This window comes from Ramlibacter sp. (assembly GCA_019635435.1).
GTDB lineage: Bacteria > Pseudomonadota > Gammaproteobacteria > Burkholderiales > Burkholderiaceae_C > JAHBZM01.
In genome coordinates this window covers 2196239-2419899 of the sequence record JAHBZM010000001.1, presented here as the reverse complement: position 1 = coordinate 2419899, position 223661 = coordinate 2196239, and the positions used below count along the sequence as shown (strand labels likewise).

221 protein-coding genes, 2 tRNA genes and 4 pseudogenes (2 of these 227 running past the window's edge) are annotated in these 223661 nt (G+C 67.0%); 89 read left to right on the top strand and 138 right to left on the bottom strand.

Going from position 1 to position 223661, the window contains the following annotated elements; genetic code table 11:
- A protein-coding gene (locus KF796_11770; GenBank protein ID MBX3587311.1) for an SDR family oxidoreductase crosses the window boundary here: on the bottom strand, positions 1-729 show its 5' portion. The gene continues 45 nt to the left of window position 1, outside the view; only the first 729 of its 774 coding nucleotides appear in the window; the start codon lies at positions 727-729; its stop codon lies off the left edge, out of view.
- A 104-nt stretch (positions 730-833) separates the two neighbouring features.
- On the opposite strand from KF796_11770, the gene KF796_11765 reads away from it, so the two are divergent.
- On the top strand, positions 834-1784 hold the full coding sequence (locus tag KF796_11765) for a LysR family transcriptional regulator (GenBank protein ID MBX3587310.1): 951 nt from the start codon (positions 834-836) through the stop codon (positions 1782-1784).
- Here KF796_11765 and KF796_11760 read toward each other — a convergent pair.
- Complete coding sequence (locus KF796_11760) at positions 1750-2670, bottom strand: LysR family transcriptional regulator (protein ID MBX3587309.1); 921 nt, start codon at positions 2668-2670, stop codon at positions 1750-1752. The genes KF796_11765 and KF796_11760 overlap by 35 nt on opposite strands.
- Positions 2671-2759: 89 nt before the next feature.
- Between KF796_11760 and KF796_11755 the strand changes: the two genes are divergently transcribed.
- A complete protein-coding gene (locus tag KF796_11755; GenBank protein MBX3587308.1) occupies positions 2760-3398 on the top strand; it encodes an NAD(P)-dependent oxidoreductase in 639 nt (212 codons plus the stop codon).
- On the opposite strand, the gene KF796_11750 is transcribed toward KF796_11755, so the two are convergent.
- Positions 3392-4417, bottom strand: a complete 1026-nt coding sequence (locus KF796_11750) for a response regulator (GenBank protein MBX3587307.1) — start codon at positions 4415-4417, stop codon at positions 3392-3394. The genes KF796_11755 and KF796_11750 overlap by 7 nt on opposite strands.
- A gap of 231 nt (positions 4418-4648) precedes the next feature.
- Between KF796_11750 and KF796_11745 the strand changes: the two genes are divergently transcribed.
- Both KF796_11745 and KF796_11740 read left to right on the top strand, forming a co-directional pair.
- Positions 4649-4819 (top strand): hypothetical protein, encoded by a 171-nt coding sequence (locus KF796_11745; GenBank protein ID MBX3587306.1) that lies wholly within the window; start codon positions 4649-4651, stop codon positions 4817-4819.
- Positions 4816-5001 carry a hypothetical protein gene (locus KF796_11740; protein ID MBX3587305.1) on the top strand — a complete coding sequence of 62 codons (186 nt, stop codon included), beginning with the start codon at positions 4816-4818 and terminating at the stop codon, positions 4999-5001. Before KF796_11745 ends, KF796_11740 begins: the two co-directional genes overlap by 4 nt.
- 45 nt (positions 5002-5046) lie before the next feature.
- Here KF796_11740 and KF796_11735 read toward each other — a convergent pair whose 3' ends face one another.
- Entirely contained in the window at positions 5047-5580 is a 534-nt protein-coding gene (locus KF796_11735; GenBank protein MBX3587304.1) for a PA2169 family four-helix-bundle protein, read from the bottom strand.
- A gap of 200 nt (positions 5581-5780) precedes the next feature.
- Here KF796_11735 and KF796_11730 point away from each other — a divergent pair, with 200 nt between their 5' ends.
- The 5 genes from KF796_11730 to KF796_11710 are packed head-to-tail and all read left to right on the top strand — an operon-like array spanning position 5781 to position 9103.
- Positions 5781-6131 carry a winged helix-turn-helix transcriptional regulator gene (locus KF796_11730; GenBank protein ID MBX3587303.1) on the top strand — a complete coding sequence of 117 codons (351 nt, stop codon included), beginning with the start codon at positions 5781-5783 and terminating at the stop codon, positions 6129-6131.
- Positions 6115-6594: an SRPBCC domain-containing protein gene (locus tag KF796_11725; GenBank protein MBX3587302.1), complete on the top strand. Its 480-nt coding sequence runs from the start codon at positions 6115-6117 to the stop codon at positions 6592-6594. The genes KF796_11730 and KF796_11725 overlap by 17 nt, the downstream gene beginning before the upstream one ends.
- 3 nt (positions 6595-6597) lie before the next feature.
- Positions 6598-7218, top strand: a complete 621-nt coding sequence (locus KF796_11720; protein ID MBX3587301.1) for a glutathione S-transferase family protein — start codon at positions 6598-6600, stop codon at positions 7216-7218.
- 46 nt (positions 7219-7264) lie between these two features.
- Positions 7265-8353: an AAA family ATPase gene (locus KF796_11715; GenBank protein MBX3587300.1), complete on the top strand. Its 1089-nt coding sequence runs from the start codon at positions 7265-7267 to the stop codon at positions 8351-8353.
- Between the two features lie 6 nt (positions 8354-8359).
- On the top strand, positions 8360-9103 hold the full coding sequence (locus KF796_11710; protein ID MBX3587299.1) for a general secretion pathway protein GspB: 744 nt from the start codon (positions 8360-8362) through the stop codon (positions 9101-9103).
- Between the two features lie 72 nt (positions 9104-9175).
- On the opposite strand, the gene KF796_11705 is transcribed toward KF796_11710, so the two are convergent.
- The 6 genes from KF796_11705 to KF796_11680 all read right to left on the bottom strand — a co-directional run bounded on the left by KF796_11705 (position 9176) and on the right by KF796_11680 (position 13379).
- On the bottom strand, positions 9176-10039 hold the full coding sequence (locus KF796_11705; protein ID MBX3587298.1) for a hypothetical protein: 864 nt from the start codon (positions 10037-10039) through the stop codon (positions 9176-9178).
- Between the two features lie 16 nt (positions 10040-10055).
- The gene (locus tag KF796_11700; GenBank protein ID MBX3587297.1) at positions 10056-10589 is read right to left on the bottom strand and encodes a hypothetical protein; all 534 of its coding nucleotides are present in this window, start codon (positions 10587-10589) and stop codon (positions 10056-10058) included.
- Positions 10590-10755: 166 nt separating this feature from the next.
- On the bottom strand, positions 10756-11040 hold the full coding sequence (locus KF796_11695; protein MBX3587296.1) for a hypothetical protein: 285 nt from the start codon (positions 11038-11040) through the stop codon (positions 10756-10758).
- Complete coding sequence (locus KF796_11690) at positions 11040-11792, bottom strand: glutathione S-transferase (GenBank protein ID MBX3587295.1); 753 nt, start codon at positions 11790-11792, stop codon at positions 11040-11042. The genes KF796_11695 and KF796_11690 overlap by 1 nt, the downstream gene beginning before the upstream one ends.
- A 10-nt stretch (positions 11793-11802) precedes the next feature.
- A complete protein-coding gene (locus KF796_11685; GenBank protein MBX3587294.1) occupies positions 11803-13035 on the bottom strand; it encodes an MFS transporter in 1233 nt (410 codons plus the stop codon).
- A 56-nt stretch (positions 13036-13091) separates the two neighbouring features.
- Positions 13092-13379, bottom strand: a complete 288-nt coding sequence (locus KF796_11680) for an AraC family transcriptional regulator (protein ID MBX3587293.1) — start codon at positions 13377-13379, stop codon at positions 13092-13094.
- A 72-nt stretch (positions 13380-13451) separates the two neighbouring features.
- On the opposite strand from KF796_11680, the gene KF796_11675 reads away from it, so the two are divergent.
- The 5 genes from KF796_11675 to KF796_11655 are packed head-to-tail and all read left to right on the top strand — an operon-like array spanning position 13452 to position 17112.
- The gene (locus tag KF796_11675; GenBank protein ID MBX3587292.1) at positions 13452-13916 is read left to right on the top strand and encodes a hypothetical protein; all 465 of its coding nucleotides are present in this window, start codon (positions 13452-13454) and stop codon (positions 13914-13916) included.
- On the top strand, positions 13913-14587 hold the full coding sequence (locus tag KF796_11670) for an ureidoglycolate lyase (GenBank protein MBX3587291.1): 675 nt from the start codon (positions 13913-13915) through the stop codon (positions 14585-14587). The genes KF796_11675 and KF796_11670 overlap by 4 nt, the downstream gene beginning before the upstream one ends.
- Complete coding sequence (locus KF796_11665) at positions 14587-15408, top strand: alpha/beta hydrolase (protein MBX3587290.1); 822 nt, start codon at positions 14587-14589, stop codon at positions 15406-15408. The genes KF796_11670 and KF796_11665 overlap by 1 nt, the downstream gene beginning before the upstream one ends.
- 48 nt (positions 15409-15456) lie before the next feature.
- A complete protein-coding gene (locus KF796_11660; protein ID MBX3587289.1) occupies positions 15457-15669 on the top strand; it encodes a hypothetical protein in 213 nt (70 codons plus the stop codon).
- A gap of 21 nt (positions 15670-15690) precedes the next feature.
- Positions 15691-17112 carry a beta-lactamase family protein gene (locus KF796_11655; protein ID MBX3587288.1) on the top strand — a complete coding sequence of 474 codons (1422 nt, stop codon included), beginning with the start codon at positions 15691-15693 and terminating at the stop codon, positions 17110-17112.
- Here the strand turns inward: KF796_11655 and KF796_11650 are convergent.
- From KF796_11650 to KF796_11640, 3 genes are all read right to left on the bottom strand, one after another.
- On the bottom strand, positions 17100-17957 hold the full coding sequence (locus KF796_11650) for a mechanosensitive ion channel (GenBank protein ID MBX3587287.1): 858 nt from the start codon (positions 17955-17957) through the stop codon (positions 17100-17102). The two genes, KF796_11655 and KF796_11650, sit on opposite strands and share 13 nt — an antisense overlap.
- A gap of 70 nt (positions 17958-18027) precedes the next feature.
- Positions 18028-19191: an acyl-CoA dehydrogenase family protein gene (locus tag KF796_11645; protein ID MBX3587286.1), complete on the bottom strand. Its 1164-nt coding sequence runs from the start codon at positions 19189-19191 to the stop codon at positions 18028-18030.
- On the bottom strand, positions 19188-20273 hold the full coding sequence (locus tag KF796_11640; GenBank protein MBX3587285.1) for a membrane dipeptidase: 1086 nt from the start codon (positions 20271-20273) through the stop codon (positions 19188-19190). Before KF796_11640 ends, KF796_11645 begins: the two co-directional genes overlap by 4 nt.
- 114 nt (positions 20274-20387) lie before the next feature.
- Here KF796_11640 and KF796_11635 point away from each other — a divergent pair, with 114 nt between their 5' ends.
- Positions 20388-21593 (top strand): acetyl-CoA C-acetyltransferase, encoded by a 1206-nt coding sequence (locus KF796_11635; GenBank protein MBX3587284.1) that lies wholly within the window; start codon positions 20388-20390, stop codon positions 21591-21593.
- Between the two features lie 126 nt (positions 21594-21719).
- Complete coding sequence (locus KF796_11630) at positions 21720-23903, top strand: enoyl-CoA hydratase/isomerase family protein (protein MBX3587283.1); 2184 nt, start codon at positions 21720-21722, stop codon at positions 23901-23903.
- Between the two features lie 15 nt (positions 23904-23918).
- Here KF796_11630 and KF796_11625 read toward each other — a convergent pair whose 3' ends face one another.
- Positions 23919-24761: an SMP-30/gluconolactonase/LRE family protein gene (locus KF796_11625; GenBank protein MBX3587282.1), complete on the bottom strand. Its 843-nt coding sequence runs from the start codon at positions 24759-24761 to the stop codon at positions 23919-23921.
- 17 nt (positions 24762-24778) lie between these two features.
- Complete coding sequence (locus KF796_11620) at positions 24779-25630, bottom strand: AraC family transcriptional regulator (protein ID MBX3587281.1); 852 nt, start codon at positions 25628-25630, stop codon at positions 24779-24781.
- A 71-nt stretch (positions 25631-25701) separates the two neighbouring features.
- On the opposite strand from KF796_11620, the gene KF796_11615 reads away from it, so the two are divergent.
- The 7 genes from KF796_11615 to KF796_11585 are packed head-to-tail and all read left to right on the top strand — an operon-like array spanning position 25702 to position 31106.
- Positions 25702-26592, top strand: coding sequence for a GNAT family N-acetyltransferase (locus tag KF796_11615; GenBank protein ID MBX3587280.1), 891 nt, complete (start codon positions 25702-25704; stop codon positions 26590-26592).
- Positions 26593-26632: 40 nt separating this feature from the next.
- Positions 26633-27589, top strand: a complete 957-nt coding sequence (locus tag KF796_11610) for a bifunctional helix-turn-helix transcriptional regulator/GNAT family N-acetyltransferase (GenBank protein MBX3587279.1) — start codon at positions 26633-26635, stop codon at positions 27587-27589.
- Between the two features lie 50 nt (positions 27590-27639).
- A complete protein-coding gene (locus tag KF796_11605) occupies positions 27640-28533 on the top strand; it encodes a DMT family transporter (protein MBX3587278.1) in 894 nt (297 codons plus the stop codon).
- A gap of 30 nt (positions 28534-28563) precedes the next feature.
- Positions 28564-29028 (top strand): effector binding domain-containing protein, encoded by a 465-nt coding sequence (locus KF796_11600; GenBank protein ID MBX3587277.1) that lies wholly within the window; start codon positions 28564-28566, stop codon positions 29026-29028.
- 9 nt (positions 29029-29037) lie between these two features.
- Positions 29038-29892 (top strand): AraC family transcriptional regulator, encoded by an 855-nt coding sequence (locus tag KF796_11595; GenBank protein ID MBX3587276.1) that lies wholly within the window; start codon positions 29038-29040, stop codon positions 29890-29892.
- A 48-nt stretch (positions 29893-29940) separates the two neighbouring features.
- Positions 29941-30537: a chromate transporter gene (locus KF796_11590; protein MBX3587275.1), complete on the top strand. Its 597-nt coding sequence runs from the start codon at positions 29941-29943 to the stop codon at positions 30535-30537.
- Complete coding sequence (locus KF796_11585; protein MBX3587274.1) at positions 30534-31106, top strand: chromate transporter; 573 nt, start codon at positions 30534-30536, stop codon at positions 31104-31106. The genes KF796_11590 and KF796_11585 overlap by 4 nt, the downstream gene beginning before the upstream one ends.
- An 86-nt stretch (positions 31107-31192) precedes the next feature.
- On the opposite strand, the gene KF796_11580 is transcribed toward KF796_11585, so the two are convergent.
- Together KF796_11580 and rlmB are read right to left on the bottom strand one after the other, a co-directional pair.
- A complete protein-coding gene (locus KF796_11580; protein ID MBX3587273.1) occupies positions 31193-31918 on the bottom strand; it encodes an NAD-dependent deacylase in 726 nt (241 codons plus the stop codon).
- A gap of 14 nt (positions 31919-31932) precedes the next feature.
- On the bottom strand, positions 31933-32679 hold the full coding sequence (gene rlmB / locus KF796_11575) for a 23S rRNA (guanosine(2251)-2'-O)-methyltransferase RlmB (protein ID MBX3587272.1): 747 nt from the start codon (positions 32677-32679) through the stop codon (positions 31933-31935).
- A 69-nt stretch (positions 32680-32748) separates the two neighbouring features.
- On the opposite strand from rlmB, the gene KF796_11570 reads away from it, so the two are divergent.
- Both KF796_11570 and KF796_11565 read left to right on the top strand, forming a co-directional pair.
- A complete protein-coding gene (locus KF796_11570; protein MBX3587271.1) occupies positions 32749-33621 on the top strand; it encodes a DUF3365 domain-containing protein in 873 nt (290 codons plus the stop codon).
- A gap of 22 nt (positions 33622-33643) precedes the next feature.
- The gene (locus tag KF796_11565; protein MBX3587270.1) at positions 33644-35887 is read left to right on the top strand and encodes a protein kinase; all 2244 of its coding nucleotides are present in this window, start codon (positions 33644-33646) and stop codon (positions 35885-35887) included.
- Positions 35888-35986: 99 nt separating this feature from the next.
- Here the strand turns inward: KF796_11565 and KF796_11560 are convergent, their stop codons facing one another.
- Entirely contained in the window at positions 35987-36658 is a 672-nt protein-coding gene (locus KF796_11560) for an ABC transporter ATP-binding protein (protein MBX3587269.1), read from the bottom strand.
- On the opposite strand from KF796_11560, the gene KF796_11555 reads away from it, so the two are divergent.
- Genes KF796_11555 through KF796_11545 form a run of 3 tightly spaced genes read left to right on the top strand, consistent with a single transcriptional unit; the run spans position 36657 to position 39453 of the window.
- Positions 36657-37301: an arylesterase gene (locus KF796_11555; protein ID MBX3587268.1), complete on the top strand. Its 645-nt coding sequence runs from the start codon at positions 36657-36659 to the stop codon at positions 37299-37301. The genes KF796_11560 and KF796_11555 overlap by 2 nt on opposite strands.
- Complete coding sequence (gene mnmH / locus KF796_11550; protein MBX3587267.1) at positions 37298-38359, top strand: tRNA 2-selenouridine(34) synthase MnmH; 1062 nt, start codon at positions 37298-37300, stop codon at positions 38357-38359. The genes KF796_11555 and mnmH overlap by 4 nt, the downstream gene beginning before the upstream one ends.
- A complete protein-coding gene (locus KF796_11545; protein MBX3587266.1) occupies positions 38356-39453 on the top strand; it encodes an SMP-30/gluconolactonase/LRE family protein in 1098 nt (365 codons plus the stop codon). Before mnmH ends, KF796_11545 begins: the two co-directional genes overlap by 4 nt.
- A gap of 3 nt (positions 39454-39456) precedes the next feature.
- Here KF796_11545 and KF796_11540 read toward each other — a convergent pair whose 3' ends face one another.
- Both KF796_11540 and KF796_11535 read right to left on the bottom strand, forming a co-directional pair.
- Positions 39457-39645: a hypothetical protein gene (locus KF796_11540; GenBank protein MBX3587265.1), complete on the bottom strand. Its 189-nt coding sequence runs from the start codon at positions 39643-39645 to the stop codon at positions 39457-39459.
- Positions 39646-39720: 75 nt separating this feature from the next.
- The gene (locus tag KF796_11535) at positions 39721-40944 is read right to left on the bottom strand and encodes a PLP-dependent transferase (protein MBX3587264.1); all 1224 of its coding nucleotides are present in this window, start codon (positions 40942-40944) and stop codon (positions 39721-39723) included.
- Between the two features lie 47 nt (positions 40945-40991).
- Between KF796_11535 and KF796_11530 the strand changes: the two genes are divergently transcribed.
- Positions 40992-41810: an AraC family transcriptional regulator gene (locus KF796_11530; protein ID MBX3587263.1), complete on the top strand. Its 819-nt coding sequence runs from the start codon at positions 40992-40994 to the stop codon at positions 41808-41810.
- Between the two features lie 88 nt (positions 41811-41898).
- Positions 41899-42339 carry a VOC family protein gene (locus KF796_11525; protein ID MBX3587262.1) on the top strand — a complete coding sequence of 147 codons (441 nt, stop codon included), beginning with the start codon at positions 41899-41901 and terminating at the stop codon, positions 42337-42339.
- A gap of 42 nt (positions 42340-42381) precedes the next feature.
- Here the strand turns inward: KF796_11525 and KF796_11520 are convergent, their stop codons facing one another.
- From KF796_11520 to KF796_11425, 20 genes are all read right to left on the bottom strand, one after another.
- Complete coding sequence (locus tag KF796_11520; protein ID MBX3587261.1) at positions 42382-42906, bottom strand: phosphoribosyltransferase; 525 nt, start codon at positions 42904-42906, stop codon at positions 42382-42384.
- Between the two features lie 75 nt (positions 42907-42981).
- Positions 42982-44313, bottom strand: coding sequence for an adenylosuccinate synthase (locus KF796_11515; protein MBX3587260.1), 1332 nt, complete (start codon positions 44311-44313; stop codon positions 42982-42984).
- A gap of 14 nt (positions 44314-44327) precedes the next feature.
- Positions 44328-45491, bottom strand: a complete 1164-nt coding sequence (locus KF796_11510; protein ID MBX3587259.1) for an ATP phosphoribosyltransferase regulatory subunit — start codon at positions 45489-45491, stop codon at positions 44328-44330.
- Positions 45492-45561: 70 nt separating this feature from the next.
- A complete protein-coding gene (locus KF796_11505; protein ID MBX3587258.1) occupies positions 45562-45750 on the bottom strand; it encodes a DUF2065 domain-containing protein in 189 nt (62 codons plus the stop codon).
- Position 45751: 1 nt separating this feature from the next.
- Positions 45752-46651, bottom strand: coding sequence for a protease modulator HflC (gene hflC / locus KF796_11500; GenBank protein MBX3587257.1), 900 nt, complete (start codon positions 46649-46651; stop codon positions 45752-45754).
- Positions 46652-46666: 15 nt separating this feature from the next.
- Positions 46667-48037: an FtsH protease activity modulator HflK gene (hflK, locus tag KF796_11495; protein ID MBX3587256.1), complete on the bottom strand. Its 1371-nt coding sequence runs from the start codon at positions 48035-48037 to the stop codon at positions 46667-46669.
- A gap of 42 nt (positions 48038-48079) precedes the next feature.
- Entirely contained in the window at positions 48080-49267 is a 1188-nt protein-coding gene (gene hflX, locus KF796_11490) for a GTPase HflX (GenBank protein ID MBX3587255.1), read from the bottom strand.
- 50 nt (positions 49268-49317) lie between these two features.
- Entirely contained in the window at positions 49318-49566 is a 249-nt protein-coding gene (gene hfq, locus KF796_11485) for an RNA chaperone Hfq (protein MBX3587254.1), read from the bottom strand.
- Between the two features lie 106 nt (positions 49567-49672).
- Entirely contained in the window at positions 49673-51016 is a 1344-nt protein-coding gene (der, locus tag KF796_11480; GenBank protein ID MBX3587253.1) for a ribosome biogenesis GTPase Der, read from the bottom strand.
- 17 nt (positions 51017-51033) lie between these two features.
- Positions 51034-52104 (bottom strand): outer membrane protein assembly factor BamB, encoded by a 1071-nt coding sequence (gene bamB, locus KF796_11475; protein MBX3587252.1) that lies wholly within the window; start codon positions 52102-52104, stop codon positions 51034-51036.
- A gap of 71 nt (positions 52105-52175) precedes the next feature.
- Positions 52176-52862, bottom strand: a complete 687-nt coding sequence (locus KF796_11470; GenBank protein ID MBX3587251.1) for a tetratricopeptide repeat protein — start codon at positions 52860-52862, stop codon at positions 52176-52178.
- Positions 52863-52875: 13 nt separating this feature from the next.
- Positions 52876-54201 (bottom strand): histidine--tRNA ligase, encoded by a 1326-nt coding sequence (gene hisS, locus KF796_11465; GenBank protein ID MBX3587250.1) that lies wholly within the window; start codon positions 54199-54201, stop codon positions 52876-52878.
- An 11-nt stretch (positions 54202-54212) separates the two neighbouring features.
- A complete protein-coding gene (gene ispG, locus KF796_11460) occupies positions 54213-55484 on the bottom strand; it encodes a flavodoxin-dependent (E)-4-hydroxy-3-methylbut-2-enyl-diphosphate synthase (GenBank protein ID MBX3587249.1) in 1272 nt (423 codons plus the stop codon).
- Positions 55484-56389 carry a helix-turn-helix domain-containing protein gene (locus tag KF796_11455; protein ID MBX3587248.1) on the bottom strand — a complete coding sequence of 302 codons (906 nt, stop codon included), beginning with the start codon at positions 56387-56389 and terminating at the stop codon, positions 55484-55486. The genes ispG and KF796_11455 overlap by 1 nt, the downstream gene beginning before the upstream one ends.
- A 58-nt stretch (positions 56390-56447) precedes the next feature.
- The gene (gene pilW / locus KF796_11450) at positions 56448-57278 is read right to left on the bottom strand and encodes a type IV pilus biogenesis/stability protein PilW (GenBank protein ID MBX3587247.1); all 831 of its coding nucleotides are present in this window, start codon (positions 57276-57278) and stop codon (positions 56448-56450) included.
- Complete coding sequence (rlmN, locus tag KF796_11445) at positions 57275-58432, bottom strand: 23S rRNA (adenine(2503)-C(2))-methyltransferase RlmN (protein MBX3587246.1); 1158 nt, start codon at positions 58430-58432, stop codon at positions 57275-57277. Before rlmN ends, pilW begins: the two co-directional genes overlap by 4 nt.
- Before the next feature lie 8 nt (positions 58433-58440).
- Entirely contained in the window at positions 58441-58866 is a 426-nt protein-coding gene (gene ndk, locus KF796_11440; protein MBX3587245.1) for a nucleoside-diphosphate kinase, read from the bottom strand.
- A 132-nt stretch (positions 58867-58998) separates the two neighbouring features.
- Positions 58999-60234, bottom strand: coding sequence for an rRNA pseudouridine synthase (locus KF796_11435; protein ID MBX3587244.1), 1236 nt, complete (start codon positions 60232-60234; stop codon positions 58999-59001).
- Positions 60235-60406: 172 nt separating this feature from the next.
- Positions 60407-61117, bottom strand: coding sequence for an SMC-Scp complex subunit ScpB (gene scpB, locus KF796_11430; protein ID MBX3587243.1), 711 nt, complete (start codon positions 61115-61117; stop codon positions 60407-60409).
- Positions 61118-61194: 77 nt separating this feature from the next.
- Positions 61195-62280: an RluA family pseudouridine synthase gene (locus tag KF796_11425; GenBank protein ID MBX3587242.1), complete on the bottom strand. Its 1086-nt coding sequence runs from the start codon at positions 62278-62280 to the stop codon at positions 61195-61197.
- Between the two features lie 2 nt (positions 62281-62282).
- Between KF796_11425 and KF796_11420 the strand changes: the two genes are divergently transcribed.
- Positions 62283-63086 (top strand): outer membrane protein assembly factor BamD, encoded by an 804-nt coding sequence (locus KF796_11420; GenBank protein MBX3587241.1) that lies wholly within the window; start codon positions 62283-62285, stop codon positions 63084-63086.
- On the opposite strand, the gene KF796_11415 is transcribed toward KF796_11420, so the two are convergent.
- Positions 63049-65097, bottom strand: coding sequence for an ATP-dependent DNA helicase (locus KF796_11415; protein ID MBX3587240.1), 2049 nt, complete (start codon positions 65095-65097; stop codon positions 63049-63051). The two genes, KF796_11420 and KF796_11415, sit on opposite strands and share 38 nt — an antisense overlap.
- Positions 65097-65300, bottom strand: a complete 204-nt coding sequence (locus KF796_11410; GenBank protein MBX3587239.1) for a YdcH family protein — start codon at positions 65298-65300, stop codon at positions 65097-65099. Before KF796_11410 ends, KF796_11415 begins: the two co-directional genes overlap by 1 nt.
- 113 nt (positions 65301-65413) lie before the next feature.
- Between KF796_11410 and KF796_11405 the strand changes: the two genes are divergently transcribed.
- On the top strand, positions 65414-66175 hold the full coding sequence (locus KF796_11405; GenBank protein MBX3587238.1) for a serine/threonine-protein phosphatase: 762 nt from the start codon (positions 65414-65416) through the stop codon (positions 66173-66175).
- A 22-nt stretch (positions 66176-66197) separates the two neighbouring features.
- Here the strand turns inward: KF796_11405 and KF796_11400 are convergent, their stop codons facing one another.
- From KF796_11400 to KF796_11315, 18 genes are all read right to left on the bottom strand, one after another.
- Positions 66198-66830 carry a hypothetical protein gene (locus KF796_11400; GenBank protein ID MBX3587237.1) on the bottom strand — a complete coding sequence of 211 codons (633 nt, stop codon included), beginning with the start codon at positions 66828-66830 and terminating at the stop codon, positions 66198-66200.
- Entirely contained in the window at positions 66827-67927 is a 1101-nt protein-coding gene (locus tag KF796_11395; GenBank protein ID MBX3587236.1) for an AFG1 family ATPase, read from the bottom strand. The genes KF796_11400 and KF796_11395 overlap by 4 nt, the downstream gene beginning before the upstream one ends.
- A 10-nt stretch (positions 67928-67937) precedes the next feature.
- Positions 67938-69365, bottom strand: a complete 1428-nt coding sequence (gene lpdA / locus KF796_11390) for a dihydrolipoyl dehydrogenase (GenBank protein MBX3587235.1) — start codon at positions 69363-69365, stop codon at positions 67938-67940.
- Positions 69366-69484: 119 nt separating this feature from the next.
- The gene (odhB, locus tag KF796_11385; GenBank protein ID MBX3587234.1) at positions 69485-70753 is read right to left on the bottom strand and encodes a 2-oxoglutarate dehydrogenase complex dihydrolipoyllysine-residue succinyltransferase; all 1269 of its coding nucleotides are present in this window, start codon (positions 70751-70753) and stop codon (positions 69485-69487) included.
- Positions 70754-70816: 63 nt separating this feature from the next.
- The gene (locus KF796_11380; GenBank protein MBX3587233.1) at positions 70817-73711 is read right to left on the bottom strand and encodes a 2-oxoglutarate dehydrogenase E1 component; all 2895 of its coding nucleotides are present in this window, start codon (positions 73709-73711) and stop codon (positions 70817-70819) included.
- 199 nt (positions 73712-73910) lie between these two features.
- Positions 73911-75623, bottom strand: a complete 1713-nt coding sequence (gene soxB, locus KF796_11375; GenBank protein ID MBX3587232.1) for a thiosulfohydrolase SoxB — start codon at positions 75621-75623, stop codon at positions 73911-73913.
- 15 nt (positions 75624-75638) lie between these two features.
- Positions 75639-76283: a sulfur oxidation c-type cytochrome SoxX gene (gene soxX / locus KF796_11370; protein MBX3587231.1), complete on the bottom strand. Its 645-nt coding sequence runs from the start codon at positions 76281-76283 to the stop codon at positions 75639-75641.
- Between the two features lie 19 nt (positions 76284-76302).
- A complete protein-coding gene (gene soxA / locus KF796_11365; protein MBX3587230.1) occupies positions 76303-77100 on the bottom strand; it encodes a sulfur oxidation c-type cytochrome SoxA in 798 nt (265 codons plus the stop codon).
- A gap of 74 nt (positions 77101-77174) precedes the next feature.
- Complete coding sequence (gene soxZ / locus KF796_11360; GenBank protein ID MBX3587229.1) at positions 77175-77486, bottom strand: thiosulfate oxidation carrier complex protein SoxZ; 312 nt, start codon at positions 77484-77486, stop codon at positions 77175-77177.
- A gap of 10 nt (positions 77487-77496) precedes the next feature.
- Positions 77497-77967 carry a thiosulfate oxidation carrier protein SoxY gene (gene soxY, locus KF796_11355; protein MBX3587228.1) on the bottom strand — a complete coding sequence of 157 codons (471 nt, stop codon included), beginning with the start codon at positions 77965-77967 and terminating at the stop codon, positions 77497-77499.
- Positions 77968-78130: 163 nt separating this feature from the next.
- Complete coding sequence (locus KF796_11350; protein MBX3587227.1) at positions 78131-79276, bottom strand: c-type cytochrome; 1146 nt, start codon at positions 79274-79276, stop codon at positions 78131-78133.
- Complete coding sequence (gene soxC / locus KF796_11345) at positions 79260-80591, bottom strand: sulfite dehydrogenase (protein MBX3587226.1); 1332 nt, start codon at positions 80589-80591, stop codon at positions 79260-79262. The genes KF796_11350 and soxC overlap by 17 nt, the downstream gene beginning before the upstream one ends.
- A complete protein-coding gene (locus tag KF796_11340) occupies positions 80591-80965 on the bottom strand; it encodes a winged helix-turn-helix transcriptional regulator (GenBank protein ID MBX3587225.1) in 375 nt (124 codons plus the stop codon). The genes soxC and KF796_11340 overlap by 1 nt, the downstream gene beginning before the upstream one ends.
- A gap of 137 nt (positions 80966-81102) precedes the next feature.
- On the bottom strand, positions 81103-82998 hold the full coding sequence (locus tag KF796_11335; protein MBX3587224.1) for a propionate--CoA ligase: 1896 nt from the start codon (positions 82996-82998) through the stop codon (positions 81103-81105).
- A 109-nt stretch (positions 82999-83107) separates the two neighbouring features.
- Positions 83108-83713, bottom strand: a complete 606-nt coding sequence (locus KF796_11330; protein MBX3587223.1) for an isochorismatase family protein — start codon at positions 83711-83713, stop codon at positions 83108-83110.
- An 83-nt stretch (positions 83714-83796) separates the two neighbouring features.
- Positions 83797-85026, bottom strand: a complete 1230-nt coding sequence (locus KF796_11325) for a diguanylate cyclase (GenBank protein ID MBX3587222.1) — start codon at positions 85024-85026, stop codon at positions 83797-83799.
- Positions 85027-85131: 105 nt separating this feature from the next.
- Complete coding sequence (locus tag KF796_11320; protein MBX3587221.1) at positions 85132-85575, bottom strand: response regulator; 444 nt, start codon at positions 85573-85575, stop codon at positions 85132-85134.
- Complete coding sequence (locus KF796_11315) at positions 85547-88201, bottom strand: PAS domain S-box protein (protein ID MBX3587220.1); 2655 nt, start codon at positions 88199-88201, stop codon at positions 85547-85549. Before KF796_11315 ends, KF796_11320 begins: the two co-directional genes overlap by 29 nt.
- A 207-nt stretch (positions 88202-88408) precedes the next feature.
- Between KF796_11315 and KF796_11310 the strand changes: the two genes are divergently transcribed.
- The gene (locus KF796_11310; protein MBX3587219.1) at positions 88409-89497 is read left to right on the top strand and encodes a response regulator; all 1089 of its coding nucleotides are present in this window, start codon (positions 88409-88411) and stop codon (positions 89495-89497) included.
- 37 nt (positions 89498-89534) lie between these two features.
- Positions 89535-90182, top strand: coding sequence for a response regulator transcription factor (locus tag KF796_11305; GenBank protein MBX3587218.1), 648 nt, complete (start codon positions 89535-89537; stop codon positions 90180-90182).
- Between the two features lie 12 nt (positions 90183-90194).
- Here KF796_11305 and KF796_11300 read toward each other — a convergent pair whose 3' ends face one another.
- Positions 90195-91313: a PQQ-dependent sugar dehydrogenase gene (locus KF796_11300; protein MBX3587217.1), complete on the bottom strand. Its 1119-nt coding sequence runs from the start codon at positions 91311-91313 to the stop codon at positions 90195-90197.
- A gap of 182 nt (positions 91314-91495) precedes the next feature.
- On the opposite strand from KF796_11300, the gene KF796_11295 reads away from it, so the two are divergent.
- Entirely contained in the window at positions 91496-92062 is a 567-nt protein-coding gene (locus KF796_11295) for a C40 family peptidase (protein MBX3587216.1), read from the top strand.
- Between the two features lie 95 nt (positions 92063-92157).
- A complete protein-coding gene (locus KF796_11290; GenBank protein ID MBX3587215.1) occupies positions 92158-92610 on the top strand; it encodes a pilin in 453 nt (150 codons plus the stop codon).
- Positions 92611-92625: 15 nt separating this feature from the next.
- Here KF796_11290 and KF796_11285 read toward each other — a convergent pair whose 3' ends face one another.
- The gene (locus KF796_11285) at positions 92626-93963 is read right to left on the bottom strand and encodes a hypothetical protein (protein ID MBX3587214.1); all 1338 of its coding nucleotides are present in this window, start codon (positions 93961-93963) and stop codon (positions 92626-92628) included.
- A 94-nt stretch (positions 93964-94057) separates the two neighbouring features.
- The gene (locus KF796_11280; GenBank protein ID MBX3587213.1) at positions 94058-94648 is read right to left on the bottom strand and encodes a hypothetical protein; all 591 of its coding nucleotides are present in this window, start codon (positions 94646-94648) and stop codon (positions 94058-94060) included.
- Between the two features lie 262 nt (positions 94649-94910).
- Between KF796_11280 and KF796_11275 the strand changes: the two genes are divergently transcribed.
- Together KF796_11275 and KF796_11270 are read left to right on the top strand one after the other, a co-directional pair.
- A complete protein-coding gene (locus KF796_11275) occupies positions 94911-95510 on the top strand; it encodes a hypothetical protein (GenBank protein ID MBX3587212.1) in 600 nt (199 codons plus the stop codon).
- A gap of 148 nt (positions 95511-95658) precedes the next feature.
- A complete protein-coding gene (locus tag KF796_11270) occupies positions 95659-97101 on the top strand; it encodes an alpha/beta hydrolase (protein MBX3587211.1) in 1443 nt (480 codons plus the stop codon).
- Positions 97102-97185: 84 nt separating this feature from the next.
- Here KF796_11270 and KF796_11265 read toward each other — a convergent pair whose 3' ends face one another.
- A complete protein-coding gene (locus tag KF796_11265; protein ID MBX3587210.1) occupies positions 97186-98058 on the bottom strand; it encodes a LysR family transcriptional regulator in 873 nt (290 codons plus the stop codon).
- Between the two features lie 75 nt (positions 98059-98133).
- Between KF796_11265 and KF796_11260 the strand changes: the two genes are divergently transcribed.
- Both KF796_11260 and KF796_11255 read left to right on the top strand, forming a co-directional pair.
- Positions 98134-99267 (top strand): MFS transporter, encoded by a 1134-nt coding sequence (locus tag KF796_11260; protein MBX3587209.1) that lies wholly within the window; start codon positions 98134-98136, stop codon positions 99265-99267.
- A gap of 58 nt (positions 99268-99325) precedes the next feature.
- Positions 99326-99838: a hypothetical protein gene (locus KF796_11255; protein MBX3587208.1), complete on the top strand. Its 513-nt coding sequence runs from the start codon at positions 99326-99328 to the stop codon at positions 99836-99838.
- 187 nt (positions 99839-100025) lie between these two features.
- Here KF796_11255 and KF796_11250 read toward each other — a convergent pair whose 3' ends face one another.
- From KF796_11250 to aceE, 5 genes are all read right to left on the bottom strand, one after another.
- Positions 100026-100262, bottom strand: a complete 237-nt coding sequence (locus tag KF796_11250; GenBank protein ID MBX3587207.1) for a hypothetical protein — start codon at positions 100260-100262, stop codon at positions 100026-100028.
- Between the two features lie 241 nt (positions 100263-100503).
- Complete coding sequence (lpdA, locus tag KF796_11245) at positions 100504-102348, bottom strand: dihydrolipoyl dehydrogenase (protein ID MBX3587206.1); 1845 nt, start codon at positions 102346-102348, stop codon at positions 100504-100506.
- On the bottom strand, positions 102345-102935 hold the full coding sequence (locus KF796_11240; protein MBX3587205.1) for an MFS transporter: 591 nt from the start codon (positions 102933-102935) through the stop codon (positions 102345-102347). The genes lpdA (KF796_11245) and KF796_11240 overlap by 4 nt, the downstream gene beginning before the upstream one ends.
- 8 nt (positions 102936-102943) lie before the next feature.
- Positions 102944-104635, bottom strand: a complete 1692-nt coding sequence (gene aceF, locus KF796_11235; GenBank protein MBX3587204.1) for a dihydrolipoyllysine-residue acetyltransferase — start codon at positions 104633-104635, stop codon at positions 102944-102946.
- A 17-nt stretch (positions 104636-104652) separates the two neighbouring features.
- Positions 104653-107388 (bottom strand): pyruvate dehydrogenase (acetyl-transferring), homodimeric type, encoded by a 2736-nt coding sequence (gene aceE / locus KF796_11230; GenBank protein MBX3587203.1) that lies wholly within the window; start codon positions 107386-107388, stop codon positions 104653-104655.
- A gap of 167 nt (positions 107389-107555) precedes the next feature.
- On the opposite strand from aceE, the gene KF796_11225 reads away from it, so the two are divergent.
- The 5 genes from KF796_11225 (at position 107556) to KF796_11205 (ending at position 114439) form a co-directional block, all read left to right on the top strand.
- The gene (locus tag KF796_11225) at positions 107556-110105 is read left to right on the top strand and encodes a PAS domain S-box protein (protein ID MBX3587202.1); all 2550 of its coding nucleotides are present in this window, start codon (positions 107556-107558) and stop codon (positions 110103-110105) included.
- Positions 110102-110728, top strand: coding sequence for a response regulator transcription factor (locus KF796_11220; GenBank protein ID MBX3587201.1), 627 nt, complete (start codon positions 110102-110104; stop codon positions 110726-110728). Before KF796_11225 ends, KF796_11220 begins: the two co-directional genes overlap by 4 nt.
- A gap of 91 nt (positions 110729-110819) precedes the next feature.
- The gene (locus tag KF796_11215) at positions 110820-111671 is read left to right on the top strand and encodes a bifunctional methylenetetrahydrofolate dehydrogenase/methenyltetrahydrofolate cyclohydrolase (protein ID MBX3587200.1); all 852 of its coding nucleotides are present in this window, start codon (positions 110820-110822) and stop codon (positions 111669-111671) included.
- 5 nt (positions 111672-111676) lie between these two features.
- Positions 111677-113698 (top strand): M3 family metallopeptidase, encoded by a 2022-nt coding sequence (locus KF796_11210; protein ID MBX3587199.1) that lies wholly within the window; start codon positions 111677-111679, stop codon positions 113696-113698.
- A 27-nt stretch (positions 113699-113725) separates the two neighbouring features.
- Positions 113726-114439, top strand: coding sequence for a glutaredoxin family protein (locus tag KF796_11205; GenBank protein ID MBX3587198.1), 714 nt, complete (start codon positions 113726-113728; stop codon positions 114437-114439).
- A 43-nt stretch (positions 114440-114482) separates the two neighbouring features.
- Here the strand turns inward: KF796_11205 and rpiA are convergent, their stop codons facing one another.
- On the bottom strand, positions 114483-115154 hold the full coding sequence (gene rpiA, locus KF796_11200; protein ID MBX3587197.1) for a ribose-5-phosphate isomerase RpiA: 672 nt from the start codon (positions 115152-115154) through the stop codon (positions 114483-114485).
- A gap of 34 nt (positions 115155-115188) precedes the next feature.
- Here rpiA and KF796_11195 point away from each other — a divergent pair, with 34 nt between their 5' ends.
- Positions 115189-116250, top strand: a complete 1062-nt coding sequence (locus KF796_11195) for a quinone-dependent dihydroorotate dehydrogenase (protein ID MBX3587196.1) — start codon at positions 115189-115191, stop codon at positions 116248-116250.
- Between the two features lie 27 nt (positions 116251-116277).
- Here KF796_11195 and KF796_11190 read toward each other — a convergent pair whose 3' ends face one another.
- The 3 genes from KF796_11190 to KF796_11180 form a co-directional block, all read right to left on the bottom strand.
- The gene (locus KF796_11190) at positions 116278-117390 is read right to left on the bottom strand and encodes an NAD(P)/FAD-dependent oxidoreductase (GenBank protein ID MBX3587195.1); all 1113 of its coding nucleotides are present in this window, start codon (positions 117388-117390) and stop codon (positions 116278-116280) included.
- The gene (locus KF796_11185; protein ID MBX3587194.1) at positions 117390-118238 is read right to left on the bottom strand and encodes an N-formylglutamate amidohydrolase; all 849 of its coding nucleotides are present in this window, start codon (positions 118236-118238) and stop codon (positions 117390-117392) included. The genes KF796_11190 and KF796_11185 overlap by 1 nt, the downstream gene beginning before the upstream one ends.
- A gap of 73 nt (positions 118239-118311) precedes the next feature.
- The gene (locus tag KF796_11180; GenBank protein ID MBX3587193.1) at positions 118312-119268 is read right to left on the bottom strand and encodes a tripartite tricarboxylate transporter substrate binding protein BugE; all 957 of its coding nucleotides are present in this window, start codon (positions 119266-119268) and stop codon (positions 118312-118314) included.
- Positions 119269-119380: 112 nt separating this feature from the next.
- Between KF796_11180 and KF796_11175 the strand changes: the two genes are divergently transcribed.
- Entirely contained in the window at positions 119381-120349 is a 969-nt protein-coding gene (locus KF796_11175) for a LysR family transcriptional regulator (GenBank protein MBX3587192.1), read from the top strand.
- Complete coding sequence (locus KF796_11170) at positions 120346-120837, top strand: cyclic nucleotide-binding domain-containing protein (GenBank protein ID MBX3587191.1); 492 nt, start codon at positions 120346-120348, stop codon at positions 120835-120837. The genes KF796_11175 and KF796_11170 overlap by 4 nt, the downstream gene beginning before the upstream one ends.
- Positions 120838-120907: 70 nt before the next feature.
- On the opposite strand, the gene KF796_11165 is transcribed toward KF796_11170, so the two are convergent.
- Positions 120908-120982: transfer RNA gene (locus KF796_11165), tRNA-Val, on the bottom strand.
- A gap of 28 nt (positions 120983-121010) precedes the next feature.
- Complete coding sequence (gene dnaQ, locus KF796_11160) at positions 121011-121721, bottom strand: DNA polymerase III subunit epsilon (GenBank protein MBX3587190.1); 711 nt, start codon at positions 121719-121721, stop codon at positions 121011-121013.
- A 44-nt stretch (positions 121722-121765) separates the two neighbouring features.
- On the opposite strand from dnaQ, the gene KF796_11155 reads away from it, so the two are divergent.
- Complete coding sequence (locus KF796_11155) at positions 121766-122521, top strand: glucose 1-dehydrogenase (protein ID MBX3587189.1); 756 nt, start codon at positions 121766-121768, stop codon at positions 122519-122521.
- A gap of 12 nt (positions 122522-122533) precedes the next feature.
- Here the strand turns inward: KF796_11155 and fdx are convergent, their stop codons facing one another.
- The 8 genes from fdx to uvrB all read right to left on the bottom strand — a co-directional run bounded on the left by fdx (position 122534) and on the right by uvrB (position 130244).
- Complete coding sequence (gene fdx / locus KF796_11150; GenBank protein ID MBX3587188.1) at positions 122534-122872, bottom strand: ISC system 2Fe-2S type ferredoxin; 339 nt, start codon at positions 122870-122872, stop codon at positions 122534-122536.
- Between the two features lie 9 nt (positions 122873-122881).
- A complete protein-coding gene (gene hscA / locus KF796_11145; protein ID MBX3587187.1) occupies positions 122882-124741 on the bottom strand; it encodes a Fe-S protein assembly chaperone HscA in 1860 nt (619 codons plus the stop codon).
- A 19-nt stretch (positions 124742-124760) separates the two neighbouring features.
- Entirely contained in the window at positions 124761-125279 is a 519-nt protein-coding gene (gene hscB / locus KF796_11140; GenBank protein ID MBX3587186.1) for a Fe-S protein assembly co-chaperone HscB, read from the bottom strand.
- Between the two features lie 51 nt (positions 125280-125330).
- Complete coding sequence (iscA, locus tag KF796_11135) at positions 125331-125654, bottom strand: iron-sulfur cluster assembly protein IscA (GenBank protein ID MBX3587185.1); 324 nt, start codon at positions 125652-125654, stop codon at positions 125331-125333.
- A 14-nt stretch (positions 125655-125668) separates the two neighbouring features.
- Positions 125669-126067: a Fe-S cluster assembly scaffold IscU gene (iscU, locus tag KF796_11130; protein ID MBX3587184.1), complete on the bottom strand. Its 399-nt coding sequence runs from the start codon at positions 126065-126067 to the stop codon at positions 125669-125671.
- 18 nt (positions 126068-126085) lie between these two features.
- Positions 126086-127306: an IscS subfamily cysteine desulfurase gene (locus KF796_11125; GenBank protein ID MBX3587183.1), complete on the bottom strand. Its 1221-nt coding sequence runs from the start codon at positions 127304-127306 to the stop codon at positions 126086-126088.
- Positions 127307-127340: 34 nt separating this feature from the next.
- On the bottom strand, positions 127341-127877 hold the full coding sequence (gene iscR, locus KF796_11120; GenBank protein MBX3587182.1) for a Fe-S cluster assembly transcriptional regulator IscR: 537 nt from the start codon (positions 127875-127877) through the stop codon (positions 127341-127343).
- A 264-nt stretch (positions 127878-128141) separates the two neighbouring features.
- Positions 128142-130244: an excinuclease ABC subunit UvrB gene (gene uvrB, locus KF796_11115; protein MBX3587181.1), complete on the bottom strand. Its 2103-nt coding sequence runs from the start codon at positions 130242-130244 to the stop codon at positions 128142-128144.
- A 107-nt stretch (positions 130245-130351) separates the two neighbouring features.
- On the opposite strand from uvrB, the gene KF796_11110 reads away from it, so the two are divergent.
- The 3 genes from KF796_11110 (at position 130352) to KF796_11100 (ending at position 132884) form a co-directional block, all read left to right on the top strand.
- Complete coding sequence (locus KF796_11110) at positions 130352-131548, top strand: aspartate/tyrosine/aromatic aminotransferase (GenBank protein MBX3587180.1); 1197 nt, start codon at positions 130352-130354, stop codon at positions 131546-131548.
- Positions 131549-131619: 71 nt separating this feature from the next.
- Entirely contained in the window at positions 131620-132135 is a 516-nt protein-coding gene (locus tag KF796_11105; protein MBX3587179.1) for a nucleotidyltransferase family protein, read from the top strand.
- Entirely contained in the window at positions 132132-132884 is a 753-nt protein-coding gene (locus KF796_11100) for a sulfite exporter TauE/SafE family protein (protein ID MBX3587178.1), read from the top strand. The genes KF796_11105 and KF796_11100 overlap by 4 nt, the downstream gene beginning before the upstream one ends.
- 17 nt (positions 132885-132901) lie before the next feature.
- Here KF796_11100 and ygiD read toward each other — a convergent pair whose 3' ends face one another.
- Complete coding sequence (ygiD, locus tag KF796_11095) at positions 132902-133747, bottom strand: 4,5-DOPA dioxygenase extradiol (protein ID MBX3587177.1); 846 nt, start codon at positions 133745-133747, stop codon at positions 132902-132904.
- A gap of 227 nt (positions 133748-133974) precedes the next feature.
- Here ygiD and KF796_11090 point away from each other — a divergent pair, with 227 nt between their 5' ends.
- From KF796_11090 to KF796_11080, 3 genes are all read left to right on the top strand, one after another.
- Entirely contained in the window at positions 133975-135321 is a 1347-nt protein-coding gene (locus KF796_11090) for a polyhydroxyalkanoate depolymerase (GenBank protein MBX3587176.1), read from the top strand.
- Positions 135318-135980: an electron transport complex subunit RsxB gene (gene rsxB, locus KF796_11085; protein MBX3587175.1), complete on the top strand. Its 663-nt coding sequence runs from the start codon at positions 135318-135320 to the stop codon at positions 135978-135980. Before KF796_11090 ends, rsxB begins: the two co-directional genes overlap by 4 nt.
- 201 nt (positions 135981-136181) lie before the next feature.
- Entirely contained in the window at positions 136182-137303 is a 1122-nt protein-coding gene (locus tag KF796_11080) for an ABC transporter substrate-binding protein (protein ID MBX3587174.1), read from the top strand.
- A gap of 12 nt (positions 137304-137315) precedes the next feature.
- On the opposite strand, the gene KF796_11075 is transcribed toward KF796_11080, so the two are convergent.
- The 5 genes from KF796_11075 to KF796_11055 form a co-directional block, all read right to left on the bottom strand.
- On the bottom strand, positions 137316-138371 hold the full coding sequence (locus KF796_11075; protein MBX3587173.1) for a 2-oxoacid:ferredoxin oxidoreductase subunit beta: 1056 nt from the start codon (positions 138369-138371) through the stop codon (positions 137316-137318).
- On the bottom strand, positions 138368-140218 hold the full coding sequence (locus KF796_11070; protein MBX3587172.1) for a 2-oxoacid:acceptor oxidoreductase subunit alpha: 1851 nt from the start codon (positions 140216-140218) through the stop codon (positions 138368-138370). The genes KF796_11075 and KF796_11070 overlap by 4 nt, the downstream gene beginning before the upstream one ends.
- Positions 140215-142137, bottom strand: a complete 1923-nt coding sequence (locus tag KF796_11065) for an FAD-dependent oxidoreductase (protein MBX3587171.1) — start codon at positions 142135-142137, stop codon at positions 140215-140217. Before KF796_11065 ends, KF796_11070 begins: the two co-directional genes overlap by 4 nt.
- Positions 142138-142317: 180 nt before the next feature.
- Positions 142318-143343 (bottom strand): D-cysteine desulfhydrase, encoded by a 1026-nt coding sequence (locus tag KF796_11060; protein ID MBX3587170.1) that lies wholly within the window; start codon positions 143341-143343, stop codon positions 142318-142320.
- A 76-nt stretch (positions 143344-143419) separates the two neighbouring features.
- Positions 143420-144097, bottom strand: a complete 678-nt coding sequence (locus KF796_11055) for a PadR family transcriptional regulator (protein MBX3587169.1) — start codon at positions 144095-144097, stop codon at positions 143420-143422.
- A gap of 59 nt (positions 144098-144156) precedes the next feature.
- Here KF796_11055 and KF796_11050 point away from each other — a divergent pair, with 59 nt between their 5' ends.
- Positions 144157-144972: an alpha/beta hydrolase gene (locus tag KF796_11050; GenBank protein MBX3587168.1), complete on the top strand. Its 816-nt coding sequence runs from the start codon at positions 144157-144159 to the stop codon at positions 144970-144972.
- On the opposite strand, the gene KF796_11045 is transcribed toward KF796_11050, so the two are convergent.
- The 8 genes and pseudogenes from KF796_11045 to scpA form a co-directional block, all read right to left on the bottom strand.
- Complete coding sequence (locus KF796_11045) at positions 144949-145464, bottom strand: VOC family protein (GenBank protein MBX3587167.1); 516 nt, start codon at positions 145462-145464, stop codon at positions 144949-144951. The genes KF796_11050 and KF796_11045 overlap by 24 nt on opposite strands.
- Before the next feature lie 80 nt (positions 145465-145544).
- Positions 145545-146483: pseudogene (locus KF796_11040) on the bottom strand (acetyl/propionyl-CoA carboxylase subunit alpha).
- Between the two features lie 135 nt (positions 146484-146618).
- Positions 146619-147719, bottom strand: a pseudogene (locus tag KF796_11035) (ATP-grasp domain-containing protein).
- Positions 147720-147771: 52 nt separating this feature from the next.
- Positions 147772-148392 carry a glutathione S-transferase family protein gene (locus KF796_11030; protein ID MBX3587166.1) on the bottom strand — a complete coding sequence of 207 codons (621 nt, stop codon included), beginning with the start codon at positions 148390-148392 and terminating at the stop codon, positions 147772-147774.
- Between the two features lie 36 nt (positions 148393-148428).
- Positions 148429-149961 carry an acyl-CoA carboxylase subunit beta gene (locus tag KF796_11025; protein MBX3587165.1) on the bottom strand — a complete coding sequence of 511 codons (1533 nt, stop codon included), beginning with the start codon at positions 149959-149961 and terminating at the stop codon, positions 148429-148431.
- Between the two features lie 36 nt (positions 149962-149997).
- Positions 149998-151089, bottom strand: a complete 1092-nt coding sequence (gene meaB, locus KF796_11020; protein MBX3587164.1) for a methylmalonyl Co-A mutase-associated GTPase MeaB — start codon at positions 151087-151089, stop codon at positions 149998-150000.
- 123 nt (positions 151090-151212) lie between these two features.
- Positions 151213-151632 (bottom strand): annotated as a pseudogene (locus tag KF796_11015) (GIY-YIG nuclease family protein).
- Positions 151598-153754, bottom strand: coding sequence for a methylmalonyl-CoA mutase (scpA, locus tag KF796_11010; protein MBX3587163.1), 2157 nt, complete (start codon positions 153752-153754; stop codon positions 151598-151600). The pseudogene KF796_11015 and the gene scpA overlap by 35 nt, the downstream one beginning before the upstream one ends.
- Before the next feature lie 132 nt (positions 153755-153886).
- On the opposite strand from scpA, the gene KF796_11005 reads away from it, so the two are divergent.
- Positions 153887-154534: a GntR family transcriptional regulator gene (locus KF796_11005; GenBank protein MBX3587162.1), complete on the top strand. Its 648-nt coding sequence runs from the start codon at positions 153887-153889 to the stop codon at positions 154532-154534.
- Between the two features lie 185 nt (positions 154535-154719).
- Here the strand turns inward: KF796_11005 and KF796_11000 are convergent, their stop codons facing one another.
- The 3 genes from KF796_11000 to KF796_10990 all read right to left on the bottom strand — a co-directional run bounded on the left by KF796_11000 (position 154720) and on the right by KF796_10990 (position 159572).
- Positions 154720-157260, bottom strand: a complete 2541-nt coding sequence (locus KF796_11000) for a S8 family peptidase (GenBank protein MBX3587161.1) — start codon at positions 157258-157260, stop codon at positions 154720-154722.
- Positions 157238-158278, bottom strand: coding sequence for an ATP-binding protein (locus KF796_10995; protein MBX3587160.1), 1041 nt, complete (start codon positions 158276-158278; stop codon positions 157238-157240). The genes KF796_11000 and KF796_10995 overlap by 23 nt, the downstream gene beginning before the upstream one ends.
- Positions 158279-158654: 376 nt before the next feature.
- The gene (locus tag KF796_10990) at positions 158655-159572 is read right to left on the bottom strand and encodes a LysR family transcriptional regulator (GenBank protein MBX3587159.1); all 918 of its coding nucleotides are present in this window, start codon (positions 159570-159572) and stop codon (positions 158655-158657) included.
- Between the two features lie 102 nt (positions 159573-159674).
- Here KF796_10990 and KF796_10985 point away from each other — a divergent pair, with 102 nt between their 5' ends.
- Complete coding sequence (locus KF796_10985) at positions 159675-160424, top strand: SDR family oxidoreductase (protein ID MBX3587158.1); 750 nt, start codon at positions 159675-159677, stop codon at positions 160422-160424.
- A 39-nt stretch (positions 160425-160463) separates the two neighbouring features.
- On the opposite strand, the gene KF796_10980 is transcribed toward KF796_10985, so the two are convergent.
- Positions 160464-161243 carry an IclR family transcriptional regulator gene (locus tag KF796_10980; protein ID MBX3587157.1) on the bottom strand — a complete coding sequence of 260 codons (780 nt, stop codon included), beginning with the start codon at positions 161241-161243 and terminating at the stop codon, positions 160464-160466.
- 94 nt (positions 161244-161337) lie between these two features.
- Here KF796_10980 and KF796_10975 point away from each other — a divergent pair, with 94 nt between their 5' ends.
- Positions 161338-162309, top strand: a complete 972-nt coding sequence (locus KF796_10975) for a tripartite tricarboxylate transporter substrate binding protein (protein MBX3587156.1) — start codon at positions 161338-161340, stop codon at positions 162307-162309.
- A gap of 12 nt (positions 162310-162321) precedes the next feature.
- Positions 162322-163200, top strand: coding sequence for a TauD/TfdA family dioxygenase (locus tag KF796_10970; protein ID MBX3587155.1), 879 nt, complete (start codon positions 162322-162324; stop codon positions 163198-163200).
- Here KF796_10970 and KF796_10965 read toward each other — a convergent pair.
- From KF796_10965 to dusA, 4 genes and pseudogenes are all read right to left on the bottom strand, one after another.
- Positions 163181-163783 (bottom strand): annotated as a pseudogene (locus KF796_10965) (trimeric intracellular cation channel family protein). The gene KF796_10970 and the pseudogene KF796_10965 sit on opposite strands and share 20 nt — an antisense overlap.
- 26 nt (positions 163784-163809) lie before the next feature.
- The gene (locus KF796_10960) at positions 163810-164085 is read right to left on the bottom strand and encodes a hypothetical protein (protein ID MBX3587154.1); all 276 of its coding nucleotides are present in this window, start codon (positions 164083-164085) and stop codon (positions 163810-163812) included.
- 10 nt (positions 164086-164095) lie between these two features.
- Positions 164096-164455: a hypothetical protein gene (locus tag KF796_10955; protein MBX3587153.1), complete on the bottom strand. Its 360-nt coding sequence runs from the start codon at positions 164453-164455 to the stop codon at positions 164096-164098.
- Positions 164456-164627: 172 nt separating this feature from the next.
- Entirely contained in the window at positions 164628-165614 is a 987-nt protein-coding gene (gene dusA / locus KF796_10950; GenBank protein ID MBX3587152.1) for a tRNA dihydrouridine(20/20a) synthase DusA, read from the bottom strand.
- 203 nt (positions 165615-165817) lie between these two features.
- Here dusA and KF796_10945 point away from each other — a divergent pair, with 203 nt between their 5' ends.
- Complete coding sequence (locus KF796_10945; GenBank protein ID MBX3587151.1) at positions 165818-166222, top strand: hypothetical protein; 405 nt, start codon at positions 165818-165820, stop codon at positions 166220-166222.
- Positions 166223-166230: 8 nt separating this feature from the next.
- Here KF796_10945 and KF796_10940 read toward each other — a convergent pair whose 3' ends face one another.
- The 7 genes from KF796_10940 to phaC all read right to left on the bottom strand — a co-directional run bounded on the left by KF796_10940 (position 166231) and on the right by phaC (position 175092).
- Entirely contained in the window at positions 166231-167523 is a 1293-nt protein-coding gene (locus KF796_10940) for a hypothetical protein (GenBank protein ID MBX3587150.1), read from the bottom strand.
- Between the two features lie 110 nt (positions 167524-167633).
- Positions 167634-168341: a response regulator gene (locus KF796_10935; protein MBX3587149.1), complete on the bottom strand. Its 708-nt coding sequence runs from the start codon at positions 168339-168341 to the stop codon at positions 167634-167636.
- Complete coding sequence (locus KF796_10930) at positions 168338-169891, bottom strand: HAMP domain-containing protein (protein MBX3587148.1); 1554 nt, start codon at positions 169889-169891, stop codon at positions 168338-168340. Before KF796_10930 ends, KF796_10935 begins: the two co-directional genes overlap by 4 nt.
- A 78-nt stretch (positions 169892-169969) precedes the next feature.
- Positions 169970-171166, bottom strand: a complete 1197-nt coding sequence (locus tag KF796_10925) for a hypothetical protein (protein ID MBX3587147.1) — start codon at positions 171164-171166, stop codon at positions 169970-169972.
- Between the two features lie 87 nt (positions 171167-171253).
- Positions 171254-171991 carry an acetoacetyl-CoA reductase gene (gene phbB / locus KF796_10920; protein MBX3587146.1) on the bottom strand — a complete coding sequence of 246 codons (738 nt, stop codon included), beginning with the start codon at positions 171989-171991 and terminating at the stop codon, positions 171254-171256.
- Positions 171992-172075: 84 nt separating this feature from the next.
- Complete coding sequence (locus KF796_10915) at positions 172076-173257, bottom strand: acetyl-CoA C-acetyltransferase (protein ID MBX3587145.1); 1182 nt, start codon at positions 173255-173257, stop codon at positions 172076-172078.
- A 122-nt stretch (positions 173258-173379) separates the two neighbouring features.
- Entirely contained in the window at positions 173380-175092 is a 1713-nt protein-coding gene (phaC, locus tag KF796_10910; protein MBX3587144.1) for a class I poly(R)-hydroxyalkanoic acid synthase, read from the bottom strand.
- Between the two features lie 87 nt (positions 175093-175179).
- Between phaC and KF796_10905 the strand changes: the two genes are divergently transcribed.
- Entirely contained in the window at positions 175180-175470 is a 291-nt protein-coding gene (locus tag KF796_10905) for a hypothetical protein (GenBank protein ID MBX3587143.1), read from the top strand.
- Here the strand turns inward: KF796_10905 and KF796_10900 are convergent.
- The 5 genes from KF796_10900 to KF796_10880 are packed head-to-tail and all read right to left on the bottom strand — an operon-like array spanning position 175402 to position 178632.
- Positions 175402-176214 (bottom strand): laccase domain-containing protein, encoded by an 813-nt coding sequence (locus KF796_10900; protein MBX3587142.1) that lies wholly within the window; start codon positions 176212-176214, stop codon positions 175402-175404. The two genes, KF796_10905 and KF796_10900, sit on opposite strands and share 69 nt — an antisense overlap.
- 8 nt (positions 176215-176222) lie before the next feature.
- Complete coding sequence (maiA, locus tag KF796_10895; GenBank protein MBX3587141.1) at positions 176223-176891, bottom strand: maleylacetoacetate isomerase; 669 nt, start codon at positions 176889-176891, stop codon at positions 176223-176225.
- A gap of 19 nt (positions 176892-176910) precedes the next feature.
- On the bottom strand, positions 176911-177219 hold the full coding sequence (locus KF796_10890; GenBank protein ID MBX3587140.1) for an AzlD domain-containing protein: 309 nt from the start codon (positions 177217-177219) through the stop codon (positions 176911-176913).
- On the bottom strand, positions 177209-177913 hold the full coding sequence (locus tag KF796_10885) for an AzlC family ABC transporter permease (protein ID MBX3587139.1): 705 nt from the start codon (positions 177911-177913) through the stop codon (positions 177209-177211). The genes KF796_10890 and KF796_10885 overlap by 11 nt, the downstream gene beginning before the upstream one ends.
- A complete protein-coding gene (locus tag KF796_10880) occupies positions 177910-178632 on the bottom strand; it encodes a GntR family transcriptional regulator (GenBank protein MBX3587138.1) in 723 nt (240 codons plus the stop codon). Before KF796_10880 ends, KF796_10885 begins: the two co-directional genes overlap by 4 nt.
- Before the next feature lie 79 nt (positions 178633-178711).
- On the opposite strand from KF796_10880, the gene KF796_10875 reads away from it, so the two are divergent.
- The 9 genes from KF796_10875 (at position 178712) to KF796_10835 (ending at position 186546) form a co-directional block, all read left to right on the top strand.
- The gene (locus KF796_10875; protein MBX3587137.1) at positions 178712-180190 is read left to right on the top strand and encodes a Rieske 2Fe-2S domain-containing protein; all 1479 of its coding nucleotides are present in this window, start codon (positions 178712-178714) and stop codon (positions 180188-180190) included.
- Positions 180187-181665 (top strand): glutamine synthetase, encoded by a 1479-nt coding sequence (locus KF796_10870; GenBank protein MBX3587136.1) that lies wholly within the window; start codon positions 180187-180189, stop codon positions 181663-181665. The genes KF796_10875 and KF796_10870 overlap by 4 nt, the downstream gene beginning before the upstream one ends.
- Before the next feature lie 12 nt (positions 181666-181677).
- Positions 181678-182022, top strand: coding sequence for a 2Fe-2S iron-sulfur cluster binding domain-containing protein (locus tag KF796_10865; GenBank protein MBX3587135.1), 345 nt, complete (start codon positions 181678-181680; stop codon positions 182020-182022).
- Positions 182023-182043: 21 nt separating this feature from the next.
- Positions 182044-182346, top strand: a complete 303-nt coding sequence (locus tag KF796_10860; protein MBX3587134.1) for an antibiotic biosynthesis monooxygenase — start codon at positions 182044-182046, stop codon at positions 182344-182346.
- Positions 182347-182484: 138 nt separating this feature from the next.
- Positions 182485-183042, top strand: coding sequence for an RNA polymerase sigma factor (locus KF796_10855; protein ID MBX3587133.1), 558 nt, complete (start codon positions 182485-182487; stop codon positions 183040-183042).
- The gene (locus KF796_10850) at positions 183039-183479 is read left to right on the top strand and encodes a hypothetical protein (protein ID MBX3587132.1); all 441 of its coding nucleotides are present in this window, start codon (positions 183039-183041) and stop codon (positions 183477-183479) included. The genes KF796_10855 and KF796_10850 overlap by 4 nt, the downstream gene beginning before the upstream one ends.
- Entirely contained in the window at positions 183476-183955 is a 480-nt protein-coding gene (locus KF796_10845; GenBank protein MBX3587131.1) for a periplasmic heavy metal sensor, read from the top strand. Before KF796_10850 ends, KF796_10845 begins: the two co-directional genes overlap by 4 nt.
- Before the next feature lie 50 nt (positions 183956-184005).
- Entirely contained in the window at positions 184006-185388 is a 1383-nt protein-coding gene (locus KF796_10840) for a DUF1800 domain-containing protein (protein ID MBX3587130.1), read from the top strand.
- Between the two features lie 3 nt (positions 185389-185391).
- Complete coding sequence (locus KF796_10835) at positions 185392-186546, top strand: DUF1501 domain-containing protein (GenBank protein MBX3587129.1); 1155 nt, start codon at positions 185392-185394, stop codon at positions 186544-186546.
- Between the two features lie 14 nt (positions 186547-186560).
- On the opposite strand, the gene KF796_10830 is transcribed toward KF796_10835, so the two are convergent.
- Together KF796_10830 and KF796_10825 are read right to left on the bottom strand one after the other, a co-directional pair.
- Positions 186561-187217 carry an OmpA family protein gene (locus KF796_10830; protein ID MBX3587128.1) on the bottom strand — a complete coding sequence of 219 codons (657 nt, stop codon included), beginning with the start codon at positions 187215-187217 and terminating at the stop codon, positions 186561-186563.
- Positions 187218-187364: 147 nt separating this feature from the next.
- Complete coding sequence (locus tag KF796_10825) at positions 187365-187808, bottom strand: winged helix-turn-helix transcriptional regulator (protein MBX3587127.1); 444 nt, start codon at positions 187806-187808, stop codon at positions 187365-187367.
- A 102-nt stretch (positions 187809-187910) separates the two neighbouring features.
- Between KF796_10825 and KF796_10820 the strand changes: the two genes are divergently transcribed.
- From KF796_10820 to KF796_10795, 6 genes are all read left to right on the top strand, one after another.
- The gene (locus KF796_10820) at positions 187911-189104 is read left to right on the top strand and encodes a 3-hydroxybenzoate 6-monooxygenase (protein MBX3587126.1); all 1194 of its coding nucleotides are present in this window, start codon (positions 187911-187913) and stop codon (positions 189102-189104) included.
- A 23-nt stretch (positions 189105-189127) separates the two neighbouring features.
- Positions 189128-190477: an FAD-dependent oxidoreductase gene (locus KF796_10815; GenBank protein ID MBX3587125.1), complete on the top strand. Its 1350-nt coding sequence runs from the start codon at positions 189128-189130 to the stop codon at positions 190475-190477.
- An 18-nt stretch (positions 190478-190495) separates the two neighbouring features.
- Positions 190496-191551 (top strand): gentisate 1,2-dioxygenase, encoded by a 1056-nt coding sequence (gtdA, locus tag KF796_10810; GenBank protein MBX3587124.1) that lies wholly within the window; start codon positions 190496-190498, stop codon positions 191549-191551.
- Positions 191548-192249, top strand: a complete 702-nt coding sequence (locus tag KF796_10805) for a fumarylacetoacetate hydrolase family protein (protein MBX3587123.1) — start codon at positions 191548-191550, stop codon at positions 192247-192249. The genes gtdA and KF796_10805 overlap by 4 nt, the downstream gene beginning before the upstream one ends.
- A gap of 91 nt (positions 192250-192340) precedes the next feature.
- A complete protein-coding gene (locus KF796_10800; protein ID MBX3587122.1) occupies positions 192341-193384 on the top strand; it encodes a TRAP transporter substrate-binding protein in 1044 nt (347 codons plus the stop codon).
- 65 nt (positions 193385-193449) lie between these two features.
- The gene (locus KF796_10795; protein ID MBX3587121.1) at positions 193450-193998 is read left to right on the top strand and encodes an NUDIX hydrolase; all 549 of its coding nucleotides are present in this window, start codon (positions 193450-193452) and stop codon (positions 193996-193998) included.
- 24 nt (positions 193999-194022) lie between these two features.
- Here the strand turns inward: KF796_10795 and KF796_10790 are convergent, their stop codons facing one another.
- From KF796_10790 to KF796_10720, 15 genes are all read right to left on the bottom strand, one after another.
- Positions 194023-195966, bottom strand: a complete 1944-nt coding sequence (locus KF796_10790; protein ID MBX3587120.1) for a serine/threonine protein kinase — start codon at positions 195964-195966, stop codon at positions 194023-194025.
- Positions 195967-196025: 59 nt separating this feature from the next.
- A complete protein-coding gene (locus tag KF796_10785) occupies positions 196026-197147 on the bottom strand; it encodes an FHA domain-containing protein (GenBank protein ID MBX3587119.1) in 1122 nt (373 codons plus the stop codon).
- Positions 197148-197167: 20 nt separating this feature from the next.
- Positions 197168-198061 carry an adenylate/guanylate cyclase domain-containing protein gene (locus KF796_10780; protein MBX3587118.1) on the bottom strand — a complete coding sequence of 298 codons (894 nt, stop codon included), beginning with the start codon at positions 198059-198061 and terminating at the stop codon, positions 197168-197170.
- Between the two features lie 135 nt (positions 198062-198196).
- Positions 198197-198273 (bottom strand) — tRNA-Pro (locus tag KF796_10775).
- A gap of 58 nt (positions 198274-198331) precedes the next feature.
- The gene (locus KF796_10770; protein MBX3587117.1) at positions 198332-198781 is read right to left on the bottom strand and encodes a MerR family transcriptional regulator; all 450 of its coding nucleotides are present in this window, start codon (positions 198779-198781) and stop codon (positions 198332-198334) included.
- 98 nt (positions 198782-198879) lie between these two features.
- A complete protein-coding gene (locus KF796_10765) occupies positions 198880-199209 on the bottom strand; it encodes an integration host factor subunit alpha (GenBank protein MBX3587116.1) in 330 nt (109 codons plus the stop codon).
- Between the two features lie 38 nt (positions 199210-199247).
- A complete protein-coding gene (gene pheT, locus KF796_10760) occupies positions 199248-201665 on the bottom strand; it encodes a phenylalanine--tRNA ligase subunit beta (protein MBX3587115.1) in 2418 nt (805 codons plus the stop codon).
- A gap of 20 nt (positions 201666-201685) precedes the next feature.
- Positions 201686-202723: a phenylalanine--tRNA ligase subunit alpha gene (gene pheS / locus KF796_10755; GenBank protein ID MBX3587114.1), complete on the bottom strand. Its 1038-nt coding sequence runs from the start codon at positions 202721-202723 to the stop codon at positions 201686-201688.
- Between the two features lie 100 nt (positions 202724-202823).
- Positions 202824-203183 (bottom strand): 50S ribosomal protein L20, encoded by a 360-nt coding sequence (gene rplT, locus KF796_10750; protein ID MBX3587113.1) that lies wholly within the window; start codon positions 203181-203183, stop codon positions 202824-202826.
- A 26-nt stretch (positions 203184-203209) separates the two neighbouring features.
- Positions 203210-203413: a 50S ribosomal protein L35 gene (gene rpmI, locus KF796_10745; protein MBX3587112.1), complete on the bottom strand. Its 204-nt coding sequence runs from the start codon at positions 203411-203413 to the stop codon at positions 203210-203212.
- Between the two features lie 140 nt (positions 203414-203553).
- On the bottom strand, positions 203554-204096 hold the full coding sequence (infC, locus tag KF796_10740; protein ID MBX3587111.1) for a translation initiation factor IF-3: 543 nt from the start codon (positions 204094-204096) through the stop codon (positions 203554-203556).
- A gap of 137 nt (positions 204097-204233) precedes the next feature.
- A complete protein-coding gene (gene thrS / locus KF796_10735; protein ID MBX3587110.1) occupies positions 204234-206159 on the bottom strand; it encodes a threonine--tRNA ligase in 1926 nt (641 codons plus the stop codon).
- A 194-nt stretch (positions 206160-206353) separates the two neighbouring features.
- On the bottom strand, positions 206354-206548 hold the full coding sequence (locus KF796_10730; GenBank protein ID MBX3587109.1) for a hypothetical protein: 195 nt from the start codon (positions 206546-206548) through the stop codon (positions 206354-206356).
- 134 nt (positions 206549-206682) lie between these two features.
- Complete coding sequence (gene aceA / locus KF796_10725; GenBank protein ID MBX3587108.1) at positions 206683-207990, bottom strand: isocitrate lyase; 1308 nt, start codon at positions 207988-207990, stop codon at positions 206683-206685.
- A gap of 279 nt (positions 207991-208269) precedes the next feature.
- On the bottom strand, positions 208270-208668 hold the full coding sequence (locus KF796_10720) for a gamma-glutamylcyclotransferase (GenBank protein MBX3587107.1): 399 nt from the start codon (positions 208666-208668) through the stop codon (positions 208270-208272).
- Positions 208669-208764: 96 nt separating this feature from the next.
- On the opposite strand from KF796_10720, the gene KF796_10715 reads away from it, so the two are divergent.
- Complete coding sequence (locus KF796_10715; protein MBX3587106.1) at positions 208765-209643, top strand: DMT family transporter; 879 nt, start codon at positions 208765-208767, stop codon at positions 209641-209643.
- Here the strand turns inward: KF796_10715 and rraA are convergent.
- Positions 209621-210142 (bottom strand): ribonuclease E activity regulator RraA, encoded by a 522-nt coding sequence (rraA, locus tag KF796_10710; GenBank protein ID MBX3587105.1) that lies wholly within the window; start codon positions 210140-210142, stop codon positions 209621-209623. The genes KF796_10715 and rraA overlap by 23 nt on opposite strands.
- Entirely contained in the window at positions 210139-210630 is a 492-nt protein-coding gene (locus KF796_10705) for an Lrp/AsnC family transcriptional regulator (protein ID MBX3587104.1), read from the bottom strand. Before KF796_10705 ends, rraA begins: the two co-directional genes overlap by 4 nt.
- Before the next feature lie 93 nt (positions 210631-210723).
- Here KF796_10705 and yedA point away from each other — a divergent pair, with 93 nt between their 5' ends.
- Together yedA and KF796_10695 are read left to right on the top strand one after the other, a co-directional pair.
- Positions 210724-211632: a drug/metabolite exporter YedA gene (gene yedA, locus KF796_10700; GenBank protein ID MBX3587103.1), complete on the top strand. Its 909-nt coding sequence runs from the start codon at positions 210724-210726 to the stop codon at positions 211630-211632.
- 146 nt (positions 211633-211778) lie between these two features.
- Complete coding sequence (locus tag KF796_10695; GenBank protein MBX3587102.1) at positions 211779-212237, top strand: SWIB/MDM2 domain-containing protein; 459 nt, start codon at positions 211779-211781, stop codon at positions 212235-212237.
- A gap of 78 nt (positions 212238-212315) precedes the next feature.
- On the opposite strand, the gene KF796_10690 is transcribed toward KF796_10695, so the two are convergent.
- Positions 212316-214004, bottom strand: a complete 1689-nt coding sequence (locus KF796_10690; protein ID MBX3587101.1) for a thiamine pyrophosphate-binding protein — start codon at positions 214002-214004, stop codon at positions 212316-212318.
- Between the two features lie 40 nt (positions 214005-214044).
- Between KF796_10690 and KF796_10685 the strand changes: the two genes are divergently transcribed.
- From KF796_10685 to KF796_10645, 9 genes are all read left to right on the top strand, one after another.
- On the top strand, positions 214045-214695 hold the full coding sequence (locus KF796_10685; GenBank protein ID MBX3587100.1) for a TetR family transcriptional regulator: 651 nt from the start codon (positions 214045-214047) through the stop codon (positions 214693-214695).
- Between the two features lie 80 nt (positions 214696-214775).
- On the top strand, positions 214776-215783 hold the full coding sequence (locus tag KF796_10680) for a tripartite tricarboxylate transporter substrate binding protein (GenBank protein MBX3587099.1): 1008 nt from the start codon (positions 214776-214778) through the stop codon (positions 215781-215783).
- Positions 215784-215804: 21 nt separating this feature from the next.
- A complete protein-coding gene (locus tag KF796_10675) occupies positions 215805-216293 on the top strand; it encodes a tripartite tricarboxylate transporter TctB family protein (protein ID MBX3587098.1) in 489 nt (162 codons plus the stop codon).
- Positions 216294-216305: 12 nt separating this feature from the next.
- Positions 216306-217796, top strand: a complete 1491-nt coding sequence (locus tag KF796_10670; protein MBX3587097.1) for a tripartite tricarboxylate transporter permease — start codon at positions 216306-216308, stop codon at positions 217794-217796.
- Entirely contained in the window at positions 217793-218623 is an 831-nt protein-coding gene (locus tag KF796_10665; protein MBX3587096.1) for a sugar phosphate isomerase/epimerase, read from the top strand. Before KF796_10670 ends, KF796_10665 begins: the two co-directional genes overlap by 4 nt.
- Positions 218620-219990 carry a hypothetical protein gene (locus KF796_10660; GenBank protein MBX3587095.1) on the top strand — a complete coding sequence of 457 codons (1371 nt, stop codon included), beginning with the start codon at positions 218620-218622 and terminating at the stop codon, positions 219988-219990. The genes KF796_10665 and KF796_10660 overlap by 4 nt, the downstream gene beginning before the upstream one ends.
- Before the next feature lie 24 nt (positions 219991-220014).
- On the top strand, positions 220015-221190 hold the full coding sequence (locus KF796_10655; GenBank protein MBX3587094.1) for a Gfo/Idh/MocA family oxidoreductase: 1176 nt from the start codon (positions 220015-220017) through the stop codon (positions 221188-221190).
- A gap of 67 nt (positions 221191-221257) precedes the next feature.
- A complete protein-coding gene (locus KF796_10650; protein ID MBX3587093.1) occupies positions 221258-222448 on the top strand; it encodes a dihydrodipicolinate synthase family protein in 1191 nt (396 codons plus the stop codon).
- Position 222449: 1 nt separating this feature from the next.
- A complete protein-coding gene (locus KF796_10645) occupies positions 222450-223349 on the top strand; it encodes a sugar phosphate isomerase/epimerase (GenBank protein MBX3587092.1) in 900 nt (299 codons plus the stop codon).
- A gap of 4 nt (positions 223350-223353) precedes the next feature.
- Here the strand turns inward: KF796_10645 and KF796_10640 are convergent, their stop codons facing one another.
- On the bottom strand, positions 223354-223661 hold the 3' portion of the coding sequence (locus KF796_10640; GenBank protein ID MBX3587091.1) for a hypothetical protein. It continues 40 nt past the right edge of the window; 308 of the gene's 348 nt are visible here — the last part of the coding sequence; the start codon falls outside the window, past its right edge; the stop codon is at positions 223354-223356.

The window sequence follows — 223661 nt, the reverse complement described above, 5'->3', positions numbered from 1 at the left end:
CCAGCCCGTGCCCGGGGCCAGCAATGCCGCCATGACGCCGCCAATGTCGTCAGGCAGGCCCGCACGACCCAGGGCCGTCTGCGATGCCACGAAACTGTTGAGCTGGGCGTTGTCGCGCACCGCGCCGCCACCAAAGTCGGTCTCGATCGCGCCCGGCGCCACCACGTTGACCGTGATGCCCCGCGGCCCCAGTTCCCTGGCCATGTAGCGCGACAGCACCTCCACCGCCCCCTTCATGGCCGCATAGGCGCCGTAGCCCGGCAGCGCAAAGCGCGCAAGGCCTGAAGACACATTGAGGATGCGCCCGCCATCGTTCATGAGCGGCAGCAGCGTCTGCGTGAGGAAGAAGACAGCCTTGAAATGGACGTTGACCAATTGGTCGAACTGCGCCTCGGTGGTGTCCATCAGGCTGGCGTGAACACCCACGCCGGCGTTGTTGACCAGAAAGTCAAAGCGCTCACGCTGCCAGTGCGCGGCCAGTGACTGCCGCACAGCCTGCGCAAAGGCTGCAAAGCTGCCGCTGTCGGCTGCGTCCAGCGGCAGGGCCACCGCGCGCCGGCCCAGCTTTTCGATCTCGGCCACAGCGCTGTCAGCCTCGGCCTTCTGGCTGCGGTAGGTCAGGATCACGTCGGTGCCCTGGCGGGCAATGTGCAGCGCGGCACTGCGGCCCAGGCCTCGGCTGCCGCCCGTGACGAGGGCGATGGAGGGGATGAAGGGCTGGGTTTTCATGGGAAATCCTTTGAAACGGGTTGGTGAATGAAAGGAAGTCTATTGAGCGGCAATCAACAGATAAATCATTTAAATTTGGTTTATTTGTTATTCATAATTGGACAATGAACCCTTTGGACCGCATGACGGTGTTCAGCCGCGTGGCCGAACTGACCAGCTTTACCCAGGCCGCCGACAGCCTGGGCCTGCCCAAGGCCACGGCGTCCCTCGCCGTGCAGCAGCTGGAAGCCGAGCTGGGCACCCGGCTGCTGCACCGCACGACCCGGCGCGTACAGCTCACGCAGGACGGCCAGGCCTATTACGAGCGCTGCAAGGACCTGCTGGCCGACGTGGAAGACCTGCAGACCATGTTCCAGCAGGCGGGCGCGCAAGATCTGCGCGGTCGTGTGCGGGTGGACATGACCACCGGCATGGCCCGCAACATCGTCATCCCGAGGCTGCCCGGGTTGCTGGCGCTGCACCCGAAGCTGGAACTGGAGCTCAGCAGCACCGAGCGCCGGGTCGACCTGGTGCGTGAAGGCTTTGACTGCGTGCTGCGCGTGGGCGCGGTGGGCGATGCGGGCCTGGTGGCGCGCCCGCTGGGCCTGCTGCCCATGGTCAACTGCGCCAGCCCCGCCTACCTGCGCCAGCGCGGCACGCCGCGCACCGTGGCCGATCTGGCCGGCCATCAATTGGTGCACTACGTGGGCACGCTGGGCGGCAAGTCAGCCGGCTTTGAATACCTGCAGGAGGGCCGGGAGCAGCGTGTGACCATGGCCGGTGCCATCACCGTGAACAACGCCGAGTCCTACCAGGCCGCCTGCCTGGCCGGGCTGGGCCTGATCCAGGTGCCCGAAGTGGGCGTGCGCGACCTGCTGGCCCAGGGTGCGCTGGTCGAGATCATGACCGACCACCAGCCTGCTGCGATGCCACTGACCCTGCTCTATGCCAACCGGCGCAACCTGTCACGCCGTGTGCGGGTGGTGATGGACTGGCTGGCGGAGGTGGCGCAGGAGCACGTGAGTGGAGGCCAAGGCATCTTCATGACCCCAGTCTCCCCCCATAAAAATCAATGAACGCCCTCACCTTGGCCTGCACATGCCGCCCCGGCGCGTACACGGCGTGAATGCCGCCGCGCGGCAGCTGCCACTGCGGCAGCACCCGCACCAATGAGCCGTCGCCCAGCGCCGGGGCGGCGCTCAGGCTGTCCAGCGTGGCAATGCCGGTGCCCGCCTGCAGCAGGGAACGCAGCGCGCTGGCGGAATCGCAGCGCAGGCGGCTGCTCATGCGCACGGTGCGCTGCTGGCCACGCGGGCCGGTGAACTTCCAGGTCAGCGGCGTGGGCAGCACGCTCAGCGCCACCCATTGGTGACTGGCCAGGTCTTCGGGCTTTTTCGGGGTGCCGTGGCGGCGCAGGTAGCCGGGGGCAGCCACCACGTGCTGTTCAAACTCGCCCAGCCGGGTGGCGCGCAGGGTGGAGTCACGCAGCCAGCCCATGCGGATGGCCACGTCAATGCCTTCCTTGACGATGTCCACCACGCGGTCGCTGCTGCGCAGGTCAATCTGCAGTTGCGGGTGCAGCGCGGCAAACTCGGCCACGATGGGCGCCAGCGCCTGGGCCGTGTGGTCGGCCACGGCGCTGATGCGCAGCGTGCCCGTGAGCACGGCCGCGCCCTGCCCGGCCTGCGCCTGGGCCAGTGCGTCCTGCAGGCTGCGCAGTGGTGGCACGGCCTGCTCGTACAGCGCGTGGCCGGCATCGGTCAGCGCCACGCGGCGCGTGGTTCGGCTGAACAGGCCGACGCCCAGCAGCGCCTCAAGCCGGCTGACCTCAATGCTCACACGGGCCTTGCTCAGGCCCAGCAGCTCGGCGCCGGCCGTGATGCCACCGGCATCGGCCACGGCGGCAAAGACACGCAGGGCGTTGAGGTCGGCGCCAGCGGTATCGATTGTTTTGATTTTCATAACAATCAATTGTGACCTGTGGCCTTTATCGAATCAACCTGAAGTGGAACAGTACGGCCACCGACAAACCACAACTGAAAGAAAATTCCATGAACATCGCACTCATCGGCGCCAGCGGCTTCATCGGCTCGGCCCTGCGCACCGAGGCCCTGGCCCGCGGCCACCAGGTCACGGCCATCGTCACCAACCCGGGCAAGCTGGCACCTGTGGCGGGGCTGACGGTGGTCAAGGCGGACGTGAACGACACCGCCGCACTGGCCGCGCAGCTCAAGGGCGCCGACGCCGTGCTCAGCGCCTTCAGCGGCCACGCGCAGGCCAACACCTTCGACTATTACCTGAACGGGTTCAAGTCGATCGTGGCGGCGGTCAAGGCCGCGGGCGTGCCGCGCCTGCTGGTGGTGGGCGGGGCCGGCAGCCTGGAGGTGGCGCCGGGCCTGCAACTGCTGGACACGCCGCAGTTCCCGGAGGCCTACAAGCCCACGGCCGAAGGCGCGCGCCAGGCGCTGGCGCTGCTGCGCGAGGAGGCCGCGCTCAACTGGACCATGCTCAGCCCCAGCGCCATCATTGCGCCGGGCGAGCGCACGGGCCAGTTCCGCCTGGGCACCGACCAGCTGCTGGCCAACGCCCAGGGCGACAGCCGCATCTCGGTCGAGGACTACGCGGTGGCGATGATCAACGAGCTGGAGAAGCCGGCGCATGCGCGCCAGCGCTTCACCGTGGGCTACTGAGCCGCCCGCAGGTCCGCGGGCAGCGACAGCGGGCCCCGGCGCGAGGAGCCGAAGCGCACGCCCCGGGGGCGGCCCCGCGGGACCGGCATGAGCCGGCCTGCCGCGTCCAGCGGCACGCCCGGCCCCACGGCGAGCCGGGTTTCGGGCGACAGCAGGATGTCGCCACTGGAGGCCCTGGAGGCCAGCTCCGCGGCCAGCCGCGCCTGCGGCCCGATCAGCGTGCTGCGGGCTTCGCCATTGCTGCAGAAGGTGGCCATCTCGCAAACCCCGGTGTGCAGGCCAATGCGCAGGTGCAGCGCGCCGATGCACTGGCGCAGCGCAATGGCCATGTCCAGGCAGGCGCTGGCCTCGTCAAAGAAGACCCCCACGGCGCCATTGGCGAACGAGTCCACCGTGCCGCCATGGACCGCCGCCAGGCTGTCCACGTCGGCGCTCCAGGGCGCCAGGCCGCAGACGGGCCAGATCGAGCTCTCGCCCGCGTCGGCATACAGCACGGTGAGCGGGCGGGACTCAAAGCGGATGGCCTGCGCGGCCTCGGTGTGAAACAGGGCCTGCCAGTCCTCGGGCGAGAGGTAGCGGGCCAGTTTTTCCGACAGCGCCTCGATCTGGCTGGCGCGCAGCGTGGCCACCACATGGGCCTCGATGCGGGCCACCACCTTGTCGGGGTCCACCGGCTTGGTCAGGTAGTCCACGGCCCCCAGGTCCAGGCCCAGCAGTTCGTCCTGCGTGCCGGCCAGGGCCGTGAGAAAGATCACCGGGATGTTGGCCGTGGGCGGGTGCTGGCGGATGCGCCGCAACACCTCGTAGCCGTCCATGTCGGGCATCATGATGTCCAGCAGCACCATGGCGGGCGGCTGGTCCGACATGACGACCTTGAGCGCTTCGCTGCCCGACGGGGCCAGCACCACCTGGTAGCGGTCCTCGAGCAGGCCGTTCATCAGGAACAGGTTGTCGGGCGTGTCGTCCACCACGAGGATGCGCGGCACGCTGGGGGTTGTTTCGGTCTGGAGAGTGGTCATGGCGGGCCCCTTTCTTTGAGCTGGTAAGCGCCTTGAATGAGCACCCCGATCACACCACTCCACCCGCGCCGGCCCCTAGGCAATTTGGTGGCGGCCCTTAAGCCGATTTCCTAAGGCCAGCGCTGCGCGCCGGGTAGGAGCTGGCCGACGCCGATCAACGCGAACGCCTCACAGCGGCCCGCGGGCGGGGCTCCCAATAATGCAGTGACTTCCAGAACGCAAGGAGCATTCATGTCATTTGCACTCTACATGTTGGGGTTTGTGGTTTTTCTCGGCGGCCTGGTCTGGGGCGCCTTTGAGGTGGGCATCCCGCATGTCTACATCGGCATCGGGGCGGTGATGCTGCTGGGGGTGGGCATTTTCAGCGCCGTGGGCCGCACCCGCGCCAAGGACCCGTCATGAGTTCGGCGGCCCAGCCCCGCCCCGGCCGCACGCGCAGCACGGTCAACACCCTCAATCCGGCCGATCCCGCGCCGGGCACCAACAAGACCCAGCACCGGCCCGACCCGGCGCCCGAAAAGCCACCGGGCAACGAGACCGGCCGCCACACCGAAAAAAGCCCCTACACCGCCGGAAAGCAATAAAAAAAGACCCGCTCACGCAGGTCTTTTTTTGAGGCGGCTGCCGGATCAGCTGTTCTTCAGCGCATCACGCAGGGCCTTGACCTCGTCGTGGTTGCGGCGGGCGCCCAGCGCCTGGCGCTCGATCATGGGCCGCAGGTCGGCCGGCAGGTCGGTGGCCAGCGCCTTGCGGTAGCGGGCCACGGCCGTGTCCTCGCCGCGCTCGCATTCCTGCAGAACGGTCTTGTCGTCCTGCTGGCTCAGCGCGGTGCGCACGGCCACCCAGCCGCGGTGCAGCGCGCCGGCCGCGGTGCCGCCCTTGTCGGGCTCGCCGCCGCGCGCCACGATCGCCTGCTCGATCTCGCGCGCCGCCACGGTGCACTCGCCGGCATGGCGCGCCAGCAGGGTCTTGATGTCCTGCGCCTTGGCATGTTCGGCGCTGGTGGCAAAGCCATAGGCGCCGTCGCGGCAGCTTTGCAGCAAGTCGTTCAGCACCGACAGCACATCGGCATTGCTGGCGGCGCTGGTGCTGTGCCCCTGGGTCAGCGGGTGGACGGGTTCCCCGGCGAGGGCGTCGCGGTGTTCATTTCGTTCTTCAGCCATGTGGTGACTCCTTGGAAAGTGGGTTGAAAAGATCGTCAGAAGCCCATCTTCCGGGCCGGGGCCCGGCCGCAGGGTCGGCCGGTTGCACCACGGCCTGTAGGAATGCGCTTGCAGTTTCGCTCGCAGTCGAGCTCGCAGTTGCTTGACAAAGTGCCGCCTATTGCATAACCTATGAGTTATATAACCACATGGCTCTCAATATGCAGATGGACCCCCTGAGCGCAACCTTTGCGGCCCTGGCCGACCCGACCCGCCGCGCCATCCTGGCGCGGCTCGCGGTCGGCCCCGCCAACGTGACCGAGCTGGCGCTGCCCTTCGCCATCAGCCAGCCCGCCATCTCCAAGCACCTGAAGATGCTGGAGCGCGCCGGCCTGGTCACCCGCTCGCGCGAGGCGCAGTCGCGCCCCTGCCAGATCGAGGCCGCGCCGCTCAAGCAGGTGGCCGACTGGACGGCCGAGTACCGCGTGTTCTGGGAGCGCAGCTTTGACCGCCTGGACAGCTACCTCGACACCCTTCAACCCAAGGAGAAACCCCGTGCCCGCCACAACTGACCCCGCCGCCGCCGAACTCGTCATCACGCGCCTGTTCAACGCCCCGCGCCAGCTCGTCTACGAGGCTTGGACCCGGCCCGAGCACCTGGCGCACTGGTCCGGCCCCGAAGGCTTCACCACGCCCCACCACGAGATGGACCTGCGCGTGGGCGGGCGCTACCGCGCCTGCCTGCGCTCACCCGACGGGCAGGACCACTGGGTCCAGGGCGTCTACCGCGAGCTGCGCGCGCCCGAGCGGCTGAGCATGACCCACGCCTGGGAAGACGCCAGCGGCCAGCCCGGCTTTGAGACCCTGGTGACCGTCACCTTCACCGACCAGGGCGGCCAGACCCTGATGACCTTCCACCAGGCGGCGTTTGAGTCCAGCGCCTCGCGCGACGGCCATGAGGGCGGCTGGTCCAGCAGCTTCAACCGGCTGGCGGCGCACCTGGCCTCGTTACGCACTCCAGCCGGAGGCCACTGAACCATGAAGCTGTATTACGACGAGACCATCAACCCGCGCAAGGCCTGCGCCGTGGCCCGCCACCTGGCCCTGCCGGTGGAACGGGTGCACGTGCGCCTGGCGCGCGGCGAGCACAAGGCGCCGGGCTTTCTGGCCCTGAACCCCAACGGCCGCCTGCCCGTGCTGCAGGACGGCGCGCTCACGCTCTGGGAGGCCAACGCCATCATGTGCCACCTCTCGCTCGCGGCGGGGGCCGACCTGTGGCCACGCGACCCGCAGGCGCAGGTCGAGGTCACGCGCTGGCTCAGCTGGGACGCCTTTCATTTCACGCGCCACACCGGCACGCTGTATTTCGAGAACCTGATCAAGCCGCTGATCGGCCTGGGCCCGGCCGACGCCGCCGTGGTGCGGGAGGCCGAGAACCAGGTGCGCGCCTCGGCCGCCGTGCTCGAGCAGCACCTGGCCAGCCGCCGCTTCCTGCTGGGCGACGCGCTCAGCGTGGCCGACTTTGCGGTGTCGGCCGCCCTGCCCTATGCCGAGGGCGCCCGGCTGCCGCTGCAGGGCCTGCCGGCCATTGCACGCTGGCATGCGCGGCTCAACGAGCTGCCGGGCTGGCGCGAGCCCTTCGGCCCGGCCGCTGGCTGACCGGCACCACAGACCGCCGCGCGGCAGCGCGGTATCCTCGGGCCCCATGTACGCCAAGCATTTCGGCCTGACGCAGGACCCGTTCTCCATCGCGCCCGATCCGCGCTACCTCTTCATGAGCGAGCGGCATCGCGAGGCCCTGGCGCACCTGCTGTACGGCCTGGGGGGCACCGGCACGGCAGACGGCACGCCCGCCGGCGGCGCGGGCGGCGGCTTTGTGCTGCTCAGCGGCGAGATCGGCACCGGCAAGACCACGGTGTGCCGCTGCCTGCTGGAGCAGATCCCGGCGCACTGCAACGTGGCCTACATCTTCAACCCCAAGCTCACCGTGATCGAGCTGCTGCAGACGGTGTGCGACGAGTTCCACATTGCCGTACCGCCCGGGGCCACCACCGCCAAGGACTTCATCGACCCGCTCAACGCCCACCTGCTGCGCACCCACGCGGCCGGGCAGAGCAATGTGCTCATCATTGACGAGGCGCAGAACCTCAGCGCCGATGTGCTGGAGCAGCTGCGCCTGCTGACCAACCTGGAGACCAACGAGCGCAAGCTGCTGCAGATCGTGCTGATCGGCCAGCCCGAGCTGCGCACCCTGCTGGCGCGGCCCGAACTGGAGCAGCTGGCCCAGCGCGTGATCGCGCGCTTTCACCTGGACGCGCTGAGCGAAGCCGAAACCACGCAGTACATCACCCACCGGCTGGCCATTGCCGGCCACACCGGCGCCCTGCCGTTCGACGCGCGGGCGCTGCGCCGCATCTACCAGCTCACGCGCGGCGTGCCGCGCCGCATCAACCTGCTGTGCGGGCGCGCGCTGCTGGGCGCCTATGCCGAGCAGCGCGGCCAGGTGAACCGGCGCGTGGTCGACAAGGCCGCGGCGGAAGTGTTCGGCACCAGCACCCCGGTGCGCCGCCGCCCGGTCTGGCCCGCCTGGGCCGCCGGCCTGTCGGCGGCGGCCGTGGTCGCGCTGGGGGTCTGGTGGCAAGCCGGCACCCAGCCGCGCGCGCGCCCCAGCGGGCCCGACCCGCTGGCCAGCCCCACGCTCAGCCTCAAGCCGGCCACGGTCATCACCGTGCCGCCCTCCCCCTCGTCCACCGCGGCCCCGATCGCCACGCCGGCCTCGGGCGCCCGACCCTGAACTCACATGTCCTACATTCTTGACGCCCTCAAACGCGCCGACGCCGAACGCGAGCGCGGCCAGGTGCCGGGCCTGCATGCCCAGCCCATGCCCGTGACGCCCAAGGCCCCCACCGGCATGGCCGCGCACTGGCGCTGGCTGATCGGTGCTGCCGTGGTGGTGGCGCTGGCCCTGGTCTCGTGGCAGATGAGCCGGCGGGAAGCCGCCGCGCCCGTGGTGACGGCGGCGGCCCCGGTGCCTGCGCCTTCGCCCACCGCGCCGCCTCCCGTGGTCGCGGCCACCGAAGCAGCCACTCCACCGGCCACAGCAGCGCCCGCCCCCCCCGAACCCGCGCCGCCCGCCAGGCCCAAGCCCAAGCCCCCGCAACCCGCCAACCTGCTGCCGCGCCCCGTGGTGCCCAAGCCAGCCCCGCGCAAGGAAGACAAGGCGCCGGCTGCCCCTGCGGCGCCCGTCACAGCAGCCGTCACAGCAGCCGGCACCGCCAGTTCCGCGGCTGCGGCGGCACCCCCTGCACCCGAGCCACGCGTCTACGCCATCAGCGAGCTGCCGCAGGACGTGCGGCGCGACCTGCCCAAGCTCGCCGTGACCGGCTCGGTCTATTCGGCCAACCCGGCCCAGCGCATGCTCATCCTCAATGGCCAGGTATTCAACGAAGGCGGGCACCCCACGCCCGACTCGGTGCTCGAGCGCATCGGCCCGCGCAGCGCCGTGCTGAGCTTTCGCGGCATGCGCTACACCCTGCCTTATTGATCAAAAGTGGCTGGAGTCCAGAGCGGGCGGCCACTTTGTGCTATCAATAGCAGAGCAAACAGGGAACAGGCCTCACTCTTTTGACTGGTTCGCCAGCATGGTGACGTAGGCCGAGTCGTCCTGCAACCGTTGCAGGCTCAGGCTGCTCGCCCGATAGGCCTTGGGGTTGGCGCCAAAACCCTGGATCAACTCGCCCAGCGCTGCCTGCGCCTCGGTGTAGATGCCCGCCTCAATCTTGTCGAGCGCCACCCGGTAGCCCACCTGCACATCGCGGACGTTGAGGTCGGCCAGCGCCGTCTCCACCATGGGGCGCTGTACCTTGTGGCTGGCATAGAGCCGGGCCCCGCTGGCTGACCCCATGTCCTTGAGGATCGCCTCCAGATGCCGGCGGGCATCGCCACAGGTGTCGTACGACAGCCTCAGGCAGGCCTGCTGCAGGCTGCGCCCGTAGTTGTAGCGCAGGATGGCTTCGTAGTCGTCCAGCGGCGGATTGCCCTTGCGCTGTTCATCCTGGTGGAAGGCCAGTTCAAACAGGGCCAGCCCCTTGTCGATCTCGCCCCGGTCCAGCCGCCCCACGCCACCCCAGAGAAACTGGATGGTGAAGCTGGACGGACGCCGCTCAACGGCAAACTCGTTGACGGAGCGGGTCTTTACGCCCGGGCCCTTGATGCTGATCTGGCGGGTGCCGTACTCCTGCCCCGCGTTCACGCCCAGGCGCACTTCACGCACCGCCGGCTTGAACGTCACCGCCGCGATCTGGCCGGACGTCGCCACGTTGGGCTCGTCATCATTCACCATGATCCGCAGCGCGGACGGCGTCAGGCGCGTGCCAGTCCCCGCGTCCGCCACGGCAAAGCGGTAGGACGTCTGGGCCGTCGCCGCGTCGGCCAGGACCACCAAGGCAAGGGCAAGCAGGAAATGGGGGTAACGATCCATACGCATGTCCTGCTCCTCAGGCCTTCGGCCGCCCCGTCAACGCGGCGGAGGCCGCCGGCCGCAGCGCGATCCCCAGGACCAGCGCGATGTAGGTCAACGACTCGCGGGCATAGGCCAGCGCGGTGTCTCGATAGACCTCATACACCGCAACACCCTTGCCACCCACCGTCACGAGGTGGCGGCGCAGGGAGACCTCGCGCATCTCCACGAGGCCGTACAGGACCGTGGTGGCCAAGAAGAACACCAGGAAGACGAGAAAAATTCCCAGCGTGCTGCGGGGGATGGGCTGGTCCGGCTGCCGGTCTTTGACGGCGTAGGCCATCACAAAGGGCACGAAGATCGCGCCCATGGTCGAGCGCACCGTGTCAAAGAAGGGCCCCGCAATGGCCCGGGCGAAGCCCAGAATGCCATCGGCGTCATTGAGGAAGGTGTCGGTGCGGATGGACACCCAGTAAATCACGAGCACCGGCAGAAAGTAGACCAGCAGCAAGGGATAGGTGATCACATGAAGTGACCAATGAACGGAGCTTGCCGGTGCGGTGGCTGACATGGGACCCCCTGAAGCCTGAAAGGCTTTGAATCCTATCCACGGATCGTCGGGCCGGCCTCCCCCATTCTGGGGAGAACATGCATCAAAAGTGCCTGGAGTCCAGAGCGGGCGGCCACTTTGTGCTATCAATAGCAGAGCAACCTGGAGGGGCGCCCGGCCCGGCAGCTCAGTCCGGCGGATCGGTCAACCAGCGCACCAGCCGCGCTTCGCAGGCCTTGAACACCACGTAGGCCGCCATGCTCAGGTAGCCCGTGAACAGCACCTCCAGCAGTTGCTGCGCACCCCCGTCCATCAGCGCCTGCCAGCCGTTGTCCACGATCAGGTCGAAGTTGGCCTTGGCGATGAACAGCAGGTTGAGCGAGCTGGCGCCAAACACGAAAAAGCTCAGGCCCAGCACCCCAAAGGTCGCCCAGCGGCGCGACAGGATGGTGCGGTGGAACCAGGCTTTCATCACCCGTCCATGCCCGGATACCGCCGGAAGATCCCGTCTTCATTGAACGCAATGCGCCGGTCGCTGGCCAGGTAGGCGGCCACGCGTTTTTGCTGCGGCACGGCGGCATGCAGCGCGCTCACCCGCGGCGCTTTTCTGAGCGCGCGCCGCGTGGCCTTGGGGAAGGCATAGAGCAGGCCCTCCACCAGCTGGAACAGCGACAGGTCCACATAGCCCGGCCTGGCGCCAATCAGGTGGGGCACCTCCCGCCCCGCATTGCGCGGGTTGCGCGCCAGCACCGCCTCAAACCAGGCCAGGTACTTGGTCATGCGCACGGTGCGGAACGACTCCGCCGCGCGGCGCGCCTCGGGGATCTGGTCTTCGTAATACAGCGCGGTGCTCAGCGGGTGGTGGGTGTCGTGGGCTTCCTTGGCCATGTCGGCAATGGTCAGCTGGATCTGGTGGGCCCACAGGCGGTCGGCCTCGCTCTTGCCCACCAGGCCGATGCGCGGGCCCAGGTACAGCAGGATGGCCGCCGTCTGCCCCACCACGAGCTTGCCGTCCACCAGCAGCGGGCAGGCAAAGGGCGGGCGCGCCACGCCGGGCCCCTGCAGGTAGTGCATGAGCGCGGGCAGGCCCTGGCCCTGCTCGGGGTCGCCGCGGGCCACGTCCACATAGGGCGCGCCGGCCGCTTCCAGCGCCAGGCGCACAAACTCGCCGCGGCCCTGGATGTGGGGCCAGTAATGCAGTTGGTAGGGGGTGATTGAGGCCATGCAGGCGAATCTACTCCAGTGGCGGCGGCCGTGGGGTCAGGCGGTCACGCTGCGCCAGCGGCCGGAACAGCCGCAGCCACAGCAGCGCCACCGCGATGGTGCCCAGCCCGCCAAGCACGGCCGAGCCCACGGGCCCGAGCAGCGCGGCGGTGGCGCCCGACTCAAATTCGCCCAGCTGGTTGCTGGCGCCAATGAAGATGGTGTTGACCGCCGCCACCCGGCCGCGCATGGCGTCGGGCGTTTCCAGCTGCACCAGGGTCTGGCGCACCACCACGCTGACCATGTCGGCCGCGCCCGAGACGCCCAGCGCCACCAGCGACACGGCAAAGCTGGTGGACAGGCCAAACACCACCATGCAGCCACCAAACAGCGCCACGGCCGCCAGCAGCTTGCGGCCCACGCGCTGCTCCACCGGCCAGCGCGCCAGCAACAGGCCCACGGCCAGCGCCCCCACCGCCGGGGCCGAGCGCAGCAGGCCCAGGCCCGAGGGGCCCACATGAAGGATGTCCTTGGCAAAGATGGGCAAGAGCGCCGTGGCGCCGCCCAGCAGCACGGCAAACAGGTCCAGCGAAATGGCGCCCAGCAGCACCGGGCTGCGGGTGATGAAGCGCACGCCGGCCAGCACCGTGTCCACGGTGACCGGCTCGCGCGGCGGCGGCACGTGCACATGGCCAATGCTCAGGCAGGCGGCCACCGCCAGGCCCGACAGCCCCAGCGTGGTGGCATACACCGCGCCCGCGCCCCAGCCAAAAATCACGCCGCCCAGCGCGGGCCCGCCAATCACCGAAATCTGCGTGCCTACCGAGCCCAGGGCCATGGCGCGCGCCAGCAGGCCCGGCGGCACCAGCGAGGGCAGCAGCGCCTGCTGCGCCGACATCTGGAACGCGCGGATGCTGCCCAGCACCAGCGACACGCCCAGCAGCAGCTCGCGCGAGACCCAGTGCTCCTGCGTGCTGGTCATGAGCAACAGGGCCACGCCCGTTTGCGCCGCCAGGCAGGCGGCCACGATGCGCGCGCGGTTGTGCCGGTCGGCCACATGGCCGGCCAGCAGCGACAGCAGCAGCGCCGGCGTGAACTGGAACAGGCCCACCAGGCCCAGGTCCCAGGCGCTGCCGGTCAGGCCATACATCTGCCAGCCCACGGCCAGCATCAGCATCTGGCTGGCCGTGGTGCCCAGCAGGCGGGTCACCCAGAGCCGGACGAAGGCCTGGTGCCTGAACAGCGAGGTTTGTGAGTCAAAAATGGCTGGAGTCCTTGCCTGGCGGCCACCGTCAGCTATGGATTTGGTAGCAAACCGGCTCAGCCGGCGCGCCGCGCCACCCAGTAGCTGGCGCCTTGCGCGCCATAGCGCTCGGCATGCGGCACCAGGGCGGCGAGCTCAAAGCGGTCTCCGGGCAGCAGGTGGCGCGTGGCCTCGCCCACGGTCAGCCACATCTCGCCCTGCGTGACCAGGGCGCTCGCGTCGAACGGGTGGGTGTGCGTGTCCACCACGGTGAGCGGGTCCCACTGGCGCTCCAGCACGGTGTCGTAGCCGTTAGCGCGGGCAGCGGCTTCAAAGTCGGCGAAAGTAATACTGAGGGTGGACATGGTGCTGAAATTTGATGAGGGATGGACTTGACTGTAGACGTTTGACCCATTCCCTGCAGCAGAATCAGGTGCATGAATCCCGCGCCCGTGATCGTTCTGCAGTTCGGACCGCAGGCCCTGCGGGTGAGCGTGCCCGCCACCGGTGCCGTCCACAGCCTGCCGCTGGGCACGCAGGACTGGGGCACGCAGGCGTTTCGGCACAACCCGCCCACGCCCGGCGAGCTGGAAGAAGCCATCATGGTGGTGGAAGATCTTGTGATGCCGCTGCTCAAACAGCTGCCGCCGCAAGGCGCGCTGCAAACGCCAGACCGCGCGGTGCATGATCTGGCGCGGTTGCTGGGGCAGCTGGGACCCCTGCCCCTCAGCTTGTCTATTGACCAGGTCGAGCGCCTGTTTGAACAGCTCAGCGCCGTGGCGCTGGGCCGGCCGGTGGCCTCGGGCGGCGTGCCCACCGACGCGGCGTTTGCCGCCGTGGTGCTGGTGCTGCGCGAGTTCATGCACCACCTGGGTTTCACCCACATCACCGTCACGCCATGAAGCCCGTAGCCCCTGCCCCGGCCCCCGACTACCTGAACCCCAAGCTGCCCGCTGGCCTGGCCACCGTGCGCATCCCCGTGGTGAAGGCCACGCCCGACAGCCTGCAGGGTTATGGCCTGCTGGTGGACGACCCCAGGCAACACCAGGTCGAAATCGTGCGCTGGCCGGCCCAGGGCTGGCGCGGCGTGGACGTGGACAGCGGCGACGAGGCCGGCACCACCCAAGGCACTTTCATCAGCGAATGGGAAGGCGACATCCTCTACGGCAGGAACGACGCCGTGGGCGGCCACTACATCCTGGGCTACAACACCCTGCCCGAGCACGCCGACACCGCCCACCGCCGCCCGCCGCAGCGCCTGATGCTGTGGCACTGCAACTACCACCCCGACGGCGGGCAGATGTTCTTCCCGCTCGAGCCCGGCCCCTTCCTCGTGCCCATGGCGCTGCCCGGCGACGACGTCAAGCCGCAGGACTTTGTGTGCTTCTGGTTCGAGGGCGGCCATGGCCTGCTGATGCACCCCAACGTGTGGCATGAGGGCGTGTTCGCCACCCAGGGCCGGCGCAGCTTCTACGACGAACAGGGCGCGGTGCATGCGCGGGTGTCGGTCAACTTTGCATCCGAGTTTGGGTGTTTGCTGGAAATGGGGCTGGCCCCCGGAAAGGAAACGTGATGATGCGTGCAACCCTGCGTCGGGTCCTGGGGTCGGCCTTCACGGCACTGTTGCTGGCGGTCGGCGGGTGTGGCGGCGGCGGGGGCGCCTCCACCGACACCGCAGCCGGCGCGACCGGGCAAGTCAGCGCCTCCACCCTCAAGTCGGCGGAAAACGGCTACGTCTACACCCTGCAGACCTTCCTGCCAGCCTCGTACGCCACGGGCACGGCGACCTTGCCCGCGATTTACGTGACCGAGGGCGACGCGCCCTATGGCGGCACCCAATCCCGCTTCGAGGTGTTCAAGGAGGTGATGCAGCGCCGCGGCACCCAGGCCATCCTGGTGGGCATCAGCGGCACGGAGCGGCGGACGGTGGACTTCCTGCTGCCCGGCGCGCAGAGCTACGTCAACTTCATTGCGAAAGAGCTGGCGCCCGCCATCGAGCGCCAGTACCGCGCCGACCCGGCCCGCCGGGCGCTGTCGGGCCTGTCGCACGGCGGCTACCTGGTGGTCGCGGCCCTGGTGCTGGAAGGCTCGGCCAGCAACCTGAGCTTTTCACACTACCTGTCCACGGACTCGAGCTTTGGCGGTCATGGCGACGTGGCAGGTTTTCTCAACTACGAAAAGCAGCTGGACGCCGCTGGCAAGCCCCTGCCGGCCACCCTGTTCCTGGCCGGTTCGCGCAACGCCAACGGGCCGGTGGTGGTGGCGCCGCTGTATGCGCAGATGGCGTCGCACAACCACGCCGGGCTCACGCTGCTCACGGCGCAGTACGACACCACCCATGTGGGCTCCGACCTGCCGGCCTTCGAGGAGGCGCTGACGCGCTTTTTCCCGTAACGGCGGCTAAGATGGTCGTGGGCAACCCGCCCGGCACTGGAGCAAACCATGACCCTCGACGAGTACAACAACGCGGTGAAGAACATCATGTCCGAACAGCAGGCCCTCGCGCAGCAGACGGCGCAGCTGGCCATGTCGGGCCAGGCCAACCCCACCAGCCCCGAGTTCTCCAAGATCATGACCAAGCAGTGGGCCCTGATCCAGCAGATGGGCAAGCTCAACACCGACCTGATGCTCGGTGTGATGAGCCCGAAGAAATAAGGCCCCGCCGGGGCGCGCGCCATGAAAAAAGACGCACACCCCGCCTGGCTGCGGGCAGCCCTGGGTTACATCCCCCAGTGGCTGGCCTTTCAGGTGGAACGCTACAAGCAGCCCGGCTGCACCCTGGCCATCGCGCAGGGCGGCACGCTGGTGGCCGAATGGGCCTTTGGCAAGGCCAACCTGGCCACCAGCAAGCCCCTGACGCCGCGCCACCGCTTTCGCATTGCCTCGCACTCCAAGAGCTTCACGGCCGCGGGCGTGCTGCTGCTGCGCGAACAGGGCAAGCTCGGGCTGGACGACCCGATTGGCCTGTACGTGAATGGCCTGCACAAACACCTGGCCAAAGCCCGCATCGGCGAGCTGCTGTCGCACGGCGCGGGCGTGTCGCGCGATGGCGCCGACAGCGGCCAGTTCTCTGACCGGCGGCCTTACCTGTCACGCGATGAGTTGCGCGCCGAACTGGCGCACAAGCAACCGCTGGAGCCCGGCCTGCAGCTCAAGTATTCCAACCACGGCTACGGTCTGCTAGGCCTGATGATCGAGGAGATCACGGGCACCCCATACTGCGACTGGATGACGCAGCACGTGATCGCGCCCGCCGGCCTGACCGAGACCGTGCCCGACATGCCGCTGCTGCCCAAACGCGCGCCCATGGCCACCGGCCACAGCGCGGAGTTTCCATTTGGCCAGCGCCTGATCGTGCCGGGCGACAATGCCTGCAACGCGATTGCGTCGGCCGGCGGCTTTGTGTCCACCGCGGCCGATGTGGCCTGCTTCTTTGCGCAGCTGGCGCCCGACTGCAAGTCCAGCATCCTCTCGCCCGCCAGCCGCCGCGAGATGATGCGCCGGCGCTGGCGCGATGAATGCAGCATGGTCGAGGGGCATTACGGCTACGGCACCATGATGAGTGCCCCCGGGCCCAGGGAGTGGTTTGGCCACACGGGCGGCCTGCAGGGCTTTGTGTCGCGCACGGCGCGCTTCACGGCGTCGGGCTTCACCATCAGCATCCTGACCAACGCGCAAGACGGCCTGTCATACCTCTGGGTCGACAGCATTGCCAGCATCCTGGCGGCGTTCAAGGCACATGGCGCGCCCGGCAAGCGCGAGGCCGGCTGGGCCGGGCGCTGGTGGAGCATGTGGGGCGCGATCGATCTCGTGCCCATGGGCAAGGTGGTGTGCCAGGTGTCGCCTGCCATGAACCCGCCATTTGACGCGGCCACCCCCGAGTTCAGCCTCACGGGCAAGGACCAGGCGCTGATGGGCAAAACCTCGGCCTACAACGGCCCCGGCGAAACGGCGCGCCGGGTGCGCGGCGCCGACGGCCAGCCCGCCGAGCTGTGGCTGGGCGGCAGCCGCCAGGTGCCCAAGGCGGTCATGCTGGCGGAAACCAGGGCACGCTACGCCAGCGCAGTGCGCGCCGGGCGCAAGGCTCAGCCCGCCTGACCGGGCGCCGCCGCGCCGCCCACTTGGTAGTGGTGCACGTCGCGCTGCGGGAACGGGATGCTCACGCCGCCGGCCTCCAGCGACTCCTTGCAGCGCTGCACCAGATCGAGCTTGGTGGCCCACCAGTCGCCGCGCGCGGTCCAGACCCTGAACAGGATGTTGACCGAGCTGTCGCCCAGCGCCTCGACCTTGATCAGGGGTGCCGGGTCGTCCAGGATGCGCGGCTCCTCGGCCGCGATCTGCCGCAGGATGCCCAGCGCGGCATTGATGTCGTCGCCATAGCCAATGCCATAGGTCTCGTCGATGCGGCGGATGTCCTTGTCGGTCACCGACAGGTTGATGATGGTCTGGCCCCAGATCTTCGAGTTGGGCAGGAAGGCACTGGGCCCGTCGGGCAAGTGCGCGCGGCACACAAAAAAGCCCAGCGCGTCAATGATGTAGACATCGCTGTCCAGCTTGACGGCATCGCCGATCTTGAACGGGCGGAACACCAGGATCATCACGCCCGCCGCCACATTGCTCAGCGTGCCCTGCAGCGCCAGCCCAATGGCCAGGCCCGCGGCACCCAGCAGGGCAATGAGGCTGGTGGTTTCCACGCCAAAGCGGTTGAGCACCGCGATCAGCGTGAACGCCATCACGCCCACGCGCACCGCCTTGCCCGGCAGCGGCTGGAACACCGCGTCGATCTTGCCCGAGCGGTGCATGGCCCGGTCGGTCAGCCGGGCCAGCCAGCCAGCCAGCACAAAGCCGGCGATCAGCGTGATGATGGCCCCGAGCACGTTCATGCCGTAGCTCGCGAGCAGGGCCAGAAGGACGTCCGTCAGTTGGTTGGCTTTTTCGTTCATCGCAACATGCTAGGCAAGCCTGCGCGATGCGTCTGTAGGACAGGGCAGGCAATGCCGCCTGCAGTGCCGCTTATTTGCTGCCCAGCCCCATGGCCCGCGTGATCACCTCTTTCATGATCTCGTTGGTGCCGCCGTAAATGCGCTGCACCCGCGCGTCGGCGTAGGCGCGGGTGATGGGGTATTCCCACATGTAGCCGTAGCCGCCGTGCAGCTGCACGCATTCGTCCATGACCTTGCACTGCAGGTCGCTGCACCAGTACTTGGCCATGCTGGCCGTGGCGGTGTCCAGCTTGTCCTGGCAGACCAGCTCGGTGCATTTGTCGATGAACACCTGGGCAATCTGCACCTCGGTCTGCAGCTCGGCCAGCTTGTAGCGCGTGTTCTGGAACGCGGCCACGGGCTGGCCAAACACCTTGCGCTCCTTGACATAGGCCACGGTCTGGTCGATGGCGGCCTGGGCCGCGGCAATGGCGCCAATGGCAATCTGCATGCGCTCCCAGGGCAGCTGCTCCATGAGGCAGATGAAGCCCTTGTTCTCCATGGCCTCGCCGCCCAGCAGGTTCTCGGCCGGCACGCGCACGTTGTCAAAGAACAGCTCGCTGGTGTCCTGGGCCTTGAGGCCCAGCTTCTTCAGGCGCTTGCCCTTCTCGAAGCCCTTCATGCCGCGTTCCACCAGCAGCAGGCTGGTGCCCTTGCCTCCCGCCGTGGGGTTGGTCTTGGCCACCACGATCACCAGGTCGGCATGCCAGCCGTTGGTGATGAAGGTCTTGCTGCCGTTGAGCAGGTAGCTGCCGTCAGCCTGCTTGATGGCGGTGCTCTTGATGCCCTGCAGGTCACTGCCCGCAGCGGGTTCGCTCATGGCAATCGCGCCCACCATCTCGCCGCTGGCCAGCAGCGGCAGGTACTTGGCCTTTTGTTCAGGGGTGCCGTAGTGCAGGATGTACGGTGCCACGATCTCGCTGTGCAGGCTGTAGCCAATGCCCGTGAGCCCGCGCGCGTTCAGCTCCTCGAACTGCACCACGCTGTAGAGCTTGTCGGCGCCCGAGCCGCCAAACTCCTCGGGCATGGTCATGCACAGGAAGCCATTTGCGCCGGCCTTGCGCCAGACCTCGCGGTCCACATGGCCCTGCTCCTCCCAGGCCTCGTGGTGGGGCGCAATTTCCTTCTCGCAGAAGCGGACAAAGCTGTCGCGGAAGGCTTCGTGGTCGGGGGTGAAAAGGCTGCGTTCGATCATGGTCTGGCTCCGTTCATGGCTTGTCTGACGATGCGGGCATAGTTGCCCATAAAGACGTTGTGCAGCACGGCCTCGGGCAGGCCACGCTGGGCGAGGTTGTCTGCCACGTCGCGCAGGTCCTCGTAGTCGTTCATCATGCGGTTGGGCCAGACGCCTTCCATGTCGGTCCCGAAGGCCACATGCTCGGGCCCCACGAGATCGCACATGCGCATGATCTCGTCGGCATAAGTCCGCTTGCTGTTCACCGGGTAGCCGGGGTCGTTGCCCAGCCGCAGGCACCACAGGCCGATCGCGCCGCCGCGCGCGGCAATCTTGCGGGCCTGTGCCAGCGGCAGCGAACGCGCCAGGTAGCCGGCGTCGGCCGGCGCCCCGCCGCTGGGCGATATCCACGAATGCGACCACACCACGGCCGCGTCAGACGCGTCCAGCGCACCATCCACCACGGCGGCGGTGCTGTGCGCCAGGTCCACCACCATGCCCAGCCGCCGGCATTCGGCCACCACGCGCGCGCCCAGCGGCGTGAGCCGCGCGTGCGCCGGCTCGGCGGTCTGGTGGTCGCCCAGCGGCGAGTGGATGTAGTGAACCAGCTGCATGTGGCGCACGCCCATGGCGTGGGCCTGGGCCAGCCGCTCGGGCTGCCCTTCCAGAAAATTGGCGGATTCGCAGGCCAGCACCACATGCGGTTCACCGGCCAGCGCGGCGTCCAGGTCGGCGGGCGTCAGCGCCAGCGGAACCTTCCATTTCTGGAGCCGGCCCGCGTAGTCCTTCATCAGGGCCTGCCACTGCGCCCAGATCTCGCCGGGCTTCGGCTGGGCTACCTGGGTCAGTCGCCCCGAGGCCGCAATCCAGGGCCGGTCATCCACCACGGCCCAGGCCATCAGGGCCACCCCGTTGTCGCGCAGGTGGCGCCCCAGGTCCAGGCCAAAGGGGCGCGGCAGGAACATGCCGTAGTGCGAGTGCATGTCGGCCAGGCGGGGCTTGCCCCCGCCTGACGCGGCGGGCGCCTGCGCCAGCGCCGCGCGGCCGCCCAGCGCCGCAGCGGCCCAGAGCGCAAATTCGCGTCGACCGATCATGGGTTTCATGGGCTTGCCTCCTGCGGGTGTCACCATTTTTACAGAGCAGATGCTTGGTGAAATGAATATACTGCGTTCTGCCCGGCCAGCCTGCGCCGGGCGCGACTTTTTCAGGAGACGGTCATGACCGAAGCTTTTGTTTACGACGCCATCCGCACCCCGCGCGGCAAGGGCAAGAAAGACGGCAGCCTGCACGAGGTCAAGCCCGTCAACCTGCTGGCCGGCGTGCTGACCGAATTGCAGCGGCGCAATGACTTTGACACCGGCCAGGTCGACGACGTGGTCATGGGCGTGGTGTCGCCTATCGGCGAGCAGGGCTCGGTGATTGCCAAGGTGGCCGCGCTCAAGGCGGGCTGGGACTTCCGCTGCTCGGGCGTGCAGCTCAACCGCTTCTGCGCCTCGGGCCTGGAGGCCGTGAACATGGCCGCGCAGAAGGTGCGCAGCGGCTGGGAAGACCTGGTGGTGGCTGGCGGCGTGGAGAGCATGAGCCGCGTGCCCATCGGCTCCGACGGCGGTGCCTGGGCGCAGGACCCTGAAACCAACAGCGCCACCGACTTCGTGCCCCAGGGCATTGGCGCGGACCTGATCGCCACGCTCGAAGGCTTCACGCGCGACGACGTGGACGCCTTTGCCATGGAAAGCCAGAAGCGCGCGGCCAGGGCGCGCGAAGGCGGCTTTTTTGCGGGCTCTGTGGTGCCGGTCAAGGACTTTCTGGACCAGACCATCCTGGCCGAGGACGAGTTCATCAAGCCGCGCACCACCATGGAAGGCCTGGCCGGCCTGCGCCCTGCCTTTGAGCAACTGGGCGCCATGGGCTTTGACCAGGTGGCCATCAGCCGCTACCCGCAGGTCGAGCGCATTCACCACGTGCACCATGCGGGCAACTCGTCGGGCATTGTGGACGGCGCGGCCGCCATCCTGATCGGCTCCGAGGCCGCGGGCAAGACACATGGCTTCACGCCGCGCGCGCGCATTGTGGCGGCGGCGCTCAGCGGCGCCGACCCCACCATCATGCTCACCGGCCCCATGCCCGCCGCGCGCAAGGCGCTGGCCAAGGCCGGCATGACGATCGACCAGATCGACCTGTTTGAAGTGAACGAGGCCTTTGCCGCCGTGCCCATGCGCTTCATGAAGGAGATGGGCGTGCCGCACGACAAGGTCAACGTGAACGGCGGCGCCATTGCCATGGGCCACCCGCTGGGCGCCACGGGCGCGATGATCCTGAACACGCTGATCGATGAGCTGCACCGGCGCAAGCTGCGTTACGGCCTCGCCACCCTCTGCGTTGGCGGCGGCATGGGCATTGCCACCATAGTTGAACGGGTCTGACGACCCTCCCCCCGAAGCGGCCTGCGGCCGCCTCCCCCCAGAGGGGGGCGCCTGCCGCGGCCCGGCAGAGCCGGTTCCACGCAGGCCTTGAATAAGCCCGCATTCGGGCAACCCCTGGAGACATGATTGAAAACCATCCACTACACCCTGACTGACGGCATCGCCACCCTCACCTTCGACGAGCCGGGCTCGCCGGTCAACACCATGTGCGCGCAGTGGCAGCTGGACCTGACCGAGGCCACGGACCGGGTGGTGAAGGACAAGGACGCGATCAAGGGCATCATCCTCGCGTCGAACAAGACCACCTTCTTCGCCGGCGCCGACCTCAAGGGCACGATGCGCCTGCAGGCCAGCGACGCGCACCGCGTGTTCGAGGAGATCGAGCAGACCAAGAAGAACTTCCGCACGCTGGAAACACTGGGCAAGCCCGTGGTGAGCTGCCTCAACGGCACCGCTTTGGGCGGCGGCTGGGAGGTGGCGCTGGTGGGCCACTGCCGCGTGGCGGCCGACAACCCCAGGATCCAGTTTGGCCTGCCCGAGATCACGCTGGGCCTGATCCCCGGCGCCAGCGGCATCACCAAGATGACCCGCCTGCTGGGCCTGATGGGCGCGCAGCCCTACATCCTGGAGAGCAAGCTGTTTGGCCCGCGCGAGGCGCTGGAGCTGGGCCTGGTGCACGAACTGGTGCCCACCGACGGTGACCTGGCCGCCAGGCTGCGCGCCGCCGCGCTGGCCTGGATTGCCAGGCATGCCGATGCGCCCACCCCCGCCCACCACCCCTGGGACGACAAGAACTACAAGATGCCCGGCGGCACGCCGGCCAACCCCAAGATCGCGGGCATGCTCAGCGTGGCTCCCGCCGTGCTCAAGCAGAAGACACGCGGCCTGTACCCCGCGCCCGAGTACGCGCTGGCCGCCATGGTCGAAGGCGCGCAGGTGGACTTTGACACCGCGCTGCGCATCGAGAGCCGCTACCTGGCCAAGCTCATCGTGAGCCCGGTGGCCAAGAACATGATCAACACGTTCTTCTTCAACATGAACGCGATCAAGTCGGGCCAGTCGCGGCCCGGCCCTTCGACAGGCGCAGGACGCATCGAGAAATACAAGCCGCAGAAGGTTGGCGTGCTGGGAGCGGGCATGATGGGCGCGGGCATTGCCTATGTGCAGGCCTCGCGCGGCGTGGCCACGGTGCTCAAGGATGTGACGCACGACAAGGCCGAGCACGGCAAGGCCTACAGCGTCAAGCTGACCCAGCCGCGCGTGGACAAGGGCCGTATGAGCCCGCACGACCAGAAGGCGCTGCTGGACCGCATCACCGCCACGGACAAGGCGGCCGACCTGAAAGGCTGCGACCTGATCATCGAGGCCGTGTTCGAGCAGCGCGAGCTCAAGGCCCGGGTCACGCAAGAGGCCGAGCCGCTGCTGGCCCCGGGCGGCTTCTTTGCCAGCAACACCTCCACCCTGCCGATCAGCGGCCTGGCCAGGGCCAGCGCCCGGCCAGAGAAATTTGTCGGCATCCACTTCTTCAGCCCGGTGGACAAGATGAAGCTGGTGGAGATCATCCGCGGCCAGCAGACCGATGACGAGACCGTGGCCCGGGCCTTTGACTATGTGCAGGGCATCGGCAAGATCCCCATCGTGGTCAACGACTCGCGCGGCTTCTACACCAGCCGCACCTTCGGCACCTTTGTGATGGAAGGCGCGGCCATGCTGGACGAGGGCATTCCGGCCGCGGTGATCGAAAACGCCGGCATCCAGGCCGGCATGCCCGTGGGCCCGCTGGCCGTGCTGGACGAAACCGCGCTGTCGCTCAGCGTGCATGTGCTGGACCAGACGCGCGCCGACTACAACGCCGAAGGCAACACCTACATCGCCAGCCCCGGTGAACTGCTGGTGGAGCGCATGGTCAAGGAACACAACCGCCCGGGCCGCGCGGGCGGCGGCGGCTTCTATGACTACCCTGAAGGGGCGAAGAAAACCCTGTGGCCCGAGCTCAAGACCCTGTTTGAAAAGCCCGGCGCCACCTGGAACCTGCAGGACCTCAAGGACCGCCTGCTGTTCCGCCAGGCCGTGGAAACCGCGCGCTGCCTGAACGAGGGTGTGCTGACCACGGTGCATGACGCCAACATCGGCTCGATCTTCGGCATTGGCTTTCCGGCCTGGACCGGCGGCGCCATGCAGTTCATCTACGGCATGGGCATCGACGCGTTCTTCCACCGCGCCGAGGTGCTGGCCAGCCAGTTTGGCCCGGGCTTTGTGCTGTCGCCCCAGGTGAAAGACGCGGTGCGCAAGCACCAGCCGGTGTACTGAACGCCCGCTGGCAGGCTACCGGAACTGCGCGCCGGGCACCTCGACCGGCACGGTGTAGATCATCCCGCTCAGCGCTTCGCGCGACTGCGCGGGCGTGACCATCACGCGGCCCGTGGCCACGAACAGCGTGCGGCCCTGGGGGCCGCCCAGCGCGCAGGCCACGGCCTGGTCGGGCGTCGGAATGCGGTGGGTCACCTCCCCGCCCTCGCGCACGCGCAGCACTTCGCGGCTCACCGGTGAAGCCAGCCAGATGGCGCCCTGGGCATCGAGGCAGATGCCGTCCGGCCCCACGCCCTTGCCCTGCAGCTGCGCCCAGACGCGGCGGCCGCCCAGGCCGCCGTCGGGGGCCACATCAAAGGCCGTGAGCCGCTGGCCGTAGCTCTCGGCCACGATCAGGGTGCGGCCATCGGGGCTGAACACGCTGCCATTGGGAAAGTGCAAGTCCCGCGCCACCACCTCGGCGCGGCCCTCCGGCGTGACCCGCACCAGCACCGTGGGCGCAAACGGCGCGCGCGCGGGCAGGTCAAAGCCGAAGTTGCCGATGTAGGCGTTGCCCCGCGCGTTGACCACCATGTCGTTGCACGGCGCCGGCACCAGCGCCGACAGGTCGGCCACCTCGCTCAGGCCTTGCGGGTCCAGCCGCAGCAGGCGCCGCTCGAGCATGGACACCACGAGCAGCCGGCCGTCGGGCAGCCAGCCCAGGCCCGAGGGCTGGCCCGGCACCTCGGCAACGGTGTCCAGCTGGCCATCCATCGCGGCGCGGAACACCCGGCCCTGGTAGAAGTCCGAAAACCACAGCGCGCCCTGGTGCCAGCGTGGCGACTCGGGGAAGGCCAGACCGCGGATGAAAGGCTGCAAGCCCGCGGTGGCGCTGCTCACGACCGCGCCTCGCGCATCTGGCGCAGCCAGGCGCCGGGCGTCAGGCCCATGCTGCCCTTGAAGCGCCGGCTGAAATGGCTCTGGTCGGCAAAGCCACAGGCCGCCGCCACCTCCGACAGCGCATCACCGCGCAGCATGGCGGCGCGCGCGTGCTGGATGCGCACCGCGTTCAGGTAAATGTGGGGCGGCACGCCAAAGTGCTGCGCAAAGGCCCGCGTCAGGTGAACGCGCGACAGGCCGGCTTCTCTGGCCAGCCAGTCCACCGTGATGTCCTGGTCGAAATGGGCGCACAGGTAGTCGCGCACCCGCTGCATGCGTGCCGTGCCGGCAGGCTGGGCAGCCCCCGCGGTGCGCCGCTGCTCGCCGTGTCGCTGCAGCAGGCGGGTCAGCGCCAGGCGCGTGAGCTCCTGCGCGCGCAGCGACTCCTGGCGCTGGCCCACGGCCTCGATGGCGCGCGTCAGTACCCGCCCCAGCGCGGGGTCCCGCACCACGGGTTGCGCGAAGTAGCTTGCGGCGTCGGTGCCCGCGGCCTTGTCACGGCAATCCGCCATGACCTGAGGCGACACATACAGCATGGCGTAGCCAAAGCCCTCCTGCGTGCCCCGCTGGCCGTCATGTGCCTCGTCGGGGTTGAACAGGATCACGTCGCCGCGCAGGCTCGCATGCAGGCTGCCGCCGCAATGAAAGGTCTGCACCCCCGAGGCCGTGACGCCGATGGCATAGGTCTCGTGGCTGTGGCGCTCAAAGGCATGGTCGGTGAAATGCGCCTTCATCAGCGTCACGCCCTCGATCGCGCCGGGCTGGAAGCGGACCCAGTCGCGGGTCTCTGGTGAGGGCGGGCTGTGCATGAATCAATCGTACAAGACATGAGGGCGCGGCAACAGCAGACTGGCGGCCTCATCTTTCCCGAACCACAGCCATGCAAGACCCCCTGGACATCGTCCCCGTCAACGACGCGCCCCGGCGCGAGGCCGCCCAGGCGCTGATCGCCGAGTACCTGGACTGGGTGGCGGCCGGCGCCGCCCAACACCATGGCCTGCGCTTTGACGTGGCCGCGATGCAGGCGTCAAGCCTGGCCACGGTGGACGGGCTGTACCTGGTGCGCCAGGCCGGCGCCTGGATCGGGGTGGGCGCCCTGCAGCGCCTGAGCACCACGGCGGCGGAGGTGCAACGCATGTACATCCGCCCGCAGGCCCGCGGGCGGGGCGCCGGCCGGCAACTGCTTGAGCGCCTGCTGGCCGATGCCCGGGCCGCGGGCTACCAGAGCGTGCGGCTGGAAAGCCTGCGGTTCCTCACGGCGGCACACGCGCTGTACCGCCGGGCGGGCTTCCGCGAGGTGGCCGGCTACCCCGACCACAGCATGCAGCACTACCAGCAGGCCAACGATCTGGCGCACTACCAGGCCCATGCCGTGTTCATGGAACTGGCGCTGGCGCTGGCGCTGGCGGGCCCGCAGGTGCAGCCCATTGACCTGGCCGGCAAGCTGGCCGCCTTTGAGGGCCACTGGCAGCCGCGCACCGTGTGCGAGTACAACGGCCACGACGTCATGGTGGTCAAGGTGCAGGGCGACTACCACTGGCATTCGCACCCCGACACCGATGACTTCTTCCTGGTGCTCAAGGGCCGGCTGGAGATTGACCTGCCCGGCGGCGCCACGGTGCGGCTGGCACCCGGGCAGATGTACGTGGTGCCGCGCGGCATCGAGCACCGGCCGCGCGCGCTGGAAGAAGCCCACCTGCTGCTGATCGAGCCGACCGGCACCCCCAACAGCGGCAACGTGGCCACGGCGGCGCCCAGGCGGGTGATCTGACTCTGGCATTTGCTTGACATCGGCAACCAATTGTTTGACGATGTCATTTATGGACCCGACCACCGCCCCCGATGTCGCGCCGGCCCACGTCAAGGCCGTGCGCAGCTTCAACCGCTTCTATACCCAGCGCATCGGCGTGCTGGACCCTTACCTGGGCAGCCAGTTCTCGCTGACCGAGGTGCGCGTGCTGTACGAGCTGGCGCACCGCGACCAGCCCACCGCCACCGAACTCGCGCGCGACCTCACGCTGGACGCGGGCTACCTCAGCCGCATCCTGCGCCGCTTCGAGGCCAGGGGCTGGCTGGCCCGCGTGCCCTCGCCAGCCGATGCACGGCAAAGCCTGCTCCAGCTCACCCAGGCCGGCCATGTCGCCTTTGCGCCGCTGCAGCAGCAGTCACGCGACGAAGCCGCTGCGCTGCTGGCGCCGCTGGCGCCAGCCGATCAGCAGGCCCTGCTGGGCGCCATGGCCACCGTGCAGCGGCTGATCGATCCGGCCAGCGCGCCGTCCCCGCCACTGCGCACCGCCGTGCTGCGCGACCTGCAGCCCGGCGACTTTGGCTGGGTGGTGCAGCAGCATGGCGAGATTTATGCGCGCGAGTACGGCTGGAACCGCGACTTCGAAGGCCTGGTGGCGGGCATTGCGGCCAGCATGATCAAGCACTGGCAGCCCGACTGGGAGCGCGGCTGGGTGGCCGAGATCAACGGCGAACGCGTGGGCTCGGTGTTTGTGGTGCGCAAGAGCAAGACCGTGGCCCAGTTGCGGCTGCTGATCCTCACGGCCCAGGCGCGTGGCCTGGGCCTGGGCGCGCGCCTGACCGACGAATGCCTGGCCTTTGCGCGCAGCAAGGGCTACAAAAAGATGGTGCTCTGGACCAACCGCAACCTCACGGCCGCGCGCGACATTTACACCAAGCGCGGCTTTGTGCTGACCCACAGCGAGCCCTACCACGGCTACGGCCAGGACCTCGTGGGCGAGACCTGGGAGCTGGTGCTCTGAAGCCTCCCGCGCACCTGCCGCTGTGGGCCGCGGCCGCCACCGGCGTGCAGGTGGGCGCGGCGATTGTGGCCTCGCGCCTCGTGGTGGCCGAGGTGCCGCCGCTCACGCTGGCGCTGCTGCGCTACGCCATCGGCCTGGCCTGCCTCCTGCCCGCCGTTTTGTGGCTCTATCGGCCTGGAGTCCAGGCGGGGCGGCCACTATTAGCTACCAAATTCATAGCAACCGACCTGCTCGCCATGGCCGCATTGGGGGCCTGCCAGTTCGGGCTGCTGATTGCGCTGCTCAACTACGGGCTGCAGCACCTGGGCGCGGCGCAGGCGGCGCTGATCTTCAGCCTGTTCCCGCTGCTCACGTTGGCGCTGTCGGCCGCGCTGGGGCGCGAGCAGGCCAGCGCGCGCCTGCTGCTGGGCGTGCTGCTGTCGGTGGCCGGGGTGGCGCTGTCGCTGGCGCCCAAGCTGGCGGCCAGCCGGGCCGGCGAGGGGCCGGGCGGCTGGTGGGGTGAGCTCGCGGTGCTGGCGGCCGCCGCCACGGGCGCGCTGTGCAGCGTGCTGTACCGGCCCTACCTGCGGCGCTATCCCACGGTGCCGGTCTCGGCCTTTGCGATGCTGGCCTCGGTCGTGGTGCTGGCCGCGCTGGCGCTCGCCGAGCACTGGCCCCAGCGCATCCAGCACCTGAGCGCGCAGGCCTGGGCGGTCACGGCATTCATCGGCGTGTCCAGCGGCGTGGGCTATTTCCTGTGGCTGTACGCGCTCAAGCACGAGTCGCCGACGCGGGTCACGGTGTTCCTCGCGCTGAACCCCGTGACGGCCGCGTTGCTGGGCTGGGCCTGGCTGGGCGAGCCGCTGCAGGCCGCGTCGCTGGTGGCGCTGGCGCTCATTGCGGCCGGCCTGTGGCTGGCCACGCGGCCCGCAACTGCGCAAGAATTGTCCGCCGCGCCGCCTTAGATTCATGGCTCCACTCACCCGGGAGCCCCCATGAACATCATCGAGCAGGAACAGGCCCTCACCGTGGTCGGCATCGAACTGCGCACCACCAACGAGGACGCCTTCCAGACCATTCCCGCGCACTGGGCGCGTTTCAGCCAGCAGGCTGTGGCGTCCCGCGTGCCGGGCCGACTGTCGGACGACGTGTACGCGGTCTACACCCATTTCCAGAACGCCGGGCGCAACAACCTGGGCCTGTATTCGCTGGTGATCGGCCCCGCCGTGGCAGCCAGCGCCGCCGTGCCCGAGGGCCTGGTGCGCGTGGTGGTGCCGGCCTCGCGCCGGGCCGTGTTCCCGGTGGCGCCGGGCCGCCCGGACCTGGTGGGCGCGGCCTGGCAGGCGATCTGGCAACGCACCGACCTGCACAAGACCTTCATTGCGGAGTACGAGCATTACCGCGCCGATGGCCAGATCGAGATCCTGGTGGGCCTGCAACCGGCCGGCGCTGCGGAATAATCAGCGCGCATGAACCGTGCACACGACTGGCTGGACTACCAGGAGCGGCTGGCCCGCGTCACGGCCTACATCCACGACCACCTCGCGGGCGAGCTCGACCTGAACCGCCTGGCCGAGGTGGCCCACCTCTCGCCCTACCACTGGCACCGCGTGTACCACGCGCTGTACGGCGAGACCATTGCCGCCACGGTGCGGCGCCTGCGGCTGCACCGCGCCTCGGGCTACCTGGCCAACACCTCGCTGGGCGTGGCGCCGCTGGCGCGGCAGTGCGGCTACCCCAACGTGCAATCGTTCACCCGGGCCTTCCGCGCCGCTTACGGCATGAGCCCGACGCAGTACCGCCGCCAGGGCGGCCATGCGGTGTTCCAGGCGCCCGGGGCCCAGCCCGAGGCGGTGGGCTACGAGGTGGCGTTGCGGCAGGTGCCCGCGGTGCAGTTGGCGGGGCTGGCCCACCGCGGCTCCTACATGCTGGTGGGCAAGGCCTTTGAGGCCGCCCATGCCCGCATGGCGGCGCAGGGGCTGGTGCGGCCCGAGACCCGCTGGATGGCGGTGTATGACGACGACCCGTTCGCCGTGCCCGAATCGCAGCTCAGCTCGCGCGCGGGCCTGTCGCTGCCACCCGGCGCGCAGGCCCGGCAGCCGCTTGAACGGTTTGTGCTTGGCGGCGGCCGCTGCGCGGTGCTGCGGCATCGCGGGCCCTATGCCACCATGCGCGCCGCCTACCAGTGGCTCTACGGCCGCTGGCTGGTGCAGTCAGGCCACGAGGCGGCCAATCTGCCGGTGTTTGAGGAATACCTGAACCACCCGCGCGATACGCCGCCGGCCGAGCTGTTGACCGACATCTTCCTTCCGCTGGCCGGCTAAGACCCGCCACGCGCGCGGCCGCGGCGCGCACGGGATAATCGGCCGGCCATGAGCCCTGTTCCCGCCGACCCGCCCTTGCCCGCGACCGAGTCGCGACCCCAACCCCAATCACTGGCCGACCTGTTCTGGTCCTTCACCTGGCTGGCCCTGCAGGGCTTTGGCGGTGTGCTGGCCGTGGTGCAGCGCGAGCTGGTCGAGAAAAAGCGCTGGATGACGCGCGAGGAGTTCGTCGAGGACTGGGCCGTGGCGCAGATCCTGCCCGGGCCCAACGTGATCAACCTGTCGATGATGATTGGCGACCGCTACTTCGGCCTGCGCGGCGCACTGTCGGCGCTGGCCGGCATGCTCGCGGCGCCGCTGGTGATCGTGCTCGCGCTGGCGCTGGTCTACGCGCACTTTGCCGACAGCCCGCAGGTGGCCGGCGCGCTGCGCGGCATGGGCGCGGTGGCGGCCGGGCTGATCACGGCCACGGGCCTCAAGCTGGTGAGCGCGCTCAAGTCCAACCCCATGGGGCTGCCCACCTGCATCGCGCTGGCGGTGCTGTGCTTTGCGGGCGTGGCGCTGCTGCGGCTACCGCTGGCCTGGGTGCTGCTGGGCCTGGGCGGCCTGGCCTGCGCGCTGACCTGGCGAAAGCTCGCGCCATGAGCCTGACCCTCACGGCCGCGGACTGGCTGAGCCTGCTGCTGCACTTTGCCTCGCTGTCGCTGCTGGCGGTGGGCGGCGCCATCACCGTCGCGCCCGACATGCACCGCTACCTGGTGGAAGAAGCGCACTGGCTGTCGATCCCGCAGTTCAACGCCTCCATCGCCATCGCCCAGGCGGCCCCCGGGCCCAATGTGCTGTTTGTGGCGCTGATGGGCTGGAACGTGGGCCTGAACGCCGGCGGCCTGCCCATGGCAGCGCTGGGCATGGGCCTGACCATGCTGGGCATCATGCTGCCCAGCACCACCCTGACCTACCTGGCCGCGCGCTGGGGCCACCGCAACCGCGAGCTGCGCGCGGTGCGGGCCTTCAAGCAGGGCATGGCGCCCATCGTGATCGCCTTGCTGATCGCCACCGGCTGGCTGCTGGCCACGGGCGGCAACTATGCACTGAGCCGCTGGCCGATCTGGTTGGTGGCCGTGATCACGGCCATCATCGTGTGGCGCACACGGCTGCACCTGCTGTGGCTGCTGGGCGCCGGGGCGCTGCTGGGGGCGCTGGGCTGGATCTGACAGGCGCCGGGCCGGCTTTCAAGCCCCCTCCAAGCCCTCTTTCAAGCCTTTTGGGCCTGGAGTCCAGGCCTGGCGGCCATGACCTGCTACAGATCTGATAGCAATTGCGGCAGTACGCGGGCCGCCGGGCCGCGCAGCACGGCATGGGCCTCGTCATCCAGCCCGCTGGGCGCGGTGTTGACCACCACCACCCGGGCCCCGGCGTCGCGGGCGATGCGGGCCAGGCCCGCGGCCGGATAGACCGCGCCCGAGGTGCCCACCACCAGCATCAGCGCGCACTGGCGGGCGGCCTGCTGGGCAGCGCCCAGTGCCTGCGGCGGCAGCATTTCGCCAAACCACACCACGGCGGGCCGGCGCAGGTTGCCGCAGCGCACGCACCGCGGTGGCGAGCCCTTGTGGGCCAGCTCCGGGTCACAGCACGGCTGGGGCGGGTCCAGCCAGCGGTCCTCGGCCAGCTGCCCATGCAGGGCCAGCACGCCGGTGCTGCCGGCCCGCTGGTGCAGGCCGTCCACGTTCTGGGTGATCAGCGTCAGGCGGCCGGAGTGCCGCTGCTGGAAATCAGCCAGGGCCTGGTGACCGGCATTGGGCAGGGCCTGGGCCACGCGCTCGCGGCGCTGCGCGTACCAGTCCCAGACCCGCTCGGGGTGCGCGCGAAAAGCCTCTTCGGTGGCCAGTTCCTCGGGCCGCAAGCGCGCCCACAGGCCGGTTTGGGCGTCACGGAAGGTGGGAACGCCTGACTCGGCGCTGATCCCCGCACCGGTCAGCACGGCCAGGTGGGGGGCAGCCGCGGCCCAGCCGCGTGCCAGGGCCAGTGCGTCGTCCGGGCTCACACCCCCCGGCCCACCCGCTGGCGCAACGCCTCGTAGAGGCAGACCCCGCTGGCCACCGACACATTGAGGCTTTCCACCGCGCCCTGCATGGGGATGCTGGCCAGTTCGTCGCAGGTCTTGCGCGTGAGCTGGCGCATGCCGGCGCCCTCGGCGCCCAGCACCAGGGCCACGGGCCCGGTGAAATCCATCTGGAACAGGGTTTTGGGCGCGTCGTCGCTGGTGCCTATGCACCAGATGTTGCGCTCCTTGAGCTCGCCCAGGGTGCGCGCCAGGTTGGTCACCATGAAGTACGGCACCGTCTCCGACGCCCCGCTGGACACCTTGGCGACCGTCGCATTGATGCCCGCGGCATGGTCCTTGGGGGCAATCACCGCGTGCGCGCCGGCGCCGTCGGCCACGCGCAGGCAGGCGCCCAGGTTGTGCGGATCGGTCACGCCATCGAGCACCAGCAGCAGAGGCGGCCCCTCGATGCCGTCCAGCAGGTCATCGAGTGAATGGGCCTGCGGCATCGGCTCCACCCGCGCGGCCACGCCCTGGTGGCCATGGCTGCCCGCCAGTTTGGCCAGCCGCAGGCCGTCGGCCTCGATCAGCCGGACCTGGGCTTCGCCCACACGCTCCAGAAACTGGCGCATGCGTGCATCCTTTCGCGAGGGATCGACGTATATCTCGATGATGGACCGGGGCGCGGTCTTGAGCCGGACACCCACGGCGTGGAATCCGAACAGAACTTTAGGGGAAGACATCACAGGATTATCCCGTGCCCGCCCCCGGCCCCACCGTATAAAATAGTCCTCATAACAAGGAGAAGAAGCATGGGCCTGCGCCTCAAATTCAATCTGGTACTCGTTGTGGTGTTCCTGGCCGGTTTTGGCGCTGCCGGGTTCATATCGCGCCAATTGCTCCAGGACAATGCCCGCGACGAGGTGGTGCGCAACGCCCGCCTCATGATGGAAGCCGCGATCTCCGTGCGCACCTACACCATCACGCAGATCCAGCCGCACCTGATCAAGCAGCTTGAAGAAGTCTTCCTGCCGCAGACCGTGCCGGCCTACGCCGCGACCGAGGCCGTCAACCAGCTCCAGAAAAAATACCCCGACTACGGCTACAAGGAAGCCACGCTCAACCCCACCAACCCGCGCGACCGCGCGGCCGACTGGGAGGCTGACCTCGTGCAGCAGTTCCGCCAGCACGCCGACCTCAAGGAAATCGTGGCCGAGCGCCAGTCATCCACGGGCCGCAGCCTGTTCATCGCCAAGCCCATCCAGATCGGCAACCCGGCCTGCCTGCAGTGCCACAGCACGGCTGACGCCGCGCCGCCCACCATGATCAAGATCTACGGCGAGGCCAACGGCTTTGGCTGGAAGCACAACGAGATCGTCGGCGCCCAGGTGGTCACGGTGCCCATGGCCATCCCGATCCACAATGCCGACCGCGCCTTCACCACCTTCATGGCCTCGCTGGCCGGGGTGTTCGTCGTGGTTTTCGTGGTGCTCAACCTGATGCTGAGCTGGCTCATCATCCGGCCGATCCGCAAGATGTCGCAGTCGGCCGACAAGGTCAGCACCGGCGACTTCAACGAACCCGAAGTGGCCGAAAAGGGCAGCGACGAGGTCGCCGTGCTGGGCAGTTCGTTCAACCGCATGCGGCGAAGCCTTGAAAAAGCCATGCAGATGATCGACCAGTAAGCCTGTCCACACGCAGTACCCGATGACAGCGGCCCACGGTTCCCCTCCCCCGCCGCCATCGGCGTCGGGCGACACCGCCTGCCTGCCGGGCGGCTACAAGCTGCTTGAATACCAGATCGAGCGCGCGCTGGGTGTGGGTGGCTTCGGCATCACCTACCTGGCCCGCGACATCAACCTGAACCTGCCGGTGGCCATCAAGGAGTATTTCCCCGGCGACTCGGTGACCCGCGTCGCCAACCACCAGGTGCAGGTGCGCGGCACGGCGCAGGAAACCATCGACCAGTACAACTGGGGCCTGGAGCGCTTCCTGGACGAAGCGCGGGCGCTGGCCACCTTCCGCCACCCCAACATCGTGCGGGTGCTGCGCTACTTCCGCGAGAACAGCACGGCCTACATCGTCATGGAGTACGAGTCGGGCGACCCGCTCAAGCGCTGGGTGCCGCAGAACGCACCGCTGACGCAGCGGGCCCTGCTCTCCATCATCTACCCGCTGCTGGACGGCCTGGCCGCCGTGCACAAGACCGGCTTCCTGCACCGCGACATCAAGCCCGACAACATCTATGTGCGGGCCGACGGCACCCCGGTGCTGCTGGACTTCGGCGCGGCGCGCCGGGTCACTGCCAACCAGGACATGACCAACATCGTGAGCCCGGGTTTCGCGCCGTTCGAGCAATACCACTCCCAGGGCAACCAGGGACCGTGGACCGATATTTATTCTCTGGGCGCCGTGATGTACTGGATGACCACGGGCAAGAAGCCCCTGGAGTCGGCCTCGCGCGTCAAGACCGACAGCATGCTGCCGGCCTCCAGCCTGGCCGAGGCCAGCGTGTTTGGCGCCTCGCTGCTCGATGCCATCGACTGGGCCATCAACCCCGACGAGAGCCGCCGGCCCCAGAACGTGGCCGAATTCCGCGCCGCCATCCAGGGCTCGGAACAGCCCGACGCACCCGCGCTGGATTTCGATCTCGACGCCAGACGCCCCGGCCTGCCCGCGGGCGGCTATGCCGCGCCCGCCACGACCGGATCGGCCGGTTCGACCGGCTCAGGCAGCGCACCCGGCGGCCTGGCAGCCTTTCAGCGCAAGAACCTGCTGTGCACCATCATGTTCCTGGACCTGATCGGCTACTCGATCCGGTCGGTGGACGACCAGGTCGCACTCAAGAAGCTGTTCAACGAGCTGATCGGCAAGGCGCTCAAGGGCGTGCCCGAAGACACCCGCATCGCCATCGACACCGGTGACGGCGCCGCGATCTGCTTCATGGGCGACCCCGAGGAAGCCCTGCACTCGGCGCTGCTGCTGCGCGACCTGCTGGGCCAGCGCTACGGCAGCCACCTGTCGGTGCGCGTCGGCCTGCACATGGGCCCGGTGCGCGTGATTGCCGACATCAACGAGCGCGTCAACGTGGTGGGCGATGGCATCAACGTGGCGCAGCGCATCATGGATTTCGCCGACGCCAACCAGGTCCTGGTGTCCCGCGCCTACTACGACGTGATCTCGCGCATCACCGACGACACCGCCGAGATGTTCGAGTACCTGGGCCAATACAGCGACAAGCACGCGCGCCTGCACGAGGTCTATTGCGTGGCCAACGGCCCGCGCGGCAGCACCCGTCGCGAAGGCCCGGCCACCGGCTACACGCAGACCATGCCGGTGATCTCGGGGCAGGTGCTTGACGCGGCCCAGGTGGCCGAGGTCGAGGCCGACCTGACCCGCCTGATCGGCCCGCTGTCCAGGGTGCTGGTGCGCAAGGCCCTGCCCCTGGCACGCAGCATTCCCGAGCTGCGCGAGGCGCTGGCGCCGTCGATCCAGGAAGAACGCTCGCGCGATGCCTTCATCTACGGCACCCTCACCCACAGCCAGAGCCACCCGGGCCACAGCCGGCCCGCCTCGCAGCCGCCGTCGAGCCGGCCCATGCCCCTGAGCCAGCCGCTGTCGCGCAGTGGCAGCCGGCCCTCGCGGCCCATGCCGCTGAGCCAGCCTGCGTCGTCGCGGCTCGAGCCGACCCGGCGCACACCGTCCCGGCCCGAGCCGTCCCTGCCGCTGCATTCCACGCGGCAAATGGACATTCCGCCCGAGGAGCTGGCCATCATCGAGCACACGCTGAGCAAGTTCATCGGGCCCATGGCCAAGATGCTGATCCGCAAGGAAGCATCGCGGGCCACCACCTTCAAGGAATTTGTCATGGCCGTCGCCGCCAACATCGACCACGTGCAGCAACGCGAGGTGTTTCTCCAGGCGATCAAGCGGGCCCTGCCCCAGCGCTGAGGCGCCGGCCGGTCAGACGCCGCCGGGCCGCCCCAGGGCGGCTGAAGCCCCTCGGGGGGGCAGCGCAGCACACGCTGCGGCAAGCGTGGGGGCCATCTCTCAGGCCGAGATGCGCCCGGCCTCGATGGTGATGCGGCGTTCGCAGCGCGCGGCAATGGCGCGGTCGTGCGTGACCAGGACCAGCGTGGTGCCCTGCTCGCGGTTGAGGTCAAACATGAGCTGCATCACCGTTTCACCGGTTGCGAAGTCCAGGCTGCCGGTGGGCTCGTCGGCCAGCAGCACCGCGGGCTGCACCACAAAGGCCCGGGCCAGCGCCACGCGCTGCTGCTCGCCACCCGACAGCACCTTGGGGTAGTGGCCCAGCCGCGCGGCCAGGCCCACGCGCTCCAGCATCTCGGCGGCGGCGCGGCGCGAGTCCTTGCGGCCCGCGAGCTCCAGCGGCAGCATCACGTTTTCAAGCGCGGTCAGGTTGCCCATGAGCTGGAAGCTCTGGAACACGAAGCCGACCTTCTGCGCGCGCAGCGCGGCGCGGTCGTCCTCATCCATGTCAAACAGATCCTGGCCCGCGAGACGGACCGTACCGCGGGTGGGCGTGTCCAGCCCGGCCACGATGGACAGCAAGGTGCTTTTGCCCGAGCCCGAGGCACCGACAATGGCCGCGGTCTCGCGCGGTGCCAGCGTGAAATCGATATCGCGCAAAATGTCGAGAGTCCCGGTGGAATCCGTGACTGACTTGCATACGTTTTCGACTGAGATGATGGGTTCGGACATGATCAATGCTGGGTGGCGTCGCCGCCACTTTATCGCGGCCGCATTAGCTGGCGGTTATGGGGGTCTCGCGGCCGCCGCGCCTGGCGCTGCGCCGCTGGTGCTGGTGGTGGGCGACTCGCTCAGTGCCGAGTATGGCCTGAAACGCGGCAGCGGCTGGGTCGCCCTGCTCGAACAACGGCTGCAGGCGCAACCCGGCGGCGCGCGGGTGGTCAACGCCAGCATCAGCGGCGACACCACCTCGGGCGGGCGTTCGCGGCTGGGCGCACTGCTGGCCAGGCACCACCCCACGGTGGTGGTGATCGAGCTGGGTGGCAATGACGCGTTGCGGGGCCTGCCCCTGAAGATGACCGAGGACAACCTCACCCAGATGACGCGCGCGGCGCAGAAGGCCGGCGCCAGGGTGCTGCTGGTCGGCATGCAGGTGCCACCCAACTACGGCACCGACTACGCCAACCGCTTCATGGCCCTGTTTGGCAAGGTGGCCCAGGCGACGCGGGCCGCCGTGGTGCCGTTCCTGCTCAAGGGCATCGCCGACGATGCCGACCCGACCCGCCTGTTCCAGCCCGACCGCATTCATCCGCGCGAAGAAGCCCACCCCAGGATGCTCGAGAACGTCTGGCCCGAACTGAAGAAGCTGCTGTGAGCGAAGTCCGTGTTTCCGCCGCCGACGCCGTGCTGCGTCTGGGTGAGTTCAGCACCGTGATCGACGCCCGCAGCGAATCCGAATTTGCACTGGACCACCTGCCCGGCGCGGTCAACTGGCCATCGCTCAACGACGCCGAGCGCAAGGAAGTCGGCACGCTGTACAAGCAGGTCAACCCCTTCGAGGCGCGCAAGCGCGGCGCGGCGCTGGTGGCGGCCAACGTGGCCAGCCACATCACGCGCGAGGTCATGGACAAGCCCCGGCAGTGGCAGCCCCTGGTGTACTGCTGGCGCGGCGGCCAGCGCAGCGGTTCGCTCGCGCTGGTCCTGGGCCAGATCGGGTTCCGGGTGCACCTGGTCGAGGGCGGCTACAAGGCCTTTCGCGCCGCCGTGCTGCAACACCTGCCCGAACTCGCGCAGCGGCTGCAGTTCCGCGTGGTCTGCGGGCCCACGGGCTCGGGCAAGACCCGGCTGCTGCATGCCCTGGCGCGCCAGGGCGCGCAGGTGCTCGACCTGGAGGCCCTGGCCAGCCACCGCAGTTCGGTGCTGGGCACGGTGCCGGGCCTCGCGCAACCCTCGCAGAAGCGGTTTGACACGCTGGTCTGGGACGCCCTGCGCCAGCTGGACCCGGCGCGGCCGGTGTTTGTGGAAAGCGAAAGCAAGAAGGTCGGCGATGTGGCGGTCAATGACGCCTTGATGGCGGCCATGCGCGCCAGCCCCTGCCTGCGCCTGGAACTGCCGGACGACGAGCGCGTGGCCCTGCTGCTCGAGGACTACGCACAGTTCGTCCACGACCCGGCGCTGCTGTGCTCCCGGCTGGAGGTGCTGGTGGAACTGCGGGGCAAGGCCGTGGTGGGCTCCTGGACCGCGCGGGTGCGCGCCGGCGAACTCGAGCCCGTGGTGCGCGAGCTGCTTGCCCTGCACTACGACCCCGGCTACGAGCGGTCCACGCGCAACAACTTCAGCCAGTTCGATGCCGCGCAGCGGATCGCCCCCGGCAACCGCTCGGCCGAGGCCATGGCGCAGCTCGCACAAAAAATCATCAAGGAGACCCCATGAAAAAAGCCCTGGCCGCACTGGCCCTGTTGCTGGCGCTGCTGGCCGCCTACCTGTGCCTGTGGCCGGTGCCGATCGAGCCCGTGAGCTGGAACGCGCCCACGGCGCCAGACTATGCGGGTCCCTTTGCCGTCAATGACCGGCTCGCCAACCTGAAGATGATTGCCCTGGGCAGCGAGGAAGGCCCGGAACACATCGTGATCGGCCGCGACGGCAAGCTCTACACCACGGTGGCCAGTGGCAACATCCTGCGCATGAACCCCGATGGCAGTGGCCAGGAGGTGTTCGTGAACACCGGTGGGCGCGTGCTGGGTTTCGATTTTGACGCCGCCGGCAACCTGGTGGCCGCCGACGCCGAGCGCGGCCTGCTGTCCATCACCCCGGAGCGCAAGGTCAGCGTGCTGGCCGACCAGATCAATGGCGACCCGATCCGCTATGCCGATGCGGTGGTGGTGGCGCGCAACGGCCGGATGTATTTCACCGACGCCTCCACGCGCTTTGGCGCCAAGCAATGGGGTGGCACCTTCGAGGCCAGCGTGCTGGACATCCTGGAGCAGTCCTCCAGCGGCCGGGTCCTTGAATTTGACCCGGCCACGGGCAAGGTGCGGGTGGTGGCGCGCGGCATCGCGTTTGCCAACGGCATTGCGCTGGCCGCCGACGAACAATCGCTGTTTGTCGCGGAAACGGGCAAATACCGGGTCTGGAAAATCAACATCTCCGCGCAGGACCTGAACATCGCGCAAGCCGGCACGCAGGCCTGGCTGGTCTTTGACAACCTGCCGGGCTACCCCGACAACCTGATGCGCGGGCTCGACGGAAAAATCTGGATGGGCCTGGTCAAGCCGCGCAACCCCACCATCGACAAGATGGCCACGCAACCCTTCATGCGCAAGCTCACGCTACGCCTGCCCCGCTTCCTGTGGCCCATCCCCAGGGCCTACGGGCACGTGGTGGCATTCACCGAAGATGGCAAGGTGGTGGCGGACCTGCAGGACCCGGGCGGCGCGTACCCGGAGACCACGGCGGTCACCGAGACCGCCGACCGGCTCTATGTGCAGAGCCTGCACGCCAAGGGGCTGGGCTGGCTGCCGCGCTGAGTGTCAGGATTGGGCGGGCGCGTCGGGCGCCGGCGCGGGGGTGTCGGTGTCAGTGTCGGAGTTGTCACCGGCATCGCTGTCAGAGGGCGAACCGATCTTGCGTTCCGCCTTGGCCTTGAGCTTGTCTTCTTTCTTGCGCTTCTTGGCCAGCTCTTTCTGTCGCTTCTCGTATCCGTAATTGGGTGTGGCCACAAGGCAGTCCGTTTCTTAGGTCTATAGCGCGCACTGTAAGCGATAAAGCCGCTTGTCCAAAGCGCAGCGCCGGGGTTACAGGGCGTCCAGCGCGGCGGCCAGATCGGCCTGGAGGTCTTCCACCGCCTCCAGCCCCACGGAAAAGCGCACCAGCACGCCCGGGTGCGGCCAGTGGGGCCGCATCGAGGGAAGGTCATAGGGTACCACCAGGCTGACTGGCCCGCCCCACGAATAGCCCAGCCGGAAAAGCCGCAGCGCGTCGCAGAAAGCATCGACCTGGGCCGTGCTGTAGCGGCCATCAAACACCACCGAGAACAGGCCCGCGGCCAGCCCGGCGTCCCCGCCCTGCCCGTCGCCGGTGCACAGCGCCCGCCAGTGCTCGTGCCCGGGCGAGCCCGCAAATGCCGGATGCAGCAGCGTGGCGATCTGCGGTTGCTGCTGCAGCCAGGCGGCCAGCGTGCGCGCGGCCGCGTCCTGGGCCCGGTAGCGCAGCGCGATGCTGGGCAGGGCCCGCAGCACGGCCTCTGCGTCATTGGCGCCCACGCCCCAGCCCAGGCGCATGTGGGACAGCTTGAGCCGCAGGTGCAGCGCTTCGTCACGCGTGACCACGCTGCCCATGAGCACGTCGCCGCCGCCGCTGGGGTATTTGGTCAGGGCCTGGACCACGATGTCGGCCCCGCTGCCGGGCGTGAACCGGTCGCCCCGGCCCAGGTCGAAGCCGTTGAAGGCCAGGCCCGCGCCCCAGGTGTTGTCCAGTGCCGAGAGCACGCCGCGCTCGCGGCAGACCCGGGCCAGATCAACCAGTGGCGGGAACTCCATGGTCACCGAGCCCGGGGCCTCCAGCCACACCAGGCGCGTGCGCGGCGTGATGCGGGCCTGCAGGTCGGACGGGTCCATGGGGTCATACAGCTGGTGGCTGATACCCCACTGGGCCAGCTCGCCCTCGGCGAGCGCCTTGCCGGGGCCATAGGCATTGGCGGGAATCAGAAGCTCGTCGCCCGTCCTGAGCAGGGCCAGGTTGACGTTGGCGATGGCCGCCAGCCCGCTGGGCAGCAGCACGCACTGGCGCCCGCCCTCGAGCGTGGCGATGCGCTCTTCCAGCGTGAAGCTGGTGGGCGTGCCGTGCAGGCCATAGGTGTAGCCGGCCTTGTGCTTCCAGTCGCGCGCCCGCATGGCCGCAACGTTGGGGAAGATGACGGTGGAGGCCTTGTAGACGCCCGGCTGCGGGGCTTCAAAGCCCGCCGGGGGCTGGTAGGGGTGGTGGATCAGGTCGGTGGCGATCTTGCTCATGCGAGACATGTTATCCGGCCCGCGACAGCCCCGGGCGGAGGTGCTAAATTGCGCCGATGCTGGTCACCCGCCCGCCCTGCCCTGCGCTGCAGCCCTTCGTCAAAACGCTGTGGGCCGCCGACCCGCAACCCGGGCAGCCCACACGCGCCGGCGCGCGCGAGCATGTGCTGCCCACCGGTGACATGCACATCGCCTTCCGCCTCTGCGGGCCGCCGCTGAAGGTGTTCGAGCACGCCGACGACCGCACCGGCCGCAGCTTCGGCCACGCGGTGGTGGGTGGCGCGCGGTCGGCGCACTATGCCCGCGACACCAGTGCGCCGGGGCGTTCCGCCGGTGCCCAACTGCGCGCGGGCGCGGCCTGGGCCCTGCTGGGCGCGCCGGCCTGCGCGCTCGCCGGGATGCACACCCCGCTGGAGCTGCTCTGGGGCGCTGCCGCCGGCCATGCGCTGGAACAGCTGGACGCGGCAGGTGGCGCCTGGCAGCGGCTGCAGATGCTGGAGCGCCTGCTGCTCGCCCGCCTGCGCGCCGCACACGGCCTGCACCCGGCCGTCGCGCACGGCCTGCAGCGCCTGGTGGCCGGCGCCAGCGTGCGGGACGCGGTGGCGCAAAGCGGCGCCAGCCACCGGCATTTCATCGCGCTGTTCCGCGAGCACACCGGACTGGCGCCCAAGACCTACAGCCGGCTGCTGCGCTTCCAGGGGGCGCTGCGGCGGCTGGCGGCGGAGCCCGGCCTGGGTTGCGCCGAACTGGCGGCCGACATGGGCTACAGCGACCAGGCGCATTTCCAGCGCGACTTCCGCGACTTCGCCGGCCTCACGCCGCAGGACTGGAAGCGCGCGGCGCCGCGGCACACGCACCACGTGCCGGTGCGCTAGAGACGGTTCACCACGTCAATTTTCTTCAATACGGCGCGCCGGCAAGGGCCTACAGTGCGCCCAGGTTCATAGCACAGGAGCACGACACATGGCCATCCACGAACTCTTCCCCTACCTGCACGTCAGCGACGCGGCGCGCGCCATCGACTTCTACACCCGGGTCTTCGGCGTGAAGGAGAAATTCCGCCTGACCGAGCCGGGCGGGCGCATCGGCCATGCCGAGCTGGATTTCAACGGCGCCACCCTGATGCTGAGCGACGAGTACCCCGAGATGAACATCCGTGGCGCCGACAGGTTCGAGGGCACGGCGGTCTCGCTGCACCTCCATGTGGACGACGCCGACGCGCTGATCGCCAAGGCCGTGGCGGCGGGAGCCACCTTGCTGATGGCGCCGCAGGATGCGTTCTATGGGGAGCGTTCCGGCGTGGTGCGCGACCCGTTCGGCCACCGCTGGAACATCGGGCACAGCATCGAGGACGTGGCGCCTGATGAGATGCAGCGCCGCTACGACGCACTGCTCAAGGGCTGAAGTGGCCCGGGCCGGCCCGGCGGGTACCGGGCTGGCCGGCGCTCAGACCTTCCACTTCTCCAGCAACTTTTGCGGCGGCAGGTTGTCGTAGCCCTCGAACGGCTGGTGAATCCAGGGATTGGTCGGCAGGAATTCCACCGAGTAGTCCGGTGAAAATGCCGACAGGCCCTTGGTCCAGATGACGGCGCTGCGCATCTCGGTGATCGGCGGGTAATTGTTCTTGAGCAGGCTGATCACGGCCTTGAGCGTGTGGCCAGAGTCGGCCAGATCGTCCACCAGCAGCACCTTGCCGGCGATCTCGCCCTGCGGAGTGGTGATGTAGCGCGCGATGTCCAGATGCCCCTGCACCGTGCCGGCCTCGGCGCGGTAGGAGCTGGTGGACATGATGGCCAGCGGCTTGTTGAAGATGCGGCTCAGGATGTCGCCGGGGCGCATGCCGCCGCGCGCCAGGCACAGGATGGTGTCGAACGTCCAGCCCGACTGGTGGATCTTGATCGCGAGCTTCTCGATGAGGTTGTGGTACTCGTCGTAACTCACGTAGAGGTGTTTGCCGTCTTCCGTCAACATTCAGATTGCTCCTGATTTGATAGCGGGAAGTGCCCGCTGGACGTGGACTACAGCCACTTTTTACTCGAAATCCGGTCAGTCGGGCAGGTAGGGGTGCCGCATCATGATGGTGTGGTCGCGGTCCGGGCTGGTGGAGATCATGTCGATCGGCACCCCCGTGACCTGCTCGATGCGGTGCAGGTACAGGCGGGCGTTGACGGGCAGCTTGTCGAACTGGGTCACGCCCACCGTGCTGTCGCTCCAGCCTTCCAGCGTTTCGTAGACCGGCTTGCAGCGCGCGATCTCGTCGGCGCCCATGGGCAGGATGTCGGTGTATTCGCCGTCCAGCTCGTAGCCGGTGCACAGCTTGAGCTCCTTGATGCCGTCCAGCACGTCGAGCTTGGTGATGCACAGGCCCGACAGGCCGTTGACCTGGGCGCTGCGCTTGAGCAGGGCCGCGTCGAACCAGCCGCAGCGGCGGTGGCGGCCCGTGGTCACGCCCTTTTCGGCGCCCACGGTCGAGAGGTGGTAGCCCACGGTGCCTGGCGTGGCCCAGTCCAGCTCGGTGGGGAAAGGGCCGCCACCCACACGGGTGCAATAGGCCTTGGTGATGCCCAGGATATAGTGCAGCATGCGCGGGCCCACGCCCGCGCCCGCGGCCGCGTTGCCGGCCACGCAGTTGCTTGAGGTCACATAGGGGTAGGTGCCGTGGTCCACGTCCAGCAGCGTGCCCTGGGCGCCCTCGAACAGCAGGTTGGCGCCGCGCAGGTGGGCCTCGTTGAGCTCGCGCGACACGTCGGCCATCATGGGCTTGAGCAGTTCGGCATGCTTCATGGCCTCGTTGAACACGCTGTCGAAATCGACGGCCTGCGCGCCCAGCACCTCCACCAGCACGTGGTTGTGCAGGTCCAGCAGCACGCGCAGCTTTTCGGCAAAGCGCTCGGGGTGCTTCAGGTCCTGCACGCGCAGCGCGCGGCGCGCGATCTTGTCCTCGTAGGCCGGGCCGATGCCGCGCCCCGTGGTGCCGATCTTCTCGGTGCCACCCTTCTCGCGGTAGGTCTCGCGCGCCACGTCCAGCGCCGAATGAAAGGGCAGGATCAGCGGGCAGGCTTCGGAGATGCGCAGCCGCGAGCGCACTTCGACGCCGGCCTTCTCCAGGCCCTCGATCTCCTCGAACAGCTTGGCGGCCGACAGCACCACGCCGTTGCCGATGTAGCACTTCACGCCGGGGCGCATGATGCCGCTGGGGATCAGGTGCAGGGCCGTCTTGACCCCGTTGATCACGAGCGTGTGGCCCGCGTTGTGGCCGCCCTGGAAGCGAACCACGCCCTGGGCCATTTCGGTCAGCCAGTCCACCAGCTTGCCCTTGCCCTCGTCACCCCACTGGGTGCCGACGACCACGACGTTACGACCAACTGTCTTGTTCATAAGGATAGAAACTTTCAGGAAAGGGCTTTGACGACCCACTGGCCGGCAGCCTGGGTCAGTTCACGGTCGCAATGGAATTCGTCGACCTCGCTGTCATGGCCTGGCAGCACGCAGACCACGGTTTCGCCGCGCTGGCGCAGCGCGGCGATGGCGGCGCGCAGGGCCGAGGCCGGTTCGCCGTTGTCCAGCCAGGGGGCGCGGATGGCGGCACGCAGGGGCCGGGGCGGCACCACGCCGACCAGGCCGCGCACGTCCAGGCTGAAGCCCACGGCCGGCCGGTTGCGGCCGAAGACCGCCCCCACTTCGTCATAGCGCCCGCCGCGCACCAGTGCGTCACTGGCGCCCTGGGCGTACACCGCGAAGCGCGCGCCGCTGTAATAGGCATAGCCGCGCAGGTCGGCCAGGTCAAAGCTCACGCGCGTGGCGTCCAGGTGGCTGGCCAGCCATTTCAGGTTTGACAGCGCTTCACGCAGCACAGGCGTGGCGGGCAGCACCTTTTCTGCCTCGGCCAGCACCTGGGCGTCGCCGTACAGTCGGGTGAGTGCCAGCAGGCTCTCGCGCACGGCTGCGGGCAGGCCGCGAGCCAGGCTGGCCAGTTCGCTGGCGTCCTTGGCCGCGAGTGCCGCATGCACCCGGGCCGTCTGCTCAGCGTCCAGCGCGGCGTCGGCCAGCAGCGAGCGCACGATGCGCGCGTCGCCCATGTCGACCAGGACGTCGCTGGCGCGCGCGGCTTTCAGGCAGTCCAGGGCCAGCAGCAAGGCCTCCAGGTCGGCCTCGAGCCCGGCATGGCCATAAATTTCAGCGCCGAACTGCAGCGGCTCGCGCGTGGCATGGGGCCGGTCAGGCCGCGTGTGCAGCACCGGACCGCAGTAGCACAGGCGCGCGACACCCTGGCGGTTCAGCAGGTGGGCGTCGATGCGGGCGACCTGGGGCGTGGTATCGGCCCGCAGGCCCATCATCCGGCCCGAGAGCTGGTCAACGAGCTTGAAGGTCTGCAGGTCCAGCGCTTCGCCGGTGCCGGTGAGCAGGGACTCGAGATGCTCAAGCAGCGGCGGCATGACCAGCTCATAGCCATAGCCGCGGGCCGTATCGAGCAGATCACGACGGAGTTCTTCGATGTGCCGGGCCTCGGAAGGCAAAACATCGGCTATGTGATCCGGCAGGACCCAGGCGGACATGATTTGTGGGGGCTGTTAAAAACAGTATTTTACCGGCCCCGGCCGGCGCACCCGGCGGCAAGGCCGCAAGTCAGGACACGAGCCAGAGCAGGGCCAGGCCACCGATGACGCTGCACAGGCCGAAAAACCGCAACTGGCCGTCCTGCAGGCCCAGCAATTTGTGGAACATGCGCCGCCAGCCTCCGGGGGAAATCAGCGGGAACAGGCCCTCGATCACCAGGACCAGGGCCATGGCGGCCCAGAACGTGGCGCTGTCCAATTTATTTCTTGGCGGGGCCCGTGCCACCGCCGCTGCGCAGGACCTTGAAGAACTCCGATGACGAAGGATCGAGCACCATCACGTCGCTCTTCTTCGCGAAGCTGGCCTTGTAGGCGTCCAGGCTGCGGTAGAACTGCGCGAACTGCGGGTCGCGGCCAAAGGCCTCGGCGTAGATCTTCGCGGCCTCGGCATCGCCCTCGCCCTTGATCTTCTGGGCTTCACGGTAGGCATTGGCCACCGTGACTTCGCGTTGCCGCTCGGCCTCGGCACGGATCTTTTCGCCCTCGGCAAAACCGGTCGAACGCAGTTCGTTGGCCACGCGCTTGCGCTCGGCCTCCATGCGCCGGTAGACCGACTCGGTGATGGCCTCGACGTAATCGACGCGCGTGATCCGCACATCCACCACGTCCACGCCCCAGGGCTTGGCGCCCTTGACCACCTCGAGCACCTCGCGCTTGACGTCGGCCATCAGGGCCTCGCGCTTGGTGGACAGCAGGTCCCTGACCGTGCGCTTGTTGATCTCTTCCTGGAAGGCATTGCGCACCACGCGGTTGAGCTGGTTGGCGCCCGCGCTTTCATCCAGGCCGACGTTGCGGATGTATTCCGACGGATCCGCCACGCGCCAGCGCACATACCAGTCGATCACCACGCGCTGCTTCTCCAGCGTCAGCATGGGCTCGGTGTCGGTGCTGTCCAGCGTGAGCAGGCGCTTGTCGATGTACGACACGTTCTGGAACGGCGGCGGCAGCTTGAAGTTGAGCCCGGGCTCGGTGATGACTTCCTTGATCTGCCCCAGCGCGTAGACCACGCCAAACTGGCGCTGGTCCACCACGAACAGCGTGGAGCTGAGCAGGGCCAGGGCCACCAGCAGGGTGGAGACGATAAATCCGATTCTGTTCATGTTGATGTCCCTGCCTCAGCGCGTTTCGCGGTCGCGGGTGCGGGCGCCATCGCGGGCCCGGGAGTCACTGGCCAGGCCCGAGGCCGCGCCCGGCACCACCGGCGCCGTCGCGGGAGCCGACGTCTCGGGCACGGCCCCGCCGGCCTGCGTGGCCTGCTGCATGAGCTTGTCCAGCGGCAGGTACAGCAGGTTGGAGCCCTGTTTCGAGTCGATCAGGACCTTGGTCACGTTGCCGTAGATCTGCTGCATGGCGTCCAGGTACATGCGGTCGCGCGTGACCTGGGGCGCCTTCTGGTATTCGGTGAGCACCGAGCGGAAGCGCTGCGCGTCACCTTGCGCCTGGGCCACGATGCGCGCCTTGTAGGCCTCGGATTCTTCCTTGAGCCGCGAGGCGGCGCCCACGGCGCGGGGCACCACGTCGTTGGCATAGGCCTGGGCCTCGTTCTTGGCGCGCTCGCGCTCCTGGCCGGCCTTGAGCACATCGTCAAACGCGGCCTGCACCTGCTCGGGCGGGCGCACGCCCCCCTGCTGGAGGTTGATGCCCACCACCTCGATGCCCACCTTGTAGCGGTCCAGGATGGATTGCATGAGCGTGCGCACGCGCGGCGCGATCTGGTCGCGCTCCTCGGCCAGCGCGGTGTCCATCTTCATCTTGCCAATCACTTCACGCACCGCGGTTTCAGCGGCCTGGACCACGGCCTCGGTGGGGTTCTTGCTCTCAAACAGGAACGCCCGCGCGTCGCTGAGCCGGTACTGAACGGCGAACTTGATCTCGACGATGTTCTCGTCCTCGGTCAGCATGGCCGACTCGCGCAGGCCGGTGGCCTTGATCACCGTGTCGCGGCCCACATCGACCGAACGGATCTGCGTCACAAACACCAGTTCATGGCGCTGGATCGGGTAAGGCAGGCGCCAGTTGAAGCCGGCCCCCACCGTGGACCGGTATTTGCCAAACTGCGTGATGACGGCCTGCTGGCCTTCCTGCACGATGAAGAAGCCGGTGCCCAGCCAGATCAGGACAACCACGCCCGCAATCAGGCCGGCACCGATGCCTGCGCTTTTCATGTCGGGCTGGAAGTTCCCGCCGCCATTGCCGCCCCCGGGGCCATCGGGCCGGCGGCCACGGCCGCCGCCAAACAGGCCGCCCAGCTTGCGGTTGAAATCGCGCCAGAGTTCGTCCAGGTCCGGCGGGCCCTGATTGGGACCCTGCCCGCGTCCGCCCTGGCCCCCGCCATTGTTCTGCGGCGGCTGGCTTTCGGGCGGCTTGCTGTCGTCGGCGGCGGGCTTGTCATCGCCACGGCCCCAGCGCGGGTCGTTCAGATTGAACATGCCCCGGAGGCGGCCCGGGCGCCAGGCCCAGGCGGCGCTGCGTAGTTTGAGGTTCATTCGTTGCGGTCTCGCTTCTTGTCGTGCCCTGATTGTGCCCAATCAGGCCGCGGTCTCATGCAAAGGGGCAGCATGCTGAGGGGGTATGCCGGCCGCGTCGCGTTCGAGCACCGCCTGCACCAGTTGCTCCCTCAGCGCAGGCAGGCCCACGGCCGTGCGCGCACTCACGAACAGCCGGGGGACGGGCGTGCCGTCAAGCTCGTACATGTCCGCCAGTTGCAGGGGCTGCTGGGCGATTTCAAGGGCGTCGAGCTTGTTGAACACCAGGACCTGCGGAATCGCGTCGGCGCCGATCTCGGCCAGCACACGCTGGACCTCGCCGATCTGCTCGGGGAAATGGGGGTTGGCCGCGTCGACCACATGCAGCAGCAGGTCGGCATCGGTGGCCTCCTGCAGCGTGGCCTGGAAGGCGTCGATCAGCCCGTGCGGCAGGTCGCGGATGAAGCCGACGGTGTCCGACAGCGACACGGAGCGTCCCCCGCCCTGCCCGTCGCCAAGATACAGCTGGCGCGTGGTGGTGTCCAGCGTGGCGAAAAGCTGGTCGGCCGCATAGGCGCGGGCCTTGACCAGGGCGTTGAACAGCGTGGATTTACCGGCGTTGGTGTAGCCCACCAGCGAGATGTTGAAGGCGCCCTGGCGCTCCCGGTGGCGGCGCTGGGTCTGGCGCTGGCGCTTGACCTTGACCAGGCGGTCCTTGGTGCGCTTGATCGCTTCGCCGATCATGCGCCGGTCCAGCTCGATCTGCTTCTCGCCCGGACCGCCGCGCACGCCGGCGCCACCGGTCTGGCGCTCCAGGTGCGACCAGCGCCGCACCAGCCGCGTGCTCACGTACTGCAGCCGGGCCAGTTCCACCTGGAGCTTGCCTTCGTGGCTGCGCGCGCGCTGGGCGAAGATCTCCAGGATCAGCAGCGTGCGGTCGTTGACCGGCAGGCCGATGTGGCGCTCCAGGTTGCGCTGCTGGGCGGGACTCAGGGATTGGTCGAACAGCACCTCCACGGCGCCGGTCTGGGCGGCCAGGGCCTTGATTTCATCGGCCTTGCCGCTGCCGATGAACAGCGCGGCGTCGGGCGCCTTGCGCTTGCAGGTGATGCGGGCCACCGGCGTGAGGCCGGCGGTCTGGGCCAAAAGGCCCAGTTCCTCGAGCTCGCCGTCGAAATGCGGCAGCCCGAGATCCACCCCCACCAGCAGGGCCGGGGTGGTCGGTGACTCAGGCGCGACGGACGAACTCAAATCAGCTGGCAATCCGGGAAACAGGCACGTCCGCCAGCGAGGCCGCGCGCTCAGGCAGCGCTGGCTTCGTCGCCTTCGGCCGTGCTGAAATTCACGGCCCGGCCCGGCACAATGGTCGAGATGGCGTGCTTGTACACCATCTGGGTGACCGTGTTGCGCAACAGGACCACGTATTGGTCAAAAGACTCAATCTGACCCTGGAGCTTGATGCCGTTGACGAGGTAAATCGACACCGGAACATGCTCGCGACGCAGGGTGTTGAGGAATGGGTCTTGTAAAAGCTGCCCTTTATTGCTCACGATATTCTCCGTGTTCGGAAGTGTTGTTGGAATGCACACCTTACCACAGGCCAAGCGCCCGGTGGCCGGTTCAGGACCAATTCCCGCAAAGGAAGGGGCCAACCCGTCAGTCTTCGTCCTTGTCCGCGTACGGGTTGTGGGCGGTTTTCATCTCGATGCGCAGCGGCGTGCCGATCAGGTTGAATTCCTTGCGGATGCGGCCTTCGAGGAAGCGTTTGTAGGCTTCGGTGACGTGGTCGAGCGAATTGCCATGGACCACCACCACGGGGGGGTTCATGCCGCCCTGGTGGGCGTAGCGCATCTTGGGGCGGAACATGCCGGCCCGCTTGGGGGCCTGGAACTGCACGGCTTCCTGAAGCAGCCGGGTCAGAACCGGGGTTGACATCTTGCAGGTGGCCGACTTGTGGGCCTGCGTGATCGAGGCCCAGACCGGCCCCAGCCCCTGGCGCTTGCGCGCCGAGATGAAATGCACGGCCGCAAACTTCAAAAACACCAGGCGGGTCTCGATGGAGCGCTGCAGCAGTTCGCGCTGGTAGTCGTCCACGGCGTCCCACTTGTTGATGGCCAGCACCACGGCACGCCCACTTTCCAGGATGTAGCCCGCGATGTGGGCGTCCTGGTCGGTCACGCCCTGGGTGGCGTCAAGCAGGAGCAGGACGACATTGGCCGATTCGATGGCCTGCAGCGTCTTGACCACCGAGAACTTCTCGATCGCCTCGAACACCCGGCCCTTGCGGCGCAGGCCTGCCGTGTCGATGAGCTCGAAGCGCTGCCCGTTGCGCTCGAACGGCACGCTGATGGCGTCGCGCGTGGTGCCCGGCAGGTCGAAGGCCACCAGCCGCTCCTCGCCCAGCCAGGTGTTGATCAGGGTGGACTTGCCGACATTGGGCCGGCCGGCCACGGCCAGCTTGATGACCGCGGCATCCGCGGCCTGCTCATCGTCATCGGGGTCGGGCAGGTGCAGCGGCTCCAGCGCCAGCTCGACCAGGCTGCGGATGCCCTCGCCATGGGCTGCGGAAATCGGGTGCACCTCGCCCAGGCCCAGTTCGTAGAACTCGGTGAGCTGGATGCCCTCGCGCATGCCCTCGGCCTTGTTGGCCGTGAGCACGGTGGGCTTGCCCAGCTTGCGCAGGTAGCGCGCGATGTCATGGTCCTGGGCTGACAGCCCGCCGCGCGCGTCCACCACGAAGATGACCACGTCGGCTTCGGCGACGGCCTGCCGCGTCTGCTTGGCCATCTCCATGTAGATGCCGCTTTCGGCCGTGGGCTCGAAGCCCCCGGTATCGACAGCGATGAATTCATGCTTGCCCAGGCGGCCGTTGCCGTAATGGCGGTCGCGGGTCAGCCCGGCAAAGTCGGCGACGATCGCGTCGCGGGTCTTCGTCAGCCGGTTGAAGAGCGTGGATTTGCCGACATTGGGGCGGCCGACCAGGGCAATGACTGGTTTCATGGGGACCGCCGGGGCGCCTATTCGGGCGTGTAGCCGAAAACGCCACCGCCTCGCGTGACCACCACCAGGGTGCCGCCGGCCAGCACCGGCTGGGCCGCAATCGCGGTGCCGTCGGTGCTCAGACGGTTCAGCAGGGTGCCGTCTTCCCGCGACAGCAGGTGCACGAAGCCCGTGCTGTCGCCAAAGGCGACCGAACGGCCCACGGCGAGCGGCGCCGTCAGGCCGCGGTACTGGAGACGGTCGGTGGACCAGGCGCGCTCGCCATCGGCGCGGCGCCAGGCCATGACCTTGCCGTCACTCTCGGCGCCGAACAGCAGCCGGTCGTCGCCATCAATGCCCACGGAACCGGAAGCGGGCTGGGTCCACTCCAGATTGCCCCGTGCGGCGTTGACACAGCCCACGTTGGCCTGGAAGGCACGGGCACAGACTTCATTGCCCACGCGGCTGACGCCGCTGACGAGGTCCACCAGGCGCTCCACGTCGTTGGTGCCGCGCGGACTGGCCAACGGGGCCTCCCAGCGCGAGCTGCCATTGAGCGGGTTCATGCCCACCAGCCGGCCCGACAGGCCGACCACCAGGGTGTCGCCCACCGCCAGCATCACACCGGCCTGGCGCAGCACCAAGGGCTCGCCGGGGCGCTGCTGGGTCCAGAGACGGCGGCCGGTCTGGCCGTCGAACGCGCTCACCGAGCGGTCCGCCGCCAGCACGAAGACGCGTGCACCCGCCACCAGAGGCGCGGTGTAGACCTGCGCTGGCAGCTTCTGGCGCCACAATTCCTTGCCGGCCGACAGCACCACGAGGTCGTTGGCCGTGGTGACCACGGCGGCCAGATGGCCGTCGCTGCCCACCCCGGCGGCAATCGGCGCACCCGCACTGGCGCGCCAGAGGTCGCGACCGGTGGCTGCGTCAATGGCGGCAATGGTGCCATCGCTGCTGGCCACCGCGACCGTGCTGCCGGTCACCCGAGCCTGCAGCGGAAAAGCCACCTCCCCCACCCGCGCGGTCCACGCCAGGCGCACGCCGATCAGCGCGGTGTTGGGCGCGAGTTCCGCGGGCTTGGGCTTTTCAGGGCGGCTGGAACAGGCCATCAGGCTTGCTATCAATACAATAGCGCCCAGTGCCCGCGCAGCTTGGACTACAGGCTGAAATGGCTTGGAATTCACGGCTTGGCTCCGGTCCCGGCACTGGCGGTCTGCGAAAGCGGCTGCGGGTCAACGCCCATGGAATTGAGCTTGACCTCGACCAGACGGCGGTACTCGCTGCGCTCCTCAAAGCCCTTGTAGGCCTTGGTGAACTCCTCGCGGGCCTCGGCCCGCTTGCCCTGCAGCAGGTAGATGTCGCCGCGGCGGTCTGCCACCAGCGCATCGAACTCGGGCGGTACGGACTCGGCCAGCTGCTTGAGCGCCTCGTCGTAGGCCTTGGTGTCCATGAGCACGCCGGCCAGGCGCAGGCGCGCAATGGCCTTGTAGCCTTCATCCGACGCATTGCCGGCCACCCAGGCCAGCGCGGCCTTGGCCTCGTCAATCTTGCCCGTGGCATAGAAGGTCTTGGCGGCCAGCAGGGCCGCCTGCGGTGCGTAGGCGGTGCTGGCGAACTTGTCCTTCATGTCGGCCAGGCTGCGCTCCAGCCGCGCCGCGTCGCCGGCCTTGGCCGCGCGGTCGACTTCGTCGTACATGGCCGCGGCCTGAGCGGCCTGGTTGCGTTGCCAGTATTGCCAGCCGTTCCAGGCCGCGATCGAGCCAAAGACCACGATCAGGGCCCAGGTGATCAGATTGCCGTATTGCTTCCAGAAGTGCTTGAGCTGGTCAAGCTGCTCCTGTTCTTCGAGATCGAGATGTTTTGCCATGGAGTGTGTTGGTTCAAGCCCGCGATTGTAGGGTGGCGGCCCAGGTGGCCACCTCGGCCAGGGGCTGGCGGGTCTGGGCGCCGGCGCCATCGCGCAGGGATTTGAGGGTCACGGCCCCTTGGGCCAGCTCGTCCGCGCCAAACACCAGCGCATGCCGGGCCCCGCTGGCGTCGGCCTTTTTGAACTGCGATTTCATGCTGCCCAGCCCGTCGGCCGTGGCCGCATGCATCTGCACGCGAATGCCAAGCTCGCGCAGCTGCTGCAGCGTTTTCAGGGCCACCGGCATGGCCGACAGCTCCGGCACCACCGCATAGGCGTCGGGCACCGGCGCGGGGACCCCGGCGCCCTGCTCCTTGAGCAGATCCAGCACGCGTTCGATGCCCAAAGCCCAGCCCACCGCCGGCGCGGGCTTGCCGCCGATCTGGGCAATCAAATCGTCATAGCGGCCACCCGCGCACACCGTGCCCTGCGCGCCGAGCCGGTCGGTCACGAACTCGAACACCGTGAGGTTGTAATAGTCCAGGCCCCGCACCAGGCGCGGATTGATCGTGAAGGCGATGTCATTCGCCTTCAGGATGGCCTGCAGGCCGTCAAAGTGCGCAAGCGATTCGGCGCCCAGGAAGTCAATCAGCCGGGGGGCCGACTCGACCACGTCCTTCATGGCGGGGTTCTTGGTATCCAGAATGCGCAGCGGGTTGCTGTGCAGGCGCCGCTTGCCGTCCTCGTCGAGCTTGTCGGCATGCTGCTCGAAGTGGGCAATCAGCCGGGCACGGTGCAGGGCGCGCTCGGCGGGCTGGCCCAGGCTGTTGAGCTCCAGGCGGACGTCGGCCAGGCCAATGGCTTTCCACAGCGCGCTGGCCAGCAGGATCAGTTCGGCATCGACATCGGGGCCGGCGAAGCCCAGGGCCTCGGCGCCAATCTGGTGGAACTGGCGGTAGCGCCCGCGCTGCGGCTTCTCGCGGCGAAACATCGGGCCCGTGTACCACAGGCGCCTGGGGCCGTCGTAGAGCATGTTGTGCTCGATCACGGCGCGCACCAGGCCGGCCGTGTTCTCGGGCCGCATCGCCAGGTGCTCGGCCTGCCCGTGCTTGTCGGAGCGGTCCTCGAAGGCGTACATCTCCTTCTCGACGATGTCGGTCACTTCGCCGATGCCGCGCACGAACAAGGCGGTGTGCTCCAGGACCGGGGTGCGGACGTTGCGGTAGGCATAGCGGTCCATCAGCTCGCGCACCGTGGCCTCGAGCCACTCCCAGCGCGCCGACTCGGGCGGCAGGATGTCGTTCATGCCCTTGACCGCGGTCAACTTCCCCGCCTTCGCGGCACTGACTTTCTCAACCATGGATATCCCGTTCAGGCGGCCTGGCGCGCTTCTTCGCCAAACCGCTTCTCGATGTAGTTTTCAACCAGCTGGTGGAACTCGGCCGCGATGTTGTCGCCCCGCAGGGTGAGCGCCTTCTCGCCATCGATGTAGACCGGTGCCGCGGGGGCTTCCCCCGTGCCCGGCAGGCTGATGCCGATGTCGGCATGCTTGCTTTCGCCCGGTCCGTTGACAATGCAGCCCATCACGGCCACTTTCATCTTCTCGACACCCGGGTACTTCTTGCGCCACACCGGCATCTGGGCGCGCAGGTAGTCGTCGATCTGCTTGGCCAGCTCCTGGAAGGTGGTGCTCGTGGTGCGCCCGCAGCCCGGGCATGCCGTGACACTGGGCACGAAGCTGCGCAGGCCCAGGGACTGCAGGATTTCGGAGGCGATCACCACCTCCTGCGTGCGGGCCTCGCCGGGCTGCGGCGTGAGCGACACGCGAATGGTGTCGCCAATGCCCTCCTGCAGCAGGATGCCCAGCGCCACCGACGACGCCACCGTTCCCTTGGTGCCCATGCCGGCCTCGGTCAGGCCCAGGTGCAGCGCGTAGTCGCAGCGGCGCGCCAGTTCGCGGTACACCGAGACCAGGTCCTGCACCCCGCTGACCTTGCACGACAGGATGATCTGGTCGCCGTCCAGGCCCATCTCCTGGGCGCGCCGCGCGGAGTCAATGGCCGAGGTCACCAGCGCTTCGTACATCACGCTCTTGGCGTCCCAGGGCTCGGCGCGCTGGCTGTTGGTGTCCATCAGGCTGGCCAGCAGTTCCTGGTCGAGGCTGCCCCAGTTGACGCCGATGCGCACCGGTTTCTTCCAGCGCATCGCGGCCTCGATCATCTGGCCGAACTGGCGGTCATGCTTGTCGCCCTTGCCCACATTGCCGGGATTGATGCGGTACTTGGACAGCGCTTCTGCGCAGGCGGGGTAGTCGGTGAGCAGGCGGTGGCCGTTGTAGTGAAAGTCCCCGATCAGGGGCACGTCAATGCCCATGCGGTCGAGCTGCTCGCGGATGTAGGGCACCTGCTGGGCCGCCTCGGGCGTGTTCACCGTGATGCGGACCAGTTCGGAGCCCGCCACGGCAAGCTCCTTGACCTGGATGGCCGTGCCGATCGCGTCCACCGTATCGGTGTTGGTCATGGACTGGACGCGCACCGGCGCATCGCCGCCCACGGTGACCGTCCGCGCCCCCCAGGCAATGCGGGCCTGGCGGTTCTTGCGCACCAGGGCAGACGCGGGTTCGATGGGCAGACAGGCTTGCATCACTTGACCTCGAATCGGGCAACATTGTCCTTGGACAAGGCCGTCAGGTCGAATGGCTTGCCGCGGACCTGGACCACCGTGGCATCGGCACGCCCGATCACCACCGACAGCGGCAAGGCGCCACTCGCGCCCACGGTTTCGCCGGGCGCCAGGATCTTGCGCACGGCGACCACGCCCTTGGCATCGGTCACTTCGACCCAGGACTCACCCTTGGCCTTGAACACCACCACCCCGGTGGTCGGCAGCGCAGGGGCGCTGGCCGCAGCCAGGGGGGCGGCCGCGGCAGCAGGCACCGCTGCGGGAGTGAGCACCACGGTGGGGCTGGCCACGGTCGGTGTCGACACGGCAGCGGACAGCGTGGGAGAAACCGATGCAGCGGTCACGGCCGGAGCAGCCGGTGACACCACCACCGTGGTGCCGGGCGGAACGTCACCCCCCGGGGGCATGACCATCACGGACGGCGCAGCAGGCGTCACGACAGCCTCGCCTTCGCCCTGCACGCCCCGGGCGGCCTTCTGCATGGAGGGCAGAAAAATCAGCACCAGAGCGCCCAGCAGCAGAACCGCCACCACCATGAACACCGGCTTGGTCAACTGGTCCATCCACGAGGACCGCGCCATGTCGTTGGGCGGACGGAACGGGGCGTTGATGCCGCTCTGGTCGTGGGCCAGCCGCGGCACGGCCGTCTGGGGCAAGCGGGCCAGAACCGGCGCCGGATCGACCTTGAGCGTGCGGCAGACGCTGGAGGCCAGTGCCCGCACAAACACCGCGTCGGGCAGCAGGTCCAGCCGGTCTTCCTCCAGCGCCTCGAGCTTGCGCACGGGCACCTTGAGCGATACCGCCAGCGCGGCAATGTGCAGCCCGGCGGCCTCACGCGCGTCGCGCAGCAAGGCGCCGGCGGTCATGCCGCCATCGCCCGCCGGCCCCTGGGCCCCTGTCAACGAAGCTCCCTGCTCCCCAACCTCACTCATCGAACGCTCCCCGGCCATAGGCGCCTGCTTCCCTTGACTGCGGGAAACGCTTTCTCAGTTGCTCTCCCAACTGCTGCATGGCAACACGGTCGTTCAGGCGGCGCTCCACCTTGACGCCAAGCCACAGCGACTCGGCATTGGCCAACTCGGTGTTGTTGAGCCGGCGGATGTAGAACTGCGCGCGGGTGAACTCCCCGCGTTGGAACAGCAGGTTGGCCAGGTTGTAGCCCGTGATGGGGTTGCCGGCGTCGAGTTCATAGGAGCGGGCCAGGCTCTGCTCGGCCTCGGCGCGCAGACCCGCCCGCGCCTGGCACAGGCCCTTGGCCATCAGGGTCTTGGCGCGTTCCCCATAGAGCGGATTGGCCATGGCCAGATCGAGCTGGGTGAACGACTCGGGGTAGCGCTCGCGCTGGCACAGCAGCCAGCCAAAGTTGTGGTGCGCATTGGCGTCGCGCGGATTCAGCGCGATGGCCCGGCGGAAGCTGTCCTCGGCCTGCGAAAAATCGTTCAGGCGCATGTAGATCAGGCCGCGCAGGTTGTACGCATCCGGGAAACTGGGGTCGAGCTGGATGACCTGCTTGAGTTCGTCGAGCGCGATCTTGGTCTGGCCCTGCTCAAAATACCCCACGGCCAGTTCCATGCGGATGCGCGCCCGCTTGCGCCCTTCGGGCTCATCCGACTCGGTCAGGATGTCCGGTTGCGTCCCGGCCTGCCCGCCGGGCTTGCTGGCGCAACCCGCCAGCCCAGCCACCACTGACCAGGCCATCAGGCCCAGCAACAGCCAGCGGCCCAAAGGCCATGGCCCCAACGCGTACCTTGTCATGATTTCGAAGTCTCCTTGGCTCCGCCAGCCAGCGACTTGACGGGTTTCAGCATCACGGTGCGCTGCTGGGCGATGCGTTCGCCCACCCGGGTCCGGTCCCTGACGTCACCGGCCAGTTGGCCACAGGCAGCGTCAATGTCGTCCCCGCGCGTTTTGCGCACGGTTGTCACGATACCAGCATCACTCAGGATTTTCGCGAAAGCCGTGACCTGATTGTTGGCGGAACGCAAAAGGCCGGACTCGGGAAACGGATTGAAGGGGATCAGGTTGAACTTGCAGTTCACGCCGCCCCCGGCGTGCCGCCGCACGAGTTCAACCAGTTGCCGCGCGTGCTCCGGCTGGTCATTGACGCCGTCGAGCATGCAGTACTCAAAGGTGATGAAGTCGCGCGGCGCGTGGACCAGATAGCGGTTGCAGGCGTCCAGCAGTTCAGCCAGCGGGTATTTGCGGTTCAGCGGGACCAGGTTGTCGCGCAGCGGATCGTTCGGGGCATGCAGCGACACGGCCAGCGCCACGGGGCAGTCTTCGCCCAGCCGGTCCATCATGGGCACCACGCCCGAGGTCGACACCGTGACCCGGCGGCGCGACAGTCCGTAGCCGTGGTCGTCCAGCATGACCCGCAGGGCCGGCACCAGCGCCGAATAGTTCTGCAGGGGCTCGCCCATGCCCATCATCACCACGTTGGAGATGACGCGGTCGCTGGTCTGCAGGCGCCGCCGCAGGAAATGCTCGGCGAACCAGAGCTGGGCGACGATTTCGCCCGTGGTCAGGTTGCGGCTGAAGCCCTGGTGACCCGTGGAGCAGAACCGGCAGCCCACGGCACACCCGGCCTGCGAAGAGATACACAGCGTGCCGCGGTCGTCCTCGGGGATGAACACGGCTTCGACGGCGTTGCCGTCGCCCACGTCGAACAGCCACTTGATGGTGCCGTCGGACGATTCATGCTGGGTCATGATCGGCAGCCCGTCCATGCGGGCTGTCGTCTTGAGCTTGTCGCGCAGCGACTTCGCCAGATCGGACATCTGGTCGAAATTGGTCGCGCCTTTCTGGTGAATCCAGCGGAACAGCTGGGTGGCGCGGAAGCGCTTCTCACCAAGCCGCTCGCAGAATGCGGCCAAGCCCTCGAGGTCGAAATCGAGAAGATTGGCCGTCATGCCATGCTTCAGCGAGAGTAGACGTTCATGCCCGGGAAGAAGAAGGCAATCTCCACCTGGGCGGTTTCGGGCGCGTCGGAACCGTGCACGGCATTGGCGTCAATGCTGTCGGCGAAATCGGCGCGAATGGTGCCGGGGGCCGCCTTCTTGGGGTCGGTGGCGCCCATGAGGTCGCGGTTCTTGAGGATGGCGCCTTCGCCTTCCAGCGTCTGGATCATCACCGGGCCGGAAATCATGAACTTGACCAGGTCGTTGAAGAAGGGACGCGCCTTGTGGACCGCGTAGAACTGCTCGGCCTCGCCCTGCGAAAGATGAACCATCTTGGCGGCGATGACCTTCAGGCCGGCGGCCTCGAAGCGGGCGTAGATCTGGCCGATCACGTTCTTGGCCACGGCGTCGGGCTTGATGATGGAGAGAGTGCGTTCGATAGCCATTTTGTGTTTTCCTGAAGCTTGAGTTGTTGGGCTCTGGCCCATTGGGCAAAGCCCGTTATTTTAACCTGCGCGAACGTCGTGGCCGTGACAGTCGCTCCGATCCGGGAACGCGCCCGCCCGGGCCAGTGGGGTTCAGCGGCCGCGGCCACCCCCGCCACCACGACGCGGGCCCCCAGCGCCGCCGCCCGGCCCGCCCCGGCGCTGGCCCTGACCGGGCCCCTGGCGCTGGCGCGTGAAACTGTCGGCCCCGATGTAGCCAAAAGCGGTTTTCATCGGATCGGGCTGGGCGCCGCCGGCCGGCCCACTGGCGCGGTCGCCGCGTTCCTTGCGCCGCTGCCCCTGGCCATTGCCGCTGCCGTTATTGCCCTGGCCCGGCGGACGCTGACCGTCCCCGCCGCCGCGCGGGCCGGCATTGTTGCGCCCGCCGCGGCGGCGGTTGCGTTCACCGCGCGGCGCACCGTCACGCGCGGCCTCGGCAGCGCCTTCGCCCCGGGCCGGCCGGGCGCCAGCGGCACCCGCGGCTTCAGCCAGGGCCCGGATATCCCGCTCGTCAAGCTCCATCCAGGCGCCCCGCTTGAGCCCGCGCGGCAACACCATGGCGCCATACCGGATGCGGATCAAACGGCTGACGGCGTGGCCCACGGCCTCGAGCAGGCGCCGCACCTCGCGGTTGCGGCCCTCGGAAATCGTGACCCGGTACCAGGTGTTGGCGCCTTCGCCGCCACCTTCCTCGATGGAGCCGAACTGCGCCATGCCGTCGTCCAGCTTCACGCCTTCGATCAGGCGGGCTTTTTCCTCGGCACTCAATGCCCCCAGCACGCGCACGGCGTATTCGCGCTCCAGGCCAAAACGGGGGTGCATCAGCTTGTTGGCCAGTTCTCCGGAGCTGGTGAAGAGCAGCAGGCCTTCGGTGTTCAGGTCCAGCCGGCCGACCGACTGCCATTTGCCCTGGTACAGCTTGGGCAGGCGGCGGAACACGGTGGGCCGGTTCTGCGGGTCGTCATGGGTGACGACCTCGCCAGTCGGTTTGTGGTACGCGATGACGCGCGCCGGGGGCGGCGCGATGCGAAACCGGATGGGCTTGCCGTTGACCTTGATCTGGTCGCCAAACTGGATCCGCTGACCGATATGGGCCGGTTCGTTGTTGACCGAGATGCGCCCCTCGAGAATGAGCTGCTCCATCTCCAGCCGTGAGCCGAGGCCGGCCTGTGCCAGCACCTTGTGCAGCTTGGGGGTCTCGGCCTGGGGGGCCAGCACGCGCTTGGGCGGAGCCAGGTCAGGCACTTCTTCGTCGGCGTCGAACTGGCCGGAAATGACGTCGGCAAAGCGGTTGTCCGCGGCCGCGGGCGAGCCCGGAGCTGACGACATCTCCCGTTCCCCGGCGTCATCGCGGCCACCTTCGTCGCCTCCCGCGGAGGCCGCCTCGACTGCTACTGATTCTGTAGCAGCCTGTGCAGGATCCGCGGGCACTGGAAGGGCTTTTTCCTCAAACTCTTCCGGGGGCAGCGCAGGCTTGGCTTCCTCGTTCGATTGATTCATGTCAGGTCCCGGTTTGGGGTTCATCGGTCAGATCCGGCTCTGCCGGCACCGGCTCGTCAGGAAGGGAGGTCAATTCGGACGTCACGGGTTCGGGCGGCGCGGAGTCGGTCGTGACAGGTTCGGACGCGTCGGGGTCCATGGGCAGGCCGGGCTGCGCCGCGTCCTCCTCCTGGAGCGTTGCCAGCATGCTGGCCTGCTGTTCGGGGTTGTCGAGTTCGGGCAACTGGTCCAGCGACTCAATGCCCAGATCGTCCAGGAACTGGCGCGTGGTGGCGAACAGGGCCGGCCGGCCCGCCGCCTCGCGGTGGCCGATGACTTCGACCCAGCCACGGTCTTCCAGCTGCTTGAGGATCAGCGAATTGATGGTCACGCCCCGGATGTCTTCCATGTCGCCGCGCGTCACAGGCTGGCGGTAGGCGATGATGGCCAGCGTCTCGAGCGTGGCGCGGGTATAGCGCGGGGGCTTCTCGGGATGCAGGCGATCCAAGAATTCACGCATGGCCGGCCGGCTCTGGAAGCGCCAGCCACTGGCCACGCTGACCAGTTCCACGCCACGCTGGGCCCAGTCGTCCTGCAGGTCCCTCAGAAGGGTCTTGATGGTGTCGGCGCCCAGTTCGTCATTGAACAGCACGCGCATCTCCCGCACCGGCAGGGGTTGCTGCGAGCAAATCAACGCGGTTTCGAGGACGCGCTTGGCATCCGCCGTATTCATCGTCTAGTTCCGGGAAAAGCGCCAGAGGCGCAACAATCAAAGGTGATTCAGGGGCGATTCATCGCACGGCGCCGGGATCAACCCGCAGGTTTCGCGGCGCGGGCCACCGCGGTCGGGCCGGGGGCATGGCTCTCAAGCCATTGGCCCTCATTGTAACGCAGGCCCCAGGCGCGCAAGCCCTCCTCCAGGTCCTGCGGCAGCGGCGCCTGCAGCGCCAGGGCCGCCCCGGTGATGGGGTGTGCAAACGCGAGCCGGAACGCATGGAGCGCCTGGCGCCGCATGCCAGCGGCGGGTGCACCGCCATAAAGTTCGTCAGCCACCAGCGGGTGGCCAATGGACGCCATGTGCACGCGGATCTGGTGCGTGCGCCCGGTCTGCAGGGTGCAGCGCACCCAGCAGCCCTCGGGTGCGTCCTGCAGCCGCTCGATTCCGGTGCTGGCAGCCTTGCCGGCGTGGCGTTCCAGGTCCACCACGGCCATGCGCAGCCGGTTGCGCGGATCGCGGCCGATCGGCGCCTCGACCTGAACGGGTGTTGGCCCACGCCAGCGGCCGTGCGCCAACGCCACGTACTGGCGGCTGACGTCACGGCGGGCGATCATGTCCACCAGCGCATCCATCGCGGCCCGCGTCCGCGCCACGACCATGAGGCCGCTGGTGTCCTTGTCGAGCCGGTGCACAATGCCGGCCCGCGGCAAAAACCGGGCACCGGGATCGTCGCCCAGCAGGCCATTGAGCAGGGTGCCGCTCCAGTTACCGGGCGCCGGATGCACCACCAGGCCGGCCGGCTTGTTGATGACACGCAGGTGCTCGTCCTGGTAGACCACGTCCAGCACCATGGTCTCGGGCAAAAAGGCCTGGCTTTGCGGCGTCGGGCGCAGTTCGATCTCCCCGGCCTCCCCCGCGCGCACCTTGTGCGAGGGCTTGGTGATGGCCAGCCCCTTGAACCGGACCGCGCCCGCGGCAACCAGCTGCTGCAGGTAGCTGCGCGAGAACTCCGGCACCAGGGTCGCCAGCGCGCGGTCCAGCCGTTCGCCGTGCTGCGCCGCGCCGATCAGCAACGGCCTCAGCTCAGCCTCGGGCCCCAGCTCGGCCGGCTCGTCAGCCGCCTGCACGGAGGGGGCCGTCGATATAATGAATTTGCTTTGTTCCAAGAAGGTTGCCATTGATGCTTCGAGCCAAATTATCGGTTGTCCCCTGCCTCGCCCTGGCAGGTTTGGCGCTGTTGCAGGGTTGCTCCTCGACCACGGACGACCCGACCGCCAGCTGGAGCCCGAACAAGATTTATGCCGAAGCCAAGTCCGAGCTCGATGGCGGCAGCTACGACAAGGCGATCCCGCTGTTCGAAAAGCTCGAAGGTCGTGCCGCCGGCACACCGCTGGCACAGCAGGCGCAACTGGAGCGCGCCTACGCCTACTTCAAGTCCGGTGAACAGGCCCAGGCCATCTCGACGCTGGACCGCTTCATCCGCCTACACCCGGCCAGCCCGGCGCTCGACTACGCGCTGTACCTCAAGGGCATCGTCAATTTCAACGACAACCTTGGCCTGTTCTCCTTCATCTCGCGCCAGGACCTGTCCGAACGCGACCAGAAGGCCGCCAAGGAATCCTTTGAATCGTTCAGGGAGCTGGCCACCCGCTTCCCTGATTCGCGCTACACGCAGGACGCGCGCCTGCGCATGACCTACATCGTCAATTCGCTGGCCCAGTACGAAGTCCATGTGGCGCGCTACTACTACAGCCGCGGCGCCTATCTGGCCGCGATCAACCGCGCGCAATCGGCGCTGGCCGACTACCGCGACGTGCCGGCGCTTGAAGAAGCGCTGTACATCATGGTGCTGTCGTACGACGCGCTCAAGATGACGCAGCTGCGCGATGATGCCAAACGCGTCCTGGAATCCAACTATCCCAAGAGCACCTACCTGAGTCGCGGCTTCAAGACCAGCTCGGATCCATGGTGGAAGGTCTGGTAGCCAGCGCCTGCAGCGCCTCCACCAGCTCGGCGCCGGACTGAAGTCGGCGCATCGCAGGCAAGGCGGCCAGCAGCCGGCGCCCGTAGCCCATGGTGGCCAGACGGGTGTCGCACACCACCAGCACCCCCTGGTCTGATTCCCGCCGGATCAGCCGGCCCGCCCCCTGCTTGAGGGCCACGGCCGCCTCCGGGATGAAGTAGTCATTGAACGGGCTGCGCCCCTCGGCCTCCAGCCGCTGCGCCCGGGCTTCCACCAGCGGATCATTGGGCGGCGGAAAGGGCAGCTTGTCGATCACCACCATCTGCAGCGCCTCACCGGGCACGTCCACGCCCTCCCAGAACGACGCCGACGCCACCAGCACGCAGCCGGGCTGGCCCTGCGTGCCGCCCTGCCTGAAGCGCTCGATCAGACGGCGCTTGGGCCACTGGCCCTGGACCAGGATTTCCAGCTCGCCGCTGTCCTGGAAACGGGCCTGCAGCGCTTCCCCGATCGCACGCAGCGCGCGCAAGGTGGTGGTCAGCACCATGGTGCGCCCTTCGAGGCAGCGGGCCGCCTGCGCGACGAGCCGCGCGACGGCCTCGCTGTGCGCGGGATCTGCTGGCTTGGGCAGGTCGCGCGGCACATACAAGGCAGCCTGGCTGGCGTAATCGAACGGACTGCCCACCTGCAGCACGGTCGCCCCGGTCAGGCCACAGGGCTCGGTGAACCAGCGCAGCTTCGGTTCATCTCCCAGCGTGGCCGAGGTGAAGATCCAGCTGCGGCCGGACTCACCTGCGCCGGCAGCGTCGTCCGCGCCCAGCATCCTGGTGCGAACTGCCTGGGCGATGTCCAGCGGCGACTCCACCAGCCTCAATTGCGGGCCCGCGTCCAGCCAGCGCACGCTAACGGTTTCGCAGGCCTCCCCGAAGCGCCGGGTACGTTGCACCAGGCTGGCCGCCCGCTCATGCAGGCGCACGAAATCGGGTGCAATTTCGCTCACGGTGTCCAAGGCAGCCATGGCCTGCTCGCAGGCCACCAGCACGGCCTCGAGGCCCGACTGCCAGTGGCCCGGGTCCACCTGGTCGGGGGCGTGGCCCGTCCAGCGCAGCCGGCTGCCGGAGGGTACCCGGCCCACGCACAGGCGCAGGTCGCGGCCTGCACGGTCCACCCCGGCAGCGAGCTGCTGCCAGTCCGCCAGACCCCGTGCCTGCTGCAGCCCCGTGGCCAGCAGGTCACGCCCAAAGTCAATGAGCTGGCCCGTGCTCAGCTGCACGCCCAGAAACTGCACCCCCGTCTCATTGAGCTGGTGGGCTTCGTCAAAAATGGCCACCCGCACCGTGGGCAGCAGTTCGGCCATGCCCGACTCGCGCACCGAGAGGTCCGCAAAGAACAGGTGGTGATTGATCACCACCACATCGGCCGCCAGCGCCTCGCGCCGCGCGAGATTGACATGGCAGGCCCGGAATTTCGGGCAGTTGGCGCCCAGGCAGTTCTCCCGCGTGGACGTGACCAGCGGGATCACGGGCGAGCGCTCGTCCAGCCCGGGCAGTTCCGCCATATCCCCCGTGCGCGTCACCCTGGCCCATTCCTCGACCTTGGCCAGGGTGCGCACCGAGGCCCGGTCAGGCAAGGCGCCGGCCATGCCGCCCGATGGTTCCGCGGCCTGCCGCGCCGACTCCATGCGGTGCAGACAGAGGTAGCTGGCGCGTCCCTTGAGCAGCGCCAGCCGCACCGGCAGGCCCAGTGCCTGCACCAGGCGCGGCAGATCCCGTCCGAAAAGCTGGTCCTGCAGCGTCTTGGTGGCGGTGGACAGCAGCACCCTTTCACCGCTGAGCAGGGCCGGCACCAGGTAGGAAAAGGTCTTGCCCACGCCCGTGCCGGCTTCCACCACCAGGGCCCCACCATCGCTGATGCAGCGGGCGACCGCCATGGCCATCTCGGTCTGGCCTTCACGCGGCAGGAACTGGTCTGCCGCGCGCGACAGCACCCCGGCGGGCGCAAAGGCCTCGCGAACCATGGCTTCCAGGGGCATCACGCGGGTTCTTTGGGATCGAGCAGGAGTTCCAGCCGCGAAATCTGGTCGCGCAGCCCGAGACGGCGCTTCTTGAGCCGCCGCACCATGAGCTCGTCCACGGGGGTTTCATGGCCGAGGCGGTCGATCAGGGCGTCCAGGTCGGCGTGCTCGATCCGCAGCTCGATCAGGCGCCGTTCGGGAGAATGCAGGTTGGAGTCCAAGAAAACTGTTTCCAGGCCGCGCCGGGCCAATGCGTCAGGTTCGCTTGATAATACGTGTTTAAGGGAGATTTATCGAGGAACCCGTTTTCCACCGGGCCCCGAACGATTCCAACATGAGCAAAGGCTACCGACTCACCGCTTCCACCGGCATCCACAAGGGTGACCGGGAATACCAGCAAGACCAGATCGCGCTGATCAGTCACCCGCGCGTGACCGGATGCGTGCTGGGGGTTGTCGCCGATGGCATGGGCGGGCGCAGCGGCGGGCGCAAGGCGTCAGACCAGGTCATGATGACCGCCAAGCAGCTGTTCGAACGCTACTCCCCCGACCATGACGATGCCCCCTCCATGCTCAAGCAGGTGGTGCAGGAGGCGCACATCGTCATCAAGCTCACGGCCATCTCCTCGGAGCAGGAGCCCCACAGCACCATCGCTGCCTTCCTGATCAATCCAGGCGGTGACTGCCACTGGGTCCATGCCGGCGACTCGCGGGTCTACCATTTCCATGGCAACAAGCTGATCCGTCGCACCATGGACCATTCCTATGTCCAGACCCTGGTCGACAAGGGCGAGATCACCGAGGAAGAGGCCAATGTGCATCCGCAGTCCAACATCCTCATGGGATGCCTGGGAACCGACGATGACCCACCCATGGACGTTCACCTGATCCCGCAACTGCGGCCGGGCGATGTGCTGATGGCCTGCAGCGACGGCGTCTGGCACTACTTCAGCTCGAACGAGCTGGGCTCGGTGCTGTCGTCACTGTCGCCCCGGGAAGCCACCGAATTCCTCATCGACAAGGCCCGCTCGCGCGGACGGGGCGGTGGCGACAACCTGTCGCTGGTCATCGTCAAGCTGGAGCCGCTCGACAGCTGAAAGGCCGGTTGGCCCTGGCTGCTCAGGGCGGAACCGGCAGCGGCCTGGCCAGGGGCTTTTTCTGCTCCCGCTGGCGCTTCAGGACCCGCTCCTTGCGCGCCAGCGCTTCTCTCACATGGTCTTGCTGCTTGCGGGCCTGCGCCTTGGCGTCAGCGGCCCGTTGCTGGCGTGCGGCCTCCTGCTCTGCCTGTCTTACCCCGTCGTCGGACGCCACCGCGTCAGCCGGTGGCGGGCCAGCGTGCCTGTCAACCTTCTTCAAGGCCCGGAGTTCGCGCGCCTCCCGGGATTTTTGCGACTGGGAGCGCGCATCGCTGACCTGCCGCTGGCTCAGTTGCGCGGCCTTTTCATCGATGCGCTGCTGCTGCGCCGCTCCCTTGCGCCGCCGCTGGGCATCGTTCAGGGAAATCTCCTGCCGGCGCAAGTCGGCGAGCGCTTCGCGGCGCCGGGCCCGCGCCTCGTTGAGGCAGTCATTGACCGCGAACCGCGCGTGGCAGGCCACCGCATCCCGTTCGTAACGCGTGTTGGCCGCGGCGCGTTCGGCCGCAATCCGGCTGCGCTCCGCGTCCGCCCCGGCGGGCGTGTCAATTTGACCGCTTGTCCACGCGGGGCCGGCACAGGATGCTATCAAAACGAGAGCAAAAACGAATCGGGTCATGTCAGGCGAGTATCCACCAGCCGGCGCTCCTGCGCCAGGAAGGCGGCCGATTGCATCTCGTTGAGCCGCGACACCGTGCGCGGAAACTCATGCGCCAGCGGGCCGTCGGTGTACAGCGCCTCCGGCGGCACCTCGGCGGACATGATCAGCTTGACCCGCCGGTCATACAGCACATCCACCAGCCAGGTGAAACGCCGCGCTTCCGAGGCCATGCGAACCGGCATGTACGGCACGTCGGACAGCAGCACCGTGTGGAACTGCGTGGCGATTTCGAGGTAGTCGTTCTGCGAGCGCGGACCACCGCACAGCGTCTTGAAGTCAAACCAGACCACGCCGCCAGCTTTGCGACGGGCCCTGATTTCCCGGGACTCGATGTGCAGCACCGGGTCTTCGTCGTGTGACTCGGCCAGCCGGGTGAAGGCGTCATTCATCCGGGCGTCAGCCTCTGGCCCCAGTGGCGTGTGGTACAGCTGCACCTGCTCCATGGTCAGGCGCCGGTAGTCGGTGCCGTTATCCACATTCACCACCTCCAGCCGCTGGTTCAGCAGCGCGATGGCCGGCAGGATGCGGTCGCGGTGCAGGCCATTGGGGTAAAGGTCGTCGGGCCTGAAGTTGGAGGTGGTCACGAATCCCACCCCGTTGTCGAACAGGGCCACCAGCAGCCGGTGCAGGATCATCGCGTCGGTGATGTCCGCAACATGGAACTCGTCAAAGCAGACCAGGCGATAGCGCCGCGCCATGCGCTTGCCCAATTCGTCCAGCGGGTTGACCGTGCCCTGCAACTCGGCCAGTTCGCGGTGCACCTCGCGCATGAACTCGTGAAAGTGCAGGCGCGTCTTGCGCACGATCGGCACGGCGTTGTAGAAGCAGTCCATCAGGAAGCTCTTGCCCCGCCCCACCCCGCCATACATGTAGACGCCGCGCGGCACCTCGGGGCGATTGATCAGCTTCTTGAAGGCATTGGAGCGCTGCTCCTTGAAGGCGGCCCATTCGCCCGCGCAGCGCTCCAGCGCCTGGACCGCGCGCAACTGCGCGGGGTCACTGGCGTAACCCCGCGCGAGCAGTTCGGCATCGTAGACCGCGCGGACCGACGTCACGGGCGGCGCATCAGAAGTTCAGCGTGCGCTTGTCCACCGCGAGGGCGGCTTCCTTGGTGGCTTCGCTCAGCGACGGATGGGCATGGCAGATGCGCGCGATGTCCTCGCTGCTGGCCTTGAACTCCATGGCCACCACGGCCTCGGAGATCAGTTCGCTGACCTGCGGCCCGACCATGTGCACCCCGAGGATCTCGTCGGTGATGGCATCGGCCAGGAACTTGACCATGCCGGTGGTGTCGCCCAGCGCCCGGGCGCGGCCATTGGCCAGGAACGGGAAGGTGCCGGCCTTGTAGGCACGGCCCTCGGCCTTGAGCTGCTGCTCGGTCTGGCCAACCCAGGCAATCTCGGGGCTGGTGTAGATCACCCAGGGCACGGTGTTGAAGTTGACATGCCCGTGCTGGCCGGCAATGCGCTCGGCCACGGCCACGCCTTCTTCCTCGGCCTTGTGCGCCAGCATGGGGCCGCGCACCACGTCACCGATGGCCCAGACGCCCGCCAGATTGGTCTTGCATTCGCCGTCAACGACGATGGCGCCGCGCTCGTCCAGTTTCAGGTCCACCGCTTCGGCGTTGAGGCCGGTGGTGTTGGGCACGCGGCCAATCGACACGATGAGCTTGTCCACGTCCAGCGTCTGGGCTTCGCCCTTGGCATTGGTGTAGGCAATGCTCACGCCCTTCTTGCCCGCCTTGACTTCGCCGACCTTGACGCCCAGCTCGATCTTCAGGCCCTGCTTGTCGAACGCCTTCTTGGCTTCCTTGGCGATCTGCTCGTCCACGGCGCCGAGGAAGGTGGGCAGGCCTTCCAGCACCGTGACTTCCGCGCCCAGGCGGCGCCAGACCGACCCCATCTCCAGGCCGATGACGCCCGAGCCGATCAGGCCCAGCTTCTTGGGCACGCCACCGATGCGCAAGGCCCCGTCATTGGACAGGATGTTTTCCTCGTCGAAAGGCGCGCCCGCGAGCTCGCGGGCATTGGAACCCGTGGCGACGATGATGTGCTTGCCGACGATGACCTCCTCGGAAGCCCCGGCCACCTTGATTTCATAGGCACCGTCCAGCGCCTTGGCGAAGGAGCCCCGGCCATGAAAGAACGTGACCTTGTTCTTCTTGAACAGGTAGAGGATGCCATCGTTGTTCTGCTTGACCACCGCGTCCTTGCGGGCCAGCATCTTGCCCAGGTCCAGGCCCAGGCCCTTGACCTCGATGCCATGGTCGGCAAAGTGCTTGCTCGCATGCTCGTAATGCTCCGACGACTGAAGCAGCGCCTTGCTCGGGATGCAGCCCACGTTGGTGCAGGTGCCGCCGGGTGCCGGGCCGCCCTTGCTGTTTTTCCATTCGTCGATGCAGGCCACGTTGAAGCCCAGCTGGGCTGCGCGGATGGCGGCGATGTAGCCGCCCGGGCCACCGCCGATGACGATGACGTCGAATTCTTTACTCATTCAATTCTCCATGGCCCCTTCACGGGGCCTTCGCGGGAGACACCGCGGAACCGGCTGTGCCGGGCCGCTGGTGTCGCCCCCTTGAGGGGGAGGCGGCCAGGGGCCGCTTCGGGGGTGGATCAAATATCAAACAGCAGGCGCGAAGGATCTTCCAGCGCCTCCTTCATGGCCACCAGCCCCAGCACGGCTTCGCGGCCGTCGATGATGCGGTGGTCGTAGCTCATGGCCAGGTAGTTCATGGGCCGGATGACGATCTGGCCGTCCTCCACCACGGCGCGGTCCTTGGTGGCGTGCACACCGAGGATGGCCGACTGCGGCGGGTTGATGATGGGCGTGGACAGCATGGAGCCAAAGGTGCCGCCATTGCTGATGGAGAAGGTGCCACCGGTCATTTCTTCAATGCCCAGCTTGCCGTCCTTGGCCTTCTGGCCAAACTCGGCGATCTTTTTCTCGATGTCGGCAAAACTCATCTGGTCGGCGTTGCGCAGGATCGGCACCACGAGGCCGCGCGGCGAGCCCACGGCAATGCCGATGTCGAAGTAGCCGTGGTAGACGATGTCGTTGCCGTCCACCGACGCGTTGATCACCGGGTATTTCTTGAGCGCGTGCACGGCGGCCTTCACGAAGAAGCTCATGAAGCCGATCTTCACGCCATGCTCCTTGGTGAACGCGTCCTGGAATTTCTTGCGCATCTCCATCACCGGCGCCATGTTGACCTCGTTGAAGGTGGTCAGGATGGCATTGGTGGACTGGGACTGCAGCAGGCGCTCGGCGATGCGGGCGCGAAGCCGGCTCATGGGCACGCGCTCTTCGGGGCGATCGCCCAGGTCGGGCGAGGCCGGGCCGGCCACGCGGGGCAGCGCGGTCTTGGGCGCACCCGTGGGAATGGCCACCGCCGGCGCGGCCGCGGGCCTGGCACCGCCTGCGGCGACCGCGCCCAGCGCGTCCCCCTTGGTCACGCGGCCGTCCTTGCCACTGCCGGCAACAGAACCGGCGGGCAGGTTGTTGTCGGCCATGATCTTGGCGGCGGCCGGCATGGCAACACCGGCCTTGGACCCGCTGCTGGCCGCTGCGGGTGCCGCTGCGGGCTGGGCCGCAGCCGGCGCCGGTGCGGCAGACGCGGCCGGCGCCGCGGCGGCGCCCTTGCCGTCGGTATCGATCTTCGCGATCAGTTGCTCGGCGGTCACGGTTCCGCCGTCGCCCACCACGATCTCGGCCAGCACGCCGGCCGCCGGCGCGGGCACTTCGAGCACCACCTTGTCGGTCTCGATCTCAATCAGGATTTCATCGACCGCAACGGCCTCACCGGCCTTCTTCTTCCACTGCAGCATGGTCGCCTCGGCCACTGATTCGGACAGCTGCGGGACCTTCACTTCTACGATAGCCATTCTTGTTCCTAAAAATTTGATGCAAGGACAGGGCCGGGCAGTGCCGGGCCCTGGTCATTCCCGTTATTTCGTGAGCACAAAGCCCTTGAGCTTGCCGAACGCGCCGTCCACCAGGTTCTTCTGCTGCTCCTGGTGCAGGTGCGAGTAGCCCACGGCCGGCGAGGCCGAGGCGGCACGGCCGGAGTAGCCCAGCTTCTGGCCCTCGGTCATGTTCTCGTGGATGTAGTGCTGCACGAAGAACCAGGCACCCTGGTTCTGCGGTTCGTCCTGGCACCAGACAATGTCGGCCGCGTTGGGGTACTTGCGCAGCTCCGCGGAGAAGGCCTTGTGCGGGAACGGGTAGAGCTGCTCGACGCGCAGGATCGCCACGTCGTCAATCTCCTTTTCGTCGCGCTTCTTGGCCAGGTCGTAATAGACCTTGCCCGAACAGACAATCACGCGCTTGACCTTGTCGGCCTTCTTGTTGACCGCTTCCTTGTGCTCGGGAATCACGGTCTGGAAGCCGCCCTTGGTGAACTCGGACAGTGGCGAAGTCGCGTCCTTGTTGCGCAGCAGCGACTTGGGCGTCATGATGATCAGCGGCTTGCGCAGGTTGCGCACCATCTGGCGGCGCAGCACATGGAAAATCTGGCTGGCCGTGGTGGGCTGAACCACCTGCATGTTGATGTCCGCGCTCAGTTGCATGAAGCGCTCCAGCCGCGCCGAGCTGTGCTCGGGGCCCTGCCCTTCATAGCCGTGCGGCAGCATCAGCGTGATGCCATTGACGCGGCCCCACTTGACCTCGCCTGACGCGATGAACTGGTCAATCACCACCTGGGCACCGTTGGCGAAGTCGCCGAACTGCGCTTCCCAGATCACCAGGGTGTTGGGATCGTTGGAGGCATAGCCGTACTCGAAGGCCAGCACGGCTTCTTCTGACAGGATGGAGTCGATCACCACGAACGGGGCCTGGTTGTCGGCCACGTTCTCCAGCGGCGTGTAGGTGCCGACGTCAAACTTCTCGCGGTTCTGGTCGTGCAGCACGGCATGACGGTGCGTGAAGGTGCCACGCCCGCAGTCCTCGCCCGACAGGCGCACCGGGTAGCCGCTGGCCACCAGCGAGGCAAACGCCATGTGCTCGCCCATGCCCCAGTCCACGTTGTTCTCGCCCCGGCCCATGGCGGCGCGGTCGTCCAGCACTTTCTTGACCAGAGGATGCACGGTGAAGCCTTCGGGCACCACGGTGATCTTCTCGGCCAGGCGCTTCCACTCGGCCAGCGGAATGGCGGTGTCGGCCGCATCGGTCCACTTCTTGTTCAGGTAGGGGCTCCAGTCGACCGCGTACTTGCTCTTGAAGTTGGTGAGCACGGGGTCGGAGGTGTTCTTGCCCGCGTCGAAGGCCGCGCGCTGGGCCTTGACCATGTCGTCGCCCAGCGTGTCGCCAAAGCCCTGGGCCGCCAGCTTGTCGGCGTACAGCTTGCGCGTGCCGGGGTGGGCCGCGATTTTCTTGTACATCAGCGGCTGGGTCAGCGACGGTGTGTCCTGCTCGTTGTGGCCCAGCTTGCGGAAGCAGATGATGTCGACCACCACGTCCTTCTGGAACTCCATGCGGAAGTCCAGCGCCAGCTGGGTGGCCAGCACCACGGCCTCGGGGTCGTCGCCGTTCACGTGCAGCACCGGCGCCTCGATCATCTTCACGATGTCGGAGCAGTACAGCGTGGAGCGGCTGTCGCGCGGGTCACTGGTGGTGAAACCGATCTGGTTGTTGATCACGATGTGCACCGTGCCACCCGTGTGGTAACCACGGGTCTCGGCCAGCGCCAGCGTTTCCATGACCACGCCCTGGCCCGCGAAGGCCGCGTCGCCGTGCACGATGACGGGCAGCACCTGCTTGCCCATGGGGTCGCCGCGGCGGTCCATCCGGGCCCGCACCGAGCCCTCCACCACCGGGTTGACGATTTCAAGGTGCGACGGGTTGAACGCCAGCGTGAGGTGAACCGGGCCGCCAGGCGTGGTCACGTCGGAGCTGAAGCCCTGGTGGTATTTGACGTCGCCGCTGGGCAGGTCTTCGGGCGCGGTGTGGTCAAACTCCGCGAACAGGCTTGCGGGGAGCTTGCCCAGCGAATTCACCAGCACATTGAGCCGGCCGCGGTGGGCCATGCCGATCACGATCTCCTGCACGCCGCGCGCGCCGGCCAGGTTGATCAGTTCGTCCATGGCCACGATGAAGCTCTCGCCGCCTTCCAGGGAGAAGCGCTTCTGGCCCACGTATTTGGTGTGCAGGAAACGCTCCAGGCCTTCGGCCGCGGTGAGTCGTTCCAGGACACGCTTTTTCTGGTCGCCATTGAGCCTGGGATTGGTGCGGGCACTCTCCAGCTTCTGCTGCCACCAGCGCTTGTGGTTCTGGTCGGTGGTGTACATGTACTCCGCGCCCATGGTGCCGCAGTAGGTCTCGCGCAGGGCATTGAGCAGGTCGCGCAAGGACATGGTCTCCTTGCCGAAGAAGGTGTTGCTGGTGTTGAACACCGTCTCGAGGTCGGCGTCGCTGAAGCCGTAGAACGAGGGCTCCAGTTCGGGGATCACCGGGCGCTCGGCGCGCTTGAGCGGGTCCAGGTCGGCCCAGCGGGCGCCCACGTTGCGGTAAGCTGCGATGAGCTGCTGGACGGCGGTGCGCTTGCGGCCCAGTTCGGAGTCGGCGCCGCTGGCCTGCACCACGCGCGTGGTGCCCTGCTTGGCGCGCTCGGCGAAGGCATTGATGACCGGCAGGTGGGGAACGTCGCGGGCGTCGGTGCCGTCGGTGGCGGGCACATGCTGCAGCGCGTCGAAATACGAACGCCAGTTGTCGGGGACGCTGCCGGGGTTGGCGAGGTAGTTTTCGTACATCTCCTCGACATAGGGCGCGTTGCCGCCGAAGAGATAGGAGTTGCCCTGGTAGGACGTGTAGACAGACGCCGATGACGGCGTCGATTGATCGCTCATATTCCGCTGACCTCCGTTTCCCTGCGGGAAACATTAGCTGGTTGACAAACCTTCCGCTGCACGGCTGAACCGGTTGGCGGATGCGACTGTGGCTGGGGAAGGGGCCTAAGTACAGGTGTGATTGTGCCACCGAATCAAGCTCGGCACCAGCGCGCGGCTGCGAACGACCGTTCGCCCGCGTGTCCAGGACGGCCGGATGTCAGGCCAGGCCGGGGTTGCCCTGCATGCCAGGCAGGGCCGGCGTGTTGAGGGTGGGCGCCTTGATGGTCCCATGGGCCCTGAACCAGGTCTCCATGACATCCCAGATGGGCGGGCCCGCGTTCTTGCTGGCCTCGGCCACGGGGGCCCAGCCGGCCACCTTGTAGGTCTTGCCGGCCTCCAACGGGCGCCCGTTGAGCCGCATGTCCTGGATGCGGCTGCCCATGCTGGCCAGCGGGTCACAGGTGTAGCTCAGGCCGCCCACGCGCACCATGTCCCCGCCCTGCTGGTAATACGGGTCGGGGTTGAACAGGTTGTCGGCCACGTCTTCCAGAATGGTCTTGATGGTCTCGCCCGAGAGGTCGCTCAGCGTGGTCCAGGGGTAGGTGATGGCCGTCTGGTCCATCAGGTGCTCGCGGGTGAGGGTCTGGCCCGGCAGCAGCGAGGTGCCCCAGCGGAAGCCAGGCGAGAATGCGATTTCGGCGCCACGCACTTCCATCAGCGCGTCCACGATCACCTGGTCGAAGGTGCCATTGAAATTGCCACGCCGGTACAGCAGGCCCTCGGTAGTGGCCAGAGGGGCCTCGAGCCGGGCCTTGAAAGGCGCACGCACCCGCTCGATCAGCGCGCTCATGTCGCGGTCGGCCGGCAGCAGGTCGGCAAACACCGGCAGCAGCCGGTACTGGAAGCCGGTCACCCGCTTGCCCCTGACGTCCAGGTCAAGCACGCCCAGGAACTTGCCGTTGCTGCCGGCGTTGGTCACCAGCGTCTGGCCGCCCGGGTTCTTGACCACCACGGGCACAGGCACGCCGTCATGGGTGTGGCCGCCCAGGATCGCGTCGATCCCGGTCACGCGCGAGGCCAGCTTCAGGTCCACGTCCATGCCGTTGTGGCTGAGCAGCACCACGGCCTGCGCGCCCTTGGCGCGGGCCGCGTCCACCACCGCCTGGAGCTCTTTCTCCTGGATGCCGAAGGTCCAGTTGGGCACCATCCAGCCCGGGTTGGCGATGGGGGTGTAGGGAAAAGCCTGGCCGATGATGGCCACGGGCACGCCATTCATCTCGCGCAGCGTGTAGGGCTTGAACACCGGGTCCTCGAAGTCCCGTGTCTTGACGTTCTGGGCAAGAAACTCGATGCGGCCCAACCGCTTGTCCACGATGTCCTTGACCCGGGCCTCGCCATAGGTGAACTCCCAGTGCGCGGTCATCACGTCCACGCCCAGCAGCTGGCAGGCCTCGACCATGTCCTGGCCCTCGGTCCACAGCGCGGTGGCGCTGCCCTGCCAGGTGTCGCCGCCGTCCAGCAGCAGCGCCCCGGGGCGCGAGGCCCTGAGCCGCTTCACCAGCGTGGCCAGATGGGCAAAGCCGCCCACCTTGCCGTACTGGCGCGCCGCCCGCTCGAAGTCCAGATAGGTAAAAGCATGGGCCTGCGGCGAGCCGGCCTGGAAGCCGGCCGCCTTGAGCAGATGCTCACCGACCAGGTGCGGCCATTGCCCCTGCATGCTGCCGATGCCCAGGTTGACCGAAGGCTCGCGGAAATACACCGGCATCAACTGGGCGTGGCAGTCGGTCATGTGCAGCAGGTGCACATTGCCCGACCGGGGCACATCGTAGGTCAGCGCGGCCTGCTGGGCGGACGCCTGCCTGGCCAGGGGAAAGCCCGAGGCCATGGCCGCCGCCAGCACGCTCGCGAATTCGCGGCGGCTGAGGTTCATGCTTTGAGAATCCGGTTACTGGTTGACCGGCGACTTGGGGTCCAGCAGCAGTGCCATCACGTCACGCAGCTGGCTCTCGTCGAGGATACCTGCATGGCCGAAGCGCGGCATGCCCGAACAGGCGTTGAACGCCTTGGCGTTCCACAGCTTGCTCCAGGTGTATTCCACGATGGGCTTGCTGGCGGGCGAGGACGGATCGGTCACGCCGCGCAGCTTGCCGTAATGGTAGAGGCTGGGGCCGATGGAGCCGAATGACAGCTCTTCCTTGCTGATCTGGTGGCAGTTGTAGCAGCTGCCGCCATTGGCATCGCCGGGCTTGTCGGTCCAGGTCAGGCCACGGCCGTTCTGGGCCAGCTTTTCGCCGGCCTTCCAGTCGCCCAGGAACTTGCCATCGGAGGGCATCTTGACGGTTTTGAGGTTGGCCGCCTCGATGGCCTGCGCCAGCTTGGGTTCCAGCGGCTCGCCCTGCGATTCGGAGCAGGCGCGGTTGGACTCGTCCAGTTCCAGGCGGTCGAGCTTGGCGATGCCTTTTTCGGTGAACGACGACTTCAGGATGCGCTGCGTGGCCTCCTCCACCTGCTGCGAGGTGGGCGCCATGGCGCAACCGGCCAGGGCCACGGCGAGAGCGGTCAGGCCCAGATGCTTGTAGGTTGTTTTCATGTGAGTGCTCCTGCTGGGTTCAACGCTTGAGCGCCGGTGCGGTCGAGATGCCGCCCTTGCCGTTCACGCCCATGAACACGCCAAGGGCGATGGTGGCGTCTGACGCAAAGCCGGGGTACGGGAAGCGCTGCTGGCGGTAACAGTCGTTCAGGCGGCGCTGCATGCCCCACAGCGTGCCGTTGGACACGCGGTAGGCGGGCCAGGCCCCAAAGCCATTGCCGGCGCCGGGGTTCTTGGTGAGGTTGGGCAGGTCTTGCAGGCGCACGCGCTTGTCGTCGGCGCCGTGGCAGGAGGCACAGGCAAAGTCGTAGGGGCCGCCACGCATGTAGAAGAGCTTCTTGCCTACTTCGTACATCAGCTTTTCCTCGGGGTGCGACTGGGGCAGGTTGAATGCCATGTCACGCGATTCGCCGGAGATGTAGGCCACCAGCGACTCCAGGGTCTTCTGCTCGCCCTTGCCAAAGCCGGTCTTGGCAATCTCGGCGGCGTTGAAGCCCTGCAGGGTTTCCATGCAGGTCAGCAGGCGCGATTCGAGGTCCTGAACGCGCTTGGTGTCGGGGAAGTAACGCGGCAGCTCCACGAACGCTCCCTTGACCACGCCCGGACCCTTGCCCAGGTCGCACTGCTCGAGCGAGGCCTTCCTGGGGCCACGGGCTTCCTTCCAGATGCCCTCGCCCTTGGCTTCATAGAGTTCGGCCGGGTTGCCGTCGGCCAGCATGGCGCGGTACTCGGCAATGCCTTCGGCCGTGGTTTTCTGGGCCGCGGCCGCCAGCGGCAGCGCGCACAGGGCCGCTAGCCCCAGCAAGTTCCATTTCATCGCGTTCTCCTCTTGTTGTCTGAGTGTCTGAGCCGTTGTGAGAGTCACAAGGGGGCGGCCCCGGCCGCCCCGCTTCAGGAAATGACCGCTTCGTCGGTGCGCTTGTCGCCGCGGTTGTCCACCCAGCTCACGGTGACTTTTTCGCCGGCCTTGCCGCCCTTGAAGCTGAACTGCATGTAAGGGTTCTTGGACACCGCCGTTCCCCACTGCGCGCTCATCACGGTCTTGCCGTTGTGGGTGGCGCTGATGTTCTGGATGAACCAGGCCGGAATCACCTTGCCGGCCGCATCCTTGCGCTGGCCGCTTTCCATTTCGTGGCTCACGAGCACACGCACCGTGACCTTGTCGCCTTGCGCCTGCGCGCGAATCCGCATGGGATCTGCCATGACTTTCTCCTTAACCGCCGCAACCGCCAAGGGTCACTTTGACTTCCTTGGCACTGTAGAAAAACTTGTCGCCGACCTTGGCCACCGCATAGACATGCGAGGACTGGCCCATCTTGACGTTGGTGGCGACGTTGGCGTCGGTGCCCTCGGGAATGTCGAACACCGCGGCCAGGGCGTTGGGGTTCTTCTCGACCACGAAGGCGATCGAGGTGGTGCCGGGCAGGTTGCTCTGCGCGCCAATGCGCACCACGCTGCCGTTCTCGGCGATCTCGGGCGCGGCCAGCACCACGTCCTTGCTTTCGGTCGGCGCGGCGCCGCCCATGGCCTTGACCACGTCGTTCAGGGACTTGGCCTCGAAGGCGGCCTTGTTCCAGCTGGCGCCCGCCTGGGCGCGCGACACCGCGGGCACCAGGCCCGCGGAAGCGGCAAGGCCGAGCGCCACGGCGCCCGAACTCTTGCGCATGAAATCACGGCGTTCGATCATGAGCAGGTCTCCGGTGAAACTGCCCGCGTGGGCAGCGATTGAATGCGAGCACTTTGAAACATGGCTTCTCCTTGGATGGACTGACGGGATTGTAAGAACACAAACGGATCGGGGTCATGGGCCTTACCCTGAAACCCCTGGGGGCAACGTGGCGCGGGGCTCATGGCGCGGCGCCCCCGGCCAGCCAGCGGGCCACGCGCTGGGCGTCGGCCTCGGTGATGGACTGCGCAGGCATGGGAATGGAACCCCAGACGCCCTGCCCGCCCGACCTGATTTTTCCGGCCAGATAGGCCGCCGCATCGGCGCGGCCCTGGTAGCGCCGGGCCACGTCACCGAACGAAGGGCCCACCAGCTTGCTGTCGATGGCGTGGCAGGCCACGCAGACATTGGCCTGCAGCACGCCGACCACGTCGGCGGCCTTGAGCGGGCCCGCGGCCGACCCGCCGTCTGCTACGGTTTTGCTAGCAGAAGAGGCCCGCCCCTCCTGGACTCCAGGCACTTTTGGCTCCGAAGGCGCGGTTTCGGTGCCGCGCGTGGGGCCCAGCGGGCGGTTCTGGTCGGCCAGGTTGCCGTGGGCGTTGCGCGCATAGGCCGGAATCAGGCTGGCCACATGGGCTTCGGGGCGGCAATTGCGTATGCAGGCCGAGCCCTGCACATCGGGCCGCGTGGTGCCGCCAAACTCCGGCCCGGGCCACAGCGCGTGGGCCGTGGTCATGCCGTTGCGGTTGGGCAGCCGCTGCTGGGTTTCGCGCATGTTGCGGTCTGACAGCGTGAAGTCGGCGGGCACGATGTTGCCCAGGTTCAGCAGGTAGGCCAGCACGGCATACACGTCATCAGGCGCCAGCGACTTGGGCGCCGTCCAGGGCATGGCGCGGTTGATGTAGTCCCACAGCGTGGACAGCTGCGACACCTTCATGAGGGTGGTGCGGGCCGGCGCGTTGGCGCCGGGTTTCAGGCTGGCCACATGCCCGGTCTCGATGTCCCTGGGGGTGGTGGAGCCCACCAGCGGCATGAACACGTCGTTGCTTTCGCCAAAGGTCCCGTGGCACGAGGCGCACTGGGCCTCCCAGACCTGCTCGCCGCGCTTGACGCTGCCCTGCCCGGGCGGCAGGCCCTTGAGGTCGGGCCGCACGTCGATGTCCCAGGCCTTGACCTCGGCCGGCGTGGCCGTGCGGCCCACGCCCTCGAAACGGCTTTGCGCCGCGGCGGCGGCGGCCCCACCCATCAGCAAGGCGGCGAGCAGCAGCGGCGCGCTCCGCCCCAGTAGGCCGCAGTCGGCCCGGATGATCTCAGGAGAGCTGGACATTTTTGACCTCGCCGCTCTCTTCCACGAGCCAGGTCTGGATCGCGTTGTTGTGGTAGATGCTGCGCGTGCCGCGCACGCGGCGCAGTTCGGCATAGTTGGGCTGGATCTGGCCGGTGTCGTCGGTGGCGCGGCTCATCAGCAGCGCGGGCTTGCCGTCCCAGTTCCAGTCGCAGTTGAATCGGGTGAGGCACTTGGACAGCACCGGCGACTCCAGCCGCGCGGGCCGCCAGTTGCGCCCGCCGTCGACCGACACGTCGACCTTCTTGATGGCGCCGCGGCCGCTCCAGGCCAGGCCCGTGATGTTGGTGAAGCCCTTGTCCAGCAGCATCTGGCCGCCACTGGGCGAGGTCACCACGCTCTTGACCTCCTGGATGCTGGTGTACTGGCGGTGCTGGCCGTCGGGCATGAGGTCGATGTAATGGACGGTCTCGTCCTTGGTGGCATAGGGCATGTCGCCCAGCTCGATGCGGCGCAGGTACTTGATCCAGCTCACGCCCTGCACGCCGGGCACCACCAGGCGCAGGGGGTAGCCGTTTTCGGGGCGCAGCATCTCGCCGTTCTGGCCCCAGGCCACCAGCACCTCGCCGCTCATCACCAGGCTCATGGGGATGGTGCGCGTCATGCCCGAACCGTCAGCGCCCTCGGCCAGCACGAACTTGCCGCGCTTGAGGTCGGCGCCGCACATCTCCAGCAGCGTGCGCAGCGGCACGCCGGTGAATTCGCTGCACGACAGCATGCCGTGCGTGTACTGCACGGTGGGCACCGACACATTGCCCCACTCCATGCCGGTGTTGGCGCCGCATTCGATGAAATGCATGCGGCTCACGGGCGGCAGGCGCATCAGCTCGTCCATGGTGAAGACCATGGGGCGCTTGAGCATCTTGTCGTCGCAGCCGTTGACCATGAGCCGGTGCTGGCTCGGGTCGATGTCCCACCAGCCCTGGTGGTGCCGCTCGAAGTGCAGGCCGCTGGGCGTGATGATGCCAAACAGGCCCTGCAGCGGGCAGAAGCTCACGCTGGCCTGGCTGACCCGGGTCAGGCCCGGGCTCTCGCGGCGCTGCAGGTTCTTTTCCCAGGTGCTGGGCAGGCCGTAGCCGCGCGCGGCCACCGCCTGGCCCAGCGACTTGCTGTGGCCCGGCAGGTTGAGGATGGCCGGGTCGCCCGCGCCCACGGGGGCGGGGGCCTGCGCGGTCGCCGCGCCCGCCGCTGAAGCAAGGGCCGCCGCCAGAAAGCCACGCCGGCCACGCTGCACGTCGGCGATCTGTTCGCGGCTCAGGAAGTTTTCCGGGGCGCGCCGGATGAAGGGATTGATCATCAGATCACCGCCCGCCCCACCAGGCGCTCGGCCGGTGGCAGTTGCAGGGGCTCGTCCACCTCGATCGCGATCTGCGTGCAGACCGCGCGGCACAGCGTCACGGCCTTCTCGCTCTGCACGCGGTAAATCACCTGGGTGCCTTCCTTGCGCTTGGCCAGCACACCGCTGCGGTACAGCACATTGAGGTGCTGCGACAGGTTGGGCTGGGTGGTGTCGATTTTTTCGAGCAGCTGGGTGACCGAGCGCTCACCGTCGCACAGGGCGCTGAGGATGCGCAGGCGCATCGGCGTGGACAGCACGCCGAACAGCTCGGCCGCCAGCTCGAACACGCGGCCCGAGGCGGCCGCATCGCTGGCATGGGTCAGAGGTTCCATTTTCTTCATGCAAATATAAGCAATGAATGATATTAAACCTCCGCCAGCCCGGAGCCCCCATCAGGGCTTACCCTGAAGGGCGCCGGATTGCTATCAAATCGCTAGCGGGAAGTGGCCGCCAGTCCTGGACTCCAGCCCTATTTGGCCATCAAATCCCGGATCTGCTGCAGCGCGGAAGGATCTTCGATGGTGGTGAGGTCGCCGGCGTCGCGGCCCTCGCACACGGCCTGGATGGCGCGGCGCAGCAGCTTGCCACTGCGGGTCTTGGGCAGCAGCGTGACAAAACGCACCCGCGCCGGCCGGGCCACGGCGCCGAGCTGGCCATCGACCTGCTTCATGATCTCGCCCTCGAGTTTGAGCAGGGCCGCGTCGTCGGTCAGCGCCGAGGTGTCGCGCGCCACCACAAAGGCCATGGCCACCTGGCCCTTGAGCGCGTCGGCCACGCCCACCACCGCGACCTCGGCCACATTGGGGTGGCTGGAGATGCTCTCCTCGATCTCGCGCGTGCCCAGCCGGTGGCCCGCGACGTTGATCACGTCGTCGGTGCGGCCCAGGATGTAGAAGTAGCCGTCCCCGTCGCGGATGCCCCAGTCGAAGGTGGAGTACACCAGCTTGCCCGGGATGCTCTTCCAGTAGGTGTTGACGAAGCGGTCGTCGTCGCGCCACACGGTCTGCATGAAGCCCGGCGGCGTCGGCCCCTCGATCACCACCACGCCCTTCTCGTTGGCACCGGTCAGCTCCTCGCCGGTGCTTTCATGCAGCAGCTTGACGTTGTAGCCGTACATGGGCACGCCCGGGCTGCCGAACTTGCTGGGCATTTTTTCGACGCCGTTGGCCACCGTGAGGATGGGCCAGCCGCTCTCGGTCTGCCAGTAGTTGTCGATGATGGGCACGCCCAGGCTGTCGCTGATCCAGCGGCCCGTGGGCTCGTCCAGCGGCTCGCCCGCCAGGAACAGCGCGCGCAGGCTGGACAGGTCGTACTTCTTCAGGAACGCCGGGTCCTGCTTGCGCAGCACGCGCACCGCGGTGGGCGCGCTGAACATCACGGTGACCTTGTACTTCTCCACCAGGCTCCACCAGATGCCGGCGTCGGGGCGGATCGGCAGGCCTTCGTACAGGATGGTCGCCATGCCGGCGATCAGCGGGCCATAGACGATGTAGCTGTGGCCCACCACCCAGCCGATGTCGCTGGTGGAGAAATAGGTTTCGCCCGCGTTGCCGCAGAAGATGTGTTTCATGCTCGCGGCCAGCGCCACGGCGTAGCCGCCGGTGTCACGCTGCACGCCCTTGGGCCGGCCCGTGGTGCCACTGGTGTAGATGGTGTAGCTGATGTCGCTCGCGTCCAGCCACTCGCAGGGCACCTGGGCGCCCCGGTGCTGCTCACCCAGGCCGGTCCAGCCATGGTCGCGGCCGGGCTGCATGCTCATCGGCGCCATGCCCCGGTTGACCATGAGCACAGCCTCGGGCTTGTGGCTGGACAGGCGGATCGCCTCGTCCAGCAGCGGCTTGTAGGCCACCACCTTGCCGGCGCGCGAACCCGCGTCGGCGCTCACGATCAGGCGCGGCTGCGCATCCTCGATGCGCGAAGCCAGCGAGACGCTGGCAAAGCCGCCAAACACCACCGAGTGAATGGCGCCAATGCGCGCGCAGGCCAGCATGGTGAACGCGGCCTCGGCAATCATGGGCATGTAGACCAGCACGCGGTCGCCCTTGCGCACGCCCAGGGTCTGGAGCATGGCCGCAGCGCGCTGCACCTCGGTGTGCAGTTCGCGGAAGGTATAGACCTTTTCCTCGCCGGTTTCGCTGGACACGTAGATCAGCGCGGGCTGGTCGGCACGGTCCTGGAGGTGGCGGTCCACCGCGTTGTGGCACAGGTTGGTGGTGCCGCCCTTGAACCAGTGGGCAAACGGCGGGTTGCTCCAGTCGCAGACCTGCTGGGGCGGCGTCTGCCAGTCGATCAGCCGGGCCTGCTCGGCCCAGAAGGCGTCGCGGTCCTCCAGCGAGCGCCGGTGGAAGTCTGCGTAGGTGGTCATGCCCTGTCTCCAGTCAAGAATTCATTGCTTCTGAATTCATAATTATTCATGACGGGCTTGCTGCAAGCTGACTGGCACGGGCCGCCCTGCCCGGCTGTCGCCTGCCGGTCTACTTGATCAGCGCCTGTACGGCCTTGAACTCAGGGTGGTCGGCCGCGGCCAGCCACTCAAAGGCCACCATTTCGGTGGTCACCAGTTCGGCGCCCGCGCCGGCCAGCCGGTCAAACGCCCCATCGCGGTTGCGCTCGGTGCGCGAGGTGCAGGCATCGGTCACGACCCAGACCTCGAACTCCTCGCCGATCAGGTCCAGCGCGGTCTGCAGCAGGCAGACATGGGCCTCGCAGCCCGCGATCACGACGGTGTTGCGGCCCGCAGCCGGCGCCGGCGCCTTCTGCAGATGCCGGGGCAGGCTGCGCGCGTTGCCGCCCTGCTGGGGACGCACCGGCGGCTTGAGCCACTCGCCCAGGCCGTCGGCCACGGCGCTGAAATGCACCTTGGCCAGGGTGCGCGTGCACAGGGCGCGCAGTTCGGCGTCGTTGTCGCCCAGTTTGTCGGGGCTTTGCTCGGTGCCCCACACGGGCACCCCGAGCAGGCGCGCCATGCGGGCCAGCCGAACGGCATTGGCCAGGGCCTGCGGGCCCTCGTGCAGGGCGGGCATGAGGCGGCGCTGGTAATCGACCAGCACGAGTTGGGAGTCTTCGGCGTCCAGCAGCATGGGGGTTCCTTCGCGGCTGATCATAAGCGCCGCCCTGCCGGGGTCCCCCATCCGGGCCAGCCCCGGGGCCGGCCGCGCGCGGGTCAGCGGGTGTAGACCAGCGGCACCGGCATGGTGGCCGGGGTGGCCAGCATGCCGTGGCTGCGGCGCGCGGGCAGCGGCGCGGGCGCGGCCCTGGCCACCGCAGCGGCACTGGCCAGTGGGGCCGGCCGCGAATGGCGCTCGCGTTCGCGCGTGAGGTATTGCTGGCGGCTGGCCTCCAGGCTGCGGCGCTTTTGCAGGTCGCGGCGGATGGCTGCCAGGGACTCGCCCAGCGAGCCGTCATCCAGGCTGACCGCGTCCACGATGAAGTCGGGCACCACAACGATCTCACTGTCACCCACGTCATATTCCAGGCACCCCGAGCGGCCCAGCACGCGCCCGATGGCCTGGGTCGCCTTCTGGCAGTTCATGGCGGGCAACAGCAGCGTGAATTCGGTGGGCGCAGTGCGCGCGACCAGGCCGCGCTCGCCCGCGATGGCATGGAGCTTGCCAATCAGCCGGGCCAGGACCTTGCGGCTGGTGGCCGAGCCGTAGATGGCGCGCACCTCGTGCAGGTCGGCGCAGTCAAACATCACCAGGCTGGCGGGCTGGCGCTCGCCAGCGCATTCGGCCAGCAGTTCACCGCCGTGCGCCAGGAAGCCCCGCTCGTTGTAAAGGTCGGTGGACGCGTCGAGCAGGCTTTGCTCGATCACCTCGTCAGGCCGGCGCATCGCCACGCCAAACCGCATGGCCACCACGCCCGGGAAAATGGCCAGAAAGCCCAGGGGCGCCGCCAGCTCATCCCAGCTGGCGCGGCCAGTCTGCCAGGCCGATGCCAGACAGGCCAGCACGCTGGCCGCCACCAGGCCCATGGCCCAGCCGGGCTTGAGCATGAAGGCGTAGTAGAGCACCGTGATCGACATCCAGAAGAAGAACAGGCCCCCGGGGCCCTCCGCCCCTCCCTGGACATAGGTCTGCAGGCCGTAGGCGCCGGCCACCAGCGCCATGCCGCGCAGGAACACCTCACCCTGGTGATGGGCCGGGCGAGCCTGGCACCAGCGCGCGATCAGCGCCGCGTAGGCCACGAACAGCCAGGCGGCCACCGTCTGGCTGAGGACCGCGGCGGCGATCCAGGCGGTGTACAGCGCGATCGAGCCCGCGATCCACGGCTCCAGACGGCGCAGGTTGAAGGAAATCGTGTCACGCGCTCCACCGTGCCGCGCGCGTGGCGTGTCACTGCCGGGGCCCTTGCGGGTCTGGCCGGGAATCTGCGTCTGGGTGGTACTGCTCATGGTCTGCCCCTGTGGTGCTGCGCCTTGTAGCGCCATGGGGGTCATGAGACCATGCCACAGGCCCGCGCCACTAGGGCGTTCGCCTTTGAGGCTTAGGAAATTTGCCTAAGGGGCGGACTTGAGCGGCTCGTGCACCAGCAGCCAGTAGACCTGCAGGCGCTGGACCTGCTCGATGAAGTGGCCAAAATCCACGGGCTTGCGGACATAGCTGTTGGCTCCGTTGCGCAGGCTGGCAACGATGTCTTCCTCTTCGCTGGACGAGGTGAGGATCACCACGGGCACGTAGCGGGTGCGCTCGTCGTCGCGGATCCGGCGCAGCACCTCGATGCCCCCCATCTTCGGCAGCTTGAGGTCCAGCAGGATCAGCGCCGGCACCTCGCGGGTGTCGCGGCCTTCGTGGCGCCCGGTGCCAAACAGGTAGTCCAGGGCCTGCAGCCCGTCATCGACCACCACCACCTCGTTGAGGACGTTGTTCTCGGCCAGCGTCATCAGGGTCAGTTCCTGGTGGTCGGGGTTGTCCTCAACCAGGAGAATCCGGCTGTTGTTCATGGGGATGGCCCTCCTTCAGGGTGAATTCAAAAACCGCGCCCTGTCCTGGCGCTGATTGGGCCCACACGCGCCCGCCGTGGCGGCTCACGATGCGGTGCACGGTGGCCAGGCCGATGCCGGTGCCCTCGAACTCCTTGTCGGAGTGCAGGCGCTGGAATGCCTGGAACAGCTTGTCGCGGTAGGCCATGTCAAAACCGGCGCCGTTGTCCGCGACGAAGAACACCGCCTGCCCGTCGGCATCGCGCCGGCTGCCAACGCGGATCAGCGGCCGGTCAACACCGCAGCTGAATTTCCAGGCATTACCCATGAGGTTCTCGAGCACCACCGTGAGCAGGCCCGCATCGCCGTGGCAGGTCAGGGCCGGCTCGATCTCGACCTGCACGCAGTGCTCGGCAAAGCGCGCGCGCAGGCGCTCGGCGATCTGGTGGGCCCGCGCCGAAAGGTCCACGCACTCCGCGCGCAAAGGCGCGCGGGTCACCCGCGCGAGCGAGAGCAGGTCATCGATGAGCTGGGCCATGTGGCCCGTGTTGTCACGGATGCGGTTCAGGTAGTGCATCGCCTTGCCGTCCAGCTGGTCCGCGTGCTTTGACAGCAGCGCCTTGCCGAACCCGTCGATCACCTGCAGCGGCGCGCGCAGGTCGTGCGAAACCGAATACGAGAACGACTCCAGCTCCCGGTTGGCCAGCGCCAGATCGCGGGTGCGCTCGGCCACCCGCTGCTCCAGCGTGTCGTTGAGCTGCTCCAGGGCCTGGCGCGCCTGCACGCGCCCGGTCACGTCGTGGGCCAGCACCGTGCGGGCGCGGCGGCCATCAAAGTCCAGCGCATGGGAGGAGATTTCCACCAGGATCGTCTCGCCGCCCTTGCGCAGATGGCGCCAGACGCGCGATGAATCCGACTCGCCCTGTCGCACCGCGATGTGGTCGCGCAGGTCCGGCACCTCGTCCGCGGGCCGGATGTCTTCCAGGGTCATGGCCAGAAATTCCTCGCGGCTGTAGCCGTAGTGCTGCACCGCCGCGTCATTGACGGTGAGGAAGCGCAAGGTCTGAAGGTCATAGACCCACATGGGATGCGGGTTGGCCTCGAACAGGGTCCGGTAACGCTGTTCACTGTCGCGCAGCGCTTCCTCGGCGCGGTGAGCCGCGGTGATGTCAAAGAACACCAGCACGCAGCCCGCCGGCTGGCCCATGGGGCCCGCCAGCGGCCGTGCACTGGCCTGGATGACTTTCTCCACGCCGCCGGTCCAGGCGCCGCGCGACAGGTAGCGCTGCCGGCTCACCCGTTCGCCGCGCAGGGCACGCGCCGTGGGGCGCCGCCAGGCCGGCATCAGCGTGCGGCCGTCGGGCTCATAGAAGCCATATTCAAGCGCGGAAATATCGAGCGGGTCCTTCTCGCGGTTGATGCGCGCGATGCCGGGCGCGATCTGCAGCGCCGCCGCGTTGAAGTGGATGTAGTAGCCGCGGTTGTCGGCCACCAGCACCCCTTCATCGAGGCTGTCGAACACCGAGGTGAGCAGGTTCTTCTGCCCTTCCATCTCGGCCAGCGCGCCATCGCGCTCGACGGCTCGCTGGATCAGCGAGCGCGCCATGCCGTGAAAGCGCTGGTCCAGCTCGTCGAGCTCGCGGATCCGGTGCGGCGTGGCGCGCGCATCGCGCGAAAGCTCCTCGCGCTGCAGGTCATCCACCCGGCGCAGCAGCCGGCTGATGGGCGCCACCAGCACGCGGTCGCCAAACGCCCAGGCCGCCGCCGCCCCCAGCAGCACGATGGCGAGCAAGGCTCCCAGCTGCAGGTACAGCCGCTGCACGGTGGGCGCCAGCACCTCCTCGCGCAGCATCGTCGCCGACACCAGAATCCGGCCCTCGCGCGGATGGCCGACCTGGCGCACGGCAATCAGGCGCGAGGGATCGCCGCTGTTGCCCGCCAGGCGCGGCGCCGCGCCGGCCAGCCCCATGGCCTGCAGCAGCGGGGCCAGCACCGCACCGCCGACAGGCGCCGCCTCGCCGCCGGCGGAGGCCAGCACGATGCCCGCGCCATCGGTCACGAACAGCGAGATGCCCGGGGGCGTGGCCAGCTTGCGCAACTGCTCATCGGCGCGCCGCAGATCCAGCGCCAGGAAAATGACGCCCCGCAGCGACTTGTCCTCGCGAAACACCGGCATCGCAAAGGCCAGCGAAGGTTTGCCCGTGACCCGCCCGATCTGGTAGTCGCCGATGGCGAATTCGCCGTTGGCCATGGCCCGGCGAAAGTAGCCGCGGTCCGCCACCATGACCGGCCGCTGGTCTCCCGCGGCCCGGCAGTTGAGCCGGCCCTGCAGGTCTAGCAGGCCGAAATTGGCATAGCGCGGATAGCGCTCGCGCAGGTCGCGGAAATACTGCTCGCACTCGCGCGGATCATCACGGTACACCGGCGGTGCATAGGCCACGGCGGTGAGCATCTGGCGAGCGCCCTCGATCAGCTGCTCCTGGTAGGCCGCGGCAAGGTCCACCAGCGAATGCAGGCCGGCTTCGGCGCGCTCGATGCGGTGCTTCTGCTCGGCCAGCGAGGATTGGATCACCACCCCGAAAACCGGCACCACCGCAATCAGCACCAGCAGTATCAGGGCCGTGCGAAGCCCGAACGTCCTTGTCATTGAGGTCCCTGTCATCACCGGGCAATCCGCCCGCCCTGGCGCCACGGTTCTGCTGCCCGCGGTCACCAGCCATCTCACGACGCCAGCCTGTAGTTTGGCTGTTGCCGGTCAAGTGTCAAGGCATTGCGGCCCGCTGTCCGCTTGCCCACAAGATGGGCGGGGTCTAAACTGTGACCGCTTACCTATTTGGTTTCACCTTTATTCCACGTGTCCTCTTCCTCCCCCCTTCCCGAAATCCGGCTGCTGTGTGTCGAAGACAATCCGGACGACGTGGAGTTGATGGAGCTGGCGCTGGAGCGGGCCGACCCCGACCGGCGCTACCTGCTGCGGCGGGTCGACGAGGCCGACACCTTCGTGCAGGCGCTGGATGAACCGTTTGACGTCATCCTGTGCGACTACAACCTGCCCCAGTTCTCCCCCTATGCCGCGCTGCAGTTGCTGATGTCGCGCCGCTGCACCGTGCCCCTGGTGGTGGTCACGCGCGCCATTGGCGAGGACGCCGCGGTCCACGTGCTGCGCTGCGGCGCCAAGGACTACCTCACCAAGGACCGCTTTGCCACCCTGCCCCAGATCATCGACCGGGTCATGGACGAGCGCGCCCGCGCGCAGGAGCAGGAGCGCCTGAGCAAGGAGCTTGAAGCCGCCTACCTGCGGCTGCGGCGCCTGTCGGCGCGGCTGGTGGTGGCTCAGGAGCGTGAACGCACGCTGATCTCGCGCGAACTGCATGACGTGCTGGGCCAGACGCTCACCGGCATGATCATCCACCTGCACGCGGCGCGCGGCGCCGGTGACGCCGCGGCCGCCTCGCGCTTCACCGAGACGGCCATGCAGATGGCCCAGGAGGCCGTGGACCAGGTCAAGACCCTCTCGTTCGCGCTGCGCCCCGCGCAGCTGGATCTGCTGGGCCTGGTGGCCGCGGTGCAGCACGCGACGCAGCGCATCGCCGAACCCTCGGGCCTGGCCTGCGAGGTGACCTCGCGCGGTGAAGAACCCAAGCCGCTGCGCGAGACCGCCTCGGTGGCGGTGCGGCTGGCGCAGGAGGCCCTGACCAACATCGTGCGCCACGCCCGGGCCTCGCGCGTGGCGGTGCGCCTGCGCTTTCTGCCCCGGGGCCGGCTGAGCCTGGTGGTGGCCGATGACGGCGTCGGTTTTGACGCCGCCGAGGTGCTGGGCGGCCAGCCCAGTGAGCGCAACGTCGGTTTGTACGGCATGATCGAGCGCACGGAACTGGCCGGGGGGCGCTTGCGCATCCGCACCCGGCCGTCCCGCGGTGTGGTGGTCAGGGCCGTGCTGTAGACCACCGGGGTCCGGACAACGAGAGGGGGAAAAAAACATGCAGAACACCGAAGCGGCTACGACGGTTCGCATCGTGCTGGCCGACGACCATGACCTGGTGCGCTCGGGCATCAAGGCCCTGCTGTCCATGATCAAGGGCGTGGACGTGATCGGCGAAGCGCGCGACGGCCAGGAGCTGATCACGCTGGCCGAGCACCTGTCGCCCGACATCGTGATGACCGACATCTCCATGCCCGGCATGGACGGGATCGCCGCCATCTCGCACCTGCACCTGACGCGCCCCGAGATCCGGCTGCTGGTGCTGTCGATGTACGACACCGTGGACTTCGTCAAGCGCGCCGTGTCCAGCGGCGCCTGCGGCTACCTCATGAAAGACGCCCCCCCTTTTGAGCTGGAGCAGGCGGTGCGCAGCGTGATGGCGTCAGGCAGCTACTTCAGCCCCGTGATCGCGCAGCGGCTGCTGCAGCCCTCGGAGCCCACGGCCGCCGACGAGCTGACCGAGCGTCAGGTCGAGATCCTCAAGCTGATCGCGCAGGGCCGGGCCTCCAAGGAAATCGCCTTTGAACTCGGCCTGAGCCCCAAGACCGTGGACGTGCACCGCTCCCGCATCATGGAGCGCCTGCACCTGAGCGACGTGGCCAGCCTCACGCGCTACGCGGTGCGCAAGGGCCTGATCAAGCCCTGACGGCCCGCGCGCTCAGGGCAGCAGGCGCAGCAGCCGCCCGCGGTCGCTGTCGGTCAGCAGGTACAGCAGGCCGTCGGGCCCCTGGCGCACGTCGCGCACGCGGTCCCCGATCTCGATCCGGTGCTCACGCAGCACCTTGCCGCCGGCCAGCTCGATGCGGTCCAGGTAGCCAAACTTGAGCGAACCCACGAACAGGTTGCCGCGCGGCGCCGCGCCATAGCGCTCGCTGGTGAGAAAGGCCATGCCCGAGGGCGCGATCGATGGCACCCAGTAATGCAGCGGCTGCTCCATGCCGGCCTTGGCCGTGAGGCCCTCGCCGATCTTGCCGCCCCCGTACTGCTCGCCCCAGGTGATCACCGGCCAGCCGTAGTTCAGGCCGGCGCGCGGCAGGTTGATCTCGTCGCCGCCCTGCGGTCCGTGCTCATGGGTCCACAGCGTGCCGTCGGGCGCCAGGGTCGCGCCCTGCATGTTGCGGTGGCCGTAGCTCCAGATTTCGGGCAGCGCCCCCGCGCGGCCGGTGAACGGGTTGTCGCGCGGCACCGAGCCGTCCTTGCCCACGCGCACCACCTTGCCCAGATGGTTGTCCAGCTTCTGCGCGTCGTTCATGCGCTGGTAGCGCTCGCCCAGGGTGAGGAACAGCGTGCCGTCGCGGGCCTCGACGATGCGGCAGCCAAAATGCGCGCGGCTGGCCACCTTGGGCCGCTGGCTGAAGATGACCTGCACGGCCTCCAGCCGCTGCCGGTCGCCCGACAGCCGGGCGCGCGCCAGCGCGGTGCCGTTGCCGCCCTCGCCGGCCTCGGAAAAGCAGAAATACAGGGTGCGGTTGTGCTCGAAATCGGAGTCAATCACCACATCCAGCAAGCCACCCTGACCGCCCGCGTCCACGGCCGGCAGGCCCGCGAGCGGCGCGCCGGCCTGGCCATCGGCCTCCAGCACGCGCATGCGCCCGGGCCGCTCGGTCACCAGAAAGCGCCCTTGGGGCAAAAAAGCCAGCGCCCAGGGGTGCTCCAGCCCCTGCGCCACCGTCTGGGGCCGGAAGCTCTGCGCCCCGGCCGGTCCGGCCATCAAAGTTGCTACCAAAAAGAGAGCAAGGAATGTCCGACTGGCTTGGACTACAGGCACTTTTGTCATGAAACCCGACTCCTCGGTGAAGTTTGGACCGGACTGGCGCGGCCCCAGGCCCCACTCTAAGCGAGCCTGCAAGGCAGCGGGCAAGCCGGGCATGAATTCCATTCAAATCAACAGCTTAGAAGGGGAACTGGAAGAAAAACTTCACTTGACTTGGCCCGGGCACGCCGGTAACCTCCCGCTCCATGTCCCGATGGCTGTGCATTCTTCTGTTGGTCTGCGCCAGCGCCCATGCCGCGCCGGGCGCGCCTGCGGAAGACGACATGGCCCAGTTCATGGCCGACAAGGGGCTGCTCACCCGGCTCGGTGAAGTCCGCCACAACGTGACCGACCGCGCCTCGGATCTGGTGGTCACGGCCATGGGCTTCCTCGGCGTGCCCTACCGCCGTGGCGGCAACTCGGCCGAAACAGGTTTTGACTGCAGCGGCTTCGTGCGCGCCATGTACGAACAGACCATTGGCCTGCTGCTGCCGCGCCGCGCCAACGAGCAGGCCGCCGCCACCGAAACCATCGACAAGAAAGACCTGCAGCCCGGCGACCTGGTGTTCTTCAACACCATGCGCCGCGCCTTCAGCCACGTGGGCATCTATGTGGGCAACGGCAAGTTCATCCATTCACCCAGGCCGGGGGCCGAGGTGCGCGTGGAAAACATGGACATGAGCTACTGGTCGCGCCGCTTTGACGGCGCGCGCCGCGTGCTGGTGGGGGGCGCGCCCGCGCAGGAACCCAACCAGGCCCAGGCCTCCAGGTAGAACGCCGCGCCGCGGATCGGCGGCACAGGCATGACTTGACTCCCATGGCTCGCCCGCATCCTTCGTCCCCCGGCCGGTCCGGCCAGGGCTTCACGCTGGTCGAGCTCATGGTGGTGATCGCCGTCATCGCCATCCTCTCGCTGATCGCGCTGCCCAGCTACCTGGACAGCATCGTGCGCCAGCAGATTGCCGAAGCCCTGCCACTGGCCGATATCGCCAAACCGGCGATCGCGGCCGCGGCGCGCCTGGGCGCCCCCCTGCCCGCGGACAACACCGCCGCCGGTTTGCCCGAACCCGAAAAGATCGTGAGCAACCTCGTCAGCTCCGTGACGGTGCAGGAAGGCGCCATCCATCTCAGGTTCGGCAACAACGCCAACGGCACACTCAAGGGCAGGACGCTGACGCTGCGCCCGGCCGTGGTGGAAGACGCTCCCGTGGTCCCCGTGGCCTGGGTCTGCGGCGCGGCCGCGGTGCCGGACAAGATGACCGTGCGCGGCACCAACCGCACCGACATCCCCACCGGCCTGCTGCCACTGCGCTGCCGCTGAGGCCGCGCCAGCCGGTCAGAAGAACCAGCGCGGCTCCTCGGCCTCGGTCCTCCAGCCCGCGGCGCGCAGGCGTGTCCACTCCGGGGATCCGGTAATGACGTGGTCATACATGAACTGGTCGCGCGCATCCTTGAAGGCAAGTTCCACACGCTGCGCCAGTTGCGCGCGGATGGCCGGTGCATCAGCCCAGGTCTGGCCAGCCTCGATCAGCTTCGCGCATTCGGCGCGCACCGCGCCGACGCGGTCCGTGCGGGTGTCGCTGGTTTTGAGAGGGCCTTCAAAATGCAGGTGGTCGCCCTTTTTGTCGAGCCAGTCGCCACCCCAGGCCAGGTAGCTTTGCGTGCCACCCACGATCACTTCCACCAGCGCGCCCGACAGGTCCAGATGCGGCTCGAACCGCTTGAGCTGGCGGATGGCCTTGAAGAACTCGGCTGGCGTGGGCATGTAGTGGCCCGACTTGTTGTTGATGTAGACAATGCGGCCGTTGCTCACGCCCACCATGCCCGCGCCCAGCACGCGCCCGCCAGCCAGCAGCGAGGAATGGTGAAAGTTGTCGGCCACATGCATGTGCACGTACAGCCGCCCCGCGGGCGAGATCACATAGGCCCAGAAGCGCGGGTTGTAGAACACGATGGGCTTGAGCGGCCCGCAGTTGGACAGCTTGGTCCACAGCGGCACACCCGGCGTGCCGATGGCGGCCGCGAGCTTGCGCACCAGCCCCTTGTCATCGATGGTGCAGGCGTTTTCCCACTGCCGGTCGGGTGCGAGGTAGATCACGCGCTCGGCCAGTTGCACGGCGGCGGGCGAGCCATTGGCTTCCAGCCAGTCCCACAGGTTCAGCGGCGAGCCGGCGTCGGCCTCCCACTGGTGGAACAGCGCCATCAACTCGGCCTGGCGCCAGGAGTGGTGCCTGGGGTCGATCTTCTCGAGCCAGTAGTCGTGGCCTGACAGGGTCTTGGCCTTGGGCATGAAGCCGGCGCGCTGGGCCGCGCGCGCCGTGGCATTGCCGGCATACGAGGGAGCAAACACCGCGCGGACCGTGTTGAGGCGCCCGGCCGCGGCCTCGATGCCCTTGATGCGCTTGACGCACAGGCTGGCGTAGCGGTACAGCACGCCCAGCTGCGCCGCGCTTGTGGAGGTCTGGCTGAGGCGGATGGCCTCGGCCACCACCGCGTTGAGCGCCTCCAGCCGCAGTTGCCGGTTGGTGTCCTTGAGCGCGGCCGTGGCCGGCCTCATCAGCGTGGCCTTGCGGTAGATATCCAGGTTCTTGAAGATGCTCATCGAGGCCAGGCCGGTGTTGGCACTGACCGTGTCGCTCAGCCATTGGCTGCCCGACGGAACACTGTCGCTCATGTTGACTCCCGCGTGGTGGCGGGAGTATCCCCGAGCGCGGGGTGCAAGGCAATTGGCGTCTCGCCCGCACAACGGGCGAGACGCCCCGGGCACGTCAGAGCACGGCCGTGGGAATCGGCAGCATCGCAAAACCCAGCAAGCCGCCACTGGCCACCACCGCGGCCATCTGCGGCCAGGTGATCGTGAGGTACACGCCCTTGCCGCGGTCAATCTCCGGCAGCACCAGCACATAGGCGGTCAGCACGGCCGACCAGAAGGCCAGGCCCCCAAAGATCACGACCGCGGCCGGGCCCAGTGCCGACGACACCGACATGACCGCGCCAATGCCCTCGGCCAGGGGCTCGATGGCCTTCATGCCGCGCGGCAGCTGCTTGATCGCCTCATGGTCGATGCGCACCACCATGCCCCACAGCTCGGCCGAGACGTGGATGTATTGCTCAAATTCGTTCGAGCTGCGTTTGGCTTTCAGCAATCCGGCCGGTGCCGCAGGTGCCTGCGCCAGCACCACGGCCCGCAAGCCCTGAGCGACCGCCTCGCGATGGGCCGCTTCCACTTCGATGCCGAGCGAAGCCAGCGCCGCCAATGGATCGTCCAGCAAGGACTGACGGTTGGCGTCGGTTACCTGATCGCTGGAGAACAGGGCCATCATGGCCTGGGATGTTGGATCGAGCGCAATGCTGTTCATTGAAAATTCCCCCTGAGTGAATGGATATGGATCTGAGTACGAACACCGGACAAGCCGGGTTCGAGTCCGACCATAACAACGACCTGGGACTCATTGGGCGATACCGCACCATCCGGGTCAGATAAAGGCCACCGACCGGCATCTTATTGATGTGACTTCTTCACCTGGAGGGTTTGCGCGAGGTAGATAGTTTTCTGAATCGACGTGGCTGCGTGGGTCTCAGATACTTTTGCATATCTTCGGCTTTCAGCTTGTCCTAAACTTGCCCCGACTGAAACAGGGAGGAACACACATGGCCGACATATGGTTCAAATTGGGTTATCCGATCGGGCTTGACACGATGATTCCAGCCAACAATGGCGTGGCCACCAACCTGCCGGGCGGCATTCATGGCAACACCCAGGGCGGCATCTATCTGATCCTCAACCCGGGCCAAAGCAACCGGTACATGGGCATCACAACCAATTTCAGCAAACGCTTTGCCTCAAGGCAGGGGGCCTGCTTTGAACTCGGCCTGCCCAGAACCGCCCTGGCCAACGTTGTCGCGTTTCTGGGTGAGGTCAAGTACTGCGACACGGGGGGCAACGCCTGGACAACCGTGAACAACTATGCGGCCAGCAACACCAACATCACCCTGGACAACAGGAACTACGACTACGAGCATCTCTTCATCAAGAGCGTGCAGCATATCTGGGCGTTTGAGACCGTCTCCAACACCGTCAAGGTGGGCGCCCTGCGGAACAACCACAACGCGAATGCGATCACTGCAACGGTCACCTGGAGTGGCGGCCAGTGGCACAACTTCACCAATGGCACCAACGGGCTGGACATCAGCCTGGCCGCTGGCAACAGCTGGAATTGAACCCCCGCGGGCCGCCGGCCAGCAGTCTCCTGCGTGACTGGTGCACAGGGTATGCACTGATTTTTTCAACCGGGCTGACGTTGACACTGCCTTGGGCCGCCCCTGTTCCATTCAGACCGCGCCACCCTTCAACGACTGGAGACACCCCATGAAATTCCCCCCTCGCCTGCACCTGACCCTGATCGCCGGTGCGGCACTTCTGGCTTCCTGCGGCGGTGGCGGCGACGCCCCGGTCGTGGTCGTGCCGGAAGAAACCCGCCTGCAGGACAGCCGCACCTTCACCGCCGATGCCACCGCCACCACCTTCGCGGCCATGGCTGCCGCAGCCGGTGACGTGACCGACATGGCCACCACCAGCCGCTGGGCCGGCGTGCTGGGCGGCGCGGCCTACCGCGTCGAAGTGCCGGCCAACTGGAACGGCAAGCTGGTGATGTACGCGCATGGCTACGCCGGCACCGGCGCCGCCCTGGGCATCACCAACCCGTCCATCCGCCGCTACCTGATCCAGAACGGCTATGCCTGGGCAGCGTCGAGCTACAGCAAAAACTACTACGACGTGCGCGCCGGCGTGGAAGACACCAACGCGCTGGCACTGGAGTTCAACAAGATCGCCGCCAAGAACGGCCGCACGCTGGCCGAGCCCAGCAAGATCTACATCACCGGCCACTCCATGGGCGGGCACATCACGGGCGCGGCGATCGAGGCCGAAACCGCGGCCACCGCCATCAACAAGGTGAAGTACGCGGGTGCGGTGCCGATGTGCGGCGTGATGGGCGACGCCGAACTGTTCAACCAGTTCGCGGCCATGCAGGTCACCGCCCAGGTGCTGGCTGGCGTGCCGAGCTACCCGACTGACAAGTGGTCCGAGATCCAGGCCCTGGCGACCAGCGCGCTGTTCACCACCTTCCCGTCGGCCCCGACCGCGCAGGGCACCAAGTACCTGTCGGTGGTCAAGAACATCACCGGTGGCGAGCGGCCCATGTTCGCGCAGGGCATTGCGTTTGGCGGCAGCTTCCCGTCCGCCTACGGCACCTTTGGCAGCGATGGCACCGTAACCGGCATCCTGAACAAGAACGTGCTTGACACCACCGCCTACACCTATTCGATCGACGGTGACGCCGCCGGCTCCACGGCGCTGAACGCCGCGGCCATCAAGCTCAAGGCCGATCCCGAAGCCAACCGCCTGCGCCGCGACGGCCTGCGCTGGATTCCGGTCATCAATGGCGAGTTCAAGATTCCGGTGGTGTCCATCCACACGCTGGGCGACCTGTTCGTGCCCTTCAGCATGGAGCAGGTCTACCAGAAGCGCGTGGCCGCCAAGGGCAACAGCAACTGGCTGGTGCAGCGCGCGATCCGCGGGGTGAGCCATTGCGACTTCACCATCGCCGAGCAGACCGAGGCCTTCGACGCCATGATCAAGTGGGAGCGCGACGGCATCAAGCCGCTGGGCGACGATGTGGTGACCCCGGCCACCGTGGCAGCCACGACTTACGGCTGCACCTACACCCGCAACACGCTGGGCCCGGACGAGAGCGCCACAACGCGCGCGCTGCGCCCCGGCATCCTGGCGTCCACGCCTGCCTGCCCCTGATAAAGGCACAGCGATCTCAGCGAAAAAGGGGCCTTCGGGCCCCTTTTGTCTGCGTTGGGTCAGAAGAAAAAGGCACAGCGCATGTCAGTTCCCCACAAGCCACTGCAGAAAATACTGCGTCTGCGGTGAGGGATCCGGGGCTACACCGACGTAGTGCGGGCTCAGCGGCAGCCGCAAGTGTGGCAAGGGCGACATGAGCCGCCCCGAGGCCAGGTCGTGCGTGATCAGGGATACCGGCGCCATCGCAAAGCCCAGTCCGTCCACGGCAGCCTGCAGCACAAAGTGCAGATGATCAAACTGCAGACAGCTGGCGGGCTGGAGCCCAGGCGTTTTCACCTGCTTTTTCCAGCTCTCCCAATCCTTGCTCCGCGACTTGGACAGCAGCAGCACGTGGGATGACAGCGCCTCGGGCCGTGTCACTGGGCGCTGGGCGAAGAGCTTGGGCGCCCCCACCACCAGGGCCTCGTCCTCCAGGAACGGGTGGACCTGCATGCCCTGCGGCCACCCGCGCGGGCCTCGCCGCAGGGCCAGGTCAAAGGCCTGGGTCGTCTGGTCCGGTGCCAGAGTGCTGGTGATGACCTGGGGTTCGATGTCCGGGTGTTGGGCCACGAAGCCCGGCAGCCTCGGGATGAGCCAGCGCACCGCAAAGCTGGGCCGGACATTGACCTTGACGCTGCGCAACTCCGCGTCACTCCGCAGCAACTGGGCGGCCACCCCAATCTGCACCAGCGCGGGCCCGACCTGCGCGTGGAACTGGTGGCCCGCGGCCGTGAGGTGCACCTGCCGCGTCTTGCGCTCGAACAGGTCCACGCCCAGGTGGGATTCCAGCGCCTTGATCTGCCGGCTGATGGCGCTGTGGGTAACGTGCAGTTCCAGTGCGGCGCGGGTGAAGCTCTGGTGGCGCGCCGCCGCCGCAAAGGCGTGGACCGCGTTCAGCGGGGGCAAGCGGGGTGGCATGCGTGCAATTTTCTCACACGTGCCGCGCAGCAATGTCGTTTGTCGCGACCGGCGGCGCCGCGCACCATGCGGGTCATGCCAATGCCCCCAGCCACCCTCTCCGTCTCAGACCACCACTCTCGCCGCGCCGCCTTGGCGCTCGGCCTGTCACTCCCCGGAGACACGGTGCTTTACCTGCTGCTGCCGATGTTTGCCCCGGCGTTTGGCGTCACTTTGTTCGAGGCGGGCCTCCTGCTGGCGGCGAACCGCCTGGTGCGCATTGCAGGCTACGGTGCGGTGGCGCGGTTCTACGCCCGTCATGGCGAGCGGCTCACCTGCTCGCTGGCGGTGCTGGCCGCCGCCGTGTGTGCGCTGGGGTACGCCATCCTCAGCGGCTTCATCGCCTTGTTGTGCCTGCGGCTGCTGTGGGGTCTGGCCTTTGCGGCGCTGAACCTTGCCACGCAGGCGTTGGCCACGGCCGAGCCGGTGGGCGCGGCGCGGCGAGCCGGGCAGTCGCGCGCATTCGCGGCGCTGGGGCCCATGCTGGCGCTGCCCGCCGGTGCTGCCTGCGCGCTCTGGTGGGGGCCCCGCGCCATCTTCTGTGTGTTTGCCGCCGTTGCGTTGTGCGCCTTGCTGGCCACGCGGCAGTTGCCCGCCCAGCCGCATGCCCCGTCGCCACCACACAAGCGCTGGGGCAAGCTGCCGGGCCACCTGGATCGGTTTTCGTTCATTGAGGGGCTGGTGCTGGACGGCCTGTTCATCGTCGGCCTGTCCTATCTGGGCCGCGACGCGCTGCCAGGCAATCCGGTGATTGTGGCGGGGCTGTTGCTGTCGGTCCGCTATCTGGCAGAGATCGTGCTGAGTGCCGTGGGCGGCGATCTGGCACAGCGGCACGGCGCTGAAGTGCTGCTGGTGGGTTTTGCCGTGCTGACGTCGGTGGCCCTGGTGTGTTTTGGCTTGGGGTGGCTGTGGACCAGCGCACTGGCCATCGTGATTTTGCGGGCCCTGCTTCTGCCGCTGTTGCCGCCACTGGTCGCGCGCCGCACACCGGGGCCAGGACGCATCCAGGCGCTGGCCACGCGCTCGGTGTGGCGGGACCTGGGTGCCGGCGCGGGCCCGGTACTGGCGGGCGTGCTGCTACCGATCGCGCCGTCCGCCTGGGTCTACGGCGTGGCGGCGCTGCTGCTGTCAGCCACAGCCATCGCCTGTTGGGCGCCGCGCGGCGATTGATCGCCTGCGCATCGGCCATCGCCCCCCTTTCACAAACCCTCTTTTTGGAGAGCTGCCCTTGGACATCCACACCACATTGATCCGCTGCGCCGGTGGCACCGTCGACCTGCCTGCGCGGCCCATGAACCACCGCAGCGATGGCGGGCATGTGCTCGTCCACCCACCACGCGCCGTCTGGGACCGCAGCGAGCTGACGCCCGAGGAACTGGCGCGTTGGTCATGCCTGGTGGCCGCCACCGGCCGGGCCATGCTTGACACCTTGCCGCAGCTTGCTGGTGGCTGCCTCAACTACTGGGATGCGGGCAACAACGCGCTGAACCCGCTGGCCCACCCCCAGGGACCCAAAACCCCCACGCTGCACCGCAAGATGCATCTGCACGTGTTTGGTCGAAGCCCCCGGGCCACCCACCCGGACTGGCTGTGGGGCGAACCACCCCGGTTTCCGGAATTTGCGCAGTCCGACGCCTGGACCCGGCAGTTCACCCGTCTGGAGGACGACGAAGCTGCGGCCCTCGGTGCGCGAATCCAGGCGCTGCTGGACACGCGGTACGCCATTTGCCCGCCACAGTGACGGATGGAGCCCGGGCCGGTCACGGGCACGCCGGCTTGGTCCGCGTCCGTCTTCTTGCCGTGGGGATACAACCCACGGTTTGCAGCACCTGGTCATGGCCATGCGACGCAGGGGCTGCAATGCGCTGCGGGGCTGTCCGGCAATCGGCAGCTTGGGGTGCGCCACACGGCGGGTCTCAAAGGCGGGATCAGGTCAGGCGTTTTGTCATTCGAGGCCTGTTTCCAGCTGCGCGGTTGAGCGGCGATGCGGGGCTGTGCGCCAAACACGCGAAGGCAAAGAAGACAAACAAGGCCACGGCCAGAATCTTCCAGGGCCACGCGTGGTAGAGGCAGGCATTGGCGTTCCACCGTGACTTGAATGCCACCATTGTCTGTCCAACCGCTGCGCGCGCCGTGCTGACCTTCTCGTCGAATCCGACAATCATGTTGGCATGCTTTTCCTCATTTGCCGACTACGGTTGCAAGAACGTTCACTCCCGGCTGGAACCAGCGCGAACAGGCCGTGCGCTCCAGTGGGCGGGGCGCGGGACGGGCATTCGCGCGGCGATGTGCTCTCCCTCCCGCGTGATGCCGGTCCTGGGGTTGCGATCGGATGGCGCAACAGTTCTCCTGACGAGGCGCCAGTCAACCCATTTCAGGTCTCGACCAGGAAGGCAGTGAGCTGGATCACTTGCGCGCGGGCGGCACATCCGTGCAACTGCCATGCGCAATCTCCGCCGCCATGCCCATGCTCTCGCCCAGCGTGGGGTGCGGGTGAATCGTTTTGCCAATGTCCACCGCATCAGCGCCCATCTCGATGGCCAGCGCGATCTCGCCGATCATGTCGCCCGCATGGGTGCCGACGATGCCGCCGCCCAGAATGCGGCCGTGGCCATGGGCCTCGGGGCTGTCGTCGAACAGCAGCTTGGTGTAGCCCTCGTCACGGCCATTGGCAATGGCGCGGCCTGAGGCCGTCCAGGGGAACAGCCCCTTCTTCACCTTGATGCCTTGCGCCTTGGCCTGGTCTTCAGTCAGGCCAACCCAGGCCACTTCGGGGTCGGTGTAGGCCACGCTGGGGATCACGCGGGCGTTGAAGGCGGCGCTGGCCAGTTCCTTGTTGCCCTGCTGTTCGCCCGCAGCCACCTCGGCCGCCACATGCGCCTCATGCACGGCCTTGTGCGCCAGCATGGGCTGGCCCACGATGTCGCCAATGGCAAAGATGTGGGGCACGTTGGTGCGCATCTGGATGTCGACATTGATGAAGCCGCGGTCGGTCACGGCCACGCCGGCCTTGTCGGCGCCAATCTTCTTGCCGTTGGGCGTGCGGCCCACGGCCTGCAGCACGAGGTCATAGACCTGCGGCGCGGGCGCGGTGCCGCCCTCTTCCGCTGGCGCGAACGTGACTTCAATGCCCTCGGGCAAGGCACGCGCGCCCACGGTTTTGGTCTTGAGCATGATGTTGTCAAAGCGCTTGGCGTTCATCTTCTGCCAGACCTTGACGAGGTCGCGGTCGGCGCCCTGCATCAGGCCGTCGAGCATTTCCACCACGTCCAGCCGCGCGCCCAGCGTGCTGTAGACGGTGCCCATTTCCAGGCCGATGATGCCGCCGCCCAGGATCAGCATGCGCTTGGGTGTCGTGCGCAGTTCCAGCGCGCCGGTGGAGTCCACCACGCGCGGATCGTCGGGCATGAACGGCAGGTGCACGGCCTGCGAGCCCGCAGCGATGATCGCGTTGCGGAACTTCACGGTCTGCCGCTTGCCGGTCTTTTCCTGGCCGGTGGTGCCGCCGGTTTCCTCCACCTGCAGGTGGAACGGGTCCAGGAACTCGCCGTGGCCGCGCAGCACGGTCACCTTGCGCATCTTGGCCATGCTGTTCAGGCCGCCCGTGAGCTTGCCCACCACCTTGGCCTTGTGCTCGCGCAGCTTTTCGATGTTGACCACCGGCGTGCCGTAGCTCACGCCCAGCGCCTCGAAGTGGCTGACCTCGTCCATCACGGCCGCCACGTGCAGCAGGGCCTTGGACGGGATGCAGCCCACGTTCAGGCACACGCCACCCAGCGTGGCGTAGCGCTCCACCAGCACCACCTTCAGGCCCAGGTCGGCCGCGCGGAAGGCGGCGCTGTAGCCGCCGGGGCCGGCGCCCAGCACCAGCAGGTCGCATTCCAGGTCGGCACCGCCGGCGTGGCTGGCGGCTGCGGGCGCGGCCGCTGGCGCTTCACTTTTGATAGCAGAAGGTGCCCGTGCCTCCTGGACTTGCGCCTGTTTTGGCTCTGAAACCGGGGCGGCGGCCGCACCCGCGGCCTCCACCACCAGCACCACCGAGCCCTCGGCCACCTTGTCGCCGAGTTTGACCTTGATTTCCTTGACCACGCCGCCCTGGCTGGCCGGGATTTCCATCGAGGCCTTGTCGGACTCCACGGTGATCAGGCTCTGCTCGGGCTTGATCGTGTCGCCGGCCTTGACCAGCACCTCGATCACGGTCACTTCGGAAAAATCGCCGATGTCCGGCACCTTGATGTCGATGAGGCTCATTGGCCGCCTTTCAGTTTGATCGTGTAAAAGTCCGCCGGTCCGGCGGAGTTGCGGTCGAACTCGCAGCCCGCGGCCAGTCCGGCCTCGGCCACTTCGCGCGCCGACTTGGCCCGCGCGTACACCGCGTGCATGGCGCCCAGCGCAAAGCCGCGGCCCGACCCGACGCCCCAGAACTCCTTGAACTCGAACACCTCGCGGTAGCTGTACAGGCCGAAGATGCCGGCTGAATTGGCCATCAGCACGCTGAACTGGCTGGACTCGTAGGGGTCGTTGTCTTCTTCCTTGGTCTGCATGAAGAAGTTGTCCTTGAGCAGCGGGTGCAGCCGCGTGAAGGTGTCAAAAATCTCGTCGCGGCTGTGCAGCCGCAACTGCTCCTTGGGCAGGGCTTCCATGGCCTTGCGCAGCGCGGGGAAATGCGCCACCGTGCCGGCCATGCCAAGGTAGCAGGGCCCGTCCACGGCCTTGACCTGGAAGATCTTGCTGTTGGCCTCGAAGCGCTGCGGCAGGCGCGTGTCGCCAAAGGTCACCAGTGTGTCCGCCGCAATGGCCACCTGCCCGGCCTTCTTCACAACAACCACCGTGGTCATGCCAGGCCCTAGAGCAGCACGCGGCGGAAGTCAGCCAGGATCTGGCCCAGGTAGGCGTTGAAACGCGCCGCCGAGGCGCCGTCAATCACACGGTGGTCCCAGCTCAGCGACAGCGGCAGCATCAGGCGCGGCACGAACTGCTTGCCGTCCCACACCGGCTCCATGCTGCTCTTGCACACGCCCAGGATGGCCACCTCGGGCGCGTTGATGATGGGCGTGAAGTAGCGCCCGCCAATGCCGCCCAGGCTGCTGATGGTGAAGCAGGCGCCGCTCATGTCGGCCGGGCCCAGCTTGCCATCGCGCGCCTTCCTGGCCAGCTCCCCCATTTCCTGGCTGATCTGCAGCACGCCCTTCTTGTCGGCGTCCTTGATCACCGGCACCACCAGCCCGTTGGGTGTGTCGGCCGCGAAGCCGATGTGGAAGTACTGCTTGAGCACCAGCTGCTCGCCATCCAGCGAGCTGTTGAAGTCGGGGAACTTCTTGAGCGCGGCCACGCAGGCCTTGATCAGAAAGGCCAGCATGGTGACCTTGATGCCGGACTTTTCGTTCTCCTTGTTGGTCGAGACACGAAACGCCTCGAGTTCGGTGATGTCGGCGTCGTCGTGGTTGGTAACGTGCGGGATCATCACCCAGTTGCGATGCAGGTTGGCGCCGCTGATCTTCTTGATGCGCGAGAGGTCCTTGCGCTCCACCGCGCCAAACTTGGTGAAGTCCACCTTGGGCCAGGGCAGCAGGCCCAGCGCCTCGCCACCGCCGCCACCGGCCGGGGCCTTGGCGCTTTGCGCCTTGGTCTGCATCGCGCCGGCCATGACGGCCTTGGTGAAGCCCTGCACATCGTCTTGCGTGATGCGGCCCTTGGGGCCGCTGCCCTTGACTTCTTCAAGCGGCACACCCAGCTCACGCGCGAACTTGCGCACCGAGGGGGACGCGTGCGGCAGCTGGCCCGTGGGCGTGCCGGGCTGGTGAGCGGCTGGTGGTGACGCCACGTCCGTTCGCCCTGAGCCTGTCGAAGGGCTCGCCGCAGGGGCTTCGGCGGAGCTTGTCCTGAGCTTGTCGGAGGGCTCAGCCCGAACGGTGGCCGGTGCTGTGGCGGGCGCGGATGCAGCCGGCGCGGCTGCACCCGTTCCTTCCACCATGGCGATCAGGTCGCCAATGTTGACCGTGTCACCGACCTTGACCTTGAGCTCCTTGAGCTTGCCGGCCGCGGACGAGGGAATTTCCATCGACGCCTTGTCCGACTCGACGGTGATCAGCGACTGTTCGAGCTTGATCGCATCACCGGGTTTGACCAGCACCTCGATCACGGCCACGTCCTTGAAGTCGCCAATGTCGGGCACCCGCACCTCGACCGGGCCAGCGGCGGCCGCGGGGGCCGCCGGTGGGCTTGCTACAGTTTGCGTAGCAGCCTGTGCAGGCGCAGCGGGCGCTGCAGCTTCTTTTGGCTCCGCAGCCGGCGCGGCGGCAGCGCTTTCCAGCACCACCACCACCGAGCCCTCGGCCACCTTGTCGCCAAGCTTGACGCGCAATTCCTTCACCACGCCAGCCGCCGACGAAGGAATCTCCATCGAGGCCTTGTCGGACTCGACAGTGATCAGCGACTGCTCGGCCTTGACCGTGTCACCGGCCTTGACCAGCAGTTCAATGACCGAAACCTCATCGAAGTCGCCGATGTCCGGGACTTTTACTTCAACCAATGCCATGGGTTTGTCTCCGGTTCTTATGCGTACAGCGGGTTGATCTTGTCGACATTGATGCCGTACTTCTTGATGGCTTCGGCCACCTTGGCGGCGGGCACGGTGCCGTCCTCGCTCAGCGCCTTCAGGGCCGCCACCACGATGTAGTGGCGGTTCACCTCGAAGTGCTCGCGCAGCTTGCCGCGGAAGTCGCTGCGGCCAAAGCCGTCGGTGCCCAGCACCTTGTAGGTGCGGCCCTTGGGCAGGAAGGAACGGATCTGCTCGGCGTACGACTTCATGTAGTCGGTGGACGCCACGACCGGACCCGCATGCCCTTCGAGCTGCTGGCTCACAAAGGGCACCATGGGTTTGTCCGTGGGGTGCAGCATGTTGTGGCGCTCGGCGGCCTGGCCGTCGCGCGCCAGCTCGTTGAAGCTCGGGCAGCTCCACACATCAGCGGCCACGCCCCAGTCCTTGTCGAGCAGGTCCTGGGCGGCGATGCTCTCGCGCAGGATGGTGCCGCTGCCCAGCAGCTGCACGCGCGGCGCGCTGCCCTTGGCGGACGCGCCGGCCCCGGGCTTGCACAGGTACATGCCCTTGATGATCTGCTCTTCGGTGCCCGGTGTGAGGCCTGGCATGGCGTAGTTTTCGTTGAGCAGGGTCAGGTAGAAATAGACGTTGTCCTGCTTTTCCACCATGCGCTTGAGGCCGTGGTGCAGGATCACGCCCACCTCGTGCGCAAAGGTCGGGTCGTAGCTGATGCAGTTGGGGATGGTGCCGGCCAGGATGTGGCTGTGGCCGTCCTCGTGCTGCAGGCCTTCGCCATTGAGCGTGGTGCGGCCCGAGGTGCCACCCAGCAGGAAGCCGCGCGCCTGCATGTCGCCCGCCGCCCAGGCCAGGTCGCCAATGCGCTGGAAGCCGAACATCGAGTAATACACATAGAACGGCACCATGATGCGGTTGCTGGTGCTGTAGCTCGTGGCGGCGGCGATCCAGCTGCTCATGCCGCCGGCTTCGTTGATGCCTTCCTGCAGGATCTGGCCCGCCTTGTCTTCCTTGTAGTACATCACCTGGTCCTTGTCGACCGGGGTGTACTGCTGGCCCGCGGGGTTGTAGATGCCGACTTGGCGGAACAGGCCTTCCATGCCGAAGGTGCGGGCTTCATCGACCAGGATGGGCACCACGCGCGGACCCAGCGCCTGGTCGCGCAGCAGCTGCGTGAGAAAGCGCACATAGGCCTGGGTGGTGGAAATCTCCCGGCCCTCGGCGGTGGGCTCCAGCACGGCCTTGAAGGTCTCGAGCGACGGCACGGTGAAGCTCTCGTCGGCCTTGACGCGGCGGTGTGGCAGGTAGCCGCCCAGTGCCTTGCGCCGCTCGTGCAGGTACTGCATTTCAGGCGTGTCGTCGGCGGGCTTGTAGAACGGCAGCTTGGGCAGTTCGCTGTCGGGGATGGGAATGTTGAAGCGGTCGCGGAAGGCCTTGATGTCCTCGTCGGTCAGCTTCTTGGTCTGGTGCACGGTGTTCTTGCCTTCACCGATCTTGCCCATGCCAAAGCCCTTGACGGTCTTGATCAGCAGCACCGAGGGCTGGCCCTGGTGGTTGACCGCGCGGTGGAAGGCCGCATAGACCTTCTGCGAATCATGGCCGCCGCGCTTGAGGTTCCAGATGTCGTCGTCGCTCATGTGCGAGACCATTTCCAGCGTGCGCGGGTCGCGGCCGAAGAAATGCTTGCGCACGTAGGCGCCGTCGTTGGCCTTGAAGGCCTGGTAGTCACCATCGTTGGTGTCCATCATGAGCTTGCGCAGCGCACCATCTTTGTCGCGCGCCAGCAGCGGGTCCCAGTTGCTGCCCCACAGCAGCTTGATCACGTTCCAGCCCGCGCCGCGGAACTCGCCTTCGAGCTCCTGCACGATCTTGCCGTTGCCGCGCACCGGGCCGTCCAGGCGCTGCAGGTTGCAGTTGATGACGAAGATCAGGTTGTCCAGGTTCTCACGCGCGGCCAGGCCGATGGCGCCCAGGCTTTCCACCTCGTCCATTTCGCCGTCACCGCAGAACACCCAGACCTTGCGGTTGGCGGTGTCGGCAATGCCGCGCGCGTGCAGGTACTTGAGAAAGCGCGCCTGGTAGATCGCCATCAGCGGGCCCAGGCCCATGGACACCGTGGGGAACTGCCAGAACTCGGGCATCAGCTTGGGGTGCGGGTAGCTCGACAGGCCCTTGCCATCCACCTCCTGGCGGAAGTTGAGCAGTTGCTCCTCGGTCAGCCGGCCTTCCAGGTAGGCTCGCGCATACACGCCGGGCGACACATGGCCCTGGATGTAGACGCAGTCGCCGCCATGGTTTTCGCTCTCGGCATGCCAGAAGTGGTTGAAGCCGGCGCCAAACATGTTGGCCAGCGAGGCAAACGAGCCGATGTGCCCCCCCAGGTCGCCGCCGTCCACCGGGTGGTGGCGGTTGGCCTTGACCACCATGGCCATGGCGTTCCAGCGCATGTAGGCGCGCAGGCGCTCCTCCACCTCGATGTTGCCCGGGCAATGGGCCTCGTCGGGCGGTTCGATGGTGTTGACATACCCGGTGGTGGCCGAGAACGGCATGTCGATGCCCTCCTGGCGCGCCTGTTCCAGCAGTTGCTCGAGCAGGAAGTGGGCGCGGGCGCGGCCCTCGGCGTTGGTGCCGCTGCTGGCAATGACGGCGGACAGCGCGTCGATCCATTCGCGGGTTTCCTGGGCGTCCGCATCGTTTGCGGCCGACCCAAACAGTTTGTCGGGCATGGCTGACATCTTTGTCTCCTCGTGGGCGATGACGTAATTTAGTACGGTGACCCTAAGTCTCTCACAGATTTCTGTCAATTTCAAATGGTGCTTATACTTTTCATATTATGAATTTCTGAATCGAATCCGTTCGGCGAAGCATTGCAACTGCAGCCTGCCCCTACACTCCAAGCTCCATGCAAGAACCTTCGTCGCCCACCCCCACCGGCTCCCGCTTCGGCGTGTCCGCGGCGTGGTGGCGCCACTGGTGGCGGCGCCAGACGCCCGGCCGGCAGGACCGCTTTGCCATGCTGGCGCCAGTGGCGGCCGTGCTGATGTTTCTGGCGGCCATCATTTCGGCCTTCTGGTACCTGCGCCTGGAGGAAGTGGACCGCGAGCACGAAGCCGTCAAGCGCGATGTGGAATACGCCCAGCAGCGCGTGCGCCTGCGCCTGCTGGAGCGCCAGGAGCAGCTGATGCGGCTGGCCCGCGATGCCTCCAACCACGAGATCGACTTTGACGAATTCATGGGCCGCGCCGAGTCGCTGGTCAGCCAGTACCCCGAGTTGCAGGCCCTCACCTGGATTGACGACCGCCGCCGCATCCGCGCCAGCTATGCGGCGCCCAGCGTCACTGGCAATCAGTTGCGGCCCGCGGGCACGACGCTGCGCGCGGGCGGCGAAACCGAAAGCACCTACAGCCTGGCGCGAGACCTGCAGCAGCCCGTCTATTCCCAGCCCGCGGGCGGCACCGACACCACGGGGCTGCTGCAGCTGCACATTCCGCTGGCCGACCAGGGCCGCTTCTCGGGCGTGGTGCTGGGCGAATACTCCATCGACGGCCTGCTGCGCTATGGCGTGCCGTCCGAGGTGCAGGCAAAGTACGCCGTGGCCTTTCTCGACGCCAAGAGCCACCTGCTGGCGGGCACCTCGGTGCCCACGCGCGACCCGGCCACCGGCATGCTGAGCTTTGCCAGCAAGCCCAATGAGTACGAGGTGCCGGTGTCCCCCGTGGGCAACGGGCTGGTGATCCGGGCCCAGGCCTACCGCGCCTCGCTGGGGGTGATCGGCAGCGGCCTGTTCTGGCTGGTCAGCGCGCTGAGCGCCATGACGGCCTGGATGCTGATCGGCAACTGGCGCCACACCCGCCGGCGCATGCAGGCCCAGCAGGCGCTGATCTCCGAAACCAATTTCCGCCGGGCCATGGAAAACTCCATGCTCACGGGCATGCGCGCGCTCGACATGCAGGGGCGCATCACCTACGTCAACGCCGCGTTCTGCCAGATGACGGGCTGGGGCGAGGCCGAGCTGGTCGGACGCACCCCGCCCTTCCCCTACTGGCCCGAAGCCGACCGCGAGCAGCTCGCGGCGCGGCTGGACGACGAGCTCAATGGCCGATCCACGCCGGGCGGCTTCCAGGTGCGCGTCAAGCGCAAGGACGGCTCGCTGTTTGACGCGCGGCTGTACGTCTCGCCGCTGATCGACGCGGTGGGCAAGCAGACCGGCTGGATGACCTCGATGACCGACATCACCGAGCCCAACCGCATCCGCGAGCAGCTGTCGGCCTCGTACGAGCGCTTTACCACGGTGCTGGAGGCGCTGGACGCCGCGGTCTCGGTGGCGCCACTGGGCAGCGAGGAACTGCTGTTCGCCAACAAGCTGTACCGCCTGTGGTTTGGCACCCAGACCGTGGGCCACCTGCAGATGGTGGCCCAGGCCGGGGTGCCCAACCGGCCCACCACGGACGAGTCGCTCGACGAGGTGGACTCCTTCGTGGGCCTGCCCACCGACTCGCTGATGGCCGCCCAGTCGGGCAACGCCGAAATCTTCGTGCCCGAGCTGGGCAAATGGATCGAGGTGCGCTCGCGCTACCTGAACTGGGTGGACGGGCGGCTGGCCCAGATGGTGATTGCGTCCGACATCACGCCGCGCCGCCACGCCGAGGAGCAGGCCGAGGCCCAGGCCGAGCGCGCGCAGTCGGCCAGCCGGCTGATCACGATGGGCGAGATGGCCTCCAGCGTGGCCCACGAGCTCAACCAGCCGCTGACCGCCATCAACAACTACTGCAACGGCATGATCTCGCGCATCAAGGGCAAGCAGATCCAGGAGGAAGACCTGCTGGCCGCGCTCGACAAGACCGCGCGCCAGGCCCAGCGCGCCGGCCAGATCATCCAGCGCATCCGCTCCTTCGTGAAGCGCAGCGAACCCAACCGCACGGCCGCCGACATCGCGGCCATGGTCAACGAGGCGGTGGAGCTGGCCGGCATCGAGCTGCGCCGGCGCAACGTGCGGCTGTCGCACTACGTGGCCGCACGCCTGCCCAAACTGCATGTGGACCCGATCCTGATCGAGCAGGTGCTGGTGAACCTGCTCAAGAACGCGGCGGAGTCCATCGACCATGCCCAGCGGCCCACGGCCCGGCGCAGCGTCGAGCTGCGCGTGGTGCCCAAGCAGATGGGCGAGCAGCCGGTGATCGAGTTTTCGGTGCTGGACTCGGGCGCGGGCCTCGCGCCCGAAGTCATGGACCGGCTCTATGAAGCCTTCTTCTCGACCAAGGTGGAGGGCATGGGCATTGGCCTGAACCTGTGCCGCACCATCGTCGAGTCGCACCACGGCCGGATGCTGGCCGAGAACATCTACAATGGGCCGGAAGTGGCCGGATGCTGTTTTTCCTTCTGGATACCGGTGTCTGACGCTACAAATTCCATAGTGTCACCTTCAACCAAGGATGCCGGAGTGTCTGCATGAGTTTGATTCCGAAGAAGGGTACGGTCTATGTGGTGGACGACGACGAAGCCGTCCGCGATTCCCTGCAGTGGTTGCTGGAGGGCAAGGACTACCGGGTCCGCTGTTTTGAATCCGCCGAATCGTTCCTGTCGCGCTACGACCCGCGCGAGGTGGCCTGCCTGATCGTGGACATCCGCATGGCCGGCATGACCGGGCTGGAACTGCAGGACCGCCTGATCGAGCGCAAGTCGCCGCTGCCCATCGTCTTCATCACCGGCCACGGCGACGTGCCCATGGCCGTCAACACCATGAAGAAGGGCGCGATGGACTTCATCCAGAAGCCCTTCAAGGAAGAAGAGCTGGTGAGCCTGGTCGAGCGCATGCTCGAGCATGCCAAGGACGCCTTCGCCGACTCGCAGAGCGCGGCCAGCCGCGACGCCCTGCTGTCCAAGCTGACCAGCCGCGAGGCCCAGGTGCTGGAGCGCATCGTGGCCGGGCGGCTCAACAAGCAGATCGCCGACGACCTGGGCATCAGCATCAAGACGGTGGAGGCGCACCGCGCCAACATCATGGAAAAGCTCAACGCCAACACCGTGGCCGACCTGCTCAAGATCGCCCTGGGGCAGAACGCACCGAAAACCTGACGCTCTTTTTTTGATAGCACACTGCGCCCGCCCCTTCTGGACTAGCGGGCGTTTTCACTTGCAAAACTGACGCAACCGAGCCCATCCAAGCATGACAGCCCAACTGATTGACGGCAACGCCCTGTCCAGAACCATCCGCGGCGAGGTGGCCGGCCGCACGGCCGCGCTCAAGGCCCGCGGCATCCAGCCCGCCCTGTCCATCATCCTGGTGGGCGACGACCCGGCCAGCCAGGTCTACACCCGCCACAAGGTCAACGACAGCGCCGAGACCGGCCTGGCCGCCACGCTGGAACGCTACCCCGCTGATATGAGCGAGGCCGACCTGCTGCGCCGCATCCGCGAGCTCAACAGCGACCCCGCCGTGCACGGCATCCTGGTGCAGTTGCCCCTGCCCGGACACATGGACTCGCACCGGGTGATCGAAACCATCTCGCCGGCCAAGGACGTGGACGGCTTCCACGTGGCCAGCGCCGGCGCCCTGATGGTGGGCCAGCCGGGCTTCTGGCCCTGCACGCCCTACGGCTGCATGAAGATGCTGGAGTCCATCGGCTATGACCTCAAGGGCAAGCATGCGGTGGTGATTGGGCGCAGCAACATCGTGGGCAAGCCCATGGCCCTGATGCTGCTGCAGAAGAACGCCACGGTCACCATCTGCCACAGCGCCACGGCCAACCTCAAGGCCCTGACGCTGCAGGCCGACGTGGTGGTGGCCGCCGTCGGCAAGCGCAATGTGCTCACGGCCGACATGGTCAAGCCCGGCGCCGTGGTGATCGACGTGGGCATGAACCGCAATGACGAGGGCAAGCTGTGCGGCGACGTGGACTTTGCCGGCGTCAGCGAAGTGGCCGGCTGGATCACGCCCGTGCCCGGCGGCGTGGGCCCCATGACCCGCGCCATGCTGCTGGTCAACACCCTTGAAGCCGCCGAAAGCATGGCCAAGTAAGCCCCATGAACAACCCCCTTCTTGACTTCCAGGACCTGCCGCAGTTCGACCGCATCCGGCCGGCCGACGTGGCGCCCGCGATCGACCAGTTGCTGGCCGCGGCCAACCAGGCCCTGGAGACCGTGACCCAGCCCGACTTTCCGGCCCGGTGGGACCGCATTGCCCAGACCCTGGACGTGGCCACCGAGCAGTTGGGCCGCGCCTGGGGCGCCGTGAGCCACCTCAACAGCGTGGCCGATTCGGCCGAGCTGCGCGCCGCCTACAACGAGGCCCTGCCCCGGGTCACCGAGTTCTGGACCCGGCTGGGCGCCGACGAGCGGCTGTACGCCAAGTACAAGGCCATTGACACGGCCGCGCTCAACGCCGAACAGCGCCAGGCGCACAGCAATGCCGTGCGCAACTTCGTGCTGTCGGGCGCTGAGCTCACCGGCGCCGCCAAGGCCCGGTTCGCGCGCATCCAGGAGCGCCAGGCCGAGCTGAGCCAGAAGTTCAGCGAGAACGCGCTCGACGCCACCGAAGCCTGGAGCTACTACGCCAGCGAAGCCGAGCTTGACGGCGTGCCCGCCGACGTGAAGCAGGCCGCGCGCGCGCTGGCCCAGGGCGAAGGCAAGGACGGCTACAAGCTCACACTCAAGATGCCCAGCTACCTGCCGGTGATGCAGTTCGCCCGCAGCAGCGCGCTGCGCGAAAAGCTCTACCGCGCCTACGTGACCCGCGCCAGCGACCAGGGCGACCCGGCCTTTGACAACTCCAGGCTGATCGGCGAAATCCTGGCGCTACGCCATGAAGAAGCCCAGCTGCTGGGCTACCGCAACTTCGGCGAGGTGTCGGTGGTCACCAAGATGGCCGACACGCCCGACCAGGTCATCCGCTTCCTGCGGGACCTGGCCCGCAAGGCCCGCCCCTACGCCGAGCAGGACGTGGCCGACCTGCGCGCCTTTGCCGCCAGCGACCTGGCCCTGGCCGACCCGCAGCCCTGGGACTGGACCTACATCGGCGAGAAGCTCAAGGAAGCGCGCTACGCCTTCAGCGAGCAGGAGGTCAAGCAGTATTTCACCGCGCCCAAGGTGCTGGGCGGCCTGTTCAAGATCGTCGAGACGCTGTTCGAGGTGGCCATCCGCAAGGACAGCGCGCCGGTCTGGCACCCCTCGGTCGAGTTCTACCGGATCGAGCGCCAGGGCCAGCTGGTGGGCCAGTTCTACCTCGACCCGTCGGCCCGCACCGGCAAGCGCGGCGGCGCCTGGATGGACGACGTGCGCGCGCGCTGGCTGCGGCCCGACACCGGCACGCTGCAAACCCCCATCGCCCACCTGGTCTGCAACTTTGCCGATGGCGTGGACGGCAAGCCGCCGCTGCTCACCCACGACGACGCCACCACCCTGTTCCACGAGTTTGGCCACGGCCTGCACCACATGCTGACCCAGGTCAACGAGCACGACGTGTCGGGCATCAGCGGCGTCGAGTGGGACGCCGTGGAGCTGCCCAGCCAGTTCATGGAGAACTTCTGCTGGGAATGGGATGTGCTGCGCCACATGACCGCCCATGTGGACACCGGCGAGCCGCTGCCGCGCGCCTTGTTCGACAAGATGCTGGCGGCCAGGAACTTCCAGAGCGGGCTGCAGACGCTGCGCCAGATCGAATTTGCGCTGTTTGACATGCTGCTGCACACCGGGCATGACCCGGCGCAGGACTTCATGCCCCTGCTCAACCAGGTGCGGGCCGAAGTGGCCGTGCTGCAGGCCCCGGCCTTCAGCCGCACCGCGCATACTTTCAGCCACATCTTTGCGGGCGGCTACGCGGCGGGTTACTACAGCTACAAATGGGCCGAAGTGCTCAGCGCCGACGCCTACGCCGCTTTTGAAGAAACAGCGGGTAAAGACGGTGCGCCAAGTGTTGAAACCGGTAGAAAATACCGCCAGGCCATCCTCGAAGCGGGCGGCAGCCGCCCGGCCATGGAGTCGTTCAAGGCGTTCCGTGGCCGCGAGCCCTCGCTCGACGCCCTGCTGCGCCACCAGGGCATGGCCTGAACACATTACCGCGTTGGAGAACTGTCCATGTCATTTGCCACCCGAAGCATCGTTCCCGGCCTGATGGGCCTGCTCCTGGCTGGCGCGCTGGCCCCGGCCGGCGCCCAGCAGATCTACCGCATCGTCGGGCCCGACGGCAAGGTGAGTTTTTCGGACAAGCCGCCCATGACCGAAGGCGCCAAGGCCGCGCCGGTCAACACCGGAGCCGGCAGTGGTGGCGGTGGCGCCTTGCCGTATGAATTGCGCCAGGTCACGGGCAAATACCCGGTCACGCTGTATTCGGGCAAGGACTGCGCGCCCTGCGGCGCCGGCCGCGCCATGCTCACGAGCCGGGGCGTTCCGTTTGTGGAAAAGACAGTCACCAGCAATGAAGACATCCAGGCGCTGCAGCGCCTGGCCGGGGACGCCTCGCTGCCCCTGCTGACCGTTGGCAGCCAGCAGCTCAAGGGCTACTCTGACGTGGAGTGGTCGCAGTACCTGGACGCCGCCGGCTACCCCAAGACGTCTTTGCTTCCGCCCAGCTTCCGCAACCCGCCGCCGGCCCCGCTGGTGGCGGTGCAGCAGGCCCCCGCGGCGCCGCAGAATGCTGCTCCCGCCGGGCCGCAGAATGCCACCACCGGGACCAGCATCGGGCCCGCCACCATCAACCGGCGCACGGGCGTGAGCACCGCCAACACAGAGAACGGCGCACCGGCAGCGCCGCCTGTGCGCAATACCAATCCGGCCGGGATTCAGTTTTAAGAGAGCCAGACCGGTTCAGGCACGGGTTGCCACGAGCAACCCGTCAAAACTCCAGCGTCCTGACCCCGTCCGCCGTCCCCAGCAGGCACACGCTCGCCTTCTGGAACGCAAACACCCCTACCGTCACCACGCCCGGCCACTGACTCACCTGGGCCTCAAAGGCCAGCGGGTCGGTGATTTGCAGGCCGGTCACGTCCAGGATGTGCTGGCCGTTGTCGGTGACCAGGGGCTGGCCGTCTTTCAGGCGCACGCTGGCCGTGCCGCCCATGGCGGCAAACTGGCGCACCAGCCGCTGGGTGGCCATGGGGATGATCTCCACGGGCAGCGGGAATTTGCCCAGCACCTTGACCAGTTTGCTTTCGTCGGCGATGCAGACGAAGCGTCTGGACTGCGCGGCCACGATCTTCTCGCGCGTGAGCGCGGCGCCGCCGCCCTTGACCATGTGGCCCTGGCCGTCGATCTCGTCGGCGCCGTCGATGTAGACCGAGAGCTCGGCCACCTCGTTGCTGTCAAACACGGGGATGCCCAGCGCCTGCAGCCGTTCGGTGGAGGCGACCGAGCTGGAGACGGCGCCCTTGATCTGGTCCTTCATGGTGGCCAGCGCGTCAATGAATTTGTTGACCGTGGAGCCGGTGCCCACGCCGACGATTTCGCCGGGCACCACATACTGCAGCGCGGCCTGGCCGACCAGGGTTTTGAGTTCGTCTTGTGTCATCTGGGAAAATCCGTGGAGTTCACCGAATTATCCAATGTCCCTTCTACCCTACGCCCTCGCCCGCCCCTTTCTCTTCGGGCTGGACCCGGAAGCCGCCCACGAGCTGACGCTGCACTCGCTGGCCCGGCTGCAGGGCACGCCGCTGCAATGGGCTTACTGCAACGCGCGCGTGGACGACCCCATCGAGCTGGCGGGCCTGCGCTTTCCCAACCGCGTGGGCCTGGCCGCCGGGCTGGACAAGAACGCACGCTGCATTGACGGTCTGGCCGCGCTGGGCTTTGGCTTTGTGGAGGTAGGAACGGTCACGCCCAAGGGGCAGCCGGGCAACCCCAAGCCGCGCATGTTCCGCCTGCCGCAGGCCAACGCGCTGATCAACCGGCTGGGCTTCAACAACGACGGGCTCGACGCCTTCATCGCCAATGTGCAGCGCTCTGAACTGCGCCGGCCGGGTCACCGCAGCCGCGGCACGCCGCTGGTGCTGGGCCTGAACATTGGCAAGAACGCCACCACGCCGATCGAGGACGCCACGCGCGACTACCTCACGGGCCTGGATGGGGTGTACCCGCATGCCGACTACGTGACGGTCAACATCAGCTCGCCCAACACCAGGAACCTGCGCGCGCTGCAAGGCGACGAGGCGCTGGACGGCCTGCTGGGCGCGCTGGCCGCGCGGCGCGAGGCACTGGCCACGCAGCACGGCAAGCGCGTTCCGCTGTTCGTGAAGATCGCGCCCGACCTGGACGAGGCGCAGGTGGAGGTGATTGCGGCCACGCTGAAGCGTCACGCCATGGATGGGGTGGTGGCCACCAACACCACGCTGAGCCGCGAAGCCGTCAAGGGCCTGCCGCACGCCGAAGAGGCCGGCGGCCTGAGCGGCGCGCCCGTGCTGGAGGCCAGCAACCGCGTGATCGCGCAGCTGCGCGCGGCGCTGGGCAAGGGTTTTCCCATCATTGGCGTGGGCGGCGTGCTCAGCGCGGCCGATGCGGTCTCCAAGATCGAGGCCGGCGCTGACCTGGTGCAAATCTACACCGGGCTGATCTACAAGGGGCCGGATCTCGTGCGCGAAGCCGCGCTTGCGATCAAAAAAGCCCGGTAGTCCAGGAATGGCGGCCACTCATTGCTATCAATCAGATAGCAATTGAACTGCTTCATCGGCAATGGCGAGCGCGCTGGTGAGCCCCGGTGACTCGATGCCAAGCAGGTTGACCAGCCCCGCCACGCCGTGCACTGCCGGCCCCTGGATCAGGAAATCGGCTGCGGCCTCGCCCGGCCCGCTGATCTTGGGCCGCAGGCCGGCATAGCCGGGCAGCAGCGCGCCGTCGGCCAGCGCAGGCCAGTACTTGCGCACCTCGGCGTAAAAGCCGTCGCCGCGGCGCGGGTCCACCACCAGGTCGTCAGGCGAATCAACCCATTGCACGTCGGGGCCAAACTTGGCCTGGCCGCCCAGGTCCAGCGTCAGGTGCACGCCCAGTCCGGCCGCCTCGGGCACGGGGTAAATCAGCCGCGTGAACGGGGCGCGGCCCGCCAGCGTGAAGTAGTTGCCCTTGGCAAAGTACGCGGTGGGCACATGCCGTGCGTCCAGCCCCTCAAAGCGCGCGGCCAGCGCGGGGGCCTGCAGTCCCGCGGCATTGACCACCGTGCGCGCGGCCAGTTCGGTGCCGTCATCTGCTACCAGAACCATAGCAGCCTGTGGCCGCCCCGTCTGGACTACAGCCCGATTCAATGAAGAATTGAAGGCCACCATGCCGCCCGCGTGTTCCAGATCGCCCTGCAGCGACAGCATGAGCGCGTGGCTGTCCACAATGCCCGTGCTGGGCGAGTGCACGGCCGCCACGCACGCCAGCTGCGGCTCCAGCGCGCGGGCCTGGTCGCGGCTCAGCAGCACCAGGTCGTCCACGCCATTGGCCGCCGCCTTGCCGATGATGCCCTGCAGCGCCGCCACCTGCCCTTCGCTGGTGGCCACGATCAGCTTGCCGCAGCGCCGGTGGCCGATGCCGCGCTCGGCGCAGTAGGCGTACAGCTGCTGCTTGCCCTGCACACACAGGCGGGCCTTGAGCGAGCCGGCCGCGTAGTAGATGCCGGCGTGAATGACCTCGCTGTTGCGCGAGCTGGTGCCCGTGCCAATGGCGTCGGCGGCCTCCAGCACCATGACCTCGCGGCCCTGCAAGGCCAGCGCCCGCGCCACGGCCAGGCCGACCACGCCGGCGCCAATCACCACACAATCGACCGCGTCCATCAGAGGGCGCGCGGATCGGTGGCCAGCAGCAGCGTCACCAGCGACTGCAGGTGGCCCTGCAGCGGTTCAAAGCCCGCGGTGGTCTGCAGCGTCTGCTCGTTCATGTACAGCTTGCGGTTGATCTCCAGCTGCAGGCTGTGGCGCTGCTGCGCCGGCTGGCCGTAGCGGCGCACCAGTTCCACGCCCTTGTAGGGGTGGTTGTAGGCCACGCTGTAACCCAGGCCCTTGAGGTGCGCCATCACCAGCGCCGAGAGCGCGGGGCTGGCCGTGCTGCCATCGCGGTCGCCCACCACGAAGTCGGCGTGCACAAGGCCGGGGAAGTCGGTGGCCTGGGACGAGGCCACGGCCGGCATGGAATGGCAGTTGATGTGCAGGCTGTAGCCGTGGCGCGCATGCGCCGCGTCAATGGCCTGCGCCACCGCCGCGTGGTAGGGCCGCCAGCAGCGGTCGATGCGCCCCTGCACCTCGGCCACGCTGAGCGGCCGGTCGTACAGCGCCTCGCCCTCATCGGTGCAGCGCCAGATCAACCCCTTGCCCAGGCGCACCTTGGACAGCACGCGCGGATCGGTGGCCACGGGGCCGGGCCAGGGCGCGTCCAGCATGGACTCGTCCACCTCGATCGTGTCGCGGTTGGCGTCCAGGTAGCTGCGCGGAAACAGCGCTTCCACCCAGGCCACGCCCAGCGCGGGCGCGAAGGCGTAGAGCTTCTCCACATGGGTGTCCTCGGCCTGGCGCAGCCGCAGCGCGTCACAGGCAAAGCCAAAGTCATCGGGGTACTGCGTGCCGCTGTGCGGGGAGTCCAGCACCAGCGGTGTGCTGCCCGGCAGCACACGGATCATGGAAGTCATGCCTGCCATTGTGGCGCAGCGCGCCGCGAAGCGGCGGGCCAGCAGCCGCAGCACGGTGTCCGCGCGCGCGCCCTCAGTCAAGGCTGATCTGTGCAAAGCGGCTGATGCGCTGCATCTTGTCGATCTCCTTGCGGATCTGGGCGGCAAATTCATCGGGCCGCGTGCCCGAGGGAAACAGGCCCTGCGCGGCCAGCCGGGCCCGTACATCGGGCTCCTTCAGCACCCTGGCCACGGCCTCCTGCAGCCGCTGCACGGCGGGCCTGGGCGTGGCGGCCGGCGCCACCAGGCCAAACCACGACGGGTCGTTGTTGGAGAACAGGCTCAGCTCCGCATAGGTGGGCACCCCGGGCAGCACATCGAGCCGCTCGCTCCACGAGACCGCCAGCGCGCGCAGCTGGCCCGACTTGACGTAGGGCAGTGAGGAGGCCACCTGGTCGAAATACACGCCCACCTGCCCCGCCAGCAAATCGTTCTTGGCCGGGCCCGCGCCGCGGTAGGGAATGTGGACCATGAAGGTGTTGGTCGTGCTCTTGAACAGCTCGGCCCACATGTGGCCGATGGTGCCGTTGCCGGGCGAGGCATAGGTCACCTTGCCGGGGTGGGCCTTGAGGTATTTGATGAATTCGCCGTAGTTGCGCACCGGCAGCGCATTGCTGACCACCAGCACGCCGGGCGCCTTGACCACCTCGGTCACGGCCGCAAAGTCCTTGACCGGGTCATACGGCAGCTTGCGGTACACCGCAGGGTTGACGCCGTGGGTGGACAGCGTGGCCACGCCCAGCGTCAGGCCATCGGGCGCGGCCTTGGCCACCTCGGCCATGCCGATGGAGCCGCCCGCGCCGCCGCGGTTCTCCACCACCACGGGCTGGCCCAGCGCACGGGCCAGGGGCTCGCTCAGCACCCGCGCAGTGATGTCGGTGGCGCCGCCCGGCGGGAAAGGCACCAGCAGGCGCAGCGGCCGGCCGTCGGCCCATGACATTCCTGAAAGTAATGTTCCAGAGGCAAGACCCAGAACCTGTCGACGTTGCATCATGACGCTCTCCAACGAGTTTTAATGGCTTGATTCTGTTCAGCCCCCGCTGCTTGTGCAAATGAAAGTCCCGCCTGATAACATTCCATAACGGAATCATCAGACCCAAGCCATGCGACGCCTGAACCCCCCGCTGCACCTGCTGCGCGCCTTTGCCACCACCGCCCGGTTTGGCAGCATCTCGCGCGCGGCCGAGTCGCTGCACCTCACCCAGAGCGCGGTGAGCAAGCAGGTGCAGGAGCTGGAGCGCTGGACCGGCGTGGCCCTGTTTGAACGGGTGCGCAAGCGCCTGAGCGTCACGCCCGCGGGCCAGCGCTACGAGGCGGCCGTGCGGCCGCTGCTGGCGCAGCTGGAGGCGGCCACGCTGGAGCTCATCACCAGTGGCGACGGCGGCGGCGCGCTGAACCTGTCCACGCTGCCCACCTTTGGCGCCAAGTGGCTGATCCCGCGGCTGCCGCGCTTCCAGCAGGCCCACCCGCAGATCGAGCTGCATTTCGTGCCCTATGTGCAGGGCTATGACTTTCACCGCGCGGACCTGGACTGTTCGATCCTGTTTGGCGATGGCCACTGGCCCGGCGCCGTGGCCGACTACCTCACGGGGCGCGAGGTCGTGCTGATCGCCCCGCCCTCGCCGCGCGGCAAGCCGCTGCTGCGCGCGCCGGCCGACATCAGCCGCTTTGCCCTGCTGCAGCACGTGTCGGTGCCCCAGGCCTGGGCCCACTGGTGCGACACCCACGGCGTGCGTGGCATCAACCCGATGGCCGGGCCGCAGCTGGACCAGTTTCACAGCCTGATCCGCGCCGTGGCCGCCGGCATGGGTCTGGCGCTGGTCCCGCAATGCCTGGTGCGTGATGACATCGCGGCGGGGCTGGTCTCGGCGCCGCTGGACGACGGCTATGTGGACGACCAAGGCTATTGGTTATGCTATCCCGAGGCCCGCGCGCATCTGGAGCCGCTTGACCGGTTCCGCCGCTGGCTGCTCGCGGAATGCCATCCGCCGGGTTCCCCGGGCTCGCTGCCCGGGCCCCGCCATTCCCCAACTCTGGATAATGAAGCCGTGGAAACGACCCCTGCACCATGAGTCTGCCCTTCCTCACACCCAGGAAACCCGACATCTCCAAACTCGTCGCGGCCGTGGCGGCCAACTCGCGCGATGACACGCTGGCCCGCTTCATGCCCGAGCAAGCCTGGCCCGTGCTGGCCGAATACCTCGCGCCCGAAGACGTGCAGCGCGGCCATGTGCTGATTGCCCAGGGCGCGCTGGACCGGTCGCTTTATTTTGTGGAGTCGGGGACGCTGCGCGTGCACTACGGCGACCAGGCCGGGCAGATCCAGATCGCCACGCTGGGCCCGGGCGCGGTGGTCGGTGAAGGCGCGTTCTTCTCGCAGATCGAGCGCAACGCCACCGTGCAGGCGCTGGAAGAAGGCCGGGTCTGGGGCCTGACACCCGAGCGCTTTGCCAAACTGTCCAAGCAGCAGACCGCGGTGGCGTTGGCGCTGGCCATGGCGCTGGGCGCCATCATCTCCACGCGCATGCTGGACGTGAGCAAACGGGTGGCCGTGACCTGATTGCGGCCTTTGCGGCCTGGCGCTTGCCCATGAAAAAAGCCGGCCTGTTGGGGCCGGCTTTTTCGTTGTCTGGTGGGCGATACATGGATCGAACATGTGACCCCTGCCGTGTGAAGGCAGTGCTCTACCGCTGAGCTAATCGCCCGGGGAATCGAATTCCGCGAAGTCTCGGATTATGCCATAGAACTGGCGGAGCGCCAGACGGCTGCGCCGCCGCAGGCCTTGTCCAGCTGCTTGAGCACCTCTTCATGCGCGGCCAGTTCCTGCTCGCTGGCGGCGATCACCGGCAGCGTGAAGCTGCGCAGGTCCACCCGCACCAGCGTGCTGGTCGCGTTGTCGTGCGTGGCCACGTCGATCAGCAGCGCATCCTGGCCACGCGTGAGGTTGATGTACACGTCGGCCAGCAGCTCCGCGTCCAGCAGCGCGCCGTGCAGGGTGCGGCCCGAATTGTCCACGCCCAGCCGGTCGCACAGCGCGTCCAGGCTGTTGCGCTTGCCCGGGTACATCTCCTTGGCCATGACCAGGGTGTCGGTGACACTGCCCACGTAGCTGCGAAACGGCGGCTTGCCGATCAGCTCAAGCTCCTTGTTCAGGAAGCTCACATCGAACGCCGCGTTGTGGATGATGATCTCGGCGCCGCCCAGGTAGTCCATGAGTTCATCGGCCACGGCCTTGAATTTGGGCTTGTCGCGCAGGAACTCGTTGCTGATGCCGTGGACCTTGAGCGCGTCCTCGTGGCTGTCGCGCTCGGGGTTGAGGTAGAAATGCTTGTTGTTGCCGGTGAGCTTGCGGTTGAGCAGCTCGACGCAGCCGACTTCAATGATGCGGTCCCCGCCCTCGGCGGACAGGCCCGTGGTTTCAGTGTCAAGAACGATCTGGCGCATGCGGGCGATTATGCTTGACGCATTTGGGCAGACGGAGGCACGGCATGTTCAATCTCGACGGAAAAGTGGCCCTGGTCACGGGCGGCAACGGCGGCATCGGCCTGGCCATGGCCACCGGGCTGGCACGCGCCGGCGCGGCCGTGGTCATCGCGGGCCGCAATGCCGCCAAGTCGGCCCGCGCGGTGGAGCAGCTCAGGGCCGCGGGTGCCCAGGCCGACGCGCTGCAGGCCGATGTCAGCGACGAAGCCTCGGTGACGGCGCTGATGGCGGCCTGCGTCGCGCGCCACGGCCGGCTCGACGTGCTCATCAACAACGCCGGCACCACCGTGCGCAAGCTGCCGCAGGACCTGAGCCTGGAAGAATGGCGCCACGTCATGGACACCAACCTCACCAGCGCCTTTGTCTGCGCCCGGGCGGCCTGGCCGCACCTCAAGAGCGCGGGCGGCGGCAAGGTGATCAACATCGGCTCGATGCTGTCGATCTTTGGCGCACCTTATGCCTCGGCCTACGGTGCCAGCAAGGGCGGCATTGTGCAGCTCACGCGCTCGCTGGCGGCGGCCTGGGCCGGCGACGGCATCCAGGTCAATGCCGTGCTGCCCGGCTGGATCGACACCGAGCTCACGCAGGGCGCGCGCGAGCAGGTTCAGGGCCTGTACGAGCGGGTGCTGGCGCGCACCCCGGCCGGCCGCTGGGGCCAGCCCGATGATCTGGCGGGCATTGCGGTGTTTCTCGCGAGCAGCGCGTCGGACTTTGTCACCGGCACGGCCATCCCGGTGGACGGCGGCTATTCCATCGCCTAGGGTCGCAGACGCCTAGTGGTTTTCCTTGGCGTGGTTGATGGAGTACTTGGGGATCTCGACCACCACATCGCTTTGCGCCAGGATGGCCTGACAGCTCAGGCGTGAATGGGGCTCCAGGCCCCAGGCGCGGTCCAGCAGGTCTTCCTCGTTCTCGTCCAGCTCGTTGAGCGAGCCAAAGCCTTCGCGCACCACCACGTGGCAGGTGGTGCAGGCACAGCTCATGTCACAGGCATGCTCGATGTTGATGTGGTTGTCCAGCAGCGCCTCGCAGATCGAGGTGCCGGCGGGCGCCGTGACTTCGGCGCCCTGGGGGCAATATTCTGGGTGGGGAAGAATCCGGATGACGGGCATGGCGGGCTTTCAGATCGATTCGACACGGCGCCCGGACAGCGCCTTCTGGATGCCCTGGTTCATGCGCCGGGCGGCAAAGGACTCGGTGCCATCGGCCAGGGCCTTGGTGGCGGCCTCGATCGCGGCAGCCTCGGGCTGCTGGGCCATTGTCCTGCGCAGTTGGTCCATCAAGGCCTCGACTTCGGCGCGCTGAGCCGCGTCAAGCAGGTCCCCGTCGGCCGCCAGCGCGCTTTGCGTGGCCAGCAGCATGCGGTCGGCATCAACCCGGGCCTCGACCAGGGCGCGCGCCTTCATGTCCTGCTCGGCGGTGGAAAAACTGTCCTGCAGCATCGCGGCAATCTGCTCGTCCGACAGGCCGTACGACGGCTTGACGTCGATGCGCGCCTCCACGCCACTGCCCTGCTCGCGCGCATTGACGCTGAGCAGGCCGTCGGCATCCACGGTGAAGGTCACGCGGATGCGCGCCGCGCCCGCCGCCATCGGCGGAATGCCGCGCAGCTCGAAGCGCGCCAGGCTGCGGCAGTCGGCCACCAGGTCGCGCTCGCCCTGCACCACGTGCAGCGCCAGCGCGGTCTGGCCGTCCTTGTAGGTGGTGAAGTCCTGCGCCTTGGCGGTCGGGATGGTTTCGTTGCGCGGCACGATGCGCTCCACCAGGCCGCCCATGGTCTCAATGCCCAGCGACAGCGGGATCACGTCCAGCAGCAGCAGGTCGCCGGCGGTGTCATTGCCGGCCAGCTGGTTGGCCTGGATCGCCGCGCCCAGCGCCACGACCTCATCGGGGTTGAGGTTGACCAGCGGCGGGCGCCCGAAGAACTCGGCCACCGCACGCTGGATTTGAGGCATGCGCGTGGAGCCCCCGACCATCACCACGCCCCGGATGTCGTCCTTGCCCAGCCGCGCATCGCGCAAGGCCTTGCGCACTGCGGCAAGGGTGCGCGCGGTCAGCGCCGCCGTGGCGGCCTCGAAATCGGCCGATGTCAGGTCAAAATCAATGGGAGTCCCCGACAGGCGGGCACTGAGTGCTACTGAATTGGTAGCAGACAGGGCCTCCTTGGCCACCCGGGCCGCCTGCTTGAGCGCGGCCTTGTCGCCGGGCGTCGCGGCGCGGGCGCCGGCTTTTTCCTGCACCCAGTCGGCCAGCGCGCGGTCGTAGTCGTCGCCGCCCAGCGCCGAGTCGCCGCCGGTGGCCATGACCTCGAACACGCCCTTGCTCATGCGCAGGATGGAGATGTCGAAGGTGCCGCCGCCCAGGTCGTAGACCGCGTAGATGCCCTCGCTCGCGTTGTCCAGGCCATAGGCAATGGCGGCCGCCGTGGGCTCGTTGATCAGGCGCAGCACGTGGATGCCGGCCAGCTGGGCCGCGTCCTTGGTGGCCTGGCGCTGCGCGTCGTCAAAATACGCGGGCACCGTGATCACCGCGCCATACAGGTCGTCGTTGAAGGTGTCCTCGGCCCGGTGGCGCAGCGTGGCGAGGATCTCTGCGCTGACTTCCACGGGCGACTTCTCGCCGGCGCGGGTCTGCAGGGCCAGCATGCCGGGCTTGTCCACGAAGCGGTAGGGCAGCTTCTCGCGGCCCTCGATGTCGGCCAGGCCCCGGCCCATGAAGCGCTTGGCCGAGGCAATGGTGTTTTCCGGGTCGGCGGAAGCCGCGTCCACGGCGTCATGGCCGATCTGGCGGCCATTGTTCTCAAGGTAGCGCACCACCGAGGGCAGGATCACGCGGCCCTGCGCATCGGGCAGGCATTCGGCCACGCCGTTGCGCACGGCAGCCACCAGCGAATGGGTGGTGCCCAGGTCGATGCCGACCGCGACGCGCCGCTGGTGCGGATCGGGGGACTGTCCGGGTTCTGAAATCTGAAGCAATGCCATGGGGTTCTGTCGTTGGGCCCTATTGTCCCAGTTGGTCAATGCGCGCTTCGACGTCATGGGCAAAGCGCTCGATGAACATCAGCGCCCTGACCTGCTGGGCAGCGCGCGGGTAGTCGCGCCGGGTGTCAAGCAGGTCTTCAAGCTGCCGCAGCGCTTCAGCGCGCGAGGCCCTCAGCGTGTCGTCCAGCGCGTCGAGCTCGACGGCCGTGCCCGCCTCGTCCAGCGCCTCGCGCCACTGCATCTGCTCCATGAGGAACGCAGCGGGCATGGCGGTGTTGTTCTCGGCGTTGATGGGCGCGCCCTGCAGCTCGCACAGGTAGGCCGCGCGCCGCAGCGGGTCCTTCAGGCGCTGGTAAGCCTCGTTGATGCGCACCGACCACTGCAGCGCCAGCCGCTGGGCCGCTTCGCCTTGCGCCGCAAACCGGTCGGGGTGCGCTTCGCGCTGCAGCTCTTTCCAGCGCGCGTCCAGCGCGGCCCGGTCCTGGGCAAACCGGGCCGGCACGTCAAACAGCTCGAAATCGGTGGACTGGAGGTTCATGTCAAGAAAAAGCCGCCCCGCAGGCGGCCGTGGCGGGAGTGCGCAAGGGGCTCAAACCCTGAAGGACTCGCCGCAACCACAGCGGTCGCGCTCATTGGGGTTGTTGAACTTGAAGCCCTCGTTGAGGCCCTCGCGCACGAAATCGAGCTCGGTGCCATCGATGTAGGCCAGGCTCTTGGGGTCGATCAGCACCTTGACGCCGTGGTTCTCGAACACCACGTCCTCGGGCGCCATGTCGTCCACATACTCGAGCTTGTAGGCCAGGCCGGAGCAGCCGGTGGTCTTCACGCCCAGCCGCACGCCCACGCCCTTGCCGCGCTTGGACAGGTAACGCGAGACGTGCCGGGCCGCGGCTTCTGTCAGGGAAATCGCCATGGAACCCGAACCCCTCAGTGAACAGCGACCGCGACGTGCTTCTTCTTGTAGTCGTCCACGGCGGCCTTGATGGCGTCCTCGGCCAGGATCGAGCAATGGATCTTGACCGGCGGCAGCGCCAGTTCCTCGGCGATCTGGCTGTTCTTCAGCGCTGCGGCCTCGTCCAGCGTCTTGCCCTTGACCCACTCGGTCACGAGCGAGCTGGAGGCAATGGCCGAGCCACAGCCGTAGGTCTTGAAGCGCGCGTCTTCAATGACGCCGGTTTGCGGGTTCACCTTGATCTGCAGCTTCATCACGTCGCCGCAGGCCGGGGCGCCCACCATGCCGGTGCCCACGGAATCGTCGCCCTTGTCGAAGGAGCCGACGTTGCGGGGGTTTTCGTAGTGATCAACAACTTTTTCGGAGTAAGCCATTTTGGGGTCCTCTTGAATTCAATGAGCGGTCCACTGGATGGAACTGATGTCCACCCCGTCCTGGTACATCTCCCACAGCGGGCTCAGGTCGCGCAGCTTGGCGACGTTGGCACGGATGGTGGAGACGGCGTAGTCGATTTCTTCCTCGGTGGTCCAGCGGCCGATGGTCATGCGCAGGCTGCTGTGGGCCAGTTCGTCGCTGCGGCCCAGGGCGCGCAGCACATAACTGGGCTCGAGCGAGGCCGAGGTGCAGGCCGAGCCCGACGAGACGGCCAGGCCCTTGATGCCCATGATCAGCGATTCGCCCTCAACAAAGTTGAAGCTCATGTTGAGGTTGTGCGGCACGCGCCTGTCGGCATGGCCGTTGATGAACACCTGCTCGATGTCCTGCAGGCCCTTGAGCATGCGGTCGTGCAGGGCACGGATGCGCTTGTTTTCCTCGTGCATCTCGGCCTTGGCGATGCGGTAGGCCTCGCCCATGCCCACGCACTGGTGGGTGGGCAGCGTGCCCGAACGCATGCCGCGCTCGTGGCCGCCGCCGTGCATTTGCGCCTCGATGCGCACGCGCGGCTTGCGCCGCACGAACAGCGCCCCGATGCCCTTGGGCCCATAGGTCTTGTGCGAGGTCAGGCTCATCAGGTCCACCGGCAGCGAGGCCAGGTCGATATCCACCCGGCCCGTGGCCTGGGCCGCGTCCACGTGGAAGACGATGCCCTTTTCGCGGCACAGCGCGCCGATGGCCGGGATGTCCTGGATCACGCCGATTTCGTTGTTGACGAACATGACGCTGACCAGGATGGTGTCGGGGCGGATGGCTGCCTTGAGCACGTCCAGGCTCAACAGGCCGTCTTCCTGGACATCAAGGTAGGTCACTTCAAAGCCCTGGCGCTCCAGCTCGCGCATGGTGTCCAGCACGGCCTTGTGCTCGGTCTTGACCGTGATCAGATGCTTGCCCTTGGTCTTGTAAAAATGGGCCGCCCCCTTGAGCGCGAGGTTGTTGGACTCGGTCGCGCCGGAGGTCCAGACAATCTCGCGCGGGTCGGCGCCGATCAGGTCGGCCACCTGGCCGCGGGCCCTTTCGACGGCGGCCTCAGCCTCCCAGCCCCAGGCGTGGCTGCGCGAGGCCGGGTTGCCGAAATGCTCGCGCAACCAGGGGATCATGGCATCCACCACCCGCGGATCGCACGGGTTGGTGGCGCTGTAGTCCATGTAGATGGGAAAGTGGGGAGTGGCGTCCATGGCTGGCGGTAACTGCTGGCGGAAAACGAAGGGATCAGGACTTGGCGAATGCATTGCCCAGCGCAAACACCGAGTTGGGCGCATTCACGCGGATCGGCTTGACCACGGGCTGGCTGGAGATGGCGCGCTTCACGGCGGGCTTGTCCTCGATCTGGATGCCCTTGGCCAGTTGCTCGTCCACCAGCTTCTGCAGGCTCACGGAGTCCAGGAACTCGACCATGCGCTGGTTCAGCGAGGCCCAGAGCTCATGCGTCATGCAGCGCCCGCCGTCGCCCAGGCAGTTTTCCTTGCCGCCGCACTGGGTGGCGTCGATGGGTTCATCCACCGAAACGATGATGTCAGCCACGGTGATGTCGGCCGCCTTGCGCCCGAGCGTGTAACCGCCTCCTGGCCCCCGGGTGGATTCGACCAGCTCATGGCGGCGCAGCTTGCCAAACAGCTGTTCCAGGTAGGACAGGGAAATCTGCTGGCGCTGGCTGATCGCGGCCAGGGTCACGGGGCCGTTGTTCTGGCGCAGGGCCAGGTCAATCATCGCGGTGACCGCGAAGCGGCCTTTGGTTGTGAGACGCATTGCAAGCTCCTTAAATGCTAGGCTTACCAATTCACCACCCCGGCGGCCGGCCGCCAGGGCACCGTCTCCGCCCGTTACCCGGCTGATACCGGGCCCTCGTCAACGCCACATGGGGTTGACCTCATCGTTATGGGTTTGTTGTTGAGTGTTTGCGTCAAGTATACCCTAAATCCCATTGATTCGCTCGGGTAACTAGACTGATCAGTCACACTTTTTGCTGCATCGCCGCATCCAGCCCGCGGCGCAGCCCCTGCAAAGCGGACCTCAGGACCGCTTCGCGTCCGGAAAAGGCACGATGTTGTCGATGCCGGGCGCCCCGAAGGCCTGCTCCTTGAGCCGCGCGAGCTGGTCGCGCACCCGGGCGGCCTTTTCGAAGTCCAGGTTGCGGGCGTGCTCCAACATGACCTTTTCAAGGCGCTTGATCTCGCGCGCGATGTCCTTTTCGCTCATGTCCTCGACCGCCGCGCGCTGCAGCTCGAGCTTTTCGGCCTCCTTGCCGGCCTTTTCGCTGTAGACCCCGTCGATCAGGTCACGCACCTGCTTGACGATGCTGCGCGGCGTGATGCCATGCTGCAGGTTGTAGGCGACCTGCTTGACGCGGCGGCGCTCGGTTTCGCCAATGGCCTTCTTCATGGAATCGGTCATGCGGTCCGCATACAGGATGGCGCGCCCGTTCAGGTTGCGCGCGGCACGCCCGATGGTCTGGATCAGGCTGCGCTCGGCGCGCAGGAAGCCCTCCTTGTCGGCGTCCAGTATGGCCACCAGCGACACCTCGGGGATGTCCAGCCCTTCGCGCAGCAGGTTGATGCCCACCAGCACGTCGAAGGCGCCCAGCCGCAGGTCGCGCAGGATTTCCACCCGCTCCACGGTGTCCACGTCGCTGTGCAGGTAGCGCACCTTGACGCCGTTGTCGCTGAGGTAATCGGTCAGTTGCTCGGCCATGCGCTTGGTCAGCGTGGTGATCAGCACGCGCTCGTTTTTCTCGACGCGGATGCGGATTTCCTGGAGCACGTCGTCCACCTGGTGGGTGGCGGGGCGCACCTCGACCTCGGGGTCCACCAGGCCGGTGGGCCGCACCAGCTGCTCCACGACCTGGCCCGCATGCTGCTGCTCGTAGGCCGCGGGCGTGGCCGACACAAACACCACCTGGCGCATGCGTTGCTCGAACTCCTCGAGCTTGAGCGGCCGGTTGTCCAGCGCGCTGGGCAGGCGAAAGCCGTATTCCACCAGCGTGGTCTTGCGGGCCCGGTCACCGTTGTACATGGCGCTGAGCTGGCCGATCATCTGGTGGCTCTCGTCCAGGAACATCAGCGCGTCGCGCGGCATGTAGTCCGTCAGGGTGCTGGGCGGATCGCCCGGCGCGGCGCCCGACAGGTGGCGGGTGTAGTTCTCGATGCCCTTGCAGTGCCCCACTTCGCTGAGCATTTCAAGGTCGAACCGGGTGCGCTGCTCCAGCCGTTGCGCCTCCACCAGCTTGCCCATGCCCACCAGTTCCTTGAGCCGCTGGTCAAGCTCGATCTTGATGGTCTCCACGGCGGCCACCACCTTGTCGCGCGGCGTCACGTAGTGGCTCGACGGGTAAATGGTGAAGCGCGGGATCTTCTGGCGAATGCGCCCGGTGAGCGGGTCGAACAGCTGCAGGCTCTCGACCTCGTCGTCAAACAGCTCGATGCGGATGGCCAGCTCGCTGTGCTCGGCCGGGAACACGTCGATGGTGTCGCCGCGCACGCGGAACTTGCCGCGCGTGAAGTCCTGGTCGTTGCGCTGGTACTGCATGCGGATGAGCTGGGCGATCACATCGCGCTGCCCGGCCGTGTCGCCCGCGCGCAGCGTCATCACCATGCGGTGGTAGCTCTCGGGCTCGCCAATGCCGTAGATGGCCGACACCGTGGCCACGATCACCACGTCGCGCCGCTCCAGGATGCTCTTGGTGCAGCTCAGGCGCATCTGCTCGATGTGCTCGTTGATCGAGCTGTCCTTCTCGATGAACAGGTCGCGCTGGGGCACATAGGCCTCGGGCTGGTAGTAGTCGTAGTAGCTGACGAAATACTCCACGGCGTTCCTGGGGAAGAACTCGCGGAACTCGCTGTACAGCTGCGCGGCCAGCGTCTTGTTGGGCGCGAACACGATGGCCGGGCGGCCCAGCCGCGCGATCACGTTGGCCATGGTGAAGGTCTTGCCCGAGCCCGTCACGCCCAGCAGCGTCTGGAACACCTCGCCGTCGCGCACGCCATCGACCAGCTGACTGATGGCGGTGGGCTGGTCGCCGGCCGGCGGATAGGGCTGGAACAGCTCGAACGGCGAGTCGGGGAAGCGGATGAACTCCCCGTTTTGCTTTTCCGGAATGACTTCAATGATTTCTGGCATGGTGGGCGGGCGGGTGCCGCGCATCCGGCGCGGCTAAAATCAGGGATAACCCGCAAGGCTACAGCAGCAGCGGGAATCACGCTACTGACAACTCCCAAAGGATTCTCATGTCTCTGTTCACCGCCGTCGAAATGGCCCCGCGCGACCCGATCCTGGGCCTCAACGAGCAGTTCGCCGCTGATGCCAACCCCAACAAGGTCAACCTCGGCGTGGGCGTCTACTACGACGACAACGGCAAACTCCCGCTGCTCGAATGCGTGCAGGCGGCGGAAAAACAGATGATGGAAGCCCCCAAAGCCCGCGGCTACCTGCCCATCGACGGCATAGCCGCGTACGACTCGGCCGTCAAGAGCCTGGTGTTCGGCGCCGACAGCGAGCCCGTGCAGTCGGGCCGCGTGGCCACGGTGCAGGGCCTGGGCGGCACGGGCGGCCTGAAGATCGGCGCCGACTTTCTCAAAAAGATCAACCCCGCGGCCAAGGTCCTGATCAGCGACCCCAGCTGGGAAAACCACCGCGCCCTGTTCACCCAGGCCGGCTTCGTGGTCGAGTCCTACCCTTACTACGACGCGGCCAGCCGCGGCATCAACTTTGACGGCATGCTGGCGGCCCTCAACGCAGCGCCCGCCGGAACCATCGTGGTGCTGCATGCGTGCTGCCACAACCCGACGGGCTATGACATCACGCCCGCGCAGTGGGACCAGGTGATTGCGGCCGTCAAGGCCCGCCAGCTCACGCCCTTCCTCGACATGGCCTACCAGGGCTTTGGCCACGGCATCGCCGAGGACGGCGCGGTCATCGGCAAGTTCGTGGCGGCCGGCCTCGAGTTCTTCGTGTCCACCTCGTTCTCCAAGAGCTTCAGCCTGTATGGCGAGCGTGTCGGGGCGCTCAGCGTGCTGTGCCATGACAAGGAAGAATGCGGCCGGGTGCTGAGCCAGCTCAAGATCATGATCCGCACCAACTACAGCAACCCGCCCATCCACGGCGGCACGGTGGTGGCCATGGTGCTGAACACCCCCGAACTGCGGGCACTGTGGGAAAAGGAACTGGGCGACATGCGCCTGCGCATCAAGCAGATGCGCATTGCGCTGGTCGAAAAGCTCAAGGCCGCCGGCGTCAAGCAGGACATGGGCTTCATCACCGACCAGATCGGCATGTTCAGCTACTCGGGCCTGAGCAAGGACCAGATGGTCCGCCTGCGCAGCGAGTTTGGCGTCTATGGCACCGACACCGGCCGCATGTGCGTGGCCGCGCTCAACAGCAAGAACATCGACTACGTCTGCGAGTGCATCGCCAAGGTCATCTGACGCCCGTCAGCCCCGCGCAGTTCATCGAGGATGTGCTGCGCAACAACCACAACCGGGCCCTGCTGAGCCGCATGGACGGCTGGGGTCTGCCGGATGCCTGGCTGGTGGCCGGGTGCCTGTTCCAGACCGTCTGGAACCTGCGCTCAGCCCAGCCGCCCGAGGCGCAGATCAACGACTACGACCTCTTCTACTTTGACGCGGGCGATCTGTCGGAGGAAGCCGAGCAATCGGTCAACCGGCGCCTGCAGGCCGCCTGCGCCGACCTGCCCATCGAGATCGAGGCCAAAAACCAGGCCCGGGTGCACACCTGGTATCCCGCCTGCTTTGGCCACCCCTACCCGGCCCTGCGCGACTCGCGAGACGGCATGAACCGCTTCCTGGTGCGCTGCACCTGCGTTGGCCTGCAAAGCAGCGGCAACGGCGGCGCGATCGAACTCCACGCGCCCCATGGGCTGGACGACCTCTACGAGGGAATGCTCTCGCCCAACCCCCTGTGCGACCACCCGGCCCTGTTCGCGGCCAAGGCCGCCAGCTACCGCGCCCGCTGGCCCTGGCTGCGCACCTGCTCCATGGCGCGCGACGCATGAGCGCCCTGCCCGACCTGGTCACGCTGCTGGTGGCCGAGCCCACGCTGGTGGTGGGCTACCTGGTCTTCGGCATGATCGGCTTTGGCACCACGCTGGTGGCCGCGCCCGTGCTGGCCCACGTGCTGGCGGTGTCCACCGTCGTGCCCGCGCTGGCGCTGACCGACTTTCTCGCGGCGTGCACCAACGGCCTGCGGCTGGGCCCGCTGGTGGCCCGCCGCGAAGTCCTGCGCCTCGTGCCTTCGATGTTTGCGGGCAGCGCCTTCGGCGCCTGGATATTGTTCTCGGTGCCGGTGCGCACGCTGATGCTGGCGCTGGGCGTGTTCGTGGTGCTGTACGCGCTCAACGGCCTGCGGCCCAAGGCGCAGAAACCGCCGCTGGCCGCCGCCTGGGCCTGGTGGTTTGGCGCCGCCGGTGGCGTGCTGAGCGCGCTGTTTGGCGCGGGGGGATGGGTTTACTCCATCTACCTCACGCGCCGGCTTGATGACCCGCAGCAGATCCGCGCCACCCAGACCGCCGTGCTGGTGGTCAGTTCATCGATCCGCGTTGGCCTGTTCACCATCGCCGGCCGCTACTTCGACGCGTCGCTGTTGCTGCTGGTGTTGTGCCTGCTGCCGGCCATGGCCTTGGGGCTTTATCTGGGGCATCACATCACCCTGCGGCTGGACCGCCAGCGCTTCATGCAGGTGCTCTATGGCGTGCTGCTGCTGACGGGCGGCAGCCTGGTCGCGCGCGCGCTGTCCGGCGCCTGAGCCGCAGGCCGGCGGCCTCAGCCCCAGACCACCGAGCGCATCGAGATCGACGCCGCCTGGTAATTGCTGTTGAAAAAGCGCACTGGATCCTTCGGGTCGGCCGCTCCGGCGGCATGCAGCAGGGGCAGGTAGTGGTCCCAGGTGGGGTGCGCCATTTGCGCCACCGTGCCCTGCTTCTGGAAATCCGCGAGCGCGCCCAGTTGACCGGACTCAAGCTGGGCGGCCACGGTCCGGTCGAATTCGATGGCCCAGTCATAGGCCTGGATTGGCGAGGCCTCGCGCCGGGTGGCCCGCAGGTTGTGAACGATGTTGCCGCTGCCCACGATCAGCACCCCCTGGTCGCGCAAGCGGGCCAGTTGCTGGCCCAGCGCGAAATGCTCGGCCGGCGGCCGCGCGTAGTCCATGCTGAGCTGGATGACGGGGATGTCCGCCTTGGGGAACATCGGCTTGAGCACCGACCACGTGCCGTGGTCATAGCCCCATTCCTGCAGGTCCAGGCCCACGGGCGGTGCCTTGATGCCCGCGCTGATGGCCTTGGCCTGCGCGGGCGCGCCCGGCGCGGGGTACTGCTGGTCGAACAATTCCTGCGGAAAACCGCCAAAGTCATGGATGGTTTTGGGCTTGTCCATGCCCGTCAGCCACCAGCCGCGCGTGAGCCAGTGCGCCGAAATGCACAGCACCAGTTGCGGCCGAGGGTATTTGTTGCCGAATTCGGCGCCCAGGGCCTGCCAGCTGCGCCGGTATTCGTTGTCCTCGATGGCGTTCATCGGGCTGCCATGGCCCAGGAACAGCACCGGCATGCGCGGGCTCTTTTTGAGCCCGGAAAGGGGGCTGGCGGACGTGGATTCAGCAAGCGTGGTCATCAGGGTCCCCAGCCCGGCCGCGGCACCCGCGGCCAGCATTGTTCGGCGATACATGTATTTGATTAGCACTTATAACCACTTTGAGAGTGGTTCCGCAGTGCGGAAGTTCCGCCAGAAAGCTTGCAGGATCGTGACAAACCACAGCGGCATTGGTGTTTTCACCTCATTTCACAAGGGATCACAGCTGTTATATTGCATTGCAACAAAAGTTGAAGCGGACGCTCACGATGCTCTACCAGATCTATGAAACCCAGCGCTCCCTGATGGAGCCCTTTGCCGATTTTGCCCAGGCCGCCGCCAAGCTGTACAGCAACCCCCTCTCTCCTTTTGGCCAGAACCCTTTCGCGCAGCGCGTCTCGGCGGGCTACGATCTGATGTACCGGCTGGGCAAGGACTACGAACGACCCGCCTTCAACCTGACCACGATCGATATCGACGGCACTGAAGTCGCCGTGCATGAGCGCGTGGAGCTTGACAAGCCCTTTTGCGAGCTGCGCCGCTTCAAGCGCTTCACCGACAACCCCCAGACCCTGACCCAGCTCAAGGGCGAGCCGGCCGTGATCATCGTCGCCCCGCTGTCGGGCCACTACGCCACGCTGCTGCGCGACACGGTGCGCACCATGCTCAAGGACCACAAGGTCTACATCACCGACTGGAAGAACGCGCGCACCGTGCCGCTGTCCGAGGGCTCCTTCCACCTGGACGACTACGTGAACTACGTGCAGGAGTTCATCCGCCATGTGCAGGGCATCTACGGCAACTGCCACGTGGTCAGCGTGTGCCAGCCCACCGTGCCGGTGCTGGCGGCGGTGTCGCTGATGGCCTCGCGCGGCGAGACCACGCCGCTGACCATGACCATGATGGGTGGCCCCATCGACGCGCGCAAGTCGCCCACGGCGGTCAACAACCTGGCCATGAACAAGAGCTACGAGTGGTTCGAGAACAACGTGATCTTCCGCGTGCCTCAGAACTTTCCGGGCGCGGGCCGGCGGGTCTACCCGGGCTTCCTGCAGCACACCGGCTTTGTGGCCATGAACCCCGACAAGCACCTGAAGAGCCACTACGACTACTTCAAGGACCTGCTCAAGGGCGACGACGCCAGCACCGAGGCGCACCGCAAGTTCTACGATGAGTACAACGCCGTGCTCGACATGGACGCCGATTACTACCTGGAAACCATCAAGATCGTTTTCCAGGACTTCGCCCTGGTCAACGGCACCTGGGAGGTCAGGAACGAAGACGGCGAACTCGAGCTCGTGCGCCCCGAAGACATCAAGACCACGGCCATCATCACGGTCGAGGGTGAACTGGATGACATCTCGGGGTCGGGCCAGACCGAAGCCGCGCACGAGCTGTGCTCGGGCGTGCCCAGGTCACGCCAGCAGCACCTGGAGGTCAAGGGCGCCGGGCACTACGGCATCTTCAGCGGCCGGCGCTGGCGCGAGATTGTCTACCCTCAGGTCAAGGCCTTCATCGCCGCCCACAACGAAGAGGTCAAACAGCCTGCAGCCCGCAGCCGTCCGGCACGACCCGCTACCAAAAAGGTAGCAAAGCGGGCCACCGCCCGGCAGTGAGTCCGCTCGCCGAGCGCCTCAACGCGGCGCTGCCGCAAACCCAGTGCACGCGCTGCGGCTACCCGGACTGCGCGGCCTACGCCCACGCCATCGCCCATGAAGGGGCGGCCATCAACCAGTGCCCGCCCGGTGGCAGCGAAGGCATTGCCCGCCTCGCCGCCTTGACCGGGCACCCTGCCCTGCCCCTGAACCCCGCCAACGGCACCGAGGCGCCGCGCACGCTTGCGGTGATCGATGAGGGGTGGTGCATCGGCTGCACCCTGTGCCTTGATGCGTGTCCGACCGACGCCATCCTTGGCGGCAACAAGCTCATGCACACCGTGATCGAGCCGTACTGCACCGGCTGCGAACTGTGCATTCCGGTCTGCCCGGTGGACTGCATCAGCCTGGAAAACGCCAGCGGCGAACTGACCGGCTGGGCCGCCTGGTCCGCAGCCGACGCCGCCCAGGCCCGCACGCGCTATGAGTTCCACAGCGCCAGGCGTCAACTGGCTGAAGACGAGAACCGCCAGCGACTCGAAGCCAAGGCCCTCGCCCACCTGGCCGACCTGCCTGCCCACACCCATGGGGCCGAAGGCACCGAGGCCGATCGCAAGCGCAGCGTGATCGAAGCCGCGCTGGCCAGGGCCCGGGCCCGCCGCACACCGCCTGAAGCCTGACGACGGCCACGCCAGCCGTTTCGCCCGCTTGCACAAGTCCTGCAGGCTAGGGAAAACACGGGCCATTTAATTACAAACAAGAACTATATTGGTTATTCAAGATAACCTTATTGCCGCCACCCAGGCGGTGAATGGAGACACCTCATGGACTTGCCCACGCACACCCGGGCGGCTCTGCGCCCGCCTTTTGCCGCCCTCAGGATGGCCCTTGGCCTGCTGCTTGCCGCCCACGCCGGCTGGGCATGCGCCGGCGACGCGGGGGTCACCCCCACCGAGATCCGCATTGGTGCCTCGGCGGTGCTCAGCGGCCCGCTGGGCGCGCAGACCCGCGAGTACGGTGTGGGCTCGCGCATGGTGTTCGACGCGGTGAACGAGCAAGGCGGCATCTTTGGCCGCAAGATCGTCTACACCACGCTGGACGACGGCTTTGACGTGAAGCGTGCCGTGGAAAACACCCGCAAGCTGATCCACGACGACCACGTCTTCCTGATCTACAACAACACCGGCACCGGGCACACCGCGGCCATCCTGCCGCTGCTGGAGGAGAGCCGGACCATCGTGTTTGGCCCGGTCACGGGCGCCTCGTCATTCCGCACGCAGTTCAACCGCCACGTGTTCCACGTACGGGCCAGCTATGCCAACGAGGCGCGGCGCATCGTCACTCAGCTCAAGCTCACGGGCATCACCCGCATTGGCGCCTTTTACCAGGACGACATCTTCGGCAAGACCCTGCTCGAGGAAGTGCGCGCCGCCGCCGCGCAGGAAAACCTCAAGCTCACCGTCGAGGCCAGGGTCGACCCCAAGCAGCCCGACTTCAAGGCGGCCGCGGCCACCATGGGCGGCGCGGCGCCGCAAGCCGTGATCCTGTGCACGGCCGGCAGCACCGTACCCAACTTCATCAAGGCCATGCGCCAGGCGGGGAACAAGCCGGGCTTCTACGGCTTCTCGGTGGCCAGCGTCGACGTGATCAACAAGATCCTGGGGCCGGATGCCCAGGGCATCGTGCTCGCGCAGATCATGCCGTCACTCAAGAACACCTCGACTCCGGTGGTCATGGAATACCAGAAGCTGCTGGCCGACAAGGCGGTGGATGCCGCGCCGTCAGCCTCGCAGTTTGAGGGTTTCGTCCATGCCAAACTGCTGGTCGAGGGGCTGCGCCGGGCGGGCAAGAACCTGAGCACCGAATCGTTCATCAAGGGCATGGAGGCCGCGGGCGACATCCGCTTCGGCCGGTTCGTCGCGGCCTACAGCCCGCAGTCGCACAACGGCTCGTCCTATGTGGAACTGGCCATCATCGATGGCAATGGCCAGTTGCGCTACTGAATCGCCAGCCAGCTAGCGCAGGCTGGCGTTGAGCCTGTCCAGCGCGGCCACGCCAGGACACAGCGCCTCCTGCCCCAGCGCATTGAGCGGCCGGGCGCTGGTGTTGAGCGCGGCATGCAGGTCAGTGGCGTCGGGCTCCACATACAGAAGGCCCGTGACCACCTCGCCCTGCGCCTGGCGCTCCTGCACAAAGTTCATGGCCGCCACGCGGTGGGTCGGGTCGTAGCCCTCGTGCAGCTTGCGCAGGCGCAGCACCATGCCGTCGTGCTGCTCCACCTCCACCACTTCGCCGGGCGCATAGGTGGTGGTCAACTCGTCGCGGCTGGAGATGAAATCGATGCGGCTCACGGCTTCGTTGTGCTCGCGCACGTAGTCGTAGCTCTTGGTGCTGCCCGCATGGTTGTTGAAGGCCACGCAGGGGCTGATGACGTCGATGAAGGCCGCGCCACCGTGGCGGATGGCGCCCTTGATCAGCGGCACCAACTGCGCCTTGTCGCCCGAGAAGCCGCGCCCCACATAGGTGGCGCCCAGCTGCAGCGCCATGCCGATCAGGTCGATCGCGCTGTCGGAGTTGAGCACCCCCTTCTTGCTCTTGCTGCCCCGGTCCGCGGTGGCCGAGAACTGGCCCTTGGTCAGGCCATAGACCCCGTTGTTCTCCACGATGTAGACCATGTTGACGCCGCGGCGCATGGCATGCGCGAACTGGCCCAGCCCGATCGAGGCTGAATCACCATCGCCCGAGACGCCCAGGTACAGCAGGTCGCGGTTGGCCAGGTTGGCACCGGTCAGCACGCTGGGCATGCGCCCGTGCACCGTGTTGAAGCCGTGGGAAGCCCCGAGGAAATAGTCGGGCGTCTTGGAACTGCAGCCAATGCCCGAGAGCTTGGCCACGCGGTGCGGCTCGATGTCCAGCTCCCAGCAGGCCTGGATGATGGCCGCGCTGATGCTGTCGTGCCCGCAGCCCGCGCACAGCGTGGAAATCTTGCCTTCGTAGTCGCGCCGCGTGTAGCCCACCTTGTTGGCCTCCAGCGAGGGGTGGTGCAAACGCGGCTTGGTGATGTAGGTCATGCCACTTTCTCCCGGGACTTGCGTGAACGCGGCTTCACCACCTCGGCATGGACCTGCTGGGTGATGGCGCCGGCAATGAAGCGAGCCGTGATGGGCGTTCCGTCAAAGTGCAGCACGCGCACCAGCCGCGCCGGATCGACCTCCAGCTCGTTGACCAGCAGGCTGTGCATCTGGGCATCGCGGTTTTGCTCGACCACGAACACCTCGTCGTGCGCATCCAGGAAGTCGCGCACACTGGCCGGGAACGGAAAGGCCCGCAGGCGCAACGCATCCAGATGAATCCCCTGACCGGTCAGCACCTCCAGCGCTTCATGCATGGCCGGGCTGGTGGAGCCAAAGTAAATCACGCCCAGGCGAGTCTTGCAGCTGGCGGCCCGCAACACCGGCTGGGGCACCAGCGTGGCGGCCGTGGCGAACTTGCGCAGCAGCCGCTCCACGTTGTAGATGTAGTCGGGCCCGCGCTCTGAATACTGCGCATAGGCATTGCGCGTGGTGCCGCGCGTGAAATAGCTGCCCTTGGTGGGGTGGGTGCCGGGCAGCGTGCGCCAGGGGATGCCGTCACCGTCCACGTCCTTGTAGCGGCCAAAGTCGCGGCCGGCCTCCAGCTCCTGCGCCGTCATGACCTTGCCGCGGTCCAGCTCGCGCGCCTCGTCCCAGGCAAAGGGGGCGCACAGGCGCTGGTTCATGCCGATGTCCAGGTCGGTCATCACGAACACGGGTGTCTGCAGCCGGTCGGCCAGGTCCAGCGCCGCCGCGGCATGCTCGAAGCATTCGGTCGGGTCCTCGGGGAACAGCAGCACGTGCTTGGTATCGCCATGCGAGGCGTAAGCACAGGCCAGCAGGTCGGCCTGCTGCGTGCGCGTGGGCATGCCGGTGGACGGCCCGCCGCGCTGCACGTTGATGATGGTGACCGGAATCTCGGCAAAGTAGGCCAGGCCGATGAACTCCGTCATCAGCGACACACCGGGGCCCGAGGTGGCGGTGAAAGCCCGAGCGCCGTTCCAGCCCGCGCCCACCACCATGCCAATGGAAGCGATCTCGTCTTCGGCCTGCACGATGGCGTAGTGGTTCTGGCCCGTGGCCGGATCAACGCGGTATTTGCCGCAGTATTTCTGGAAGGCCTCGGCCACCGACGACGACGGCGTGATCGGGTACCAGGCCGCGACCGTCGCGCCGCCATACACACAGCCCAGCGCGGCAGCGCTGTTGCCGTCCACGAAGATGCTGTCGCCCACGCGGTCGGCGCGCCTGACGCGAATGCCCAGCGGCGCCTTGAGGTGCTCGCTGGCAAAGTCGCGCCCCAGGTGCAGGGCCTGCACATTGGAAGCCAGCAGCTTCTCCTTGCCCTTGTACTGCTCGCCAAACAGTTTCTCGATCACCGCGGGCTCGATTTCCAGCAGCACCGACAAGGCGCCCACATACACAATGTTCTTGAACAGCTGGCGCTGGCGCGGATCGGTGTAGACGGCATTGCAGATCTCGGTCAGCGGCATGCCGATCACGTGGATGTCGTCGCGGAACTTCGAGGGCGGCAGCGCGCGCGTGCTGTCGTAGAACAGGTAGCCGCCGGGCTCGATCTCGGCCACATCGGCGTCCCAGGTCTGGGGGTTCATGGCCACCATCATGTCGATGCCGCCGCGCCGGCCCAGCCAGCCCTGCTCGCTCACGCGCACCTCGTACCAGGTGGGCAGGCCCTGGATGTTGCTGGGAAAGATGTTGCGCGGGCTCACCGGCACGCCCATGCGCAGGATGGCCTTGGCAAACAGCTCGTTGGCCGAGGCCGAGCCCGAGCCATTGACGTTGGCAAACTTGATGACGAAATCGTTGATGGCTTCGATCTGTTTCATGCTGCAGCCCTCCCTGCTTGCCGTTCGGGCTGAGCCTGGCCTGTCCTGAGCTCGTCGAAGGGTCGAAGGGCTTCGACAAGCTCAGCCCGAACGGAGTTGTCCCCGACCCCAACGGGCTTGTCCCGCGCGCACGGCCCGGCCTGCGTCGTGGTCAGCAAAAACTTCTGCATGTCCCAGGCTCCCGTGGGGCAGCGCTCGGCGCACAGGCCACAGTGCAGGCACACATCCTCGTCCTTGGCCATCACGCGGCCGGTTTTGAGGCCGTCGGCCACATACAGGTCCTGCGTCAGGTTGAGCGCGGGCGCCTTGAGCCGCGCGCGCAGTTCGGCCTCCTCGCCATTGGTGGTGAAGCTGATGCAGTCCATCGGGCAGATGTCCACGCAGGCGTCGCACTCGATGCAGGCGGGCGCGTTGAACACTGTCTGCACGTCGCAGTTCAGGCAGCGTTGCGCCTCCTTGAAGGCTGTGGCCGCGTCAAAGCCCAGCTCCACCTCCACCTTGATGCTGGCCAGCGCCTTTTCAGCGGCGGTCCAGGGCACCTTGAAGCGCAGGTCGTTCGAGGTGTCGTTGTCGTAGCTCCATTCGTGGATGCCCATCTTCTGGGACATCAAATTGGTCATGGGGTCGGGCCGCGCACCCACGTCTTCACCACTCAGCAACCGGTCGATCGACACCGCCGCCTCATGGCCATGGGCCACGGCCGTGATGATGTTCTTGGGGCCAAAGGCCGCATCGCCGCCAAAGAACACATGGGGCACGGTGGACTGGTGCGTCTCCTGGCCCAGCGTGGGCAGACCCCATTCGTCAAACTCGATGCCGCAGTCGCGCTCGATCCAGGGGAACGCGTTCTCCTGGCCCACGGCCACCAGCACCTCGTCGCATTCAAAGAAGGCATCGGGCTCGCCCGTGGGCTCGAGCCTGCGCTTGCCGCGATCGTCGTAGACCGCCTTCACAATCTCGAACGTCATGCCAATCAGCTTCCCGTCCTGCTGCACAAAGGCCTTGGGCACGTGGAAATTGATGATGGGAATGCCCTCGTGCTGGGCGTCTTCCTTCTCCCAGGGCGAGGCCTTCATCTCGTCAAAGCCGCTTCGCACGATCACCTTCACGTCGGTGCCGCCCAGGCGCCGGGCCGAGCGGCAGCAGTCCATGGCCGTGTTGCCGCCGCCCAGCACGATCACGCGCTTGCCAATCTTCGTGATGTGGCCAAACGACACGGAAGCCAGCCAGTCGATGCCAATGTGGATGCTGGCCGCCGCCTCTTTGCGGCCGGGCAAGTCCAGGTCGCGCCCGCGCGGCGCGCCGCAGCCCACGAACACCGCGTCATAGCCCTGCGCCAGCAGCGCCTTCATCGATTCGATGCGCTCCCCGCTTTTGAAAGTGACGCCCAAGTCCAGGATGTAGCCCGTCTCTTCGTCGATCACCGACTCCGGCAGGCGGAAGCGCGGGATCTGCGTGCGGATGAAGCCGCCGGCCTTGGCCTCGCCGTCAAACACCGTCACCTCATAGCCCAGGGGTGCGAGGTCGCGCGCCACCGTCAGCGACGCGGGCCCGGCGCCGATGCAGGCCACGCGCTTGCCATTCCTGGCTTTGGCCGGCTTGGGCATGCGCTGGCTCACGTCGTCCTTCATGTCGGCGGCCACGCGCTTGAGCCGGCAAATGGCCACGGGTTCGGGCTGCTGCGCATTGGCCTCTTCCACGCGCCCCCTGCGGCACGCGGGCTCGCAGGGCCGGTCGCAGGTGCGCCCCAGAATGCCGGGGAACACGTTGGAGGTCCAGTTGACCATGTAGGCGTCGCTGTAGCGACCCTGCGCGATCAGGCGGATGTATTCAGGAACGGGGGTGTGGGCCGGACAGGCGTACTGGCAGTCAACGACCTTGTGGAAATAGGCCGGGTCTGCAATGTTCGTGGCGCGCAAAGCTTGTCTCCTTGCATGCCCTTGCGTGGCCCCGGGGTTCGGCGCCCGCGTGGGTCCCGGCCAGTCTACGCCTCGCGTGCGGGGCAAGACCCTCGGGTGAATCCCCAACCGCGCCACAGGCGGCGCGTCAGTTTCGCGTCAGCGCGGCGCGCCTTGCAGTAGCGCGAAAGCGTTCATGCTTCAGGCCTGGCCCAGCACCACCGACTCATAGGCGTGCAGCGAAGGCAACCCGCCCGTGTGCAGGAACAGCAGCTTCTCGCCGGGCTTGAAAAAGCCCTGGCGCGCCAGGCCGATCAGGCCCGCCATGATCTTGCCGGTGTAGACCGGGTCCAGCGGAATGCCCTCGGTGCGGGCCAGCATCTGCACCGCCTCGATCATGCCGGCGTTGGGCACGGAATACTTGGGCTGCCAGTAGCCGCCCACGCTCAGCACCGCCTCGCGCGGAATGGTCATGTTCATGCCCAGCAGGTCGGCCACGGCCTGAGCCTCCTTGAGCACCAGCGGGTCCTGGTCGGCCGGGTCGCGGCTCACGCCAATGCCCACGATGGGGATGTTGATGTGGTTGCCCAGAAAGCCCGCCACCAGCCCGCCGTGCGTGCCCGAGCTGCCCGAGCCCACCACCAGCCGGTCGATCTGCACGCCCTGGTCAAACAGCTGCTGCTGCAGCTCCTGCGCGCAGGCCACATAGCCCAGGCCACCGATGGCGTTGGAGCCGCCGCCGGGGATCACATAGCCCTTGCGGCCCTCCACGGCCAGGTCATCCACCACCTGCTGCATGGCCAGCGCCATGTTGCTGCCACCGGGCACCACGGTGATGGCTTCCACGCCCATCAGGCGGAACATGAAGTTGTTGCCACTGGCGTTGGCGTCGTAACTGTGAGGCACGCGCTCTTCAATGACAAAGCGGCACTTGAGCCCCTCCTTCACCGCCGCGGCCAGCGTGATGCGGCAGTGGTTGGACTGCGGCGCGCCGCAGGTGACCAGCGTGTCGGCGCCATGGGCCAGCGCGTCGGCCACCAGGAATTCGAGCTTGCGCGTCTTGTTGCCGCCCGGGAACAGGCCCAGCATGTCGTCGCGCTTGATCCAGATGTCGGGCCCCTGGCCGCCGGGGCAGCTGGCTGCCAGGGCCTTGGTGAAATTCGGCAGGAATTCCAGCGGGGTGGTGAAGGGGGTGTAGCGGCGGCGGGGGAAGCGGGAGAGGTCCATTGAAGAGGCTACCGGTCAATTGATTGAACGAGCCCGTATTGTCCATGGTCCATGCTTCGGGCCGCCGCGCTGCGTTTCAGGCGCCGCTGCCTGCGGAGGGTTCCACCAGGGATGCCTGGATTCGCTTCTGCGTTGACGCAAAGCGCCGCATGGCCTGGGCCTGCTTGCGCTGCGGCGACAAATCTGGCCAGGCGTCCACCAGCCCCTGCGCCCGTTGGCTCCACCCGACCAGCAACACACTCAGGTCGCCCAGCAGCTCATGCACCAGCGCGCGGACATGGGCCTGCTCGGGCGCCACCCCTTCGCCAGCCAGATAGGCCTCGCCCACCCGCACCGCCACCTCGCGCATGGTGTCGGCCTCCCGTTGCAGGGAGGCCAGGGCATCCAGCAGCTGCGACTTGTCGCCCAGGGTGGCGAAGTACAGACGCAGCAGGGACTCGGACTGCAGCGACAACCCGGGCGCCACGGGCCGGGCCAGCCAGCGCTTCAACGCTTCCTCGCCAAGCGGTGTGACCTGCATGATCCGGCGCGGGCGCTTGCCGGTGGCCTCATCCCGCCCAGCCAGCAGGCCGCTCTTTTCAAGCCGCGCCACCTCGGAATAGATGTGGCTTTCGGCACTGGGCCAAAGGTAGTGAAGGTTGAGCTTCATCTGCCGGGTGACGCCATAGGCGGAGTCCGCCTGGCGCCGGAACATGGCCAGAACGGCAAACCCCGTCGGGCTCAATTCAGTGGCTGGACTGGTTCGTGGCATCATTGATTAATACTCCTATTATCAGTATATTAACTGGACCATCAAATGAATTGGAGTGTGCCATGACCCAGCTCCCCCCGCCATTGAACCTGCACGACGAACGCCGCAACCTGTGCTGGCGCAGCCAGGGCCATGGGCCACCCGTCCTGCTGATTCACGGCAGCGCCCCGCCCGTGTGGGGCACCCTGCCCGGGCAGATCGCGTCATTTGCACGCGTCATCGAGTACGGCCGCCGGGGGTTCTCGGGTTCCACCGGGGAACAGGTGCGCAGCCTGCGCGAGCACGCGGACGACGCGGCCTGGCTGCTCGAATCACTGCAAGCCACGCCCGCCGTGATCGTGGGGTGGAGCATTGGCGGCGTGATTGCCCTGGATCTGGCGCTTCGCCACCCGCAGAAGGTCAGTGCCCTGGTCCTGCTGGAGCCACCGCTGCACGCCAAGAAGCATCCTTCCCCGACGCTGCTCAATGGTGTGGTGTTGTCGATTCTTTGGGGTGCGATGGCCGGCGCGGCCCGGGGCGGAACCCGCTTCTCGCGCTGGGTCTTTCAGGAAACCGATGGGCGCAACGCGCTGGACCGCCTGGCAGAAGGCGACAAGGCCGCCTTTGCGGCCGATGCCGCGGCCGTGGGGCATGAAATCCGGCTCGGGACTGGCGAGGAACTCACCCCTGCCTCGCTCGCTCAGGTCGCCCAGCCGACCGTGGTTCTTGTGGGTGGGCGCAGCCGCAAGTTCCTGCGCGAGGGAGGCCATCGCGCGGCGAAAGCCGTGGCCAACGGACGCTTGCAGACCATGGACGGCGCCGGCCACTTCCTCCAGCTTGAGGCCGCAGCCCCCATTGCCGCGACGGTGCGGGAGCTACTGAACTCCGCCAATCACTGAAAGCCGGGAAGTCATGCTCGCCGATGCCAGCGCGGCAAAGGCCTGGACCACCTCCGGCGGCGCCTGCACCAGCTCGATCAGCACGCCCTCGCCGCCCACGGGCAGTTCATCGTTGCCCTTGGGGTGCACAAAGCAGATGTCAAAGCCGGCCGCGCCCTTGCGGATGCCGCCCGGTGCAAAGCGCAGGCCCTGCTGGCCGAGCCAGTCCACCGCCGCGGGCAGGTCGTCAATCCACAGGCCCACGTGGTTCAGGGGCGTGGTGTGCACGGCGGGCTTCTTGTCCGGGTCCAGCGGCTGCATCAGATCGACCTCGACCTTGAACGGGCCGCTGCCGATGGCGCAGATGTCTTCGTCCACGTTCTCGCGCTCGCTGCGGAAGGTGCCGGTGACTTCCAGGCCGAACAGGTCGACCCACAGCGTGCGCAGGCGCGCCTTGTCGGGGCCGCCGATGGCGATCTGCTGGATGCCCAGGACTTTAAAGGGACGGTTCATCAATTACTCCACCGTTCGCCCTGAGCTTGTCGAAGGGCTTAGGCAATTGCAGGGCTTCGACAGGCTCAGCCCGAACGGGATCAGGGCTCGCCCAGGGCAAACTCAACAATCGGCTGGTCCACCGCGAGCGACTCGCCCTTTTGCGCCAGCACCTTGCCCACCACGCCATCGGCCGCGGCAAACAGCACGTTCTCCATCTTCATGGCCTCGATCACGGCCACGCGCTCACCGGCCTGCACCTTCTGGCCCGGCTGCACGGCCACGTCCACCAGCAGGCCGGGCATGGGTGACAGCACATAGCGGCTCATGTCGGGCGGCGCCTTGTAGGGCATGAGCGCGTGCAACTCGGCCGCGCGGCTGGACAGCACCAGCGCATCCAGCTGCGTGCCGTTGTGCATGACGCGGATGGCCAGCGGATTCTTGGGCGTGCGCCGCTCCACCTGCGCGGTGAAAGGCTGGCCATTGACGGTGCCGCGGATGCGGCTGGCGCCCAGGTGCCAGTTGCTACAGATTTCATAGCAGCTGGTGCCCACCAGCACTGCACTGGAGCCTGTTTTGGCCTGAAAGTCGGTCACTTCGACGGCATGCGGCGTGTTCTGGCCGTCAGCGCCCAGGCCCAGCACCACAAACTTCTCGCCAATCAGGATGCCGTGGCCCGGCAACTGCCCGCTGATGCCGGCCGCGCGGCCGCGCGCGCGGCGGTTCACATAGGCGGCCAGGGCCACCAGGAAGGCCGGGTCGTCATGCACCACGTCCTCGGCCCTGAAGCCTGCCGTGTAGTGCTCGGCAATGAAACCGGTGTTGAAGTCGCCCTTGACGAACTTCGGGTGGGCCAGCAGCGCCGCCTGGAACGGGATGTTGCTGCTGATGCCGCGGATCACAAAGCCGTTGAGCGCTTCTCGCATCTTGGCAATCGCGTCGAGCCGGTCCTTGCCGTGCACGATGAGCTTGGCGATCATCGAGTCGTAGTACATGGGGATTTCGCCGCCATCCTGCACGCCGGTGTCTACGCGAACGCCAAAGAACTCTTCTTTCCGTTCGGGCTGAGCTCCTTCCCGTTCAGGCTGAGCTCTTTCCCGTTCGGGCTGAGCTTGTCGAAGCCCTCCTTCGACAAGCTCAGGACGAACGGATATCGGCTCAGGACGAACGGATCCTGCAAACATCGTCTCCTTCGGCGGCTGAAAGCGCACCAGGCGGCCGGTGCTGGGCAAGAAGTTGCGGAACGGGTCCTCGGCGTTGATGCGGCACTCGATGGCCCAGCCGTCGCGCTTCACATCCGCCTGCGTGAGCGGCAGCTTTTCGCCGGCGGCCACGCGGATCATCAACTCCACCAGGTCCAGCCCCGTGATGCACTCCGTCACCGGGTGCTCCACCTGCAGACGGGTGTTCATCTCCAGAAAATAAAAGCTCTGGTCCTTGCCCACCACAAACTCCACCGTGCCCGCGCTCTGGTACTTCACGGCCTTGGCCAGCGCCACGGCCTGCTCGCCCATGGCCTTGCGCGTGGCGTCGCTGATGAAGGGGCTTGGCGCCTCTTCAATCACCTTCTGGTGGCGCCGCTGGATCGAACACTCGCGCTCGTTCAGGTAGATCACATTGCCCTGGCTGTCGCCGATCAGCTGGATCTCGATGTGGCGCGGCTCCTCCACAAACTTCTCGATGAACACGCGGTCATCGCCAAAGCTGTTGCGCGCCTCGTTGCGGCAGCTGGTGAAGCCTTCCAGCGCTTCCTTGTCATTGAAGGCCACGCGCAGGCCCTTGCCACCGCCGCCGGCCGAGGCCTTGATCATCACCGGGTAGCCAATGCCCCTGGCAATCTCCACCGCCTTCTCGGCCGTCTCGATCGCGTCGTTCACGCCGGGGATGCAGTTGACGCCCGCCTTGCCCGCGAGCTTCTTGGACTCGATCTTGTCGCCCATGGCGGCAATGGAGTAGTGCTTGGGGCCGATGAAGGTGATGCCCTCTTCTTCCACGCGCTTGGCAAACTCGGCGTTCTCGCTCAGAAAGCCATAGCCCGGGTGAACAGCCTGCGCGCCGGTCTGCTTGCAGGCGGCAATGATCTTGTCGGCCAGCAGATAGCTCTCGCGTGATGGCGCGGCGCCAATGTGCACGGCCTCGTCGGCCAGCTCCACATGGCGGGCGTCCTTGTCGGCGTCGGAATACACCGCCACGGTCCGGATGCCCATCTTGCGGGCGGTGAGCATGACGCGGCAGGCGATTTCGCCGCGGTTGGCGATCAGGATTTTGGTGAACACTTCGGGGCTCCGTTCTTGTCGGGGGGAGAGATCGCGGGATCCTGGGCGGGCTCTACTGGAGCCCGAGCTTCTTCCGCATCTCCTGGTTGCGCGCCTCGGCGCGCTGGGAGGCCGGGCGGGCATTCAGCCGCGCGATGTACGCTGAAAACAGCGGGCTGGGCTCGATCTGCTTGAAGTCAATCAGGAACCGCAGCAGGCCGCCGAACACCACATCGGCCATCGAGAAATCATCCCCCAGCACAAACTGCCGGCCTTCGATGGCACTCTCGGCGGCGGCAATCATCGATGCGTAGTTGCCCCAGCCGGCGGACACTTCCTTGACCGCCCAGCCCGCGCCCTTGGCCATCACCGCCGGCTCGATCACGCTGGGCGCAAAAAACGCCCAGCGCAGGTAGGTGCCGCGCCTGGGGTCGTCCAGCGCCGGCGCCAGCCGCCCCGGTGCGTACCGGTCCGCCAGATACAGGGCGATGGCCGCCGACTCGCTCACGACCACATCGCCATCCACCAGCGTGGGCAGCTTGCCCATGGGATTGATGGACACCAGTGGCGCGCTCTTCTGCTCGCCTTTCATGATGTCGATCAGCTTGAATTCGTAGGACACACCGGCTTCTTCCAGCGCCCACAGCGTGCCCGCGGCACGGGAGTACGGGTGGTAGTAAAGGGAAATGGACATGGCAATGCGCCCTTTCTGTATCTGGGAGGTTCTGTTTCAGAGCGGAATGTTGCCGTGCTTGCGCCACGGGTTTTCCAGCTTCTTGCCCTGCAGCATCACCAGCGAGCGGCAGATGCGCTTGCGCGTTTCGTGCGGCAGGATCACGTCGTCAATGAAGCCCCGCGCGCCGGCCACAAAGGGGTTGGCAAAGCGGGCCTTGTACTCGGCCTCCCTGGCGGCCAGCTTGGCCGGGTCCTTGCGGTCTTCGCGGAAGATGATTTCCACCGCGCCCTTGGCGCCCATCACCGCAATCTCGGCGTTGGGCCAGGCAAAGTTCACGTCGCCGCGCAGGTGCTTGGAGCTCATCACGTCGTAGGCGCCGCCATAGGCCTTGCGGGTGATCACGGTGATCTTGGGCACGGTGCACTCGGCGTACGCATACAGCAGCTTGGCGCCGTGCTTGATGATGCCGCCGTACTCCTGGCTGGTGCCGGGCATGAAGCCGGGCACATCCACAAACGTGACCACCGGGATGTTGAACGCATCGCAAAAGCGCACAAAGCGCGCGGCCTTGATGCTGCTCTTGATGTCCAGGCAGCCCGCCAGCACCAGGGGCTGGTTGGCCACGATGCCCACGGTCTGGCCTTCCATGCGGGCAAAGCCGATGAGGATGTTCTTGGCGTATTCGGGCTGCAGCTCAAAAAAATCGCCGTCGTCCACCGTCTTGGCGATCAGCTCCTTCATGTCGTAGGGCTTGTTGGGGTTGTCGGGCACCAGGGTGTCCAGGCTCAGGTCCATGCGGTCGGCCGGGTCGTTGCTGGGGCGCACCGGGGGCTTCTCGCGGTTGTTCAGCGGCAGGTAGTTGTAGAGGCGGCGCAGCATGAGCAGCGCCTCCACATCGTTTTCAAACGCCATGTCGGCCACGCCACTGCGCGTGGTGTGGGTGATGCCGCCGCCCAGTTCCTCGGCCGTGACTTCTTCATGCGTCACGGTCTTGACCACCTCTGGGCCGGTCACAAACATGTAGCTGCTGTCCTTGACCATGAAGATGAAGTCGGTCATGGCCGGGCTGTACACCGCGCCGCCGGCGCAGGGGCCCATGATCATGCTGATCTGCGGCACCACGCCGCTGGCCATCACGTTGCGCTGGAACACGTCGGCATAGCCGCCCAGGCTGGCCACACCCTCCTGGATACGCGCGCCGCCCGAGTCGTTCAGGCCAATCACCGGTGCGCCCACCTTCATGGCCTGGTCCATCACCTTGCAGATTTTTTCGGCATGGGCCTCGGAGAGCGCGCCGCCAAACACCGTGAAGTCCTGGCTGAAGACGAACACCAGGCGGCCGTTGATCATGCCGTAGCCGGTGACCACGCCATCGCCGGGGATCTTCTGGTCGGCCATGCCGAAGTCCACGCAGCGGTGCTCGACAAACATGTCCCACTCTTCAAACGTGCCTTCGTCCAGCAGCAGCTCCAGCCGCTCGCGGGCGGTGAGCTTGCCCTTGCCGTGCTGCGCGGCAATGCGCTTCTCGCCGCCGCCCAGGCGGGCTGCGGCGCGTTTTTTTTCAAGTTGTTCGAGGATGTCGTGCATATCGGGTTCTCGGTTTGCTCTGATTTTGATAGCTTCTCAGGGCCGCCTGGCCTGGACTTCAAGCAGATTTCGTGCTGCAGTGGAGGCCGGAACGCGCCCGGCGGCCACATCGGCCAGGGTTTGCGGCAACAGTTCGCGCACGGCCGGATGCTGGCGAAACGCCTGCTTCAGCCCGGCCTCGATCCGCTCCCACATCCAGGCCAGCGCCTGTTGCTGGCGACGGGTGGCGAGCTTGCCATTGGCGGTTTGGAGGTTTTTGAATTCGGTGACGGTGGACCAGAAGGTGTCCACGCCCTGGCCCAGCAAGGCGCTGAGCTGGATGACTTGCGGGTGCCACACCCCAACCGTTCGGGCTGAGCTTGTCGAAGGGCTCGCGGGGGCTTCGACAAGCTCAGCCCGAACGGGTTTAGTGGCAGGCTCATTCGGAACGGAGGTGCCGGCAACCTCAGCATGCACCCCATTCCGCCCATGCATCCCCAACAAGCGCAGCGCGCTCGTGATCTGCGCCTGGGCCCGGGTGGCGGCGTCGGCATCGAGGTCGGCCTTGTTGATCACCACCAGGTCGGCCAGCTCCATCACGCCCTTCTTGATGGCCTGCAGGTCGTCGCCGGCATTGGGCAGTTGCATCAGCACGAACATGTCGGTCATGCCGGCCACGGCCGTCTCGCTCTGGCCCACGCCCACGGTTTCGACAATCACCACGTCGTAACCCGCGGCCTCGCAGACCAGCATGGCCTCGCGCGTCTTCTCGGCCACGCCACCCAGCGTGCCACTGCTGGGGCTGGGGCGGATGTAGGCGCGCTCGTGCACAGACAGCTTTTCCATGCGCGTCTTGTCGCCCAGGATGGAGCCGCCCGAGACGGTGGAAGACGGGTCGATGGTCAGCACCGCCACGCGGTGGCCCTGCTCAATCAGGTACAGGCCCAGCGCCTCGATGAAGGTGCTTTTGCCCACGCCTGGCACGCCGCTGATGCCCAGGCGGAAACTGCTTCCTGTGTGCGGCAGCAATGCCGTGAGCAGTTCGTCAGCCTGAGCGCGGTGGTCGGCGCGGGTGGACTCCAGCAGGGTGATGGCTTTGGCGATGGCGCGGCGCTGTGTGGTTGTGTCTTTGTCGAGCAGACGATCCAACAATCCCCGTTCGGGCTGAGTTTGGCCTGTCCTGAGCTTGTCGAAGGGTCGAAGCCCTTCGACAGGCTCAGGGCGAACGGCATTTTTGGACTGGGCCAGTTCAGGGCGAACGGGGGCTTTTGACTTCGCCAATTCCTTGACGCGCCCCCAGTCCCCCGCCATCAGCGCCTCCTTCTTCGCCCTGGACCAGCCCTTGATTTGCTGTTCAAACGCGATGGCGCCCTCCCGCGTTTCAAACTCACCTTGCCAGGCCAGCTCAACGGGCTTGCGCGTGGCGGTGTAGCCGATGTCGCCTGCTTCATGTTGCTGCATGCGGGACTCGAGGTCATCCGTCTGGCCCGTGTAGTACGAGCCGTCGGCGCAGCGGAGGATGTAGACGTGGAAGGGGTTCACGGGGGGGGTTAGTTGCGCGGCTTCGACAGGCTCAGCCCGAACGGGGTTGGGCTCAGCCCGAACGGGGTGGTCTGTAGCCCGAACGGAGTTGGGCTCAGCCTGAACGGGCGAGGGTTCACGCCAACGCCTTCTTGATCTGCTCCAGCACATCCTTGGCGCTGGCGGGGATGGGGGTGCCGGGGCCGTAGATGCCTTTGACGCCGGCCTCGTACAAAAACTCGTAGTCTTGCGCGGGGATCACGCCGCCCACGAACACGATGATGTCGTTGGCGCCCTGCTTCTTCAGCTCTTGGATGATGGCGGGCACCAGCGTCTTGTGGCCTGCCGCCAGCGTGCTCACGCCCACGGCGTGCACGTCGTTCTCGATGGCCTGGCGGGCGCATTCCTCGGGGGTCTGGAACAGCGGACCCATGTCCACGTCAAAGCCCAGGTCGGCAAAGGCCGTGGCCACCACCTTGGCGCCGCGGTCGTGGCCGTCTTGCCCCAGCTTGCTGATCATCACGCGGGGGCGGCGGCCCTCGGCTTCGGCAAACGCGTCGATCTCTTTCTTCAGGGCTTCCCAGCCCTGGGCACTGTCATAAGCGGCTGCGTACACACCGGTCACCTTTTGCGTATCGGCGCGGTGGCGCCCAAAAACGGCCTCGAGCGCGTCGCTGATCTCGCCCACCGTGGCGCGGGCGCGCACGGCCTCGATGCTCAGCGCCAGCAGGTTGCCGTCGCCCTTGTCTGCTGCAGAAGTGATAGCAGCCAGTGCTTGCTGCACGCTGGCTGCATCGCGATTCTGCTTGATCTGCTGCAGCCGCGCGATCTGCCCTTCGCGCACCTTGACGTTGTCGACCTCGCGGATTTCCACCGGGTCTTCCTTGGCCAGCCTGTATTTGTTGACGCCCACGATCACGTCCTTGCCGCTGTCGATGCGCGCCTGCTTCTCGGCCGCCGCGGCCTCGATCTTGAGCTTGGCCCAGCCGCTGTCCACCGCGCGGGTCATGCCGCCCATGGCCTCGACCTCTTCAATGATGGCCCACGCCGCGTCGGCCATGTCCTGCGTGAGCTTTTCCATCATGTAGCTGCCGGCCCAGGGGTCGATCACGCTGGTGATGTGCGTCTCTTCCTGGATGATGAGCTGGGTGTTGCGCGCAATGCGCGCGCTGAACTCGGTGGGCAGCGCAATCGCTTCGTCAAAGCTGTTGGTGTGCAGGCTTTGCGTGCCGCCAAACACGGCGGCCATGGCCTCGATGGTGGTACGCACCACGTTGTTGTACGGGTCCTGCTCGGTCAGGCTCCAGCCGCTGGTCTGGCAGTGGGTGCGCAGCATCAGGCTCTTGGGGTTGCTGGCGTCAAAGCCCTTCATGATGCGGCACCACAGCAGGCGCGCCGCGCGCATCTTGGCCACCTCCAGATAGAAGTTCATGCCAATGGCCCAGAAGAAGGACAGGCGCGGCGCAAAGTCGTCCACATTCAGGCCCTTGGCCAGCGCCGTCTTCACGTACTCCTTGCCGTCGGCCAGCGTAAAGGCCAGCTCCAGCGCCTGGTTGGCGCCGGCCTCCTGCATGTGATAGCCCGAGATCGAAATCGAGTTGAACTTGGGCATGTGCTGCGCCGTGTACTCGATGATGTCGCCGATGATCCGCATGCTCGGCTTGGGCGGGTAGATGTAGGTGTTGCGGACCATGAACTCTTTCAGAATGTCGTTCTGAATGGTCCCTGAGAGCTTGTCTTGCGACACGCCCTGCTCCTCCGCCGCCACCACGTAGCCTGCCAGCACCGGCAGCACCGCGCCGTTCATGGTCATGGACACGCTCACCTTGTCCAGCGGGATCTGGTCGAACAGGATCTTCATGTCCTCCACGCTGTCGATGGCCACGCCGGCCTTGCCCACGTCGCCCGTCACGCGCGGGTGGTCGGAGTCGTAGCCGCGGTGCGTGGCCAGGTCAAACGCCACGCTCACGCCCTGCCCGCCGCCGGCCAGGCCCTTGCGGTAGAAGGCGTTGGACTCCTCCGCCGTGGAAAAGCCCGCGTATTGCCGGATGGTCCAGGGGCGCGCCGCGTACATGGTGGCCTGCGGGCCACGCAGATAGGGCTCAAAGCCCGGCAGCGTGTTGGCGTGCGGCAGGCCGGCCGTGTCGGCCGCGGTGTACAGCGGCTTGACGGTGATGCCGTCGGGCGTTTGCCAGTTGAGGGCGCTCAGGTCGCCGCCGGGGGCGGACTTGGCGGCCGCCTTGGCCCAGGCATCCAGGCCGGGCGTGGCAAATGGGGGGGTTTTATCGCTCATGACAGGGCTTTGTAGAGGGGCATTGCGGGGGGCATGCTCAGGTTTACCCGGAGTTTATATCATTCATAATTATTGATGCAAAATAAATTCTGTGCTTAAATTGGCGCGACCCTGGCCCCCCAACACCACTGCATGTCTGCCGTCACCCTGACCCCCCGCGCCCTCTATGAAGAGGTGGCCGAGCTGCTGCGCCAGCGCATCTTCAGCCGCGAGCTGGCGCCCGGCAGCTGGATCGACGAGTTGAAGCTCGCCGAGGAATACGGCATCAGCCGCACCCCCCTGCGCGAGGCGCTCAAGGTGCTGGCCGCCGAGGGCCTGGTGACCATGAAGGTGCGCCGCGGCGCCTATGTGACCGAGGTGTCGCAGCAAGACCTGGCCGACGTGTACCACCTGCTCAGCCTGCTGGAGAGTGACGCCGCCGCCGTGGTGGCCACCAAGGCCACCGACGCCGAGCTGAAGGAACTGCAGGCCCTGCACAAGGCGCTGGAGGCTGCGGCAAAGCCAGGCAAGGCCAACACCGACCAGTTCTTTGCGGTGAACGAGCAGTTCCACATGCGGCTGCTGGAGATTGCCAACAACCGCTGGCGCGACCAGATGGTGGCCGACCTGCGCAAGGTCATGAAGCTGAACCGCCACAACTCCCTGCTCAAGACCGGGCGCATTGCCGAGTCACTGGCCGAGCATCAGGCCATCATGGCCGCGCTGCTGGCGCGCGATGCTGAGCGCACGCAGCAACGGATGCGGGAGCATTTTGCTAATGGTTTGGAGGCGGCGGAGTAGTTGGAGACGCCTGCCTTCACAATCGTCGCGCAACCCTAGGCGAGCTGCAATGCCGATAAGGACCAGTTGCAGACATCTGGACAAGACCGCTATTCGGTAGACGCGGCGCGGAGCAGCAACAAGTTCGCATAACAGGTGAGGACCCTCGGCTAATTAGTGGGGCCACTGGCAATGCGGTGCTATCTTCAGGTTTCGATGACGACGGATGTATTGACCGGCGCGGCAATCATGTCAGCGATCGGCGTGTAGAGATCGACGTCAGTTTCAGGCGTACGGATAGAGACGATCAGGCTGTATCGGGCGGGAAGGTTGTAGCGTTCCTGAGCGGGGCGTGTGCGCCACCAACCCTTTGAGGGATAGACAGCGACAACGCCGCGATTTGCCAACTCGGCGGCGGTTCCGCGCCAGATGTCCTTATGCAGCGAACCGCGATGCCGCTGCTTATCCCCAAGAATCCAGTTTGGATCTTTGGGGTCAATATGGGCTCCGTCGTCTTCCAACTCCGCCGCAGCGTTGATCCGGGCAACGAAATCTGCAGTCGTCGCATCTAGCGGGCGCTGCACGTCAAAGCGCAGCCGATGTGATGGGTAGTGGAACTTCGAAGAAGCCCCCCGTGCAGACGGATTCGGCTCAATAAAGTACGACAACGTGATGCACAACTCAACTTGCGTCTCTGGCGGCAATGCCAGTAGCTGTTCCCTCGGCCAAGGCAGCGTATGCAAGTTCATGTCGCGGGTGACGATCCCTCGACTCGCCACCTTCTTGAAGGGGTGCACCTGATCTTCGACGATTAAGGTCAGCGAATTACCTGCACTCCATAGCGCCTGTTCTAGATTTGGTACCCCCCAGCCGCAATGGCGAATCAAATTCACATAGTCGGACTTTGTCGGCATGCCATGGGCTGGAAAATAGCCTGCACGCATTGCGCTCGTCCACTCTGCTGAGTGCACGATGAGCGCTCGAATCGTTTCGGGGCGCAGCGCCGGATACGCAGCCATCAATTGCGCGGCCATACGCGCCCCAAGCGCGGAAGCTGCGCTGGTGGCGTTGGTCGTCGTGAAGAGACGCTCCTGAGGGGCGTTGTGCATGGTCAACAGATTGAGGCTGTTTATGCCGATGGAGCCAAGCGCGTTTCTCCCAGCATTGCCACCCTCAAAGACGACGTCGGGCTTCAGCGGCCATGCTGAGTTCCAACCGTTCGAAGTCCGGGAATATGGACTGACCCCGCCCTCTGGAGCAACGGGGACATAGCCCTGAGCATCAGCTTCGGTAATGTTGACTTTTTCTGTATAGGCGCCCACCGTAAGTGCATTCCAGGCCTGACCGGGATCGCGAATGCCACGCGTACCCAAGCCTGCTGGATATATATCCCACGTCTGAGCGTCCTCGGTGTTGCCAGCACAAAGAACGAAAAGGCGCGGAAACTGACCATTCCCATCGTAGTCACTGGCAAGGCGATCTACGGTCGCAGACCAAGCCGACGGCCGCCCTTTGTCGCGATCATCGCTAGATGTAACCGCCGATGTGAACACACGCGGGCGCGCAGGTGCCGCGACTTCCGGACGCGCCACGGCTTCGGCAAAAAGATAGCCATGTTGTCGCGAATCTCCGGAATTTGCACCCTGATGCGGCGTAAGCTTGACCGATTCCAGCCGATGCTCCACCAGCAATGGCCCGTTCGACGCCAGGACCGCGGCCATGTCTCCCAGGGCGACGAGCCCGGCAAGACCAGTTCCATGATTTGCCGTGTCGTCCACGCCCCAGGCGGGTTGGACTGCGTGCAAGTCTGCAGCAGCGATGAATGGCGAGAGCAACGGGTGCCCTCGATTCACACCAGAATCGAGGAGGCAAACGCGAGGGACGGTGTCGGCCTCTGCCGCAACCGTCAATCGGGCAAGTGTCTCAGCTGACCACTCCTGCTGTTCAACTGGCGTCATGCCGTCAAAGAACTCAGCCGTTTCCTTTGCGCGGCGAAGTTCCGCGACGCAGTTGAGCGTCAGAACCGATGTTGCGAATTGCTGTTGAGATCCGTACATCAGAACGACGGACCGTTCAGGGAAGCTGATGTGGTGCTCGCTGACCTGACAATTTGCCAGAGCTGCGAGTTTTCGGAAGTCCGAAAGCACCGCGTGACGGTCGCCGCGGACGGGTAGCCAGACCTCCCACCAAATTGACTCCGCAGCGTCTTGCGGTAGAAGCGCCAGGTCGTCTGTCCACAGCGCACGGATCTCCGCGCTCCGAATGGCAAGAATCGTGTCGAGCAATGCACTGTGATCCAGCGCGTGGCCATTGCTTTTCTTGCGCTCGGCAAGATAGTCCGCCACGTACTTCTCAAAATGGGCCAGCTTCCCATCGGGGACAAATACGTTTGCGTAGGTCGTGTTGCCTTCTGTACGAACGCTTAGTACTTCGATTTTCTTGCGTGGGTCTTTTCCACGCTCCGAGCCGAGGCTCTCGAAGGCAAGTGCAACGTCGGGTTGTCCAACGAATTGGACTTGCAGTCCAAGCCCACTTTCTAGTCCTTGCTCCTGCTGGACCTGACGCGCATGTTGGGCAACTGGCTTGAGCGCGTTCAGTTGGGATCGGAGGGACGCCGAGTGTTGCGCGCGGTCCCGTTGGGGGACATCATCATTAGACCCGCCGCCACCAGGCGCGGTGAACGCCTGAGGGGTTGAGGTATCCGCTAGAACAAAGTGGGGGCGCTTATCGTGTGTGTGATCCGGCATGGTTGGGCGAGTGCTTCGAGTTATATGCCAGCTTTGCGTTGACGAGTCGGCGTTCCTCTAACGCCTTACCCAGCTCAGCTGGTTGCACTTTATCTTGATCATGCAGGATCGCATCCTTGATGGCGGCATCGACAGCACGACAAATTTCAGCATGACTCAGCCCTTCGGCTTGCCCCCGAATTGCATCCTTTCGGAACGGCTTGGGAGCAAACCGACCGATACGTGAACGAATGAGCTCGCCGGCTTGGGTGGGCGACGGCAGGTGGTATTCAACAACGTCGTCGAATCGGCGGAACAATGCGTAGTCAAGGATCTCAGCGTGATTTGTCGCCGCGATGATCAGGCTATTCGACGTGTCCTGCTCGATCATCTGCAAGAAGCTGTTCAATACCCGGCGAATCTCACCCACATCATTCGCCATGCCCCGCTGAGATCCAATGGCATCAAATTCGTCGAAGAAGTAAACGCCACGGATATCAGTCACGGTGTCGAAGACTTGCCGAAGCTTTGCCGCTGTTTCGCCCATGAACTTTGTAATGAGCGAATCCAGACGGACCAGAAACAAGGGAATGCCCAGCTCTCCAGCCAGCGCAGCGGCTGTCATTGTCTTGCCCGTACCAGGTGGTCCCACGAGCAGCAACTTCCGGCGAGGCGAGAGTCCATGTTCCTTAATGCGCGCAAGCTGCCGCTGTTCTTGAATTACTCTGTGCAGCTGAGTCGAAGCCACATCGTCCAACACCATATCCCCCAACCGATTCGCCGGATGCGAGACGGTGAGCAGATTTGCCAATTCACTCTTTGGCTTAGCAGCACTGCCTATTGCGACCAGTTTGCCTGATGGGTCTTGGCTGACACGTGCCTTGGCCGCGTCAATCAGATCTCGCAGTTCTTCGGCCAACTTGACGTGCCCGAGCTTCGCCTCATGCGCGGCCACTTGCATAGCGACCGACAAGAACTGTCCATCATCGCGACTGATGTGCGATTTGATGAGCGCCTTAAGTTGGTCAGAGCTAGCCACTGGGAGAGGTCCGATTGCGGTTACGGTTACGATTTGGGTGATACTACCCACCATTGTGCATCCTAGGAACAGTCGACAAGCGCCCTTCTGCAACTAGAAGCGTGAGTCTGGGCGTGTTTCGACGTAGTGGCAACAACAGGCCTACCTTATTGCCCAGCTTTTGACTCATAGGCCTGCCTATCCCACAGTGGGTGACGTCCGCTTTAGAGTTGCTCACCGGCGCTACCGCGTGTCCGCTTCTGGTCGGTTGCGGCTGTCTTTGAAATCAAAATGCTGAAGTATTCAAGTACCGCTGAGTCTTATATAAATCAGCCTCCGACCCCCATCGAATATGCGCAAGCAGCTTCTCTTTTTATAGCAACTGCCAAGCAACTAGTCAGTAATTCTGGTGCAGCAGCGGCCCCACCAGCCGCGGATCGCGCAGCTTCTCCACCCACCACTGCAGCGCCGGCCCGGCGCGGTGCGAATGCCAGCCCACAAACAGCAGGTTCGGCTCGCGCGGGTCTTGCGTTTCCAGCGCCACCAACGTGCCCTTCTTCAAATGCTGGCGCACTTTCTCCAGCGGCAGCCAGCCCACGCCCAGGCCTGCCACCTGGGCCGCAATCTTGGCGCGCATGCTGGGCATGGCCAGGCGCTCCTGGTGGGTCTGCACGCCGTAGCTGCGGGCCTGCGCCAGCCGTGACGTGTCGGCCACCACCACCGAGCGGTGGGCGGTGATGGCTTCCATTGACAGGGGCTTCCCCTTTTTGGCCGCGCGCGCCAGCGGGTGCCGGGGTGACACGGCAAATACCCATTCCAGCTGGGTCAACTCAAACCATTGCAGGTGCGCCATGGCCGGCGGCTCATTGGTGGCGGCCACCACGAGGTCGGCGCGCTGGTCCAGCAGCGCCTCCCAGGTGCCGCCCAGCACCTCATGCGCAAAGCGCAAGCGCACGCCGCTGTTAAGCGCATCAAAGTCGGCCACCAGCGGCAGCAGCGCCTCGATGTTGGCCAGCTCGTCGGTCACGATGCGCAGCTCGGCCTCCCAGCCGCGCGCCACCTGCTTCACGCGGTCGGTCAGGCGCTGCGCCTGGGCATGCAGCTGCGCGCCCTGCTCCACCAGCAGCAGGCCCGCCGGCGTGAGCGCAATGCGGTAGCCGGCGCGGTCAAACAGCAGGGCGTCCAGCCGCTCTTCCAGCTGGCGCGCGGCATATGACACGGTAGACGGCGCCTTGCCCAGGCGCTCGGCCGCGCGCGACAGGCTGCCGGTGGCGCGCACGGCTTCCAGCAGCTGCAAATCGTCCAGGCTCAACATATTCGATAGTTTCGCACGAGTTCGTCGAAATCATGGCGTCTGTAGCCCAGCCATTCGCCAGACACTGGCTACGTCATCAACGAAACAACCGAAGGAAAAATCATGAACCGCTTTGAAGATAAGAACATTCTGGTCACCGGTGGCAGCAGTGGCATTGGTGCCGCAGCCGCCATCGCCTTTGCCCGCGAAGGTGCCCGTGTGGCCATCACCGGCCGCGACGCCGCAGGCCTGGCCCGCGTCAAGGCCGAGTTGGGCCCGAACGCGCTGGCCCTGGTCAGCGAGGCGGGTGATGTGTCGGCCCAGGCCGCGCTGGTGGCCGAGCTGCAGGCGCAGATGGGCGTGATTGACGGCGTGTTCATCAACGCCGGCGTGGCCAAGTTTGGCCCGCTGGCGCAGATTGACGAAGCGCTGTGGAACAGCAGCTTTGACACCAATGTCAAAGGCCCCTACTTCTTGATCCAGCGGCTGGCTGCGCTGATGACGCGGGGTGGCTCCATCGTGCTCAACGGCTCGATCAACGCGCACATAGGCATGCCCAATTCCAGCGTTTATGCCGCCAGCAAGGCCGCGCTGATATCGCTGGCCAGGACCTTGTCGGCCGAGCTGCTGCCCCAGGGCGTGCGTGTGAATGTGGTGAGCCCCGGCCCGGTGACCACGCCGCTGTACGGCAAGCTGGGCCTGGCGCCCGAACAAGTGCAGGCCATGGCCGCCAGCATCCAGACGCAGGTTCCGCTGGGGCGCTTTGGCACACCCGAAGAAATTGCCGCCACCGTGCTGCATCTGGTGTCCAGGGAATCGGGCTTCATCGTGGGCACCGAGATCGTTGCCGACGGCGGCATGAGCCAGATGTGAGAAGGCAGCGCGGCAGCAAGCCTGCCGCGCTAGGTGAGCTCAGCTGGCGCTTGCAATCACTTTGATCGTGGGCGCGATCAGCGGGCCCACCGTTTCCAGCATGTAGTCTGGCGACAGCAGGTAGGCCGGCCCGCCGCAACTGACGGCGTAGAGCTCGCCACGGGGGCCCTTGAGCGTGAAACCCAGCGCGTTGATCTCGGGGTGCCATTCCCCAAAAGAGCTGCAAAAGCCCTGGCGCTCGTAGTCTTTCAAGGCCTGTTCAATGCGCGGCGCCAGGTCGGCCCACTGGTCGCCGCTCGCTGCGCGAATTTCATCCAGCAAGACCTCGCGGGCCGCCGGCTCCAGCGAGGCAAGGTAGGCGCGCCCGGCCGCCGATGTGGCCACCGCCATGCGGGAGCCCACGTCGAGCCGCGACAGGATCACTGCCTGCTTGGAGCGCAGCGAATCAATGATGACCTGGTCCAGGCCGGTGTTGACCATCAGGTGCACGGCCGCATTGGCCTGATTGGCAAGCACCTGCAAATAAGGGCGGGCGTGGCTGCGCCAGTCGAAATTGCGCAGCCAGGCGTTGCCCATCTCCAGCACCCCGCCGCCTAAAACAAAGCGGTCGCTCTGCGGCAACTGACGCAAAAAGCCAGCCGCCACCAAAGTGGCTGCGAGCCGCGACACGGTGGCCTTGGGTATGCCAGTGGCGTCGACCAGGTCACGGTTACTCAGGGCCGTGGGCGAGTCTGAAACGAGCCGCACCAGCGCCAACCCACGGGCCAGGGCAGTGACTTCGTCCTTCCCACCCTCCCGGGACTCAGATGGGGCTGTCATGATTGATTAATTCGAAACGTAGTTTCATTTTCTTTGATGTAGCGCAACTTTTGCTATATTATTTCAGAACAACGTTCCAAATTTAAGGATTTCTATGAGACAAGCTCCGTTCGTTCGCCTTCTGTTGGCTTCTGCATTGGCCTTGACCGCTTTGGTTGCACCCGTCCAGGCGCAGGATTTTCCCAAGGGCCCGGTCAAGATGATTATTCCGTTTCCGCCAGGGGGCCCCACTGACACGGTGGGCCGCCTGCTGGGCATGAAGCTGCAGGAGATGTGGGGCCAACCGGTGGTGATCGACTACAAGCCGGGCGCGGGCACGCTGATTGGCGTGGACTACGTGGCCAAGGCGGCCCCCGATGGCTACACCTTCGGCATTGTCAATTCGTCGTTCACGGTCAACCCTTCCATGCGCAAGACCATGCCGTACAACACCGAGAAGGACCTCACCGGCATCACCCAGCTCGCCAACCTGCAACTGGCGATTGTGGCCCGCCCGGATGCCCCCTTCAACACCCTGCCCGAGCTCATTGCCTATGCCAAGCGGAATCCGCAGAAGGTGACCTATGGCACACCGGGCGCCGGCGGCACGACCCACCTTGGCGCCGAGTTGCTCAAGCGCGAAGCGGGTTTTGAAATGCTGCACTCGCCATTCAAGGGCAGTTCACCCGCGCATACCGAGCTGATCGGCGGGCGCATCGACCTGGTGGTGGACCCGTTTTTGTCGATTCTTCCGTACGTGAAGGCCGGCCGAATGAAGATGATCGCCACCTTCGGCGACACGCGCGTGCCGGGCTACAACTACCCCACCGTGGCCGAAACCGTGCCTGGCCTGAGCGTGAACGCATTGCTGGGCTTTGTCGCCCCCACGGGCACGCCCGCAGCCATTGTTCAAAAAATCCAGGCCGACACCGCCAAGGTCCTGGCCAGCCCCGATGTGCGCAAACGGATCGAGGAACTGGGCATGGAGGTGGTGGCCTCGCGCCCGGACCAGTTCAACGGCTTCATTCACAGCGAGATGAAGAAGTGGGCCAAAGTCATTGCCGAGTCCGGCATCAAGGTTGAATAAGGAAGCTTGGCCATGAGCCTGAAACTCACCCCGTTGCACCCCCACTTTGTGGCAGAAGCCAGTGGGCTCGACCTGACCCGCAAGCCGAGTGACTCCGAAGTCCGCCAGATCAATGCAGCGATGAACCAGTACGCCGTGCTGGTCTGGCGGGGCCAGCCCCTGACCGCACAGCAGCAGCTGGACTTTGCGCGGTCGTTTGGCCCGCTGGACATTGGCCTCAAGCGGGTCTTCAAGCGCCCCGAACGGCTCGAGGACGAGCGGCTCATCGACATTTCCAATGTCGGTGCAAACGGCGAGGTCGCTGGCAGGGACTCCCCCAAGAACCTGTCCAACTTTGCCAACCAGCTCTGGCACAGCGACAGCTCATTCATGAATCCCCGCGCGGCCTATTCGATGCTGCACTCTGTGGTCAACCCCAGTTGGGGCGGGAACACCGAGTTTGCCGATTTGCGCGCCGCCTACGATGCGCTCGACGAGCGGACGCGGGCCGAAGTGGAACACCTGCAGGCCGAGCACTTTGCGTTGCACACCCGCCTGCTGCTGGGCGACGACGCCTACACCGATGACCAGAAGCGCGAAATCCCGCCCGCCGTGTGGCCACTGGTGAGCACGCACCCGGGTTCGGGGCGCAAGGTGCTTTTTGTGGGCGTTCATGCCCGACAGATCATTGGCTGGCCAACGGCAGAAAGCCGCATGTATCTGCTCGACCTGCTTGAGCACGCCACCCAACGCGAGTTTGTCTATCAGCACCGGTGGGAGACTGGCGACCTCGTCATCTGGGACAACCGGAGCACCCTGCACAGGGGGCGGCGATTTGACATTGCGCAGCGCCGCGAGTTGCGCCGCACAACCATCAATGACACCCCCGAGGCTATGCTGATGGCGGCGTAAACCGCGGCAGCTCAATCCCCCAGGCCACCGCCGCCAGCCGCAGCGCGGCAATGCCCACCAGGCTCACGCCAAAGGCCACGGCGCGTGGCACGCCAAGGCGCTGCAGCAGCAGGTACAGCGCAACGCCGGCAATGGCGGCGCTGGCATAGATGTCTTGCCGCAGGATCAGCGGCACCTTGGCGGTGAACACGTCGCGCAGCAGCCCGCCGCCCACGCCCGTGAGCGTGCCCATGAGCACCACCACCAGCGCCCGGTGCCCGGTGCGCTCGGCCAGCTGCGCGCCCGACATGGCAAACAGCGCCAGGCCCAGCGCATCGGCAATCAGCAGCGCGTGAAACGGGATGGGCAGCACCTGCACATAGCCCACGGTGAGCAGGGCAGCGGCCAGGATCACATACAGCGGCCACGGGTCTTCCATCCAGAAGATGGGGTGGCGGTTGAGCAGCAGGTCGCGCAGGGTGCCGCCGCCAATGGCGGTGATGGAGGCCAGCACCACCACGCCCAGCAGGTCCAGCCCCGAGTGCATGGCGGCCAGCGCGCCGCTCACGGCAAACACGGCCACGCCGGCCAGGTCCAGCAGGTAGAACACCGCGCCCTGCCCTGACCGCCTCAGTGCTTGAAGAAAAAGTAGCCCGCCGCCGCGGCTGCGGCCAGCGCCATGGCTATCCACTTGCCCGGGCCGGAGCGGGGCTGCTCGCCGGGTGCGCGGGTCGGGGCCCCGGCGGTGCGGTCGTCCAGCGACTGGCGGTACAGGTCGATCACGTCCTTGGCCTCCTTGAGCCCCAGGCCGCTGGATTCGCGGTAGAGCTTGATGGCCTCGATGGTCTGGCCCGATTGCAAGGCATCCCGGACGGCGGAAGGTAGAGGGGGTGGTGGCATGGGCATGGGCCCAATGCTACTCCCCGCGGGGCGTCTCGTTGCTGGGCCGGTAGGCGCTGGCGCGCAGGCCTTCAATCGGGCGGACCTCAAACGTCAGGCCGCAGGCCAGGCAGGGGTTCCGGGAGGCGATGGCCGCGGCCTCGTTCAGGCTGCCCGCCACGATGAACCAGTAGCCGCCCACCACCTCCTTGGCCTCGGCAAAGGGGCCATCCGTCACGCCGGCGCGGGACACCACCCTGCCGCCCGTGGCCAGCCGCTTGCCGGGCTTGAATACGCCCGTGGCCACAAGCTCGTCGTGCCAGGCATAAAAGGCGTCGATCGCGGCCTGGATCTCTTCGGCGGTCTTGTCCCGGTCCCACTGGCCGCGGGAGAGCATCAGGTATTCGGAGTTGGGCAATGTGTCGGTCATGGGGCTGGGTCAGAGGGGTTCACGGGGTTGCGGATCAGGGCAATTTTGCTACTCATTTGATAGCTGAAAGTGGCCGCCCCGCCTGGACTCCAGCCCTTTTTGGCTTGAAACCAGAGGTTTGCGGCACTTTCAGGCCGCCTCAAGCCGCTTCCGGCACCGCGTCACGCACGGCCTGGTGCGCCAGGGCCATCACTTCATGCGGGTCCAGGGCCTTGAGCTTGTGGTCGCTCCACACCTGGCGCCAGCGGCGCGCGCCGGGCAGGCCGTTGCGCAGGCCCAGCATGTGGCGCGCAATGTTGCTCCAGGGCGTGCCGTGGGCGGCGGCTTCGCGGGCCATGTAGTCGCACATTTGCGCTTCGACCTGTTCGCGTGTGACGGCTTCGACAGGCTCCGCCCGAACGGTCTGCGCGCTGAAGAACTCCGCGTCCCACTGCGCCAGCCACCAGGGGTTGTGATAGGCCTCGCGGCCCACCATCACGCCATCCACCAGTTGCAACTGCCCGGCCACCTGGGCGCTGGTGGTGATGCCGCCGTTGATGGCAATGGTCAGGTGCGGGAAGTCGGCCTTGAGCCGGTGCACCAGCGCGTAGCGCAGCGGCGGCAGGTCGCGGTTCTCCTTGGGGGACAGGCCCTTGAGCCAGGCGTTGCGCGCGTGCACGGTAAAGACCTTGCAGCCGGCCTCGCTCACGGCGCCCACAAAGTCGCGCACAAAGGGGTAGCTTTGCGGCGTGTCTTCGGTGTGGTCAATGCCAATGCGGTGCTTCACGGTCACGGGCACTCCCACCACGTCCACCATGGCCTTGACGCAGTCGGCCACCAGTTGCGGCTCGGCCATCAGGCAGGCGCCAAACGAGCCGCGCTGCACGCGCTCGCTGGGGCAGCCGCAGTTGAGGTTGATCTCGTCGTAGCCCCACTGCTCGCCCAGCCGCGCGCAATGCGCCAGGTCGGCCGGCTCGCTGCCGCCCAGCTGCAGGGCCACGGGGTGTTCCTCGGCGTTGAAGCGCAGGTGGCGCGGCACGTCGCCATGGACCAGCGCGCCGGTGGTCACCATCTCGGTGTACAGGAGCGCGTGGCGGCTCAGCAGGCGGTGGAAGTAGCGGCAGTGCCGGTCGGTCCAGTCCATCATGGGCGCCACGCTCAGGCGCCAGGGGTTCAGGGGGGTGAAATGGGCTTGCACAAAAAGGACTGTAACGGCTGCCCGCCAGCCACTACCATTTGAGGGTCAAGGGAGTGTCGGAATTTGTCCTGCAAGGCGCCGGAACCGTCGCTGACACCAGGACTGCTCGTTTTGGGCGGTAATGAAACCACTACCGCTTCCAAGGAGTCGCCATGAAACCCTTTGTTCTCGAACGCAGCATGCTCACCATGGGCGGCGTGTTCTACCCCACGGGGCACATGTTTGTGATGTTCCCCACGCCAGCGGATGCAAAGGACGCCGTCAAGGCCCTGCTGGCCGATGGCTACAACGGGGAGTCGTTCACCGAGGTGCCGTCCGAAGCCATCCTGGGCCCGGTGGCCAGCACGGTGGGCGCCGCCGACGCCCCCCTGCCCTCGGCCGGCACCGAGGCCAATACCGTGCGCCGCTTTGCCGAGCTGGCGGCCCAGGGCCATTGCGCGCTGATGATCCACGCCCCCTCGTCCGAAGAAACCGAGCACATCATGCAGGTGCTGGCCCGCTCACGCATTTCGTACGCGCAGAAGTACCGCCACCTGGTGATCGAAGACCTGGCCTGAGCCCCTTCTTATTGGCGGAACGGGCTGGAGAACTTGGGGTCGCCCGGCAACGAGGTGTCGTTCAGCGTGCGTAAAAACGCCACCAGGGCCGCCTTGTCGGACTCAGGCAGGTTGAGCTGGCGCGGCGCGCCATTGCCGCCGCGCAGCCGGTTGTCCAGCGCCGGGCCGTCCTTGACGCCGCTGTTGTAGTGCTCGACCACCTGTTCCAGTGAAGAGAACCGCCCGTCGTGCATGAAGGCCGCGCTCATGCCCACGTTCTTGAGTGAGGGCGATTTGAAGATGGTGGTTTCCCCCGCATCAAGCCCGTTGCTGCGCGAGTTGGCGGTGAGCGCAAAGGTGGGTGGCGCGTGGCAGGCCGCGCAGTTCAGCCCGCCCTGGTTGGCATTGCCCATGAAGAGCTGGCGGCCGCGGTTCTCTTGCGCGGTAAAGCCGGCAATGGGCGTGTTGAGCCCGTTGTCGTTGGCCGCGGGGTTGAAGGTCTGGGCATAGCCGTCGTCCCAGCGGCTGCTCACGGCCACCATGCTGCGCTGGAACTGCGCCAGCGCGCGCTGGATGCGCACCTCTGAAATGGTGGCATCGCCAAAGGCAAAGGCGAACAGCTCGGGGTAATACGGCAGCGACTGCATCTTGGTCAGCAGCGCGGCCAGGCCGCCATTGCTGGCGTCAAAGCCCATTTCCACGGGGTGCTGGATGGGCTGCGTGGCCTGGTTTTCCACCGAGGTGGCGCGCTTGTCCCAGAACATGGTGCCGGGCGCGTAGTAGCGCACATTGCCCAGCCGCATGGCGTGGGCCGTGGTCAGCCCGCCGGCAAAGCCGGTGCTGAAGCGGCTGCTGTCGGCAAAGCCCTGGGCCTGCTGGTGGCACGAGGCGCAGGCCACGGTGTTGTTCACGCTCAGGCGCTTGTCATAAAACAGCACGCGGCCCAGCGTGGCGGCGGCGTTGGTGGCCGGGTTGTTGGCGGGTGTGTTGTCGCTGTTGGCCACGCCGCCGCCATAGTAGGCGGGCAGCGTGGGCGCGGCGTAGTTGAACAGGTTGCCCAGGTCCAGGTTGACAAAGGCCGCGGCGGGCGCGGACAAGGCCGGGCCCGTGGGAGTGGCTGGGGTGGTGGGTGTGGCCGGGGTAGCCGTGCCGGTCGTGGTGGTGGTCGTTATTGTGGTGGTGGTGCTCACCGGCGTGGTGACGGCGGCCGCCACGGTGTCGGTGCCACCGCCGCCCCCGCCGCAAGCGGCGAGCAGCAGGCTCAGGGCCAGGCCACAGGCCTGGGCCGTCTTGCGGCTTGTGAGGTTGGGGTGTTGGGTCATGGGTCGCCTCCGTCGTTTGGTGCGGTTCCCATTGTCAAAACCATTTGTGGAGCGACTGTGGAGTGAATGCCGGGGCCGGCTTCACATTGCGCTGGCGCGCGTGACGCAGGTCACGGCGCGGGGTCTTCGGCGTCGGGGTCGAAGCGGTAGCCCATGCCATAGACCGACACAATGGCCGAGCCCTGCGGCCGGGCCTTGCCGATCTTGCGCCGCAGGTTCTTGATGTGGCTGTCGATGGCGCGGTCGGTGGTGTCGCGAAAGTCGTCGTGCACGCTCTCCAGCAGGGCATTGCGCGAGAACACGTGGCCGGGCCGCGACAGCAAACGCTTGAGCAGGCGGAACTCCAGCGGCGTGAGCGGCAGCGAGTGCTCTTCCCAGGCAATGCGCATGGCACTGTCGTCGACCCGGAAGCCGTGCGACGGCGTGCCCGGCCCGAGCCGCCCTTCGGCGCGGCGCAGCAGCGCCTTGATGCGCGCCACCACCTCGCGCGGGCTGAAGGGCTTGCACACGTAGTCGTCGGCGCCCACCTCCAGGCCAATGAGCCGGTCGATCTCGTCAATGCGCGCGGTCACCATGATGATGGGCACGGCCGAGAAGCGGCGCACCTCGCGGCACACCTCCACGCCGTCCTGGCCGGGCAGCATGATGTCCAGCAGGATCAGCGCGGGCTCCATGCGCTGCACCTCGGGCACCACCTGCAGGCCGTTGCCAATGATGGCGGTGGCAAAGCCCTGCGCCTTCAGGTAGTTGTCGAGCATGTCGGCAATGCGCGGGTCGTCTTCCACAATCAGGATGCGGCGGGGTGCGGGCGTGTTCATGGGTGCTCCGGCATGAGGGGCAGTGTCACGGCAATGCACAGCCCGCCCAGTGGCGAGGCCTGGGCGCGGATGCGCCCGCCGTGAGCCTGCACAATGGCGCGGCAAATGGCCAGGCCCAGGCCGCTGCCGCTGGTCTGGCCCGCGGCGTCATCGGCGTCGCGGTGCCGCTGGCGCGCCTCGTCGGCGCGAAACAGGGGCTCGAACAGCTGGTCGAGCTGCTCGGGCCGCACGCCGGGCGGGGTGTCTTCCACGCGCAGCTCCAGCGCATGCCGGTCAAACACCCACTGCACGCGCACCCGCCCTGGGGCCGTGGTGTAGCGCAGGCTGTTCTCCAGCAGGTTGGTCAGCAGTTGCTCGATGCGGCCAAAGTCCCAGCGCGCCTGCACGGCCGGGCCGGACAGCAGCTCGATGGCCAGCCCGGCCTTCTGCGCGCGGGGCACAAAGCGCTGCACGGCGCGCGCCAGCGCGGCCGAGGCATCGCCGTCGCTGAACTCGCAGCGCAGCGCGCCCAGGTCGGCCATGGACAGGGTGTGCAAATCATTGACCAGCCGCACCAGGTGCAGCACCTCGGCGCGCAGGTTGGCCAGCACCTGGGGCGTGGGCTGGCGCGCGCCGTCTTCAATGGACTCCAGCTCGCCCAGCAGCACCGACAGCGGCGTGCGCAGTTCGTGCGAGATCTGCGCGATCCAGCTGCGCCGCGCGCCTTCCAGCGACTTGAGCGAGGCCGCCATGCGGTTCACATCGGCGATCAGGTCGGCCATCTCGCGCGAGCCCGATTCGGGCACCGCCACATCCAGCTCACCGCCGGCAATGCGCCGCGTGGCGGCCTGCACCCGGCCCAGCGGCGCGCCCAGCCAGCGCGCGGCCAACCAGGCCGCCAGCAGCGCCAGCGCCAGGCTGCCGCCCGCGGCCAGCGCCAGGCCCAGGTACTGGCGGCGCAGGAAGCGCGCATCCACCCCCTCCAGGCCGGCACTGGGGAGCATGCGCACATAGGCCACGACCCGCCCATCCACCTGCACGGGCTCCTCCAGCAGCGCGCGGTCGGCGGGCAGGTCCGGGCCGCCCACGCGCTGGCGCTGCAGGTTCACCACCTGGATGCGGCGCGTCACGCTGTCAGGCGCCGCGCCGCGGGGCGGCGGCGCCTGCGCCGGTTCGGGGGCCGGCGCTGGTGCCGGTTCAGCCGCCCCGGGGGGGGCCGGGGGTGGCCCGTCGCGACGCGGTGGCGGGGGGCGTTGCCCGCGCGGTGGGCGGCCGTCGGGCGGCGGGCGCCAGTTGGCCGGCGGCGCCAGGCCCTCGCGGGTCAGGAACTCGTCCATCAGCTCGCGCATCGGCAGGCCCTGCCCGCTGCCCGGCGCCATGCCTGGGTCCCAGCGCGCGCGCTGCGCCACCACCTGGGCAAAGCGCTCAAGCTGCTGGGTGTCGCGCGAGCGCAGGTAGTCGCTGAAGCCGGCCTGCAGGTTCCACGCCACCAGGCCGCCCACGGCGGCAACGGCCAGCAGCACGATGCCGACCATGAGCAGGGACAGTTGGTGAACGATGCGTAGGCGCATGGCAGTGGGTAACCCGGTGCGTCGAATACTAGGGGATGGCCCGCGCCGTTTGTGAAGGGGCTCTCCACAATCTGCGCATCATGCCGCCACCGCCCGCCCGAACAGCACCATCAACAGGCCCAGCAAGGCCAGCGCGGCAAACGCCCAGCCCCGCAGGCGCGACGCCGGCAAGGCCAACGCCGCACGCGCGGCAATGGCCGCCTGCAGCGCGTAGTACAGCGCGAAGGCGCGCGAGGCATAACTCACGATTTCAAACACATCCACCGACCAGGTCAGCAGCAGGCCCAGCGCCACCAGCAGCGCGTAGGCCTGGCGCGGCGAGAGCCGGTCGCGCGTGAGTTCGGCCATCAGCCCGCCCGAGCCGCTGGAGTCGGCCACGGCCGCGCTGAACTGGGCCGCCAGCGCGCCCGCCACCAGAAACACGGGCAGCACGGGCGCGACCACCGCCATCATGGCCACGATGGCGGTCTCGGTGAGCTTGAAGTCGGCGCGCTCGAACACATAGGCAAACAGCGAGATGTACACCACGTAGATCAGGCTGGAGATCCACTGCGAGTTGCGCATGGACCGGATGCGGGTAGACGCGTCGTACTCGGCGCCCAGGTAGCGCGAGGTTTCAAAGCCCTGCACCGTGACGATCAGGCCAAAGGCCAGCGCCAGCCCCGGCAGCAGTGGCTGCTGCACGGCGTCGAACACCAGTTGGCCGGCCGAAGCCTGGCGCCCGAAGTACACGCCCAGCCCGGCCAGCAGCCCCGCAATCACGGCCAGCTTGGCCGTGACCGTGACATATTGCAGGCGCTCCAGCGCCCGGAAGCCCCCTGCCCAGCCGATCACCAGGATGACCAGGTAGGCCGCGCTGGTGACCAGCACCGCATGGAGGTGGTCGTTGTGGCGGGTCAGGCTGACGCTGAAGGCGCCAAACAGGTTGAGGTAATAGGCCACCGAAATGATGTACGCAAAGGCCAGCGCCCAAGAGGCCGCCTGCTCCAGTTGGCGGGCCAGCGGCGAGTCCTGGCTGATGGCCTGGCCGCCATGCGCGATGTTGAAGCGGATGGCCGCCCCGAACAGATAGGCCACGCCGCACAGGCCCATCATGACCAGCGGTGCATAGAGCCCGTACGAATGCTGAAGAATGGGCCCCAGCAGCAGGAAGCCGCTGCCGATGATGGACGCCAGCGGTGTGATGGTGGCGCGCCACGGCCGCGAGCGCACGAACCACGGCGAGAACAGCAGCGCCGCGGTGGCGATGACGATGCCGCTGATGAAGAGGTTCAACAGTGGGCTTTCAGTGTTGCGATGCCGGGCAGGCACCAAGCAAAAACCCGCCGAAGCGGGTTTTTGAACCGGGGCCCCAGGGGGGCATCAGCCCATGTGCAGGCCACCATTGACCGAGAAATCAGCGCCGGTGGCGTAGCCGCCTTCTTCAGACGCCAGCCAGGCAATGATGGAGGCGATTTCGCTGGGTTCGCCCAGGCGCTTGACGGGCACGGTGGCCACGATCTTGGACAGCACATCTTCGCGGATGGCCTTGACCATGTCGGTGCCGATGTAGCCCGGGCTCACGGTGTTGACCGTGACGCCCTTGGTGGCCAGTTCTTGCGCCAGCGCCATCGAGAAACCATGCATGCCGGCCTTGGCGGCCGAGTAGTTGGTCTGGCCAGCCTGGCCCTTTTCGCCGTTGACCGAGCTGATGTTGATGATGCGGCCCCAGCCCTTTTCCACCATGTCGGCCACAACCTGCTTGGTCACGTTGAACATGGAGTTGAGGTTGGTCTCGATCACCGCGTCCCAGTCCTCGCGCGTCATTTTCAGGAACATGCGGTCACGCGTGATGCCGGCGTTGTTGACCAGCACGTCGATCACGCCATGCTCGGCCTTGGTCTTGGCGAAGGCGTCCACGGTGGACTCCCAGGCACCCACATTGCCCACCGAGGCATAGAAGGTGTAGCCCAGCGCCTTTTGCTCGGCCAGCCACTTGGCGTGGTCACGCGTGGGGCCGCAGCCCGCGATGACCTTGAAGCCTTCCTTGTGCAGGCGCTGGCAGATGGCGGTGCCGATGCCGCCCATGCCACCGGTGACGTACGCAACTTTTTGACTCATTGTTCTGACTCCTTGATTTGTCCGCTATGAAATTGGGAGCAACCCACGCAGACACTGCGTGGGCCCTCATTCGATTTAACCTGATTACGCGCGTTCCACTGCGAGGGAAACCCCCATGCCGCCACCAATGCACAGGGCCGCGATGCCCTTCTTGGCGTCACGGCGCTGCATCTCGTGCAGCAGCGTCACCAGGATGCGCGCGCCCGATGCACCGATCGGGTGCCCGATGGCGATGGCGCCGCCGTTGACGTTGACCTTGGCCGCGTCAATGCCCAGCTCCTTGTTGACGGCGCAGGCCTGCGCGGCAAAGGCTTCGTTGAGCTCGAACAGGTCCACGTCAGCGGCTTTCCAGCCCGCGCGCTCCAGCGCCTTCTTGGTGGCGGGCACCGGGCCCATGCCCATGGTGGCCGGGTCCAGCCCGCTGGTGCCAAAGGCCTTGATGGTGGCCAGGGGCTTGAGGCCCATGGCCGCGGCCTTCCTGGCGCTCATCATCACCAGCGCGGCGGCGCCGTCGTTGATGCCCGAGGCATTGCCGGCGGTCACCGTGCCGGCCTTGTCGAAGGCGGGGCGCAGGCCGGCCAGCGCGTCGGCGCTGGTCTTCTTGTTGATGAATTCGTCGGCGTCGAACACCACCGGGTCGCCCTTGCGCTGGGGGATGCTCACGGGAACGATCTCGTCCTTGAACTTGCCCGCGTCCTGCGCGGCGGCGGCCTTCTGCTGGCTGCCCAGCGCCAGCGCGTCCTGCTTCTCGCGGCTGATGTCGTGGGCCTTGGCCACGTTCTCGGCGGTCACGCCCATGTGGTACTGGTTGTAGACGTCCCACAGGCCGTCCACGATCATGGTGTCGACCAGCTTCCAGTCGCCCATGCGCTGGCCGTCGCGCGAGTTGGGCAGCGCGTGCGGCGCGGCGCTCATGTTTTCCTGGCCGCCGGCCACCACGATCTCGCTGTCGCCCCAGGCAATGGACTGCGCGGCCAGCATCACGGCCTTCAGGCCCGAGCCGCACACGGCGTTGATGGTCAGGGCCGGGACTTCCTTGGGCAGGCCGGCCTTGAGCGTGGCCTGGCGCGCCGGGTTCTGGCCCGCGGCCGCCGCCAGCACCTGCCCCATGATCACTTCGCCCACCTGCGCGGGATCGACCTTGGCGCGCGCGAGCGCTTCCTTGATCACGATGGCGCCGAGTTCGGTGGCGGGGATCTTGGCGAGCGAGCCGCCGAACTTGCCCACAGCGGTGCGGACGGCTGAAACGATGACGATGTCTTCCATAAGGGTCTCCAGTTGATGTGGGTTGAAAAGGGCTCAGGCGCCGCCGGGCCGCCCCAAGGCGCCTGGGCCCCCTCGGGGGGCAGCGACCCACACGAAGTGGGGGAGCGTGGGGGCGAACATTTTCAGGCCTTGGCCTTGACATAGCGGCCCGGTGCCGCTTCGATGACTTTGTATTTGCCCTTGCCGTAGGCCTTGGGCGCAGCAATTTGCTTGCCAGCATGGCCCTTGAGCCAGCCGGACCAGTCGGTCCACCAGCTGCCCGGATGCTCCTTGGCGCCCTTGAGCCATTCGGCATGGGTCTTGGGCAGCTTGTCGTTGGTCCAGTAGCTGCGCTTGTTCTTGGCCGGCGGGTTGATCACGCCGGCAATGTGGCCCGAGGCGCCCATGACGAAGCGCTTCTTGCCCGGCAGGTGCTGGGTGGAGGCGTAGGCGCCGCCAATGGGCACGATGTGGTCTTCGCGCGAACCGTAGATGTAGACCGGCATGTCCAGCTTGCCCAGGTCCACCTTCTGGCCCGCCACCGTGCAGTGGCCGGGCTTGACGAGGTTGTTCTCGAAGTAGGTGTTGCGCAGGTACCAGGCGTACATGGGGCCTGGCAGGTTGGTGGAGTCGCTGTTCCAGTAGAGCAGGTCAAACGGCGGCGGGGTCTCGCCCTTGAGGTAGTTGCCCACCACGTAGTTCCAGACCAGGTCGTTGGGCCGCAGGAAGCTGAAGGTGCTGGCCAGGTCCTGGCCCTTGAGCAGGCCGCCGTTGCCCAGCTGCATCTCGCGGAACTTGACGAAGGCCTCGTCAATGAACAGGTCCAGCACGCCGGTGTCTGAAAAATCCAGGAAGGTGGTGAGGAAGGTGGCCGAGGCCACGGGTTTCTCGCTACGCGCGGCCAGCACGGCCAGCGCGGTGCCAAGAATGGTGCCGCCCACGCAGAAGCCCAGGGCGTTGATCTGTCCGCCCTTCTTGTCCTGGCCGGAGATTTCACGCACCACCTGGATGGCCTTGATGGCGGCGTCCTCGATGTAGTTGTCCCAGGTCAGGTGGCCCAGCGACTCGTCGGGGTTGCGCCAGCTCACCACGAAGGTGCGGTGGCCCTGCTCCACCGCATAGCGGATCAGCGAGTTCTCGGGCTGCAGGTCCAGGATATAAAACTTGTTGATGCAAGGCGGCACCAGCAGGAAGGGCCGCTCATGCACCCTGGCGGTCAGCGGCTTGTATTCGATCAGCTGGAACAGCTCGTTCTCGAACACCACGGCGCCCTCGGTGGTGCCCACGTTCTTGCCGACTTCAAACACGCTCTCGTCGGTCATGGACACATGGCCCTGGCGCATGTCGTGCAGCAGGTTTTGCACGCCCTTGGCGATGCTCTCGCCCTGCGTCTCCACGGCCTTCTTCTGCGCCTCGGCATTGAGCGCCAGGAAGTTGCTGGGCGACGAGGCGGCCATCCACTGCTCCACCGCAAAGCGGATGCGGGCCTTGGTTTTGGCATCGGCCTGCACCGCGTCGGCCAGGCCCATCAGGGTGCGCGCATTGAGCAGGTAGGCCGCGGCCGAGAACGCCGCCACGGGGTTGTGGCCCCAGGCGTCGGCCGAGAAGCGCTTGTCGTGGCTCACGGGGTTGGCGTGCAGCCCCTCGTTCCACAGCGCGGTGGCTTCCTGCACGTATTGCTGCTGCAGCTGCTGCAGCGCGTCGGGGGAGAAACTGATGGCGGGGGGCGTCAGGCCGGAGGCGGTTGCCGGGGCCAGATCCAGCCCCTGAAACGATTGCAGGGCCTTGCTCCAGCTGTCGCCAAACAGCTGTTGAAATTGCCGGGCACCCTTGGCCCAGTCTGCTTCAGAATTCATCTTGTCTCCAGATTCTGCTTTTATTCGGGTAAACCCGAGTATCTGAGGATTCATGTTGCAGCGCAACAATTTTTTCCGGATTTGCTTATGTACCTTGTCGTGATGGCCTGGGTCTATGTGGCCCTGATGATGAGCGTGGCCGAGGCCACCAACAGCAATGGTACGGTGCTTGGGGCGGTCTTTACCTTTTTACTCTACGGCGTCGGCCCTGTCGCCTTGGTGGTTTACCTGATGGGCTGGCCCTCGCGCAAGCGCGCCCTCAAGGCCCGCGAGGCGGCCGAGCTGCAGGCCGCCAGCGCGGCGGCGGCCTCAGACGCGCCAGATGCAGGCGGCGAAGCGGCCGCTGACGCGGTCGCGCCGGTGCGAAAAGAACCGTGAGGGGTTGCCCACGGTGCACCAGGCCGCGCTGCCGTCATTGCCGTAGACCTGGGTGACGCCCAGCGCCGCAAGGCGCTGGCGCGCGAGGCCGGGCAGATCGGCCAGCCACTTGCCCGCGCCATGCGCGCGGAACAGGCCCGCGGCGGCCGGGTCGTGGGCCTCGAACGCGGCCTTGACTTCGGGCCCCACTGCAAACGCCTGCGGACCAATGCAGGGGCCCAGCCAGGCCAGCAGCCTGGGGGCGCTGCCCCGGCCATCTGCTCCGTTTTTCATAGCGCGTGGTGGCCGCCCCGCCTGGACTCCAGCCATGATTCGCTCATAAACCTGCTCCAGGACGCCCCGGCCACCGGTTCCGGCCAGGCCGCGCCAGCCCGCATGCGCCGCCGCCACCGTGGAGCCCTCTTCATCGGTGAACAGCACGGGCAGGCAGTCGGCCACCATGATCGTGCAGGCCACGCCCGGCGCGGTGGCGATGCAGGCGTCGGCCTGCGTGCCATCGGCGCTGGCGGCGTTCAGTTCCAGCACCTGCGTGCCATGCACCTGCTGCAAGAACACCGGGCGCGCACCCAGCTGCTGGCGCAGCGCTTCGCGGTGGGCCGCGACACACGCGGGGTCGTCGCCCACATGGTCACCGAGGTTGAAGCCGTCATAGGGCGGCAGCGAGCCGCCGCCCGCGCGCGTGGTGCACACGGCACGCACCGACGCCGGGGCGGGCCAGTCGGGCAGGAGCCAGTCGGCGTGCACGCGGGCGCTCAGGGCTCGTTGTCAGGGCAGCTGGAGGGCTGGGCCTTCTGGAACGCCGGGTGCGCCATGCAGGCGTCAAACGCCGCCATGGTGCGCGTCAGGCCGTCGTAGCTGGTGTTGAAGCGCCGGCCATTGAAGATCTGCGGCACCAGGCAGCAGTCGGCCAGTGTGGGGGTGTCGCCCCAGCAATAGACCGAGGGCGCCAGGCCCGCGGCCTTGCGCTGGTCTTCGACCACCGCGAGCTGGCGCTCGAACGCCTCCAGCCCGTCGCGCACCCAGTGGCGGTACCAGGTGTTCTTGGTCTCCTCGTCGACCTTGAGTTCGCGCACCAGGTACTTGAGCACGCGCAGGTTGTTCAGCGGGTGGATCTCGCAGGCAATCAGTTGGGCCAGCGCGCGCACGGTGGCGCGCTGCACCGGGTCAACGGGCAGCAGCGCCGGCGCCGGCTGGGTCTCGTCCAGGTACTCGATGATGGCCAGGGACTGGGCCAGCGCGTCGCCCGCGTCGGTCACCAGCGTGGGCACGAGGTTGGTGGGCGACACCGCCGAATAGGCCGGCGCCTTGTGCTCGCCCTTGACCAGGTGCACGGGGATGTAGTCGTACGGCAGGCCCTTGAGTTCGAGCGCGATGCGCACGCGGAACGAGGCCGAGGAGCGGAAGTAGTTGTAGAGCTTCATGGGAGGCAAGGATAAACCGTCAAACAGGCAGCAGCCAGCGGCACAGCCCTACCGCGGCCACGCCCGCCAGCACCGCCGCCACGTCCTTGCCGGTGAGCTTCATGGCGAGCACGACCGCTGCCAGCCCGGCGAGTTCGGGCCACTGCCCGGCCGTGGCGGCAGGCGTGACGATGCCGATCATCACCGCCAGCGGGATCGCCTTGAGGGCCGCCTCGACACGCGGTGTGATGCGCACATAGCCCATCAGCAGGTGGCCGCCAATGCGGCAGGCATAGGAGGCGATGGCCATGCCGGCCAGCGCGAGCAGGAAGGGATCGTCAACGGCCATGGCGCCACGCCCCCACGGTGCCGCCCGCCAGCCCCGCGGCCACGATGTACCAGCCGCCAGGCAGCAGCCTGTGGCAGACCAGGGCAGCCAGCGCCGCGGCCGCGGCGGGCCACAGGTCGGTCCGGCCGCGCCACATCTGCAGGCCGATGACCGCGGCAAAGGCCACCAGCACGAAGTCCAGGCCAAAGGTGGCCGGATGGGGCACCTGCCGGGCCAGCAGGTGGCCGGCCAGCGTGCCCAGCACCCAGGGCACGAACATGGCAACGCCCGAGCCCAGCACGTAGCCGGCGTCGCGGTAGCCGGCCTCGTATTCGCGCATCGCCATGGCCCAGCTGCCATCGCCCAGAAAGAACAGGGTGCCGTAAGCCTGGCCCCGGCTGGCCTGGCTGAGCCAGGGATAGATCGCGGCCCCGTACAGCACATAGCGGGCGTTGAGCACGAGGATGGTGACCACCAGCGGCGTGATCAGCGCCGCGCCGGTCCAGCCCTGCAGCGTGGCCAGTTGCGCGCTGCCGGAGTAGACCACCGCGCTCATCAGCATGGCCTGCAGGCTGGTCAGCCCGCGCTCGCTGGCGACCACCCCGAACACCAGCGCATAGAACACCACGCCGGGCGCCAGTACCTGCGCGGCAAAAAAGCCGCGCCGCACCCCGTCGGTGGTGAAGCTGACCGGGGGCGGCGCCGCCCCGCTCACCGCCCCACCACCAGGCGGATCGCGGGCATCACGCGCTCGGTCTCGGCGCGCCGCTCCAGCGCCATGCGCATGTTCATCTGGGCCACCTCGATGTGCTCCACGGCCAGTGCCTGCGCGCGCGCGCCCTCGCCGGCCTGCAGCGCGGCCACCAGCATGTGGTGCTGGCGGTGGGCGTAGTGCATCCAGTCGCGGTCCTGCTCGAGCGTGGACTGCATGGGCAGCATGGCCGAGGCCGAGGCAAACGGCAGCTTGTCGTTCAGCGCCACGGCGCGCTGCAGCGCGCGGTTGCCGCTGGCCTCCAGGATGAGCGCGTGGAAGCGGTCGTTCATGGCCGCATAGGCGGCGTAGCTGTCAAAGGTCAGCGGGTTGGCGGCCAGGGCCTGGTCGCCCTCGGCCAGGCAGGCCTGCAGGTCGCCCTGCAGCTGGCGCGAGACGCCATGCTCGGCCACCAGCCGCGCCGCCATACCCTCGAGGTGGCCGCGCACGGCAATGGCGTCGGCCACCTCGCGCGGCGTGTACTGGCGCACCAGGTACTTGCCGGTGTCGTTGGCCTCGACCAGCCCCTCCTGTTCCAGCGTGACCAGCGCGGCACGCACCGGGGTGCGCGAAGCGCCCAGCCGCTCGGCCAGCTGCTGCTCGGCCAGGCGCTGGCCGGGTTCGAATTCGCCGCGCAGGATCAGGTCGCGCAGCTGGATCAAAACGGTCTCTTGCAAGTTCATGGCCACAACTGTACACTGAATTTAAATTTCGGTATACCGTTTTAGGCCTTTAGTTCAGGCCACCCCTTCAGGAGCCCCCATGAAAGCAGAGCAGAACGAGTTGATCACCCGCATTGGCCCGGGCACCGCCTGCGGCGAGGTGCTGCGCCGCTACTGGCAGCCCGTGGCCCTGGTGGACGAATTCAACCCGGCGCTGGACCCGCGCATGGCGCAGCGGCCCGTCAAGGCCGTGCGCGTGATGGGGCAGGACCTGGTGCTGTTCAAGGACGGCCAGGGCCGCTGGGGCCTGCTGGACCGCGACTGCCCGCACCGCGGCGCCGACCTGTCGTTCGGCCGGCTCGAATCGGCCGCCGACGGCGCGCCCGGTGGCGACGGCCTGCGCTGCCCCTTTCATGGCTGGAAGTTCGCGGTGGACGGCACCTGCCTGCAGACCCCGGCCGAGCCCACGGGCAGCAAGCTGTGCGAGCGCGTGCGCCAGCGCAGCTACCCGGTGCAGGAACAATGCGGCGCGATCTTCGCGTGGATGGGCCCCGAGGGCACCGAGCCACCGCCCTTCCCCGCGTTTGACTGCTTCACCGCGCCGGCCAGCCACACCTTTGCCTTCAAGGGTTTGTGGAATGCCAACTGGCTGCAGGCGTTCGAGGTGGGCATTGACCCGGCGCACCCCTCGTTCCTGCACCGCTTCCTGCAGGACGAGGCGCTGGCCGACATCGGCAGCAATGCCGCGGGCAAGCAGTTCCGCAGTGCCAGTGCCGGCGCCATTGACGGCGAGCAGTGGCCGATGACCCGCATCATGCGCGAGTTCGCGCAGCCCGAGATCAGCTTCGAGCCCCAGCCCTACGGCCTGCAGATCACGGCGCTGCGGCCCATGACCGGGCAGCTGACCCATGTGCGCGTGACCAATGCCATCTTCCCGGCCACGTTTGTCATTCCGCTGTCCGAGACCATGACCATCACCCAGATGCATGTGCCGGTGGACGACACCCACACCTACTGGTATTCGTTCTTCACCAGCTTTGCCGGCCCGCTGGACCGCGAAGCCATGCGCGCGCAGCGCCAGCAGTTCATCAGCCTGCCCGACTACATCCCCAATGCCGGGCGCCACAACAACTGGGGCTTCAACGCCGAGGAGCAGCGCACCGAAACCTACCTGGGCATGGGCGAGGAAGACATCAACGTGCACGACCAGTGGGCCGTGGAAAGCATGGGCGCCATCCAGGACCGCACGCGCGAGCACCTGGGCACGTCGGACAAGATCATCATGGCCAACCGGCGCGTGCTGCTCAAGGCGATCGAAACCGTCCAGGCCGGCGGCACCCCGCCCGGCCCGGCCGATGCCTCACTGGCCGCCGGCATGACCGGCCCTGACACCGTGGACGGTGTGGCCCCGGCCGGCACCTGGGCCCAGTGGTGGCGCGACCAGGCGCAGGCCAAGCGTGACCGGGCCCCGTGGACCCACCCTGCCATTCGCACTGAGCCCTTCGACAAGCTCGGGACAGGCCCTGTCGAAGTGCTCGCGCCGGCTTCGACAAGCTCAGCCCGAACGGGTGCCGAGTGAGCACCTTCGCCCAACGCTGCGGCGTGCATGACGCCGCGCGCGAAAGCGCGCTGGCCCGCGCCGCCCAACTCATGGGTGGCAGTGGCCTGGAACTGGTGCGCTTCGCCTGGTGCGACGTGCACGGCGTCACGCGTGGCAAGACGCTGGTGGCCGCCGCGGCCGCGCAGGCCATGCAGGCGGGCGTGGGCATGGTCAGCACGCTGATGCTCAAGGACACCTCCGACCGCACGGCGTTCAAGGTGTTCGAGCCCGGCGGCACAGCCGACCTGCCCGGCTTTGGCCAGGCCAACAACCTGATGCTGCTGGCCGACCCCGCGAGCTTCCGCCAGTTGCCCTGGACGCCGGCCACGGGCTGGGTGCAATGCCAGCCCTGGTTCCAGGACGGCACGCCCGTGGAACTGGACACGCGCCGCGTGCTGCAGCGCGCGCTGGCCCGTTTGGCCAAGGCGGGCTACGCGATGCGCTGCGGTCTCGAGGTGGAACTGCACATCTACCGCATCACCAGCACGCAGGACCAGCTCGACCCGGCCCAGGCCGCGTGGCCGGGCCTGCCGCCCGAGGTGGCGCTGATCCACCCCGGCTACAACCTGCTCACCGAGGCCTGGTACGACCTGGCCGAAGAGCCCATGCGCATCGTGCAGCACACGGCGCAGGCGCTGGGCCTGCCTCTGCTGTCGCTGGAGGTGGAGCTGGGCCCGAGCCAGGTCGAGGCGGTGTTCGACGTGACCGACGCGCTGACCGCCGCCGACAACATGGTGCTGTTTCGCAGCGCCGTGAAGCAGGCGCTGCGCCGCGCGGGCTACCACGCCACCTTCATGTGCCGACCGCCCTTTGCCAACATCATGTCCAGCGGCTGGCACCTGCACCAGTCGCTGGTGGACGCTGCCACGGGCGACAACCTGCTGCGCCGCGACACGCCGGCCGCCGGCAGCACCGGCGCCGATGCGCAGCACACGCTGTCGGCGCTGGGCGAGCATTACCTGGCGGGGCTGCTGGCGCATGCACGCGGCATGGCCGTGTTCTGCACGCCCACGGTCAATGGCTTTGGCCGCTTCCGGCCCAACGCGCTGGCGCCGCAATCGGTGCTGTGGGGACGCGACAACCGCGGTGCCATGCTGCGCGTGGTGGGCGAATGCGGCGACGCCGGCACGCGCATCGAGAACCGCATCGGCGAGCCGGCCGCCAACCCCTACCTCTACCTCGCGTCGCAGATCCACGCGGGCCTGGACGGCATCGCGCGCCAGCTCACGGCGCCGCCGGCCACCGACACCCCCTATGCCGACAGCCACACGCGCCTGCCCACCAGCCTGGGCGAAGCCCTGCAGGCCCTGCAGGACGACCGCGTGATGGTGGACGCGTTCGGCACCGACTTCATCCACTACTTCAGCCGCATCAAGCAGTCCGAGCTCACGCGCCACGAGATGGCCGACGACAAGGACGATTTCCAGCGGCGCGAATACTTCAGCCGGTTCTGACCGGCCCCCACCATGAGCCAGACAATTGCTATTCATTTCGTAGCGCACAGTGACCGCCAGTCAAGGACTCCAACCACTATTGAGGCCAAAACCGGGCAATCGCTGATGCAGGCGGCGGTGTCAGCCAATGTGGCCGGCATCGAGGCCGATTGCGGGGGCCTGCTGACCTGCGGCACCTGCCATGTGCTGGTGCGCGAACCGCATGCGAGCCTGCTGCCCGCGCCCGGCGATGACGAGCTGGCCATGCTCGAGTTCACCGCGGTGCCGCGCGAGCCCCACAGCCGCCTGAGCTGCCAGATCGACCTGACCAGCGCGCTTGACGGCCTCACGCTAGACTTGCCTGCCAGCCAGCACTGAACCGCCCCCAGGAGCCGCCCCATGATTCTTGAACTCGCCGACATCCGCATCCAGCCTGGCCAGCAGGCCGCCTTTGACGAGGCCATCCAGCGCGGCATTGCCACCGTCATCTCGCAGGCCCGGGGGTTCCAGGGCTTCAAGGTCAACAAGGGCATCGAGTCGCCCGAGCGCTACATCCTGCAGATCTTCTGGGACACGCTGGAAGACCACACCGTGGCCTTCCGCGGCGGTCCGCTGTTTGCGCAGTGGCGCGCCATCGTGGGCCCGTTCTTCGCCGTGCCCCCCACCGTCGAGCACTTCGAGCTGCTGGCCAAGTCCGCCTGAGATCGCGGCCCGCAACCGGGGAGCGAACCCGGAGCGGCGACGGATTTGCGCGCCAGCCGCGTTCAAGCGTTGACAGGACCGGTGGAAGGGGCCGCGTAGCGCCCGCAGACCGATTTCACATGCATGCCATGGTGACCATTGATCAACGATGACCCCGATGCTGAACTGCTGGCGCGCGTCGGCCGCGGCGAGCCGCGAGCCATGCAAGAACTCGTCACCCGCAAGCTGCCGCGCGTGCTCGCCCTGGCGGTGCGCCTGCTGGGCCGGCGCAGCGAGGCCGAAGAGGTCTCGCAGGAAGCCTTTGTGCGGGTCTGGAAGCAGGCCGCCAGTTGGCAGCCGGGGCAGGCCCGCTTTGACACCTGGCTGCACCGCGTGGTGCTCAACCTGTGCTACGACCGGCTGCGCGCCCGGCATGACGAGCCAGCCGCTGACGACAGCCCCGAGCCGGCCGACCCGGGCCCCGCGCCCGACGAATCACTGCAGGCTGCCCAGCGCAGCCGCCAGGTGGCCGCGGCCCTGGCCGCGCTGCCGGCCCGCCAGCGCGAAGCCCTGGTGCTGCAGTACTACCAGGAGTTCTCCAACGGCGAGGCCGCCATGCTGATGGGCATCAGCATCGAGGCCCTTGAAAGCCTGCTGGCCCGCGCGCGGCGTGCGCTGCGGGCCCGGCTCCTGGGCGACGGAAAGGAAACACCATGACCCCTGAACGATTCCTGGCCCTGCTGGACGCCTGCGGCAGCGACCTGCGCCGCTGGCCCGACGCCGAGCAGGACGCCGCCCACCGGCTCGCAGCCATGAACCTCCCTGAACTGCGCGCCGCGCAGGCGCAGGCCGCAGCGCTGGACGGCTGGCTGGGCGACCACGCCGTGGCCGCGCCCGGCGAGGCCCTGCAACAGCGCATCCTGGCCCTGGCCCCCGTGGGCCAGGTACCTTCGCGTGCCACCTGGAAGCCGGCGCCCGGCTGGCACTGGCTATGGCCCGGCGCCGGCCTGGCGGGTGCGGGGCTGGCGGGCACGCTGACCGGGGCCCTGGCGGTGTCGGTGGCGCTGAGCAGCGCGCCCCGCCCGCTCGGCCCTGACGGGCCCGAGCGCATCATGGCCTTCAGTGCCCCCCTGGCCGACTGGAGCGAAGAATGACCGGGCCCACGCTCAACCGCTGGCTGCTGGCCTCGGTGGTGCTGAACATCTTCCTGGTGGGCGGTGCGGCCGGGGCGGCCTGGCGCTGGTGGGCCGCCGACCGGGCCACGGCCACCGCCCCGTCCGCGCAGCGCGGCCTGCGCTTTGCGGCGGACGAATTGCCCGAGGCCCAGCGGCGCGCCTACCTCATGGGCTTGCGCGAGGCCCGGCGCGACGCCAGTGCCAGCATCCAGACCTCGCGCGAAGGCCGGCACGAGGTGCTGCGCCTGCTGGCCGAACCCCAGTTCGACCGCGCCGCCACCGCCGCCGCGCTGGCCCGGGTGCGCGAAGCCGACACCGCCTCGCGCACCCGGATGGAAACGGCCGTGCTTGATTTCGCCGCCACCCTGCCCCCCGGGCAGCGCGAGAAGCTGACCCAGGGCCTGGCGCGGCGCACCGCCCTGGGCCCACCGGCCACGGCAACGCCCCGGCCCTGAAGCGACGGATGTGGGGCGCAGCGGCGTTTAACGTCGCACCAGGAGGTTCCATGACCCTTTCCGCCGACATGCAGGGCGCCGCCGCCGCGCTGAACCGCTTCGGGCTCGGCGCGCGCCCCGACGAGCCACTGCCGGCCCAGCCCCGGGCCTGGCTGCTTGGCCAGTTTGAACGCTACGCGGCGGCGCCGCCTGCCTGGGCCGCCGAACCGGCCAGCGCCACGCTGGTCACCAGCTACCTGGACTACCAGCGCGCGCTGCGCCAGGCCGACGCGGGCAACGAGCTGGCCATTCGCCGGAAGCTCGCCGCCGATTCGCGCGAGCGCTACCGCTCGGCGGTCACGGCCCGGGCCGCGAGCGCGCTGGACACGCCCGCGCCGTTCGCCGAGCGGCTGGTGCACTTCTGGGCCAACCACTTCGCCGTGTCGATCGACAAGAACCCGCTGGCCTCGCTGGCCGGCTCGTTCGAGGCGGAAGCCATCCGCCCCCACGTGTTCGGCCGCTTTGAAGACATGCTGCTGGCGGTGCAGCGCCACCCGGCCATGCTGCTGTACCTGGACCAGGCCCGCTCGATCGGGCCGGGCAGCCCCGCCGGCCTGCGGTCACGCCCCGGGCGCCAGCGCGGCCTGAACGAGAACCTGGCCCGCGAAATCCTCGAGCTGCACACGCTGGGCGTGCGCAGTGGCTACGGGCAGGACGATGTGGTGGAACTCGCGCGCGGGCTCACAGGCTGGAGCATCGGCGGCATGCCCGGCCTGCCGCCCGGGGGCACGCCCGGCGGTTTCGCCTTTCATGCCGCCTTGCACGAACCCGGCCCGCGCCAGCTTCTGGGGCGGCGCTACGACCAGCCCGGTGAGGCCCAGGCCCAGGCCATGCTGCGCGACCTGGCAAGCCAAGCCGCCACGGCGCGGCACGTCGCCACCAAGCTGGCGCGCCATTTCGCCGGCGATTCACCGCCCCCGGCGCTGACCGAACGCCTGGCCCAGGCCTTCACGCGAAGTGGCGGGCACCTGCCTGCGGTGTACCGGACCCTGATCGAGGCACCGGAGATCTGGGGCCTGGCACAGCCCAAGTTCAAGACTCCCTGGGAGTGGACGCTGTCGTCACTGCGGGGGCTGGGCCTGCGCGAGCCGGGCGCGGTGCCCATCGCCCCCATGCTGGTCCAGCTGGGCCAACCCGTGTGGCGCCCGGGCTCGCCGGCCGGCTTCGACGATGTGGCCGAGAGCTGGATGGCGCCCGATGCGCTGATGCGCCGGGTGGAACTGGCCCAGCGCCTGGCTGAGCGGGCCGCCAGCACCGCCGACGCCCGATCGCTGGGCCCCAGGCTGCTGCCCGGCGGGCTGAGCGACGCCACCGCCACCGTGCTGGCGCGGGCCGAGAGCCCGGCCACGGCACTGGCGCTGTTGCTGGCCTCGCCCGAATTCCTCAGGAGATAAACCATGTCCCCAGCCTTGCCCAACCGCCGCCATGTCCTCCAGTGGGCCGCCGCGGGCGCCTGCCTCATGGTCGCGCCGCGCCTGCTGCTGGCCAAGGCCGCGACCGAGCGCCGCTTTGTGTTCGTGATCCAGCGCGGCGCCGCGGACGGCCTGAACACGGTCATCCCCTACGCCGACCCGGCCTATGCACGGCTGCGCGGCGCGCTCGCCATCGACCCGTCGGCCGCCACCCGGCTGGACGGCCTGTTCGCACTGCACCCCGCGCTGGTGGAAACAGCCAGGCTGTACGCGGCCAAGGAGGCGTTGTTCGTCCAGGCCGTGGCCTCGCCCTACCGGGACCGCTCGCACTTCGACGGCCAGAACGTGCTGGAGACCGGCGGATCGGTGCCCTATGAAATGAAGGATGGCTGGCTCAATCGCCTGATCGGGCTGCTGCCCAAGGGCCATGGCGAGGCCATTGCCGTGACGCCCATGGTGCCGCTCGCGCTGCGCGGCCGGGCCGAGGTGAGTTCCTACGCGCCATCGGCCTTGCGCCAGGCGCCCGACGACCTGCTGGAGCGGGTGCAGCAACTGTATGCGCAGGACGCCCAGCTTCACGCCATGTGGGCTGCGGCCATGGAGGCGCGCGGCATGGCCGGCGGCGCCACGCGGCAAAACCCTGCCGAACTGGGCCAGCTTGCAGCGCGTTTTCTCTCGCAGCCGGCCGGCCCGCGCATCGCCATGCTCGAAACCAATGGCTGGGACACGCACAGCGCGCAGAACCCGCGGCTGGCCAACCAGCTCAAGTCACTGGATGCGCTGATTGCGGCGCTGCGCGAGGGTCTGGGGGATGCCTGGGCCCACACCACGGTGCTGGTGGCCACGGAGTTCGGCCGCACGGTGGCCGCCAACGGCACCGGGGGCACCGACCATGGCACGGCGTCGGTGGCCATGCTGCTGGGCGGCTCGGTTCAGGGGGGGCGCGTGCTGGGTGACTGGCCTGGCCTGGAGCCGGGCGCGCTCTACCAGGGGCGTGACCTGCAGGCCACCACCGGGCTGGACGCACTCATTGCCTCAGCGGCCGGTGAGTGCTTCGGGCTGGAGCCCCAGCGGGTCGCCAGGGCGGTGTTCCCGCAGGTGCCCACTGCGCGGGCCCTGCCGCAACTGCTGCGCGGCTGAAGCCCGCGAACCGCCTAGCGGGAAGCGATCGGGCGCTCAGCCAGGTAGATTTCCACGCGCCGGTTGCGGGCACGACCGGCCTCGGTGCTGTTGTCGGCGATCGGCTCATGCTCCCCGCGGCCATTGATCATCACGCGCTGCGGGTCCACGCCGCGCGCGGCCAGGTAGTCGCGCGCACTGGCGGCGCGCTGCAGCGACAGCGGGTCATTGACCGAGTCGGGGCCCGTGCTGTCGGTGTGGCCGATGATGCGGATCTCGGTGTTGGGCTGGGAGCCCAGTCCATTGGCAAACTGGTCGAGCACGGGCTGCAGGCTGGGCTTGATGTCGGCGCGGCCCGTGTCGAACGAAATGTCGCTGGGGATGTTGAGCTTGAGCTGGTTGTCGGCGGTCTGCGTCACGGCCACGCCGGTGCCGGCCGTGGCGCGCTCCATGGCAGCCTTTTTGTCCTGCATGTGCTTGGACCACACATAGCCCCCGAGCGCGCCCAGACCGGCCCCGATGGCCGCCCCCTGGGTGTTGCCGCCAATGGCGGCGCCGGCCACGGCACCCACGCCAGCCCCCACGGCCGTGCCCTTCTGGTTGGGCGTCATGTCGGCGCAGGCCGCGAGCAACACGGCTGCCGAAAGGGTGGTGAGCGCAAGGGTGCGGCGGGCGAGATGGATGGTTTTCATGGGAGGCTCCTGTCTGTGAAGGTATCTCCTCATTGCAGCACCCGCCGCCTGGCTGTGCATCCGGCGGGCCGCTGATAGCGGCGTAGGACAGAGCCGACAGCTGCCTCAGCCCCGCCCGCCAGGCGGCCGTGGGCCCGGCGCGCGGGCTCAGGCCCCGGCGTCTTCGTGCCCCGCCACCAACTTGCCCAGCAATTGCACCAGCTGGGCACGCTCGGCGTCGTCCAGCGGACCCACGATGCGCGACTGCGCCCGGGCCACGGCACGTTTCATGCGCAGCGCCATGGATTCGCCCTCGGGGGTGACCCACAGCAGCTTGCGCCGCCGGTCGCCCGGATCGGCCTCGCGCCGCACCAGGCCCTTGGCCTCGAGGCGACTGATCACCGAACCCGATGTGGCGGCGTCAAATGCCACCCGCCCGGCCAGCGTGACCTGGTCTTCCCCCGGGTCGTCAATCAGTGCATTGAGGATGGCAAACTGGACCGGGGTCATGTCGAACTCGCCGGTTTCCTCCATGAAGATCGCCACGGCCAACTGGTGCGCGCGCCGGATCAGGTGCCCCGGCGCATGCTGGAAGTCAAAGCTTTTTGCCATGGTCGCGAGTGTAGCGATTGCCACCCGCCGCAAAAGGCGCGGACGCCGGCCCAAATGGTATGTATACTTATCAATAAACCAGCGCAACGACGGAGACAAGACATGGCGCAGACGCTTCCCATCCTGATCGCCGGCGGCGGCATTGGTGGCCTTGCCGCGGCCTGCGTGCTGGCGCGCGACGGCCATGCGGTGACCGTGCTGGAGCAGGCCTCGACGTTCGGCGAGATCGGCGCGGGCATCCAGCTGGGGCCCAACATCTTCCGCATGTTTGATCACCTGGGCCTGACCGAGGCCGTCTCGCGGGTGGCCTATTTCCCCCCCGGGCTGGGCATGAACGACGTGCGCACGGGCGAACGGGTGGTCCGGGTGCCGCTGGGCGACGTGGCGCGCGCCGCCTACGGTTTTCCATATGGCGTGATCTACCGCGCCGACCTGCACCAGGTGTTTCTGGACGCCTGCGCCGCCCTGCCCCAGGTCACGCTGCGCACCGGCAGCAAGGTCGAGTCGTTCACGCAAACCGCGTCGCAGGTGCGCATCACGCTGCAAGGCGGCGAGGTCCTTGAGGGCACGGCCCTGGTCGGCGCCGATGGCATGTGGAGCCGCGTGCGAGAAGCCGTGGTGGGCGACGGCAAGCCCCGCGTCTCGGGCCACATCGCCTACCGCGCCGTGCTCCGGCGCGAGGACGTGCCAGCCCATCTGTGGAGCGACGACGTGCTGCTGTGGGGCGGCGAAAAAACCCATCTGGTGCACTACCCCTTGCGCCGGGGCGAGCTGTTCAACCTGGTGGCGGTGTTCCACAGCAACAAGTACGACGAGGGCTGGAACACCTTTGGCGACACGGCCGAGCTCAATGAACGGTTTGCCGGGGCCGTGCCCCAGGTGCGCGAGCTGCTGGGCAAGATCGAGACCTGGAAGATGTGGGTGCTGTGCGACCGCGAACCCGTGAAGAACTGGACCGACCGGCGCGTCACCCTGCTGGGCGATGCCGCCCACCCCATGCTGCAGTACCTGGCGCAGGGGGCCGGCCAGGCCATTGAAGACGCCGTGGTGCTGCGCGAAGCACTGCGCCACACGCGTGGCGATGTGCCGGCCGCGTTTCAGGCCTACCAGCAGGCGCGCTACCTGCGCACGGGCCGGGTCCAGCTGACGGCACGTTTTTACGGCGACATCTACCATGCGTCGGGTGTGCAGCGCGAGCTGCGCAACCAGATGTTCCAAAGCGGCACCGAGTCGGCCGGTTTTGCCGGCCTCAAATGGATGTACGACGGCATTGACCTGGCCCAACTGTTTGCCTGAAAGAATCACCCATGCCCATGCCCATGTCCCTGACCCCCACCCTGACCGAGCCCAGCCGAGAAACCCCTGTCTTTGGCGAGTACGACGTGGTCGTTCTGGGCGGCGGCCCGGCCGGCATGGCGGCGGCCGTGGCGGCGGCGCGCGCCGGCCGCTCCACCCTGCTGATCGAGCGCTATGGCTTTCTGGGCGGCATGGGCACGGCCGCGGGCGTAACCAACTTCTGTGGCCTGCATGCCAATGTGCATGGCGACATCCGCCAGGTGGTGCATGGCGTGGCCGACGACCTGCTGGCCCGCATTGACCGGCTGGGCGGCCTGAACGCGCCGCACAACCTGTTTGGCAAGACGGTGGCGCAGGCCTATGACACGGCGGCCTACAAGATCGCCGCCGACGACCTGCTGCTGTCGGCCGGGGTGCAGGTGCTGTTCCACGCGCTCGCGGCGGGGGTGGTCATGGCCTCGCCCCGCCAGGTGCAGGCGCTGCTGGTGGAAACCAAGTCGGGGCGCCTGGCCGTGATCGGCCGCAGCTTCATCGACTGCTCGGGCGACGGCGACCTGGCCGCTTGGGCCGGTGCCCCGTATGAAAAAGGCGATGGCGCGGGCAACATGCTGTACCCGTCCACCATGTTCCGCATCAACGGCATCGACCCGGCACGGGCCGGCGAAGCCTGGAAGACCATCCCCGAGCTGATGCTCCAGGCCGAGGCGGCGGGCCGCTACCGGTTCCCGCGCAAGACGCCCATCATCCGGCCGCAAAAGAGCGGCATCGAGTGGCGCGTCAACCTGACCCAGCTGGCCAATGCCCAAGGCAACGCCATGGACGGTACCAGCGCCACGGAGCTCAGCGAGGCCGAGATGCTGGGCCGGCGGCAGATCGCCAGCGTGGCCGGCTTCCTGCGGGAAGTGCCTGGCTTTGAGCAGTCGTACATCGTGGACATTGCCCCCCAGGTCGGCATCCGTGAAACCCGGCGGGTGACCGGGCACTACCTGCTGACCGAGTCCGACGTGCTGGACTGCGCGAGTTTTGACGACACCATCGGCGTCAACGGCTGGCCGCTGGAGCTGCACCTGAAGGGCGACGTGGAATTCCGCTGGCCCCGGATTCCCGAGAGCCGGGGTTTCAACCACCTGCCCTACCGCATGACGGTGCCACAGGGCCTGGACAACCTCTGGGTGGCCGGGCGCTGCGCCTCCATGAGCCACGAAGCCCAATCGGCCGCGCGCGTGACCGGCGCCTGCTTTGTGATGGGCCAGGCGGCCGGCACCGCAGCCGACCTGGCGCTGGGCACGGGATGCGCAGCCGCCGAGGTTGCCACCGGGGCCCTGCAAGCCCGGTTGACCGCCGGTGGCGCCTACCTTGGCACCAACTGGTAGCCCGACAAGGAGTCCCGCATGAATGCCCCGCTGAACACCACCGCGCTGCGCGAGCAGCTGTACAAGGACATGTCGCCCCTGAACCTGACCCCGCTGTGGGAGGTGTTGCATGCCCTGGTACCCCCACAGCCCGCGTCCCCCTGCGTTCCCGCGCTATGGAAATATGAGCAGGTCAGGCCCTTCCTGATGCGATCTGGCGAGGCCATCACCGCCGAGGAAGCGGTAAGGCGCGTGCTGATCCTCGAGAACCCGGCGCTGCGCGGACAGTCGGCCGTCACGCAGTCGCTGTACGCGGGCCTGCAGCTGATCCTGCCGGGCGAGGTGGCGCCCAGCCACCGCCACACGCAAAGCGCACTGCGCTTCATCGTGGAGGGCCAGGGCGCCTACACCGCGGTGGATGGCGAGCGCACCACCATGCACCCGGGCGACTTCATCATCACGCCGAGCTGGACCTGGCACGACCATGGCTCCGAAGCCCAGGGGCCCGTGGTCTGGCTCGACGGCCTGGACATCCCGATGCTGCGCTTTTTCGACGCCGGCTTCGCCGAGAACGGGGACGCCAGATCGCAGGCCGTCTCGCGCGCCGAGGGGGCCAGCTTTGCCCGCTATGGCCACAACATGGCGCCAGTGCGCCACGATGCGCCTTTTGGCGCGACGTCGCCGATTTTCAGCTACCCCTATGCGCGCAGCCGCGAGGCCCTGGACACGCTGGAGCGCGACGCGCCGGTTGACCCGTGGGACGGCGTGAAGCTGCGCTACGTGAACCCGCAGACCGGCGGCTCGCCGATGCCGACCATGGCCACATTCATGCAGAAGCTGCCCGCCGGCTTTGCAGGCCAGGGCTGGCGCCAGACCGACGGCGCGGTCTACAGCGTGGTGGACGGCCAGGGCGAGGTGGACATCGAGCACGCCGGTGCCCACCATACCTTCGCATTTGGCCCGCGCGACCATTTCGTGATCCCGTCATGGCACACTGCCCGCCTGCGTTCAGCCGGTGGTTGCGTGCTGTTCAGTTACTCCGACCGCCCGGTGCACCAGGCACTGGGCATTCACAAAGAAGAAAGGCTGTCATGAGCTACGTTTTCAATCCCGCGCCCGTTGCGTCCGTGCCCGTGGTGGGCAAGACGGAACGGTTCCCGGTGCACCGCATCTACTGCGTGGGCCGCAACTACGAGGAACACGCCAAGGAAATGGGCTTCACCGGCCGCGAACCGCCCTTTTTCTTCCTCAAGCCCGCGGATGCCATCGTCGCCGTCAACGCGGGCGAGACCGGCAGCATGGCCTACCCCAGCCTCACCAGCAACCTGCACCATGAGATTGAACTGGTGGTGGCCATTGGCACCGGCGGAAAGAACATCAAGGCCGCCGACGCGCACAAGCACATCTTTGGCTATGCCGTGGGCCTGGACATGACCCGCCGCGACCTGCAGAACGAAATGAAGAAGCAGGGCCGGCCCTGGTGCATCGGCAAGGCCTTTGAACAGTCGGCGCCCATCGGGCCCATCACGCCCGCCGCGCAGGCCGGCGATGTGGCGAATGCAGAGATCTACGTGCAGGTCAACGGCCAGGACCGCCAGCGCAGCCAGGTGTCCAAGCTGATCTGGAACATCGGCGAGACCATCGAGCACCTGTCGGCCGCGTGGGAACTGCAGCCTGGCGACCTGATCTACACGGGCACCCCCGAGGGCGTGGCCGCGGTGGTGGCTGGCGACACGCTGGTGGGTGGCGTGGCCGGCCTGCAGACCTTGACCGTTCGCATCACGCCGGCCTGAGCGGGCAGCCCCGCTCCATTGCGGGAAAGCCCCAAAAGACAGGCATTGATTAATATATTAAGTTATCGGCATCACTCATTCGGAGATCTCCATGATCCAACGTCGCACTCTTCTCAAGACCTCGGCCGCCGTGGCTCTGGGCGCCCCGGGCCTCAGCGGGCTGGCGCAGCAGTCGGTCACCCTCAAGTTCCACACCTTCATGGCCCCGTTGTCCAACGTGTGGCTGTCGATGCACAAGCCCTGGATGGACAAGGTCGAGAAGGAGTCCGGCGGCCGCATCAAGTTCGAGGCCTACCCTGCCATGCAGTTGGGCGGCAGCCCGGCGCAGCTGTATGACCAGGCCAAGGATGGCGTGGTCGACATCGTCTGGACCCTGCCGGGCAACACGGCGGGCCGCTTCCCGCGCATCGAGGCCTTCGAGCTGCCGTTCATGATGAACAACGCCGAAGCGACCTCCAAGGCCTATTGGGAGTACACCCAGACCATGGCCCCGGACGAGTTCAAGGACACCCATGTCATTGCACTTCACGTGCATGGCCCCGGCATGTTCCATTCCAAGGACAAGCTGATCAAGACGCCGGCCGACCTCAAGGGCATGAAAGTGCGTGGCCCGACCCGCCAGGTCACCAAGATGCTGGCATCGGTGGGTGCCACGCCGGTCGGCATGCCGCTGCCCGCGATCACCGACGCGCTGTCCAAGGGCACGATCGAAGCCTGCGTGATCCCCTGGGAAGTGGTGCCGTCGATCAAGGTCAACGAGCTGTGCAAGTTTCACAGCGAATTCCCGGCCAACGAGCCGGCGCTGTACACCACCACCTTCGTGATGGCCATGAACAAGCCCAAGTACGAGTCGCTGGCCCCTGACCTCAAAAAGGTCATCGACAACAACTCCGGCATGGCCACCTCGGCCTGGCTGGGCAAGGTGCAGCAGAGCAACGACCCGAACGGCCGCAAGAGCGCCTCGGACCGCGGCAACACCATCTACCAGATCACGCCGGCCGATTCCGCGGAATTCCGCAAGCTGTCCAGCCGCATCGACGAGGAGTGGGTGGCCGACATGAACAAGCGCAATTTCGACGGCAAGAAGCTGCTCGAAACCGCCAAAGCCCTGATTGCCAAGCACGGCAAAGCCTGATTGCGGCACGCGACTTCGAAGGGCTCCCGCGGGAGCCCTTTTTTGTTTCACCTTAAACTGCCTGCATGCTTCGCAGCCCCATCAAACACTGCAAGAACTGCGGCACGGCCGTCGGTTACCGGGTTCCCGACGACGGCGACACCAAACCCCGCGCCGTCTGCCCCTCCTGCCACACCATTCACTACGAGAACCCGCTGAACGTGGTGGGCACCGTGCCCGTGTGGGACAACAAGGTGCTGTTGTGCAAGCGCAATATTGAACCCCGCTGGGGCAAATGGACCCTGCCGGCGGGCTTCATGGAACTGGATGAAACCACGGCGCAAGGCGCGGCGCGCGAGACCGACGAGGAAGCCGGTGCCCGGTTCGAACTCGAGGGCCTGTTCACCGTCCTGAATGTGCCGCGCGTCGGGCAGGTTCACATGTTTTACCGGGCCCGCCTGCTCAGCGACCAGTTCGCGCCCGGCCATGAAACGATCGAGGCGCGCCTGTTTGCCGAGGACGAGATTCCGTGGGAAGAGATCGCGTTCCGGACGGTGCGCGAAACGCTGATCTGCTACTTTGCCGATCGCCGCAAGGGCGGCGATTTTCCGGTGCACGACATCGACGTGGTCTGACCCGAGACGGACGGCGCTCACCGCTCAGTTGCGGATCTTGCTGTCCTCGCGCATCTTGGCTTCCGCGCGGCGCTGGACGCACACCGGGTGGTTCAAAAAGGCCGGAATGTCGCACTGCTCCTTCAGGCAGAACTCGCGCGCCAGGAAGATTCGGTCCTTGCAGGCGTCATTCGGGCTTGCGTTGCGCTGGGGCGTGGGCGTTGTGGGCGTGGCGAGCTTGGCCTGGGTTTCTCGGACCGGGGCGGAAGCCGGTTGCACCGGCGCGGGCGCCACGACCACGGGCGCAGGCGCCGAAGCCGGCTTGGCCACGCGAACCGGATTGGCCACATGCACGGGCTTGGGCGCTGGTTTGGCTGCAACGGCAGGTTCACTCGCCGTGGCCGTCGCTGTCGCCGCAACAGGCGCCGAAGCGGCAGCCGCGTGGGGGGTGGAAGCGCCGTCCTGGGGCGCGGACGCCGCAGCCAACGGCCCGGCCATGGCCTCGGGCGGTGGCCCGGCTTCGCGGGTCATGAAATAGGCCAATGCACCCGCCACGGCCAAGGCCGCGACACCTCCCAGCATCAGCACGGCAGGCTTGCCTGCTTTTGCCGGCGCGGACGGTGCGGCCGCAGCAACCGGGGCCGTGGCAGGGATGGGTGAAGCAGCCTGGGGCGCTGGTGGCGCTTCAGGCGCCGCAGCGGCGGCATCTGCGCCACGCGGCTCCACGAGCGTCCGCGTGAAGCCCTCGGCTGACGGCGCAGCGGCGGGAGGTGGCGGCTCGGGCAGCAAACGGGTCGCGTCCATGTCCGGGTCGGACAACGGGACACCCGGTGCGGTGACGCCCGCGAGCACCGTCTGGTCGGGCGACGAAACCGTGCGCAGCCGGCTCAAACGCTTGCGCGCCAGTTCGCCGTAAATGCCCGAGGGAAACTTGGCGAGAAACACCTCGATCTCTTCGGGATCGGTGGAGTCCTTGATGTCCTTCCAGTAGACCAGCTCCAGCTCCTGAGTCACCGTGGCCGCGGAGCCGCTGGTGCCCGAAGTGGCCGACGTGCCGGAGGTGGCAGCACTCCCGACGGTGCCCCGGGAGCCCGTGGCGCCCGCACGTTCATCCGCGGGCTTCTTGAACGGGTCCGCCGGCGGCACCACCGTGGCGTCTTCGGCCCGGCGGATGGCGGATTGCAGGGCCACGGCGAAGTCCCGGGCGGTGGCGAAGCGCTCCTCGCGGTCCTTGGCGAGGGCTCGCGCCACCACGGCATCTATCGCGGCGGGCAACCGCCCGTTGTAGGCACTGGGCGGCTGAGGCGTGTGGCCAATGATCTGGTGAATGATCGAGAAATCGTTGTCCCCGTCAAAGGGGCGCTTGTCGGTGAGCAGTTGGTACAGCACCACGCCAACCGAGAACAGGTCGGCGCGCGAGTCGATCTTCTGGCCCTGAACCTGCTCGGGTGACATGTACTTGAGCGTGCCCACCATGCTGCCCTGGGTGCGCGTGGCTTCGCCGGAATCCTGGATGCGGGCCACGCCGAAATCGGTCAGCTTGACCCGGCCGCCCGGCTCGAGCAGCAGGTTGGCGGGCTTGATGTCCCGGTGCACGATGCCCTGCTTGTGGGCATAGTCGAGCGCCGAAAGCAGGTCGCGGATGATCTTGAGGGACTGCTCGAGCGAATACCGAACGCCGTGATCAATGTGGTGCTTGAGATCGTCGCCCTGAATGAACTCCATGACCAGGAAAGCGATGTCGCCGTCGCGATCCGAGTCGTAGACGCTGACGATGTTGGGATGCTGCAGCCGCGCGGCCGATCGTGCCTCGGTCCGGAAGCGGGCCTCGTATTCCGCCGCGGCGGCTTCGGACAGGTTCTCGACCTTGACGGTCTTGATGGCGACGCGCCGGTCCAGATTCGGGTCGCGGCCTTCGTAGACAATGCCCATCGCGCCTTTGCCAAGCACGCGGATCAGATCGTATCGGCCAAGCTTCTTGAGACTCACGGCGGGTGCGTTCGGGATGGTCGGGGAAAAACCATTCTAACTGCCGCCGTGTGACAGGCCTATCGCGGCCGGGTGGCGCGCTCGCGCTGCAGCCGCTGGGTTTCCCGCAGGTACGCGTCGGCGAAAAAACGGTCAAACAGCCGTTGCAGCCAGGCCCCCATGTCAGCGCCCTGCTGCTCATGATGCCGGACATACGCCTCCCACAAGCGGGCGCTTTCGAAGAGCCGCGGACCGCCCGACAGGACCTTCTTCAGGGCCGCGGGTGACAGTTCACGCAGCGCGCCCTCCACCACGGCGCGCGCGCCGACGCCCGCGGCAATGTCGTGGGCCTGCAGTTCGGACACCAGTTCCGCGAGTGCCCGCTGGGGCGCGATAAAGCCCGCCGTGGCGCTGCGACCACCTGCCAGATAACGCAGGCGAACGTCCAGCGGCCAGTCGGCCTTCAGCGGGTTGTTGTTTTTCACCGCCATCATGGTCCGATCCTCGGCGTTGAGTTCGCGTTTGAGATCGGCGCGTGTCTCATGCAGATCGAGCAGCGCGGTGATGGCAAGTCGCACCACCTTGCCAAGGTCCTCCAGTTCGCCGTGACTCAAGGGACCGACCGTGGAAGGGTCCAGGCCCAGCCCGCGGAAGAACCCCGACAGATCGGTGGCGCCCTGCCCCGGCTGGCCCGGGCTCAGGCCGCGACCCGCCCGCGAACCCGGTCCCATGGTGGATTCGAAACCCCAGTCACCAAAGGGGTCCTCGTCAGGGTCAGTCACCGGCATTTGCGCAACGGTGGGCCGGAACGCAGGTTCGAGCATGGACGGCGAAGCGCCAAAAGCGGAGGCCCCGCGATCCAGAGCAGCCCAGGGGTCTTCATCCACCGGAGCGACCCTCGGCAGGCAGACCAGTCGATAGTCGCCCAGCCTGAGCGCCTGTCCCGCAGGCAGGACCCCCAGGGCACCCGGGGGTGCCACCCCACCGGGCAGTTCCACGCCATTCACCACGGACAGCACGCGGAAATGGAGTTCGTCCCCCACGCACCAGATGGCCAGGTGCCGCCTGGACACATTGCGCCGGGGATCGGGAAGGCAAATGTCGCAGTCGGCGTCGCGGCCCAGGATCACTTCGCCGTGCTCCGGCGCAAGCATCCGCAGGTCGTCAAGTCCGGGGCCGGTGGTGCGAAGTTCAACCGCCATGAACACGCCCCGCGGCCACCTCAGCTCGTGACCGAAAACGAGACGAGTGGCGCGGCCTCGGCATCGCGCTCGCAGCCAAGCGCGATCTGCCCGCTCCCCACCAGATAGCACTCCGTGCGGCGCAGCACCACCGGTTCGCTCTGGTTGCCCATGTAGACCCAGGTGCCGAAACTGGAGGCATCCCCCAGCACAAATTGCCCGCCGCGCCATTCGACCGTGGCATGCACGCGCGAGACGCGTGAATCGTTGAGCGACAGCGAAGCGGTGGTCGCGCGACCAATCGTGATTTTTTCGCCCCTTGCCTTCAGCCCCAGAACCTGGCCGGCGGCCGAGATCTCAAGGTGGGCGTCGCGGGCCACCTTGACCATGGATACCCCCATGATGGTGGCATCAGCATCCCGGTCCTCACGCCAGTCAACGCGAAACACCTCTGTCGCGCCGGTCCTGCCACGCAGGTACATGGGCCCCAGGCTGCGCAATTGCAGTTGCTGCAGCGCCGCGAGCGCGTCGCGCACACGCTGCGTGGTCAGAATCTGGTCGGCTCCAGCCAGGTCAGCGAGCCGGGCCGCGCTGTTCACCGCGTCGCCAAAACAGTCCCCGTCTATTTCGACCACGTCACCAGACTCAACGCCCATCTGCATCTGCACCGGGCCCAGCCCCGGCCCCCCGGGGAAAACCGGCTTGTCCTGCAAGCGCGCCTGAATGGCGATGCAGGCTGCCAGGGCATCGCCCTCGGTGGGAAAGACGACAAACAGGCCATCGCCCAGCAGTTTGACCACGCGCCCGTGGTGTTCTTCAAAAGTCTTGCTGAGGGCGGTGGTGAGTTGCGTGACAAAGCGCGAGGCGGTAGCGTCGCCCAGACGCTCGAAGATTCCGGTACTGCCTACAAGGTCGGCAAAAACAACGGTCGTCACCATGGGGCCAGGTCCAGTGGAGGGAATGTTGGTTGACCGGCAGGTCGCCACCCTGTGCGTATTCTCTCATCCATGAGGAGCGAGCATAAAAGAAAAGGGTCAGCAGGAGCACCCTGCTAACCCTTGAGATCAATTTGGTCGGCGTGAAAGGATTCGAACCTTCGACCCCTTGCACCCCATGCAAGTGCGCTACCAGGCTGCGCTACACGCCGACAAGCCTTGCATTATAGCCCGGCTGATGGGGCCTTCTGGCAAGCGGGGTGGCAAATTTCAGTAGGTTGAGGAAAGGAGTTCGCGGATCTCGAACAATTCACGGCGCACAAGGAGCAGCTTTTGAGACGCGGCGCTGGTGTCTTCATCGCCAATGCTGTCGTCGAAGTCATCAAAGGACGAGTCATCGACTTCGATGACTTCCACGCCTTCGAGCATGACCTCGCCCGCCTTGCGCTTGTCGCGCTCAACCTGAACCAGTTCCTGGAGTTTGTTGCGCGCGCCGCTGATGGTGAAACCCTGGTCATAGAGCAGGTCGCGGATGCGCCGGATCATCAGGACTTCATGGTGCTGGTAGTAGCGGCGGTTGCCGCGCCGCTTCATGGGCCGCAGCTGCGTGAATTCCTGCTCCCAATACCGTAGCACGTGCGGCTTGACGCCGCACAGGTCGCTGACCTCACCAATGGTGAAATAGCGCTTGGCAGGTATGGGTGGGAGGGCTTTCTCCATTGAAATCAATGTTGTACAAGAGAAAGCTCCTAGGTTACTCTAAGAATGCCCCGCGTGCAAAGGCTCAGGAGGCACTCGAGGTGATTTGTGGCGCCAGATCACGATTCCGTGCTGCCATCACCCTGAATCTGCTCCTTGAGCTTGTGGCTGGCATGGAACGTCACCACCCGGCGGGCCCGGATGGGAATGGCCTCCCCGGTACGCGGATTGCGGCCGGGACGCGGTGCCTTGGTCCGGATCTGGAAATTGCCGAAGCCCGATATCTTGACGTCGGCACCGTCCACAAGACTGTCGGCGATCAGGTCAAAAAACGCGTCAATCATGTCCTTGGACTCGCGCTTGTTGAGTCCGATTTGCTCGAACAGCAACTCCGCAAGCTGGGCCTTGGTGAGTGCCGGTGTTTCCAGGCTTTCGACCGCGAATTCCATGGGGTTCTCCATTCTTGTTGTTCTGCTGAATGCCGGATTCAGGCGCGCAAACGCGCACCAAGCTGGCCAGCCGTTTGCGCCACCACCGCATGGACCACGGCGTCAATCTGTTCGTCGGTCAGTGTGGCGTCATCGCTGTGCAGCGTCAAGCGCACAGCCAGGCTCTTCTCGCCTTGCTGCAATCCGGCTCCCGCCTGCTTGGGACGGTAGACATCGAACAGGACGGCATGCCTGAGCAGGCCACCCGTGGGTGTTGAATGCACCGCCGCCATCAATGAAGCATGGGAGATCTTTTCCGGCACGATGACCGCGATATCGCGCGTCACCGACTGGCGCCTGGCCACGGGCTCGAAGCGGGGCAGCCCGATGTCGAGCACGGAGTCCAGGGCCAGCTCGAACAACACGGGGGCGTGCGCCAGGTCATAGCCCTGGCGCCACTTGGGGTGGAGTTCACCGACATGGCCCACGGCCCGCCCGTCCAGCAGGACTCGCGCGCTGCGTCCGGGATGCAGCGCGGGATGGTCTGCCGCTTCAAACGAAGGCTTCAGGGGCGCCAGCAAGGCCTGCAGGTCGCCCTTGACGTCATAGAAATCGACGGCCTCGTCCTTCTGCCCCCACTGCAGCGCGACCCTGGCGCCATAAGCCAGACCTGCCAGCCGCATGGGCTGGTCGAATCCGGCCACCGTGGTGTCGGTGTTCACGCTGGACGGGTCGCGCAGAAACACGCGGCCCATTTCAAATACGCGAACGCGCTCGGCCTTGCGGTCAAGGTTGAATTTGAGCGCCTGGACCAGCGAGCCGACAAGGCTGGAGCGCATCACGCTCATCTGGCTGGCGATGGGATTGAGCAGGCGAATCGGATCGGAGTTGCCCGCCAGTTCCCGCTCCCATCGCTCCTCGACAAAACTGAAGTTGATCGTTTCCTGGTAACCAAGACCTGCGAGCATGCGGCGTACCGCATACGGGCTGCGCCGTCCTTCAGCACGCACCTTGGCCGTGATGGGGGCCCGCGGCGGCGTGGTGGGCAGGTTGTTGTAGCCGACCATGCGCGCGACTTCCTCGATCAGGTCTTCCTCGATCTGGATGTCGAACCGGTAGGCCGGCGGCGTGACCGTGAGCACACCGTCACCTTCCACCACCGGCAGCCCCAGACGCCGCAGGGCATCAGCGCACTGCGCCTGCGCCAGGGGCATGCCAATGACCTTGACGGCCCGGGCGACCCGCAGGGACACGGGTCGCGCCACAGGCATGTTCACCTGGGCATCATCCATGGGGCCCGGCTGGCCGCCACAGATGTCAAGAATCAGTTGCGTGATGCGCTCGATGTGCTGGACCGTCTCATTGGGGTCCACGCCCCGTTCGAAACGGTGACCCGCGTCGGTGGAAAAGTTGTAGCGGCGTGACCTGCCGGCCACCGCTCTGGGCCACCAGAACGCGGCTTCGACATAGACGTTGCGGGTGTCGTCCGACACCGCGGTGGCTTCCCCGCCCATGATCCCGGCCAGCGACTCCACTTGCTGGTCATCGGCGATCACTCCCACGGTCTCGTCCACGGTGATGGTGTTTCCGTTGAGCAATTCCAGTTGCTCACCGGCCCGCCCCCATCGCACGTCCAGACCACCGTGGATCTTGTCGAGGTCAAAGATGTGGCTCGGACGCCCGAGCTCGAACATCACATAGTTGGAGATGTCCACCAGCGGCGTGACGCTGCGCTGGCCACAGCGTGCCAGACGGTCCACCATCCACGGCGGAGTTGCCGCCCGGGGATTGACGCCGCGCACGATGCGCCCCGAAAAGCGCCCGCACAAATCCGGCGCGCTGATCTTGACCGGCAGCGTGTCGGACTGGGTCACCGCGACCGGCGGGAACGAGGGCACCTGAAGCGGCGCGCCGGTCAGGGCCGATACCTCGCGCGCGATCCCGAACACGCTGAGGCAATGGGCCAGATTGGGGGTGAGCTTCAGGGTGAACAGCGTGTCATCCAGCCGCAGGTGCTCGCGAATGTCCTGGCCCAGGGGGGCGTCCGCAGCGAGCTCAAGCAAGCCGCCATGGTCTTCGGAAAGCTGCAGTTCCTGGGCGGAACAGAGCATCCCCTGGCTTTCCACGCCGCGCAGCTTGCCGGTCTTGATGATGAAAGGCTTGCCGTCAGCACCGGGAGGCAACTCGGCGCCGACCAGTGCGCACGGCACCTTGATGCCAACGCGCGCATTGGGCGCGCCGCAGACGATGTTGAGCAGCGCGCCCTGCCCCGCGTCCACCTGGCAAACGCGCAGCCGGTCCGCGTTGGGGTGCTGCACGGCCTCCTTGATTTCGCCCACCACAATTCGGGTGAACGGCGGGGCCACCGGCTTGAGTTCTTCGACCTCAAGACCAGCCATGGTGAGGGTCTCGGCCAACTGCCCGGTGGAGATCGGCGGATTGCAGAATTCGCGCAGCCAGGATTCCGGAAATTGCATGTTCTTGTTCTCGTCTCGGTTTACTGGAACTGGCTCAGGAATCGGATGTCGCCGTCGAAAAACAGGCGCAAATCATTCACGCCGTAGCGCAGCATGGTCAACCGGTCGGGTCCCATGCCAAATGCGAAGCCAATGTATTTCTCGGGGTCCAGTCCCATGTTGCGCACCACGTTGGGGTGAACCTGGCCGGATCCGGCGACCTCGAGCCAGCGGCCCGCGAGCGGCCCTTCCTGGAACTGGATATCGATTTCCGCGCTGGGCTCGGTGAATGGGAAGAAGCTGGGCCGAAAGCGCAGCACCAGATCATCGCTTTCGAAGAAGGTGCGGCAGAAATCCGTGAATACGACCTTGAGGTCCTTGAAGCTCACGTCCTCGCCAATCCACAACCCTTCACACTGGTGAAACATGGGTGAGTGCGTCGCATCGCTGTCCACACGGTAGGTCCGGCCCGGTGCGATCACGCGGATCTCGGGCATGGCTTGCCCTGCATCGATGCGTGCCCGGTACTTCTTGACGTGTTGAACCGCATGGCGGATCTGCATGGGGCTGGTGTGGGTGCGCAACAGGTAGCCGCCTTCCACGTAGAAGGTGTCGTGCATCGAACGCGCCGGATGATCCTCGGGCGTGTTCAACGCCGTGAAGTTGAACCAGTCCGTCTCGATCTCGGGCCCCTGGGCGACTTCGAAGCCCATCGACCCAAAAATGCCCTCAATGCGCTCAAGCGTCAGCGACACGGGGTGAAGCCCGCCACCACCGCGCTGGCGGCCAGGTAGCGTCACATCCAGCGCCTCGGACTTCAGCTGGATTTCGAGCTCCGCGTCCGCAAGCGCCTGGCGACGCGCGTTGAGCGCCGCCTCGATCGCCTGCTTGGCCAGATTGATGGCCGCGCCACGCGTTTTCTTTTCCTCCACGCTCAGGCCCGCCAGGCCCTTCATCAACTCGGTCAGACGGCCGGACTTGCCCAGGAACTGGGCCTTGGCATTCTCGAGGTCATTGGGGGTCGGCGCACTGGCAAAGCTCTGGAGCGCCTGGCCGACGATGGAATCCAGCTCGTTCATACATCTCTTCAAAATGAACAGGGGCTAGTGCTCTTTCAAGCGCTAGCCCCTGTCTCTATTGCGCGAACCGCTATCAGAACGATAGCGGCCTTCGTGAATATCAAGCAGCCAGCTTGGCCTTGACCTGTTCCACGATACCGGCAAAAGCGGCCTTGTCATGCACGGCGATATCCGCCAGCACCTTGCGGTCGATTTCGATACCGGCCTTGCGAATGCCGTTGGCGAACTGGCTGTAGGTCAGGCCACATTCGCGCGCGGCGGCGTTGATACGGGCAATCCACAGCTGACGGAAGACGCGCTTCTTGGCGCGGCGGTCGCGGTAGGCATATTGCCCCGCCTTCATCACCGCTTCTTTGGCGATGCGGAAGACATTGCCGCGGCGGCCGCGGAAACCTTTGGCCAGGGCCAGGACTTTTTTGTGACGGGCGCGTGCCGTTACACCACGTTTGACGCGAGGCATGTGTGTTCTCCTTGTTCGTCAGTTGATCAAATGCCGCTGCCGGGCAACATGGCGGCCATCGACACCATGTTGGTCTCGTGAACTGCCGTGGCACCGCGCAGATGGCGCTTGTTCTTGGTGGTCTTCTTGGTCAGGATGTGACGCTTGAAGGCTTGACCGCGCTTGACGGTGCCACCGGGACGAACGCGAAAACGCTTCTTCGCGCTACTCTTGGTCTTCATTTTGGGCATGTGAATGCTCCTTCTTCTTTGTGCTCGTGAGGCGCTGCGGATCCGTTCCACAGGCTTGTTGGCCCCGAGCCACTAATGTGTGGCGCCTTGCGGCTGTCCACTGAATGCCTGAGGGCGACCAACCCAAAGGCAGTTTCCGGTTACGCCGAAGCGGCTTGCGACGCTTCCTGCGCGGGCTTGGCAGCCACTTTTTTCTTGCCCGGCGCGATCATCATGATCATCTGCCGGCCTTCCAGCTTGGGGAACTGCTCGACGATGATCTGATCTGCCAGCTCATCGCGGATGCGGTTCAGCAATGCCATGCCGATTTCCTGGTGCGTGATCTCGCGGCCCCGAAAGCGCAGCGTGATCTTGCATTTGTCGCCTTCGGCCAGGAAGCGCCGGATGTTGCGCATCTTGATGTTGTAGTCACCATCGTCGGTGCCCGGCCGGAATTTGACTTCCTTGATTTCGATGACCGTCTGCTTGGCTTTCGCTTCCGCCGCCTTCTTCTGCTCCTGGTATTTGAACTTGCCGTAGTCCATCAGGCGGCACACGGGCGGGTTCGCCGTGGCGGCAATTTCAACCAGATCCACATCCAGCTCGCCGGCCATTCGCAACGCTTCCGCGAGGCTCACGATCCCCAGGGGCTCGTTTTCCGGACCCGAGAGGCGGACCTCGGGGGCCATGATTTCACGGTTCAAGCGGTGCTTGCGTTCCTCGCGGTGGCGACGGTCACGAAATTCAGTAGCGATGGTTCAAATCCTTCATCATGTTTGCTACAAAAAGCGTAGCGGGGTCCGCCCTGTCCACGCGGGCTAAAGCATGTTTTGATATCAAATCAGGCTTTAGAAGCGATGTCTGAGGCGACGCGTTCCGAGAACGCTTCAAGAGACATCACACCGAGGTCTTTGTTGCCCCGGGCGCGCACTGCGACGGCACTGGCTTCCTTTTCCTTGTCACCCACGACGAGGATGTACGGAAGCTTTTGCAACGAATGCTCTCGTATTTTATACGTAATTTTCTCGTTACGCAGGTCAAGGCTCACTCTAAGCCCTTGATTTTGCAGCGTTTTGGCCACGTTTCGGGCGTAATCGGCCTGGGAATCGGTGATATTGAGCACCGCCACCTGGACCGGCGCGAGCCAGGCGGGCAAGGCGCCGGCGTGCTGCTCGATGAGAATCCCGATGAAGCGCTCCAGGCTCCCGACAATCGCCCGGTGCAGCATGATGGGGCGGTGACGGGCCCCGTCTTCCCCGACAAACTCGGCATTCAGGCGCTCGGGCATGTTGGGGTCGACCTGGATGGTGCCGCACTGCCATTCACGGCCGATGGCGTCCTTGAGCGTGTACTCGATCTTGGGGCCGTAGAAAGCCCCCTCACCCGCCGAAATCTGGAACTCACAGCCGGAGCGGCGCAGGCTTTCCATGAGCGCGAACTCGGCCTTGTCCCAGGACTCGTCAGTGCCGATGCGGGCTTCGGGCCGCGTTGCCACCTTGTAGATGATGTTGGTGAAGCCGAAGTCGGCATAAACCTTCTGCAGCAGCGTGGTGAAAGCCGTGCATTCGTCCAGGATCTGGTCTTCGGTGCAGAAAATGTGGCCATCGTCCTGGGTGAAGGCGCGAACCCGCATGATCCCGTGCAGCCCACCCGTGGGCTCGTTGCGGTGGCATTGCCCGAATTCACCGAAACGCAGGGGCAGGTCGCGGTAGCTCTTGATGCCCTGGTTGAAGATCAGGATGTGACCGGGGCAGTTCATCGGCTTGAGCGCGTAGTCGCGCTTTTCGCTCTCGGTGGTGAACATGTTTTCGCGGTACTTGCCCCAATGCCCCGTTTTCTCCCAGAGCCCCTGGTCCAGGATCTGCGGCCCCTTGACCTCCTGATAACCGTTGTCGCGGTACACGGCGCGCATGTACTGCTCCACCCCCTGCCAGACTGTCCAGCCCTTGGGGTGCCAGAACACCGTGCCCGGCGAGTGTTCGTCGATGTGAAACAGGTCAAGCTCCCGGCCCAGCTTGCGGTGGTCACGCTTTTCAGCCTCCTCCAGCATGGTCAGGTACTGCTGCAACTCGTCCTTGGTCGCCCAGGCCGTGCCGTAAATGCGCTGAAGCATTTCATTGCGGTGGTCGCCGCGCCAGTAGGCGCCAGCGACCTTCATGAGCTTGAAGAATTTCAGCTTTCCCGTGCTCGGCACATGGGGGCCGCGGCAGAGGTCCTCAAAACCGCCTTCGCGGTACAGGGACACATCCTCGTTGGCCGGAATGCTCGCAATGATTTCGGCCTTGTAGTGTTCGCCCATGCCCTTGAAATAGGCCACCGCCTCATCGCGCGGCAGCACGCGGCGGGTCACCGGTTCATCCCTGGCTGCCAGCTCGGCCATGCGCTTTTCAATGGCCACGAGGTCTTCCGGGGTGAACGGGCGCTTGTACGAAAAGTCATAGAAGAATCCGTTTTCAATCACCGGGCCGATCGTGACCTGCGCATCCGGGAAGAGCTCCTTGACCGCATAGGCCAGCAGGTGGGCCGTGGAGTGACGGATGACTTCCAGGCCTTCGGCATCCTTGGCCGTCACGATGGACAAGGCGCTGTCCTGGGTGATCACATGGCTGGTGTCCACCACCTTGAAGCCGGCACCCCCTTCGCCCGGGACCTTGCCGGCCAGGGCGGCCTTGGCCAGGCCCGCCCCGATCGACGCGGCCACTTCGGCCACGGTTACAGGGCCGGCGAATTCACGTCGGGAGCCATCGGGAAGCGTGATTTGAATCATGGTTCAGGAATGAAAGCAGAAAAAATAAAGCGCGGAACACAGCCGCGCTTTGTCTGGAAACATGAAGAGAGATCAGTGCGCGCGACCCTACGGCCTCAAAGGGCCCAAAAACCTTCCGGTGTAGTTCGCGGTGTCATAACCAGGTTGCCTTTCTCGCTCTTGTTCGACCCGCGTCGCACGGGCCACGGTGCATTTTAACCCGCGGGAATATAGCCCGTGCCCGCGCAGCGCGGGCAGCCCGTGATGACGGTCTGCTTCTCGACCTCGAAGTTCTCGTTGATGTTCTCGCTGTCGATATGCAGCTCACCGGTACCGGCACAGTCAGGGCACCGGTTCTGGTTGAGTTGATTGGCGTCAAAAACACCGGTTTTCTCGCTGGATGCGCTCATTCAAGCCCCTCTGAAAGTACGTAGGGAAGCCCCACTTTACGCTGAAAGCCCCAAACAGCAAACCCTGCCTTCCGCAAAAGGCAGGGTTCCTTGATCCGGCCGACGGGGCGGCCGGCATCGGCAGCGGCGCGGGTTTACGCGGCCTTTTTGTCGTCGAAGAACTGCTCGTCTTCGGTCGAGCCCTTGAGCGCGGCCGTGGAGGCGTTGGCTTCGATGGTGGTGGTCACCGCATCGAAGTAGCCGGTGCCCACTTCACGCTGGTGCTTCACGGCCGTGAAGCCCTTGTCAGCGGCGGCAAATTCAGCCTGCTGCAACTCGACGAAAGCCGTCATGTTGTTGCGCGCATAGCCGTAGGCCAGGTTGAACATCGAGTAGTTCAGGCTGTGGAAGCCCGCCAGCGTGATGAACTGGAACTTGTAGCCCATCGCGCCCAGTTCCTTCTGGAACTTGGCAATCGTGGCATCGTCCAGATTCTTCTTCCAGTTGAAGGAAGGCGAGCAGTTGTAGGCCAGCAGCTTGCCCGGGAACTTGGCGTGGATGGCGTCGGCGAACTGCTTGGCAAAAGCCAGGTCGGGCGTGCCGGTTTCGCACCAGATCAGGTCGGCGTACTCGGCATAGGCCAGGCCACGGCTGATGGCCTGCTCCACGCCGTTGCGGCTGCGGTAGAAGCCCTCGACCGTGCGCTCGCCGGTGAAGAAAGGCTTGTCGTTGTCGTCCACGTCGGTGGTCACCAGGTCGGCGGCTTCCGCGTCCGTGCGGGCCAGCAGGATGGTGGGCGTGCCCATCACGTCGGCGGCCAGGCGGGCGGCGACGAGCTTGGAGACGGCTTCACGCGTGGGAACCAGCACCTTGCCACCCATGTGGCCGCACTTCTTGGCCGCGGCCAGCTGGTCTTCAAAGTGAACGCCGGCAGCGCCCGCCTCGATCATGGACTTCATGAGCTCGAACGCGTTCAGCACGCCGCCGAAGCCCGCTTCCGCATCCGCCACGATGGGCGCGAAGAAGTCGGTGTAGCCCTCGTCGCCCACGTTCTTGCCTTCGGACCACTGGATCTGGTCTGCACGGGCGAAAGTGGCGTTGATCTTCTTCACGACCTTGGGCACCGAGTCCACGGAGTACAGCGACTGGTCAGGGTACATCTCGCCATTGCTGTTGGCGTCGCCAGCCACCTGCCAACCCGACAGGTAGATCGCCTTGAGGCCGGCCTTGACCTGCTGCATGGCCTGATTGCCCGTGAGCGCGCCCAGCGAGTTCACAAAGGGTTCCGTGTTGATCAGGTTCCACAGCTTCTCGGCACCGCGCTGGGCCAAAGTGTGCTCGATCTGCACCGAGCCACGCAGCCTGACGACGTCCGCAGCGCTGTAACCGCGCTTGATGCCCTTCCAGCGTGGGTTTTCGGCCCAGTCTTTTTCGAGGGCGGCGATCTGCTGTTCGCGGGTCAGGTGGGTCCAGTGGGTCATGGTTCTCTCCAAGGTTGGTTAAACAGTTCAGCGGGAGGCGTTGCAAGCCGGGTGCCGATGGAGAGACTTTAAGTCTTCTACAAGACTTTGGGAAGCTCTTATGTCTTATAGAAGAGATATTTTTAAATTCAATAGAATCAATAACTTAATGATATATTTTCTCAATATGGAATTTTATTTCTTGTATTGAGAAAATTTTCTGCGCTCCAACAAATCAAAATTCCATATTGAGAAAAGCAAAATTCATCAAATGAAAAATTCTCAGCGGTCCTTGACCCAATCCCCCGAGGCGATCCGCGCGCGTCCACCGAGCCGGTCAGGGTTGATCTCGTACACGATGCATTCCAGGCGGCGCCCCTGCACGTCCACCCCGATCACGCGCTTGGCGTACTCGTTGGTCTGCTGCGGGTAGACCTCCTCGATCTCGTCGAGCACGGCTTCCAGCGCAGGCGATATCTCGTAGACCTCTCCGATCACGTCGTCCGCGCCGCCCAGCGCCACGCCGGGATAGCGGCCGAAGTGGTACATCGCGCCCTTGATGCGCGCCTGGCCGACCCAGCGAGGCGCCGGCCGCAGGCGCGTGATGTCGTTGTCATCACCGCGGCGCAGCGTGCCGTAAACAAACACATGGCGGGCAGAAGTTGCGGGATCCTCGGGCATGATGGGCGGCCTTTTATGGTTTGAATTCAGGGAAACAGTCTAGTGAATCGCCCATTGCCCAGCCGCGCGCTTGCCTACGGCTGCCTCGCGCTCAGCATGTCGCTGGTCGGCAGCTATGTGGCGCTGTCCAAACCCCTTGCCGCCGCCATACCGGTCTTCCTGCTGGCCTGGCTGCGCTTTGGCATCGGCGGCTTTGCCATGCTGCACTGGCTCAGGAAGCCGCCCGACGAGCCTCCGATGACGGCGCAGACCCGTCGCCTCGTGTTCCTGGAGTCCTTCCTGGGCAACTTCCTGTTCTCCATCTGCATGCTGTTCGGCGTCAGCCTCACCAGCGCCGTCTCGGCCGGCGTCATCATGGCGTCCATTCCTGCCGTCGTGGCCCTGCTGAGCTGGGCATTCCTGCGCGAGCGCATCAGTCCGCGGGTCTGGGCCGCGGTGGTATGCGCGGCCCTGGGCATCGGCCTGCTTGGCCTGGCGCGGCCGCAGGGGGGGCATGGGTCCGCCGGCGATGCCGACGCCGCTAGCAGGGTCTGGCTGGGCAACCTGCTGGTCTTCGGCGCCGTGTTGTGCGAGGCCTCGTATGCGGTGATCGGCAAGAAGCTCACGGGGTCGCTCGGGCCCAAGCGGATCACGGCCCTCATCAACCTCTGGGGGTTCGCGCTGGTCACCCCGTTCGGCCTGTATGCCGCGGCACGCTTCGATTTCAGCACGGTGGTGCCGGGCATCTGGCTGCTGCTGCTGTTCTACTCGCTCGCCGCCAGCGTGTGGACCGTCTGGCTCTGGATGACGGGCCTCAAGTCGGTGCCCGCATCGCAAGGCGGCGTCTTTACCGTGATGTTGCCCGTCTCGGCCGCGCTGGTGGGTGTTTTTGCGCTGGGCGAGCGCCTGGGCGTGATGCAATTGCTGGCCTTTGCCCTCGCCCTGGCAGGCGTGGTCCTGGCCACGCTGCCCGTCAGATCAGCGCTGTCGCGCTGACGACGATGCCGTCTTCATCGGCATAAAGCCAGTCACCAGGACGCACGTCAACACCCTGGATCCGGACCGCAAGGTCGCGCTGGCCTTCATCACGCTTGACCGACCGCAAGGGCATCAGGGCCAGCGCGCGGATGCCGACTTGGGCCTGCGACAGTTCAGCCAGGTCGCGCACCGCGCCGTCCACCACGATGCCCGCCCAGCCGTTTTTGGCGGCGGCGGCGGCAAGATTGCCCCCCACCAGCGCGCGCCGCAGCGAACCGCCGCCATCAATCACCAGAACCTGCGCCACCTTCCCGGCAGGCGTCTGGATTTCGCCGGGGGAGTTCACTGCCTCCCGCACCCGCGAATTGTCTTCAGGACAGCGCAGCGTCACCACGGGGCCGTGGAAGCGTGGCACGGCCCCGTAGCTCTGGAATACCGGCGGCAACACGCGGAAACTGCCGGTGGTGTCGCCCTCGTGGGCGTCGCAGAGATCGCAGGTGGCAAAGGTCAGGCTCATTTTCCGGTGACTTTCTTGATGGTGGGTTTGATGTTCTCGCGCCGTGCCGGCAACACCATGGCGTTTTCACGCGGCGCGTTGAGCACGATGCAGGTCGCTGTTTCGGTAAGGATACAAAACTTGGTGACCACGGCATCCAGATGCTGCACATCGATCACGGCGATCTCCAGCACCCAGCTGTCGTCGCCCGTGACGTTGAAGGCGTTGATCACCTCGGGCGTCTGCTCGATCAGCTTCACCACGCGCGCATACTCGGCCCGCCCCACCCGCACGATGCCCCGGATGCCATAGCCCAGGCGCTGGTAGTCGACCTCGGCCCGGTAGCCCCGGATGACCCCGTTCATCTCCAGCTTGCGCACGCGCTCCGTCACCGCGGGCTGGCTCAGGTGAACGCGCCGGCCGAGCTCGGCCATGGTGATGCGCGCGTCGCGCTGCAATTCGGCCAGAATGCGGCCGTCGTAAGAATCGAACTCGGAAACTTCGGTCATGGTGCTCATCTATTTTGATTCTCAAGGCCAGAAACCCATTTGTCCTTGAATCATCCATGGTTTGCCGCGTCCGGGCAACCTACGATTCCGGGCATGAACACCACCACACTTACCGCCGCCCGGCCATCGGCCGCGCCACTGCTCCTGCCAGCCCTGCTGGCCTGCTACCTGGTCTGGGGCTCCACCTACCTCGCGATCCGCTTCGCACTCGTGAGCTTTCCGCCGTTTTTCCAGATGGGCACGCGCTTCCTCCTGGCCGGCGCGCTGCTCATGGCCTGGACGCGCTGGCGCCCGGGCTCCTCGGGCGCACCGGGCTGGCCCACCCCACGGCAATGGCTCAACGCCCTTGCGGTGGGCACCCTGATGCTGGGCGGAGGCATGGGTCTGACGGCCAGCGCCGAGCTGCATGTGGGTTCCGGATTGATCGCGGCCTTCATTGCCGTGGTGCCCATGCTGGTGTGCGCCTGGGGGCTGCTGTTCGGCCAACGTCCCAACCGGCTCGAGCTCCTGGGCATGGCGGTGGGCCTGGCGGGCGTGCTGCTGCTGGTGCGCGGCGCCAGTTTTTCGGCCTCGCCTGCCAGCCTGGCCTGCATCGCAGGCGCCACGCTCGCCTGGTCGCTGGGCTCGGTGCTGTCCACCACACGGCTGCCGCTGGCGCCGGGGCCCACGGGATTCGCCAGCGAAATGTTGTGTGGCGGCGCGGTGTTGATGCTGATTTCTCTTGCGTTGGGTGAGCAGCCCGCGTGGCCCGTCCAACCGCTCGCCGCGCTGGCGTGGCTGTACCTCGTGGTCTTTGGCTCGCTCGTCGCATTCAGTGCCTACCTCTATCTGCTGGGCCACGCGTCACCCGCGATGGCCACCAGTTATGCCTTCGTGAACCCGCTGATTGCCCTGTTTTTGGGCGTCGTTTTCGCCGGTGAAGCGGTCTCGGGCATGGAGTGGACTGCGTGCGGCGTGATCCTGACCGGCGTTTTGCTGATCTTCAGAGGGAAAACCGCCTGAAAACACGCATTAAAAAAACAACACGCCAGAGGGAAAAAAGCGCTTTTTCACTTGGAAACGCGTTTTTTCTCCAGTAGCATCCGCAGTGCCGGTAGGAATGAAGATTCCCATTGGTGATTAATCAACTCCTAGAAGGAAATTCAATCATGGCAACTGCAAAGAAAGCTCCGGCAAAGAAGGCGCCCGCAAAGAAGGCCGCCCCAGCCAAGAAAGTAGCAGCGAAGAAGGCTGCGCCCGCGAAGAAGGTCGCCGCCAAAAAGGCTCCTGCCAAGAAGGCCGCTCCGGCCAAGAAGGTAGTCGCCAAGAAGGCAGCGCCGGCCAAGAAGGCTGCTGCCAAGAAGGCCCCGGCAAAGAAGCGCACTCCGAACGCCGCGTTCATGAAGGCCCTGACGCCCAGCGCCGCCCTGGCTGCCGTGGTGGGTTCCAACCCGCTGCCGCGCACCGAGGTGGTCAGCAAGCTGTGGACGTACATCAAGAAGAACAACCTGCAGGACAAGATGAACAAGCGCATGGTCAACGCCGACGCCAAGCTGAAGGAAATCTTCGGCAAGGCCCAGGTGTCCATGTTCGAAATGGCTGGCCTGATCGGCAAGCACGTCAAGTAAGCCCTGCGCTGCTGACACTCAAAGGGCCACGCAAGTGGCCCTTTTTCATTGGGGCTGTGCGCCCTGCCTGCTCGACGGCTACTTCTTGCGCAGCGCCGCCTGCGTGATGGCCGACAGCGTGCCGCGGGTGGTGATGACCTCGGGGTCCAGCGTGACCTCGATCAGCGTACCGCCGTCGCGGGCCAGGGCGGCCAGCAGCTCGGGCTCGAACTCGGCGGTGCGGCTGATGCGCACCCCCGCATAGCCATAGGCGCGCGCGAGTGCCGCGAAGTCGGGATTGCTCAGCTGCGAGCCGCTCACGTGCTGCGGGTACTCGCGCTCCTGGTGCATGCGGATGGTGCCGTACATGCCATTGTTCAGCAACACGATGATGCTCTTGCCCCCATGCTGCACGGCCGTAGCCAGCTCCTGCCCGTTCATCAGGAAGTCGCCATCGCCAGCGATGGTGAAGGCGGTGCGTCCCGTCGCCAGGTTGGCGGCAATGCCGGCCGGCACGCCGTAGCCCATGGCCCCCACCGTGGGCGCCAGCTGCGTCTTGAAGCCCTTGGCCAGCCCATGGTGGCGGAAGAAGCGGTGGATCCAGCTGGCGAAGTTGCCGGCGCCGTTGGTCAGCACCGCGTCGGCCGGCAGGTGCTTCTGCAGGCTTGCCACGATGGCCGGCATGTCGATCTCGCCGGGCAGGGCCTGTGGCACGAGGTTGGCTTCATAGTCCGCGTGGGCGGCTTCGGTCCAGGCCTCCCAGGGCAGCGCGGGCGGTGCCGTCAACACTTCCAGCGAGCGGGCCGCGGCATTCATGGTGGCATTGATGGCCAGGTCCGCCTGGTAGACGCGGTTGAGTTCCTCGGCGCTGGCGTGGATGTGCACGAGCTTTTGCCGCGCGCGCGGCGGCGTCAGCAGCGTGTACCCGCTGGTCGTCATCTCGCCCAGCCGCGGGCCGATCGCGATGATCAGGTCGCTTTCCCTGATGCGCGCGGCAAGCCTGGGGTTCAGCCCGATGCCCACATCGCCCGCGTACAGCGGATGGAAGTTGTCAAAGGTGTCCTGGAACCGGAAGGCATTGCCCACGGGCAGTTTCCAGTTCTCGGCGAAGCGCTGCAGGGCCTGCGCGGCTTGGGGCGTCCAGCCGCCGCCACCGGCAATCACAAACGGCTGGCGCGACTGCAGCAGCATCTCGCGCAGTTGCCGCAGCGAGCCCGGGTCGCTCCAGGCTTCCACCGCCTCCACGCGCGGCAACGCCTTCACCTCGACCGCCTGGGTGAGCATGTCTTCCGGCAGCACCAGCACCACCGGGCCCGGCCGGCCGTTCATGGCCGTGGCAAAGGCGCGCGCCACGTACTCGGGCAACCGGGCTGGATCGTCAACGCGCTCCACGCGCTTGGCCATGCCGCGGGTGGAAGGGCCAAAGAAAGCGCCATAGTCCACCTCCTGGAAGGCTTCGCGGTCGCGCTGGTCGCTCGCCACGTCGCCCACGAACAGCACCATGGGGGTGGAGTCCTGGAAGGCGGTGTGAACGCCGATCGAGGCGTTGGTGGCGCCGGGGCCGCGTGTGACGAAGCACACGCCGGGGCGGCCCGTCAGCTTGCCATGGGCTTCCGCCATGAAGGCCGCACCGCCCTCTTGCCGGTTGATGACGAAACGGATGCGGCCCGCATGGGCATGAAAGCCATCAAGTGCGGCAAGATAGCTCTCGCCTGGCACGCCAAACACATGGGTCACGCCTTGGGCAATCAGGCATTCAACCAGCAGGTGCCCTGCAATTTGAGACATGGAATTTGACTTTATTAACTGATTGGTGAATTATTACGTCATGACCCGAGACACACCTCCCGCCGCGGAAGAGCGCCTGCGCGATGCGGACCGATCACAGAACACCATCTTAGCGGCCGCCCGCGATGAGTTTGCCGAGTACGGCCTGGGCGGCGCGCGCATGGACCGCATTGCCGAACGCGCAGGCCTGAACAAGCGCCTGATCTACTACTACTTCGAGGACAAGGAGCGCCTCTTCCAGTCCGTGCTGGAGCAGGCCTACCGCCACATCCGCGAGGAGGAGCGCCAGCTCAAGCTGCTCGACCTGTCTCCGCCCGACGCGGTGCGCCGGCTGGTGGAGTTCACCTGGAACTACTACCTGGAGCACCCCGAGTTCCTCACCCTGCTCAACAGCGCCAACCTGCACCGCGCGCGCCACCTGGACGAGTCGCCACGGGTGCGCGAACTCAACTCCCCGCTGATCGCCACGCTGGGCGAGGTGCTGGAGCGCGGCCGCAAGGACGGCAGCTTTCGCGGCGGCATCGACCCGGTGCAACTGTATGTGTCGATTGCCGGGCTGTCGTACTTCTACCTGTCGAACAACTTCACGCTGTCGGCCATCTTCGGGCGCGACCTCATGGCGCCCAAGGCACGCAGCGAGCGGCTGTCCCACATGAGCGAAGTGATCCTAGGGTATGTACTTAGAAGCTGAGCCTTGAAGCCCGTTGACCCGTCTCCGGGCGATTTCTACAATTCACTCGTTAGTGAATTAACAACGAAGGAGACTCCTGCATGAAATCTGCCCTGTCCATTCGCGGTCTGCTGATCGCAGGCCTGCTTTCCGCGGCCGCCACTGGCGCCCTGGCGCAGTGGAAGCCCACGCGGCCCATCACGCTGATCGTGCCCTGGGCCCCCGGCGGCTCCACCGACCAGGTGACGCGCGTCACCGCGGCCGAACTGGAGAAATACCTGGGCCAGAAAATCGTGGTCATGAACCAGCCCGGCGCCTCGGGCTCGGTCGGCACCAAGAACGCCTGGGAAGCCCCGCACGACGGCTACACCTGGACGGCCGGTGGCGCCAAGGACCTGGGCACCTACAAGGTGCTGGGCATGCTGGACACCTCGGCCAAGGACTGGAACCTGTACCTGAACGTGGCCCACATCGCCGTGGTGGGCGTCAACGCCGACACCCCCTACAAGACCATGCCCGAGCTGCTGGCCGCGATGAAGGCCAAGCCCGGCGCCATCTCGGTCGCCACGGCCGGCGTCAACTCCAGCGGTCACGCGGCCATTGAAGCGCTGGCACGCGCCGCCGGCGTGAGCTACAAGCACGTGACCTACGACGGCGGCGCACCCGCCGCCGTGGCCGCCGCGTCGGGCGAGACCCAGGTCACCACCCAGCTCGCCGCCGAGCAGATGGACATGATCCGCGCCAAGAAGATCCGGCCGCTGGCCGTGGTGGGCGACAAGTCGCTGGAGATTGAAGGCTTTGGCACCGTGCCGCCCATGTCCAACTTCATCCCCGGCTTCAAGGAGCCCATCAACTACTTCGGCATCTTCGTGCCCAAGGGCGCACCCCCTGAAGTGGCGCAGACGCTGGACAAGATCTGGGCCACCGAGATGTCCAAGAACGAGGCCCTGCGCAAATACGCCCAGTCGCGTGGCGCCATCTTTGCGCCGGCCGCGGGCGAAGAAGCCCAGAAGGCCGTGTTCCCCGCGATCCAGTCGTACGCCTGGACCCAGCAGGCCGCGGGGAAGGCCAAGGTGTCGCCTGACACGGTCGGCATCCCCAAGCCCTGATTTCACAACACAGGAAACCACATGAGCGAGGGCGTTGACAGCGCCCGCTCCGACCTGTTGGGCGGTGCGGGATGGGTGGGCTTTGGCCTGTTGATCGTGGCGGAGTCGCTGCGCATGGACCGTTTCACGTCCATGGGCGCCGTGCTCTACACCATGCCAGGCTTCGTGCCGGGCATGATTGGCTGCGTCATCGTGTTTCTGGGCGCCATGCTCATGCTGCGGGGCTGGCGCCGCACGGCCAAAGGCCAGCCCGGCGAGCCGGGTGGGCCTGTTCTGAATCGCCGCATCGCCATCACCCTCGTGCTGTGCCTGGTCTACGCGGCCGGCCTGATCGGGCGCGTGCCGTTCTGGCTCGCCACCGGGCTGTTTGTGGCGGCCTTTACCTGGACCTTCACACCGCCGGAGCAGGCCCTGCCCCGGCGCGTGCTGGCGGCGCTGGTGGCGGGCGTGCTCACCTCCACGGTGGTCACGCTGGTGTTCCAGCAGGTCTTTCTCGTCCGTCTGCCCTGAACCCGGATCGCCATGTTTGACGGACTCATTCTCTTTGGCCAGTCGATCGCGCGCTTCAGCACGCCCGAGGTCATCTTCTACGCGCTGCTGTCGTCCCTGGTTGGCGTGATCATGGGCGCGCTGCCCGGCCTGACGGCCACCATGGCGCTGGCGCTCATGACCACGCTCACGCTCAAGCTGCAGCCCAGCCAGGCCCTGTTGATCCTGATCTGCACCTACGTGGGCTCGATCTACGGCGGCTCGCGCTCTGCCATCTTGCTGAACATTCCCGGCACGCCGGCGTCGGCCGCGTCGTGCCTGGACGGCTACACGCTGGCACGCCAGGGCATGGCCGGGCGGGCCATGGGCATCGCCACCACGGGCTCGGTGCTGGGCACGCTGATCGGCATGTTCTTCCTGGCCGGCTTCACGCCCATCCTCGGCGGCATGGCGCTCAAGTTCGGCGCGTACGAATTTTTCTGGCTCGCGCTGTTTGGCGTGATCATTGCCGGCACCCTCACCGGCGACGATCCGCTCAAGGGCTGGATCGCAGGCATCGCGGGGCTGTTCATCGCCGGCATTGGCCAGGAGCCGCAATACGGCTACGAGCGCTTTGCCTGGGGCGTGCGCGACCTGGCCGGCGGCATCCAGCTGGTGCCCGCGCTGGTGGGCGCCTTTGGCTTTGCCGAGTTGCTGACCTCCATGCGCAACCGGCAACTGCCGGTGAAGATCAGCGCGTTCGACACGGTGATCCCCAAGCTCGGTGACGTGACCAAATACTGGCGCACCATCCTGCGCTCGGGCCTGATCGGCACCGGCGTGGGCATTGTTCCCGGCGTGGGCGAAGACGTGGCGGCCTGGTCATCCTACGCGGCCGCCAAGCGAACGAGCAAGGAGAAAGAGATGTTCGGCAAGGGCTCGGTCGAGGGCCTGATGGCCGCCGAGACCGGCGACAACGCCTGCGTGCCCGGCGCGATGATCCCCGTGCTCACACTGGCCATTCCGGGCTCGGCTCCCGCGGCCGTGCTCATGGCCGCCATGATCATCCACGGCGTCAAGCCGGGGCCCCTGATCATGGTCGAGAACCCGTCCTTCGTGTACGACGTGGTGGCCATGATGCTGTTCGCCACCATTGGCATCCTGATCTATGGCCTGGTGCTGACCAAGGCGCTGGTGCAGGTGCTGCGCGTGCCGCAGCACTTCATCGTTCCGATTATTTTCGTGCTGTGCTCGGTCGGCAGCTTTGCCATCGCGGGGCGGCTGTTTGATGTGTATGTGATGCTGGCCTTCGGCCTCATCGGCTTCTTTTTGCGCTGCTTTGGCTACCCCATGGCGCCGCTGGTGCTGGGCATCGTGCTGGGCGACCTGCTCGAGAAGAACCTGCGCCGCGCATTGCTGCTGTCTGATGGCGACCTGTCGCCCTTCTTCACGCGGCCCATCTCGGCCTGCGTGGCGGCGCTGATCTTCGGCACCATCGGCTTCAAGCTCTACAGCCTGTACCGCAAGCGAAAGGCCGCCGCATGAAGCTCGCCCTGTGCAACGAGGTGCTGCAGGCGCTGCCGTTCGAGCGCCAGTGCGCGCTGGCCGCCACGCTGGGTTACACCGGGCTGGAGCTGGCGCCCTTCACCCTGGCCGACGACCCGGCCACGCTGGACGACGCGGCCGCCCGGCGCTTGCGCATGGTGGCGCACGACCATGGGCTGGTCATCTCCAGCCTGCACTGGCTGCTGGTCAAGCCCGAAGGCCTGTCGCTGGTCAGCGCCGATGCCGCGGTGCTGAAGAAAACCACCACGCTGCTCGAGCGGCTGATCGGCTTTGCCGCCGCCTGCGGCGCCCAGGTGCTGGTGCATGGGTCACCCAGGCAACGCTCACCGCTGGCGGGCCAGACCGTGGCCGACGCCACCGCCCGGCTCGAAGCCACGCTGGCCGCGCTCGCGCCCCACGCTGAAAAGGCCGGCGTGGTCTATTGCCTGGAACCGCTGTCGCCCGTGGAAACCCCGGTGATCAACACCGTGGCGCAGGCCGCCGCGCTGGTGGACCGCATTGGCTCGCCCGCGCTGCGCACCATGCTCGACGTGAGCGCCGCCTCGCAGGCCGAGGCGACGCCCGTGCACGAGGTGCTGGCCCAGTACCTGGCCAGCGGCCACATTGCCCATGTGCAGCTCAACGACCGCAACCGCCGCGGCCCCGGCCAGGGCGACACCCCCCAGGCGCCCGTGCTGCGCGTGCTGCACCAGGCGCGCTACAGCGGCTGGATGGCCGTGGAGCCCTTTGACTACCAACCCGATGGCCCAGGCTGCGCCGCTTTCAGCGCCGGCCATGTGCGCGGCATCTGGAGCAGCCTCGCATGACCGCGCCCCGACTGCGCGTGCGTTCGGTCTCGCTGTTCGAGCGGCCCGTCACTCTGCGCCTGCCGTTCCGTTTTGGCGCGGCCACGGTCACGCGCTGCCCGCAGGCCTTTGTGCGGGCCGTGGTGGAGGTGGATGGCCGCACCTTTGAAGGCGCGAGCGCCGAACTCATGGTGCCCAAGTGGTTCGACAAGAACCCGGCGCTCACGCATGAGCAGAATTTTGAGCAGCTGCGCGAGTCGCTGCGGGCCGCGCGCGAGGCCTATGCGGGCGCGGGCGGGCAGGCCAGCGCGTTCGCCCTGCATCAGGCCGCCAGCGAGCAGGCCATCGCCGCCGCCATGGCGCGCGGCCTGCCACGGCTGGCCGCCCAGATGGGGCCGGCCCAGATCGACAAGGCGGTGGCCGATGCCGTCCTGCGCGCGGCCGGCCTGGGCTGGGTGGACGGGCTGCGCGCCGGCGTGCTGGGCGAGCCGTGGAGCGCTACCCTGCCCCTGGTGAAACCCGGCACCGTCACGCTGCGCCACACCGTGGGCCTGGCCGACCGCCTGACGCCCGCCGACGAGGGCGCCGACCCGCAGGACGGCCTGCCCGCCACGCTGCAGGACGCCATCGCCCACTACGGGCTGCACCACTTCAAGCTCAAGCTCTCGGGCCAACCCGAAGCGGACATCGAGCGCCTGTCGCGCATTGCCGCCGTGCTCGATGCACAGGCCGGCGACTACCGCGTCACGCTGGACGGCAACGAAACCTTTGCCGATGCGCAGGCCTTGGGCGGCTTCTGGCAGAGCCTGACCAAGGCGCCATCGGTCCAGGCGCTGCTGCAGCGAACCTTGCTGCTGGAACAGCCCATCGCGCGCCGCGTGGCGCTGGAGCAATCGATTGCGGGGCTTGGCATCCAGGTCCCGGTGATCCTCGACGAGTCCGATGACCATGATGAGGTGTTCGAGCGCGGCATTCCGCTGGGCTACAGCGGCATCTCCAGCAAGGCCTGCAAGGGCATCTATCGCTCGTTGCGCAGCGCGGCGCGCGTGGCACGCGAGCCGCAGCGCCTGCTGCTCTCGGGTGAAGACCTGACCTGCCAGGCCGGCCTGGCCGTGCAGCAGGACACGCTGCTGGCCGCCAGCCTGGGCGTGACGCATATCGAGCGCAACGGCCACCACTATGTCGACGGCTTTGGCATCGCACCCGCGGAAGAGGCCCAGGCCTTCGCCAGCGCCCACCCCGGCTTTTACGAAAGCTTCAACGAAAACAGCGCCGGCCGCGTGCACCTGGCCGTGCACGGCGGCCTGCTCAACCTGGCCACCTTGCACTGCCCCGGCTTTGCCACGGCCGCCATTCCCCGCTGGGACAGCCTCCAGCCCATTCACTGAAACCTGCTCTTCAAGAGAACCCCCATGCCAGTACAAAAACTCGGAATCATCATGCACGGCGTCACCGGACGCATGGGCATGAACCAGCACCTGATCCGCTCCATCGTGGCCATCCGCAACCAGGGCGGCGTCACGCTGTCCAATGGCGACAAAGTCATGCCCGACCCCATCCTGATCGGCCGCAACGCCGAGAAGATGCAGGCTCTGGCCAAGGCCCACCACATCGCGCGCTGGGGCACCGATCTGGACGCCGCGCTGGCCAACAAGGAAGACACCGTGTTCTTCGACGCCGGCACCACGCAGATGCGCCCCACCCTGCTGGCCAAGGCCATCCGCGCGGGCAAGCATGTGTACTGCGAAAAACCCATCGCCACCAACCTCAACGAGGCCGTGGAGATTGCCCGGCTGGCCGAGGAGGCCGGCAAGGCCAGCGGCCTGAAGCACGGCGCCGTGCAGGACAAGCTGTTTTTGCCCGGCCTGCGCAAGCTCGACATGCTGCGCCGCGCGGGCTTCTTTGGCCGCATGCTCAGCGTGCGGCTGGAGTTTGGCTACTGGGTGTTCGAGGGCGACCTGCAGCCCATCCAGCGCCCCAGCTGGAACTACCGCGCGGAAGATGGCGGCGGCATGATCCTGGACATGATGTGCCACTGGCGCTATGTGCTGGACAACCTGTTCGGCGAGGTCAAGTCCATCTCGTGCCTGGGCGCCACCCACATCCCCGAGCGCTGGGACGAAGCCGGCAAGCCCTACCAGGCCACGGCCGACGACGCGGCCTACGCCACCGCCGAGCTGGTGGGCCACAACGGCGAGCCGGTGATCGCGCAAATGAACATGTCGTGGGCCACGCGCGTGCGCCGCGACGACCTCGTCACCTTCCACGTGGACGGCACGCACGGCTCGGCCGTGGCGGGCCTGTCGAGCTGCCGCGCGCAAAGCCGCGTGACCACGCCGCGCCCGGTGTGGAACCCCGACGAGAAGCAGAAGATGAACTTCTTTGACCAGTGGCAGGAAGTGCCCGACAGCCAGGTCTACGACAACGGCTTCAAGATCCAGTGGGAGCACTTCATCCGCCACGTGGTGGAGGACGCGCCCTACCGCTGGACCCTGCCCGAAGGCGCCAAGGGCGTGCAGCTGGTCGAGGCCGCCTTGCAGTCGTGGAAGGAACGGCGCTGGGTGGACGTCAAACCGCTACAGGTTTGATAGCACACACTGCCCGCCCCTCCTGGACTCCAGCCACTTTTGACCTGAAATCCCGCCCCACGACGCCATGACACTGTCTCTCCGCCTTCCCACGACCGACGGCGCGCTCGCCCCCTGGCCGCTGCGTGGCCAGCCGCCCGCGCGCCCCGCGCCGGGGGCCGTCTTCAACCGCATCGCCTATTCCGCCGCCCATGTGGTGGCCGACCCGCGCGCCGCCATCGACCCCTGGCTGCAGTGCGCGGTGGACTGGGACGCCACCATCGCCTACCGCCGCCACCTGTGGTCGCTGGGCCTGGGCGTGGCCGAGGCCATGGACACCGCGCAGCGCGGCATGGGGCTGGACTGGCCCACGTCGCTTGAACTGATCCGTCGCTCGCTCGACGCCGCGCGTGACTTCGGGCCACACGCCCTCGTCGCCTCGGGCTGCGGCACCGACCACCTGAACCTCGATGACGTGCGAAGCGTGGACGACGTCATCCGCGGCTACGAAACGCAGATGGAGGCCATTGAAAAGCTCGGCGGCAAGCTCATCGTCATGGCCAGCCGCGCGCTGGCGCGCGTGGCCCAAAGCCCGGCCGACTACGAGCGCGTGTACGACCGCGTGCTGTCCCAGGCCAGGCAGCCGGTGGTGCTGCACTGGCTGGGCGACATGTTCGACCCGGCGCTCAAGGGCTACTGGGGCACGCCAGACGTGGACGCCGCCATGGACACTGCGCTGGGCATCATCGCGGCGCACGCCGGCAAGGTGGACGGCATCAAGATCTCCCTGCTCGACAAGGACAAGGAAATCGCCATGCGCCGCCGCCTCGCGCGGGGTGTGCGCATGTACACCGGCGACGACTTCAACTACGCCGAGCTGATTGCCGGCGACGGCCATGGCAGCACGCCGGAGCATGGCCAGAGCGACGCGCTGCTGGGCATCTTTGACGCCATCGCGCCCGCCGCCAGCGCCGCGCTGGCCGAGCTGGCCCGGGGCAATGTCGAAAGGTTCCACGCCATCCTGGGCCCCACGGTGCCGCTGTCGCGCCACATCTTTGCCGCGCCCACGCGCTTTTACAAAACCGGGGTGGTGTTCATGGCCTGGCTCAACGGGCACCAGAGCCACTTCACCATGGTGGGTGGGCAGCAGAGCACGCGCTCGCTGGTGCACCTGGCCGAGCTGTTCCGCCTGGCCGACGCGGCCAACCTGCTGGAGCAGCCCGAACTGGCCGTGCAGCGCATGAAGACGCTGCTGGCGATCCACGGCGTGGACGCCTGAGATGCGCGACTTCTCGCAAGACCACCACTGGCTGTCCATCAACACCGCCACCGTGCGCAAGAGCCGCGGCACGGACCTGCCACTGCCCGAAATCATCGAAGCCTGCGCGCGCCGTGGCATCCGCGCCATCTCGCCCTGGCGCGACCAGGTGGCCGCGGCCGGGCTGGCCGTGGTGTCGCGCCTGGTCAAGAGCCACGGGCTGGCGCTGTCGGGCTACTGCCGGGGTGGCATGTTCCCCGCCACCGACGCGGCCGGCCTGAAGGCCGCGCACGACGACAACCGCCGCGCCGTGGACGAAGCCTGCGAACTGGGCGCGCCCTGCCTGGTGCTGGTGGTGGGCAGCCTGCCCGGCGCGCTGGCCGGCCAGGCCGCGCACAAGAACATCGCACTGGCAAGGCAACAGGTCACCGATGGCATCGGGGCGCTGCTGGACTACGCCAAGTCCTGCGGCATGCCACTGGCCATCGAGCCGCTGCACCCCATGTATGCGGCCGACCGCGCCTGCATCAACACCCTGGAGCAGGCGCTGGACGTGTGCGACGCGCTGGACCCGGTGGCAAGCGGCGCCGATGCCGCCCGGCCCGCCGCGCTGGGCGCGGCCGTGGACGTTTACCACGTGTGGTGGGACCCGAAGCTGCAGGCGCAGATCGAACGCGCAGGCCGCCGCCGGTTGCTGGCCTTCCATGTGTGCGACTGGCTCACCCCCACCACCGACCTGCTCAACGACCGCGGCATGATGGGCGACGGCGTGATCGACATCCCCCGGATCCGCGGCTGGGTCGAAGCCCAGGGCTTTGCCGGCTTCAGCGAAGTGGAGATCTTCTCCACCGGCCACTGGTGGCAGCGCGACGCGGGCGAGGTGCTGGACACCTGCATCGCGCGGCACCGCAGCGCGGTGTAGCGCGTTACTTGCGCGGCGGCGGGCCGTCCTGGCCCCCGGGTCCTCCCTGCCCTTGAGGCGGACCGGCAGGCGCATTGGCGGGCCGGCACGCCATGGGCATGGCGGTGGGTGCGGCGCCCGCGGATGTGGATGCACCGGCACCCGCCTCGCGACGCGGCGGCGGCTGGAAGCACACCCCCGTGAGCGCCTCGCCCTGGCGGCCCGTGAAGGTGCAGGCCGCCTTGGCGGCCTTGCCCTGGCAGGCGGCAATGGCTTCGGGCGGCGGGCCGCCGCGCGGTGGCTGGGCCTGGGCTTGCGCCAGCGTCGTCAGGC

Bases quoted from the DNA above. Each gene is read 5' to 3' on its own strand.
- KF796_11510 (MBX3587259.1), bottom strand. From the start codon at position 45,491: ATGTCCGCCTGGGTCCTGCCGGATCACATAGCCGATGTTTTGCCTTCC.
- KF796_11740 (MBX3587305.1), top strand. From the start codon at position 4,816: ATGAGTTCGGCGGCCCAGCCCCGCCCCGGCCGCACGCGCAGCACGGTC.
- KF796_11530 (MBX3587263.1), top strand. From the start codon at position 40,992: ATGCTGGTCACCCGCCCGCCCTGCCCTGCGCTGCAGCCCTTCGTCAAA.
- KF796_10675 (MBX3587098.1), top strand. From the start codon at position 215,805: ATGAGCGAGGGCGTTGACAGCGCCCGCTCCGACCTGTTGGGCGGTGCG.
- bamB (MBX3587252.1), bottom strand. From the start codon at position 52,104: ATGGCCTGTTCCAGCCGCCCTGAAAAGCCCAAGCCCGCGGAACTCGCG.
- KF796_11260 (MBX3587209.1), top strand. From the start codon at position 98,134: ATGCCAATGCCCCCAGCCACCCTCTCCGTCTCAGACCACCACTCTCGC.
- KF796_11100 (MBX3587178.1), top strand. From the start codon at position 132,132: ATGAGCGCCCTGCCCGACCTGGTCACGCTGCTGGTGGCCGAGCCCACG.
- KF796_10785 (MBX3587119.1), bottom strand. From the start codon at position 197,147: ATGGCGGTTGAACTTCGCACCACCGGCCCCGGACTTGACGACCTGCGG.
- KF796_10665 (MBX3587096.1), top strand. From the start codon at position 217,793: ATGAAGCTCGCCCTGTGCAACGAGGTGCTGCAGGCGCTGCCGTTCGAG.
- soxZ (MBX3587229.1), bottom strand. From the start codon at position 77,486: ATGGCAGATCCCATGCGGATTCGCGCGCAGGCGCAAGGCGACAAGGTC.
- iscA (MBX3587185.1), bottom strand. From the start codon at position 125,654: ATGGCGATTTCCCTGACAGAAGCCGCGGCCCGGCACGTCTCGCGTTAC.
- KF796_10845 (MBX3587131.1), top strand. From the start codon at position 183,476: ATGACCGGGCCCACGCTCAACCGCTGGCTGCTGGCCTCGGTGGTGCTG.
- KF796_10970 (MBX3587155.1), top strand. From the start codon at position 162,322: ATGAGCCTGAAACTCACCCCGTTGCACCCCCACTTTGTGGCAGAAGCC.
- KF796_11645 (MBX3587286.1), bottom strand. From the start codon at position 19,191: ATGATCGAACGCAGCCTTTTCACCCCCGACCACGAAGCCTTCCGCGAC.
- KF796_11710 (MBX3587299.1), top strand. From the start codon at position 8,360: ATGTCCTACATTCTTGACGCCCTCAAACGCGCCGACGCCGAACGCGAG.
- aceE (MBX3587203.1), bottom strand. From the start codon at position 107,388: ATGTCAGCCATGCCCGACAAACTGTTTGGGTCGGCCGCAAACGATGCG.
- odhB (MBX3587234.1), bottom strand. From the start codon at position 70,753: ATGGCTATCGTAGAAGTGAAGGTCCCGCAGCTGTCCGAATCAGTGGCC.
- KF796_10715 (MBX3587106.1), top strand. From the start codon at position 208,765: ATGTCGCTGGTCGGCAGCTATGTGGCGCTGTCCAAACCCCTTGCCGCC.
- KF796_11730 (MBX3587303.1), top strand. From the start codon at position 5,781: ATGCAGATGGACCCCCTGAGCGCAACCTTTGCGGCCCTGGCCGACCCG.
- KF796_11720 (MBX3587301.1), top strand. From the start codon at position 6,598: ATGAAGCTGTATTACGACGAGACCATCAACCCGCGCAAGGCCTGCGCC.
- KF796_11295 (MBX3587216.1), top strand. From the start codon at position 91,496: ATGTCCCGATGGCTGTGCATTCTTCTGTTGGTCTGCGCCAGCGCCCAT.
- KF796_11415 (MBX3587240.1), bottom strand. From the start codon at position 65,097: ATGCCCCTGGAAGCCATGGTTCGCGAGGCCTTTGCGCCCGCCGGGGTG.
- rplT (MBX3587113.1), bottom strand. From the start codon at position 203,183: ATGCCTCGCGTCAAACGTGGTGTAACGGCACGCGCCCGTCACAAAAAA.
- KF796_11760 (MBX3587309.1), bottom strand. From the start codon at position 2,670: ATGAAAATCAAAACAATCGATACCGCTGGCGCCGACCTCAACGCCCTG.
- soxB (MBX3587232.1), bottom strand. From the start codon at position 75,623: ATGAACCTCAGCCGCCGCGAATTCGCGAGCGTGCTGGCGGCGGCCATG.
- scpB (MBX3587243.1), bottom strand. From the start codon at position 61,117: ATGAATACGGCGGATGCCAAGCGCGTCCTCGAAACCGCGTTGATTTGC.
- lpdA (MBX3587206.1), bottom strand. From the start codon at position 102,348: ATGAGCCTCATCGACATCAAGGTGCCGGACATCGGCGATTTTTCCGAA.
- KF796_11665 (MBX3587290.1), top strand. From the start codon at position 14,587: ATGATGCGTGCAACCCTGCGTCGGGTCCTGGGGTCGGCCTTCACGGCA.
- KF796_10770 (MBX3587117.1), bottom strand. From the start codon at position 198,781: ATGGAGAAAGCCCTCCCACCCATACCTGCCAAGCGCTATTTCACCATT.
- KF796_11515 (MBX3587260.1), bottom strand. From the start codon at position 44,313: ATGAACAAGACAGTTGGTCGTAACGTCGTGGTCGTCGGCACCCAGTGG.
- KF796_11545 (MBX3587266.1), top strand. From the start codon at position 38,356: ATGAAAAAAGCCCTGGCCGCACTGGCCCTGTTGCTGGCGCTGCTGGCC.
- KF796_11610 (MBX3587279.1), top strand. From the start codon at position 26,633: ATGTCATTTATGGACCCGACCACCGCCCCCGATGTCGCGCCGGCCCAC.
- KF796_11240 (MBX3587205.1), bottom strand. From the start codon at position 102,935: ATGACCACGGTGGTTGTTGTGAAGAAGGCCGGGCAGGTGGCCATTGCG.
- KF796_11700 (MBX3587297.1), bottom strand. From the start codon at position 10,589: ATGTCAGCCACCGCACCGGCAAGCTCCGTTCATTGGTCACTTCATGTG.
- KF796_11185 (MBX3587194.1), bottom strand. From the start codon at position 118,238: ATGACTTCCATGATCCGTGTGCTGCCGGGCAGCACACCGCTGGTGCTG.
- KF796_10955 (MBX3587153.1), bottom strand. From the start codon at position 164,455: ATGCTCTCCCGCGGCCAGTGGGACCGGGACAAGACCGCCGAAGAGATC.
- KF796_10865 (MBX3587135.1), top strand. From the start codon at position 181,678: ATGAGCCAGACAATTGCTATTCATTTCGTAGCGCACAGTGACCGCCAG.
- KF796_11425 (MBX3587242.1), bottom strand. From the start codon at position 62,280: ATGGCAACCTTCTTGGAACAAAGCAAATTCATTATATCGACGGCCCCC.
- KF796_10645 (MBX3587092.1), top strand. From the start codon at position 222,450: ATGCGCGACTTCTCGCAAGACCACCACTGGCTGTCCATCAACACCGCC.
- KF796_10860 (MBX3587134.1), top strand. From the start codon at position 182,044: ATGATTCTTGAACTCGCCGACATCCGCATCCAGCCTGGCCAGCAGGCC.
- rpmI (MBX3587112.1), bottom strand. From the start codon at position 203,413: ATGCCCAAAATGAAGACCAAGAGTAGCGCGAAGAAGCGTTTTCGCGTT.
- KF796_11080 (MBX3587174.1), top strand. From the start codon at position 136,182: ATGGCCCTTGGCCTGCTGCTTGCCGCCCACGCCGGCTGGGCATGCGCC.
- rpiA (MBX3587197.1), bottom strand. From the start codon at position 115,154: ATGACACAAGACGAACTCAAAACCCTGGTCGGCCAGGCCGCGCTGCAG.
- ndk (MBX3587245.1), bottom strand. From the start codon at position 58,866: ATGGCTATCGAACGCACTCTCTCCATCATCAAGCCCGACGCCGTGGCC.
- KF796_11565 (MBX3587270.1), top strand. From the start codon at position 33,644: ATGACAGCGGCCCACGGTTCCCCTCCCCCGCCGCCATCGGCGTCGGGC.
- KF796_11220 (MBX3587201.1), top strand. From the start codon at position 110,102: ATGAGTTTGATTCCGAAGAAGGGTACGGTCTATGTGGTGGACGACGAC.
- KF796_10990 (MBX3587159.1), bottom strand. From the start codon at position 159,572: ATGTTGAGCCTGGACGATTTGCAGCTGCTGGAAGCCGTGCGCGCCACC.
- KF796_11435 (MBX3587244.1), bottom strand. From the start codon at position 60,234: ATGTCGTCAGCTCCGGGCTCGCCCGCGGCCGCGGACAACCGCTTTGCC.
- KF796_11595 (MBX3587276.1), top strand. From the start codon at position 29,038: ATGAACCGTGCACACGACTGGCTGGACTACCAGGAGCGGCTGGCCCGC.
- KF796_11615 (MBX3587280.1), top strand. From the start codon at position 25,702: ATGCAAGACCCCCTGGACATCGTCCCCGTCAACGACGCGCCCCGGCGC.
- KF796_11270 (MBX3587211.1), top strand. From the start codon at position 95,659: ATGAAATTCCCCCCTCGCCTGCACCTGACCCTGATCGCCGGTGCGGCA.
- KF796_10985 (MBX3587158.1), top strand. From the start codon at position 159,675: ATGAACCGCTTTGAAGATAAGAACATTCTGGTCACCGGTGGCAGCAGT.
- KF796_10915 (MBX3587145.1), bottom strand. From the start codon at position 173,257: ATGGAAGACATCGTCATCGTTTCAGCCGTCCGCACCGCTGTGGGCAAG.
- KF796_11285 (MBX3587214.1), bottom strand. From the start codon at position 93,963: ATGAGCGACAGTGTTCCGTCGGGCAGCCAATGGCTGAGCGACACGGTC.
- KF796_11205 (MBX3587198.1), top strand. From the start codon at position 113,726: ATGTCATTTGCCACCCGAAGCATCGTTCCCGGCCTGATGGGCCTGCTC.
- KF796_10930 (MBX3587148.1), bottom strand. From the start codon at position 169,891: ATGCGCCTACGCATCGTTCACCAACTGTCCCTGCTCATGGTCGGCATC.
- KF796_11715 (MBX3587300.1), top strand. From the start codon at position 7,265: ATGTACGCCAAGCATTTCGGCCTGACGCAGGACCCGTTCTCCATCGCG.
- KF796_11655 (MBX3587288.1), top strand. From the start codon at position 15,691: ATGAAAAAAGACGCACACCCCGCCTGGCTGCGGGCAGCCCTGGGTTAC.
- KF796_10825 (MBX3587127.1), bottom strand. From the start codon at position 187,808: ATGGCAAAAAGCTTTGACTTCCAGCATGCGCCGGGGCACCTGATCCGG.
- dusA (MBX3587152.1), bottom strand. From the start codon at position 165,614: ATGATGGACTGGACCGACCGGCACTGCCGCTACTTCCACCGCCTGCTG.
- gtdA (MBX3587124.1), top strand. From the start codon at position 190,496: ATGAATGCCCCGCTGAACACCACCGCGCTGCGCGAGCAGCTGTACAAG.
- KF796_11280 (MBX3587213.1), bottom strand. From the start codon at position 94,648: ATGAACAGCATTGCGCTCGATCCAACATCCCAGGCCATGATGGCCCTG.
- dnaQ (MBX3587190.1), bottom strand. From the start codon at position 121,721: ATGCGCCAGATCGTTCTTGACACTGAAACCACGGGCCTGTCCGCCGAG.
- KF796_11680 (MBX3587293.1), bottom strand. From the start codon at position 13,379: ATGTCCACCCTCAGTATTACTTTCGCCGACTTTGAAGCCGCTGCCCGC.
- soxX (MBX3587231.1), bottom strand. From the start codon at position 76,283: ATGAAAACAACCTACAAGCATCTGGGCCTGACCGCTCTCGCCGTGGCC.
- KF796_10820 (MBX3587126.1), top strand. From the start codon at position 187,911: ATGGCGCAGACGCTTCCCATCCTGATCGCCGGCGGCGGCATTGGTGGC.
- ispG (MBX3587249.1), bottom strand. From the start codon at position 55,484: ATGCAAGCCTGTCTGCCCATCGAACCCGCGTCTGCCCTGGTGCGCAAG.
- KF796_11000 (MBX3587161.1), bottom strand. From the start codon at position 157,260: ATGCCGGATCACACACACGATAAGCGCCCCCACTTTGTTCTAGCGGAT.
- KF796_11005 (MBX3587162.1), top strand. From the start codon at position 153,887: ATGTCTGCCGTCACCCTGACCCCCCGCGCCCTCTATGAAGAGGTGGCC.
- KF796_11045 (MBX3587167.1), bottom strand. From the start codon at position 145,464: ATGAACCGTCCCTTTAAAGTCCTGGGCATCCAGCAGATCGCCATCGGC.
- KF796_11650 (MBX3587287.1), bottom strand. From the start codon at position 17,957: ATGAACGAAAAAGCCAACCAACTGACGGACGTCCTTCTGGCCCTGCTC.
- KF796_11525 (MBX3587262.1), top strand. From the start codon at position 41,899: ATGGCCATCCACGAACTCTTCCCCTACCTGCACGTCAGCGACGCGGCG.
- KF796_10800 (MBX3587122.1), top strand. From the start codon at position 192,341: ATGATCCAACGTCGCACTCTTCTCAAGACCTCGGCCGCCGTGGCTCTG.
- KF796_10940 (MBX3587150.1), bottom strand. From the start codon at position 167,523: ATGACCCAACACCCCAACCTCACAAGCCGCAAGACGGCCCAGGCCTGT.
- KF796_11110 (MBX3587180.1), top strand. From the start codon at position 130,352: ATGTCTCTGTTCACCGCCGTCGAAATGGCCCCGCGCGACCCGATCCTG.
- KF796_11555 (MBX3587268.1), top strand. From the start codon at position 36,657: ATGATCAATGCTGGGTGGCGTCGCCGCCACTTTATCGCGGCCGCATTA.
- KF796_11535 (MBX3587264.1), bottom strand. From the start codon at position 40,944: ATGTCTCGCATGAGCAAGATCGCCACCGACCTGATCCACCACCCCTAC.
- KF796_10655 (MBX3587094.1), top strand. From the start codon at position 220,015: ATGCCAGTACAAAAACTCGGAATCATCATGCACGGCGTCACCGGACGC.
- rlmB (MBX3587272.1), bottom strand. From the start codon at position 32,679: ATGTCTTCCCCTAAAGTTCTGTTCGGATTCCACGCCGTGGGTGTCCGG.
- KF796_11340 (MBX3587225.1), bottom strand. From the start codon at position 80,965: ATGGAACCTCTGACCCATGCCAGCGATGCGGCCGCCTCGGGCCGCGTG.
- KF796_10905 (MBX3587143.1), top strand. From the start codon at position 175,180: ATGTACCTTGTCGTGATGGCCTGGGTCTATGTGGCCCTGATGATGAGC.
- thrS (MBX3587110.1), bottom strand. From the start codon at position 206,159: ATGATTCAAATCACGCTTCCCGATGGCTCCCGACGTGAATTCGCCGGC.
- KF796_11265 (MBX3587210.1), bottom strand. From the start codon at position 98,058: ATGCCACCCCGCTTGCCCCCGCTGAACGCGGTCCACGCCTTTGCGGCG.
- KF796_10690 (MBX3587101.1), bottom strand. From the start codon at position 214,004: ATGTCTCAAATTGCAGGGCACCTGCTGGTTGAATGCCTGATTGCCCAA.
- KF796_11305 (MBX3587218.1), top strand. From the start codon at position 89,535: ATGCAGAACACCGAAGCGGCTACGACGGTTCGCATCGTGCTGGCCGAC.
- KF796_10660 (MBX3587095.1), top strand. From the start codon at position 218,620: ATGACCGCGCCCCGACTGCGCGTGCGTTCGGTCTCGCTGTTCGAGCGG.
- KF796_11210 (MBX3587199.1), top strand. From the start codon at position 111,677: ATGAACAACCCCCTTCTTGACTTCCAGGACCTGCCGCAGTTCGACCGC.
- KF796_11155 (MBX3587189.1), top strand. From the start codon at position 121,766: ATGTTCAATCTCGACGGAAAAGTGGCCCTGGTCACGGGCGGCAACGGC.
- KF796_11745 (MBX3587306.1), top strand. From the start codon at position 4,649: ATGTCATTTGCACTCTACATGTTGGGGTTTGTGGTTTTTCTCGGCGGC.
- KF796_10830 (MBX3587128.1), bottom strand. From the start codon at position 187,217: ATGAAAACCATCCATCTCGCCCGCCGCACCCTTGCGCTCACCACCCTT.
- KF796_11300 (MBX3587217.1), bottom strand. From the start codon at position 91,313: ATGACAAAAGTGCCTGTAGTCCAAGCCAGTCGGACATTCCTTGCTCTC.
- KF796_11030 (MBX3587166.1), bottom strand. From the start codon at position 148,392: ATGTCCATTTCCCTTTACTACCACCCGTACTCCCGTGCCGCGGGCACG.
- lpdA (MBX3587235.1), bottom strand. From the start codon at position 69,365: ATGAGTAAAGAATTCGACGTCATCGTCATCGGCGGTGGCCCGGGCGGC.
- KF796_11180 (MBX3587193.1), bottom strand. From the start codon at position 119,268: ATGCAACGTCGACAGGTTCTGGGTCTTGCCTCTGGAACATTACTTTCA.
- KF796_10835 (MBX3587129.1), top strand. From the start codon at position 185,392: ATGTCCCCAGCCTTGCCCAACCGCCGCCATGTCCTCCAGTGGGCCGCC.
- KF796_11325 (MBX3587222.1), bottom strand. From the start codon at position 85,026: ATGAGCAGTACCACCCAGACGCAGATTCCCGGCCAGACCCGCAAGGGC.
- KF796_11660 (MBX3587289.1), top strand. From the start codon at position 15,457: ATGACCCTCGACGAGTACAACAACGCGGTGAAGAACATCATGTCCGAA.
- KF796_11315 (MBX3587220.1), bottom strand. From the start codon at position 88,201: ATGACAAGGACGTTCGGGCTTCGCACGGCCCTGATACTGCTGGTGCTG.
- hisS (MBX3587250.1), bottom strand. From the start codon at position 54,201: ATGGTTGAGAAAGTCAGTGCCGCGAAGGCGGGGAAGTTGACCGCGGTC.
- KF796_11585 (MBX3587274.1), top strand. From the start codon at position 30,534: ATGAGCCTGACCCTCACGGCCGCGGACTGGCTGAGCCTGCTGCTGCAC.
- hflC (MBX3587257.1), bottom strand. From the start codon at position 46,651: ATGAACAGAATCGGATTTATCGTCTCCACCCTGCTGGTGGCCCTGGCC.
- KF796_10650 (MBX3587093.1), top strand. From the start codon at position 221,258: ATGACACTGTCTCTCCGCCTTCCCACGACCGACGGCGCGCTCGCCCCC.
- uvrB (MBX3587181.1), bottom strand. From the start codon at position 130,244: ATGCCAGAAATCATTGAAGTCATTCCGGAAAAGCAAAACGGGGAGTTC.
- KF796_10850 (MBX3587132.1), top strand. From the start codon at position 183,039: ATGACCCCTGAACGATTCCTGGCCCTGCTGGACGCCTGCGGCAGCGAC.
- KF796_10945 (MBX3587151.1), top strand. From the start codon at position 165,818: ATGAAACCCTTTGTTCTCGAACGCAGCATGCTCACCATGGGCGGCGTG.
- KF796_11705 (MBX3587298.1), bottom strand. From the start codon at position 10,039: ATGGATCGTTACCCCCATTTCCTGCTTGCCCTTGCCTTGGTGGTCCTG.
- KF796_10670 (MBX3587097.1), top strand. From the start codon at position 216,306: ATGTTTGACGGACTCATTCTCTTTGGCCAGTCGATCGCGCGCTTCAGC.
- hflK (MBX3587256.1), bottom strand. From the start codon at position 48,037: ATGAACCTCAAACTACGCAGCGCCGCCTGGGCCTGGCGCCCGGGCCGC.
- KF796_10815 (MBX3587125.1), top strand. From the start codon at position 189,128: ATGTCCCTGACCCCCACCCTGACCGAGCCCAGCCGAGAAACCCCTGTC.
- KF796_11675 (MBX3587292.1), top strand. From the start codon at position 13,452: ATGAATCCCGCGCCCGTGATCGTTCTGCAGTTCGGACCGCAGGCCCTG.
- KF796_10805 (MBX3587123.1), top strand. From the start codon at position 191,548: ATGAGCTACGTTTTCAATCCCGCGCCCGTTGCGTCCGTGCCCGTGGTG.
- KF796_11755 (MBX3587308.1), top strand. From the start codon at position 2,760: ATGAACATCGCACTCATCGGCGCCAGCGGCTTCATCGGCTCGGCCCTG.
- KF796_10730 (MBX3587109.1), bottom strand. From the start codon at position 206,548: ATGAGCGCATCCAGCGAGAAAACCGGTGTTTTTGACGCCAATCAACTC.
- scpA (MBX3587163.1), bottom strand. From the start codon at position 153,754: ATGAGCGATAAAACCCCCCCATTTGCCACGCCCGGCCTGGATGCCTGG.
- KF796_11195 (MBX3587196.1), top strand. From the start codon at position 115,189: ATGTCCCTTCTACCCTACGCCCTCGCCCGCCCCTTTCTCTTCGGGCTG.
- KF796_10695 (MBX3587102.1), top strand. From the start codon at position 211,779: ATGGCAACTGCAAAGAAAGCTCCGGCAAAGAAGGCGCCCGCAAAGAAG.
- KF796_11335 (MBX3587224.1), bottom strand. From the start codon at position 82,998: ATGACCACCTACGCAGACTTCCACCGGCGCTCGCTGGAGGACCGCGAC.
- soxC (MBX3587226.1), bottom strand. From the start codon at position 80,591: ATGATCAATCCCTTCATCCGGCGCGCCCCGGAAAACTTCCTGAGCCGC.
- KF796_11640 (MBX3587285.1), bottom strand. From the start codon at position 20,273: ATGAAACCCATGATCGGTCGACGCGAATTTGCGCTCTGGGCCGCTGCG.
- yedA (MBX3587103.1), top strand. From the start codon at position 210,724: ATGAACACCACCACACTTACCGCCGCCCGGCCATCGGCCGCGCCACTG.
- KF796_10705 (MBX3587104.1), bottom strand. From the start codon at position 210,630: ATGACCGAAGTTTCCGAGTTCGATTCTTACGACGGCCGCATTCTGGCC.
- KF796_11455 (MBX3587248.1), bottom strand. From the start codon at position 56,389: ATGACCGCCGGCGCCTTGCTGCGCGACGCGCGTGAGGCCGCCGGGCTG.
- KF796_11570 (MBX3587271.1), top strand. From the start codon at position 32,749: ATGGGCCTGCGCCTCAAATTCAATCTGGTACTCGTTGTGGTGTTCCTG.
- KF796_11380 (MBX3587233.1), bottom strand. From the start codon at position 73,711: ATGAGCGATCAATCGACGCCGTCATCGGCGTCTGTCTACACGTCCTAC.
- pheT (MBX3587115.1), bottom strand. From the start codon at position 201,665: ATGCAATTTCCGGAATCCTGGCTGCGCGAATTCTGCAATCCGCCGATC.
- KF796_11050 (MBX3587168.1), top strand. From the start codon at position 144,157: ATGACCCAGCTCCCCCCGCCATTGAACCTGCACGACGAACGCCGCAAC.
- rlmN (MBX3587246.1), bottom strand. From the start codon at position 58,432: ATGACGGCCAATCTTCTCGATTTCGACCTCGAGGGCTTGGCCGCATTC.
- KF796_10880 (MBX3587138.1), bottom strand. From the start codon at position 178,632: ATGAACTTGCAAGAGACCGTTTTGATCCAGCTGCGCGACCTGATCCTG.
- KF796_11060 (MBX3587170.1), bottom strand. From the start codon at position 143,343: ATGGACCTCTCCCGCTTCCCCCGCCGCCGCTACACCCCCTTCACCACC.
- rraA (MBX3587105.1), bottom strand. From the start codon at position 210,142: ATGAGCCTGACCTTTGCCACCTGCGATCTCTGCGACGCCCACGAGGGC.
- hscA (MBX3587187.1), bottom strand. From the start codon at position 124,741: ATGGCATTGCTTCAGATTTCAGAACCCGGACAGTCCCCCGATCCGCAC.
- KF796_10980 (MBX3587157.1), bottom strand. From the start codon at position 161,243: ATGACAGCCCCATCTGAGTCCCGGGAGGGTGGGAAGGACGAAGTCACT.
- KF796_11105 (MBX3587179.1), top strand. From the start codon at position 131,620: ATGGACGGCTGGGGTCTGCCGGATGCCTGGCTGGTGGCCGGGTGCCTG.
- KF796_11090 (MBX3587176.1), top strand. From the start codon at position 133,975: ATGCTCTACCAGATCTATGAAACCCAGCGCTCCCTGATGGAGCCCTTT.
- KF796_11320 (MBX3587221.1), bottom strand. From the start codon at position 85,575: ATGAACAACAGCCGGATTCTCCTGGTTGAGGACAACCCCGACCACCAG.
- KF796_11635 (MBX3587284.1), top strand. From the start codon at position 20,388: ATGACCGAAGCTTTTGTTTACGACGCCATCCGCACCCCGCGCGGCAAG.
- phbB (MBX3587146.1), bottom strand. From the start codon at position 171,991: ATGAGTCAAAAAGTTGCGTACGTCACCGGTGGCATGGGCGGCATCGGC.
- KF796_11695 (MBX3587296.1), bottom strand. From the start codon at position 11,040: ATGAAAGCCTGGTTCCACCGCACCATCCTGTCGCGCCGCTGGGCGACC.
- KF796_11590 (MBX3587275.1), top strand. From the start codon at position 29,941: ATGAGCCCTGTTCCCGCCGACCCGCCCTTGCCCGCGACCGAGTCGCGA.
- KF796_10975 (MBX3587156.1), top strand. From the start codon at position 161,338: ATGAGACAAGCTCCGTTCGTTCGCCTTCTGTTGGCTTCTGCATTGGCC.
- KF796_11405 (MBX3587238.1), top strand. From the start codon at position 65,414: ATGAGCAAAGGCTACCGACTCACCGCTTCCACCGGCATCCACAAGGGT.
- KF796_10685 (MBX3587100.1), top strand. From the start codon at position 214,045: ATGACCCGAGACACACCTCCCGCCGCGGAAGAGCGCCTGCGCGATGCG.
- KF796_10840 (MBX3587130.1), top strand. From the start codon at position 184,006: ATGACCCTTTCCGCCGACATGCAGGGCGCCGCCGCCGCGCTGAACCGC.
- KF796_10795 (MBX3587121.1), top strand. From the start codon at position 193,450: ATGCTTCGCAGCCCCATCAAACACTGCAAGAACTGCGGCACGGCCGTC.
- KF796_10960 (MBX3587154.1), bottom strand. From the start codon at position 164,085: ATGCCCATGCCACCACCCCCTCTACCTTCCGCCGTCCGGGATGCCTTG.
- KF796_10680 (MBX3587099.1), top strand. From the start codon at position 214,776: ATGAAATCTGCCCTGTCCATTCGCGGTCTGCTGATCGCAGGCCTGCTT.
- KF796_11225 (MBX3587202.1), top strand. From the start codon at position 107,556: ATGCAAGAACCTTCGTCGCCCACCCCCACCGGCTCCCGCTTCGGCGTG.
- ygiD (MBX3587177.1), bottom strand. From the start codon at position 133,747: ATGACCACGCTTGCTGAATCCACGTCCGCCAGCCCCCTTTCCGGGCTC.
- phaC (MBX3587144.1), bottom strand. From the start codon at position 175,092: ATGAATTCTGAAGCAGACTGGGCCAAGGGTGCCCGGCAATTTCAACAG.
- KF796_11055 (MBX3587169.1), bottom strand. From the start codon at position 144,097: ATGATGCCACGAACCAGTCCAGCCACTGAATTGAGCCCGACGGGGTTT.
- KF796_11620 (MBX3587281.1), bottom strand. From the start codon at position 25,630: ATGCACAGCCCGCCCTCACCAGAGACCCGCGACTGGGTCCGCTTCCAG.
- KF796_11125 (MBX3587183.1), bottom strand. From the start codon at position 127,306: ATGGACGCCACTCCCCACTTTCCCATCTACATGGACTACAGCGCCACC.
- KF796_11470 (MBX3587251.1), bottom strand. From the start codon at position 52,862: ATGGCAAAACATCTCGATCTCGAAGAACAGGAGCAGCTTGACCAGCTC.
- KF796_11330 (MBX3587223.1), bottom strand. From the start codon at position 83,713: ATGCTGCTGGACGCCGAAGACTCCCAACTCGTGCTGGTCGATTACCAG.
- KF796_11690 (MBX3587295.1), bottom strand. From the start codon at position 11,792: ATGGCCTCAATCACCCCCTACCAACTGCATTACTGGCCCCACATCCAG.
- KF796_10720 (MBX3587107.1), bottom strand. From the start codon at position 208,668: ATGCCCGAGGATCCCGCAACTTCTGCCCGCCATGTGTTTGTTTACGGC.
- fdx (MBX3587188.1), bottom strand. From the start codon at position 122,872: ATGCCCGTCATCCGGATTCTTCCCCACCCAGAATATTGCCCCCAGGGC.
- KF796_11350 (MBX3587227.1), bottom strand. From the start codon at position 79,276: ATGTCCAGCTCTCCTGAGATCATCCGGGCCGACTGCGGCCTACTGGGG.
- soxA (MBX3587230.1), bottom strand. From the start codon at position 77,100: ATGAAATGGAACTTGCTGGGGCTAGCGGCCCTGTGCGCGCTGCCGCTG.
- KF796_11215 (MBX3587200.1), top strand. From the start codon at position 110,820: ATGACAGCCCAACTGATTGACGGCAACGCCCTGTCCAGAACCATCCGC.
- KF796_11400 (MBX3587237.1), bottom strand. From the start codon at position 66,830: ATGACCCGATTCGTTTTTGCTCTCGTTTTGATAGCATCCTGTGCCGGC.
- KF796_11250 (MBX3587207.1), bottom strand. From the start codon at position 100,262: ATGATTGTCGGATTCGACGAGAAGGTCAGCACGGCGCGCGCAGCGGTT.
- aceF (MBX3587204.1), bottom strand. From the start codon at position 104,635: ATGGCATTGGTTGAAGTAAAAGTCCCGGACATCGGCGACTTCGATGAG.
- KF796_10765 (MBX3587116.1), bottom strand. From the start codon at position 199,209: ATGGAATTCGCGGTCGAAAGCCTGGAAACACCGGCACTCACCAAGGCC.
- KF796_10890 (MBX3587140.1), bottom strand. From the start codon at position 177,219: ATGGCCGTTGACGATCCCTTCCTGCTCGCGCTGGCCGGCATGGCCATC.
- iscR (MBX3587182.1), bottom strand. From the start codon at position 127,877: ATGCGTCTCACAACCAAAGGCCGCTTCGCGGTCACCGCGATGATTGAC.
- KF796_10875 (MBX3587137.1), top strand. From the start codon at position 178,712: ATGAAAGCAGAGCAGAACGAGTTGATCACCCGCATTGGCCCGGGCACC.
- KF796_11520 (MBX3587261.1), bottom strand. From the start codon at position 42,906: ATGTTGACGGAAGACGGCAAACACCTCTACGTGAGTTACGACGAGTAC.
- KF796_10935 (MBX3587149.1), bottom strand. From the start codon at position 168,341: ATGAACACGCCCGCACCCCGCCGCATCCTGATTGTGGAAGACGACCCG.
- KF796_11075 (MBX3587173.1), bottom strand. From the start codon at position 138,371: ATGACCTACATCACCAAGCCGCGTTTGCACCACCCCTCGCTGGAGGCC.
- KF796_11420 (MBX3587241.1), top strand. From the start codon at position 62,283: ATGCTTCGAGCCAAATTATCGGTTGTCCCCTGCCTCGCCCTGGCAGGT.
- pheS (MBX3587114.1), bottom strand. From the start codon at position 202,723: ATGAACGAGCTGGATTCCATCGTCGGCCAGGCGCTCCAGAGCTTTGCC.
- KF796_11170 (MBX3587191.1), top strand. From the start codon at position 120,346: ATGAGTCTGCCCTTCCTCACACCCAGGAAACCCGACATCTCCAAACTC.
- KF796_11600 (MBX3587277.1), top strand. From the start codon at position 28,564: ATGAACATCATCGAGCAGGAACAGGCCCTCACCGTGGTCGGCATCGAA.
- KF796_11070 (MBX3587172.1), bottom strand. From the start codon at position 140,218: ATGAAACAGATCGAAGCCATCAACGATTTCGTCATCAAGTTTGCCAAC.
- KF796_11735 (MBX3587304.1), bottom strand. From the start codon at position 5,580: ATGGCTGAAGAACGAAATGAACACCGCGACGCCCTCGCCGGGGAACCC.
- KF796_11765 (MBX3587310.1), top strand. From the start codon at position 834: ATGAACCCTTTGGACCGCATGACGGTGTTCAGCCGCGTGGCCGAACTG.
- der (MBX3587253.1), bottom strand. From the start codon at position 51,016: ATGAAACCAGTCATTGCCCTGGTCGGCCGCCCCAATGTCGGCAAATCC.
- KF796_11190 (MBX3587195.1), bottom strand. From the start codon at position 117,390: ATGGACGCGGTCGATTGTGTGGTGATTGGCGCCGGCGTGGTCGGCCTG.
- KF796_11670 (MBX3587291.1), top strand. From the start codon at position 13,913: ATGAAGCCCGTAGCCCCTGCCCCGGCCCCCGACTACCTGAACCCCAAG.
- iscU (MBX3587184.1), bottom strand. From the start codon at position 126,067: ATGGCTTACTCCGAAAAAGTTGTTGATCACTACGAAAACCCCCGCAAC.
- pilW (MBX3587247.1), bottom strand. From the start codon at position 57,278: ATGACAAGGTACGCGTTGGGGCCATGGCCTTTGGGCCGCTGGCTGTTG.
- KF796_11175 (MBX3587192.1), top strand. From the start codon at position 119,381: ATGCGACGCCTGAACCCCCCGCTGCACCTGCTGCGCGCCTTTGCCACC.
- KF796_11750 (MBX3587307.1), bottom strand. From the start codon at position 4,417: ATGACCACTCTCCAGACCGAAACAACCCCCAGCGTGCCGCGCATCCTC.
- hscB (MBX3587186.1), bottom strand. From the start codon at position 125,279: ATGAACCTCCAGTCCACCGATTTCGAGCTGTTTGACGTGCCGGCCCGG.
- KF796_11560 (MBX3587269.1), bottom strand. From the start codon at position 36,658: ATGTCCGAACCCATCATCTCAGTCGAAAACGTATGCAAGTCAGTCACG.
- KF796_11025 (MBX3587165.1), bottom strand. From the start codon at position 149,961: ATGCACGACATCCTCGAACAACTTGAAAAAAAACGCGCCGCAGCCCGC.
- maiA (MBX3587141.1), bottom strand. From the start codon at position 176,891: ATGAAGCTCTACAACTACTTCCGCTCCTCGGCCTCGTTCCGCGTGCGC.